At 41.1% G+C, this 230,686-nt stretch carries 192 protein-coding genes, 1 other RNA gene and 6 pseudogenes (1 of these 199 only partly in view); 108 read left to right on the top strand and 91 right to left on the bottom strand.

Features of this window, described 5'->3' with window-relative positions:
- From WKK05_RS18475 to WKK05_RS18465, 3 genes are all read left to right on the top strand, one after another.
- A protein-coding gene (locus WKK05_RS18475) for a Uma2 family endonuclease (RefSeq protein ID WP_341524569.1) crosses the window boundary here: on the top strand, positions 1 to 293 show its 3' portion. The gene continues 286 nt to the left of window position 1, outside the view; only the last 293 of its 579 coding nucleotides appear in the window; its start codon lies off the left edge, out of view; it ends in the stop codon at positions 291 to 293.
- 310 nt (positions 294 to 603) lie between these two features.
- Positions 604 to 870 carry a type II toxin-antitoxin system HicA family toxin gene (locus WKK05_RS18470; protein ID WP_341524568.1) on the top strand — a complete coding sequence of 89 codons (267 nt, stop codon included), beginning with the start codon at positions 604 to 606 and terminating at the stop codon, positions 868 to 870.
- Positions 854 to 1,069, top strand: coding sequence for a type II toxin-antitoxin system HicB family antitoxin (locus WKK05_RS18465; RefSeq protein WP_341524567.1), 216 nt, complete (start codon positions 854 to 856; stop codon positions 1,067 to 1,069). The genes WKK05_RS18470 and WKK05_RS18465 overlap by 17 nt, the downstream gene beginning before the upstream one ends.
- A gap of 332 nt (positions 1,070 to 1,401) precedes the next feature.
- Here WKK05_RS18465 and WKK05_RS18460 read toward each other — a convergent pair whose 3' ends face one another.
- Complete coding sequence (locus WKK05_RS18460; protein ID WP_341524566.1) at positions 1,402 to 1,905, bottom strand: N-acetyltransferase family protein; 504 nt, start codon at positions 1,903 to 1,905, stop codon at positions 1,402 to 1,404.
- A gap of 773 nt (positions 1,906 to 2,678) precedes the next feature.
- Here WKK05_RS18460 and WKK05_RS18455 point away from each other — a divergent pair.
- Positions 2,679 to 3,623 (top strand): hypothetical protein, encoded by a 945-nt coding sequence (locus WKK05_RS18455; RefSeq protein WP_341524565.1) that lies wholly within the window; start codon positions 2,679 to 2,681, stop codon positions 3,621 to 3,623.
- A 113-nt stretch (positions 3,624 to 3,736) separates the two neighbouring features.
- On the opposite strand, the gene WKK05_RS18450 is transcribed toward WKK05_RS18455, so the two are convergent.
- A complete protein-coding gene (locus WKK05_RS18450) occupies positions 3,737 to 5,407 on the bottom strand; it encodes an ABC transporter ATP-binding protein (protein WP_341524564.1) in 1,671 nt (556 codons plus the stop codon).
- A gap of 189 nt (positions 5,408 to 5,596) precedes the next feature.
- Positions 5,597 to 6,085: a DUF2243 domain-containing protein gene (locus tag WKK05_RS18445; RefSeq protein ID WP_341524563.1), complete on the bottom strand. Its 489-nt coding sequence runs from the start codon at positions 6,083 to 6,085 to the stop codon at positions 5,597 to 5,599.
- A gap of 161 nt (positions 6,086 to 6,246) precedes the next feature.
- Here WKK05_RS18445 and WKK05_RS18440 point away from each other — a divergent pair, with 161 nt between their 5' ends.
- The 3 genes from WKK05_RS18440 to WKK05_RS18430 all read left to right on the top strand — a co-directional run bounded on the left by WKK05_RS18440 (position 6,247) and on the right by WKK05_RS18430 (position 11,290).
- Positions 6,247 to 6,717 (top strand): NADAR domain-containing protein, encoded by a 471-nt coding sequence (locus tag WKK05_RS18440; RefSeq protein WP_341524562.1) that lies wholly within the window; start codon positions 6,247 to 6,249, stop codon positions 6,715 to 6,717.
- A 371-nt stretch (positions 6,718 to 7,088) separates the two neighbouring features.
- Positions 7,089 to 9,872 carry a GAF domain-containing protein gene (locus WKK05_RS18435; protein ID WP_341531119.1) on the top strand — a complete coding sequence of 928 codons (2,784 nt, stop codon included), beginning with the start codon at positions 7,089 to 7,091 and terminating at the stop codon, positions 9,870 to 9,872.
- 647 nt (positions 9,873 to 10,519) lie between these two features.
- Positions 10,520 to 11,290 carry a hypothetical protein gene (locus WKK05_RS18430; RefSeq protein ID WP_341524561.1) on the top strand — a complete coding sequence of 257 codons (771 nt, stop codon included), beginning with the start codon at positions 10,520 to 10,522 and terminating at the stop codon, positions 11,288 to 11,290.
- Here the strand turns inward: WKK05_RS18430 and WKK05_RS18425 are convergent.
- Positions 11,264 to 11,473 carry a PAS domain-containing protein gene (locus WKK05_RS18425; RefSeq protein WP_341524560.1) on the bottom strand — a complete coding sequence of 70 codons (210 nt, stop codon included), beginning with the start codon at positions 11,471 to 11,473 and terminating at the stop codon, positions 11,264 to 11,266. The genes WKK05_RS18430 and WKK05_RS18425 overlap by 27 nt on opposite strands.
- Before the next feature lie 664 nt (positions 11,474 to 12,137).
- Here WKK05_RS18425 and WKK05_RS18420 point away from each other — a divergent pair.
- From WKK05_RS18420 to WKK05_RS18410, 3 genes are all read left to right on the top strand, one after another.
- On the top strand, positions 12,138 to 14,699 hold the full coding sequence (locus tag WKK05_RS18420; protein WP_341524559.1) for a proteasome protein: 2,562 nt from the start codon (positions 12,138 to 12,140) through the stop codon (positions 14,697 to 14,699).
- 78 nt (positions 14,700 to 14,777) lie between these two features.
- Positions 14,778 to 17,771, top strand: a complete 2,994-nt coding sequence (locus WKK05_RS18415) for a molecular chaperone (protein ID WP_341524558.1) — start codon at positions 14,778 to 14,780, stop codon at positions 17,769 to 17,771.
- A gap of 197 nt (positions 17,772 to 17,968) precedes the next feature.
- Positions 17,969 to 19,087: a hypothetical protein gene (locus WKK05_RS18410; RefSeq protein WP_341524557.1), complete on the top strand. Its 1,119-nt coding sequence runs from the start codon at positions 17,969 to 17,971 to the stop codon at positions 19,085 to 19,087.
- A gap of 78 nt (positions 19,088 to 19,165) precedes the next feature.
- On the opposite strand, the gene nifJ is transcribed toward WKK05_RS18410, so the two are convergent.
- The 3 genes from nifJ to WKK05_RS18395 all read right to left on the bottom strand — a co-directional run bounded on the left by nifJ (position 19,166) and on the right by WKK05_RS18395 (position 25,596).
- Positions 19,166 to 22,783, bottom strand: coding sequence for a pyruvate:ferredoxin (flavodoxin) oxidoreductase (gene nifJ / locus WKK05_RS18405; protein ID WP_341524556.1), 3,618 nt, complete (start codon positions 22,781 to 22,783; stop codon positions 19,166 to 19,168).
- A 618-nt stretch (positions 22,784 to 23,401) separates the two neighbouring features.
- The gene (locus WKK05_RS18400; protein ID WP_341524555.1) at positions 23,402 to 24,487 is read right to left on the bottom strand and encodes a hypothetical protein; all 1,086 of its coding nucleotides are present in this window, start codon (positions 24,485 to 24,487) and stop codon (positions 23,402 to 23,404) included.
- 44 nt (positions 24,488 to 24,531) lie between these two features.
- Positions 24,532 to 25,596, bottom strand: a complete 1,065-nt coding sequence (locus WKK05_RS18395) for a methyltransferase (RefSeq protein ID WP_341524554.1) — start codon at positions 25,594 to 25,596, stop codon at positions 24,532 to 24,534.
- 256 nt (positions 25,597 to 25,852) lie between these two features.
- Here WKK05_RS18395 and WKK05_RS18390 point away from each other — a divergent pair, with 256 nt between their 5' ends.
- The 3 genes and pseudogenes from WKK05_RS18390 to WKK05_RS18380 form a co-directional block, all read left to right on the top strand.
- Positions 25,853 to 26,593: a cytochrome c biogenesis protein CcdA gene (locus WKK05_RS18390; RefSeq protein ID WP_341524553.1), complete on the top strand. Its 741-nt coding sequence runs from the start codon at positions 25,853 to 25,855 to the stop codon at positions 26,591 to 26,593.
- A gap of 3 nt (positions 26,594 to 26,596) precedes the next feature.
- Positions 26,597 to 28,000, top strand: a complete 1,404-nt coding sequence (locus tag WKK05_RS18385) for a cytochrome c biogenesis protein (RefSeq protein WP_341524552.1) — start codon at positions 26,597 to 26,599, stop codon at positions 27,998 to 28,000.
- Between the two features lie 115 nt (positions 28,001 to 28,115).
- Positions 28,116 to 28,187 (top strand): annotated as a pseudogene (locus WKK05_RS18380) (Uma2 family endonuclease); the annotation flags it as partial.
- 87 nt (positions 28,188 to 28,274) lie between these two features.
- Here WKK05_RS18380 and queF read toward each other — a convergent pair.
- The 5 genes from queF to WKK05_RS18355 form a co-directional block, all read right to left on the bottom strand.
- Positions 28,275 to 28,688 (bottom strand): preQ(1) synthase, encoded by a 414-nt coding sequence (queF, locus tag WKK05_RS18375; protein WP_341524551.1) that lies wholly within the window; start codon positions 28,686 to 28,688, stop codon positions 28,275 to 28,277.
- An 87-nt stretch (positions 28,689 to 28,775) separates the two neighbouring features.
- The gene (locus tag WKK05_RS18370) at positions 28,776 to 29,177 is read right to left on the bottom strand and encodes a hypothetical protein (RefSeq protein WP_341524550.1); all 402 of its coding nucleotides are present in this window, start codon (positions 29,175 to 29,177) and stop codon (positions 28,776 to 28,778) included.
- A gap of 157 nt (positions 29,178 to 29,334) precedes the next feature.
- Positions 29,335 to 29,721: a phasin family protein gene (locus WKK05_RS18365; RefSeq protein WP_341524549.1), complete on the bottom strand. Its 387-nt coding sequence runs from the start codon at positions 29,719 to 29,721 to the stop codon at positions 29,335 to 29,337.
- 25 nt (positions 29,722 to 29,746) lie between these two features.
- Positions 29,747 to 29,843, bottom strand: an RNA gene (ffs, locus tag WKK05_RS18360) — signal recognition particle sRNA small type.
- Positions 29,844 to 29,880: 37 nt separating this feature from the next.
- Positions 29,881 to 30,147 (bottom strand): YciI family protein, encoded by a 267-nt coding sequence (locus WKK05_RS18355; RefSeq protein ID WP_341524548.1) that lies wholly within the window; start codon positions 30,145 to 30,147, stop codon positions 29,881 to 29,883.
- A gap of 390 nt (positions 30,148 to 30,537) precedes the next feature.
- On the opposite strand from WKK05_RS18355, the gene WKK05_RS18350 reads away from it, so the two are divergent.
- The 5 genes from WKK05_RS18350 to WKK05_RS18330 all read left to right on the top strand — a co-directional run bounded on the left by WKK05_RS18350 (position 30,538) and on the right by WKK05_RS18330 (position 33,483).
- A complete protein-coding gene (locus tag WKK05_RS18350; protein WP_341524547.1) occupies positions 30,538 to 31,158 on the top strand; it encodes a GDSL-type esterase/lipase family protein in 621 nt (206 codons plus the stop codon).
- A gap of 97 nt (positions 31,159 to 31,255) precedes the next feature.
- The gene (locus tag WKK05_RS18345; RefSeq protein ID WP_341524546.1) at positions 31,256 to 31,453 is read left to right on the top strand and encodes a hypothetical protein; all 198 of its coding nucleotides are present in this window, start codon (positions 31,256 to 31,258) and stop codon (positions 31,451 to 31,453) included.
- Between the two features lie 56 nt (positions 31,454 to 31,509).
- A complete protein-coding gene (locus WKK05_RS18340; RefSeq protein WP_341524545.1) occupies positions 31,510 to 31,734 on the top strand; it encodes a DUF2281 domain-containing protein in 225 nt (74 codons plus the stop codon).
- A complete protein-coding gene (locus WKK05_RS18335; protein WP_341524544.1) occupies positions 31,734 to 32,120 on the top strand; it encodes a type II toxin-antitoxin system VapC family toxin in 387 nt (128 codons plus the stop codon). Before WKK05_RS18340 ends, WKK05_RS18335 begins: the two co-directional genes overlap by 1 nt.
- Positions 32,121 to 32,211: 91 nt before the next feature.
- A complete protein-coding gene (locus WKK05_RS18330; RefSeq protein WP_341524543.1) occupies positions 32,212 to 33,483 on the top strand; it encodes a ribulose bisphosphate carboxylase small subunit in 1,272 nt (423 codons plus the stop codon).
- 41 nt (positions 33,484 to 33,524) lie between these two features.
- On the opposite strand, the gene WKK05_RS18325 is transcribed toward WKK05_RS18330, so the two are convergent.
- Positions 33,525 to 34,316 carry a hypothetical protein gene (locus WKK05_RS18325; protein WP_341524542.1) on the bottom strand — a complete coding sequence of 264 codons (792 nt, stop codon included), beginning with the start codon at positions 34,314 to 34,316 and terminating at the stop codon, positions 33,525 to 33,527.
- Between the two features lie 104 nt (positions 34,317 to 34,420).
- Positions 34,421 to 34,756, bottom strand: coding sequence for a hypothetical protein (locus WKK05_RS18320; protein WP_341524541.1), 336 nt, complete (start codon positions 34,754 to 34,756; stop codon positions 34,421 to 34,423).
- A gap of 508 nt (positions 34,757 to 35,264) precedes the next feature.
- Here WKK05_RS18320 and WKK05_RS18315 point away from each other — a divergent pair.
- Positions 35,265 to 36,167 (top strand): methyltransferase domain-containing protein, encoded by a 903-nt coding sequence (locus WKK05_RS18315; protein WP_341524540.1) that lies wholly within the window; start codon positions 35,265 to 35,267, stop codon positions 36,165 to 36,167.
- Between the two features lie 142 nt (positions 36,168 to 36,309).
- The gene (locus WKK05_RS18310; RefSeq protein WP_341524539.1) at positions 36,310 to 37,977 is read left to right on the top strand and encodes a glycosyltransferase family 39 protein; all 1,668 of its coding nucleotides are present in this window, start codon (positions 36,310 to 36,312) and stop codon (positions 37,975 to 37,977) included.
- On the opposite strand, the gene WKK05_RS18305 is transcribed toward WKK05_RS18310, so the two are convergent.
- The 3 genes from WKK05_RS18305 to WKK05_RS18295 form a co-directional block, all read right to left on the bottom strand.
- Positions 37,946 to 38,191 carry a hypothetical protein gene (locus tag WKK05_RS18305; RefSeq protein WP_341524538.1) on the bottom strand — a complete coding sequence of 82 codons (246 nt, stop codon included), beginning with the start codon at positions 38,189 to 38,191 and terminating at the stop codon, positions 37,946 to 37,948. The genes WKK05_RS18310 and WKK05_RS18305 overlap by 32 nt on opposite strands.
- 360 nt (positions 38,192 to 38,551) lie before the next feature.
- Positions 38,552 to 40,549 (bottom strand): response regulator, encoded by a 1,998-nt coding sequence (locus WKK05_RS18300; RefSeq protein WP_341524537.1) that lies wholly within the window; start codon positions 40,547 to 40,549, stop codon positions 38,552 to 38,554.
- A gap of 8 nt (positions 40,550 to 40,557) precedes the next feature.
- A complete protein-coding gene (locus WKK05_RS18295) occupies positions 40,558 to 46,593 on the bottom strand; it encodes an AAA family ATPase (RefSeq protein ID WP_341524536.1) in 6,036 nt (2,011 codons plus the stop codon).
- Positions 46,594 to 47,380: 787 nt separating this feature from the next.
- On the opposite strand from WKK05_RS18295, the gene WKK05_RS18290 reads away from it, so the two are divergent.
- The 3 genes from WKK05_RS18290 (at position 47,381) to WKK05_RS18280 (ending at position 48,718) form a co-directional block, all read left to right on the top strand.
- On the top strand, positions 47,381 to 47,830 hold the full coding sequence (locus tag WKK05_RS18290; RefSeq protein ID WP_341524535.1) for an orange carotenoid protein N-terminal domain-containing protein: 450 nt from the start codon (positions 47,381 to 47,383) through the stop codon (positions 47,828 to 47,830).
- A 403-nt stretch (positions 47,831 to 48,233) separates the two neighbouring features.
- Positions 48,234 to 48,395: a hypothetical protein gene (locus WKK05_RS18285; protein ID WP_341524534.1), complete on the top strand. Its 162-nt coding sequence runs from the start codon at positions 48,234 to 48,236 to the stop codon at positions 48,393 to 48,395.
- On the top strand, positions 48,368 to 48,718 hold the full coding sequence (locus tag WKK05_RS18280) for a hypothetical protein (protein WP_341524533.1): 351 nt from the start codon (positions 48,368 to 48,370) through the stop codon (positions 48,716 to 48,718). Before WKK05_RS18285 ends, WKK05_RS18280 begins: the two co-directional genes overlap by 28 nt.
- Positions 48,719 to 48,765: 47 nt before the next feature.
- On the opposite strand, the gene WKK05_RS18275 is transcribed toward WKK05_RS18280, so the two are convergent.
- Complete coding sequence (locus tag WKK05_RS18275) at positions 48,766 to 48,930, bottom strand: hypothetical protein (RefSeq protein ID WP_341524532.1); 165 nt, start codon at positions 48,928 to 48,930, stop codon at positions 48,766 to 48,768.
- Between the two features lie 77 nt (positions 48,931 to 49,007).
- Between WKK05_RS18275 and WKK05_RS18270 the strand changes: the two genes are divergently transcribed.
- The gene (locus WKK05_RS18270; RefSeq protein WP_341524531.1) at positions 49,008 to 50,525 is read left to right on the top strand and encodes a hypothetical protein; all 1,518 of its coding nucleotides are present in this window, start codon (positions 49,008 to 49,010) and stop codon (positions 50,523 to 50,525) included.
- 190 nt (positions 50,526 to 50,715) lie between these two features.
- Here WKK05_RS18270 and WKK05_RS18265 read toward each other — a convergent pair whose 3' ends face one another.
- The 5 genes from WKK05_RS18265 to WKK05_RS18245 form a co-directional block, all read right to left on the bottom strand.
- Positions 50,716 to 51,324, bottom strand: coding sequence for a hypothetical protein (locus WKK05_RS18265; RefSeq protein ID WP_341524530.1), 609 nt, complete (start codon positions 51,322 to 51,324; stop codon positions 50,716 to 50,718).
- Positions 51,325 to 51,399: 75 nt separating this feature from the next.
- Complete coding sequence (locus WKK05_RS18260) at positions 51,400 to 52,749, bottom strand: cytochrome P450 (protein WP_341524529.1); 1,350 nt, start codon at positions 52,747 to 52,749, stop codon at positions 51,400 to 51,402.
- A gap of 179 nt (positions 52,750 to 52,928) precedes the next feature.
- A complete protein-coding gene (locus WKK05_RS18255) occupies positions 52,929 to 54,830 on the bottom strand; it encodes a lipoxygenase family protein (RefSeq protein ID WP_341524528.1) in 1,902 nt (633 codons plus the stop codon).
- A 434-nt stretch (positions 54,831 to 55,264) separates the two neighbouring features.
- Entirely contained in the window at positions 55,265 to 56,683 is a 1,419-nt protein-coding gene (locus tag WKK05_RS18250; RefSeq protein ID WP_341524527.1) for an AAA-like domain-containing protein, read from the bottom strand.
- 476 nt (positions 56,684 to 57,159) lie between these two features.
- Positions 57,160 to 57,867, bottom strand: a complete 708-nt coding sequence (locus WKK05_RS18245) for an SDR family oxidoreductase (protein WP_341524526.1) — start codon at positions 57,865 to 57,867, stop codon at positions 57,160 to 57,162.
- Between the two features lie 288 nt (positions 57,868 to 58,155).
- Here WKK05_RS18245 and WKK05_RS18240 point away from each other — a divergent pair, with 288 nt between their 5' ends.
- Positions 58,156 to 58,332, top strand: a complete 177-nt coding sequence (locus tag WKK05_RS18240; RefSeq protein ID WP_341524525.1) for a hypothetical protein — start codon at positions 58,156 to 58,158, stop codon at positions 58,330 to 58,332.
- A 458-nt stretch (positions 58,333 to 58,790) separates the two neighbouring features.
- Here the strand turns inward: WKK05_RS18240 and WKK05_RS18235 are convergent, their stop codons facing one another.
- Together WKK05_RS18235 and WKK05_RS18230 are read right to left on the bottom strand one after the other, a co-directional pair.
- On the bottom strand, positions 58,791 to 60,173 hold the full coding sequence (locus WKK05_RS18235) for a carotenoid oxygenase family protein (RefSeq protein ID WP_341524524.1): 1,383 nt from the start codon (positions 60,171 to 60,173) through the stop codon (positions 58,791 to 58,793).
- Positions 60,174 to 60,808: 635 nt separating this feature from the next.
- On the bottom strand, positions 60,809 to 61,063 hold the full coding sequence (locus WKK05_RS18230; protein ID WP_341524523.1) for a hypothetical protein: 255 nt from the start codon (positions 61,061 to 61,063) through the stop codon (positions 60,809 to 60,811).
- Between the two features lie 334 nt (positions 61,064 to 61,397).
- Here WKK05_RS18230 and WKK05_RS18225 point away from each other — a divergent pair, with 334 nt between their 5' ends.
- Positions 61,398 to 62,099, top strand: a complete 702-nt coding sequence (locus WKK05_RS18225) for a hypothetical protein (protein WP_341524522.1) — start codon at positions 61,398 to 61,400, stop codon at positions 62,097 to 62,099.
- A gap of 230 nt (positions 62,100 to 62,329) precedes the next feature.
- Here WKK05_RS18225 and WKK05_RS18220 read toward each other — a convergent pair whose 3' ends face one another.
- The 3 genes from WKK05_RS18220 to WKK05_RS18210 all read right to left on the bottom strand — a co-directional run bounded on the left by WKK05_RS18220 (position 62,330) and on the right by WKK05_RS18210 (position 64,340).
- Positions 62,330 to 62,860 carry a hypothetical protein gene (locus WKK05_RS18220; RefSeq protein WP_341524521.1) on the bottom strand — a complete coding sequence of 177 codons (531 nt, stop codon included), beginning with the start codon at positions 62,858 to 62,860 and terminating at the stop codon, positions 62,330 to 62,332.
- A gap of 973 nt (positions 62,861 to 63,833) precedes the next feature.
- A complete protein-coding gene (locus WKK05_RS18215) occupies positions 63,834 to 64,013 on the bottom strand; it encodes a CopG family transcriptional regulator (protein ID WP_341524520.1) in 180 nt (59 codons plus the stop codon).
- Between the two features lie 201 nt (positions 64,014 to 64,214).
- Positions 64,215 to 64,340, bottom strand: a complete 126-nt coding sequence (locus WKK05_RS18210; protein WP_341524519.1) for a hypothetical protein — start codon at positions 64,338 to 64,340, stop codon at positions 64,215 to 64,217.
- Positions 64,341 to 64,414: 74 nt separating this feature from the next.
- On the opposite strand from WKK05_RS18210, the gene WKK05_RS18205 reads away from it, so the two are divergent.
- From WKK05_RS18205 to WKK05_RS18190, 4 genes are all read left to right on the top strand, one after another.
- Positions 64,415 to 65,083 (top strand): HEAT repeat domain-containing protein, encoded by a 669-nt coding sequence (locus WKK05_RS18205; RefSeq protein WP_341524518.1) that lies wholly within the window; start codon positions 64,415 to 64,417, stop codon positions 65,081 to 65,083.
- A gap of 140 nt (positions 65,084 to 65,223) precedes the next feature.
- On the top strand, positions 65,224 to 65,976 hold the full coding sequence (locus WKK05_RS18200) for an SGNH/GDSL hydrolase family protein (RefSeq protein ID WP_341524517.1): 753 nt from the start codon (positions 65,224 to 65,226) through the stop codon (positions 65,974 to 65,976).
- 115 nt (positions 65,977 to 66,091) lie between these two features.
- Positions 66,092 to 66,682: a flavodoxin family protein gene (locus tag WKK05_RS18195; RefSeq protein ID WP_341524516.1), complete on the top strand. Its 591-nt coding sequence runs from the start codon at positions 66,092 to 66,094 to the stop codon at positions 66,680 to 66,682.
- Between the two features lie 730 nt (positions 66,683 to 67,412).
- Positions 67,413 to 67,580 carry a hypothetical protein gene (locus tag WKK05_RS18190; RefSeq protein WP_341524515.1) on the top strand — a complete coding sequence of 56 codons (168 nt, stop codon included), beginning with the start codon at positions 67,413 to 67,415 and terminating at the stop codon, positions 67,578 to 67,580.
- 1,485 nt (positions 67,581 to 69,065) lie between these two features.
- Here the strand turns inward: WKK05_RS18190 and WKK05_RS18185 are convergent.
- The 3 genes from WKK05_RS18185 to WKK05_RS18175 form a co-directional block, all read right to left on the bottom strand.
- Positions 69,066 to 70,088 carry a spore photoproduct lyase family protein gene (locus WKK05_RS18185; protein WP_341531118.1) on the bottom strand — a complete coding sequence of 341 codons (1,023 nt, stop codon included), beginning with the start codon at positions 70,086 to 70,088 and terminating at the stop codon, positions 69,066 to 69,068.
- A 149-nt stretch (positions 70,089 to 70,237) separates the two neighbouring features.
- Positions 70,238 to 70,594 (bottom strand): hypothetical protein, encoded by a 357-nt coding sequence (locus WKK05_RS18180; RefSeq protein ID WP_341531117.1) that lies wholly within the window; start codon positions 70,592 to 70,594, stop codon positions 70,238 to 70,240.
- Between the two features lie 293 nt (positions 70,595 to 70,887).
- Entirely contained in the window at positions 70,888 to 71,070 is a 183-nt protein-coding gene (locus tag WKK05_RS18175) for a hypothetical protein (protein ID WP_341524514.1), read from the bottom strand.
- A gap of 463 nt (positions 71,071 to 71,533) precedes the next feature.
- Here WKK05_RS18175 and WKK05_RS18170 point away from each other — a divergent pair, with 463 nt between their 5' ends.
- The 6 genes from WKK05_RS18170 to WKK05_RS18145 all read left to right on the top strand — a co-directional run bounded on the left by WKK05_RS18170 (position 71,534) and on the right by WKK05_RS18145 (position 77,158).
- Positions 71,534 to 71,980, top strand: a complete 447-nt coding sequence (locus tag WKK05_RS18170) for a hypothetical protein (RefSeq protein ID WP_341531116.1) — start codon at positions 71,534 to 71,536, stop codon at positions 71,978 to 71,980.
- A gap of 65 nt (positions 71,981 to 72,045) precedes the next feature.
- The gene (locus WKK05_RS18165) at positions 72,046 to 73,017 is read left to right on the top strand and encodes an SDR family NAD(P)-dependent oxidoreductase (protein ID WP_341531115.1); all 972 of its coding nucleotides are present in this window, start codon (positions 72,046 to 72,048) and stop codon (positions 73,015 to 73,017) included.
- A gap of 33 nt (positions 73,018 to 73,050) precedes the next feature.
- Entirely contained in the window at positions 73,051 to 73,341 is a 291-nt protein-coding gene (locus tag WKK05_RS18160; RefSeq protein ID WP_341524513.1) for a glutaredoxin family protein, read from the top strand.
- 53 nt (positions 73,342 to 73,394) lie between these two features.
- Positions 73,395 to 74,882 carry a UDP-N-acetylmuramoyl-L-alanyl-D-glutamate--2,6-diaminopimelate ligase gene (locus WKK05_RS18155; RefSeq protein ID WP_341524512.1) on the top strand — a complete coding sequence of 496 codons (1,488 nt, stop codon included), beginning with the start codon at positions 73,395 to 73,397 and terminating at the stop codon, positions 74,880 to 74,882.
- A 156-nt stretch (positions 74,883 to 75,038) separates the two neighbouring features.
- Entirely contained in the window at positions 75,039 to 75,416 is a 378-nt protein-coding gene (locus tag WKK05_RS18150) for a hypothetical protein (RefSeq protein WP_341524511.1), read from the top strand.
- 221 nt (positions 75,417 to 75,637) lie between these two features.
- Positions 75,638 to 77,158 carry a DICT sensory domain-containing protein gene (locus WKK05_RS18145; RefSeq protein ID WP_341524510.1) on the top strand — a complete coding sequence of 507 codons (1,521 nt, stop codon included), beginning with the start codon at positions 75,638 to 75,640 and terminating at the stop codon, positions 77,156 to 77,158.
- 249 nt (positions 77,159 to 77,407) lie between these two features.
- On the opposite strand, the gene WKK05_RS18140 is transcribed toward WKK05_RS18145, so the two are convergent.
- Positions 77,408 to 78,949, bottom strand: coding sequence for a HAMP domain-containing sensor histidine kinase (locus WKK05_RS18140; protein WP_341530976.1), 1,542 nt, complete (start codon positions 78,947 to 78,949; stop codon positions 77,408 to 77,410).
- Positions 78,950 to 79,115: 166 nt separating this feature from the next.
- Positions 79,116 to 79,337, bottom strand: coding sequence for a hypothetical protein (locus tag WKK05_RS18135; RefSeq protein WP_341530975.1), 222 nt, complete (start codon positions 79,335 to 79,337; stop codon positions 79,116 to 79,118).
- A gap of 675 nt (positions 79,338 to 80,012) precedes the next feature.
- Here WKK05_RS18135 and cobJ point away from each other — a divergent pair.
- Together cobJ and WKK05_RS18125 are read left to right on the top strand one after the other, a co-directional pair.
- On the top strand, positions 80,013 to 81,752 hold the full coding sequence (gene cobJ / locus WKK05_RS18130; protein ID WP_341530974.1) for a precorrin-3B C(17)-methyltransferase: 1,740 nt from the start codon (positions 80,013 to 80,015) through the stop codon (positions 81,750 to 81,752).
- 1,439 nt (positions 81,753 to 83,191) lie between these two features.
- On the top strand, positions 83,192 to 83,542 hold the full coding sequence (locus WKK05_RS18125; RefSeq protein ID WP_341530973.1) for a hypothetical protein: 351 nt from the start codon (positions 83,192 to 83,194) through the stop codon (positions 83,540 to 83,542).
- A 183-nt stretch (positions 83,543 to 83,725) separates the two neighbouring features.
- On the opposite strand, the gene WKK05_RS18120 is transcribed toward WKK05_RS18125, so the two are convergent.
- The 5 genes from WKK05_RS18120 to WKK05_RS18100 all read right to left on the bottom strand — a co-directional run bounded on the left by WKK05_RS18120 (position 83,726) and on the right by WKK05_RS18100 (position 87,888).
- Positions 83,726 to 84,274: a pentapeptide repeat-containing protein gene (locus WKK05_RS18120; protein ID WP_341530972.1), complete on the bottom strand. Its 549-nt coding sequence runs from the start codon at positions 84,272 to 84,274 to the stop codon at positions 83,726 to 83,728.
- A gap of 292 nt (positions 84,275 to 84,566) precedes the next feature.
- A complete protein-coding gene (locus WKK05_RS18115) occupies positions 84,567 to 86,783 on the bottom strand; it encodes an AAA family ATPase (protein WP_341530971.1) in 2,217 nt (738 codons plus the stop codon).
- Between the two features lie 104 nt (positions 86,784 to 86,887).
- Positions 86,888 to 87,139 carry a hypothetical protein gene (locus WKK05_RS18110; RefSeq protein ID WP_341530970.1) on the bottom strand — a complete coding sequence of 84 codons (252 nt, stop codon included), beginning with the start codon at positions 87,137 to 87,139 and terminating at the stop codon, positions 86,888 to 86,890.
- A gap of 403 nt (positions 87,140 to 87,542) precedes the next feature.
- The gene (locus WKK05_RS18105; RefSeq protein ID WP_341530969.1) at positions 87,543 to 87,689 is read right to left on the bottom strand and encodes a hypothetical protein; all 147 of its coding nucleotides are present in this window, start codon (positions 87,687 to 87,689) and stop codon (positions 87,543 to 87,545) included.
- Entirely contained in the window at positions 87,673 to 87,888 is a 216-nt protein-coding gene (locus WKK05_RS18100; RefSeq protein ID WP_341530968.1) for a hypothetical protein, read from the bottom strand. Before WKK05_RS18100 ends, WKK05_RS18105 begins: the two co-directional genes overlap by 17 nt.
- A gap of 844 nt (positions 87,889 to 88,732) precedes the next feature.
- Here WKK05_RS18100 and WKK05_RS18095 point away from each other — a divergent pair.
- Together WKK05_RS18095 and WKK05_RS18090 are read left to right on the top strand one after the other, a co-directional pair.
- Positions 88,733 to 90,946, top strand: a complete 2,214-nt coding sequence (locus tag WKK05_RS18095) for a hypothetical protein (protein ID WP_341530967.1) — start codon at positions 88,733 to 88,735, stop codon at positions 90,944 to 90,946.
- Positions 90,918 to 92,015 carry a tryptophan 7-halogenase gene (locus WKK05_RS18090; protein WP_341530966.1) on the top strand — a complete coding sequence of 366 codons (1,098 nt, stop codon included), beginning with the start codon at positions 90,918 to 90,920 and terminating at the stop codon, positions 92,013 to 92,015. The genes WKK05_RS18095 and WKK05_RS18090 overlap by 29 nt, the downstream gene beginning before the upstream one ends.
- Here WKK05_RS18090 and WKK05_RS18085 read toward each other — a convergent pair.
- Positions 92,007 to 92,990: an AraC family transcriptional regulator gene (locus WKK05_RS18085; RefSeq protein ID WP_341530965.1), complete on the bottom strand. Its 984-nt coding sequence runs from the start codon at positions 92,988 to 92,990 to the stop codon at positions 92,007 to 92,009. The two genes, WKK05_RS18090 and WKK05_RS18085, sit on opposite strands and share 9 nt — an antisense overlap.
- 209 nt (positions 92,991 to 93,199) lie before the next feature.
- On the opposite strand from WKK05_RS18085, the gene WKK05_RS18080 reads away from it, so the two are divergent.
- The 5 genes from WKK05_RS18080 to WKK05_RS18060 all read left to right on the top strand — a co-directional run bounded on the left by WKK05_RS18080 (position 93,200) and on the right by WKK05_RS18060 (position 96,678).
- A complete protein-coding gene (locus WKK05_RS18080) occupies positions 93,200 to 93,595 on the top strand; it encodes a cupin domain-containing protein (RefSeq protein WP_341530964.1) in 396 nt (131 codons plus the stop codon).
- 57 nt (positions 93,596 to 93,652) lie between these two features.
- Positions 93,653 to 94,426 carry an SDR family oxidoreductase gene (locus WKK05_RS18075; RefSeq protein WP_341530963.1) on the top strand — a complete coding sequence of 258 codons (774 nt, stop codon included), beginning with the start codon at positions 93,653 to 93,655 and terminating at the stop codon, positions 94,424 to 94,426.
- A gap of 230 nt (positions 94,427 to 94,656) precedes the next feature.
- Positions 94,657 to 95,400 carry an SDR family oxidoreductase gene (locus WKK05_RS18070; protein ID WP_341530962.1) on the top strand — a complete coding sequence of 248 codons (744 nt, stop codon included), beginning with the start codon at positions 94,657 to 94,659 and terminating at the stop codon, positions 95,398 to 95,400.
- Positions 95,401 to 95,471: 71 nt separating this feature from the next.
- On the top strand, positions 95,472 to 95,648 hold the full coding sequence (locus tag WKK05_RS18065; protein WP_341530961.1) for a zinc-binding dehydrogenase: 177 nt from the start codon (positions 95,472 to 95,474) through the stop codon (positions 95,646 to 95,648).
- 22 nt (positions 95,649 to 95,670) lie between these two features.
- A complete protein-coding gene (locus tag WKK05_RS18060; RefSeq protein ID WP_341530960.1) occupies positions 95,671 to 96,678 on the top strand; it encodes an aldo/keto reductase in 1,008 nt (335 codons plus the stop codon).
- Positions 96,679 to 96,811: 133 nt separating this feature from the next.
- Here WKK05_RS18060 and WKK05_RS18055 read toward each other — a convergent pair whose 3' ends face one another.
- The gene (locus WKK05_RS18055; RefSeq protein ID WP_341530959.1) at positions 96,812 to 97,510 is read right to left on the bottom strand and encodes a DNA-3-methyladenine glycosylase; all 699 of its coding nucleotides are present in this window, start codon (positions 97,508 to 97,510) and stop codon (positions 96,812 to 96,814) included.
- Between the two features lie 96 nt (positions 97,511 to 97,606).
- Positions 97,607 to 98,017: a 2TM domain-containing protein gene (locus WKK05_RS18050; RefSeq protein ID WP_341530958.1), complete on the bottom strand. Its 411-nt coding sequence runs from the start codon at positions 98,015 to 98,017 to the stop codon at positions 97,607 to 97,609.
- A gap of 548 nt (positions 98,018 to 98,565) precedes the next feature.
- Here WKK05_RS18050 and WKK05_RS18045 point away from each other — a divergent pair.
- Positions 98,566 to 98,781, top strand: coding sequence for a helix-turn-helix domain-containing protein (locus tag WKK05_RS18045; RefSeq protein ID WP_341530957.1), 216 nt, complete (start codon positions 98,566 to 98,568; stop codon positions 98,779 to 98,781).
- Between the two features lie 549 nt (positions 98,782 to 99,330).
- Positions 99,331 to 100,134: an SDR family NAD(P)-dependent oxidoreductase gene (locus tag WKK05_RS18040; protein WP_341530956.1), complete on the top strand. Its 804-nt coding sequence runs from the start codon at positions 99,331 to 99,333 to the stop codon at positions 100,132 to 100,134.
- Positions 100,135 to 100,403: 269 nt separating this feature from the next.
- On the opposite strand, the gene WKK05_RS18035 is transcribed toward WKK05_RS18040, so the two are convergent.
- From WKK05_RS18035 to WKK05_RS18000, 8 genes are all read right to left on the bottom strand, one after another.
- Positions 100,404 to 100,688, bottom strand: coding sequence for a hypothetical protein (locus WKK05_RS18035; RefSeq protein WP_341530955.1), 285 nt, complete (start codon positions 100,686 to 100,688; stop codon positions 100,404 to 100,406).
- Positions 100,689 to 100,729: 41 nt separating this feature from the next.
- Positions 100,730 to 100,864 carry a hypothetical protein gene (locus WKK05_RS18030; RefSeq protein WP_341530954.1) on the bottom strand — a complete coding sequence of 45 codons (135 nt, stop codon included), beginning with the start codon at positions 100,862 to 100,864 and terminating at the stop codon, positions 100,730 to 100,732.
- A 170-nt stretch (positions 100,865 to 101,034) separates the two neighbouring features.
- Positions 101,035 to 101,943, bottom strand: a complete 909-nt coding sequence (locus tag WKK05_RS18025; protein WP_341530953.1) for an aldo/keto reductase — start codon at positions 101,941 to 101,943, stop codon at positions 101,035 to 101,037.
- Between the two features lie 1,428 nt (positions 101,944 to 103,371).
- Positions 103,372 to 103,773 carry an aldo/keto reductase gene (locus WKK05_RS18020; protein ID WP_341530952.1) on the bottom strand — a complete coding sequence of 134 codons (402 nt, stop codon included), beginning with the start codon at positions 103,771 to 103,773 and terminating at the stop codon, positions 103,372 to 103,374.
- 590 nt (positions 103,774 to 104,363) lie between these two features.
- The gene (locus tag WKK05_RS18015; protein WP_341530951.1) at positions 104,364 to 105,902 is read right to left on the bottom strand and encodes an amidohydrolase family protein; all 1,539 of its coding nucleotides are present in this window, start codon (positions 105,900 to 105,902) and stop codon (positions 104,364 to 104,366) included.
- A gap of 227 nt (positions 105,903 to 106,129) precedes the next feature.
- Positions 106,130 to 107,497, bottom strand: coding sequence for an LLM class flavin-dependent oxidoreductase (locus WKK05_RS18010; RefSeq protein WP_341530950.1), 1,368 nt, complete (start codon positions 107,495 to 107,497; stop codon positions 106,130 to 106,132).
- A 114-nt stretch (positions 107,498 to 107,611) separates the two neighbouring features.
- Positions 107,612 to 108,976 carry an LLM class flavin-dependent oxidoreductase gene (locus WKK05_RS18005; protein ID WP_341530949.1) on the bottom strand — a complete coding sequence of 455 codons (1,365 nt, stop codon included), beginning with the start codon at positions 108,974 to 108,976 and terminating at the stop codon, positions 107,612 to 107,614.
- Between the two features lie 983 nt (positions 108,977 to 109,959).
- Positions 109,960 to 110,259, bottom strand: a complete 300-nt coding sequence (locus WKK05_RS18000) for an RNA-binding protein (RefSeq protein WP_341530948.1) — start codon at positions 110,257 to 110,259, stop codon at positions 109,960 to 109,962.
- A gap of 545 nt (positions 110,260 to 110,804) precedes the next feature.
- On the opposite strand from WKK05_RS18000, the gene infC reads away from it, so the two are divergent.
- Together infC and WKK05_RS17990 are read left to right on the top strand one after the other, a co-directional pair.
- Positions 110,805 to 111,293: a translation initiation factor IF-3 gene (gene infC / locus WKK05_RS17995; protein ID WP_341531114.1), complete on the top strand. Its 489-nt coding sequence runs from the start codon at positions 110,805 to 110,807 to the stop codon at positions 111,291 to 111,293.
- A gap of 134 nt (positions 111,294 to 111,427) precedes the next feature.
- On the top strand, positions 111,428 to 112,051 hold the full coding sequence (locus tag WKK05_RS17990; protein WP_341530947.1) for a hypothetical protein: 624 nt from the start codon (positions 111,428 to 111,430) through the stop codon (positions 112,049 to 112,051).
- Here the strand turns inward: WKK05_RS17990 and WKK05_RS17985 are convergent, their stop codons facing one another.
- Positions 112,052 to 113,002: an SGNH/GDSL hydrolase family protein gene (locus WKK05_RS17985; RefSeq protein WP_341530946.1), complete on the bottom strand. Its 951-nt coding sequence runs from the start codon at positions 113,000 to 113,002 to the stop codon at positions 112,052 to 112,054.
- A 325-nt stretch (positions 113,003 to 113,327) separates the two neighbouring features.
- Here WKK05_RS17985 and WKK05_RS17980 point away from each other — a divergent pair, with 325 nt between their 5' ends.
- From WKK05_RS17980 to WKK05_RS17965, 4 genes are all read left to right on the top strand, one after another.
- Positions 113,328 to 113,468 (top strand): hypothetical protein, encoded by a 141-nt coding sequence (locus tag WKK05_RS17980; RefSeq protein WP_341530945.1) that lies wholly within the window; start codon positions 113,328 to 113,330, stop codon positions 113,466 to 113,468.
- A gap of 238 nt (positions 113,469 to 113,706) precedes the next feature.
- Positions 113,707 to 116,601: a glycerol-3-phosphate acyltransferase gene (locus WKK05_RS17975; protein WP_341530944.1), complete on the top strand. Its 2,895-nt coding sequence runs from the start codon at positions 113,707 to 113,709 to the stop codon at positions 116,599 to 116,601.
- A gap of 181 nt (positions 116,602 to 116,782) precedes the next feature.
- The gene (locus WKK05_RS17970; RefSeq protein ID WP_341530943.1) at positions 116,783 to 117,829 is read left to right on the top strand and encodes a low specificity L-threonine aldolase; all 1,047 of its coding nucleotides are present in this window, start codon (positions 116,783 to 116,785) and stop codon (positions 117,827 to 117,829) included.
- Between the two features lie 178 nt (positions 117,830 to 118,007).
- Entirely contained in the window at positions 118,008 to 118,667 is a 660-nt protein-coding gene (locus tag WKK05_RS17965; protein ID WP_341530942.1) for a DUF2996 domain-containing protein, read from the top strand.
- A gap of 89 nt (positions 118,668 to 118,756) precedes the next feature.
- Here WKK05_RS17965 and WKK05_RS17960 read toward each other — a convergent pair whose 3' ends face one another.
- Entirely contained in the window at positions 118,757 to 119,251 is a 495-nt protein-coding gene (locus WKK05_RS17960; RefSeq protein WP_341530941.1) for an NINE protein, read from the bottom strand.
- 666 nt (positions 119,252 to 119,917) lie between these two features.
- Here WKK05_RS17960 and acsF point away from each other — a divergent pair.
- Positions 119,918 to 120,994: a magnesium-protoporphyrin IX monomethyl ester (oxidative) cyclase gene (gene acsF, locus WKK05_RS17955; protein ID WP_341530940.1), complete on the top strand. Its 1,077-nt coding sequence runs from the start codon at positions 119,918 to 119,920 to the stop codon at positions 120,992 to 120,994.
- Positions 120,995 to 121,280: 286 nt separating this feature from the next.
- Complete coding sequence (locus WKK05_RS17950; protein WP_341530939.1) at positions 121,281 to 121,601, top strand: RNA-binding protein; 321 nt, start codon at positions 121,281 to 121,283, stop codon at positions 121,599 to 121,601.
- Positions 121,602 to 121,777: 176 nt separating this feature from the next.
- Here WKK05_RS17950 and WKK05_RS17945 read toward each other — a convergent pair whose 3' ends face one another.
- Together WKK05_RS17945 and WKK05_RS17940 are read right to left on the bottom strand one after the other, a co-directional pair.
- Complete coding sequence (locus WKK05_RS17945; protein ID WP_341530938.1) at positions 121,778 to 121,957, bottom strand: high light inducible protein; 180 nt, start codon at positions 121,955 to 121,957, stop codon at positions 121,778 to 121,780.
- Positions 121,958 to 122,303: 346 nt separating this feature from the next.
- A complete protein-coding gene (locus tag WKK05_RS17940; RefSeq protein WP_341530937.1) occupies positions 122,304 to 123,515 on the bottom strand; it encodes a type I restriction endonuclease in 1,212 nt (403 codons plus the stop codon).
- Between the two features lie 429 nt (positions 123,516 to 123,944).
- Between WKK05_RS17940 and WKK05_RS17935 the strand changes: the two genes are divergently transcribed.
- Positions 123,945 to 124,073: a hypothetical protein gene (locus WKK05_RS17935; protein ID WP_341530936.1), complete on the top strand. Its 129-nt coding sequence runs from the start codon at positions 123,945 to 123,947 to the stop codon at positions 124,071 to 124,073.
- 3 nt (positions 124,074 to 124,076) lie between these two features.
- On the opposite strand, the gene WKK05_RS17930 is transcribed toward WKK05_RS17935, so the two are convergent.
- The gene (locus WKK05_RS17930) at positions 124,077 to 124,649 is read right to left on the bottom strand and encodes a nitrate transporter (RefSeq protein WP_341530935.1); all 573 of its coding nucleotides are present in this window, start codon (positions 124,647 to 124,649) and stop codon (positions 124,077 to 124,079) included.
- A 343-nt stretch (positions 124,650 to 124,992) separates the two neighbouring features.
- Entirely contained in the window at positions 124,993 to 125,568 is a 576-nt protein-coding gene (locus WKK05_RS17925) for a TIGR04376 family protein (RefSeq protein ID WP_341530934.1), read from the bottom strand.
- 158 nt (positions 125,569 to 125,726) lie between these two features.
- Between WKK05_RS17925 and WKK05_RS17920 the strand changes: the two genes are divergently transcribed.
- Positions 125,727 to 126,293, top strand: a complete 567-nt coding sequence (locus tag WKK05_RS17920; RefSeq protein ID WP_341530933.1) for a hypothetical protein — start codon at positions 125,727 to 125,729, stop codon at positions 126,291 to 126,293.
- Between the two features lie 331 nt (positions 126,294 to 126,624).
- Here the strand turns inward: WKK05_RS17920 and WKK05_RS17915 are convergent, their stop codons facing one another.
- Positions 126,625 to 127,455 (bottom strand): M15 family metallopeptidase, encoded by an 831-nt coding sequence (locus tag WKK05_RS17915; RefSeq protein WP_341531113.1) that lies wholly within the window; start codon positions 127,453 to 127,455, stop codon positions 126,625 to 126,627.
- A 429-nt stretch (positions 127,456 to 127,884) separates the two neighbouring features.
- Between WKK05_RS17915 and mnmG the strand changes: the two genes are divergently transcribed.
- From mnmG to WKK05_RS17900, 3 genes are all read left to right on the top strand, one after another.
- Complete coding sequence (gene mnmG, locus WKK05_RS17910; protein WP_341530932.1) at positions 127,885 to 129,807, top strand: tRNA uridine-5-carboxymethylaminomethyl(34) synthesis enzyme MnmG; 1,923 nt, start codon at positions 127,885 to 127,887, stop codon at positions 129,805 to 129,807.
- Positions 129,808 to 130,159: 352 nt separating this feature from the next.
- On the top strand, positions 130,160 to 131,629 hold the full coding sequence (locus tag WKK05_RS17905) for a hypothetical protein (RefSeq protein WP_341530931.1): 1,470 nt from the start codon (positions 130,160 to 130,162) through the stop codon (positions 131,627 to 131,629).
- Positions 131,630 to 131,952: 323 nt separating this feature from the next.
- Entirely contained in the window at positions 131,953 to 132,267 is a 315-nt protein-coding gene (locus WKK05_RS17900) for a hypothetical protein (RefSeq protein ID WP_341530930.1), read from the top strand.
- 243 nt (positions 132,268 to 132,510) lie between these two features.
- Here WKK05_RS17900 and cbiE read toward each other — a convergent pair whose 3' ends face one another.
- Positions 132,511 to 133,743 (bottom strand): precorrin-6y C5,15-methyltransferase (decarboxylating) subunit CbiE, encoded by a 1,233-nt coding sequence (cbiE, locus tag WKK05_RS17895; RefSeq protein WP_341530929.1) that lies wholly within the window; start codon positions 133,741 to 133,743, stop codon positions 132,511 to 132,513.
- A gap of 738 nt (positions 133,744 to 134,481) precedes the next feature.
- A complete protein-coding gene (locus WKK05_RS17890) occupies positions 134,482 to 136,317 on the bottom strand; it encodes an iron uptake porin (RefSeq protein WP_341530928.1) in 1,836 nt (611 codons plus the stop codon).
- 578 nt (positions 136,318 to 136,895) lie between these two features.
- On the opposite strand from WKK05_RS17890, the pseudogene WKK05_RS17885 reads away from it, so the two are divergent.
- The 3 genes and pseudogenes from WKK05_RS17885 to WKK05_RS17875 all read left to right on the top strand — a co-directional run.
- Positions 136,896 to 137,453: pseudogene (locus WKK05_RS17885) on the top strand (IS4 family transposase); the annotation flags it as partial.
- 254 nt (positions 137,454 to 137,707) lie between these two features.
- Positions 137,708 to 138,697 (top strand): homogentisate phytyltransferase, encoded by a 990-nt coding sequence (locus tag WKK05_RS17880; protein WP_341530927.1) that lies wholly within the window; start codon positions 137,708 to 137,710, stop codon positions 138,695 to 138,697.
- A gap of 3 nt (positions 138,698 to 138,700) precedes the next feature.
- Positions 138,701 to 139,165: a tetratricopeptide repeat protein gene (locus tag WKK05_RS17875; RefSeq protein WP_341530926.1), complete on the top strand. Its 465-nt coding sequence runs from the start codon at positions 138,701 to 138,703 to the stop codon at positions 139,163 to 139,165.
- Between the two features lie 30 nt (positions 139,166 to 139,195).
- Here WKK05_RS17875 and WKK05_RS17870 read toward each other — a convergent pair whose 3' ends face one another.
- On the bottom strand, positions 139,196 to 139,936 hold the full coding sequence (locus WKK05_RS17870) for an SDR family oxidoreductase (protein WP_341530925.1): 741 nt from the start codon (positions 139,934 to 139,936) through the stop codon (positions 139,196 to 139,198).
- Between the two features lie 452 nt (positions 139,937 to 140,388).
- On the opposite strand from WKK05_RS17870, the gene WKK05_RS17865 reads away from it, so the two are divergent.
- A complete protein-coding gene (locus WKK05_RS17865) occupies positions 140,389 to 141,117 on the top strand; it encodes a response regulator transcription factor (RefSeq protein ID WP_341530924.1) in 729 nt (242 codons plus the stop codon).
- A 142-nt stretch (positions 141,118 to 141,259) separates the two neighbouring features.
- On the opposite strand, the gene WKK05_RS17860 is transcribed toward WKK05_RS17865, so the two are convergent.
- Entirely contained in the window at positions 141,260 to 141,526 is a 267-nt protein-coding gene (locus tag WKK05_RS17860) for a helix-turn-helix domain-containing protein (RefSeq protein ID WP_341530923.1), read from the bottom strand.
- Positions 141,527 to 142,405: 879 nt separating this feature from the next.
- Between WKK05_RS17860 and WKK05_RS17855 the strand changes: the two genes are divergently transcribed.
- On the top strand, positions 142,406 to 142,657 hold the full coding sequence (locus WKK05_RS17855; protein ID WP_341530922.1) for a hypothetical protein: 252 nt from the start codon (positions 142,406 to 142,408) through the stop codon (positions 142,655 to 142,657).
- Between the two features lie 152 nt (positions 142,658 to 142,809).
- Here WKK05_RS17855 and WKK05_RS17850 read toward each other — a convergent pair whose 3' ends face one another.
- Positions 142,810 to 143,400 carry an HD domain-containing protein gene (locus WKK05_RS17850; RefSeq protein WP_341530921.1) on the bottom strand — a complete coding sequence of 197 codons (591 nt, stop codon included), beginning with the start codon at positions 143,398 to 143,400 and terminating at the stop codon, positions 142,810 to 142,812.
- Positions 143,401 to 143,898: 498 nt separating this feature from the next.
- Here WKK05_RS17850 and WKK05_RS17845 point away from each other — a divergent pair, with 498 nt between their 5' ends.
- The 4 genes from WKK05_RS17845 to WKK05_RS17830 all read left to right on the top strand — a co-directional run bounded on the left by WKK05_RS17845 (position 143,899) and on the right by WKK05_RS17830 (position 145,437).
- Positions 143,899 to 144,159: a hypothetical protein gene (locus WKK05_RS17845; RefSeq protein ID WP_341530920.1), complete on the top strand. Its 261-nt coding sequence runs from the start codon at positions 143,899 to 143,901 to the stop codon at positions 144,157 to 144,159.
- Between the two features lie 41 nt (positions 144,160 to 144,200).
- A complete protein-coding gene (locus tag WKK05_RS17840) occupies positions 144,201 to 144,503 on the top strand; it encodes a hypothetical protein (protein WP_341530919.1) in 303 nt (100 codons plus the stop codon).
- A gap of 79 nt (positions 144,504 to 144,582) precedes the next feature.
- On the top strand, positions 144,583 to 144,765 hold the full coding sequence (locus WKK05_RS17835; RefSeq protein WP_341530918.1) for a hypothetical protein: 183 nt from the start codon (positions 144,583 to 144,585) through the stop codon (positions 144,763 to 144,765).
- Positions 144,766 to 145,008: 243 nt separating this feature from the next.
- The gene (locus WKK05_RS17830; protein WP_341530917.1) at positions 145,009 to 145,437 is read left to right on the top strand and encodes a hypothetical protein; all 429 of its coding nucleotides are present in this window, start codon (positions 145,009 to 145,011) and stop codon (positions 145,435 to 145,437) included.
- A 438-nt stretch (positions 145,438 to 145,875) separates the two neighbouring features.
- Here the strand turns inward: WKK05_RS17830 and WKK05_RS17825 are convergent, their stop codons facing one another.
- The 3 genes from WKK05_RS17825 to WKK05_RS17815 form a co-directional block, all read right to left on the bottom strand.
- Positions 145,876 to 147,951, bottom strand: a complete 2,076-nt coding sequence (locus WKK05_RS17825; protein ID WP_341530916.1) for a hypothetical protein — start codon at positions 147,949 to 147,951, stop codon at positions 145,876 to 145,878.
- 117 nt (positions 147,952 to 148,068) lie between these two features.
- On the bottom strand, positions 148,069 to 148,518 hold the full coding sequence (locus WKK05_RS17820) for an orange carotenoid protein N-terminal domain-containing protein (protein ID WP_341530915.1): 450 nt from the start codon (positions 148,516 to 148,518) through the stop codon (positions 148,069 to 148,071).
- Between the two features lie 462 nt (positions 148,519 to 148,980).
- Positions 148,981 to 149,472 carry an orange carotenoid protein N-terminal domain-containing protein gene (locus WKK05_RS17815; RefSeq protein ID WP_341530914.1) on the bottom strand — a complete coding sequence of 164 codons (492 nt, stop codon included), beginning with the start codon at positions 149,470 to 149,472 and terminating at the stop codon, positions 148,981 to 148,983.
- A 405-nt stretch (positions 149,473 to 149,877) separates the two neighbouring features.
- On the opposite strand from WKK05_RS17815, the gene WKK05_RS17810 reads away from it, so the two are divergent.
- Complete coding sequence (locus WKK05_RS17810) at positions 149,878 to 150,219, top strand: hypothetical protein (RefSeq protein WP_341530913.1); 342 nt, start codon at positions 149,878 to 149,880, stop codon at positions 150,217 to 150,219.
- A 463-nt stretch (positions 150,220 to 150,682) separates the two neighbouring features.
- Here WKK05_RS17810 and WKK05_RS17805 read toward each other — a convergent pair whose 3' ends face one another.
- Positions 150,683 to 151,081, bottom strand: a complete 399-nt coding sequence (locus WKK05_RS17805) for a DUF6335 family protein (RefSeq protein ID WP_341530912.1) — start codon at positions 151,079 to 151,081, stop codon at positions 150,683 to 150,685.
- A 356-nt stretch (positions 151,082 to 151,437) separates the two neighbouring features.
- Between WKK05_RS17805 and WKK05_RS17800 the strand changes: the two genes are divergently transcribed.
- From WKK05_RS17800 to ureG, 12 genes are all read left to right on the top strand, one after another.
- Positions 151,438 to 151,815 carry a DUF2267 domain-containing protein gene (locus WKK05_RS17800; RefSeq protein WP_341530911.1) on the top strand — a complete coding sequence of 126 codons (378 nt, stop codon included), beginning with the start codon at positions 151,438 to 151,440 and terminating at the stop codon, positions 151,813 to 151,815.
- 213 nt (positions 151,816 to 152,028) lie between these two features.
- The gene (locus WKK05_RS17795; protein ID WP_341530910.1) at positions 152,029 to 153,126 is read left to right on the top strand and encodes a DJ-1/PfpI/YhbO family deglycase/protease; all 1,098 of its coding nucleotides are present in this window, start codon (positions 152,029 to 152,031) and stop codon (positions 153,124 to 153,126) included.
- 184 nt (positions 153,127 to 153,310) lie between these two features.
- A complete protein-coding gene (locus WKK05_RS17790) occupies positions 153,311 to 154,009 on the top strand; it encodes an SRPBCC family protein (RefSeq protein ID WP_341530909.1) in 699 nt (232 codons plus the stop codon).
- Between the two features lie 58 nt (positions 154,010 to 154,067).
- Complete coding sequence (locus WKK05_RS17785; RefSeq protein ID WP_341530908.1) at positions 154,068 to 155,237, top strand: zinc-dependent alcohol dehydrogenase; 1,170 nt, start codon at positions 154,068 to 154,070, stop codon at positions 155,235 to 155,237.
- A 64-nt stretch (positions 155,238 to 155,301) separates the two neighbouring features.
- Positions 155,302 to 155,838, top strand: coding sequence for a hypothetical protein (locus WKK05_RS17780; RefSeq protein ID WP_341530907.1), 537 nt, complete (start codon positions 155,302 to 155,304; stop codon positions 155,836 to 155,838).
- A gap of 368 nt (positions 155,839 to 156,206) precedes the next feature.
- Positions 156,207 to 157,376 (top strand): zinc-dependent alcohol dehydrogenase, encoded by a 1,170-nt coding sequence (locus WKK05_RS17775; RefSeq protein WP_341530906.1) that lies wholly within the window; start codon positions 156,207 to 156,209, stop codon positions 157,374 to 157,376.
- An 80-nt stretch (positions 157,377 to 157,456) separates the two neighbouring features.
- Complete coding sequence (locus tag WKK05_RS17770; protein ID WP_341530905.1) at positions 157,457 to 158,641, top strand: Gfo/Idh/MocA family oxidoreductase; 1,185 nt, start codon at positions 157,457 to 157,459, stop codon at positions 158,639 to 158,641.
- 124 nt (positions 158,642 to 158,765) lie between these two features.
- Positions 158,766 to 159,107, top strand: coding sequence for a cupin domain-containing protein (locus tag WKK05_RS17765; RefSeq protein ID WP_341530904.1), 342 nt, complete (start codon positions 158,766 to 158,768; stop codon positions 159,105 to 159,107).
- Positions 159,108 to 159,546: 439 nt separating this feature from the next.
- Positions 159,547 to 160,470, top strand: a complete 924-nt coding sequence (locus WKK05_RS17760; protein ID WP_341530903.1) for a manganese catalase family protein — start codon at positions 159,547 to 159,549, stop codon at positions 160,468 to 160,470.
- Between the two features lie 227 nt (positions 160,471 to 160,697).
- On the top strand, positions 160,698 to 161,144 hold the full coding sequence (gene ureE / locus WKK05_RS17755) for an urease accessory protein UreE (RefSeq protein ID WP_341531112.1): 447 nt from the start codon (positions 160,698 to 160,700) through the stop codon (positions 161,142 to 161,144).
- Positions 161,119 to 161,811 (top strand): urease accessory protein UreF, encoded by a 693-nt coding sequence (locus WKK05_RS17750; RefSeq protein ID WP_341530902.1) that lies wholly within the window; start codon positions 161,119 to 161,121, stop codon positions 161,809 to 161,811. Before ureE ends, WKK05_RS17750 begins: the two co-directional genes overlap by 26 nt.
- A gap of 57 nt (positions 161,812 to 161,868) precedes the next feature.
- Positions 161,869 to 162,465, top strand: coding sequence for an urease accessory protein UreG (gene ureG / locus WKK05_RS17745; protein ID WP_341530901.1), 597 nt, complete (start codon positions 161,869 to 161,871; stop codon positions 162,463 to 162,465).
- A 93-nt stretch (positions 162,466 to 162,558) separates the two neighbouring features.
- Here ureG and WKK05_RS17740 read toward each other — a convergent pair whose 3' ends face one another.
- From WKK05_RS17740 to WKK05_RS17730, 3 genes are all read right to left on the bottom strand, one after another.
- Positions 162,559 to 162,987: a hypothetical protein gene (locus WKK05_RS17740; RefSeq protein ID WP_341530900.1), complete on the bottom strand. Its 429-nt coding sequence runs from the start codon at positions 162,985 to 162,987 to the stop codon at positions 162,559 to 162,561.
- A 50-nt stretch (positions 162,988 to 163,037) separates the two neighbouring features.
- A complete protein-coding gene (locus WKK05_RS17735) occupies positions 163,038 to 163,403 on the bottom strand; it encodes a serine hydrolase domain-containing protein (protein WP_341530899.1) in 366 nt (121 codons plus the stop codon).
- 125 nt (positions 163,404 to 163,528) lie between these two features.
- On the bottom strand, positions 163,529 to 165,673 hold the full coding sequence (locus tag WKK05_RS17730) for a choice-of-anchor Q domain-containing protein (protein ID WP_341530898.1): 2,145 nt from the start codon (positions 165,671 to 165,673) through the stop codon (positions 163,529 to 163,531).
- Between the two features lie 635 nt (positions 165,674 to 166,308).
- On the opposite strand from WKK05_RS17730, the gene WKK05_RS17725 reads away from it, so the two are divergent.
- On the top strand, positions 166,309 to 166,560 hold the full coding sequence (locus tag WKK05_RS17725) for a hypothetical protein (RefSeq protein WP_341530897.1): 252 nt from the start codon (positions 166,309 to 166,311) through the stop codon (positions 166,558 to 166,560).
- 51 nt (positions 166,561 to 166,611) lie between these two features.
- Positions 166,612 to 166,986 (top strand): hypothetical protein, encoded by a 375-nt coding sequence (locus tag WKK05_RS17720; RefSeq protein WP_341530896.1) that lies wholly within the window; start codon positions 166,612 to 166,614, stop codon positions 166,984 to 166,986.
- Positions 166,987 to 167,094: 108 nt separating this feature from the next.
- On the opposite strand, the gene WKK05_RS17715 is transcribed toward WKK05_RS17720, so the two are convergent.
- Positions 167,095 to 167,847, bottom strand: coding sequence for a ZIP family zinc transporter (locus WKK05_RS17715; RefSeq protein WP_341530895.1), 753 nt, complete (start codon positions 167,845 to 167,847; stop codon positions 167,095 to 167,097).
- Positions 167,848 to 168,273: 426 nt separating this feature from the next.
- Here WKK05_RS17715 and WKK05_RS17710 point away from each other — a divergent pair, with 426 nt between their 5' ends.
- Both WKK05_RS17710 and WKK05_RS17705 read left to right on the top strand, forming a co-directional pair.
- The gene (locus WKK05_RS17710; RefSeq protein ID WP_341530894.1) at positions 168,274 to 174,903 is read left to right on the top strand and encodes a HAMP domain-containing protein; all 6,630 of its coding nucleotides are present in this window, start codon (positions 168,274 to 168,276) and stop codon (positions 174,901 to 174,903) included.
- Between the two features lie 256 nt (positions 174,904 to 175,159).
- A complete protein-coding gene (locus tag WKK05_RS17705) occupies positions 175,160 to 175,861 on the top strand; it encodes a DUF547 domain-containing protein (RefSeq protein WP_341530893.1) in 702 nt (233 codons plus the stop codon).
- Here WKK05_RS17705 and WKK05_RS17700 read toward each other — a convergent pair.
- Positions 175,846 to 176,601, bottom strand: a complete 756-nt coding sequence (locus tag WKK05_RS17700; RefSeq protein ID WP_341530892.1) for a TIGR04283 family arsenosugar biosynthesis glycosyltransferase — start codon at positions 176,599 to 176,601, stop codon at positions 175,846 to 175,848. The two genes, WKK05_RS17705 and WKK05_RS17700, sit on opposite strands and share 16 nt — an antisense overlap.
- 27 nt (positions 176,602 to 176,628) lie before the next feature.
- Positions 176,629 to 177,816, bottom strand: coding sequence for an acyltransferase family protein (locus WKK05_RS17695; RefSeq protein WP_341530891.1), 1,188 nt, complete (start codon positions 177,814 to 177,816; stop codon positions 176,629 to 176,631).
- 234 nt (positions 177,817 to 178,050) lie between these two features.
- Between WKK05_RS17695 and WKK05_RS17690 the strand changes: the two genes are divergently transcribed.
- Positions 178,051 to 179,118: an NAD(P)H-dependent oxidoreductase gene (locus WKK05_RS17690; RefSeq protein WP_341530890.1), complete on the top strand. Its 1,068-nt coding sequence runs from the start codon at positions 178,051 to 178,053 to the stop codon at positions 179,116 to 179,118.
- A gap of 124 nt (positions 179,119 to 179,242) precedes the next feature.
- Here WKK05_RS17690 and WKK05_RS17685 read toward each other — a convergent pair whose 3' ends face one another.
- Positions 179,243 to 179,629: a rhodanese-like domain-containing protein gene (locus WKK05_RS17685; protein WP_341530889.1), complete on the bottom strand. Its 387-nt coding sequence runs from the start codon at positions 179,627 to 179,629 to the stop codon at positions 179,243 to 179,245.
- 297 nt (positions 179,630 to 179,926) lie between these two features.
- Positions 179,927 to 181,159, bottom strand: coding sequence for a cysteine desulfurase-like protein (locus WKK05_RS17680; protein ID WP_341530888.1), 1,233 nt, complete (start codon positions 181,157 to 181,159; stop codon positions 179,927 to 179,929).
- Positions 181,160 to 181,519: 360 nt separating this feature from the next.
- Here WKK05_RS17680 and WKK05_RS17675 point away from each other — a divergent pair, with 360 nt between their 5' ends.
- Positions 181,520 to 181,741 carry a DUF4327 family protein gene (locus WKK05_RS17675; protein ID WP_341530887.1) on the top strand — a complete coding sequence of 74 codons (222 nt, stop codon included), beginning with the start codon at positions 181,520 to 181,522 and terminating at the stop codon, positions 181,739 to 181,741.
- 519 nt (positions 181,742 to 182,260) lie between these two features.
- Here the strand turns inward: WKK05_RS17675 and WKK05_RS17670 are convergent.
- Entirely contained in the window at positions 182,261 to 182,512 is a 252-nt protein-coding gene (locus WKK05_RS17670; RefSeq protein WP_341530886.1) for a hypothetical protein, read from the bottom strand.
- 412 nt (positions 182,513 to 182,924) lie between these two features.
- On the opposite strand from WKK05_RS17670, the gene WKK05_RS17665 reads away from it, so the two are divergent.
- The gene (locus WKK05_RS17665) at positions 182,925 to 183,467 is read left to right on the top strand and encodes a universal stress protein (RefSeq protein WP_341530885.1); all 543 of its coding nucleotides are present in this window, start codon (positions 182,925 to 182,927) and stop codon (positions 183,465 to 183,467) included.
- 469 nt (positions 183,468 to 183,936) lie between these two features.
- Here the strand turns inward: WKK05_RS17665 and WKK05_RS17660 are convergent, their stop codons facing one another.
- On the bottom strand, positions 183,937 to 184,422 hold the full coding sequence (locus WKK05_RS17660; RefSeq protein ID WP_341530884.1) for a molybdenum cofactor biosynthesis protein MoaE: 486 nt from the start codon (positions 184,420 to 184,422) through the stop codon (positions 183,937 to 183,939).
- Positions 184,423 to 185,522: 1,100 nt separating this feature from the next.
- Between WKK05_RS17660 and WKK05_RS17655 the strand changes: the two genes are divergently transcribed.
- A complete protein-coding gene (locus tag WKK05_RS17655) occupies positions 185,523 to 187,535 on the top strand; it encodes an ATP-binding protein (protein ID WP_341530883.1) in 2,013 nt (670 codons plus the stop codon).
- Here the strand turns inward: WKK05_RS17655 and WKK05_RS17650 are convergent.
- On the bottom strand, positions 187,523 to 187,702 hold the full coding sequence (locus WKK05_RS17650; RefSeq protein WP_341530882.1) for a hypothetical protein: 180 nt from the start codon (positions 187,700 to 187,702) through the stop codon (positions 187,523 to 187,525). The two genes, WKK05_RS17655 and WKK05_RS17650, sit on opposite strands and share 13 nt — an antisense overlap.
- A gap of 397 nt (positions 187,703 to 188,099) precedes the next feature.
- On the opposite strand from WKK05_RS17650, the gene WKK05_RS17645 reads away from it, so the two are divergent.
- The 3 genes and pseudogenes from WKK05_RS17645 to WKK05_RS17635 form a co-directional block, all read left to right on the top strand.
- Positions 188,100 to 191,399, top strand: coding sequence for a PAS domain-containing protein (locus WKK05_RS17645; RefSeq protein ID WP_341530881.1), 3,300 nt, complete (start codon positions 188,100 to 188,102; stop codon positions 191,397 to 191,399).
- 128 nt (positions 191,400 to 191,527) lie between these two features.
- A complete protein-coding gene (locus tag WKK05_RS17640; RefSeq protein WP_341530880.1) occupies positions 191,528 to 191,974 on the top strand; it encodes a response regulator in 447 nt (148 codons plus the stop codon).
- A gap of 17 nt (positions 191,975 to 191,991) precedes the next feature.
- Positions 191,992 to 193,407: pseudogene (locus WKK05_RS17635) on the top strand (PAS domain S-box protein); the annotation flags it as partial.
- Between the two features lie 14 nt (positions 193,408 to 193,421).
- Here the strand turns inward: WKK05_RS17635 and WKK05_RS17630 are convergent.
- Positions 193,422 to 194,894 carry an IS66 family transposase gene (locus WKK05_RS17630; RefSeq protein ID WP_341530879.1) on the bottom strand — a complete coding sequence of 491 codons (1,473 nt, stop codon included), beginning with the start codon at positions 194,892 to 194,894 and terminating at the stop codon, positions 193,422 to 193,424.
- Positions 194,895 to 194,956: 62 nt separating this feature from the next.
- Here WKK05_RS17630 and WKK05_RS17625 point away from each other — a divergent pair.
- Together WKK05_RS17625 and WKK05_RS17620 are read left to right on the top strand one after the other, a co-directional pair.
- Positions 194,957 to 195,436, top strand: a pseudogene (locus WKK05_RS17625) (response regulator); the annotation flags it as partial.
- 83 nt (positions 195,437 to 195,519) lie between these two features.
- Positions 195,520 to 195,900: a nuclear transport factor 2 family protein gene (locus WKK05_RS17620; protein WP_341530878.1), complete on the top strand. Its 381-nt coding sequence runs from the start codon at positions 195,520 to 195,522 to the stop codon at positions 195,898 to 195,900.
- Between the two features lie 93 nt (positions 195,901 to 195,993).
- Here WKK05_RS17620 and WKK05_RS17615 read toward each other — a convergent pair whose 3' ends face one another.
- The 4 genes from WKK05_RS17615 to WKK05_RS17600 form a co-directional block, all read right to left on the bottom strand.
- Positions 195,994 to 198,708: a tetratricopeptide repeat protein gene (locus WKK05_RS17615; RefSeq protein ID WP_341530877.1), complete on the bottom strand. Its 2,715-nt coding sequence runs from the start codon at positions 198,706 to 198,708 to the stop codon at positions 195,994 to 195,996.
- Between the two features lie 158 nt (positions 198,709 to 198,866).
- On the bottom strand, positions 198,867 to 199,409 hold the full coding sequence (pyrR, locus tag WKK05_RS17610) for a bifunctional pyr operon transcriptional regulator/uracil phosphoribosyltransferase PyrR (protein WP_341530876.1): 543 nt from the start codon (positions 199,407 to 199,409) through the stop codon (positions 198,867 to 198,869).
- A 138-nt stretch (positions 199,410 to 199,547) separates the two neighbouring features.
- Positions 199,548 to 200,516: an adenosylcobinamide-phosphate synthase CbiB gene (gene cbiB / locus WKK05_RS17605; RefSeq protein WP_341530875.1), complete on the bottom strand. Its 969-nt coding sequence runs from the start codon at positions 200,514 to 200,516 to the stop codon at positions 199,548 to 199,550.
- Positions 200,517 to 200,664: 148 nt separating this feature from the next.
- The gene (locus WKK05_RS17600) at positions 200,665 to 201,108 is read right to left on the bottom strand and encodes an Rrf2 family transcriptional regulator (protein ID WP_341530874.1); all 444 of its coding nucleotides are present in this window, start codon (positions 201,106 to 201,108) and stop codon (positions 200,665 to 200,667) included.
- Between the two features lie 416 nt (positions 201,109 to 201,524).
- Here WKK05_RS17600 and WKK05_RS17595 point away from each other — a divergent pair, with 416 nt between their 5' ends.
- Positions 201,525 to 201,938 carry an AbrB family transcriptional regulator gene (locus WKK05_RS17595; RefSeq protein WP_341530873.1) on the top strand — a complete coding sequence of 138 codons (414 nt, stop codon included), beginning with the start codon at positions 201,525 to 201,527 and terminating at the stop codon, positions 201,936 to 201,938.
- A 210-nt stretch (positions 201,939 to 202,148) separates the two neighbouring features.
- Here the strand turns inward: WKK05_RS17595 and WKK05_RS17590 are convergent, their stop codons facing one another.
- Positions 202,149 to 204,053, bottom strand: coding sequence for a chloride channel protein (locus WKK05_RS17590; RefSeq protein WP_341530872.1), 1,905 nt, complete (start codon positions 204,051 to 204,053; stop codon positions 202,149 to 202,151).
- Positions 204,054 to 204,736: 683 nt separating this feature from the next.
- Here WKK05_RS17590 and WKK05_RS17585 point away from each other — a divergent pair.
- Positions 204,737 to 205,123: a hypothetical protein gene (locus WKK05_RS17585; protein ID WP_341530871.1), complete on the top strand. Its 387-nt coding sequence runs from the start codon at positions 204,737 to 204,739 to the stop codon at positions 205,121 to 205,123.
- A gap of 125 nt (positions 205,124 to 205,248) precedes the next feature.
- Here the strand turns inward: WKK05_RS17585 and WKK05_RS17580 are convergent, their stop codons facing one another.
- The 3 genes from WKK05_RS17580 to WKK05_RS17570 all read right to left on the bottom strand — a co-directional run bounded on the left by WKK05_RS17580 (position 205,249) and on the right by WKK05_RS17570 (position 209,213).
- Positions 205,249 to 206,868: a glycosyltransferase family 39 protein gene (locus tag WKK05_RS17580; RefSeq protein ID WP_341530870.1), complete on the bottom strand. Its 1,620-nt coding sequence runs from the start codon at positions 206,866 to 206,868 to the stop codon at positions 205,249 to 205,251.
- A gap of 584 nt (positions 206,869 to 207,452) precedes the next feature.
- Positions 207,453 to 208,745 (bottom strand): recombinase family protein, encoded by a 1,293-nt coding sequence (locus WKK05_RS17575; protein ID WP_341530869.1) that lies wholly within the window; start codon positions 208,743 to 208,745, stop codon positions 207,453 to 207,455.
- Positions 208,746 to 208,853: 108 nt separating this feature from the next.
- A complete protein-coding gene (locus WKK05_RS17570) occupies positions 208,854 to 209,213 on the bottom strand; it encodes a VOC family protein (RefSeq protein WP_341530868.1) in 360 nt (119 codons plus the stop codon).
- Positions 209,214 to 209,609: 396 nt separating this feature from the next.
- On the opposite strand from WKK05_RS17570, the gene WKK05_RS17565 reads away from it, so the two are divergent.
- The 3 genes from WKK05_RS17565 (at position 209,610) to WKK05_RS17555 (ending at position 213,718) form a co-directional block, all read left to right on the top strand.
- Entirely contained in the window at positions 209,610 to 211,928 is a 2,319-nt protein-coding gene (locus tag WKK05_RS17565) for an adenylate/guanylate cyclase domain-containing protein (RefSeq protein ID WP_341530867.1), read from the top strand.
- 129 nt (positions 211,929 to 212,057) lie between these two features.
- Complete coding sequence (gene thrC / locus WKK05_RS17560) at positions 212,058 to 213,356, top strand: threonine synthase (RefSeq protein ID WP_341530866.1); 1,299 nt, start codon at positions 212,058 to 212,060, stop codon at positions 213,354 to 213,356.
- A gap of 86 nt (positions 213,357 to 213,442) precedes the next feature.
- Positions 213,443 to 213,718 (top strand): ubiquitin-like small modifier protein 1, encoded by a 276-nt coding sequence (locus WKK05_RS17555; RefSeq protein WP_341530865.1) that lies wholly within the window; start codon positions 213,443 to 213,445, stop codon positions 213,716 to 213,718.
- Positions 213,719 to 214,126: 408 nt separating this feature from the next.
- On the opposite strand, the gene WKK05_RS17550 is transcribed toward WKK05_RS17555, so the two are convergent.
- Positions 214,127 to 214,969, bottom strand: a complete 843-nt coding sequence (locus WKK05_RS17550; protein WP_341530864.1) for a methyltransferase domain-containing protein — start codon at positions 214,967 to 214,969, stop codon at positions 214,127 to 214,129.
- A 204-nt stretch (positions 214,970 to 215,173) separates the two neighbouring features.
- Between WKK05_RS17550 and WKK05_RS17545 the strand changes: the two genes are divergently transcribed.
- Positions 215,174 to 216,508 carry a TrkH family potassium uptake protein gene (locus WKK05_RS17545; protein ID WP_341530863.1) on the top strand — a complete coding sequence of 445 codons (1,335 nt, stop codon included), beginning with the start codon at positions 215,174 to 215,176 and terminating at the stop codon, positions 216,506 to 216,508.
- A 173-nt stretch (positions 216,509 to 216,681) separates the two neighbouring features.
- Positions 216,682 to 217,377: a TrkA family potassium uptake protein gene (locus WKK05_RS17540; protein WP_341530862.1), complete on the top strand. Its 696-nt coding sequence runs from the start codon at positions 216,682 to 216,684 to the stop codon at positions 217,375 to 217,377.
- Positions 217,378 to 217,680: 303 nt separating this feature from the next.
- Here WKK05_RS17540 and WKK05_RS17535 read toward each other — a convergent pair whose 3' ends face one another.
- Positions 217,681 to 218,835, bottom strand: coding sequence for a tetratricopeptide repeat protein (locus WKK05_RS17535; RefSeq protein WP_341530861.1), 1,155 nt, complete (start codon positions 218,833 to 218,835; stop codon positions 217,681 to 217,683).
- A gap of 104 nt (positions 218,836 to 218,939) precedes the next feature.
- Positions 218,940 to 220,184: a tRNA preQ1(34) S-adenosylmethionine ribosyltransferase-isomerase QueA gene (queA, locus tag WKK05_RS17530; protein ID WP_341530860.1), complete on the bottom strand. Its 1,245-nt coding sequence runs from the start codon at positions 220,182 to 220,184 to the stop codon at positions 218,940 to 218,942.
- 253 nt (positions 220,185 to 220,437) lie between these two features.
- Between queA and WKK05_RS17525 the strand changes: the two genes are divergently transcribed.
- Positions 220,438 to 220,827, top strand: coding sequence for a hypothetical protein (locus tag WKK05_RS17525; protein WP_341530859.1), 390 nt, complete (start codon positions 220,438 to 220,440; stop codon positions 220,825 to 220,827).
- A gap of 77 nt (positions 220,828 to 220,904) precedes the next feature.
- Here the strand turns inward: WKK05_RS17525 and WKK05_RS17520 are convergent, their stop codons facing one another.
- Entirely contained in the window at positions 220,905 to 221,414 is a 510-nt protein-coding gene (locus tag WKK05_RS17520; protein WP_341530858.1) for a YraN family protein, read from the bottom strand.
- Between the two features lie 14 nt (positions 221,415 to 221,428).
- Between WKK05_RS17520 and WKK05_RS17515 the strand changes: the two genes are divergently transcribed.
- The 3 genes and pseudogenes from WKK05_RS17515 to WKK05_RS17505 all read left to right on the top strand — a co-directional run.
- Entirely contained in the window at positions 221,429 to 221,938 is a 510-nt protein-coding gene (locus WKK05_RS17515) for a pentapeptide repeat-containing protein (protein ID WP_341530857.1), read from the top strand.
- Positions 221,939 to 222,088: 150 nt separating this feature from the next.
- Positions 222,089 to 222,894 (top strand): annotated as a pseudogene (locus tag WKK05_RS17510) (Rpn family recombination-promoting nuclease/putative transposase).
- Between the two features lie 56 nt (positions 222,895 to 222,950).
- Positions 222,951 to 223,208 (top strand): annotated as a pseudogene (locus tag WKK05_RS17505) (flagellar assembly protein H); the annotation flags it as partial.
- A 124-nt stretch (positions 223,209 to 223,332) separates the two neighbouring features.
- On the opposite strand, the gene dnaG reads toward WKK05_RS17505, so the two are convergent.
- Positions 223,333 to 225,255, bottom strand: a complete 1,923-nt coding sequence (gene dnaG / locus WKK05_RS17500; RefSeq protein WP_341530856.1) for a DNA primase — start codon at positions 225,253 to 225,255, stop codon at positions 223,333 to 223,335.
- A 310-nt stretch (positions 225,256 to 225,565) separates the two neighbouring features.
- Between dnaG and WKK05_RS17495 the strand changes: the two genes are divergently transcribed.
- Together WKK05_RS17495 and WKK05_RS17490 are read left to right on the top strand one after the other, a co-directional pair.
- On the top strand, positions 225,566 to 226,918 hold the full coding sequence (locus tag WKK05_RS17495) for an N-acetylmuramoyl-L-alanine amidase (RefSeq protein ID WP_341530855.1): 1,353 nt from the start codon (positions 225,566 to 225,568) through the stop codon (positions 226,916 to 226,918).
- 107 nt (positions 226,919 to 227,025) lie between these two features.
- Positions 227,026 to 229,605, top strand: coding sequence for a BsuBI/PstI family type II restriction endonuclease (locus WKK05_RS17490; RefSeq protein ID WP_341530854.1), 2,580 nt, complete (start codon positions 227,026 to 227,028; stop codon positions 229,603 to 229,605).
- Between the two features lie 77 nt (positions 229,606 to 229,682).
- Here the strand turns inward: WKK05_RS17490 and WKK05_RS17485 are convergent, their stop codons facing one another.
- Complete coding sequence (locus tag WKK05_RS17485; protein WP_341530853.1) at positions 229,683 to 230,099, bottom strand: hypothetical protein; 417 nt, start codon at positions 230,097 to 230,099, stop codon at positions 229,683 to 229,685.
- Positions 230,100 to 230,686: the final 587 nt, after the last annotated feature.

The following is a 230,686-nucleotide window of genomic DNA, read 5'->3' as shown; positions in this document are numbered from 1 at the left end:
GTGACAGATGGGATTCTCTCACACAGGAGCAAAAAGAGAGATTTCCGCCTGTATGTCCTGATTTTGTAGCGGAGTTGCGTTCTCATACTGATTGTTTAAGAAGGCTACAAAATAAAATGCAAGAGTACCGAGACAACGGTGCTAAATTGGGTTGGTTAATTGATTTGGAGACTCGGCAAGTAGAAATTTATCGCTCTGCTAGAGATATTGAAATACTACAATCTCCTGCTAGTTTATCAGGAGAAGATGTTATGAATGGGTTTATTTTGAAGTTAGAAAAAATTTGGCAATAAATACAAAAATACTGTCAAATATTCGTATTCAGAAAATTGAGAATTTAATATTTGCATAAGGCGATCGCCTAAACTTTCTGTCTATTAATACCTTACTAAGCAACAATCCTGTATTCAAATTATTGAAAAATGCTTTAACTGTTAACTTTACTCTTGTATTTACTGATTTTGTACTTAAATTTATTTGTCTGATTTTTTTGCAACAGGCAAAGTCTGATCAGAAGCTGCTACGTGTCTATGTATTTCTCTTCACAACACAAATTTTGGAATAAATATGAGACTATAGAAATATTAAGACACTCCAAAAAACGTGAGTCAGCAAGACAAACTATTAGCTAAAATCCTTTCAGGGACTTCTGACACAGATATTCCCTTTGCTCAACTTTGGCAACTCTTGTATAAACTAGGGTTTGATGAGCAGATTCGTGGTTCTCACCGAATCTTTACTAAAAAAGGTGTAGAAGAAATATTGAGCCTACAACACAAGTTAGGTAAAGCTAAAGGCTATCAAATTAAACTAGTTCGTGCAGTGATTATCAAGTATCAGCTAGGGAGTAAAATTGATGTTTCGTTATGAAATTATTCTCTACTGGAGTGCAGAAGACCAAGCTTTTATTGCGGAAGTTCCAGAATTACCAGGTTGTGCTGCTGATGGTGACACTTATCAAGAAGCGCTAAATAATATAGAAGTCGTTATGCAGGAATGGATAGAAATTGCTAAGGATTTAGGGCGTTCAATCCCTGAACCTAAACAGCGTCTAATTCGTAATTCGTGAGGCAGTAGGGTCTTCTCCCAAAGGGAGAGACTAGCGCCTGCCGTAGGATGCCCGAACGCAAGTGCGTCTCCTTTAGGAGAAGGGCTGTAGGGAGAAACAACTGGCGTTGTGTTAAGGGCATATTTCAATCTGATTTGTCACAAAAAATATGGTAAAAGCGCTTAACGCACTGCCAGTAAGAGTTAGGTGCGTTAGGCTAAAGGCACGTAGTTGGGCTTTAGCTCCAAAAAACATAAATCCTAATGCACAAATTTAGCCGTGCCACGCCACTACTTAAAATTTACTTCAGGTATGGGGTGTTCTGAATTCTGTCTTTTGACCCCTTCTCATAATTAGACAGTAGGTTTACTAATTCGCAGCCCGACAATAACTAAGTCTCGTTCAACACCATCAAGTTCAGCGATTTTTGGCAAATGTCCCCAACGCTGAAAACCAAATGTTTCAAATAACTTGAGACTCGGTTGATTGTGGGCAAAAATGAAGCCTACTAAGGTTTTAAAACCCAAGCTAGGACTTTCGTCGATTGCTTGTGCTAGAAGTTGCCTTCCCAAACCACATCGATGAAATGCAGGGGCTATGTAAATACTAATTTCGCCAGTTTTATTGTAAGCTGGTCGTCCATAAAAGGATTGAAAACTCAGCCATCCAGCAATTACTCCTTCTACTTCAATTACCCAGAGTGGGCGTTGTGAAGGCGATCGCCCATTAAACCAAGCAAGGCGACTTTCTACAGAGACTGGCTCTAAATCAGCAGTTGCCATACGGGTGGGAATCGCAGTATTGTAAATTGCCACAATTGTAGGCAAGTCAGTTTCTATGGCATGGCGGATAGTCATTGCTGCCGTCTTGGAGAAAATCTTCAGAAAATATTTAAAAATAATACAGCTTTAACAGTAAGAATTCTACGGCTTTTACTGTAACTATTACAGGTTGTTCTCAGGAGAATCTAGAAAATATTTAAACCCGTTGATGAAAGTAGATGTACAAAGTTCCTGACTACATCATTCTTTTTGACGAACAAGAGAGTAACATTCTGAGGAGCTAAACGCAAAGCGTAGGCTTGGTGTCAGCGACTCTATCAGGACAAGCTACTCCGCAGGAACCACGGTAACGAAGGAAGCCTCTACTCAGACTTCTCTGTGCTACGCAACTGGTTAATCTTAAGTCGTGGGTTTATTCTTAACTCCTCATTCAGTATTAATCCATGAGAAACAGATGATTGGATGAGTTTAATAAGAATAAACTTTTTCCTCTAATCATAGATATATCTCTTTTATCAAATTTTAACAACTTAATTTTTGTACTCTCTAATAGCAAGATTTTCCAGTTTTTATTTTTAACATAGGCATCAGAGTATAAATTACTAAACTCCTTAGCAGTAAGCTTTACAAAGCATACTTTATTGAAGTTGTATGTATAAAGATATATAAAATATATAGTTTTTTCACCTAAAGTTAGAAGAAATTGTTTTTATTCAATTGCATATGAATGTAGTTTCTATCTACAGCTCAAGATAGAGGTAAATATATTTATCTTTTACTTAAGATTAATTTAGTTATATAAGCTAGGCTTTAGTGTCAAGCAAGCGAAATTCTTAATTAGAGTTACTATGCCTATTAATTGCATTAAAAATAATCTTAAAGATTCGAGTGCAAATAAAAATAGTAATCTCTCAACAGCAGTAGAGATTGCTCTTCTTATAGATCAACTAAAGAATGGTATTTGGCTTGTTGGCATTCCTTCTTGGCTTTTTGGAATAACTGATAGAAGTCTTTCATCATTTTCTGATGGTTATTTATCCCCTATAGAAATTTTTCAGCTATTTACAACTTTTTTCTTTTTTATTAGTTGGCTATATCTAAAACCAAGCGAAAGCTTCAGCAGTAACGATTTAGAACCTAGCCAATATCAAGAATATCTAAATCGGACTCAAGCTAATAAGCTGAAGTTGAAAAATAGACACATGATTAGCCAAGAGTATATTTTACCTTTTCCGTATCTCTGCCAAATCTATCATTTATTAAGTTTAAAACATTTAGAGACAGTACATAGTTTTAGTCTCAATAACTTGAGAATTGTGAGTATTAGCCATTTTCAAGCTACAGATTTTGGTGGAACCATCAAGTTTCAAACGCTTTTAGATTCGCCAGTTAATCCTTTAAGAATTTGGCGACAACCAATTGTGGAAGTGGATTTAATTTTGCATAGTCCTTATACTATTGAATTGAATATTCCTGTCTATGACAACAAAAGAATAGTTGTGATATTTCATGCCTTCCCTTTAAATGACATGGAGCATCAATTCTTTATAGACATTTATAGTGACTTAGAGTGGCCAAAACCTATATTGCAAATAATTTTGCATTTTGCTTCTTGTCTAACACTTTTTGAAGACTTACCGTATTTACGGGCTTTAGCTGAGAAAAATATAGGCCGTTTATTTAAATTAGGTAAGACTTCCAATCACGAAACTGCATTACTGTTTAATAGATTCGTTGAATTGTACGGTTCCTCGACTGGTGAAACAACTAAATTAATTGAAGGAAGTAATTAGGAGTAGAGACACGATTATACTCTTACGAGAAGCCGCTCTTCGAGGTCTACGCGTCTCTACAGGAGTTAGAAATTCTTAACTTATCACTACTCAATGTTAACTCCTAACTTTATTTAAGCTCGTGCTAGTAAAGGAGCAGCTGCTAGTAAGGTTTTGGTATATGGGTGTTGAGGATTGGTAAAAATCTGTTCTGTAGAACCAAGTTCTACAATTTGACCACTGTTCATTACAGCAATGCGATCGCACAAAAATCTTGCTAACCAGAGGTCATGAGTAATAAACAAATACGTTAACTCAAACTCTTCCTTTAATTGCAACATCAAATCCAGCACTTGTGACTGCACGCTGGCGTCTAACATACTCACTGGTTCATCGCAAATCAAAAGTTTGGGATGAGTAATTAAAGCACGCGCGATCGCTACTCGCTGCTGCTGTCCACCAGATAAATCTGACGGATAACGTTGATAATAAATTTCTGGCGGTGTTAACCCTACTTTCTCAAGCATCCACAGCACTTGTTCTTTTGCTTTAACAGGGTCAGCAAGTTTGTGGATAAATAAAGGGTCAGCTATACTTTGTCCTACTGTCATCGCTGGATTAAGACAAGCATGAGGGTCTTGAAAGATCATTTGCATTTGTCGCCGTGATGAGCGAATTTCTTGGCGTGATAGGCTAGTTAAATCTCTTCCTAAAAACTCAACTTTGCCACCTGTCGGACGAATGAGTTGCAATATCGTTCGTGACAGGGTACTCTTACCACAGCCTGACTCCCCAACCAATCCCAGAATTTCCCCTGGATAAAGTTCTAGGTTAATATCATCCACTGCTTTAATTGTTTGACCTTGGGCTTTAAACAGCCGTTCAATAAAATTAGGTTCTATCGTGTAATATTGCTGTAGTTTACTGACACGCAGTATTGGGGATTGTTGATGGATAATGGTAAATTGTTTGTCTTCTGCATTTGCAATTACCAATTCGCCATTATCTTTTACTGCTTGAATGTGCAAAGCTGCTTTTAAAAGCGATCGCGTGTATTCATGCTGAGGTTGTCTAAATACAGTTGCTGTTGCACCCATTTCCACCATCTTGCCTTGATACATTACACCAATGCGATCACAATGCTCTGCCACCATTGCCAAATCATGAGAAATTAGCAGCAGTCCCATGTTTTCTTCAGTACACAGTCGCGTTAATTCTTGCAATATCTGCGCGGAGACTGTAACATCTAAGCTGGTAGTAGGTTCATCAGCAACAATTAACTTGGGGTTGAGAAGTAAAGCTAAAGCGATCGCTACTCTTTGTCGCATTCCGCCGCTAAACTCATGGGGATACTGATTCCAACGACTAGCAGGAATCTTCACCTTTTCTAAAGTCGCAAGTGCTTTTGCTTTAATTTCCCGTGCTGATAACTCTGGTGAGTGCGCCTGAAGAGTTTCAATACAATGCTTACCAATCGTCATTAACGGATCGAGGCGCGTCATCGGATCTTGAAAAATCAGCGCCACCGCCTCTCCCCGAAATTTACGCAACTGGTTAGGCGTCAAATCAAATACCGACTGTCCCTGAAATCTTACCTGTCCCTCAACCCGACTGGAGGCTGGGAGCAAGCGCATCACTGCCCGTCCGATAGTTGACTTACCACAACCTGATTCTCCTACCAATCCCATTCTTTCACCTCGTTGCAGGGTGAAAGACACATCATCAACCGCCCAACTTGGTGCTTCTTGACTACGCTGAGGATATGCAACTTTCAGATTTTCGATACAAAATAAGGCTTCACTCATATATTTTAGTTATCAGCCCGGAGCTCCCAGCTTTTATAATTTCAAATTTAAGATAGTCTATCAAATTCGCAAGGGTAGCTGTTCTTTTGTATCATCATCAACATTAAGGGAGTAGCGAATAGGCGAGTGGGGGAGTGGAAAGCAAGGATAATTAATTACTCCTGCTTCCTGACTCTTGTACAGACGCGATTAATCGCGTATTTCCTCCTGCTTTTTGACCATTATCCAGCCAACTACAACAAGCAGCGCACCCAATACAAGAAATCCCAAATCCCAAGCTAGCTGATTCGGCCCTGGTTTCACATGGTGTATACCGAGGATTTGGTGGTCAATTATACCTTCAATTACGTCAAATAACCCACTACCAATTAGCAATGACCCGACAAAAGTCTGTGATGACCAAGCAACATCATCACGACCTCCAGCCCGCCACAGCAAAACTATTCCTACTACAGTCAGCACCCAGTCAAAGGCATGAAATAACCCGTCCCATACCATGTTGATATCTATATTCGTGCTGGTTGTTAGAGGCCGAATGTTGCTTAACATATGATGCCACTGGAGGAGCTGATGCAGTAGAATGCCATCAATAAATCCTCCCAGACCCAGACCGAGGACAATTCCAGCTGTAATTAGTGGGGTTTGTCTGTTGGGGGTCTTTTCACTCTTCGCCTCCATCGTCAACCTCATATACGGGCTCTTTTACCACGATAGAACTTTTTTAAGAGCAATATCTTCTATCTAGAGGCAAGTAAGCTAATTCAATCTAAAGTAAACAACTTCCTGTCAGCATCTACAGGCATTATAGAAATTGATATATATTAAAGAGCAATTTTCAAATGACCATTTACTTTTATAAAGTTTGGCAGCCTTATGGCTGTTTTTCTAACTTTTCTCCCCACGGTATCCACATCCAAGGAACTTATTGGGCAACGGTTGAGCATTATTATCAAGCACAAAAATTTGTGGGCAGTGTAGATGCAGTAATTATACCTGTGATTCATGCCGCTCCGACCCCAGAAGAAGCTGCTGCTTTGGGACGTTGTGGCACCCGTCAATTGCGTCGAGACTGGAATTTTGTTAAAACTCAAGTTATGCGAGAAGCTGTACTCAAAAAGTTTCTCACTCATGCTGAGATTAGAGAAGTTCTCTTGACTACAGGCGATGAAATTCTAGTTGAAAACTCACCAACAGATTATTTTTGGGGCTGTGGTGCTGATGAAACAGGTCAAAACCATCTCGGTAAAGTTCTCATGAGTGTGCGTGAAGAAATCCGCAAGTTACTATCTTTGCCGAGAATCTACGGTTAAGATTGTCTTAATAATCATATTAATTAGCCAATTATCCATGAGAGGGGAATCGTAAAATTCCCCCAAATAGGAAGCTTAATAAATTTACAATAATTGTCTATTCTCTTGCATTGAGTTTAATTTTTTGATGAAATAATTGATGCAAGAAAGTAAAAAAGCACAAAATAATTAATATAAAAACAATCGATTTGGAAGTATTTTGAGTGATTTTACGTACATAAATTAAGATTAAAAAATATAAGATCAATGAAAGTCACTGAAGACAATTTTCTGAAGTTGAAGCCCAAAAATTAATGGATTCTCAAAGAAAAATTCTCCTCAGTGACAACTATAAACAAAATTTTATAATTCGCTTTTGGTATATACAAGCAATGACATTTACTGAGAAACCAAGGGGGTCGCAGCAAAGCTTAGACCAAGAAAGTTTGCTGCATAGGATGACAAGACAGATTAGGCGATCGCTCGACCTTCAAGAGATATTAACAACTACTGTTGCTGAAGTTCGGACATTTTTGGATACAGACCGGGTGAAGATATATCGGTTCGATAGGAATGGTAGTGGTGAAGTCATCGCAGAATCTATCCATGAGCAACGTCTACCATCTCTATTAGGGTTGCACTTTCCAGCAGACGATATTCCGCAAAAGGCCAGAGAACTGTTTCTGCTAGCACGGCAACGTTCGATTGTGGATGTAGCGGGCGGCAAGATAGGGGTATCACCACTACATTCACAAGAAACTGGCAAACCCCTTAAAACCGAGAATATTTACTTTCGGCAAGTAGACCCATGCCATATCCAATACTTAAAGGCAATGGGTGTGCAATCTTCATTTATAGTGCCACTACTACATTATGACCTCAAAGGGCAATCAGCAAAGCCGGAATTGTGGGGATTATTAGTATCCCATCACAGTCAACCGCGAACAATTTTGAAGCGGGAACTAAAAGTATTGCAGCAAGTTGCCGATCAAGTAGCGATCGCGATCGCTCAAAGTAACTTACTCACCGAAGCTTTAGCCCAAAAACAGCGAGAAGCTATCATCAACCAAGTAACGACTTTGTTGCATCAAATGCCGACAATCCAATTGTCAGCAGCATTAGAAACTACAATTGCAGCTTTTGGTGGAGTTGGTGGCAGGCTTTACATTGAAAAGAGTGGGGAACTATACACCTGGGGAAACCAACCATCACTGCCTTATGAATTAGAAAATATGGTGATTGAACAGCATCCAGTATGGCAAAACTGGATGGCGGAGGGCAAACCAGGGAAAGTTTGGGCGATCGCTGATCTCTACAAAGAACAACATTTGCGAGTTTTGGCTTTAGCGTTTCAGCCGACTCCTATTCGAGGAATCATGGTGATTCCCCTACATTATCGTGAACATTTTATCGGTGTATTAAGCATTTTCCGTCCAGAAATTGACACCGAAATTTTGTGGGCAGGACGCTGTGATGAGAATCGACGCCAACAGCTACCCCGGCTGTCCTTTGAAGTTTGGCGAGAGGAAAGAAAGGGGCAAGCACTTGATTGGCAACCGGAAGACATTTCACTAGCGCAAGCCTTATGTCATCACTTCTCAATGGCAATTGAGCAGCAGCAAACCTACCAACAGCTACAGGCGCTGAACATCAACTTAGAATTCCGGGTGCAAGAGCAAACTGCTGAACTAGAAAAATCATTACTACTGACTAAGGTACTCAAGCAAGTTACAGAACATATCCGTAGAACATTAGATTTGCAGACAACCTTGCAAACTCTTGTACGGGAAGTCCGTTCCCTCCTTAATTCAGACCGTGTACTGATTTACCAACTAGAAAGTGCATCGGTGATTGTTGAAGAGATTAATGGCAACTGGCCGTCAGTTTTAGGAGTGAAAGTACCATCTGACTGTTTTCCTGACGAGTATAGTCGTCTATACTTTCAGGGCAGAGTTAGGGCAATTAACAATGTAGCAACCGCCTCTTTAAGTGCTTGCCATCAAGAATTTTTGCAAAATTTACAAGTGCAAGCCAACCTGATTGTCCCCATTAATATAGGTATGCAATTGTGGGGATTACTGATTGCCCATCAGTGTGACATACCCCGAAATTGGCAGGATGCAGAAATTGATTTGCTGCAACAGCTAGGCGATCAGGCGGCGATCGCGATTCAGCAAGCACAACTCTATGAACAAACTTGCGCGGCAGAAGCTGAAGCCAGAACTCAAGCTGCACAGTTAGAGCATACTCTGCATGAACTTCAAGAAACACAGACAAAATTGATTCACACTGAAAAAATGTCCAGCTTGGGACAGTTAGTGGCGGGTATAGCACACGAAATCAACAATCCCGTTAACTTTATCTACGGTAACTTGACTCACGCCAGTGACTACACCGAACAACTGCTAGAAATTTTACGCCTCTACCAGTTGCATTATCCCGATCCCAATAGTGAAATTCATGCAGCGATTCAAGCGATCGATTTTGAATTTTTGGTACAAGACCTACCAAAAATTATGACCTCAATGGAAGTAGGAGCCGAGCGCATTCGCTCAATAATCTTATCATTACGCAATTTTTCTCGCCTAGATGAAGCTGAACACAAACGAGTTGATTTGCATGAAGGCATAGATAACACTTTATTAATATTGCAGCATCGCCTGAAATCAAATTCTGAGTTTCCTGACATAGAAGTGATCAAAGAGTATGGCGACTTACCACTGGTAGAATGCTATGCCGGACAGATAAATCAGGTATTTATGAATATTATCACCAATGCTATTGATGCCCTGGAAATGGGAGCTGGGGGCAGTGGGCAGGGGGAAACTTTCTGTAAGTCTTTCACCTCTGCCTGTTTAACCCAATGCCCAATCCCTACTATCCGAATTTCTACTCAAATTTCAACAGACAAATCTCATCTGTTGATTTGCGTTGCTGATAATGGCCCTGGAATGACTCCAGAAGTCAAAAGGCTAATTTTTGACCCGTTTTTCACTACTAAGCCTGTAGGCAGAGGTACAGGGCTAGGATTAGCTATTAGCTACCAGATTATCGTAGAAAAACATCGTGGAATAATGGAGTGTATTTCAGAACCTGGAAAAGGTACAGAGTTCTGGATTGAGATTCCCCTGCAAGCTTTTGCCAAAGACAATATTCTTGAACAGACAAAGAATTAATTGCGTCTCTATCTTAGGTATGATTAAATTCATAGTTTTTAAAACTTAAACAAACATTGAGCAATTACTTAATTTTTCTATAAGGTTACTCAAAGAATTTTTAAGAGACTAAATAAAAAATGAAGAGGCTATTTAGAGCGTATAGTCTATTGATCTATAAGCAAAAAGAGGAGCTTATGGGAAATACAACTGAACTAGATTTCTTGATGAAAATTACTTAATAATTCATCAGAAAAAAGTAAAGTTTAGTTGCAAGAAATAATAACTCCTATCAACAGGTGCTAACTTAATGATTGAAGCAACTAAAGCTTCCCTGGCAGATACAACAGCTGCATTGGAAACGTACAAAAGAGGTAAAAGACGCTGTTTGACATCCATCTGTCTCGACAAAACACAGCAACACCCAACGCGAACACTATTATTTCCTCAAAGTAGAAGAATAGGGGGCGCTGCAACTTGTTTTCATTGCTTATTAAAAAAGTAATGGAAGTTAGTTCATCCCTGGCTAGGATCAACAAAGAGAGGAAATAATTCAGCTAGTAGAAGTTTGGGTGTTGTTGTCTTTAGAAAGAAATTGGCTAAGATGCTGCCTCTAAGTGTAAGCTTATACAAAGTTGAATAGCAAGAGACAGTAGAAATAGCGCCTTATGTCAATTATTGCGCTCAGAGCATGGTATCTCCAGGATTATGAACCGATTCCAGAAGTGGAAAAGCGTCCGCCGGACATTCGCCTAAGTAAAAAAAGCCTGCTGAAGTCAGGATTACGAGCAGACTTTTTAGAAGAAAGTGACGAAGTTAAGAAATCAACTTGGTTTGGGCGCTATCTGGAAGGGGAAAATATTGAATTTTATATTGAGGGTAGTGGTGGCTATTGTGTAGCTAACATTGACTTAATCAGTCATGAGATTTATTTCACCAAGCAAGCGTTGTTAGCTCAGTTAGAACCAACAATTTTTTTGTGTTATCAAACTGAGTATGCCGCAGCCAGAGATGTCCTCAAAGAGGAATTGCAAAAAAGTTTAGCAGATTTAAACTCGCGATCGCGCCTTCCTTTAACAATAGTAGAATCTTCCCGTCCTAGTGATGCTCCTTTACGGCTTAATCGCACCATCATGCGAAAAATCCGAAAGAGCTTGCTGTTTGTTGCAGATACTACAGCCATTGCTAGCGTCGATGGCAAAGAAACCCTGCAACTAATTCCCAGTCCGAATGTCTGTGTTGAAATTGGCTATGCTATCCAAAGTAAGCGGTCTGAACAAATTTTACTAGCACAGATGCAACGTCCAAATTTAGAAGGACAATTTCCTTTTGACTTACCTACGCAGCAAATTTTGCAATTCCAAGACAGTAGCGAACTGAATAAAATACTCACTACGGCAATTGAAAACCAGCTAGCAAGATTTAAATTGTTTTTTTAACAGATATTCAATTGCATCTTGCTTTTTGTTTGTTGTCAAAACTATTTGAAAATAATCTGCACACATTGTTAAATCATCGGGATGCACAAAAGAAGCAAACGAATTTCCTGCAATCTCTGCAATTTCATGTCCTAAAATCTCAGTCCATACAGGCTTAGAAGACATAATATGCTGGCGAACCATGACTCAAACCTACAAATTAGAAAAATCTTCAAAAAATCAAAATAATATCCAAATTCTCTGTAAGCTAAGTTAATTAACTCTCTTCCTTAAATTGCCCGTAAATTGATAATTAGACTTTTGGCTTGCTCAATCGGATTCCTAACAGTACCGAAATATCGCAATCCTAAATCATTTGTGAAAACTATAGCGTTTCTCAGGTTAGTCCAATATAGACCTAACCCCCAGCCCCTTCCCTACAAGGGAAGGGGAGTAAGATTTAAAACCTCTCTCCTTTTAGGAAAGAGGTTTGGAAAGAAGTCAGAGTGTATTGCATAGAAACAAGAAGCGCTATATATTTATTCTCTCTGCGTTCTCTGCGCCTCTGTGGTAGCCTGCGGCGAGAATTATTTTAACAAATCAGATAGGATTGCTATAGAATATATTTTTTCTCAAACAGTTGTTTCTTCATCAAAAGTTTACATTAATAATATTAACTTTTTCCTGTTGACACCAAAACCAGATTTTTCAAAATAATATTAGCTGATAAAAATCGCTCACATTAAAATAGCAAATAAACTCAGAGAAATACTTAATGTGATGTTAACTCATTGCATAATGGCTGTTTCTCACGTTTTTTTTATGTTATAAAGCTCACAGAAATTGATGTAAGGCGGAAAACTACTCTATGGAACCAGAAAAACTCAAGTGTTTTAAAGAGTACGGTGAATTTATCCTCAGAAAAGTAGATTCGGTTCCGCAGCACCCCTCTAAACAAGAAGATTGGGTTCCAGCTAGCCTTGATGATTGTCTGGCTCGTCTGCGGGAAGCTGCTGAAAAAACTGTAGAACTTGCTACTTCGCCAGTCAAAATCGGTGTGATGGGGGAATTCAGTAGTGGTAAAACCTTACTTTTAGGCAGCTTGATTGGATATGCAGACGCTTTGCCAGTAAGTGAAAACCCTACGACAGGTAATGTTACTGCCATCCATATCATCCCTCAAGACGGTTTTATGACAACGCAGATAAGTAATTTAACTGTAGAGTATCTTTCTCATGAGGGGATGAATGAATGCCTGCATTTCATGTTGGGGGAAGCAAATAGACGGACAACAGCCGTAGGACTCCCTCCTGTATTGCTCTCGAAGCTTGGTTCTTGGAAAGATATTCTTAGCTGGTGCGAGGAAACATGGAATGCCAGTAACAATCTAGAACTTAGGTATCTGCTGCGCGAGTTAGTGTTGTTTGTTCGTGCTTATCACTCTTATGGGGAAGCGATGTGTGGTGGGCGCTACCAGATTGATGCCATCACCGCTCGTGAGGGGCTACAGCTCATTGAGCAGCCAATGGCAATTCAAACTTTGAACTTTGAAGATTTACCGCCAGCACATATTCGATTACCGAGTCCACCCCAAAGGCTACCTACAAAGTTATTGCAGAATAGCTTTCCGCTGATTCGTCGTGTCGATATCGAGGTCAAAATATCACGAGAAATTTGGGATGTTACGGGTGCTGATAGATTTATACTCTTAGACTTTCCAGGATTAGGGGCTGCGAATTCCGGGGTTAGGGATACCTTTTTGTCGCTGCGAGAATTGGCAGAAGTACAGACAATTTTAGTTTTGCTAAATGGCAAATCTCCAGGAAGCGATCGCGCTAATAAAATCTTTACCATGATGCAGCAGCAGCGACCAGGACAAGACCTGAAAGATTTAATTCTTGTAGGTGTAGGTCGCTTCGACCAACTACCCTTAGACAATGAAGGAGGTGAAAGAGAACTTGACAAACTGATTGAGGATAACCCCGCCGACAATGATTTACAGGAAGAAACTGTTTTGCAAAAACTGAAGGTTTTGCAAACTACCATTGATGGTGCAAGTGCATTTACAACCCAAAAAGACCGTATTGTTTTACTTTCGCCACTTTTGGGGCTTGCTGAGTTGGCAAAACGTTCTACTACAGTCAAAGCAGGCTCACCAGAGTTTTTGGCTAACTTAGACTATCCTAATTACCTAGACCAGTCTAAACGTTTGCAAGAGAAATGGGGACGCTTAAGCCAACGGCTGCTGCAATCTGGTATCCGCAGCAATTTGGGCAAACAACTAGGTTACTTTGCTCAAGATGGGGGTATTAGCAAGCTGCGAGAATTGATTCAAAGCCACTTAGCTACTCACGGTCTGAAGCAACTGTATGAAGATACTCGGAGAGCTGCTGATGTAGTGAGTCAGCAACAAGATAATTTAAAAAACATCATAGAAGAAATTCACGAGCAAGGCATACCAACAGCAGACAGCCCAGCATTTAGCGAGTTGTGTTTTACTGTCGAAAGTTTAGATAAAACCTACAGGAACTTTCAAAAAAATTTAGGGAAAGAACCACTTAAAGACCGCCGCGGAGTTGTTGTCAGTGATGTGGTAAAAGATGAACTCACTTTTAGGATACTCAATTGGAATCAGTGGACTTTACTCTTTAATAAAGCTAATAATGGCACGATCGCTCTAGCAGAATCTAAAGGTGCAGCAGGGAAATTGTTTGATAGAGGAAACCGAGTAAATAGTTCTCTGCCGACTAAGAGTGATGATTTTTATCCGGCATTTGCTAAAACAATTAAAGAACTAGAAGAATTTGCCCGCGATCGCATTCATCAAGCAGTTGTAGATTTGTTGAATAAATTATCAAATCAGGTAGCCCAAGAACGCGACTATTTGAAGACAATTCTCCAACCAGAAAGAGAACAATTTATCGAAGAGAAATTTGGTATTGAGGAAGCCGAGTTATTTTACAAACTGTTTTTAGGATGCGATCCTAACCAATGGAACGAAGCAATCATTGCCGAAATTGCTCATAAAGAAAAAGCTATCATCCCTGAAATTATGTTTCCTTTAGCCCGTCAAGATGAGAAACATGATATCGGTCAAATCTTTGACTGGGCCCCTCAGAGAAACCAAGGCATTCCCAAATCTGGTAATCACCAACTTTTAGTATTGCGATTGCGAGATGAAATTACTGCTAGCGCGAGTCTCCACCTTGTGCAGTATGTCAGTGAAGTTAATCGACAAGTTAATTCAGAATTAGAAGGCATTTTAGATCAAATTATTCCCAGTCTGCAAAACCTCACAAAAAAAGAAGCATTACTAAGATATTTGGCATCTGGAGACTCGCCAAATGAGCTAGCAATTCCTACTTGGTTGCAGACTCTCTCAGAAATTAGTGCCATTTCTTACTTAGATATTTTGAAACAGGGAAAATGACAGAGTGAGGGACTGCGAGCGACGAGCCTTTGAACTTTAAAAAGTCATATATCTAATGCCCAACACACGAATACCGTAATGAATCCTTTTCAACTGAACAAAAATAGCGCTCAACAAGTAAGCGAGAAACAACAAAAAAGATTTCCGGGATGGTTCGCCCTAGATTTTGGCACGTCCAATTCTACAGTTACACTTTTCGATCCGATTGAAGTACCGATCGCAGAAATTTTACCAAAAGAACAGGAAATACGTTTGCGCGATCGCTTGGTACAATGGCTGAGTTCTCCAGCATGGGAAGCTTTACCAGATGCTAGCGCTGGTGAATGGGAAAAGTTTATTGCTGATATTAGCAAAAATCTGGAGATAGAACCCAGCCAATTAAGCGAAGTTTTTGAAACTGATAACAAAGAGCGATTTTTAGAAGCGGTTCGCCAAATCGAACTGTGTTTGGGTAATAGCGAAAAGTTTCGCCGTGCTGTTAGCAAAAAACTTTATCAGATATATCATGAGGTGTTCCGTGTCCCTACCCTAGAGTCGCAGAATTTGATTCCGGTAGTGCTAGATATCGACCGTCGCGATACAGAAATTCCTAGTGAGTTGGAAATTTCTCAGTTAACTTCTTTAAATCTGCGGATGGGTAGAGAAGCTAGAGACAATAGAAAAAAAGCGATCGCTCAAGGCACAAGCAGCTCTATAAAAGAAATTATCAGCAGGTTTCACCACTCGCCCAAACGTTATTTTGGTCAGGAGCGGTCTTTTGGAGTTATTTTAAATGGTGAAGAAGAAACAATTACTGTTAATGATTTAATCCAAGCAGCTTGGGGACATCTCATAAATTTAACCGAAGATTACCGCCAACGCGCCCGCCGCAGGTTTTCTGAGGGAGATTTTTTAACAGCAGTTGTCACTTATCCCACTGTTGCGCCGCCAGTGGTACGCAAGGAAATCAAAGAACTAATTGAGCATCTGGGCATTGATGACGTGCAAACTGCTTATGATGAAGCCGTTTCTGTCGCAATATTCTTCTTGTGGCGTGAATTTGGCGGTAATCTCAACATTGGTATTGAGTCATTTAAAACACGTTGTCGTCAAGAAAAGAACAAATGGTCACAAAACGTTCTGGTTTTGGATATCGGCGGAGGAACAACAGACTTAGCTTTAATTGAACTAACTTTAGAAGACAAAACTCCAGCCTTTGCCGAGTATGAAGACCGAGGTTTAGGCGGAAGATATTATAAACTCACGCCCAAACTGTTAGGTTCATCTGGTCATTTACAATTAGGTGGTGAGTTAATTACACTGCGAATTTTTAGATTATTAAAAGTAGCGATCGCTGACTTTTTATTAGCAGCAGTGACAACAGGCCATATTGAAAGCGAAAAGCTAGAAGATTTAATTAATTCAGAGTTAAGCGATCGCTTTCTGGAACAAGGCAGATTTAAACGCGGTAGTCTATTAAAATCGCTGGATAGAGAGAATCCAGAAGGCGATGTCGCTTACAAAGACGCCTTGGATACTGCCGAAAAAGTATTACCTACCCGTTGGCAACAAGCACCGCAACGCCTGCAAACCTTTTATACTCTTTGGGATCATGCAGAAGCAGCCAAACTTAAACTTGGGCAAAAGCCAACCGGAGATAATTCTCTATTAACCTTCACGTTATCTGAGCAACAAATTTCCGAACTGCTGACTCAAAGCGCTGTGAAATATCAGGTAAAAGATCCAGATAGCATCTGCGTCATCTTAGACAGCCAGCAATTTGAACGAGCCGCCGCTTCTGCAATTAAAGAAGCGATCGGTATTGCTAAAGGGCTGATGGAGAGCCGTTTACGCCCCGATGATACCAACAAAAACTCTGGGATCACACAGAAAGTTGATTGGTTAATTTTGTCTGGCAAAACTTGCAATCTTGACTTAGTGCAGCGCCATATTTATCAGGAATTTAGCAACTCTCCCTATTTTGTTTGGAATCCAGAGCGGATTACCTTTGTACTGGAATTTACCAAACTAGCTACATCTGCTGGTGCTTGCTACGCAGAGAAACTGCGAAGACTGAGATTCGACCCAGAAGAATCCAAAGGATTGCTACGTAAGGGAGCCAACCAACTAGAAATTGATGTCAAAAACCTATTTTATTATTTACCCTGCAACTTCAAACGCAAAACCCAAAGCAACGACTTATTGACTATATTCAAGGCTGGGCAAGAACTTCATCAACTTGTACCCTGGGAACCAGTGGCAAAGGTGCGGACAAAATGGCAAGGGATACAACTGACCAATATTATTTATCGACAAGACTACGAAGATGGAGATTTAAGGCTTTGGGGTAGCTTTGACGGTAAAAACCTGATGGAGAAACTGGGGATGGAAGAATCAGAGTTTCTCAGAAAAGTCAAAGTTCAATTTGAGATTGATCAAACGCTCCAATTTAGCGTAATCCTTTGTCAAGGAAATCCCCATTATTTGATTGACATTCCTGGCATTGATGTAGGAGCAGCAATATCAGCAGCTTCTGAGATAGAAGAAACATCAAGTTTGTTTGTTGATGATAAGTTGAAATGGAATATCGCGATTGAACGCTTTAACAAAAACCTGAATGATGGTGATATTGCCGTCAATGTAATTGAGTCTGCAACTGTTGATCAACCAGATGCTTATCATCTAGTATTTGAAGCAGACCATGTTGATAGTACATACCTGCAACAATTTCACTATTTGCGCGATGGTGTAACCGAACCGGGAACAGGATTAATTAGTAATCCCTTGCCTCCCTTTCCGCAAACTGGTCAACATACTTTTTATGTATGTCAAACAGATACAGAAACCAAGAGCAAAAAATGGTTACGAATTGGCGCACTTAGCAAACCAGATGTGACTACAGATTACCCTTGCCAATATCGTGTTTCTATAGACAATCAAGGGATTCTGCGGATGCACGCTGGTGCAGTACCTTACTGGACATCGACAAATCAAGAATGTCTGAAGTTGGAGGGATGCGTTTTTTACGCCGAATTGGAGTTACAACCCAATGAAGTTGATAAAGAACGTGATCCTTTTAGCGGTATACATTAAATGGGGCATGGGAAATAGATTTTTGAGTCTATTAATACTTGCCTCACGCAGAGACGCAGAGACGCAGAGGTTTGATTAGCGCCTTGGTTTGAGATAGAAGGCGGTACTAAATTTGAATTACAAATCATTACCAAAATGTGGTCGAAAACTCTTTCTCTCTGCGCCTCTGCGTGAGATAAAAAGAAAAGGTGATATTCATGCAGCGTCTACGTCAGTTATTAGAAATAGAAAACTCAGAATTAGCTCATTTACTGCGGTTTAGCCTGCATGGATTAGAATCTGCTTTAAATCAAGCTAGGACAGAATTACCACAAGATCCAGGAGCCAAAGTATGCGATGAGGTGCTGCAAGAACTTCATAACTTGTTGCAACCTGTACCTCTACAGCAAGATTCTGGTTGGGAAGATGCTACTGCAATCATATCGCCCCCAGATGAGTTAAAACTAATTCACCTCCAAAAAGCTTTCGATTCTGACCCGGAACTCAGATACTATTTAGGAAATTCTCCACTGCAAAGTCAGACAGACTCAGATTTGTGGAACGAAATTCAACGCAAGCTGCTAAGAGTTCCAGAGGATTTAGCAACATCTTGGCAACAGCGTGCTTTGGATGTTGCTCAGGAAGCTGGTGCAATCGAGGATAATTCTAATCTGTATCAACTTCCCTTTTGCCGAGATGAAATTATTTACCCTGGACTTAAAGGTACTGTTATTACTCAGGGATTATGCTTATCTCAAAAAGCACTATTAAATTCTGAAATTACACAAGGTAATGAGTCGGGTAATTTGTATTTACTAGCTGGATTACTGTTAGTTTGTATAAATTTTATTGAGATAGAGCCGGATTTACATCATGCTTTAAAGAGCATTTTTGGCTTTGATATCATCTCTTTACACTCCAAGCCAGAACAGCGTAATCAATATCTTGACGCTTTAAGCGATCGCTTTCACCGCACACAAAAAGCTGAAGAAAATGCCGATCCCTTGTTGAGCCTGCGTACCTGGATTGACATGGATGAAGCAATACACTCTTTAGTATTCGTCCCACCAGTTGAACGCTATTCTTGGTGGGGTAAACTGCAACAAGAATCGCGCCGCATTCTCAAAAAAGTTGCCGACAGAGCCATTAATGCAGGTAATGATGTGCGAATTCGGCAACTATCAGGACTTTATGCTGATATCTGTGCTTTATCTAAAGATGACCTGCAACTAGATTGTGGAGGAATTCCTGGGGAAGTGTTGACTTGTCTTCGAGTTTATGCGCGAATTAATCAGGAAGAATCCCCCGGTCGGGTAGTATTTCGCTCATCACGCTAGTGACAGATATACCATTGTAGAGACGCGATTAGACCATTGTAGAGACGCGATTAATCGCGTCTCTATAGGAATTACGAATTATATTTTCCGCTCTGCTAGATATTGATACATCTGCCAACGCGCATCAACTTCAGATTGCGCCTGTTCTAGCAAATGCTTGGCAAGCTCAGGTTTACTTTTGGTCAGCATTTTGAAGCGATTTTCTTGGTACATTGAGTTTTCTACAGGCTGTGTAGGCGATCGCATATCCAATTGCAAAGGATTCTTACCCTGTTTTTCTAAGTCAGGATGATAACGATATAATAACCATCGACCTGATTCTACCAATGTTTTCTGATGATTCATCGCTGTGGTCATATTAATGCCGTGAGCAATGCAATGGCTGTAAGCAATAATCAGTGATGGCCCATCATAAGCTTCTGCCTCTAGAAAAGCTTTCAAAGTATGTTCATCTCTAGCACCCAAGGCTACACTCGCTACGTAGACATTTCCATAGGTCATAGCAATTAAACCTAAGTCTTTTTTAGGCGCAGGCTTCCCACTAGCGGCATACTTAGCAACCGCTGCCCTTGGTGTAGCTTTGGAAGATTGACCACCAGTATTTGAATACACTTCGGTATCCATCACCAAGATATTGACATTCCGACCACTGGCAATTACATGGTCGATACCGCCAAAGTCAATGTCATAAGCCCAACCATCACCGCCAACAATCCAGACACTTTTCCTTACCAAGTAGTCAGCAATCGATTGAAGATTTTGAATTTTGGATTTTAGTTCATCGCTAGAGGTACTATAAATTGCGTTTTCTAACTTTTGTTTTAACAGTGCTACTCTTTCCCGTTGTTCCCAAATATCAGCTTCAGATTTTTGTTCAGCTTTGAGGATGGAATTGACGAAGTTTTCATCTATTTCACCGCTCAACTGTTGCAATAATTCTGCGGCAAATTCAGCTTGTTTATCTAAAGAGAGGCGGAAGCCAAAACCAAATTCAGCGTTATCTTCAAATAAGTTATTAGACCATGCTGGGCCGCGTCCTTCGGCGTTTTTCGTCCAAGGGGTAGTGGGAAGGTTCCCGCCGTAGATTGACGAACAACCTGTAGCATTGGCAATCACAGAGCGATCGCCAAACAGTTGTGTTAATAATTTTAAATAAGGTGTTTCGCCACAACCCGCACAAGCACCAGAGAATTCAAATAAAGGTTCTTGCAGTTGTTGTTGACGAATCTGATTAAGTTTTAATTGTTGTCTGTCAGGATTTGGCAAACTTAAAAAGAAATCCCAGTTTTTCCGTTCTTGTTCCCGCAAAGGTAGCTGCTGCGCCATGTTAATCGCTTTCAGCGATGGCTCAGACTTATTTTTTGCAGGGCAAATATTTACACAAATAGTACATCCCGTACAGTCTTCTGGGGCAACTTGAATCGTAAATTTTTGATTGGCGAAGTCTTTATCTTTCGCATTAATTGACTTAAAGCTTTCTGGTGCATTAACCAACTCACCCGGTTGATAAGCCTTGGCGCGGATAGCACTGTGAGGGCAAACCATCACGCACTTACCACATTGAACGCAGACATCCGGCTCCCACACAGGTATCTCTTGTGCCACATTGCGTTTTTCCCATTTGGCAGTACCACTGGGAAAAATTCCGTCTGCTGGTAAGCTACTTACAGGTAAATCATCGCCTTCCCAAGACATGATTTTACCCAAGACATCGCGGACAAATTCTGGAGCGCAATTGCTAGAGACGCGATTAATCACGTCTCTACTCCTAACGCGATTAATCGCGTCTGTACAAGAATTAGGATTTTGGATTGTCTGTGGTATATCTACCTTATGCAAGTTGTCTAGTGTGTTGTCTACAGCTTGCAGATTCATGCGGACAACTTCTGCCCCTTTCTTACCATAAGTCTTTTCAATCGCTTGTTTGATTTTGGCGATCGCTTCTGCTTGCGGCAAGACATTCGCTAAAGCAAAGAAACACACTTGCATAATGGTGTTAATCCGTCCACCCATGCCACTTTCACGGGCAACTTGGTTAGCATCAATTATGTATAACTTCAGTTGCTTATCAATAATTTGCTGCTGCACTTTCTGCGGCAGATTTTCCCAGACAGTATCAGCATCATAAGGACTGTTGAGCAGCAAAGTTGCCCCAAGTGCAGCAGCTTTCAATATATCAATGCGTTCTAGAAATCCCCAGTGATGGCAACCAATAAAGTTGGCTTTGTCAATTAAATAAGTGGAGCGAATTGGCTTAGGACCAAAGCGCAAGTGAGAAACAGTCATTGAGCCAGATTTCTTGGAGTCATAAACAAAATAACCTTGGGCGTAGTTGTCTGTTTCTTCACCAATAATCTTAATTGAGTTTTTGTTAGCACCGACTGTACCATCAGAACCTAACCCGTAAAACATCGCTCGTACAACGTTATCCGGTTCAGTGGAGAAGTTAGAGTCAAAGCTCAAGGAAGTATGACTGACGTCATCATTGATACCGATAGTAAAGTGATTTTTCGGTTTAGCTTGGGTGAGGTTGTCGAAGATGCCCTTTACCATCGCAGGGGTAAATTCCTTGGAGGAAAGACCATAACGACCACCAACAACTTGAGGGGTGGGGGAAACTCTCCCACTTCCCCGATCATCCCCCGCCTCATGGATAGCAGCTACCACATCTAAATACAATGGTTCCCCGGCGCTACCTGGTTCTTTGGTGCGGTCGAGAACAGCGATCGCCTGTACACTAGCTGGAAGTACTTTTATAAACCTTTGCACATCAAAGGGACGGTAAAGTCTGACTTTCAGCACACCGACTTTTTCTCCACGGGCGTTGAGATAATCTACCGTTTCATGTACTGTTTCACAGCCGGAACCCATGATCACAATGACGCGATCGGCATCACTCGCGCCGTAATATTCATAGATTTGATAATACCTTCCCGTAACTTCGCCAAATTTATCCATAATCTGCTGGACAATTTCGGGACAATCGTTGTAGTAAGGGTTAGCACCTTCACGGGATTGGAAGTAAACATCAGGGTTTTGGGCTGTACCCCGTAACACTGGACGGTCTGGGGTCAACGCCCTGTTGCGGTGGGCGAATATTAAGTGATCATGAATGAGCGATCGCAAATCGCCGTCTGTTAGCAGTTTTACTTTCTGTACTTCATGAGATGTGCGGAAACCATCAAAGAAGTGCATAAACGAGACTCGCGCCTCTAAAGTAGCAGCATGGGCGATAAGCGCAAAGTCTTGGCTTTCCTGCACCGAAGCGGAACACAGCAGCGCAAAGCCAGTAGCGCGTGCTGCCATAACGTCGCTATGGTCACCGAAAATTGATAAAGCGTGGGTAGCTAGGGAGCGTGCAGCAACGTGAACCACAGCGCTAGTCAATTCCCCAGCGATTTTGTAGAGATTGGGTATCATCAACAATAGTCCCTGAGATGCCGTGAATGTGGTACTCAAGGAACCTGTTTGCAATGCCCCATGCACTGCACCCGCCGCCCCGCCTTCACTCTGCATCTGGACAACGCTAGGAACAGTACCCCAGAGATTGGGACGACCCTCAGCTGACCAAGCATCAGCCCATTCACCCATCGCTGACGAGGGGGTGATGGGATAAATAGCAATCACTTCATTTAATTTGTAAGCAACACGGGCAACAGCTTCATTCCCGTCGATGGTTGCAAAACTTTTGTTCATAACTTTAATTTTGTCCTAGCCTCTAAACTGCATTAACAGAAAGCAGGTATAGATGAATTAGAAATAGCCAGAGCCAGGAAGTCTATGTATTCTATTCTCTGCATCAAAAATTAAAACTAAATATTTATCAGTAGAATTTGCTACTTATTTAGTTAATGATTGATTGACTACTCGCGGCTCTTAAGTTAACTCTAAATAAATACTGCATATATTAATATCTCATCTGCAATACTGCATCTATTAATATCTATTAATAATGTACTCAACATCTACAGTCATTATTCAGCGATGCTTTCGGATAATTTATTATTTTTTGTGGGGTATAGGTTCTAGAGTTTATTGTAAATTCCATTCCCACGAAAAGCGCTAGTAGGGTGTGTTATGGCTTTGCTATCACGCACCTGTTACTGTTAACACACTATACTAGCGCGATCGAATTAAAATAGTGGATTAACAAACCGCAGAGGCACAGAGAACACAGAGAGAGAAAAGAAAATTGTCTTGCTGTTTTATGTACAAAATTAGCAGTGTTGTGCCACTACATTAATTTTGTTTTTACTTTATAAATGACTACCGTACTGCTTGTAATACACTGCCTACCTTACACTAATTTTATTTTTACTTAAACCGCATCTTAAGTAAGTATTCTCCTAACTTAATTAGTAATGGAATAAGGGGCGTGAGAACAGATAGCAAGTACTGACGGAAGGTGATGACATCAAAAGGCCATACAGGAAATTCATTAGTCAATGTGTATAGAGAACGTAATTCTTGCAGTTTGGCAGTTTCTTTCTTCAAAATTTCCACATCGCTATTTAAACTTGTATGAATATGAACATAATTTTCATGAAAATGTTTTGCAATCTCGCTGAGTAATTCTTCTTTTACTCTTTTCATCCCTCTGCGTGCAGCAAGTAAAGGGCCAAAAAAGCACACTATTGATATGGGAATATATAGCAGAAGTGTAATATTAAAGTACCAATATTGCTTTACTATTCCTTCAGTTATAAATTGATAATTACTCAAGGTAATCATCATGCCAAATATAGCAACTAGGTAAGCTGTATTTAGAGAATATTGGCTCAACGGACTTAATCCACCACAGCGATCAGGATGCAGAGGATTAATTTTGAGTTGCTTATTGCCTAGTAGTTCATGCAGTACCTGAACATTAGTTATCAAGGTGAGAACTAATATAGTTCCAGTGTAAAATATTGCAACACCGTTAATTGCACCTGTTAGGGCTGGCAGTTTTCCATCAGATCCTGTCCAGTTGTGAACATTTTGCTGCACAAAGAAATACCATATTCCGTAGCTGACTGCTGCTGCCAAAGCTAAGAATTTGCGCCACGGCTGTTTATAATGCAACAATACAGTTTTAATTTTTGTCTCGGAAATATCAACAATATCTGATTTTTCCAGGTAAACAATTAGGCGGTAAATCGCTTTAAATGACCATAGGTAGTAGCCAAATATTACAGGATTGAGCAAGCAGATCCAGACCCATGCAAACCAATCTTGGAGTAATCCTAAATACTTATCTTTCTCTGGCAAGACTAACGTTTTAGTTACCGCAGCAACGAATAGGTAAATAGCAGATGAAACTAGAATTGACAACAGTGCTAAACTCACAGGTTTCAAATGACATTTATCAATCAACCAGCGAGCTAACGGATCAGCGCGGTAAAATTCTTGTTCTTGCATACTATTGCTGAGAAAGAATGTATAATTTTACCAATTTCTGGTTCTCAAAAAACAGAGATGCGATCGCTCTTGGCAGGTACACCCTCAATTACACTCAATGGTGTTGATGTCGATACAATATTTGTCAAATTGAAACCTGCGGCTTCAAAAAGGTCTTGATACTCAGCTTCAGTGCGTTCGCAACCACCTGGATAATTAAGCATTACTTGCAAGTCTAAGAGTTTACCGAAGAATGGCTCGTTTCCTTTTGGAATCACCATTTCAATTACTAAAAGCTTTGTATTCGGCTGCATCACACGGCGGCAATTCTGGAGAATTTGAAGAGCGCGTTCATCATCCCAGTCGTGAATAATATGCTTGAGCAAGTAAGCATCACCACCACTAGGCACTGACTCAAAGAAATCTCCCGCCACAAGTTCACAGCGTTGGGAAAGTCCCTCCCCTGCAATGAGTTGCTTTGCACCTTCGATAACATGAGGTACATCGCAGAGAACACCTTTCATTGTCAAATTAGCTTTGAGAATAGAGGCAAGAAGGCTACCACGTCCACCTCCTACTTCAACTAAGGTATTAATTGCCGAAAAATCATATTCAGCAGTAATTGCAGCAATCCTTTTAGCGGAAAAACTGGTCATCGACTGGTCATAAATTTTAGCTGCTTCGGGATGCTCACTCAGATACTCAAAGATATCCACACCAAAGAGATTTTCAAAGACAGGTTTGCCAGTTTTTATACATTCAAGCAGATGACCCCAAGGTTGCAAATCCCAGACTTGACCTGACTTGATAGCGTAACCGCGTAGTGAGTCTTTTCTATTAGACTGAAGACATTCCGCTAGAGGTGTCAATTCAAAGCAACCCGGTTGGCTTTCGGCGAATACACCAACACTAGCAAGAGCGCGTAATAATCGGTAGAGCGATCGCTCATCAACACCTGTTACCTTCGCCAATTCTCCACAACTTTGCGAACCATCTTTGAGTAAATCAGCAATACCTAGTTCAGCTGCAACATAAATTGATCGCGAAACCCAAGGACTAACAATCATTTGCAGTAGCGCCTCTGTAGGCTGTATCTCATGCGAGATTTCGGAATGATTTATGTTAGACATATTTGGTTAGTATCAATTTTGCAGTGTGTCGATGAAAAATAGAATACTCTACTTGTCAAAAATCTTCTAATTTCTATATAGTTGTAATTTAGATTTGTTTACAATGATTGCTTCAGTATTTAATCGTCGAAATAGTGCTGAATAACGAGTCAATCCCCAATCTTGTGAAATACCCCTGGGGCGATCGCTCCAACCCAGAAGCTCAAAGTAAGCTAAAATTCAAGCAGATCAAGCATTTCCCGCTCAGAAATACCCCATGCTGGAGACTCTGCAAACCCGACTTTACCAACTAGAATACTTTGCCAACACCCTTGTTGCTAACCAACTCACACACCTGAGTCTGTTGAGTGTTGGCATCATCTTTGCAGCTGGCTTGCTCACGAGCCTCACGCCCTGTATGCTTTCCATGCTGCCAATTACAATTGGCTATATTGGCGGTTATGAAGCAAAAAGCCGCTTGCAAGCAGCTGCCCAATCAACTTGGTTCGCTTTGGGATTGGCAACTACACTCACAGGACTAGGAATCGTAGCAGTTTTGGTAGGAAAAGTCTACGGTCAGGTGGGAATTGGTTTGCCAATTATCGTGAGCATCATTGCTATTTTGATGGGGCTAAACCTACTAGAAGCACTACCCCTACAATTTCCATCTTTGGGCGAAACTAATTGGATTTCTAAAGATTTACCACCCGGAGTCCGTTCCTACCTGATTGGATTGACTTTCGGCTTAGTTGCGTCCCCTTGTAGCACACCTGTTTTAGCCAGCTTGCTAGGTTGGGTTGCGAATACGCAAGACTTCATTTTAGGCGCGGTTTTGCTACTTGCTTACGCAGCAGGATATGTAGCACCGTTGATTTTGGCAGGTAGTTTTACTGCATCAATTAAGAAATTGCTAGAGTTGCGTCGTTGGTCTGGTTGGATTAACCCAGTCAGCGGAGCGCTATTAGTAGGATTTGGCGTATTTTCCTTAATTTCTCGGATTCCCCTTGGCAGTTTTTAAACCATGACTTTAGAAGATTCAGCATCCAAAGAATTAAGGTGGTGGTCAGTACCTGGGCAGTTCTTGCGGCAGGAACTTTTACCTATACTGACAAATTTACGATTAGCGATCGCACTACTGCTGTTAATCGCTATCTTCAGCGCCACTGGTACTGTAATTGAGCAAGGACAGTCACCCGGATTCTACCAAGCAAATTACCCAGAACATCCCGCCTTGTTTGGTTTCTTAACTTGGAAGGTAATTCAGGTAGTTGGCTTAGACCATGTATATCGGACTTGGTGGTTCTTGTCATTACTGATTCTATTTGGCACTAGCTTAACTGCTTGCTCTTTTACCCGTCAGTTACCAGCTTTAAAAGCCGCCCGTCGTTGGAATTATTACAAAGAACCCCGGCAATTTCAAAAATTAGCTTTGAGTGCAGAACTAGATACTGGTTCTGTTGAATCCTTAAACCAAATATTGCGGAATCGTCGCTATAAGATTTTTCAAGAAAAACAAGAAAAAGACGATATCCTTTACGCCCGCAAGGGAATAGTTGGACGCATCGGCCCAATTATTGTTCACATAGGTATCGTCGCGATTCTATTGGGGGGAATTTGGGGAGCAATGACGGGTTTTATTGCCCAAGAAATGGTTCCCAGTGGCAACACATTTCAAGTAAAAAATATTATTGATGCTGGCCCTTGGGCTGCAAACCAAGTTCCCAAAGATTGGTCTGTGCGAGTTAATCGTTTTTGGATTGATTACACTCCATCGGGTGAAATTGACCAATTTTACTCGGATATGTCTGTATTGGATAAGCAGGGGCAAGAAGTTGATCACAAGAAAATTTTTGTTAATCAACCTCTGCGTTATCATGGCGTAACTTTCTATCAGACAGATTGGGGACTCTCAGCTGTTCGCGTCCGCATTAACAACAGCCCGATTTTTCAACTCCCGATGGCTCCATTAAACACCAACGGCAAAGGGCGGATTTGGGGGACTTGGATTCCTACTAAACCGGATTTGAGTGCAGGAGTTTCGCTGTTAGCCAAAGACTTGCAAGGTATGGTGTTAATTTACGATGCCACTGGTAAGCTTGTTAATACTGTGCGGGCTGGAATGTCCATCCAAGTCAACGGTGTGACTTTAAAAATTCTTGATGTTATCGGTAGCACTGGTTTACAAATTAAAGCTGATCCAGGTATACCCATTGTTTACTCAGGCTTTGCTTTGCTGATGTTAGGTGTGGTGATGAGTTACTTTTCTCACTCCCAAATTTGGGCATTGCAAAAAGGCGATCGCTTATATTTTGGTGGTAAAACCAATCGCGCCCAAGTTGCCTTTGAACAAGAAGTTTTAGATATTTTAGATCGTCTAACTTCACAACCTAAGACTGAAGAAAAAGAGATTTCAATTAAAGCTTAAAATATCATATCAACAATTTTTCTTAGTGTTTTGGTGTCTTGGTGTTTAAAAAAATCTTGAACCACAAAGACACTAAGACACTAAGTATAGCTAATTTACTACTCTTTTAGAGTATATGCTTTTAGAACTGCAACAAATTATTGTCAAGCCAGGGCAACAAATGTTGCTTCAGAATATTAGTTGGCAGCACCGTTGGGAGAAGTCAAGCAATTAGAGCTTTCAGAAGTTGGGTAAAGGAAAACTTGCATTAGTAAAGACTCAAGAAATCAATTCTCTACTTTTGATGAGTTACTTCAACCACTGTATGAACATTACCACGGGGAGTAAAATCTGCTTTCACCGTGACTTCTAAAGGGTCACAAGCCGCAACAAAATCATCTAGAATTTGATTGGCAGATTCTTCGTGAGAAATATAGCGATCGCGATAACTATTAATGTAAAGCTTTAGCGCTTTTAGTTCCACTACTCGCTCATCTGGTACATAGCTAATATAAATTGTCGCAAAGTCTGGATAACCAGAAAACGGACATTTACAGGTAAATTCTGGCAAACTAATATCGATATTATAACGTCTACCAACACGCGGATTCGGAAAGGTAATTAATTCTCCTTCCGCAATGTTGCGTTCGCCATATTTCATTTCTTGGTCAGCTTGAGTTACAGTTTCAGGTAATTTATCAGTAGTCATTTGTCATTTGTTATTTGTCATTTGTCATTAGTCCCCTCTGTCAACTGTCAACTGTCAACTGTCAACTGTCAACTCCCCCCTTGTCCCCTACTCCTCCCAGTCAGGACAATTCTGATCATCCCATCCATGAGGGTGCATTCCACAAACTAATAAGTTACCACCATAAACTTGCCCGTGGTAGTTACTACAACCGATGCAAGCAGGATTTTTTTCTCTTGTGGCTTCAACGGAATAAGGAAAACCTGGATCTACATCTCCTACAACATCTTCCAGTTCCCAGTAGACTTCCATAATCGGTTCAGCCAGATCATGTAAATCGTTTAAATACTGGTCAACCTCAGCAACAAAAGTACTTTGTACTTGCTCTGTAAATTCTTCTGTTAGTTCAATAAACGTATCTACGACTTCAGTCATTCCGAGGAAGAATCGCTCTACTTCTTCAGCTACTGTTTCTACAATGTCCATTAAATCTTTTTGCCATTGTTCCATAAACTTGACGCCCCTACTAGCTATAAACAGGACGCCTAGTGCTAACTGGCTTAAAGCACTAGAGTACACCCTAAGCAATGTATGTTATCAACTTTTACTCTTTAACGCTATGCCAAAGTGCCGCTTACTGCCGACACTCTAGGTAAAAAATTGCTTTTTATTTGTCTGTTTGCAGACGTTTTAACTCGTTTTGCAGTTCTAACACTTGATCACGCAAGTCATCAACATTCCCATCATTAGATACCTCTTTGACGGTTGGTTCTTCATCTTCCTCTAAGATTTCGATGCGACGAGGTTCAGAAGAAGGCTTTTTGTCAGGGGTTTCTTCAGATGCTGGGGCTTGTTGGGCTTGCTTCATCATCTCTTCGACGAAGCGGCGGGCTTCTTCTGTGTTCATTTCGCCCTTTGCCACCATTTCATCTGCCAGTTTTTGGACTTGCGATCGCACTTGGGCTAATTTTCCCCCTGCTTTCTCACCTGCGTAAGAAGCTAATCCAACACCGAGGTAAAAAGCTTTTTGAACAATATCTCCAAAACCAGGCATTGCTGCTGAACGCTCCTAGAAATAGGGCGACCCGGAGACTAAGCCTACTACAAGCATCCCGTGTTGCTGCCACCTTCCGGTTCTGACAAGGTTTAGGCGTTGCAGTCGCATAGATCCAGGTCTGTTAATAGTATAGCATTAAAAGTCCGTGACTGTGTGTTATTCCAATACAATTTTCCATTCGTAAAGCTGATAGTTGACGCAACCGTTTTCTACCAATGGATCGCGAGCCACAATTGCTTCTGCTTCATCCTTTGAGGCTGCCTCAAACAGTAGCATTCCACCTCTTTGCTCTGCCCAATAGCCAGTTCGCGCCTTGTGTCCTTTATCAATCAAGTCTTGAACGTAGGCTTTATGAGCAGCTACATATTGGTCAAAGGTGGGTTTATCTACTTTGCCTTCTTCAATTTTTACGAACCACGGCATTTATTTGTAACCTCAAGTGGGGAGTAGGGAGTGGGGAATGGAGAATTTTTATGCTCTGTTGTGAAAGATAAGTTATAAAACACTTTATTGTAAATATATATATGTTTGCAGTTGAGTTCTAGAAAGACCTAACCCCCAGCCCCTTCCCTGCTAGGGGCTACCGTGTACACACAAGTATAGACTGCAAAGGTTTCAACTCTTTTAGTCCCGTAAATACCCAAATTTTGGGCAACTGGAAACTCTATTTATCCCACTAATTTTAGGGCTAGGGCAACGAAATTAAGTTTTAGGTGTGATTATCAAGACTTGTGTGTACACTATAGCCTCCTAGGGGAGGGGTCAACATAGCACTCGCCGAACCCACGTTATTTTTAAGACAAGATAATTTAAATGAATTCAGCACATTTCTCAGAAATCAGAATTTGCTTTGTTGGTGATTCATTTGTCAATGGTACTGGAGATCCAGAATGTCTTGGATGGGCAGGAAGAGTATGTGTTAATGCTAATAAAAAAGGTTATGACATCACCTACTATAATTTAGGAATTAGGCGAGATACGAGTACTGATATAGCGAAGCGTTGGTTACAGGAAGTATCAGTTCGGCTACCTAAAGAATACGAAGGTAGAGTTGTGTTCTCTTTCGGATTGAATGATACAAGAGTGGAAAATGGTAAAACTCGTGTAGATTTCACAGATTCAATCAATAATACGCGTAAAATTCTCAGTGAAGCTCAACAGTTATATTCTGTATTGATGGTAGGGCCTGCACCGTATGCAGAACAGGAAGACCTCCAGAGAAAACAGAGAACTAGTGATTTATCTAAACAGTTTCATTTGGTTTGTAATGAATTAAATATCCCATATTTAGATGTTTTTCCGATATTAGAAAAATCAAGTATCTGGATAGATGAAGCAAGAGCTAATGATGGCGCTCATCCTAGAGCAAGAGGTTATGCAGAATTTGCCAAAATAGTGGAAAATTGGGATGCTTGGTTAAATTGGTTTCCTTAAAGTTAGCGATGGGCAAATAGCGATCGCCTTAAGTTATCCTATAAAAAAGGTAAATAGTTTGATGGCATAGTTAGAAAAGGTAACAAGCCAAATTGCGGTGAATAATATAGCCTACTGTTGGACTGTTTCACGCGATAGCGGTTACATCAAGCTAACTGTCGTAAGTAAACCTCAGACAGAACAACGGCTGACTGCGATATTTCCTTATCAATTGATTATTCCTTCTCTAGTACGTTCAGTTATCTTGCTAGCTTTGGAGCAAGGTTGGCAACCAACTAAGCAAGGGTTGAAATAATTTTACATTTTTGATGCCGATAAACAATTCCCAGTTTTGAAATTATCATAAAATATATGCAGCAAATTTCTCTAGCTGAAGCATCTCTACATTTGCCTGACTTAATTGAAGCAGCACTCAAGGGTGAGGAAATCATCATCATTAAAGATAATCAACCTGTGGTAAAGTTAACTCCTGTGTTGCCAGTTAAACGCCGCCGTCAACCTGGAAGCGCAAAAGGTTTAATCACAATCTCTGATGACTTTGATGCACCACTAGAAGATTTCCAAGACTATATGTGATGAAACTACTGCTAGATACACATACTTTTATTTGGTATGTGACGGATAATTCAAAACTTAGTAATACAGTGTTAGCCTTAATTAATGACGAAAATAATCAAATTTTACTGAGTATAGCCAGTCTTTGGGAAATAGCAATTAAACAGAGTATAGGAAAGCTTGCGTTTAATCTGCCATTTGAAATATTTATTACACAGCAACTTAGTCTCAACGACTTCAGTTTACTCGATATAAAAGTTAGCCATGTTGCTATTGTTGCCACGCTACCTCTGCATCACCGTGACCCATTCGACCGACTTTTAATTGCACAAGCTTTAGTAGAAAATATTCATATACTGAGTGCTGATACGATTTTTGATGCGTATTCAACTCGACGTTTGTGGTAAATCTTGCTCCTTTTCTACCAAAAGATAAATAAACAGTAACAGCCAAAAAAACTTAACATTAATTTAAGCAGTAATAGCCAAACCTAATTTCATGAGTTACTATATCGCTCCCCGCTTTCTAGACAAACTTGCTGTCCACATCACCAAAAACTTCTTAAAACTTCCTGGCGTACGAGTCCCCATAATTTTGGGGATTCATGGACGTAAAGGTGAAGGCAAGTCTTTTCAGTGTGAGTTAGTCTTCGAGAAAATGGGAGTCGAAGTGACTCACATCTCTGGCGGAGAATTAGAAAGTCCCGATGCTGGAGATCCAGCACGCTTAATTCGGCTACGCTATCGGGAAACAGCAGAACTGATCAAAGTGCGCGGCAAAATGTGTGTGCTGATGATTAACGATTTAGATGCAGGTGCGGGGCGTTTTGATGAAGGGACGCAATACACTGTAAATACGCAGTTGGTAAATGCCACACTGATGAATATTGCAGATAATCCCACAGATGTGCAGTTACCTGGAAGCTACGACTCCACACCTTTACATCGTGTGCCGGTTATTGTTACAGGAAATGATTTTTCTACCCTCTATGCACCGTTAATTCGGGATGGACGGATGGATAAATTCTACTGGGAACCCGATCGCGACGACAAGGTAGGGATTGTCAAGGGTATTTTTGAGCCAGACGGACTCTCACAACGGGATATTGAACAACTCGTTGATACTTTCATCAATCAGTCAGTTGACTTTTTTAGCGCGTTGCGATCGCGCATTTATGACGAACAAATCCGCAACTTCATCTATCAAATAGGGTTTGAACGCGTATCTCAGCGTGTGGTTAATAGCTTAGAAGGGCCACCAGAATTTAAAAAGCCAGATTTCAGCCTATCTCACTTAATCGAATCTGGTCACTTGATGGTCGGTGAACAAAAACGGGTGGAAAATTCTCAGTTGGTTGATGAGTACAACCGCTTGAATAGAGGGAGAAATTCCCAATCTGCACCACCTGCTGCAATACCAACTAACCAGCCGTCAAATAATGGAGGAACTAAAGGTGCAACTCCCAATGGTTTCCACAAACAGCAGGGAGCAAATACACATTTAACCCTAGAGACACAAGAACAAGTCCGGCAACTTTTAGCTCAGGGTTATAAAATCACCATTGAACACGTAGATGAGCGCCGTTTCCGCACAGGTTCTTGGCAAACTTGTATTAATACTCATATCGATGCGGAGTCAGATGCCATATCAACCTTAGAATCTTGTTTGGCTGAATATAGCAGTGAGTACGTGCGCTTAGTAGGAATTGATCCGAAGGCTAAGCGGCGAGTAGCTGAAACGATTATTCAGCGACCAAATGGTAAAAATTAAGTAGCAGGAAAAGGGGCTGGGGAGATGAGATTTCTAACTTCCTAATCCCTATTTTCCATATTTCTATGATTTTGTAATTGCTGTTTGGAATTTTGAAAAACTTCGCTCTTATTAAATCTTAGTAGTTCAGAAGCATCTTGTAATTCTAGTTTTAATCTAGCAATTTTTTCTTTATGACTTTGAACCTCTATTTCATGACGCATTTGTAAATTATCTTTATGTTCAAAAAGTTGGTTTGACTTTTCCTGGTATTCAGCCTCAATATTTACTTTTGTGCGCTCTAAAATTTCTTTTCTATCTTCAAACCAGAAATTAAGTGCTTTTTCTCGCTTGGCAAGCTCTAAATCTTTATGATGAAATTTATTTTCTTTAGCTTCAAATTCTTGCATCGCCTCTAAAACAATTTGTTGGCGAAAGATTTCATTTTGCTGCTCAAACTGCTTCCTACTTTCAACTAAATGCGAAAATTCTGATTCATATAAATATTGTAAAGATAAGTGCTTCTTTTCCAGTTCTTGAATACTTTTAGTGTGTTCTAATTCAAACTTACTCTTAACCACCTCTACAGCTTCTATATTTTGATTAAGTTGAGATTCTAATAGTATCAAAGAATCTTCCCACTGAGTTAAACGTGCTATACGTTCATTACATTGTTTTTCAAACTCGCTTTCAGTTGGCTTGACTATAGATAATACTAAACCACAACCAATTGATCCTAAACCTGGTATCAATATTTTCCAAAAATCCTTAACATTTCTATCTAAGCTGACTCCAAATGTCAGCGCACCTAAAAATATAGATATTGTAGTTAATGAAATCTCACGTTTATTCATAAAAACTTTGATTTTGACAATCAAAATGAATTATTAATAAAATAGCTATGCAGTTAGAAAAACGCCAAGGCTGTCGCTATAATATTTATTCTCTTCTGCATCTTTTAAATAACACCTAAAACGAAGCCAGCAACACCACAGCAAGGAATACCATAGTAAAGTAAATTTTTAATTTTCTCGTTGCGAGTTGAAACACCCCGGTAGGCAAAGATTAGCCAAAAGGTCAAAAATAAAAGTGCAGTGCCTACAAGAGTAATTTTAATAATAAATACAAATTGACCAAGCTTTGCTACTGTGTGTGCGAGCCTAGTTATTGTTGCTGTTGACAAAAATACTTGTAACCACCAAAGTGCTAACCATTTGTTAGTGTTATCTTTCATTGTTCGAGTAAAATTTTGATCAGATTTAGTTTTTTCTCTATCAGCATGAGAAAATTTCATAAATATTGTATAAATATTGATTTTTCTAATTTAATGTCTTTGCATAGTATCATTTTTTAATCCTCCAAAATACATTCGATAAATTTCTGGAATTCCAAAAAAAGTAGTAATCAAGAGTGCTAATACAATAAAAATTGCTAGTACAGTGTCTTCAGGTCTGTCCATAATCCAGAATATTTAGCGACCCTGATAAGTAGATAGACATGAATGAATTGAAGTTTTTAGTTTGTGTTTTCTTCGCAAAATAGCAAACTACAAGCCATAAAGTATCTTCAGTTTTGTTATATCCACTTATTTATTAATTTCTTAATAAACAGAATAAGGAATTTATGCTATGGTTTTGCACGTCGTTAATGGTTTACAGTTGAGAGAATAAAAAACTAGGTTACAGACCAGATAATCGCATGAGCTTTAAAATACTTCATTCATCTAAGGTCTTAATAGTGCCTGATAAAATCTAAATTGAAGTAGTGTTTTATACAGTTAATTAAAATTTAAAATAATTACCATGAAATTTCAAGCAAACTTTGCTTTGATAGGGCTTTCTCTCAGCTTGCTTAAGGTATTAACTTGTCTGTTGCTTGTGTTCACGCCTGCCCCTTGGGTTTTAGCTAACGAGACTACGAAAACTCCAGTTGGCAACAGCACAACAATTCAAACTGTGCTAGCTAGTAGCGATCGCTCCCAACAGAATCGCGCCAGAGACAAGTACCGCCATCCAGCCGAAACTCTCGAATTCTTTGGACTGCGCCCAGACATGACTGTGGTTGAACTCTGGCCGGGAAGTGGCTGGTACACCGAGATTTTAGCGCCCTTTCTTGCCCAAAAGGGACAGTTGATTGTTACTAACTTTGACCCCCAAAAAAGCAACCCAGCGAAAGCTTTTCTAGAAAGATTAACAGCTCGTCCTCAAGTCTTTGGCAAAGTCAAAATAGTTCAAATTAATCCACCAAATGAACTCACTCTGGCTCCAGACAACTCTGTAGATATGGTTCTGACCTTCCGCAACATTCATAACTGGGTCAGCGCTGGCTATGACAATAAAGTTTATGCTGCTGTTTACAAAGCCCTGAAACCAGGGGGAATCTTAGGGATAGAAGAGCATCGCGCTAAACCCGGCATCTCTTTGCAAGAAAGTGCTAAGACAGGCTATGTGTCTGAAGATAGGGTAATTGCTGCTTTGGAAAAGATTGGGTTTAAGCTTGTGGGCAAGTCGGAGATTAACGCTAACCCCAAAGATACTAAAGACTATGTAGGTGGTGTTTGGTCACTGCCGCCAAGTTTAAGTCATGGTGAAAAGGATAAAGAGCGTTACCTTGCCATTGGTGAGAGCGATGTCTGCGACGGGCTACGCCTACGCATGACTCTAAAGTTTGTCAAGCCGAGTAACAAATTTTCCACAGGAAGATAGCCCAAAGTTGCTATCAATGGTATATTTGGGAACTAGTTTTGTAAGTTGGCTAGACCTACTGTTTTTAGTGAAAGTCTTCGCTAGTGTAATCAAGCCGAAATTTACTAATTGGTCTAGAAATTAAGGGTAGGAATTCGCTTAAATGCAAATAGCTCAGAAATGGTTAGCGCAAAAAACTAATCAGTTAGTACTTTTTCTGCTGGTTGGGGGACTGCTGTTTCGAGCTTTTATCGCTTTCTGGCTTTACCCTACTTTTGATGAAGCTTACTACTATGTTTACAGCTTGCATTTGGACTGGAGCTATTTTGATCACCCGGTTATGGTGGCGCTGACAACCGGTTTTGGCCCGTGGCTGACTGGAGTTGTATCGCAATTCACGATTCGTTTGGGAGCGCTAATTTTGTACACTGGCAGTTTGCTGCTGTTGTATCTAACTAGCTTAAGAATTTTCTCTGCCCAAGCTGCTAGTTTAACTTTAGCGATCGCTACTATAAGTCCAATTTTTTTAGTTGGCTTTGGCCTCCTCAGTCTACCTGACAGTCCTTTAATGTTTTTTTGGTCAGCTAGTTTGTATTTTGCAGCTGATGAATTTTTGCAGCAGCCTGCAACTCAAAAGCGTAGCTTGTTGAAAGATGAGTCTTGCTCAACTAATTTATACATACCCAGCTATCGTTTAGCAATCCTTGGTACTCTAGTCGGATTAGCCTGCCTCAGCAAATATCACGGTTTTATTTTAGCCTTGGGGCTAGTTGGTTTTTGTTTAACCAGTCCACCTCATCGCTCCGTTCTCCGCTCGCCTTGGGCATGGTTAAGCTTAGGCTTGTTTCTGATTACCATCTTCCCTATTTTATTTTGGAATATACAGCACGATTGGGTATCTTTTCTATTCCAATCAGAGCGAGCAGTACCTCGCGGTGGCTATAGTCTATTAAATGTAGTCCTCGTCTGTTTAGTTGGAGTACTTTATCTATTTCCAACCATTGGATTCCCACTTTGGTGGGTGAGTTTACAACCAGCGCTGGCTCAAATAATTCAAATTTTTTCTCCGAAATCACGAACCTCTCGAAAAAATTTAGAGGCGAATCAGCTATTGATTTTATGGGTTTCCCTGCCCTTAACTATAGGATTTACTCTTATAGGAGGATATCGGCAAATTTTACCAGCTTGGTCAATGCCAGGATTTTGGGGAATTACTTTACTATTAGGACAACAGGCAATAATTTGGCAGAAGCAATCCCGGCGTAGGGTGCGTCGATGGCTTTTGGGTTCGGGAATTGTAGTTAGTAGTATTTTGCTAATTGCTTTGCTGCAAGTGACAGCAGGAATAGTGCAAAAGCCAAGCCAATACGCCTTAATGGGAGGTTTATTATCTCCCAAAGATGACCCTTCCACTGAACTAATTGATATTGAGCAATTGCGGCGTGGTTTTGCTGAATCTCCTATCCTTAGCGCAGCTTTAGAAAAATCTAGCTTTATATTTACTAATCGCTATTATCTAGGCGGGCCGATCGCCATGTCCCTAAAACCAATATCTCACATACCGATTACTTGCTTTGACATTGGTATGGATCTGCGTGGCTTTGCTTTTTGGTCAAAGCCCGAACAATGGCTGGGAAAAGATGCTTTATACATTACTACCGCCTCTTTTATACATAGACAAGACTTGATGGCTAGCTATCGAACTTACTTTAATAGCGTCAATGAAATTGAACAGTTACCAATTCGACGAGGCGGAGTAGTTACTAACGTCATTTATGTTTATCAAGCTAAAACACTCCTCAAGCCCTATCCTCGCTCTTACGGGATATAATCTCGTAAACTAACTTTTGCGACTCATAAACTAGCTTTTGCGACATCAAAACCAGCTTTTGCGACTCGTAAACTAACTTTTGCGACTCGTAAACTAACTTTTGCGACTCGTAAACTAGCTTTTGCGACTCGTAAACCAGCTTTTGCGACTCGTAAACTAGCTTTTGCGACTCGTAAACCAGCTTTTGCGACTCGTAAACTAGCTTTTGCGACATCAAAACCAGCTTTTGCGACTCGTAAACTAACTTTTGCAACTCGTAAACTAACGTGAGTTCGATGAACCTCTCCCTCCCAACCTCCCTTTCCGCTTCGGAGAGGGAGGAGCAAGAAAAAATGATGGTTTTACTCCCCTCTCCTCGTAGGAGAGGGGCTGGGGGAGAGGTCAAGATAGCACTCGTCGAATTCACGTTAAACTAGCTTTTGCGACTCGTAAACCTGATTGATTACAAAAGTTTCGTAGTTTCGTAGGGTGTGTTATCACGTCAGCGTAACGCACCGAAAATCGGATGGTACGTTAGGACTAAAGTCCATAACGCACCCTACCAGATTCTTGCGAAAACTATTCCTCTGCCCCTTCAAAGGCTCGAATTATTTGCACTTTTTGATTTTCTTGATGCTTGGTAAAGAATAGTATGCAAAGTTTGCAATAATTCCTTAGTTGTGTATGGTTTAGCTATAAATGTTTTGATTCCAGCAGTCTTTACTAGTTGGTCGTTGGCTACTAGACCGCTGACAGCAATAATCTTGACAAGCGAATTAATTTTTTGCAAGGCGCGAATAGTAGTTGCACCATCCATTGACGGCATCATCATATCCATCAATACCAGATTGATTTCATTTTGGTGTTTCGCGTATAATGCGATCGCTTCAATTCCATCCCTGGCTGTAAGCACCTGATAATTGTACGTTTCTAACGTAAGTTTCGTAGTCTCAAGAATTTTGGCTTCGTCATCTACAACTAAAACCAATTCTCCATTTCCTTTAAACAGTTCAAAGTCTTCTGCTAACGGTGTTGTTGTTGCCTCAACTGCTGACAAGAATACTTTAAATTCAGTTCCTCTTCCGACCTTACTAGAGACGTTCACAAAACCACCGTGGCTTTTAATAATACCCCTCGCGGTTGAAAGACCTAAACCTGTACCTTTGCCAACATCTTTGGTAGTAAAAAACGGCTCAAATATTCTATCGACTATTTCCGGTTCCATACCAATGCCTGTATCTGCAACAGTAATCACAATATAAGAACCGACAGAAGCCTCAATATTCATTGAAGCATAGTGTTCATCAATCAACATATTCTCAGCAGAGATACTTAAATGACCGCCGTTTGGCATAGCATCACGAGCATTAACTACTAAGTTCATCAGCAACTGATGCAGTTGAGTAGCATCTCCAATCACAGCCCAGAGGTCTGGCTTAATATTTACAGAAAATTCAATCGATTTGGGAAAAGTCTCCTTAACAATTTGCTCAATTTCTGAAAATAGGTGATTAACTTGGACAATCATGCGCTTGCCTTCAACTCCCCGCGCAAAGTGCAACACTTGTTTAACTAAAGCAGCCCCACGTTTAGCATTAATTTCTATGGTCTTAAACATTTGTTGACTCCGCTCATCAGTATTGGGAAGTTTTAATTGCAATAGTTGCGCTGATGTCAAAATTGGAGTAAGTATATTGTTCAAGTCGTGTGCAATACCGCCAGCAAGTGTGCCAATGCTTTCAAGCCGTTGAGCGCGGAGAAATTGCCTTTCAAGTTGTTTTTTCTCTGTAATGTCGGTGTTAACAGTCAGAATTGATTGGGGTTGCTCATTTTTATCGCGCATCAGAGTCCAGCGGCTGGCAACAACAATCTCTTTGCCTTGTTTGGTAAGTTGATGTAATTCACCTTGCCATGAGCCAGACTCAATTAAACTTTCGTGAATTTTTTGGATTTGAGATAGAGTTTGTTTACTATAAAGAAGCTGATTAACACTTTTATTAATCGCTTCTATCGATTTCCATCCATATAGATTTTCAGCACCTTGGTTCCAAAAACGGATTTTTCTATTTAAATCTTCAACAAAAATTGCATCAGTAGTGATATCTAATAAAGCAGCTTGTTCGCGGATTTTTTGCTCTTTAAGTTTGCGCTCACAAATTTCCACTTCCAAACGCGAATTTTGCTCTTGGAGTATCTTGGTTAATTTGCTAAGCCTCAGATGAAGTTCGATACGAGCTAAAACTTCTTCGTGTTGAAGCGGTTTGGTAATGTAATCTACTGCACCAAGATTTAACCCTTTAACTTTTTCGACTGTTTCAGCAAGTGCCGTCATAAAAATGACGGGGATATCTTTTGTGATTTCATTAACTTTTAAACGCTGGCAAGTTTCAAACCCATCCATTCCAGGCATGAGTATATCTAACAAAATCATGTCTGGTGGGGCATATTCAGCTCTAGCGATCGCACTTTCACCATCTTCAGCCACCAACACTGTAAATCCAGCATCTGCTAAAAAATCGAACAGCACTTCTAAATTGCTGGGAGTGTCATCAACAATTAAGATGACACCTTTGTTATTAAAATTAATATTCATAAAACCTCTTAATAATTTTTGAGAAACTCTAATATCTGTTTCCCTTTAAAACTTTTAGCAAGGAGACGTAAATGGGTGGCAAAGGGAACTAATTGTCCATCTAATTCTGCTAATTCTACAGCTCTTTGGGCAATACCTCTTAGGTCGCCTCTCATTGCTAAATCTAATAAAATTTTAAGTTCTTCGGGTGGTGGAGCTACAAGTAAGTTACCGAAATTCACATCGCCAGAAGTCGCTGCTTTTACTTCTCCTTGAGTTTGTAGGAGCGTAATATTTGGCATTTCTACTTGTTCTTGATGACTCTGCTCCTCATAAACCCATTCTATTCCCAAATGAAGCCGTAATTTTTCTAAAAGCTCCGCAACCTGAACAGGCTTGGCAATAAAATCATCACAACCAACTTCTCGACTTTGCTGTTTATCAAAATCAAAAACGCTAGCCGAGATAGCAATCACTACCACTTCCTTAAAATCTGGTAACTTCCTCAAGCGACGGGTAGCTTCAAAGCCGTCCATGACACTCATCACCAAGTCCATCAAAATTACATCTGGCTGAAATTCTTGCGCTTTGTTAAGAGCGTCTAAGCCGTCTGTTGCTTCTAAAACTTCAAAGCCTAAAGTTTTTAATATAATGACTAAAATAGAACGATTTGCCCATTTATCGTCCGCTACTAAAACTTTTCGTTTAGAACCAACAAAACTGATAATATTAAACTCATTGGCATTTGGAACATAATTTGGTTGGGAAATCTCAGGTAAATCTAAATCTAGCCAAAAAATGCTGCCTTTACCTAAAGTACTCTTTACCTTTAATTCCCCACCCATCATTGCAACTAATTGACGGCTAATTGCCAATCCTAATCCTGTACCTTCAGTTTTTTGACTATTCTCACCTACTTGCTTAAAAGGTAAAAAGATTTCTTCTAATTTATCTGTTGCAATTCCAATTCCTGTATCTTCCACTTCAAACCGAAGCTTTTCCTGCTGATAGCCTACTTTGAAAGTTATACTACCTTTTTCTGTAAACTTAACTGCATTACTTATTAAATTAATTAAAACTTGACGTAATCGTTTTTCATCAGCTCGAATTATTGTAGGTAAGGTAGAAACTTGTTGATAAATTAAGTTAACTCCCTTTTGTTCGGCACGGATTTGGCAAATTTCCCCAATACTCTGAAGAAATTCTGTAAAGTTAAATTCTTTTGCTTCAAGCTCCATTTTCCGAGCTTCAATTTTAGAGATATCTAAAATATCATTAATGAGTGTCAGTAAGTGTTCACCACACTGATGAATGATGTTAACACCATTCTTTTGCTGTTCTGTTAAATTTTTGTCTTTTTGAAAGATTTGAGCGTAACCCAAAATTCCATTAAGCGGTGTGCGGAGTTCATGACTCATATTAGCTAAAAATTCGCTTTTTGCACGGTTTGCAGCTGCGGCTACTTCTTGCGCTTGTTGGCGTTCATGGATTTCTTTTTGGAGTTGCAAATTTTTCTCTTGCAACTCCAGGGTTCGCTCCTGTACTTTTGCTTCTAAAGTTCGATTAGACTCTTCTAAATTATTATAAAGCCGGGCATTTTCAATTGCGATCGCAGCTTGAGAGGATAAAAGTTGTAAGACTTCCAATCTCTCTGGTGTAAATGCACCAACGGTTAAATTATTTTCTAAGTAAAGGATGCCAATGAGTTTTCCTTGATTAACAATTGGTGTGCATAAAAGAGATTTTGGCTTGTAATTAATTATATAATTATCTGCTGTAAAAACGCCTTCATTAGTTGCATTGTTTAGTACAACATTATCATGAGTCCTTTGTACATAATTAATCACAGATATTGGTAAAAGTTGACTAAATTCTACAGGCGTCGATTGCTGCACGTTTATCTCATCTTGCCCGTAATCTCTTGAAGCTTCTATGAATAAACGCCCAGCTTTTTCTAAAATTAAAAATCCTGTTTTTGCACCAGCAGTTTCTAACAAAATTTGCATTAATTTTGCTAATAATTTGTCTAAAACGATTTCTCCAGAAAGAGCTTGAGAAGCTTTCACGACTGCTGCTAAGTCAAAAACTCCAGAATCACCTGTTGTAGAGCTAATTGTCCGATTCAACCCTAAATTTTTAGTTGTTAGATTCGGTATCTGAGAAAAAATATGAGGATAGCTTACTTCTAAATCTCTGACTTTTGCCATTGCTCCCCAGAGAATATATCCATAATAAGCATCTGTCAGATAGGTTTGAGCCAGCTTTTCTCTGCCATGCTCAAAATGAAACTTTGCTGCTAGTTCATTTGCTAGCGCTTCTTCTTGGATGTATCCTTGCTCCTTAGCTCCAGCAATAGCTCGGTCATAATATTCCATCGCTTGCCAATATTGACCTAATAATCGCGCTTTCTCTGCTTCTACCAAATCATACTTATGTTGAAAATTCATTGGAGCATGGGCTGCCCAATTTTGCATTTTTTCTTGGTTATTAATTATTTTATTTAAGATATCTTCTTGCTGTGTGGGTGATGATAATGGGTAAATTCCCAGTTGTGCTAAAGAATCATAGAAATAGAAGGTAGGCACAACCAAAAATGCTTTAACACCATCTAAATACTGCTCGGCTTGAACTGCATTTTCCGATGCTTCTTCATATTCTCTAAATAAATAACAAAGGATAAGTTTGTTAAGATAAAAGTATTGAAGTATAGTTCTAGCATTAGCTTTCTGAAGCAGCGGTAATGATTCATCTTCGTTGTATACTTCACCCAATAAATAGCATGGATTAACAGACTGTTTTTGCAAATTAATAACTGACTGGTGAAAAATTTTATTCCAAATTAAAGCGTTTTCCTGCTTTAGTTGAGCAAAGGCATCACCAACTGTTGCCATTTCTTGTTCAAGTTTTGCTAGTTCCTGTCCTAGAAAATATAAATGTTGGCATTTTTGTGCCGCGGCATAGCAACCATATTCAAACTGTCCGTTTTCCAGTCCGCTAGAGTAAGCATCTTCTAAAATTGGCAGCGTTTCTTTAGCATGGACTTTTCCATGCATTGTACACGCCCCCGCAACATAAAACACACTTGTTTTATGTTCTAAAACATTGAACCGTTCCACCAAACTTAAAGATAACTTGCCAAATTTGTAAGCCGAATCAATGTCCTGAATTATTCCATTTAAAAGTACACCGTAACAAACATAACCGTAGGCTGAGAAAGGTGCATTACCATATTTAATAGATAAATTGACTTGTTCACACACAACCAGTGGAAACAGGGTAGGTGCAGCTTGATAGGTAGGAGAACCCATACTCATTAACATCCTCATGGCTGCCAGTTTATCTCCCTCTATCATTAACGGTAGGTTAAGCAAGTCTTCAATACTCTTGCCAGTTAAATTTGCCGCCGTTTGAGATAGTGTTTGCTCAATTTCTGAGGCGCTAGGCGACTCTGGTAACTTAACCCCCAGCAGTTCCAGTGCTTGTAACCCAACCTGAAAAGCTTCGAGTTGTCTGACTTGCGCCATACAAGCTTGAATTTTGACCTCATAAACTTTCATTTTGTCTTTAGGGATTTTTGCCTGTTTTAGGACAACTGTTGCCCATTTTTCCATCTGCTCAAAATCACCTTTAAGGTAAGCTGTTTCTACTGCTGACTCATAGAGTACTAATGTCAATTTGTACTGATTCTGCCAGCTATTTGTTGCTAATAACTCCAAACCAACTTTTAAGTAACGTATAGCAGACTCATACGCTGCTGCTGCTTTTGCTTTTTGACCTGCTATGAGATTGAGTTCAGCCAATTCATATTTTTCTGTTTCTAAGATAAGTAAATTTATACCGTAATTTAGGTGATTAACTAAAGCAAATATGTTTTGTTTTTGTTCTTCCAGTACACTGTTTTTTAGTAGCAATTTGCCTATTCTCAAGTGAGTCTCATTTTTCTGGTAATTAGGAATAAGAGAATAGGCTGCTTGCTGTACTCTATCGTGTAAAAACTTATAAACTACTGTTAAACCTTCTTGGTTAATTGCTACTTCTTCTTCTTGATAACTGCTCAGAACAAGAGGAATTTTATAAGATTTATCTAAAGGTAAGATTAAACCTGTTTGTAAAGCTTCCCACAAATCTTTAGCTGTTTCCGACAAAGACTTTTGGTTAACAATACTTAAAGTATCTAAGGTAAATTTATCCCCAATACAAGCAGCTAATCTTAAAACATTTTGCGTCTTTGGCAACAGCTTCTGAATCTGACCAACCATCAATTCAACAACATTATCAGTAATTTCTATGTCTTTTAGCTGCTCAATATTCCACTGCCAGTAACCCTTACTAAAATTAAAAAACAATAAGTTTTCTTGATACAATGATTTAAGTAGCTGGGTTAAGAAGAAAGGATTTCCTTGAGTTTTATTAAATACTAATTCAGCTAGTGGTTGTGACTTTATATGATCAGCATGGAGGGTCTCACTAACTAATTCATTGACATCAAAAATTTGTAAAGGCTGAAGGACAATATTATTGACAGTTGCACCAGATTTTTTAATTTCTTCCAAAGTTAATATTAATTGATGGGTTGAATTAACTTCGTTATTACGATATGCTCCAATTAATAACAAATATTTGCTATCTATATTAGTCATCAAGATTTGGAGTAACCTTAATGAGGCTGAATCTGCCCATTGTAAGTCATCTAAAAATATTACTAGTGGATGTTTGCGCTGGCAAAATATATGAATAAATTGTTGAAATATTCGATTAAAACGGTTTTGTGATTCAGTTATTCCTAATTGAGGAACATTTGGCTGTTCTCCAATAATTTTTGCAATTTCGGGAATAACATCAATAATAATCTGACCATTTGCTCCTAAAGCTGTTAAGAGTTTTGTTTTCCATATAGCTATCTGTTCAGCATTCTCTGTGAGGAGCTGTCGTGCCAAGTCTTGAAATGCTTGAATCACGGAATTATAAGGAATATTTCGCTTAAATTGGTCAAATTTACCAGAAATAAAATAACCCCGTTTGCTGACAATAGATTTATGAATTTCATTGACTAAGGAAGATTTCCCAACACCTGAGTAACCAGTTACTAAGACTGTCTCAGCCGACCCCTGGCTGATTCGTTTAAAAGCATCTATCAAAGTAGCAACTTCTTTTTCACGACCATAAAGTTTTTGAGGAATGAGAAATTGGCTGTAGGTATCAAGCTGACCAATAATCAATTTTTCAACATGAGAAGAAGTTTGTAATATCTTGTATACAAATTCTAAATCTGCTTTTAACCCTAAAGCGCTTTGATATCGTTCTTCAGCAGTTTTAGCCAATAATTTTATGACAATATCAGAAACTGTTTGAGGAATATCTGTATTGAGTACTTTTGGCGAAACTGGTATTTTAGCTATGTGGCAATGAATTAATTCTAAAGGCTCAGTAGCTTGAAAGGGCAATTGTCCAGTTAGCACTTCATAGAAAGTAACACCTAATGAGTAAAAGTCAGTTCGGTAATCAATTGAACGGTTCATTCTTCCAGTTTGTTCTGGTGATATGTAGGGTAGAGTACCTTCAAGCAAATTAGGATTACTAACAATCTGACTTTCTTTTAACAAGCGCGATGATATGCTAAAGTTTATAATTTTTATTTCAGTTTTCTCTAGGTTAATTAGGATACTCTCAGGCTTAATATCTTTATGAATAATTTTGTTATCATGTAATTGAGCAAGAGTTGAAGTTAATTTAATAGCAATTTGTAAAAAATTACTTAATTTAAAATTGACATTATTAATAAAGTTTTTTAATGGTTCTCCTTCAAAATCTGAAAATATAAGCGCTACCCCATTTTGATAGCTTTCTAAGGCTAAGGGTTTAATAACTCCTTCTATATCCAAATCTCGGAGTATTTCATATTCATGTCTTAATTGAGCAAGTTGTTCTATAGTTGGATACTCAGATTTTATAGTTTTAATAATTACTAAGGTTTGATCTGGCTCCTTTAAAGCTCGATAAAGACAGATAGTACTATCGTCATAGATAATTTTGATGAGCTTATAATTAGTAATATTAATACTCATTTTTGTTTTTACTTGGTATGAGATGATTAATCATTTAGCTGGTAGTTTTAATATTGATGCTAACTTTTATATCTGTTTGGTTTCAGGAATATTATAAATTTTTGTCATATCTCTTAATAGTTAAACGAATACTTTGCCGCTTGACAATAAATCTATTTTAAAGGGAGCGGGCATTAGGTATACAGGCTAGGGAGTTAAGAATGGAAAAAATGAGCCAGAATACCTTGGTTCGTCTAACGAGATAGATTTTGATGAGGGCTAACTTTGCGACTTATGGGAGTTTTAAATTGAGTTAAGTACAGATATAGAGGTAGTACTCTACTATTATGTCAAATTTGATTTGATAGGTTCGTAGTTGGCGCTTTAGCGAAGGTAGCCCCAACTACAGACCGTGTATACTCTTTGATTTTGCAGTTGACAGGCTACTACTACTACCCGTATACCTCATTCAAATGAAGATTTCTACATGAGTCTAAGCTGTCACAACGTTAACTGATATTTTGCACCATTTTCAATAACCGTTTGAGGTTATGGGAAGCATTGCCTACCGTACACCAATCGCAATAAAGCGATTGGTGCAAGATGTGAATTTACATACATTGCAATAAGCTTTTTTGTAAGTAGCAATTTGAGTTATCTCTAATCTGTCTTATGCAGTGAATTGTAATCCTCCTTTAGTAGGTTCATCCATCTCTATTCATTCGTTAAGTTGTGTAAAGGTACTGAAAGTAAATTCTTTCAGTAACTCAGAAAATCAACAATAGTTTTAACTTGTTTGGAGTTTTCTATGACCTACGCACCTGATAAAGCCACACAACCTGCTTTAGAAATTTTTAAACGCTTTGATGTTGACACTCAGCTTGCTTTACTTTGGTTTGGATACTTGGATGTTAAAGAACAGCTTCAGCCAGCGCCTCCTGAAAGCGTAGAAGCTCCTGGTAAAGCGGTATTTGACCTAATCCAAAATTTGTCTCACGAAGAACAATTGCAAGCGCAACGTGACCTGCTTCAGGGCGCTGATAATGAGATCAGCAAGGCATATAATGCTATCAGCCCAAATGGTAGATTATACGTTTGGTTGCTACTGTCAAAAGGAATAGAGGACGGAAGTATTATCCCAGTTCCCTCTGACTATCAACTACCTAGCGAAACCGACGAATTTGTAGCAGAGATTAAAAAGCTAGAATTTGAGCAGCGGGTTAGTTTCTTGCTCAATGTAGTGCAAGAAGTACGTTAACGAAGTCTTGCAACTTTCGATGATTGGGGATAACAGAAAATAGCTTTCTTTAGCTAAGTTTTACCCCTTTTGCACTCATTTAATACTCATTAATTAAGGAATAACCCAGAGAATAAATATTTCTCTGGGTTATTCTTAAATTCAATATTTAAATACAGCGAAAGCAAGTTGAGCAATTATACAAAAACAAAGCCACTACTAAAATTTGGAATCGAAACTCCTCGAGCGAATCAAGTTGTTTTTGAAAGATATCGCTGTTCCAAGGGGCGCAACGTAGCTATAAAATCAGTTTCCACTACAAAGCTGTAATTGCAGATATCAGTTGCTTAGTTCAACTGCATTTATCTTTATAATACATATGTACTAAATTAATTAAATCTATGGCTTACAGCTATACTATACTATGCACGATGCGTCACAAGTAGCCTTGAAAGCAACTTCTGATATCGAGGCGTGGTTGCAGAGAAAATTAGAAACGATTAATGTGGTTAACGTTGAAAATGATCCAGTTTACCAATGCAGAGATATTGACTTAATTTGGACAACGCAGACAGGAGAGTCTTAATTGAGGTCAAAGGCGACAGGTGGGATAAAACTCGTAATTTCTTCTTTGAAACTGACAGTAATTTGGAGAAAGGGACTCCTGGCTGTTTCATGTATACTCAAGCAGAGTGGCTATTTTACTATTTTGTCAACACAGGTCAACTATACAGGCTACCTATGCCAAAAACGCGGGACTGGTTTTTGATTACCATGAAGCGTTTTCGGGAACGCTCAACTACAACATCAGTAGGAGACAGTCACTACACTACTGTAGGACGATTAGTGCCTATTACTACGGTAATGTTAGAAGTTCCGGGCGTTAAGATGGAGTATCTTGTATTGTAAGCAAGGGTTAAAAATAGAATGCAGACAACATAATCAACATTCTGGCTTTATTGGTCTGTATACTGAAAGCGTGCTGATTCCGTAAAAGCGATTAGCTTTACCCTAGCCCTTTGAGCGATCGCCGCTGAAGATTTATCTGTCAGAGGTAAACTGTACTTAATTAACAGTATCTTTACTTGGAAACTTACAGAATTATTAGATTCAATGTTCAATATATTGCATAATACTTTATTGAGCTTTTAGTTAGCTTCAATTTATTGTACGTAATTGAAATTGAGCAAAAGATTCTATGATTAATATGCCTAAGTTAAATAAAATTGACTTTTCAGTTTTGATTATTGTTATCACAATTGGTCTATTAAATTTACCTGTTCCCTTCTGGGGAGACCAAGCATTATTTACAGTCGGTGCTTCAGAAATGCACCGAGGAAAGTTGCTCTATCGGGATTTTTGGGATATTAAGCAACCTGGAATTTACTATTTCTATTTATTGGCAGGAACATTATTTGGTTTTAATGAGATTGGCATCCATCTATTTGAACTTATTTACATGGTGTTTTTCTCTATAATATTACTGCTGACCTTAAAAAGCTATTTTAAACATCAAGTAATCGCCAGCTTAGTACCTCTATTCACAGTTGGAGTTTACTATATTGTTTCAGGCGATCATCAATTTACTCAAGTAGAAGCATTAGTTGGTTTTCCTTTATTTCTATGTTTATGGCTGACTTATCAATCTTTTAAATATGAAGGAAAGCAAAAATTCATCCGGCTTTTATTTTCTGGTTTTATTGGAGGAATTGTTCTTATATTTAAATTACTGTTTTTACCGATATTACTTTCTTTTTGGATAGTTCCCTTACTTTATGCTGTATTAAAAAGTCGCAAAAGTTTTTCAAAGATTTTGCTTGAAATTTGCTGTCCTATTTCTATAGGAACTTTACTTCCCATTGCATTTGTGATCAGCTATTTTGCTTGGTCAAATGTTTTAGCCATTACTTATCAGACATTTTTAGTATATCCCCCTAAAATTGCTACTAACGCTTCATTTGATATACTACAGCTATTTTCAGGAACAAGATGGTTCATCCAAAATTTTTCACCGTTAATTGCACTAGCTGCTGTTGCAATAGATGTATCATTACGCAAATCTAAAAATTTACTGACATTGCTACTTTTTGTTTGGTGTTTGTTTGGATTGAGTGTTATTTATATACAACTTCAATCGCTATGGGAGTACCATTACTTATTATTATTCGTCCCTGTAGGGATTTTAGCCACTAAAGGATTAGATATATTGTGGCAACCTTTAAAAGAGTTAAGTTCTACATTAACTACAATTGTACTAATATTTTTACTTGTCTTCCCTTTATTATTCAACTTACAAGTTAAAAGTTTGGCACTGATTAAAAATAAATTTGCTTTAACTGAAGATAGGCGAATTAACTATCAGAACGTATTTAGAAAAGATTATTTCTCTCTTCATTCAGATGTTAAGTTTCTCTCTGACTCAGGAAGTTTATCTGGTGATATTTTTGTTGCTGGTGACCCCTCTATTTATTACTTATCTGGTCGTAATCAAGCTACTCCACTAAATACGTGGTCGCTTGAATTATTTCTGCCTGAGCAATGGTCACAGCTTCAAAAAGAGTTAGTTTCAATTAAACCTCCTTATATTTTTATTAGTAATGAATATATATCTCTAGTTAAACAAAAATCTCCACAAATTATGGAATTGATTAATCATAAATATAAACTTTTGTCTAAAAGTAATAAAGGTATTTGGTATATTTTAACTATAAAGTAAAATATCCAAAGTTAAAGCTAGACAGGTAATTTATCTTTACCTGTCTAGGGCAATAGTAGAAACTCAAAACGAGTGGTCTATAGTCATAACAATATGGGATGATAACTGTGGTAGATGAACAATAGTTTGGGAGTAGCGATCGCCTTTCCTCAGTCCAAGGGCTAAAAATTGTACTTCTACCTTTATTGGCTCATTTTCCCTTAACAGATGACTGCTCAAATATTGTATTAGCAGTATCATTTTGTGAGCTTTTTGCAATTACTAAACATTCGTTTGGCACTCTTGTAAGCATATCGTTAAAAGCAGGAGTATAGCGACCATATTCATCGACAACTCTACGGAGGGTATACTCGCCAGCTCTGGAAAGTCCACCAAACCAAAGGTTCTTTCTTTGCCAAATATCTCCATTATTAGAGTTTTTGTCTTGGGACATCGTGAAACTTACAATCCAGCTTGGAACAGGCACTCCCAATAAAAAAGGTATCACTTGCGCTTGCTGCAACGTTGCATCTTCAAACTGAATTTTGTAAGTTACCTGAAATAATTCGACTAATTGAAGTAATATCCAGCCAGAAATCGAGTTATGAAATGTCCACTGCAAGGGTGCAAAGACAGGAAGAAACAAGGTTTGATTCTGCGTGTCCCATTCTAAGTTGTACATTGTAATGCAAGTATCTGGAAGCGGATTGCCATCCATAAAAAACACACCCCTTAAAACTGCTGGTAGGTTTGTTGGTGTGATTGGGAGCATCCAAGTTGCAATATTATTGAGTTGCTTTTTTTCGATTGATTCAGCCATACTACTTGGTAATTCGTAATTAAGATACGCTCAAATAGGCAAAATAGTTACCGACTATTGGTTCTTGACTATAGCTCACACTCGTTGAGCAAAACCTTGTAACACTAAATCATTAGGGGTAACAGCAGTCACTTTTTCAAAATCCCACTTTACATCTGTAAATGAGTTCCATTGATATTTTTTGAAGAGATAGAAACAGAATATTTTGATGAAACCAATCGATAAGGATTTGCCAGGACAAGCCCGTTCATGCCCTTCGCCATTCCAAGATAAAATATCTGAAAAATCACGCGTTAAGTCAAAACTATCTGGATTGTTGTATCTAATGGCATCGTGATTAGCCGTAAAGATAGAACCTAGCAAACGCGTACCCTTTTGAAATGGGCATTTTTGCCCTGCGATCGCAACTTCGCCCGACTCTGTGGCCAGCTGGCTCACAAATCGCACAGGTGGATAGAGACGAGCCGTTTCTAGAATCACGTTATTAATCAGTGATGACTGTTCTAGAGCATTTCTGTTTAGAGATTCCTTTCCATTCCAAACAGCATTCAGCTCTGATATTACCTGATCTCTTAAGGCATTATCCAGGCACAGAACCCCAATAACTGAACCCAAAAGCGCACTCGTGCCGGCAGTTCCGGCGATATGAATCATATCAAAAAGGCTGTTAGCAATCTGGTGTTCGTTCAGCTGATACTGACTACCCGTTTGTAGGTAAGATGCCCATTTTGGTGATTGTTTGTATCGCTCAATGAGATGTTTGCGATGGCGAATGTTTGGTGCTGTTTTGATTGCCAGCAGATACTTGCTAACGAAATTTGGTAAGGAAGCCAGAGGCAGACCTTTAATGTAGGTACGCGATGCGATGATGTCTGCTTCAGATAATGAGATATCGAAAACTATCTCGTGCAAAATCTTCAGCAATATTTTTGGCAAATCGTTGCCGATATGTAACTGTCCCTGTTGGGTAGCTTCTGTTAAACTACGCTCAACTAGATGCCCTAAAACGTCTGCCTTTTCAGATGGTTCTGGCAAAGCTTGAAAGAACACAGCACGAGCTCCTGTGTGTTCATTACCATTCATCCCCAAGCTCAGGGGATTGTCGAGTAGATAGCTAGGGGCTAACATTCTGATGATACCTAAATCATTTCCCCGAACTTGCGGCTCGGTATACATAAGTTCCTTCACCTGGGAGTGAGAGGAATGCATAATCGCTTGGTCTACCGCAAAATATTTGTCTCCAAGATTTTCCTTACGAATATAAAGAAAATCTCTCCATGCCCCAAGCATGATGATGGCATCCATGTAATAGACAACCAAGCGGAGAAGCTTGCCAATTGGAGTGTTATAACCTACTTTGGCTAAAATAGGTGAGAGCCAAAGCTGGCGATCATGAGCTTGGAGTACTTTATCTTTGAGTTCCATAATGTTCACTTTAGTTTAGTCATTTGTCGTTGGTCATTAGTCACTTGTACTGAGCGACCCGTGCCGACTTGTGCCGAGCGCAGCCGAGGTATTTGTCAGTAGTTATTGTCCTCCCGTCTGCCCCCTGCTCCCTTGCCCTCTTCTCCCTTGCTCCCTGTCCCCACTCCCTATTCCCCAATTCAAATATTAATGCTCTGAGGAATTTTGGAAGGAAGCAGATATTCATAGGTTGGGCGGTTCAAATTGCGCTGGTTAATGGTTGCTTCCACCTGCTGGAGATTGCTCTGGAACGTCTGCAACAATGGTTTAACCTGCGGATCTTTAAAGTATCCCTGTGGATACTCACCCAGCCTGTTGTAATATACAGAGCCAAGTAAACTGAGCAGGTTATATTGCCGTTGCGCCTGATCCAAGGGTGCGAGCAAATTCAGGTAGTCTTGCTCACTAACTTCTCCTTTGAGGGTTGAGGCTGGCGAATAACCTGCCATTGGTAAGGCTGCGGCATATCCCATTAAATCTTTCTGGGGAAAGTTAACGGCAGCGTGTTGAGCGCTGGCTGTGAAAATAATCAGCGTAGCGGCATCAGCTAGATATTTTCGCGTCTTGATACCTCCATCTTCACCAAAATCTGAGACGCGACCACCATTGTAAGCTTGGGCTTCGGCTGCCCACGCCTGAAGGGCTGCGTCTTTCTGAATATCCTCATCTTTAGCGTAGTAAAGTTTCAGATAGTCCGAAACCCATTGATAAATGGCATCCCAAACTAACAGCGCATCATCGCGGTAAGGATAAACTGGCAGCAAGTTAGGATCGTCTACACCGCGCTGCTTGAATTGCTTGGGTAATATCGCATTATTGAAGCTATAGCTTTGTAAGCCATACACTGCTAAAACCCTAGAATTATCAATCGTCGATGAAAGCAATCTATCGACCCCACCACCAGGAGCAATCAGAATCCTTTGGGCGGCATCGTTAATCGCTAAAGTATTCTCGAAATGGGGACGCAGTAGCAGACCCAGGGGATGATTGAGTGGCAGCTGCCGATAGGTTGACATCACAAAGATACCAACGAATAGGTGCGTTCGAGCTAGGTGGGTGACGGGTTCGTGAATGTTGGCATCTGCGATCTGGACAACTGTTTTGGCAAATAGCCAAGCGTATTTACCAGAGTTAGGGGTAATGATGGGGTAATCTGGGCCTGGGGTTTGGCCACATTGAATAGCTATTGGACGCAGTAGACGGGTGGGGTCTGAGCCTTTAGGTAACGCAAATAGCGCTAGGGGAGCATAGAGATATTTTTGTTCGTGTGGGTATGTGCCGTTGAGCGCACCGTCTAAAATTTTATAGTCTGTAAGGTAGAGTCTGCCTTCCTCTCCCGCTGCTGCTAAAGAATCGTCATTCCCCATTACTGCTTGATAATGCTCGTCTTTAACTGGGAAGCGAACTGACCAGTCACCAGGGCTAGTTACCCGCTCAATGATCACAGGATTGTAGCCAGCAACTCGCATATATGCAAACACTTCATCTTCTTGGAAAGTTTTGCTAATAGCTGGTACGCTAATCACCGGAAACAACTTTTCGTAGTCATTCAAGTTGTTGGCGTGTCCTGTGGGTTGTCCTTCATACAGCAGCTCAATCACTCGATTTAGAGAATCTCTAAGAATCATGAGTCCGTTTTCCCTAAGCAGAGAAAAAAACAGATCGTCGAGTTCTCTTAAATCTTTAGATATTCCTTTAATCAGAAACTGAGGGAAAATTTGCAGAAGTCTAGCAATGATGCTGATTCGAGCTGGTATCGCTCCCTTGAGCAATGCTTCGAGGACAAACATAATCACATCATCACGGATCGATTTAGAACCGCGATTACCTCGGTTGGTAACTAGTGTATTGGCAAAAATAAACCGTAACTGCTGAGCCACTAAAAAATACCAGTTACTGGTGAACCGATCCGCATCTGGAAGCTGATCCACCATAGCTATAGATGGAATATGGGTGTAGTTATATTGATATTCCTGCTTAGCTATGTCTAGGTTATGAGTGATTGGGAGACTTATCGAATTATCTTGTGATGAAGCCGTCATAGACACTTATAGCGTATAGTGGTTCGAGGATAACTTCAAAAGTCAACCGAAAGAAGACCTCCTTTAATTTTTTTATTAATGAGGTTAGTGGGCTGGAAATGTTTATGAGTTTAACAGTCTGTAGCTACAAAGATTTGAGTAAGCTAGAAGTTATCTATAAAATAAATATTAAATTCTGTAGGATGGGAAGCTTAAGCGAGAAGAGTAAAGTAGAGAATATAAGACTTACAGCAGTTTGCAAGTTCATGAGGTATATCTTTTCAACTTACTAACCAGATATAGAGCCAATCTTACTTCTGCACAGCAGTTGCGTCAAGCAGCAGAACCCTTTCTGTGCTAATCTACCGTACTTGATATTACGTAAAAATCGCTCTATCCCAACATCAAATTGCTTGGATTGAATAACTCAAAATACCCTTGATTAGAGAATTTGGTTAAATAATTGTAGAGAGTTGTTTTAAAAAATAAGCATGGTAAAGCTGGCAACGCGGTAGAATGCGATCGCCTTCAAACCGAATTAATCCCAAACTGTCGAGCTTATATACTTCAACAGGATCAATATAAACACTATGGTTTGCCCTGAGAATAAAGGCATAAGTCTGAGCCAAAGTAGGATTTTGTTGCAGCTTTACCCAGTGTCTCCACAAATGATAGCGATAAATACCACCGTTGGCGATCGCTTCCTGTATTAGCTCTTGTAGAGTGATTTCCTGATAGCAGAGATAATACAAGCTAATCTGAATCAGTGCTGGATGACCGCCGACGAGTGAGATTAGTTGTGCAGATTCTTTTTTGGAAATCCAGTCAAGTCCATACTTTTGAGCTAAATTTTCTACCTGCTGCTGAGTAAATTCTGGCAACCGAATAGGTAGTCCGATATTAAATGGGGAGCGGTTAATATCCAACGTTAGATAATTTTCAGTTGAGTAAACCACTACTAGCCTGAGCTTGTGCCAATTGTCATTTTCTCGTGCTTCCTCGCACCACGAACGCAACAAGGCAAAAAACTCCTGAGCAATTTGAGGATGTTCAAAAAAGCGGTCTACTTCGTTCAACACCAGAACCACTGGAGTTGGACTGTGCTTGAGTAGATAGTTCTGGAAGTAGAAACTGCAACTTAACTTACAACCTATCTCTTGATCCCATTTTTCATCAAGCTTGGGGTCAATGCCTAACTCTGTTGCTACTCGCCAGCACAGACAACGCAAAAGTTGATTTAAGTTAGTCAGACAGTTGTCATCTATTTGGTAGCAATTGAGAGTTGCTGTCTGATAGCCTTGCATCTGTGCAAAAGCTAACAGTCTCAGCACCAAAGAACTCTTACCCATCTGTCTGGGGGAACGAATCCGAATCACGCAGCCAGGCTGTGTTATTTCCCGATAAATCAGTTCCTCAATCGGGGGACGTTCGATATAAAAGGGAGAATCAAGAGGTACAACTCCATCTGGGTATGACCAAAGATTTTCCAGTTGGTCACGCTGTTCGTTAAAAAATGAGTCCTCCCATAAGGATACAGAATAATTTTCTGGTTCTCTCTCTAAATTTACCGAGACCTTTTGCAAAGTCTTAGCATTATTTGATTCATTCAATATGGCGTAGTCTTCCCTAGTTAACTCCAGGTTAAAAGCACTAAAGCATAATCTCAATGTTTTTTGGTCTATGCTTGCATTCAGCGACCACAATCTACTCAGCGTTCTAGTAGAAACATTCATGCGAGTGCTTAGTTCGTTCAAAGTAAAGCGCTCACCATTGTTTTCTACAATCTCTACTGCCACAACCGCTTCTTGTAACCGCTTGAGTCCTGCAAGAGTCAGCATAATTCCCCGCTGCCTCTTACTTTTAGATTGCTTCATAGCGCTAATTGTTAACCTCTGTTTTTGTTAATTTGCTTGATATTATCTTGGTTTTTACCTGGTGCTACCAGTTAGTTAACCGTTACTAAACTGTTTGCAGAAGGTTATTCAAATTTGATACAGCTAAATTTTAAATTTTGAAATTAGAAATCACATCTGTTAGTGTACAGCAGATATACGTTAAGCAAGCGTTTTATACAAAATCTCCTACTTTTCCCACTTAACCCACTTTTTTATCTAATAGGAAAACCGGGTAATCACTTGTATCGTGTATTGCTAAATACTTGTGTATCACTTAAAGTGGTAATAAGAAAACTAATTATCAACACTTAAGTATAATTTGCTACGTTGTATTTGCTATGTACCCTCTAAATCAGCTTTTTTAATGTAACGCAGACATCTGCTTATTATAGCTATTGCTATATGTGTGCAATACACTAGCCCTGTAATCAAGCACAGCTATCTAAAATCCATATTCACCAAGGTAAGGGTTTACCATCTCGAAAGAAGCCGCCCGTCGGGCCATCAGCAAGGAGAGTTGCTGCCCACACAATGCCAGCAGCACCGTCTTCAACAGGACGTCCTCCTGAACCACCCATTTCTGTTGCCACCCACCCTGGACACACAGAATTGACAAGGATACCAGTTCCTCTAAGCTCATCAGCAAGCATACGGGTGAGAGCATTAAGCGCTACTTTCGAGACACTGTAAGCTGGCGTCCCACCACTCATGTTAGTTAACGAGCCTGCTCCACTAGAAACATTGACAATTCGCCCATGCTTGCTTCGCTGCATCAGGGGGATGAACGCTTTGCACATCCGCCAAGCCCCAAAGGTATTGGTTTCGAGAGCTTCGTAGACGATATCAAAGTCGGGAGCGATCGCTTGTTGCCAAGTGTCATAGAGGATGCCAGCATTATTGACGAGGATGTTTAGTTGCTTGAATTGCTCTATCTCTACTACCAAACGATCAATGCTGTCTTGCTCCGTAACATCCAGTTGGCGAGCCAAAACCTCAAGTCCCTCCTCTTTGAGGATTTCGGCTGCGGCTTCCCCCTTGGAGATATCACGCGCTCCCAGGATGACTGTTATACCCTTGTTCGCAAGTTGCCGTACAACTTCCAGCCCAATCCCGCGGTTGGCTCCCGTCACGAGTGCTACATCCTGTATTTGCTTCTCGGTCATTGGTTTACTTGGCTGAGAATAGCTCCAGTGTACAGTGAGGCAAAGATAGCTCTTCCATTACAAACTGGAGTGCTTAGTTTATTGTATATCTCAAGGTCTTACCTTGCGCTTTCGTATAACTTTTGCACTAAGTACTGCGATCGAGTACTAAAAATTAAGTTTAGATACTAACTAAGGCCATAGCCTGCAAGTTTTTTTATATACCTTTTTTGATAGCCCTATAGCTAGATGTAGTTTCTGAAAATTAAAGCAAACTAAATAATATAAAGCATACAAAATAAAAAAAGCATGAACACTCAAAGTCCTACAAATTCCAACAATAGTGGGTCTACTTTTCAGCAGCAAGAAAGCAAAGAGGCTCTCGATAAAAAAACCTCTGTACAATTTGGGCTGAGTCTGTCGTTGGGAATTATAACAATTATTCTCGTAGCAGCCACAGCTTACTACGGACTCGTCGGTTACTAAGTTAAAGAAGAGGATGTAGGAGTGAAGAGTTTTCTGGCCATGTTTTTCTTTTTGGTTTAGATGCTCACAGCATTTCTATCTAAGTCTTGCTCAAAAACACTCCTCTACCCTAATTCGCCCCCATATAGCAACTTGAAAGTTAAATAATTAGTCATCCTGCTTAAAAGTTGCATAGTTATCATTTGAGGTTAAACCTGTAAACCCTCTGCCGTCTCAATAGGTAAATTAAAAACACAATAAGTAGGTAGATACAAATAAATTAAAGCTCGTAGTTGCGCTTTAGCGCTAAAGCGCAACTACAAACTACAAAGCATCTTCAGTTTAATTATGTCTACTTACTTAGCTTCTAGCAGTCCTATCTAATTTGTAAAAAAGATTTGTAGTGAATAAACCGCAGAGACACAGAGAACACAGAGGAGGAGAAAACAAATTTTTATAACTAATTTATAATTGCTATATTACACCCCTACACTTCTATTTATCTGTTCTTCAGAAACCCAAGTACCGTGAAAACCATAGGGTACGCGTTGAGGAATTAGTACCCGTGCCACAGGTTCATGAGTCAATTTTTGGGCATCAACTACCACTAATTCAGAAGCTTTTGAACCCTCATCATAAACAAAAGTAATTAGCCAGCCATCGTCTTCATTAATCGCATTTGGGCGTGGTACAAACACAGCCTCACCACCATAACGTCCTTGCCCAAAATCATGAATTTGGGAGTTGCCAGTGCTAAAGTCATGCTTAACTAAACCTTCGAACAGAGGTAGGGAACTGTTGGCCATTTTGCCCACGTAGCCATATCGGGTTTCCCGCCCCAAAAGGTTTTCATTGATTCGGGGAAATTCCACAGGCATATCGTCTAACATCTCCTCGCGGACTAATCCCGTCTTGAGGTTAAATCGCCATTGATACAGGTATGGGATATCTGCGTTTGAATTTGATTGCAAAACACTAGTGGAACTCATGCGACAAGCAATCAGCACCACTTCGTCCCCTTGTTCATAAGCGTTTAGGGTATGAAAAACGTAGCAAGGCGGACTATCAAACCAGCGAATATTGCTGTTATCGCCATAACGTGGGATGATACCAAAACGACTGGAGCGATCGCTCTCAAACATCAGCATAGGTTCTCCACGTTGTATACGTTCTGGGCGGAAAGACAGCGGCAAGTCCATAAAAATCGTGTAGTTTTCTGTGATAGCAAAATCGTGCATCATCACAGCTGTGGGTAGCTCAATTGGTACTGTCCGCAACAACTCACCCGCTGCTGAAACTATACTGTATTGCAAGTATGGTGGCATGAACGAATAGCCAAAGAACATCATCTCGCCTGTAACTGGATCTATTTTAGGATGGGCAGTAAAAGCCGAAACTAGCTTACCATCATAGGTGTACTTGCTAATTGTTTCCAGCTCGGGAACCTTAATAGCATGGGGCGCACCACCTTCCCAAAGTGCCAACATCTGTCCACCATGCCAGACTAAGGCAGTATTAGCGGTATTTTTGGATATCCCCTGATTATCCATTTGTGGTTCTAACAACCCACTCCCGATAGCTTTACCTGCTTCATATTCAGTTTTCCATCTTCTTGTCTGCACGTAGTTATTACGATAGATGGCTTTACCGTTGTTAATCCTGGCACCATGCAACATCCCGTCTCCATCAAACCAGTGGTACTGGTCTATAGGCGGCCATTGAGGATTAGGCCCATTTCTAACAAACATTCCCGATAGGTCTTGCGGCAATTCCCCAATTACTTGTAGTGTATCAGCGATAATTTCTTCCCGAATCGGGGCAAAGTTACCATCAAGATATGGATTAGCTACTGTTTCTACCATGATTATTTTGTCTTATTTATCAAGAAATAGAGGAGGCAGTGGGTTATACCAATTAGAAAAAAGAATGCAACAAATAGTCCATTTGTAGAGACGCGATGAATCGCGTCTTCACCCAAGGATGTGTTGCAACCATTAGTTGAATTGATATTAGTTCGCCACGCTGCCTCACTAAACGTGACATTTCGTGCAATTGGTCAGGAATTCAGAATAACCACTAATCAATTCTAAATTCTGTTTTAAGAATCGTACTTTCATCAACAAAGATGATAGCGTTGCTTAATCAAGATATCAAATTACCCAATCACAGTTATTTAACGTGAGTTCGATGAACCTCTCCCTTCCAACCTCCCTCTCCGAAGCGGAAAGGGAGGAGCAACGAAAAAATCATCGTTTTACTCCCCTCTCCTCCTAGGAGAGGGGCTGGGGGAGAGGTCAACATAGCACTCGTCGAACTCACGTTTATTTAACTCTTATTCTTTGCTCCTACTCTGTGAGTTCCGCCTTAGCGGTATGCGTGAAGCAAAATCATACTCTCAATCAGCAACGCCAAGATTACAAATTCTTTGTTACACAAAATGTGGTTGATTCAGGCTGTATCCTCACTGCTTGCCGGGGTGTCTTATTACTATCGAGCCTTAAAAATCATCCAATCTGACATCCTTCCAAATATCAGAAACTTTCCATCCTGAATTACCGACAGATTCAATCACAGAATGATTACTAAGTGGGATATAGTTATGCTCTCTGACAAACACTTTTTCTTGGTTTGTATTTGTCACTGTTAACTCTTGAGTATTAACAGTATCGGCTCGAAAGCTTTGCTCTTTTGGTTGCCCTGTTTTTTTGATATTCCTGAGAACGGGCTTCTCAACTTTTTTTACTAGTTGCATAACACTGATTTGAACTTTTAAAATCTGCACAATGAAAGAAGGCAGATCAGTTTACTTTTGTTATTCGAAGGGCAGATTACTGACATAGACATAGAATTAAATCGATGCCCTTATTCACTTATCATGCTTTACTAAGGAGAGTTTATACAAGTAGTTAAAACAAGCACTAGAAAGTTCGGTTATCTGGACTTTCAAATACTCACCGAAACAGTGCTGAGTAAACGAAGGATATGAGTACTAATTGCAATGGCTTTTTGGTTCTATGCTGCAACTTTAGTCTTTTTTACCTTCTGCATTATGAATTCTTTTTTAACCATCTTCCAGAGACAAGCTGATGAAAATAATTAAAATTGGTATTATTGGAGACTATAATCCAAGCTCTGTAACTCAAGTGGCAACTGACAAAGCACTCCAAGATGCAGCATTAACCTTGGGTATTCAAGTTAAATCTCAGTGGATACCAACAGAATCGCTGTTGGAACCTGATAATGTCAAATTCTTGGAACAATTCGATGGCGTCTGGGGCGCACCTGGTGACGTTCGTGTTCTGGAGGGTACAATTCGAGGTATTCAATTTGCACGGGAGCATAACATTCCCTACATTGGAACTTGTGCAGGATTCCAATATGCAATTTTGGAGTTTGCTCGTAACGTGCTTAATATCAAAGATGCAACTAGTGCTGAATTCGAGCCAAATGCTCAGAGTTTGGTTCTTACTTCACTTACTTGTGAAATAGCTGGAAAGCACATGATAGTGAACATTCAGCCAAATACAATAGCTCATCTCCTTTATAGCAATAGCACAACTATAGAAGAACATTTCTGTCACTTTGGTATTAACCCAGCTTACCGAAGTGTAATCGAAAAAGCTGGATTGAAAATTACCGGATTTGACCAGAACAATGAACCCCGCATTTTCGAGTTATCTAACCATAAGTTTTTCTTAGCGAGCTTGTTTGTGCCACAGACTTCCTCAACACCAAAACAGCCACATTCGCTCATCAAAGGTTTTTTACTTGCTAGCCTAGAAGCTTAAGCAGCTTTTTCTGAAAGATATTTACAAATAAAATATTGTAGGTGTATCATGCCATAATACTCTTTTTTAAAGACATTTGATGATTCTCAAACATCACGCACGACCAAAAATTTGAAGAGTTAAGATAATCGTTTGAAAGTCTATTTTATACTTTATAATTTAACACTTCGGTTACGCTCAGTGTTGAAGCTGAGCTTACTTATGCTGAGCGCAGCCGAAGCTTCAAGATTTTATTGCAGTTGAGCATTTTGACTATCTTGGTCAGCAAGTTTAATAGACTGAGCAATAATCGCAGGCTTGTTTATATACTTCGTGTAGTATTTTTCTTCTAAATTTAAACTAAATTCTCGCTCAATTTCTGGAAGTTTTAATTGCCGAACTTCACCAGTAACTTGAACTTCTATATTTTTGCCAATAGGCAGATCGAAAGGTACACCTGAAGCGTTCACAACTACTATAGAGTTATTACTAAATAATTGTTTATCATCTACCGTGAAAGAACTTAGACCAACTTTCTGAATAGGTTTGCTTTTAATTGTTACAGTTTTACTCATGAATTCATCAGGATTAGTGACTAGTTCTGATGTGCTAGTAAGCTGAGGAGAATTTTTTGGATCTTCGACGTTAATGATGCCAGTTTTAACCATTGCAGCCATCATAACTAAAGTAGCCATTATTACTAAGTCCCAGCGTCCTTTATTTCCACTACTATTTCGGCTAGTGGTATTTTGTTCAGACTGGTTTTTATCAAGTGTATTCATGCCTGTAAAACTCTAAAAATTAGAGTGATTAGTAATCTGATTAAAAGGAAGCAAAATTTTCCAAAACTATATAAATAAATTATTTACATAAATTATTTACATATATTTGGCTACATTTTATATTAAAGGTGATAGATAATAGCTTCTTCTAGCTTAAGTAATGAAATTTAAATAAAATAGAAATTATTGACCATACTATAGGTAGAGCTGAATACCTTCGATAGTAAAGTTTTAAGTTTCAACAAAATCTTACTTTTGAGAAGTCTACTCTTTGTTTTGCCTAAATTTCTGGTTACGGAAACTGTCTTGTAGGCGTATACAACAATCCTGTCTAATTTGTGAGAATAAGATTTTAGAATTGAACCGTACAGAGAGAGGAAAAGTCTGAACGCCGATTTTAAGCCTTAGCGCTAGAACCTCTCAAAGTCCCGTACAGTCTTTTTTGAGGTATATACTAAAAAGCGGCTCAATCACTCTGGCTGATCATTTCGGAAGGCGAGATTGAAACTAGCGTAGATATTCTAATTGCTACAATAGCGATCGCTTATATTTTCTACCAAGTACTAAATCTTTTAAAGTGGGTTATTAAAAATTGGTAAAGAAAGATACTTAAGTTTTTTCTAAACTTAAGTATCCGTTAATAAAGTCACCATATTACCAATAGACTGGTAATAACAGCTTATTTGCTTTCAACAATATTGGAAATACATATTAAGGTATATTAATAGTATCTCCTGAGTTGGATGCAAAATATATATATCTATGCATTACAAATTTTAGTTTGCTATTTTCATTTATTTTTGTTCTCACTACAATTCCAAAACGTACTACTCTCAGTCTTACCGATTGAGTTAAGTTATCAACTTTTAACTAGTACAGCACGGCGTAAATAAACCATCCATTGAGAATGCCTGAAACCTTTGTGAAAACGTAATTATGAATTACGCGTAGCGGTACTAGTAGTAAACCCTAGTTATTGAGAAGAGTGCGAAATCTCAGATACTTCCTTTAAGTCAACATCAAGACTCCGCAGCAATTCTCGAATTACGTCAGTTGCTGGTCTTCCTGTGTTTGCACAGTAGCCTTCGAGTTTTTTGATCTCTTCTACTGTGAGGTTGACCGTAAGTCGTTTAACTGCCCATTTTTTATTCATAATTACCTTTGACAATCCCGTTTGGGGGTAGTATGTACTTGAATCATCTACTAGTTATATGTACTGCACATATATTAAGTTAATGCTAAGTAGATAATATGAGAATGTGAATTATCCTGTAAATGCTTATAATCACCTTCTGTTAGTAATACTAATCACAACTAACTGAACGCTTGAATACTCGCGAGGTGGCAATAGTTGTTACATATCTAAATGAATGGCAAAATTACCGAGATGAACGCTAGTTCCAGGTTCATAGCTTGCACATACTACCCTTGTAATAACGGAGACGCTTGGCTTGGCGATCGCTAGAACGTCACTGGACACAGATATTGATATGTAATTCACTTTTAGAAAATTGGTATCATACTCTAGAATTTAATATCAACTTGGCTAGCTAAATGAATCAAAAGCGAATCGAGCAGATTGAGTTGAACCTACGCGCCAAAGCCTTGAATCAGCGCAAAGCCGCCTTAGATGAACTGGCAAACTTTCCTTCAGAGATAGCTATTCCCATACTTCAAAAGCTAGCCAATGAAAAAGATGTTGCACTTTGTCGTCTTGCGGTGATGGGTTTAGGTAACCACCGAACTGAAACTTCATTTCAGGCTTTGGAACAAATTTTGGAACATGAACAAGATGGGAATGTGCTAGCGGAAGCGGCAAACTCTCTTTTTGATTTTGGAGATGTGGCAGTTCCCTTGCTGCAAAAACTGTTTGAGCGTTCTGAAAACTGGTTAGTTAGGCAGACAGTAATTTCTCTCTTGATAGAGACTAAACATTATGACGTTTTATTTGCTATTGCAGTAGAGTCTCTTAAGGATGAGACACAAACAGTTATAGAAGCAGGGATCTTCGCCCTTGGTCAATTGTTGAAATCTTCTTTTAAGAATGAAGCTCTGCTACTATTAACAGAACTTGCACAAGATTCATACTGGCGAAACCGATGGCAAACAGCGATCGCTCTACATGGCTGTCAAGATACGCAAGCCAAAGAGTTAATCGCCAAACTCCAGCAAGATGAACATTATCAGGTAGTAGCAGCAGCTTTAGAAAGTGCATCAATTTAAACAGTGCTGAGTTCCAAGTCTTGACCTTTTCTCCCCTACTTCCCCACTCCTGACTTCTACTCATCAGTTATGCTGCAAAAATCTCAGGAGCAATGACAAACAAAAGCATAGTATATTGGCTGATATTAATCCTCTTTTTAATGAGTGCCTACATAGGAATGACAACTGGTAGACAGGTTGCAGCAGATTTCCACAAAGGATCTGAGCAATCAATCAGAGTTTTATTTATTGGTAATAGCTATACCTATGTGAATAATCTTCCTTGGTTGATCCAACAGTTGGCTGCTTCAGTAAGAGAAAATAGAAAGTTGGAAACTGAAATGGTCGCTGTAGGTGGAGCGACACTCAAAAACCATTGGGAACGCGGTGAAGCACTCAGGTTGCTGAAAGCCAAACGATGGGACTATGTAGTACTACAAGAGCAGAGTACGTTACCAATTAGCAACCCAAAGGAGATGTACAAATATGCTCGTCTTTTTGATGCTCAAATCAAGCGAGTTAATTCACAAACAGTTTTCTATTTGACTTGGGCTAAACAAAATCGACCGGAAACACAACAAATATTGACCGATTCATACACGGGAATTGCTAGAGAATTGAAAGCCAAAGTTGCACCTGTCGGAATTGCTTGGCAAAAAATTCAAGAAGCAAATCCGAAGTTACAACTTTATTATTCAGATCAAAGCCACCCTAGCCCGATTGGTTCATATGTAGGAGGATGCGTATTTTACACAATATTTTATGGTAAGAGTCCGGTTGGATTGAGCCGTCGTGTATACAGCAATCAATTTAACACTCCAGAAGAGAGTGAGACAATTGAGTTGGAAAGTTTAAGTGAAAAAGACGCTGAAACGATTCAAAGTTTGGTTTGGTACGTTGTTACCAACCAGTAGAGTCAGAACTGCGGCAGTTTCAGCCCAAAATAAAATTTATACTTTACTTTAAGACCAAGTAGTCCCTATGATATTGTTCGATCGCTTAAAGTCAAAAAATTGACCAAAGTTTTCTATGTCCACCATTGCAATTATCTACTTTTCTGGTGCTGGTCATACTCATCTGTTAGCTGAGGCTATTGCCGAAGGTGCAAACCAAGCTGAAAACACCACTGTTGAATTGCTGCGGATTACTGGCGAGCAGATCACAAATGGTCGCTGGAAAAATGACGCAATTATAGAAAAGCTCAATCAGGCAGATGCGATTGTATTTGGCTCACCAACCTATATGGGTGGTATATCAGCCCAATTCAAGGCATTTATTGACGCAACAAGCGAAATTTGGTTCAAGCACGGATGGAAAGATAAAATCGCTGCGGCTTTTACGCACTCTAGCTCCCCTAGTGGCGACAAGCAAGGGACACTGCTATATTTAGCGACGAACGCAGCTCAGCACGGAATGATTTGGGTGAATGTAGGAGACTTGCAAAGCTTTTTGTTTGGAAAGGATGATGGGATAAATCGATTAGGTGGATTTCTGGGTGTAATGGGGCAAAGCCCTCTCGATCTCAGCGGTGAGGAAGCATTGCTTCACCCAGGCGATCGCCTAACAGCAGAACGCTTTGGATACCGCATTGCTGAGGCGACAAACCGTTGGATTAAATAGATTTTGACATTTATTATTGGTGCATAAACTATCGCCAGTAACTGCTGTGATTGCTCCAAAAACAGAGGCGATCGCTTCTGGAAAATTTCCAAACTCTAATTTATAAATCAGCAAAAGCTCCTATTAACTAGACATAATTCCTGGTATTTTCTCTTAATAAAGTTAAGCTAACACCAATTCAAAACTCTTTGCAATAAATGAATTAGCTGTAGTATTCTGTCAAGTTTTATTTGATAGGTTCGGAGTATACGCTGTTTTCGCTAAAACACCAACTATAGACAGCGTATACTCCTCAATTTTTCAGTGGCAGAGTATTAGAGGCGTAGAGACTTCCGCTTTTAGTGGATATCTGTATCAGGTATTTCAGAAAAAATATAAAGATTATTCGTATAAAGTTTCCAATTAAATAGATAATAAATCTACTAATTTTGACAATTGATATTTAGACTCAAAACTCATAATTATGTCTTTTATGTTTTAGGAATTAGGGCATTTTTAAATATAAAATGTGAACTTGGTCAGGTAAAACAGCCCTAAGATTGTAAATTCATTCTTAGGGTTTCATTTAGGCAAAAGCTTAGTTGTTTCTACAGAGTGCTACTACTAATTTTTTATGACGACTGCTGAGTGTAGCGATATGGCAGATAGATACAGATGCTGTCTGGCTGTGCTTAATTATTTATTTCTCGTTGAATCAATAACTATTTTCGTATAAAAATTGTGAGGATGAATGATGATTAATTTTTATTCTCCTGCTTTCTTTGTATTGCTCTTAACATTGCTATTATTGGCAATTACTCAAATAAGTGCTGCTTTGGATGAAGTAAATGTTGAGCGCTTTTATATTTGGACAAGTATTGCTTTTATTATTGCTGGTTTACCAATGATATTACGGTAGTAATGACTAAATTAGTACTATTTCCTCACTTTCTAATGGCTTAACTCATTTGACGAAGAATTCATAAGCCAGAATCAATTAGTGGCAGATTAAAATCTGCCACTGTCTCACAAAGTTCTGAGCCGAGGCTTTCTCGTCTCAGACGCTAGTCGCCTGGCTCGACTTTGCGCTGATTGTTCGCCCTTGGGGTTTCTCTTTAAGAGAAGACGACTAATACCATTTCACTTTAAGAATGATACAAATACTTTGGTAGGGACACGGCATTGCCGTGTCCCTACGAGAAATATAGATGTATTAAGATTTTCGTAAATTGGTATAAAGCCTTTGCCTTGGTCTCCCAAGGAGAAGATTTAACAGGGGATTAAAACCTATTTTTTCATGTATTAGTCGTATAGAATTCATACTGAATATTATTACAATGTGACTTTTTTCCGCCTGAGCATCTTGAATGACTTAGTATGCTTTGATAAAAAACTAGTAACTGTCCTCTTGCAACTCATGGAGTCTTTATTATTATTAGTTGTTATAGAGCAATTAAATTTTCCCACTGCAACACCAAGATTTGCTCTAAATGTAAATTCTTTTTCCGATGCTTCGACTGGATAAACTCCTATATTTACATTGTTACTATTAACAGAGACACTCAATTTATCTTTTTTTCTCGTAATTATCCATTTTACTTTGCCACTTTCAGAAGCCCACGTACCAACTAATGAATTTGTCTCAGTGCAAGCAGTAAGGGTGACTAGCAGAAAAATAAACAGTATGAGCCTATTCGTATATGAATAAAATTTTTTGGTAAATTTATAATTAAGTAAATACATTTTTCCCTAAAATTGCTATTTAAAAGTTTTAAATCCTCTAAAGTAAAATAGTTAGAAGTTAGTAATTGATTGATATAAAAAATAGATTTTTATATATTATAACTAAATTTTATATAAAAATAACAATTCTTAATTACATATAAAAATACAAAAAGCTAAAAAGTTGATAGGTGTATAATTATTTATTTATCATTACTCAATTTGTATTACTATACAACTCTGGTGGGAAATTTTATCTTAACGATTCATTCCCAAGGTAGTTAACATACTAAAAATCTACAAATATTGCTTACCCATTTCCTAAAGTCTTGGAACTACTTTTGATAAATATTTTTAATAATAGTTATTTTATAAAATACAGTTAATTGATGAATTAGACTAGGCTTTTACAGCAAAATTACACTTTTTTTACAAAGTTAACAGATACATATCACATTAATATCCAAAAATATATAATTTGTTTGTTTAAAGCTTCTCTGTAAAACCCTTCTCAGGATAAGGGCTTTACAGAGCCGATTAGATCGCCGAAGCCTATTGTTGTGCTGTTTCTACCAGCGTTCCAAGGTCTCTGCAATTCAAAATACAAAAAAATGGATTCTTAATTTTGAATTGCCTGAAGAGTTGGATAGGTTTTATTTAACTAGAAATTGCTGTAGCGCGTTTAAGTCCAGTACAAAATCTTGGCAGAGGGAAAGCGACGTTGAATTTCCACTTCAAAAAAGTGCTTTGCTATCTTCATCATGTCAGCATGATAAACATACTTTGTTCCACCAAACTTATTTCGCTTGACACTGCGTTTTGCCTCATCCATATCTAATTTCGATTGGGGATACCAAGTCTGCAATACCTCTTTTGACCCTGGTGTGAAGCGGTGCGAGATCAGTTCAAAAGTGAGGTCACAATTCATATCCAGCACTTCGCTAATCTGGTCTAGTAATTGAGTGTAATGCATTTGCCAATCATCCATAAGCATAATTGGCGCGATGACTAGACCTACTGGATACCCGCCACCTCCACTTTCGCGTGGTAATGCCAAGCGCCGCAAAGCCATGAGTCGAGACGTTACCGATGCTGTACCTCCCTCAAAGCGACCAGAAACAGGCGCAGCGTTAACACTCATTCTCATGCGTGTATGACCATTATGGGGTAAGTCAAGTAGCTTATCTACAGCATCAAATTTGGAAACTACACGCAGATATGCATCGTTACGAGTGCCAAAGTAGCGGATGCACTCTGCGAGGCTACCTGTAAGATGCTCAATTCCTAGAGGGTCAGTATAACAGCTAATTTCAAACGTCTTTGGCACTCCTGGTTGTTCGTAAGCTGCCAAGTTAGCCAAGATTTGCGGTAAGTTAGCAAAAGTACGGATGACTGGCGGCCCCGACAAACTACCTGCTAAATAGCAGTATTGACAATGAGCGGGACAGCCTTCTGCAATGTGAAATTGCCAGTCAGCCGAGGGAGGAATGGGACTAAGTTTAAAAGAACTGGGTGGTGCAGTGACAACAGCCAGAGTACGCTTAGCAATATTATAAGTGTCGCGATCGCTCTCGCCGCGTAAACCAGTTACGCGGTTTCCAGATAACTCTTCGACAGGTAGGTTAAAAGACTGTACTCGCTCAAGTATCTGCTGAGCATAAGGCTCTTGCAAAGCAGCTTTTGTGAATACAACACGTTCTGGCATCCACAAACGAGGTTGACGAACAACTTGATTTGATAAAACTTCGTTGTCTGCAATTGACTGCATCAAAAATTGTTCTCCGTGTTAATCTTACTGATGGTTCACGGTCAAATAGGGCAACTTTGGGATTTAAGAAAAGCGAATTATCTCGATTAATTCTCTAAAACTTCACGGATACGCCGCTCCAATCTTTCAAGATCAAGACCACCTTCGTCACGGCTAATACGACGCACAGTCAAATTAACATTGTTTAAGTCTGTCAATAAATCTTGAAGAATTTCTTGCTGTTGACGTGCTTGGGTAACTTCACGTGGTTCTTGCACCAAGTCACGCACAATGGTATCTTCCGCCCGTGAAGCAACTATAGGGTCGTCTTGCCCTTGTACGTGAACAAAAGTTCGTCGTCCTGGGCCGCGTTCTTCATCAATTGGTATTACTGCTGTTACCTGATCTGAGCGCACGTATTTTCCGAATCCCAGATGAACTAAAACTGATGACTGAATTTTCATTATGAAGGGATGTTCATTTAGTGACATACTTCTATTTTAAACGTCAGCTAAATGACTTAGAGTCTATAAAGAGAACGGGTTCTACCCATCTCAATAGTAGTATTTCCCCGTTGACAATCGAGTTTAAAAACAGGTTTAACTGTATCAATAAACCATATTTAATGAGAATTAGCCTGGATATGTGCAAAATATAGTCAAGAGTCAAGAGTCAAAAGTCAGACTTTTAACTCTTGACTCTTGACTATTACTTCTCTACGGAGAGCTGAAATGCCAACAGAGGCAAGAATTCAATTTTAAGCAGTTGTGTCTTCGCGTTCTATCTGCTGCCGAATTGTATCAACAGCAGCATTAATGCCAGCTAGCTTTGACTCTAAATCATCTCGCATCCAAGTCAAGAATTTTAATTTACGTTCTAAATGAGCTTTGTGCGAAATAGGTTCGGCACCATAACAGGAATTACCCCAAAAAGGAAACATAGTTTACCTCTGGATTTAAATAGATAAAAGTGGAGCATATTGCACTACTAAATTATATTCTGGCTAAAAAAATTAAGACGTGTAGTGTAATTACCGACCTAAATCTTGCGTGTTTTGCCAACTCTAACAAGAATTATTTCCGTTCTTAAAATCGTCAATGAAATCAGGGTTTACGCAAAATATCTCTCTAACTCGGAAATTTGTGATTGCGACTGGATTGTTAATGCATCACTTGATTATGCCAAAACATGACTTGGTTATGCCAAAACATGACTCGGTTATGCCAAAACATAACTTGGTTATGCCAAAACATGACTCGGTTATGCCAAAACATGACTCGGTTATGCTAAAACATGACTTGGTTATGCTATTAAACTTCTTGCTGGCTTGGTTTATTAACAAACAGTCATTGTATGCTACACGTTGGTGTTTAAAATAAGTCCAAGTTATGAGGATAAACCCCATACTTTTATTACTCAGCGGAATAGTTGTTAACTTTGGGCTGTCGTCAATGTTAGCTCAAGCACAACAGCAAGTTTCTGATGCCCAAGTTGCGGGGATGGTAGAAGCATTGCGACGGGCTGCACCACAAACAGGCTCAGCCAATGATGGACTTTATAGTGATTGGCAAGTTAAACCAGAAACGCTCAAAGGCTGGTCTAAATATTGTCTCAAGCAAGAACTAACGCCAACGCAATTTGAAAATAGCTCCAAGACGGCACGCCAAGTTATATCTTGCATCATGCGCCGTGAGTTAAACAAACAATTTGCTGCCACAAACAATAATGAAACTGCGGCTGTGCGTGGTGTAGCTTGTTGGTGGATGACTGGCAACTATACAGGCTGCAACAGCGGCTTTACTGCTGCCTATGTTCAAAAAGTTGTCAGCTTTTACCGACAGCAGCGTTAGTGAAGAGGGCAGGAGAGAGTGGGAGAGTAGGGGATAAGAAGAATAACTAATGACAAATGACCAATATGAAATACCTTGAAGGTAAAGTGACATTGGTCACAGGCGCTACACGGGGCATTGGTAAAGGAATTGCTGTTGGCCTTGGTGAAGCAGGCGCGATTGTGTACATTACTGGTCGCAGGCTGGAAAAGTCTGACTCTAGTGATGATATCTCAGGCAGCCTTAGTGAAACCAAGTCAGCTGTTGAGGAAGCTGGTGGTATATGCATTCCTGTTCAAGTAGACCACAGCGATGACGAACAGGTGCGTTTGCTGTTTGAACGCATCCAAGATGAGCAAGATGGACGCCTTGACTTACTAGTAAATAATGTTTTCTCAGGTGTTCAGGCAATAAAAAACAGTTATGGGCAACCCTTTTGGGATTGTGAACCAAGTCTTTGGGATGCTAGCAATAATGTTGGGCTGCGTAGCCACTATGTTGCAAGTATTTTTGCTGCCCGGATGATGGTTAAGCGTCACCAGGGATTAATTTGCACTATTTCCTCATGGGGCGGGATGTCATATATTTTTAATACAGCATACGGTGCTGGAAAAGCAGCGTGCGATCGCTTGGCTGCTGATATGGCTGTTGAGTTAAACCCACATAATATTGCTTCTGTCTCAATTTGGCCGGGTATTGTTGGCACTGAGCATATTTCCCGTATGGCATCTGAAATGCAAGAAAATGCGACTGACCCGCTAAACTCAATAATGAGTGAGCGTTACAACTGGGAAACTCCTTTGTTAACAGGACGGGTAATTGCTAAGCTTGCCTCAGATCCAAATGTGATGAATCGTACAGGGCGCGTGCAAGTTGTTGCGGAAGTAGCTAAGGAATATGGAGTTGTAGATCAAGATGGGAATCTTCCGGCATCGCTACGCTCTTTGCGTTTTGTGTTACCTATTGGATTGCCAATACTGAGACAATACTCGTGGCTTGTGCCTGATATTAAAGTGCCGTGGATATTTCTGAAGGCATTCAGCTCACCTAAAATTTGAAAGGTGATGAGTATTTTACTAAGTTGACAGCAAATGCAATTAATTTTATACAGTAAACCTGGATGCCATCTGTGTGAGGGTTTGCAAGAAAAGTTAGAACAAATCAAAAATCTCAGCTTTGAGTTAGAAATTCGAGATATTACGACTCGTGATGATTGGTTTCTAGCGTATCAGTATGAAGTACCGGTTTTGTATTTATCAAACCGCAGAGGCGCAGAGGACGCAGAGGAAAAAGAAATGAGTGAGAAACCTTTACCGCGTCCTTCTCCGCGTGCTAGTGTGCAGCAATTAGAGCAAATGTTGCGGAAGTATTTATCCATTTAGAAAAAAAATAATGCAGAATAAGCGCAAGGAAAATGTGTGACGAGGTTCACAAGATGAAATTGCGGGAATTACTTGCAGCAGTCGATAGTGTTGAACAATTGCCTAACGATTCTACGTTGGAGAATACAGAAATTAAGGGTTTGAAGACGAATTCTCATGCTTGTAGTGCAGGAGATTTGTTTATTGGAATGCCAGGAACACGGGTAGATGGTGGAGAATTTTGGCCAAGTGCGATCGCATCTGGTGCTGTAGCGGCGATCGTTTCTGCGGAAGCGGCGCAAAAAAATCCTCCCTCGGCTGAAGCTGTTGTGATCAGCGCCAGCAATATGACGAAAGCTTGCGCCCAAATAGCCAGTGTTTTTTATGGTTATCCAGGGCAAAAACTCAAATTGGTGGGTGTGACTGGTACTAATGGTAAAACTACAACTACTCACCTGATTGAATTTCTGCTTGACAAAGCCAAGTTATCAACGGCTTTGATGGGAACTCTCTACACTCGTTGGCCTGGTTTTGAACAAACTGCTGTTCACACTACGCCGTTTGCTGTGGAACTGCAACAGCAGCTAGCCGAAGCGGTGAATGCTGGTTGTGAGTACGGGGTGATGGAAGTTAGTTCTCATGCTTTAGCGCAAGGTAGAGTTTTGGGTTGTCAGTTTGAAGTGGGGGTATTTAGCAATCTCACCCAAGATCATCTCGACTATCACAGCGATATGGAAGATTATTTCGCTGCCAAAGCTTTATTGTTTAGTCCTGATTATCTCAAGGGACGAGCAATAATTAACGTTGATGACCAGTATGGGAAACGATTAATTGCGTCGTTGAATTCTGAACAAGTTTGGAGTTACAGTGTCAACGACAACAGTGCTGATTTGTGGATGAGTGATTTAAGTTATCAGCCTAATGGTGTCAGCGGGACGTTGCATACACCAAAGGGTGATGTAGCTTTTCGTTCACCTTTGGTTGGTCAATATAATCTAGAAAATCTCTTAGCAGCAGTAGGTGCAGTTTTACATTTAGGACTAGATTTACAATCGGTGGCATCTGTAATACCTGAGTTTCCTGGTGTTCCTGGACGCATGGAAAGAGTGCAAATTAGCCCTGAGCAAGATATTAGCGTAATTGTGGATTATGCCCACACACCTGATAGCTTAGAGAATTTATTGAAAGCAGCGCGTCCGTTTATACCAGGAAAAATGATTTGTGTATTTGGCTGTGGAGGCGATCGCGATCGGACTAAGCGCCCAAAAATGGGTAAAATCGCCGCCGATTTAGCTGACATAGCGGTGGTAACATCTGATAATCCCCGTACAGAAGACCCAGAAAGGATTTTGCAAGATATTTTGGCAGGAATTCCCGAAACAGTAAAACCAATAGTCAATAGCGATCGGGCTACCGCCATTCGTACTGCCATTTTACAAGCTCAATCCGGTGATGGCGTCTTGCTTGCAGGCAAAGGTCACGAAGACTACCAAATTCTCGGTACAGAAAAAATCCATTTTGACGACAGAGAACACGCACGCGACGCTTTGCAAGAAAGATAGGGAATAGGGGAGTGGGAGAGTGGGAGAGTAGGGGAGTGGGAGAACAATATAACTTCTGCCTCCTGCCTTCTGCCTCCTCCTAATTTCAGTGCTTCTACCGTGCCGAAACAGTTTAATTGTGGCTACAAAGATGAAAATCTTATACTTTCAAAACGTATGTATTTTAAAATCAGTGGCATAGTAGGAGCGATCGCTATTTTGTTAAGTGGTACTGCGGCGATCGCCCAAGATGCCCAAAGATACGTCACTGTAGGACATGATAAGGGAGGAAACAGCGTCGCTCTGGATACGCAAACTATTAAAGGTACAACATACAAGCTTTACGGGGTGTATGCAGATGGCATATTCGAGACTACGTTCTCTGCATCATGCGGACAATCACGGCTGTTTCTAAATCGCATTGCCTTTTACAACTCTGGCGGACAATTGCTTGAAGAGGAAAAGAATAATGGAGAAATACCTTTTGTAGCCAGTTCTTCACCCGGAAAAGCCATGCGAATTGTTTGTCAAAAGATTGGTGCGCGTGGGTGGTAAATACTAGCAGGTTTGCTAGTATCATCCGTTGCAGATGCTCCTACTCTTGTTAGTTAACCAAGAAAAGCCTCCCATAGCTTAAACATATCTAAGCGAGGCAATTCATAATTTATATTTTTTCAGTAGTTTTTTTGTAAAAAATGTACAACAAAGGGTGAAAATCGAAGACAGTATTATTTCTTCTTTAATCCTTTTTCGTTATTCCTTGTTGTGCTTAACTCATGAACGTTTCTCTAGCTAAGGATCTGTCTATTTACCAACTGGTTTTAGGGGTACAATCGCCTCCGCAACCATTGTCCCTCAGTCCTGCTACGCTGCTATCACTGGTGAGAGCGCAAATTGATTTACTGATTGAGCAACAGATTGTAGCTACTTTATGGGTGAAGCTACCACCTGAAAAAATTTGGCAATCAGAATTAACGCGTTATCAATCCTTAATAGGTAAATCTAGTCTCATTTACATCTGTCAGATTGAGGAGAGTGATACACAAAAGTCCGAGGGAGGGCTTCTTTCTTCTGGAACTTCAGAGGGCAAAGATAAGGGAGATAAGAGAGATGGGGAAGAAAATACTCCCCCATCTCCCTCATCTTCCTCATCCCATTCATCGCCTCATCATGTGCGTGTTCACATAGCCTCAGATAGTCTTCTACGCCGGGAAAACTTTCTTTTGGTATTATCGCCCCAGTTTTCTAGTTTAATTTTGGCGCATCGACCACTTAAAAAACGTGAAAACCAAAACTCAGGTAAGGCAAAAAATAATAAAACCCAACCATTGCTGATTACGACTACTGTTGAGGGGAGAGTAATTCAACAAGTATTAGATGGTATTCAACAGGCAACCACAGCAGAATCTTACCCAATCGTAACAGCTAACATAGCAGCTAATTTTATTTGTGCGAGTGTGCCTGAACCCATACTCATGAATCAACTGTTGGCAAAACAACTCCAGCGTCAAGATGAAATTAATCGTCAAATTCTCACAGAACGTACTGCTAAATTGCAACAGGAACATCAAAAACTGCTCAACAAAGAGCAGTTGAAGGATGAATACCTGAACAATGTGTGCCAGGAACTACGTACGCCCCTGACACACATGAAGACGGCACTTTCTTTACTGAATTCTCCTAATCTCAAACCACCGCAACGACAACGTTATTTACAAATGCTAAATACGCAGTGCGATCACCAAAATTCCCTGATTAATGGTTTGTTGGATCTGCTGCAACTAGAACGTAGTTTAGAAGAGACAACCCTAGAGCCAGTACGTCTCTCAGATATTGTGCCTGGGGTAGTAAGTACTTACCAACCAGTCGCCCAAGAAAAAGGGATTATGCTAGCCTACACCGTGCCTACGGAACTGCCAGATGTTCAGTGTGTAAATGGTGGGCTAAGGCTAATTGTAATTAATCTGTTACACAACAGTATTAAATTTACCCCTAATGGTGGTAAAGTTTGGGTACTTGCCCGTGTTCATGGTAATTATGTCCAATTAGAATTTCGTGACACAGGTATTGGTATTGCCGAAAGCGAAATCCCCAAAATTTTTGAACGCTTTTATCGTGTGCGTACGGGAGTAACGGAAGATCATGCTGGCGCTGGCTTGGGGTTAACAATTGTGCAGCTGTTACTACGGCGTTGTGCTGGTTCTATTTCCGTAAAAAGTAAGCTGTATGAAGGCTCCAGTTTTATAGTGCAATTACCAAGTGTACCCAACACCCCAGAAGCGATAAGCGAAGCTTAAGCCTTCTCCTTCTCCCAAAGGGAGAGGCTACGCCAATGGAGACGCTAGTGCGTAGCTTGCTTCTCCGTTCGCGATAGCGTCCCGTAGGGAAGGAGTACGGCTATCGCGCCAACACCAGATTTATAAATCTAAGAATTATGAGTTATGAACTCCCAAATCCTGTACAGACGCGTAGACGCTCGAAGAGCGTCTTCTCGTAAGAGTATAATCGCATTTCTTATACAGACACGATTAATCGCGTCTCTACTCCTAACTATTAACCCCGAATTTCTGCTTATTAGTAACCTCTAAGGGCAGGAAAATAGTTAATACTTCGCCATAGTGGGGGCGTTGGCGTACGATTAGTTTGCCACCAATAGCCTGAAACAAATGCTTGGTTGCAGCAATATTCAGACTAATCGTACCCGTTTCTGGTTGAAACATCAGCAGTTGACCAAGAGCCTTGCGAATCGGCGGGGTTGCAGGTGTGGGAATTTTACTTGTGTCTTTGCACTGGAATTGTGGTGATAATTGTAGCTTCAATTGATCGCCAGCCGGGATAACCTGGACTTGAATATGGCTACCAGAAGGTAAGCTACGGGTGAAATTCTCTATTAAACTTGTGAGTACCCGATCCAGCATGGTGGGATTGCTCACAACTGTTGGTAGTTGCTGAGGTAAAACAACATTCAAAGTCAAGTTCCGCCGATTTGCTGCTTGTTCCCAACGCGGAATGCTCTGCTGCAATACTTGATCCAAAGACATCGGCGTGAGTTGAGTTTTTGAAGATTTAACGGAGGCAGTAGTTTCTAGCTCGGCTGCTTTAAACAGCAACTCCATCCGGTCAATTTGTTCTGTACACTCATGATCAATAACTTCTAAACGACTGATGACGTTTGCTGGTAAGTCATGCCGCTTCAATAGTAAGCGCGTCATGGTGCGAATTGTTGTCAAAGGAGTGCGGACTTCGTGAGCAAAGGCTTGGAGCAGTTCCACATCGGGGACTGGAGATTGAGTACTAGGGATTGGGTACTGGGGATTGGGTACTGGGGATTGGGTATTAGGTACTGGGTATTGGGTACTAGGTATTGGGTATTGGGTACTACTGATTCCTCTTGTCTCCTTGTCTCCTTGTCCCCAGTCTCCAGTCCCTTGTCCCCAGTCCCTTGTCCATTCTGGTTCGGTTGATTTCTGAAGTAGCAGCTGGCTAAACTGAATTACAGTATGGTAATCCGGTGCTACTGGATAGTACTTTTGTGCGATCGCATCCAATTCGGCAAAAAATTCTGGATTACTCAGCATGACTCGCGCTCCTAGCGATCGCCACGCCTGCTGCACTACTTCTGGCTCAAAGGAAAATGAAAAGGTTTTTTTACCGTTCCTGCTTTCTGCTAAAACTAGTACTAATCTAAATTTTTCTGTAAAAACTAGGCAAAACTGCTCTGATGCTAGAGGATCGGCAGGTAGTAAAGGCAGCACTGATTCCTGGGGAGCGACTTCATCTGCGATCGCACTCCCAGGTGGCATCTGAAATGGCATCAGTGCTAAAGGATTAAATGGCTTTGCTGTAAAAGTTACCGTTTGCAAACTTTGAGTCAGTTTTGGCTCACTGAATAAAGGTGCTGGTGCAGCTAAAACTAATCCTTGGCTTGCGTCTGTTAAAGTTGTTTCTAAAGTATTTAATAGCAGATGTTCTGTCGCTGCTAGGCTTACACGCCACTGTCGCTCAGCTTGAGCAGGTGAACATTCAGCCACACTTGATTGAGTTTCGGCTAAAATTTCACTTAGACTTGGCAATATCCATTCGTACACAGGTCTTCACCCCTTAATTCAAGAGCGACTAACAGCGTTAAGGTTAGGTATTTCACTACTACTTACGAGGTTATAGGTATTTGAGTACTGCGAACAGTCGTAGAACCGAACAATTCAGGCGCAATTTCCCCTGCTAGGGGTTATTAGTCCAAAGTTCGGACTCTAATTAACTATTAACTAGTTTCTCAGATAACTTATCTGTTGATAGATATATAGCTAACACCTGCGGTAGATGAAACCTGGATAAATACTGGATAAGAATATTAAATTGGCTTGTCGCGTGTACTAATAAATTGGAAATTACCAGAGTTGACAGCGATGGCGCGGAGCGCCCGCCGGAAGCGATCGCCTGAATATATTTTCTTGCATCAGGAGCGATGTCTGACAACTAACTGCTGCACGTCTACGCCATATTTCATTTGCGCAACTCCCTTTTTGCTAATCACTCAGGATTACAAAATGTAAAAACCCCACTCATAATTGAGCAGGGATTTGTAAACTTTCTTTGCTAAAATTTACAGTTTTTATCTTAAAATAAGTTCATGATTGTGATAACGCTAACACTGGTTAACATGATCAAAGCGCCCATAATTATAGACTGGCCTAATGGATTGGAAACTTTTGAATTTTTCATTTAAGTAAAATCCTTTTTATTAAGGTTCTCTTAACCATATCAGCTGTGAGTATAAATATCTATAAAAGCATATCAAAAATTAAAATTGCGTAACTTATCTTAATAAAATCTAGGGTATTTACTCAGTAAACTTCTTACATAAAAATTTTTCTGTATAGCGAAAAAGCGATGACACTTATGTGCGAAGAGAACTCTACACCCTGCGGGTTCCCGCAGGGTGTAGAGTCTTCCTACTTTAGCGTTCGCTTTGCACTTAGCTCCTCGGCTGCGCCCACTGTATATTTGAGCCTAGAATCCCACCACTGTAACGAAGTGAAGCCGTGGGAGTATCTGAATAATTGGTATTACTCTGTATGCATCTGTGGTTTCATGTGAAAGATATCAACTTTTGCAAGATATCTATTAAATATTTAAAGTTCAAAAATTCTTATGATGACGAAAGTTGCACCCGCCGTTGTGGTACTAGGTCAAAATAGTGTGGCATTAGCACGCAAGATGATTAGTGTCTTACCAGGGGCAATACTATACGGTTTGGCGGGTCGCACGTCTGGCGTTGATGTCAGCTTCACGAATTTTGGTGAGACGCTGCGGGAGTTGTTTGCTGAAGGAACGCCGCTAATTGGCATTTGTGCTGCCGGAATTCTGATTAGGACGCTAGCCCCGATGCTCTCTGATAAACGCCAGGAACCGCCAGTAATCGCTGTGGCTGAGGATGGTAGTGCTGTTGTTCCTCTGTTAGGTGGACTCAATGGGGTAAACGATTTGGCACGCCGCATTGCCGAAGCTTTAGATGTCAAACCAGCAATTACGACCACTGGTGATATTCGTTTTCGCACAGCGTTGTTATCGCCTCCTTCTGGCTACCATCTAGCCAACCCAGACGATGCTAAGAAATTTATCTCGGATTTGCTAGCTGGGGAGCAAGTGAAGCTAGAAGGGAAAGCAGCTTGGTTAAGCAATAGTCAATTACCTATTGACCCCAAAGGAAATTTAACTATCCAAGTTACTGAACGATTGGTAAATCCGACAGCCAACTGCCTGATTTATCATCCAGCAACTGTTGCGATCGCCATAACTGACTATACTAGCTGTGCAGATGAAGCGGTGGCTTTAGTGCGTCAGCTACTAGCAGATGCTGAACTTGCCCTTGCATCAGTCGCAGGAATATTTGCTCCCATCACTGCCGCTGCCAATCCGGCAATCCATGCCGTAGCCAGCGCCTTGGGCGTACCTGCTCGCTTTTTCACCCCAAATCAGCTAGAAAGTTTGCTATCGGATGGTTACAGCCCCGTGCAAGCAGCAGCCCTCACCGCTACAGGTACATCTGGTCAACTAATTTTCTTTGCCTCTCCTCAGATAGCGATCGCCATTGCCCCCGAACCAATTGACCCCAGCACCATAGGTCAACCACGTGGACGGTTAGCAGTTATTGGCACGGGGCCGGGTGGGGCGCAGTGGATGTCGCCGGAAGTGAAAGAGATACTCAAAGCAGCAACTGATTTGGTAGGTTACAAAACTTACTTAGATTTAGTTGGATCTCTCGGTGACGGCAAGCAACGGCATGAGTCTGATAATCGGGAAGAAGAAGCACGAGCAAAAATGGCGCTTGATTTAGCAGTAACAGGGCGATATGTAGCGGTAGTTTCCTCTGGCGATCCTGGTATCTATGCAATGGCAACAGCCATTTTTGAGGTATGCGATCGCGATGCCAAACCCGAATGGAACAGCATCGATATTCACATTGCACCTGGGATTTCTGCCATGCAAGCTGCTGCTGCTGCGATCGGCGCTCCCCTTGGACATGATTTTTGTGCGATTTCCCTGTCTGATATCTTGAAGCCTTGGTCAATAATTGAACAAAGAATTGCGGCTGCTGCCCAAGCTGATTTCGTAATTGCCTTTTACAATCCTGTTTCAAAACAGCGCACTTGGCAACTGGTAGAAGCGAGAGATATTTTACTGCAACATAGAACACCAGATACACCAGTAGTCATAGCGAAAAATCTCGGCAGACCAGGACAGACAGTCAAGGTGATCACCCTTGACCAGTTAGTTCCAGCAGTAGCCGATATGCGAACAATTATTCTCGTTGGTTCAACAAAAACTCGGATAATCGATCGCAGCCAAGGGGATGTCTGGGTTTATACGCCACGTCGATATACAGACTAATAGGGATGATAAGCAATTGAGGCTGCTTGTAGTGGAATCCAGAAATCACTAATCCAAAATAAGTAAGTGGTATAAGCCATAGCCTAAATAAAACCCCAGGATTAGAAATTCATTCCTGGGGCTGTTATACCTGACCACACTTATATTTTTAGTTTAAAAATCTTACAAATTCTACTCTTGTAAAGACAAAAATATCTGAGCTTTGTCCTAAAGCATAATTACAAATACTCTTATTTATGTGTTAGTTGGAAACAAGTTAGCTTGTTATCTTAAAAGATATAATTCAAGTATTTATGTCTAGTAAATTAGCTGCAAAGTATTGCTTTTTCATGATTAATAGTAAAAAATAAAAACATCATGTATTAAACATGATTTTGTAGCCGATAAAAGTGACAGAAGCCCTTACGTAAGTCCGCGAAAGCGGACTTTATTTATATAGTGTTTCTTTTATAAACAAAGCACATACTTATCTGTAGTTGCTTTAATTTCGTTATGTAGCTTATACCAATTATGTATAAAGATGCATATAAAAAGGCCCTTCTGTAGTTTTTCTTCCCTTGACAAGTCGAATTATCCCCCTTATAAAGGGGGGAGACAATAAATCTAATTCCCTCCCCTTTCCAAGGGGAGGGTTAGGGCGGGGTAAAAATATATGCAGCTTCACAAAGTAACGGTATTATACCCAATAGTAAGTTGGATAACCGAGAATTTTTGTAGAAACTTTACACTGTAACTTCTCTACGCGGATTAAATTTTCATAAACATTAAATTAACTGTATTAGCTAATACAAATTTCCGAAAATTACGAGAGATTTGTAAAAATTTATATTGTAATATCTAATAGCAAACTGGTATATCTAATTTTAGATTAACTACAAAACTATAAATCCTCAGCCAAAAATAAGATTATCAAATTCTAAAAAATTTGATAATCTTATTATTTAAAGTTTTACGAACAAATAAAATTGCTATAAGAAGTATTATAAAGGACTGAAATGTCTGAGTTTTGTCTCAAAAAATACTATATAATAACTATACGTTGATTTACAATAAATTAGAGTTTAAAAACCTTCTAAAACCGAAAGGAAATGTCTACAAATCTTCAGACGATAATAACGGTAATAAAAGGAAGTTATTAAGTCGTCTATGTTAAATAAGATAATTTCATATATTAGATAAATGTAGAATTTAAAAATTATAAAAAAAGATATAAACAAAGGAATTTTATCTAAATACTTAATTTAATTGAAGAAGAGTGCAAACTTCGAGAGGCGATCGCACCCAGATTCCTGAAAGATTGATTGAAACCTGGAGGTATGAAGGGTTGCTAAAATTAGCCTACGATACCACAGATAGTTGATATTCCTGATGGACTTGACTTTAACTGTAAAATTTAATCGGATAATCTGAGTAATCGATTTTATTTTATAAGGAAACCAATGAATAAATTGATACTGAGTTTGCTTTCTTCTCCTGTACTAATTAGCTCTATTCTTTCTATGGGAGTAATGCTCAATCAAGCTCAAGCGATTGAGCCAGAACCCGATACGACAGACCGTTTATCTTGCATACGCAATAAACATAAAGTGGGATTAGTCTGTGCTAGGGCTTCCGTATTGGCTAAAATTCCTAACTATCAGCCTGAAGTAGAGTTTTCTCAAGAAGATGCCCCCATTTTAGAATTCAATGTTGAAGAAAGCGATATGGCAATTAACTTATTTGGCTGTGACTGCGCTGCTTGTATCAATTCCCTACGTCAAATGCGCGGCGCGACACCTTTAGTGTATTAGGACTTTATAATGATTGTTTTGCAGTCTTTTTCAATCAGTTGAACTACATTACTCCCTGCACACAAGTAGTCTATAAAGTTGAAAATTGCTGTAAAGCAAAATCGACAAACTATTATAGGGGTACAACGGGTGTTGTACCCCTAATACATATAGTATTCAAACAAGAACCACCATCTAAGAAAATTAGCAACTGCCAGCCCAAGTTATCCATTTGTGCGATAAACCTATATGCAAAGTTCTGCTAGTTATCTCCTGTTCAGTGATAATTGCTCCTGTTAAATCTGCACCATCTAGTTCTGCTTCGTCGATGTTGCTACCAATCAAATTTGCATTGTTGAGGTTCGCATCTCTTAAATCTGCGCCACTCATGTCTGCCTCACTGAGATTTGCACCTAACAGGTTTGCTAGAACTAAATTTGCACTACGTAAATCTGCACGGCTCAGGTTGGTTGCTTCCAAGTTAACCTCAATCAGGTCTGCGCCAATTAAATTGACCTCACTTAAGTTTGCACCACTTAAATTAGCTCCATTAAGTTCTGCATCAGTGAGATTTGCTCGACTCAGATTACATCCACTTAAGTTAGCTTGACTGAGGTCTGCACCACTTAAGTCGGCTTCAGTCAAATTTGCACCCCTCAAGTCGCTATGGGTTAAGTTTACCTGATGCAGATTTGTTCCATTAAAATTCCGTTCTCCTGCTGCATATAGATTCCGGAGTTTATTGGCATCCATATTGTCACCTCGCAATGTCAGTAGTTAAGCAAGTTTAGTTGTGAGTTACACACCACTCAAACCACACCAAAGACAATTAGTGAGAAATATTAGCGAGTACTTGTAATTTGATTGTGCAAGATATTTTTGAGTTTAGGAGATTTACTTAATGAAAAGCAAAACCTCATGTGAATTTCTATCTTTTCCTTAAGTTCACAGTCGGCAAATCAATTTATATCCTGAGAAATTGTGCAATTTCTATCTACAATTGCTAAACGTTACCTTGAATATCTTTTAAAAGCAAACCAAGACTTCATCTACTTATCTTTAAAAATGCCACAGTGCTTTCCCAGCTAACGGATTGATTGAGGAAGTAGCGAGTAAATAAATCTTGGAGTGTGTGTATTTCTTCTTGTGTCAGATTTTGAGCAAGACGATCTGCATAACTTGGTCGATTAGTATTAGCAGTAAACAAACGGCTGAGAAAGGAAGAAGATATATGCATTGGCGTCAAATTCCGTTCAATAACCACTTCTACTGTCAGTTCTGCGGAGGCAAGAGCGTTACGCAAATCGTTAACATCCCAGTTAATCATTGGGTCTGATTGATCTGCATAAATAGCTTCTTCCGCTACGACTAATCGCTCATATAATTGAGCATCTAGCTTTTGCTCTTCCAGCAAGCGATAAAATCTTTGGGTATGACGTGGCACTGTCTCTGCTAATACAAGCTTTCCTAAACGTGGCATCAATTTAGCTAAAATTTGAGCAGCGATCGCTTTATCAGGTTCAGATAGTAGGACATTGCGTCCAATAATCAAGTCAAATTGTACATCTGCTGCTTGAGAAGCTAACAGCACAGGTAGTTCAGTAATTGATGCAGTTAAAATTATTGGACGCGTTGGCTCTGGAAGTGCTGCTGCTTGTTCGCGTAAAGCATTGGCGTCAGTGCTAGTGCGGACACAGGCATAAACACCACCTTCCGGAACTTGTCGGACTGCTTCCCAGGTAAGTAAACCAGTTCCGGCATTCAGATCCAGTACTAAGTTATGACGTTGTGGCTGGGCTAAACTGAAAATGCGATCGCGTACTGTTGCTAACTGTGTACTTACCTGAGAAAGTGTGCGTTGCAACCAGCGTTCAGCAGCTCGGTCAGTGGTTCCATAAGTGAGTATTTCCAAGGGAGCAACGCCCATACCTTCTACTAAAGCAGCAAGTTGAGCTTCGCGGCGACGTGACACCTGTGTACTAATTTCTTGTTCTCTACCCTGCGTTGATGGTTGATAAAACACTTGTCCTTGCAGGCTGGCTGGTAAATATTGCTGCGCTACCCAGTGGTCACGATAAGCATGAGGATAAAGGTATCCAGCGCCATGTCCAAAACCTTTTTTGTCACGATTGGCATCTTTCAAGTGCGTGGGAACTTCTGCTTCCTTCTCCTGCTCAACCGCAGCTAAAGCATCGAAAAAACCCATAATGCTATTGGATTTAGGTGCAGTTGCCAAATAAAGTGTAGCTTGGGCTAGGTGATAACGTCCTTCTGGCATCCCTACACGGTCAAAGGCTTCATTACAAGCATTAACAACTACAACAGCATTATTGTCAGCTAGTCCCACATCCTCGCTAGCCAGAATTAACATTCGCCGCAAAATAAAGCGTGGGTCTTCACCGGCATAAACCATTTTTGCTAGCCAGTACAAGGCTGCATCTGGGTCAGAACCTCGTAAGCTTTTGATGAATGCACTGATAGTATCAAAGTGGGCATCACCTTCTTTATCGTATAAAACCGCACGTTGTTGAATAGATTCTTCGGCCACTGCTAGAGTGATTTGAATGACTCCTTGAGCATCGGCTGGCGTTGTTTCCACTGCTAATTCTAGGGCGTTCAGTAATGAACGAGCATCACCATTAGCAATATTAACCAGATGATTTAAAGCTTCATCATCAATTTTGACTTTCAGCTGACCGTAACCTCGTTCCGAGTCAGTTAGTGTTTGCTGAACAATTTTGTATAAATCTTGCTCATTTAATTGCTTAAGTTGAAAAATCCGCGAACGACTGACAAGTGCTTTATTAACTTCAAAATAGGGATTTTCTGTGGTTGCACCAATCAAAATAACTGTACCATTCTCTACCCAAGGCAAGAGCGCATCTTGTTGGGACTTATTAAAACGATGAACTTCATCAATAAACAGCATAGTTCGTTGATTATGAAACTTACGCTGTTGTTGAGCAGTTTCAATTGCCGCTCGAATTTCTTTAACACCTGAGAGTACAGCATTAATGGCAATGAAATGAGCGCGAGTGTGGAGTGCAATCACCCGCGCTAGAGTCGTCTTACCTGTGCCTGGCGGGCCATAGAAAATTAGGGAAGACAGTTGATCCAAACTAATAGCACGACGCAAAAGCCGCCCTGGAGCGATGATATGGTCTTGACCTACAAATTCATCTAATGTTCGAGGGCGCATCCGAGCAGCAAGGGGCGCTTCTTTTTCAATTATTTTCGTCAAATGCTGGTCAAATAAGTCCATTACTTAATACTAGCCGATTATTCTTAGTAACTTGTAATGACAACAAACAACTTCAGCAATAGATTATTAAATACTAAATACTCTAAAGTAGGTTTACTTATTAACTAAACCTCTCTATTAAGTTCTTCTAACCATTTTTTAATTCGCTGTCTTTGCAATTGGCAGACTTTCACGCTTGCTACTTTCAATGCTTGACGAGGAAAGATTTCTCGGAGATCAGTAAGCATATCCGCACAGTTACAAGCTTCTAAACACTCTGCAATATAGGCAATCGAATCTAAACACAACCATTCCGTAGTTGCCTCTAAGTCACAGATGGGAGACTTATTAGATTTGATTGCATCTGGTTGAGACATCTTCTACAAAATCCTCTGACGCTACCATAATCGAATATCTCAGGGCAGTTAGCTGGAGATGAATTAAGAACTTTTAATCATCTAGATGTCTTTTGCTCTATATTTTCTATAGCATAATCGATAGTACGTATGAAATCAGCAATACTGTATTTTATTTGACCATTTTCTCACAAATATAGGTGATGGTAAAAGCAGCGTGTTAAGATTGGCGATCGCTCGTTAAATTGTCGCTATAGCTTGCTTAAATTTGGATGTTTAGTAAGGTTCTGGCCATGACCAAACGACAGATTAAGTAGGTGGACATAAATAAATTATGGCTTGTAGTTTGCCTTTTAGGGAAGACAGCGCAAACTACAAGCCAAAACAATTACGGTAATCCAAAACTGCTGGGAGTCTTAATTTCTTAATTGGAGGGTCGGAACTCAGCTTTGATTTTCTCTGCAATCGAGGTAGCTTCACCGCGAATCCTATCAGGATCAACTGTGAGCATCTCGCGTTTATACATTAAAACTTGCCCATTCACAATTACAGTGTCAACATCTTGAGTCATCTGCAAGACTGCGAAACAGAACCATTGCCGAGTGAGAGTGACCGTTGACAAGACCCGGCATTAGTACCATACCCTCACCTGGTAGTATCTTGTCAGCTTTGTAAGATGCTCTAATCTTTTCTTTCGTGTCTACTGCAACAATTTTGCCGTTCCTAATCGCGACTGCACCATTTTTGATGACAGGTTGTGCCTCGTTCATAGTAACGACGAAATCGCTATGTACAATCAGTTCTACTTTTTGCTTATCTTGAGTGCGTAAATTATAGTTACTCTGAGCAATAACTATCTGACCGGAAAAGACAAGTAACGTAGTACAGACAAAAAAACTAACAGCTTATAGTACTTTCTTAGCTAGCATTTCATACTAATATCCTTGTTTTATTTTTACTTATGGCTTGATCATTCGTTTATTTGTCGGCGGAAACTTCCTCTTTACTCAAGCATTACCCTCTACGCTCTTGACTATAGATATACGGATTTAACTACTTTTAAATTCACCAGATTAGATTATCCGATTTTCTATTTTCTTGGTAAATATTTATAAATAAATCTAATAGTTTTCGATTAAAATGCAAGGACAGTTAAGCAAAAATTAGGTTAAGAATTTGTAATCTATTAAATTCTGCACGTAAATGAGCAACAGCGTATTACAAAATTGCACAATATACTTAAGTATTAATAAGAATTGTATATTGAAAATTTTGTAGATAAAACTTTGAGAAAAGTATAAGTGTACTAAATATAGTTAAAACAAAAACTGAGTTTTTCTGTAATAAACTACCCTAGAGGGTACTATCAGGTTTTGGCTGACTTAACTATAATTAAAAAAATGCTAGATTTCAGACAAATAATAGTTTTTTTAGTTACTATTACTTCAAGGCAAACGCAGAACTATTAGAGACTTAGCCTCGAAAAAATTCCCTAGCAGAACTACTGTTAATCCAGTTGGAGTAATATATTGTACTCTGATTTTTGAGGCTGATAATGTCATAAGTGAAAAATACTATTAATCTTGCTTACCTGTAAAATTGAGGATATAAGTTATGGCTCTCATTGATGAGGTTAAACAGGTTTGCGATCGCCTAGCCTCTGTTGGCTGGCGAGACTTGCTACTCCAGCAAGGGGTAGACATCACAGCAACAAACCTCCAGCAGGAATTAACTAAGGAATTACCTGCTATCAATCGTCAGATTGCCGGGTTTGAAGATTTTGCTTTTGAAGGAAAACGAGCAATCGAAGCAAGAAATCCATCTCGGAGTTTGCTGTTTCATGCCTTGGCTTCACCTAATGTTATCAGCGGCAATTTGAGTGCATATCCGACACTAGCAGAACTCGAAATCATTGAAAATTATGTTTATGGAGTGCAGCCTCCTTCTTTGCAAGATTTGCAAGTTCTGGCTCAAAGACAACCGTTAGCGATCGCTGTATTCGCCTCAGAATATCGCCCTGCTTCGGAAACTGTCCACCGCCAGCACGCTGACATCTGTTTTTCTCGTACAGGTGTGGCGCGAGTCGGAACTGCTCAACCGCTATATAGTGACAAACTTCGCGGATTTCTACCTGCTGTTGAAGGTGACTTAAAAGAAACTTTTCGCGTCTTACCAGCACGTTATTCTGCATATATCGCAGTTCAACGCAGCGGTAATCGAGATGGCTTTGGCCCGTTACGTTTTCAGGATGGAGATAATAACAGACTATTCTGGGTTCCTCTGCATAAGCTATTCAACGGTACAGAATGCATTCGTGGGTTTGACTTACAAGTAACTTTGAATGCTCATCATGTCAATCAAAAACTGCGGCGGATTCATTTAGTATTGCAAAACACAGGGTGGGGTGAGCCAGACATTAGCAACCCGCCATTTATTTTTACAGAAGGCATTGCTGAATTCGCAACAGCGTCTGATTTTGGCACAGGGCTTTTAGTTCCAGTTGTTCACCCAAGTCTCATTGAAGCAGCTACTTATCAAGGAAAACTGCTCACCTTTAAAGTTCCACCGAATAGTCCAACCCTATCTTCTAGCCTAGCCATTCCTGTGGATGAAACCACAGGAGCAAGACACGCTCCAGAGTATGTTCATGCCCGCCATAAAATATCATCGGATGGTCAACAAGAAAATCTCAACGACCAAAAAGATGTGGAAGCGGTTGTGAAAGCAGGTGGCTACGATGCTCAACACTACCTGGACTTTACAGGCGATGGCTCGATTGAAGCAATATGTCCAGAGTTAGCAGTAGCAATTCCTCGCAACATACCAGCCTATTCTCTGGTAACCGCACCAGATTTTTTCCCCAACTGCGACCAACGAGAGCTATTAGAATGGACAGAGCAGTCAGTACCTAGCAGACTTAGACAGAATCTCTGGCGAGTTCCCCCAGAAACTTTATCTGACAATCGCTTTGCTCCCAATCTGCAATTAGAAGATGTTGATTTTCGACCAGAAGATAAAACTGTAACTGCAATTGTCTCATTACCCCGTCAGGGTTCGGTGCGACAAATGCCATTGAATGGTTCCCCAACAATCCGACAAGTATATCTTCCAGATGCGGCGGCGGGCGTGTTTGCTCCTGGTTGGGATGTGAGTTTTGATCGCACCAACGAAGTGGAACATCTAGCAAGCTACGGTTTAGGTAGTCCTTTTCCAGAAGACTCCAAACTTTGTGCTGCACTTAGTACATTTTGGCCAGCAGTAGCTCCTGATGCAGCCCGAACGTTTCAGCCAAATCCTGTTTGGCCTACTGTTAGCCCGTTGACAGATGCAGAAATTGGTCAGGTTGGCGACCTACCCTGGGATGGTATCCCTGGGCCTCGACGCATCACGAAGAATGGCAAAGAGTTGATAGAGTATGCAGATTTTGCCCATGCAGATTATGTAGAGAACTCTTTGCAGAAGAAATTCTCACTCTCATTGACAGCTAAGGTTGATGTGCGTGAATACGAAGCCAGAGTGTTGGCAATGGCGAATGTTTACCAAGCCTTAAGGATCAGACCTGAAGCTAGGGGAGAATGGAGCGTGTTTTCGTTCCAACTAGTGCAACCGAGTAATTCAGAATTACAACAGGCACAAACTCAAACGCAAACTAGGCTGGCTGGAAATATCTATCGGTTTGAGATTTATCGTCATGGAAATTCATTTTTAGACCCAGCAGATTCTCGAAAACGCTTGGTTGAAATCGAAGAAACAGTGACGCTGTTTGTTACACCAGTCAATATTCTGTTGAAACGCGGTAATGGAAACTGGTCTAGAAGACGTGTCTAATTTTGATGTGCTTGTAGTTGGAGGTGGCCCGGCTGGTTGTGCTGCTGCTATTGGGTGCGCCCAATTAGGCTTACAAGTCGTCCTAATTGAGTCCAAGCCATTTCCTCGTACACATCCTGGTGAAACATTACACCCTGGTGTGGAACCACTACTTAAGCAGTTAGGGGTACTTGAGCCAGTGTTAGCAGCTAGCTTTCTGCGTCACCAAGGAAACTGGGTGCAGTGGTCAGCTGGAAACGAGTTTGTCCCCTTTGGCGAAGATGATTCGGGAGCATGGCTTGGATTTCAAGCTTGGAGAGCCGATTTTGATGCAATTTTGCTTAATCGGGCAAGAGATATTGGTGTTAAGGTTATACAACCTTGCCACGCTTCCCGCTTAGTTATGGATGGGTGCAGAGTAATTGGCGTTGAGACATCCCAGGGAACTTTTCTAGCAGCTAAAATCATTGATGCTGCTGGAGATCATCATTGGCTAGCTCAAAAATTAGGGTTACAAATCCAATATCACTCGCCGCGTCTGATTGCCTATTATGGTTATGTTACAGGAGAATGCCCAGCGCGAGATCATGCTCCAGCGATCGCCGCTGATTCCTCTGGTTGGACGTGGACTGCTAAAGTTCGCGCAGCGTCTCGTAGAGAAGTGCGGGCTAAGCCTACGCAACTTTATCAATGGACGCGCTTATCGTTTGTAGAAGAGAAAATCCCAAAAGATTGGCTGCCTAATGAATTCCAAGGATTAAAGATTTACCAACAAATGCGGGCAGCTAATGTTAGCTGGCGTATCGTTTCTCAACCGGCTGGATGTGGTTACTTTATCATTGGGGATGCAGCAATGATACTTGACCCGACATCAAGTCATGGTGTTCTCAAAGCAATCATGTCTGGAATTTGGGTTAGCCATGCGATCGCATCGGAACTCTTAGGTAATCTAACCGAGCAACAAGCGATTGACCAGTACTGTCTATGGATTCATAACTGGTTTCAACACGATGTGAAAAACCTAAGTAAGCTTTATGCTCAGCTGCCTAGTCCTCCCTTTTGGATCTACCCGAATGGGAGATCATATTGAACTAGCAGTCTCCCTAGCAGCTTCTCGCAGCCGCTCCACATCGCGCATCGGTGGCGCACCAAAAAGCCGCTTGTACTCCCGGTTAAAATGCGAGGCATCGTCATAACCCACGCGGTAGGCAGCACTGGTAGCATCAAGCTTTTCCCCCAGCATCAGACGGCGAGCCTCCTGGAGCCGCAGTTGCTTTTGGTACTGCAAGGGACTCATGGCAGTGACAGACTTGAAGTGATGGTGAAAGCCCGAAACACTCATTCCCAGCTCTTGTGCGATGCTTTCAATCTTGATCGGCTCGTTAAAGTCTTTACGAAGTCGCTCGACGGCTCTGGCGATGTGGTAGGTGTAGCCACCCAGAACTGCAATATGACGGAGCCGATTACCTTGCTCTCCCATCAGGAGTCGGTAAATGATTTCCCGCTTAATCAGTGGTGCAAGAACATGAGCTTCAGCAGGGGAATCTAAAAGCCTGACGAGCCGCACCACAGCGTCCAACAGATTTGCATTCAACGGACTTACATCAATCGCTTTCACATCAGCACGGCTGCGCGATGAGGGATGCCCTGCCTCGACCATCACTGAACCAACGAGCGTGGGGTCTAGATCGAGACGAAGGCTAAGGTACGGTTGCGCCTTGGACGCTTCCAGAATTTGGCTGACAATTGGCAGTTCGACCGTAGCAAGCAGATAATGCATCGGGTCGTACTGATAGCGATCGCTACCTAAAAGAACTTCTTTGCTGCCCTGAGCGATCGCACAAAACGCAGGGATAGAGACACTATGAATGCATTCCGAAGGCGAGGAGGAGCGGTTGAAGTGCAAACCTTTGAGCGGCTCAATCGTCCCATCATGATGAATAGCCTGGGCAATACGCTCTTTCAGTTCGTCTCTGTTTGCTTGCGCTCTTTCTGCCTCGCGCTTTGCCTGCGGGTCGTTCATTAAATCGCGATCGGACTTTTCACTCGTTTTGGCAGAGTTCATTTCTAATTTTGCAGAATTATACAACTATCTTAGACGATTGTTCTATTACTTGTTCTTCAGGATTCTTAGAATGAAGCTAAAGCAATGAAAAATGATTTTGGCTTCTTATAAGCATTCTGGATTTTTATTCAAGAGAAAACTCAGTTTTGATTGGGCAAGAGACTTGCCTGCTAGCCACCAAAATTGCATCAAGTGAAGGAATTAAGAAAATGGACATCAAAAGAAGTGGCTCACAGCCTTCCGCCAAAGGGTCGGCTGAGTATTTTACCGGCACTGTCCGCATTGACCCTCTTTTCGAGGCGCACGATCCAGCACGCACATCTGGAGCCAGTGTCACGTTTGAGCCTGGCGCTCGGACAGCATGGCATACCCACCCGTTGGGACAAACCTTGATCGTGACGGCTGGCTGTGGTTTCGTACAGCGCTGGGGCGGCTTGATCGAGGAAATTCGACCGGGGGACGCGATTTGGATCTCGCCGGGTGAGAAGCATTGGCACGGTGCTACAACAACCACGGCGATGACGCACATCGCTATTCAGGAATGGCTCGATGGTAAGCCTGTGGACTGGCTGGAGCATGTCAGCGACGAGCAGTATCCCAACTGATCTTCGCATCTGGTGGTTTTAAGACCTTGTTAGGTAAAGAATTAAAGGAAAAAAATCATGACAACGAACGAGAATGGAAACTACACAGGAAAAGTTGCGTTTGTAACTGGAGCAGCGAACGGCATCGGTCGAGCTACGGCGCTAGCATTTGCCCGTGAGGGTGCTAATGTAGTGGTCGCTGACGTTTCAGAACAGGGCAATCAAGAAACGGTACACATGATCGAAGAACTCGGCGGACGAGCGATCGCCCTCAAGTGTGATGTGACACGAAGCGAGGACGTGAAGGCGGCTCTTTCCAAGACCATCGAGACCTTCGGGCGGCTGGACTTTGCCTTCAACAACGCCGGTGTGGAGCAGAAAAATAAAGCAACAGCGGAAATCGAAGAGGAAGAGTGGGATCGGATCGTAGACATCGATCTGCGCGGTGTTTTTCTGTGCATGAAGTATGAAATTCCACTGCTACTCAAGCAAGGCGGCGGCGCGATCGTGAACACATCATCGGGTGCCGGGGTCATAGGCATCAAGGGCGGAGCCGCATACACCGCCGCAAAACACGGTGTGATCGGACTCACCAAGTCGGCGGCTCTCGACTATGCCTCGCAGAACATCCGCGTCAACGCCGTTGCCCCTGGTTACATTGACACACCGATGATGGATCGCTTCACTGGCGGTACTGCTGAAGGACGCAAGCAGGTAATTGCAGAGGAGCCGATCGGACGGATGGGTCAACCCGAAGAGATTGCCAATGCCGTTGTCTGGCTGTGTTCAGACGCGGCTGCCTTCATCGTCGGACACGCCTTGGTCGTCGATGGCGGTCAAACGGTGCAGTGATTGTTCGTCGCCAACCGTGACACCGTTGCAGTGAGTGGAGATCCCGCCAGGCAACATTTGGAGAACTCAATGAAACACCTCGTTATACTACCCTTCTTGATTAGTGCAATCGGCACGACGGCGGCAGTTGCGCTCGACAAAACGCGCGCCTCGCATAAGAACTCCCAAGCACCCGCTCAGAAGTCCGCTCTTGCAGAACTCAATAGTTACTCAACAAAAAGAGGAATAAGATGATTAAAGACAAAGTTGTGATTATTACCGGCGCATCATCAGGCATTGGTGAAGCAACTGCGAAATTGCTTGCAAGCAAAGGCGCTAAAGTCGTATTGGGCGCGCGACGCGAGCACCAATTGAGACAACTGGTTGATGAAATTCAAAGAGATGGCGGACAAGCAGTCTATCAAGCGATGGATGTAGTTAACCCATCTGATAACGCTGAAATCGTCAAGCTTGCCAAGGAAAGATTTGGAGGCGTCGATGTTATTTTCTTGAACGCTGGCATAATGCCAAATTCTCCACTTTCTGCATTTAAAACTGATGAATGGAATCAAACAGTTGATATCAATATCAAGGGTGTACTAAATGGTATCGCTGCTGTGTTGCCAACTTTTATTAGCCAAAAGTCTGGGCATGTTATCACAACTTCATCGGTTGCTGGATTAAAAGCTTATCCAGGTGGTGCAGTGTATGGTGGGACGAAATGGTTCGTGCGCGATTTCATGGAAGTTCTACGCATGGAGTCTGCTCAAGAGGGAACTAACATTCGTACTGCGACAATTTATCCTGCTGCAATTAACACTGAGTTGTTAAATCAGATTACTGACCAAGATGTGGCTGAAAAAATGACAGAGTTGTATGAGCAATATGGCATCTCACCAGATCGAGTAGCCAATGTTGTGGCGTTTGCGATTGACCAGCCAGAAGACACAAACGTGAACGAATTTACAATTGGCCCAACCGCGCAGCTTTGGTAAGGATAGTGCTGGTGGTTAGGCTGAGTGCGATCGCCTACGGCGGGGCGTAGCCCATCGCGGCTGTGAGAGAGATGACTCAAGGTGGCGCAGAGTCGGTACTTGAGTGTGTGGGCAGTGAGTCTGCAATGGCAACAGCGATCGGCATTGCACGTCCCGGTGGAGCGATCAGGTATGTTGGCGTGCCGCACGGTAGCGGCCACAATTTCAATCTGGGTCGTTTATTTATGAATGACAATTCTGACCTTTAACTCAAAGACAGGAGTTCAAAAAATGCAAAAGCGCAAACTTGGAAACAGTAATTTGGAAGTCTCGGTGATCGGGCTGGGCTGCATGGGAATGAGCTTTTCTTATGGCCCACCCAAAAACACACAAGAGATGACCGCTCTTCTTCGGGCTGCCTTTGATCGCGGCATTACATTCTTTGACACCGCCGAGGTCTACGGCCCGTTCCTAAACGAAGAGCTTGTGGGTGAAGCCCTCGCTCCCTTCCGCGACCAAGTGGTCATCGCCACCAAATTCGGGTTCGACATCAGTCCGAATTCCGATCCCCGTGGCATGAAGGGTTCACCCGGACTGAATAGCCGACCGGAGCATATTAAGGAAGCTGTGGAGGGTTCGCTCAAGCGACTCAAGGTGGAGGCGATCGACCTGCTCTATCAGCACCGGGTTGACCCGAACGTGCCGATCGAAGACGTGGCTGGAGCAGTGAAGGAACTAATTCAGTCAGGTAAGGTGAAGCACTTTGGACTCTCTGAAGCAGGAGTACAAACGATTCGTTGCGCACACGCGGTTCAGCCGATCACGGCTCTCCAGAGCGAATATTCCCTCTGGACGAGGACTCCTGAAAAGGAAGTGATACCAACCCTTGAGGAACTTGGAATCGGCTTTGTTCCGTACAGCCCACTGGGCAAGGGCTTTCTCACTGGCAAGATTGACGAAAGCACAACCTTCGACAGTTCCGACTTCCGCAGTACCCTACCTCGCTTCACCCCGGAGGCTCTCAAGGCGAATCAGTCCCTGATTAATCTGCTTGGCAGCATCGCCGAACAGAAGCAGGCTACACCTGCTCAGATTGCGATCGCCTGGCTGCTAGCCCAGAAGCCGTGGATTGTTCCGATCCCAGGCACTACGAAGCTGCATCGCTTAGACGAAAACATCGGGGCAGTCTCAGTCGAACTCACACCCGATGATCTGCGTGACATTGATGACGCCGCCTCCAAGATCACGGTGCAAGGAGCTCGATACCCCGAAAAGCTGGAGCAAATGACCGGTCGCTGAGCGGCAAAAAATGTGTTCTCTGGTTGTACACCGTAGTCCTTTGGGATAAGGGGAGACGCTAACGCGTAGCTTGCTTCTCCGTAGGAGTATGCGGTTCGTTTCTCAACCCTCTCAAAACTAATGAGACAGACTACTAGGTAAGCTTTAAAGTCCTGTTGCTGCTTACTGTTTTAGATACAGCAGGACAGTTAGACAAGTACCAGCGCCAAGGTAAATCTACGCCTTTAGTCAAGCCGATACGAATAGTTTGTATTAGGGTTAAATCCTCTTGTTCTAGCTGTTGCTGGAACTGAGAATCACGATGTTCTAACCATAATGCTTGTCCTGGTTGAAGTTGTGTAGTGTTCAAGGTGACATCAATCATCAGTGCGCGGCAGAGCTTCCCAGGGCCAGCAGCAATTCGATGGAGTTTTAGTTTGTCTGAAGAAGAAATCCAGGGAGGAATGCTCTCTAGCATCAGCGCACGGATGAGAACAGCACTCGCGACTTCATCTTGGTCAGTTACGATGTTTAGACAGTAGTAGCTTCCGTATATCTGATACACATATGCCCTACCTGCGGGGCCGAACATCACTTGGTTTCGTTTGGTGCGTCCACGATAGGCGTGCATCGCAGGGTCATTGGATGTATAGGCTTCAGTTTCAACAATCAGACCCCGAATAACTAGTCCATCTGGCATTTGGCGGACGAGGGTACAACCAATTAGTGCGGGCGCAACCTCTGTGGAAGGGCGACTGAGCCAGAAAGCATCTATAGGTGAGGTCACGCTATCTCCTCTCAAAAAAAAGCGATCGCCTTCACTTCTAGCAATCAAGTGAAACGAACGCTGCAAAAAATTATCATAATACAGATCAGAGCTTAGAGAAACTCATTGCTTTTAAAACTTAAAACATCTTCTGAGCATCTCCGTTTTTTAAAGTCAAAAAAGTTAAGTTTGTGAGCGCCATTTCTGAAAAGCTATTTCGTAATCCTCTGTTTTACTGTGATAAACACTCCACCAATGTAAAAACAGTCCTAAGCCCCATCCTAATATTGGAAATATAGCCCAAAAATAACTAGGACTAGTTATTAAATTCAAGACAACTAAGAATAAATTCACTGCGAAGAAGGTAACAAAATGTGATTGGAAGCCTCGGCGTCTAAAAGTATTAAACTTGTGCCGCAAGCCTTCTTCTTCTTGTTCAGCTAACCACTTTTGTTCAGTTTTTTCCAAAATGTTAGGAGAAATACCCAACTCGGATGCCATTTCTATAAGCTGTTCTCGTGAAAATTCACCTTCCTGTTTACGAGTGAGTGCTATTTGAAGGATTTTTTGCACATCATCGGAATCGTAAGTCATCTTAATTACCTTATAATTTTGTGCGTAAGTGCGCGTTTGATTTGACAAAATCATCGATTGTTTGCGATAAATTCAGTTAACAAACGCATCCATATTTTGCACCCAATACTTAGTTGCATTCACAACTTTATTATTTTCTCAAAATTGATTTAGGGCTGCTGTATTTGTCAATACCTCTATATTACTTTTCACTCCAATTTCACTGTAAAAATCAAGACAGGATTAATTATCGGTTAGAGACGCGTTATTATATTTCATAATATTTTAAAATAAAAAAATCTAAAAAAGCATTATCAGAAGGAATAAAAATTGAGTCTAGAAAAAGTTCAATCTATCAGCTTTAGTAATAAAGAATACCTTTGTTTTTAGCGAAGTATTATTTTAAATTTATCCTTTTAGTAGGTATATTTAATACTTTCTTAACTTTTTGGCTAGAAAAATTACTCAATAAGGTTAAAATTTTTTCTAAGATATAGGCATCATGCTGGAATGTAAATAAGACTATCTCAGGCTCCAAAAATACAATCCAAAATTAGGAAAATTAAAGTATGTTAAATCGTGGAATCTCGTCTAGTGAAGCAGCCAAACGTTTAGGGGTAGATCAGAATAGATTCCACCAAATCCTGCACTCAGGTCAGCTTTCCACTCGCAAGCAAAATGGACGAAGAGTTGTTACTGAAGGTGCTTTACAAGAATATCTTGCTAGAAAACGACCTAGCTGTACCATCAGTATGGGAATTGGAACGAATTTCAATAACTTCTAAGAAGACGTCTGAAAAGTTTAAAAATATACTTTTAACCTCTCTCCGCTTCGGAGAGAGGTTTTGAATTGTCCCCTTCCCTTAGAGCATTGGGGATTTGGGGGTTAGGCTTTAATAATTTTTATGTTTTTAAGATACTTTTCAGACATCCTCTAATACCAATTCAATTAATGATTGCAACACATCCTTGGGTGAAGACGCGATGAATCGCGTCTCTACAGCATGGTTTATTTGTCACATTCTTTTTTCAAATTGGTATAACTTTGCTAGAGAAAATTGAACCCATCTTAAGTGTTATTTTTATTGATAACTAATGGTTGATCTACACTGCCACCAACTAATTACATACTCTTTGGCAACAGCAGAAATATATACGTAACTATAAGAAAGTAACCTTAAAGACACACTAGCAATACTTCCCGGGAAAGACGCAATCACACCCCTAGCTCCCTAAGATAATAAGGGTTGAAAGCCCACATCCACAACGGTAGCGAGACACAAGTAAGCTATAGCAAGTGAATGTGGAGCAATTACATAGGAGTTTGGACGGTTATGAATAGTTTGGTAACTCGACCCCTGGCTGTCGTGACAGGTGCATCCAACGGCATCGGCTACGAACTTGCTAAACAGTTTGCTCAAAACGGTTTTGATCTTCTAGTTACAGCCACCGGATCGAGCATTAACGAAACTGCTCAAGCCTTTGAGGATCTGGATACCAAGGTCGAGACGGTACAAGCTGATCTCACTACCTATGATGGTGTTGAGACACTCTACAACCAGATTAAGGCAACTGGGCGACCAGTGGAGGCGATCGCTATCAATGCAGGTGTCGGTGTTGGCGGTGATTTCGCTCGTGAGACCGACCTGAAGGACGAACTTAATCTTATCAACCTGAATGTTGTGTCATCTGTACATCTGGCCAAACGGGTGGTCAAGGATATGGTCGAGCGCGGCAAGGGTCGAATCCTCTTCACATCGTCGATTGCCGCCCTGATGCCTGGCCCGTTTGAGGCAGTCTATGCAGCTTCTAAAGCTTTTGTACACTCTTTTTCAGAAGGGCTACGCAACGAGTTGAAGGACACCGGCGTTACCGTCACCGCGCTTATGCCTGGGCCGACTGATACCAACTTCTTCCACCGCGCAGGTATGGACGACACCAAAGTAGGTGAGAGTCAAAAGGACGATCCGGCTATTGTCGCCAAGCAAGGTTTCGAGGCCTTGATGGCAGGTAAAGACGATGTGATTGCCGGCTCACTCAAAACAAAGCTTCAGGGGGCTGTGAGCAAAGTCTTACCTGATACAGTTAATTCTGAACTGCACCGCCAGCTGACTGAGCCTGGAGCTGGCAATAAGTAATCTGCTATTTTTAGATCAAAATCTACTAGATGCTCTGTAGGGTGGGCAATGCTTGCCATACGCTCAAACGCTTATTTTTACGTTGTAGGAACTGCCCACCCTACAGGTATTGAGAATGGAGCAAGATACCCAGTTTAGATAAAATATGTCAATTTGAGCGATCGCCTATCAAAATTTATCAGTCTTTTGGAGGCAGCATTAAAAAAAGTAGCAGCCAAGCACTTTGATTAAGTGATCAAAGTGCTTGGCTGCGAACTTTACGTAAAATGTTAATCTTGAGGGTCTTCAGAGATTGAGTCTGATTCAGTTTCAGGCTCTGTTTTGACATTGATTTTAGGTTTAACAGGTCTCGGGCCACGCGCCAGTGCAGGATTAACCTGTTGCTTTTTTTCATCTCCAAAGGATGCTTTTTTTCCTTTACCAAATGAGCGATTAGCGTTTGGTTTTGAGTTTTTGGGATTGGATTCAAGAGGCACAGAATCCAAATTTTCGGAATTGTTGTCAGTGTTTGCTTGAGCCTGACGTTCCGATTTTTTGATTGGGCGTTCTACCATTGTTAATTTTTATAAACCTATCTAATTGTATATCGGTGTTGTCAGAGAAACACAGCCAAAGCTCCTGTTTCAATTGTGCTACCCGATGTCAATTTAGCAACACGAGATTTTGTTGCTAAATCTGCTACTAACTTTTTAACATACTCATGAAGTTCAGCTTGTCTACAAAAAGGCATCTGCCAAGTAGAACAAAGCCAATGGTTTACTTGGCGGCTGAATCCAATTTTTTGCTCAGGAAAACAAAGCTGTTTACAGCATTACCATTCACTGTCGAGCATCTTCATCTGGTGTTCATCATAACGGGTTCCAGCGATCGCTGATGCGGGAATCGCTGCTTCAATACGGCTCAAACTTCTGGTGATAAGTTCACATGAACAGCTGCCAACGATTCGTCAAGTTGGCTTCGCTTCCGGGCGCCAATTACCGGAACAATGTTTTTACTTTTCGCAAGTACCCAGGCAATAGCTAACTGCGAAGGAAGAACCCCCTTATTGGCAGCAAATTGCTTTAGCTCTTCGACGAGGCGCTGGTTTTGGGCTAGGTTTTCTGAGCTGAAACGTGGTAAGTAGGCACGGAAGTCACCCTGTGTAGCTGGATTTGAGCCACTCAGCAATCCTCGTGAAAGCACACCATAGGCAGTCACACCAATGCCAAGTTCTTCCAGTACAGAAAATATCTCGGTTTCAGGGCTACGGCTAATCAGGGAGTACTCAATTTGAAGGTCACTAATGGGGTGAACAGCGTGTGCGCGACGGATAGTGTCAACTCCCACCTCCGAAAGTCCGATATATCTGACATAGCCAGCCGTCACAAGTTCAGCGATCGCGCCGATGGTGTCCTCAATCGGAACCTGCGGATCTAGCCGGGCTGGGCGGTAGATATCAATATGATCAACTCCCAACCGGGTAAGGCTATAAGTTGCAAAGTTTTTTACCGAACTTGGACGCGTATCGATCCCAATCCATCCTCCATCAGGAGAACGCAAAGCACCAAATTTCACAGACAACAGAGCTTTGTCTCGGCGATCTTTGAGCGCACGACCAATTAGCATTTCATTATGCCCAGTGCCATAGAAATCGCCAGTATCCAGTAATGTGATGCCTTGGTCGAGACCTGCATGGATAGTGGCGATACTTTCGTTGTCGTCTGCCAAACCGTACATACCGGACATACCCATACATCCGAGAGCTAGCGGGAAAACAGCTAGACCTGTAGAGCCGACTTGCCGAGGTTCGATTCTATTTTCTGTGGCCATGTTTATCTTTTCAGTTGTTTTGCATCTACTGTAGAAGATTTAATTTCTAAGCTACAGGCTTTTATTCCTCTTATAAAGCTTTAATTAAGATTGTATTTGGGAAAATCTCTGTTTACTATTTGCATGACCACAGCAGGTACTCTATTGTTCTGAAACAATGCATTTTCTACCTATATATACAGCTTTTAAGCCCGTTTTGAATTTTTTCAAAGCAAAAATGGACAACTGTACAAATTCTTGATGCTTGTATAAATTAAGCTTTTTGGCAATTCAAATAGAAAACCCCGGCGAAACAAACCGAGGTAAGAGATGGAAGTACGAATGACAATCGAAAAGGATAAAACGTTGTAGCCTACAAGTTTATTCAACAGTAGAAATAAATAACGCAGATATTGCAGTATAGCTAGCAAAAAAAATCACAGCCGTTAGCATATAAAACTCCTTTTTTTGTAGGATATTATGTAATATTTAGATACTCTTAACATATAACTAGTCTCAAGTGTAAACATCTACTAAAAAGTCTATTCTATAAAATATCTATAGAGTGACTTTATGTTAAAAATGATGCTTTTTAGCAAGCATAAACTATGTCTAGAGAATTATTTAACATCGCGTTCTGGAAAGCAGACTAAACTCTGACAAAGCGGTTCTGTGTTCAAGGAATCATTAGAACCGTAGGCTGCGCTTACCGCGAGGGTTATCTTTGAACAAGCCAAGCAGCCAGAGAAACTGTTTTTAGAATACATTCAGGCTCAGGTGCAAAAGCTAATCAGTCAGCAGCCGTCAATCAAAATCCCACTGCTGCGTTCTCAAGCTCCCAGCGCTTAAGCATAAGATGAATTACAGATTTCGGCAATTTGGCAACTTATCTTTTTCACTTGCAGTTTTAATAGACCTATCAACAGAGCGAGACAGTGAAGAAGTTGTGAGATAAACACAGCCAAAACCCCTGCATAAATTGTCCCGCCCTCTGCCAGTTGTTGATTGAGTGCTGTAGAACTACTCTACATAATTTCTACAGTACTCAAAAGCGTTGAGTCACCGCTCTACAACTGGCTAGAAATCCAACAGAACATAAATAAAAATGCGAAAAGTTTGGGCGGAGGCTTGCTCCGCCCAAACTTTTAAAGGCATAGGACACATACTCCTACGGAGAAGCAAGCTAAGCCTTGGTCTCCGACAGGAAAAGAATTGAAGAAGAATTCAGAAGCGATGCCTTGAGTTTCGACTACGCTCAGCACAAGTGCGCGGAAATCGAGCGAAGTCGAGATTCAACTACCGCCAGTCGAAATGTCACACAGAATTCAATTCTGTTAGCGTAGCGGGGCGCAGCCCATTCTGGCGACTGACGCCTTTATTCTGTTTTGATAAAAGTTTCAGAGAGTTATTACCTAAATCCTACTTGAGCAGGTTAGGAAATATTTATTCCTAACGAAGAGAATCTCCCCTTCGGTATTCAGCAGTTAGTTCGTCTAGCTTTTGTTTCAAATTGTCGTCGAGTTTTAGTTCCACTGCTTTCAGGTTGTCTGTAAGTTGTTCTGGGCGGCTAGCGCCAATAATGGGGGCAGTAATAATGGGATTAGACAGAACCCAAGCTACCGCTATAGTGGTGAGCGACAATCCAGCTAGATCCGCCACTGTGCGTAAAGCCTCAACAGTATTAAATTCGCGATCGTGCCAATAGCGTTCTTGATAACGCTCTGCGGCGGCGGTGTCAAGAATATGCCTAGAAGTTTCTTCGTCGGTCTGCAATCCGAAGGTCATCGTGCCAAGACAGAGGCGCGAAACGGTCAATCCGGTTTTGCCGAGATTAGTAGTTGGTAACGTCATGTTGGGGATTGGGGATTGGGGATTGGGAACTGGTGATTGGGTATTTCCTTTGCCTCTTTGTCCCCCTTGCCTCCCCAGTACCTAATTCCGTGCGTACTATGCAGACTTAGACGACCACCTTGGCTGGCTGTGTCCTCACTAATGGGGATAAGAACTGAGGGAAAGAAGCAAGTAGAAGGAATTAAAGGGAATAGCACTAAGAAAAGCGCCCCTAATATGGCTGGCTGCTTTTTGGGCGTAGGGGAAAGAATTAGCGAGATAAATTAAGATACAAAGTATTTGCTTTTATCCTATACTCGAATGTCACTAAGAAAACGTGAAATCTCGCGCTTGGCAGGGTGTTGGGGGTAGGGTGTAGGGTGTGGTGTTTAAGACAATTAAACTTTAGTTGCGTCAAGGAGTTCAACATTTTCTTGATTTCCCACACCCTACACCCCACACCCCACACCCCACACCCAAAAGCCAGTTATATAAGGGGTTTACGCTTAACTTAGTGCCATTCTCCTACACTCTTACACCCCTACACCTAGCCCTAGCGAGGGTTTCATCTTTTCTTAGTGCCATTTGAATTAAATGTTTTCCTTTCCCTTTTACCTCACCACCAAACTCTTATCTGCTTGTTGGGATTCGATGTTACTTACTTTGGATTCAATCGCCGTACCCTTAAAGAAATCAGGGTTGGCTTCGGTGTAGAACTTGTAAGGATTAGCGAATACATAAGACTTGAAGTCAGCTTCGGAAATAACGCCTTCTTTCACGAGATCCCAGCTTTCAGCTAGCGGAGCGGTAAGATCAGGCACATCCCAGTGGCCAACATCTGAAGAATAGATCGCGTTGATCTTGACACCCAACGGATTAGCTTTGTTGTTGAATGCTGCTGCTATTGTACGGTCGTCAGACTCGGAACCAAAGAAGAAACTGTTCACCCAGCGATCGCGGATGTCCTCAATTTTTTCAATGCCTGCTGCTGCAAAATCCTCCAACTCGCTACCAACTGGCTGACGGCTATGACGGCTGAATGAAGATCCCAATACACTCTTGGTCAATTCATCCTTGTCGAGGGAATACCCTTGAGTAATTTCGCCACCGAAGCGCTCAAACAACTCGAATAGCTCATCAGAATTCGTGAGTGCTGGGTTATAGTTTTGCAGCCCCTTGAGATTGCGCTTGGAGAAGCGATCCACTAAATGAATGTATACGTGCGCCCCCCAATCTGCACCACCTTCGAGCATACCTACTCGTAATTGGGGAAAACGCTTAGTCACACCGCCAAAGAACAGCGCCTTGGCAAATGCTTGCGAACCATCGGCGAAGTGACCGATATGGTTGTTCATGTAGTTACTGATCGAGGAGCGTCCAGTCCAACCCTGACTGCCGTAATGGGTAGTGACGGGTACACCTAGTTCGACGACCTTAGCCCAGAAAGGATCGTAGTCGTATTCACTATCCAATCCGTAAAAGTCGATATAAGAAGCATACTTGGCGATTTCGGGGAATTGATCAGCTGGATACTTATCGGCGATCGCTTTAATCGGCCGTTTCACACCACCAGGAATATTAGCTACTTTTAACCCTAGTGTTTTTACTGCAAACTCTAGCTCCTCAATGGCTTCTTGAGGATTACTCATGGGAATGCCAGCAACTGGGGTTAGGCGATCGCTATATTTACGGTAGATATCAGCATGATAGTGGTTGACCGCACGTTGCAGTGCTTGACGGTTCTCTGGACTTGCTCCAGCTGGTGCGAGGACATTGTTGGGAAACAGCACAGAATAGTCTGATCCTTGCTCCGCCTGACGTTCATAGAGCAGTTCGGGAAGGGTGTAAGTGGCGAGATCCAACGTGTTGCGAGTGACTCTGGCCCACCAAGGCGATCGAATTGTGCGATTGTATTGGCGTTCTTCAGGAGTTTGTTGATACCAGTCTTTACCACCACTCTTGGAGTTTAGACGAGAAGATTCCGCCTTGCGTAATTCGTCCACGAGTTTTGCACCGCCGTAATTAGCGATGTAATCCTCAAAAGCCGGAGTGAAATCATTAGTGTGAACATCGGTGTCGATTACCGGATAATCAAGAGTTGCTCTGATTGCGGCGGAGGGCGAAGTCTTCAATCGGCTATATTCAGTCATGTTTTTTTCCTTTCAAAAATTACAGCTTTTTCCTAACATCCAATGCTGCTAGTAGTGCATCAAGGACTGATTGACGAATAGATTTTCTGTAGAGACTGCGATTTATCGCGTCTTTCTAACGGCGATTTATCGTGTTTTTCTAACTACGATTTACAAGTTCTGTAGGGCGGCGATCTACAGAAGTTAAGCTTTAAAAGGTATGGCTTATCCATCTGCGAAAAATTCCTTTACACCAACGCCAATTTCTCATTCACTTGTTTGGCAGCAAAACGATTACCCGGACGATGCAGACCAAGGTTTTCACGCAAAGTACTACCCTCATATTCAGTACGGAACAGTCCGCGTTTCTGGAGGATGGGGATAACCAGGTTAACGAAGTCATCTAATCCTGTGGGCAGGATTGGCGGCATGATATTAAAGCCGTCTGCTGCACCGTTGTTGAACCATTCTTCTAGCTGGTCAGCAATGCTTTCGGGACTACCAACTATGGTGCGATGGCCTCGTGCGGTAGCCACAGAGAGATACAACTGGCGCAGCGTTAGGTTGCCGCGATTTACGAGATCCGTCAACAACTTGAGGCGGCTCTTACCACCGTTGGTATCGTTGGGCAACGGCGGTGCTAGATCATCAAGTGAATAGCCAGATAAATCTATGCCCTTATAACGCGTTTTGAGTAAGCCCCATGCTACTGATGGGTGAATGAGCGATTGCAAGAATTCGTAGTTTTCCTGGGCTTCTTCTTCAGTGCGTCCAATCACTGGGAATACACCCGGCATGATTTTCAGATCATCAGGCTGGCGGCCATATTTAGCCAACCGACCTTTAACATCGGCATAAAATTCCTGCCCGTCTTCCAGCGTCTGATTGGCTGTAAAAATAACTTCAGCAGTCTGTGCTGCTAGCTCCCGACCGACTTCCGAAGCACCAGCCTGCACAATCACTGGGTAACCTTGAGGCGGACGACCGACGTTCAAAGGCCCTTTTACAGAAAAATGTTTGCCTTTGTGGTTCAGCGTATGTAGTTTGTCCGGGTCAAAATAAATACCTGATTCTTTGTCACGGATGAAGGCATCATCTTCCCAGCTATCCCACAATCCTTTTACTACTTCCACAAACTCTTCAGCACGCTCATAACGCTGGCTGTGTTCTGGGTGATGCTCAAGTCCGAAATTAGCTGCGGCGTTCTCATTACCTGTGGTGACTACATTCCATCCAGCCCGACCGTTACTCAGGTAGTCAAGAGAGGCAAACTTACGTGCCAGGGTATAGGGTTCTTCATAAGTGGTCGAAGCAGTCGCAATAAAGCCAATATGTTTAGTTAATGGGGCGAGTGCAGAAAATAGCGTCACTGGCTCGAATTTAGCTAATTTGCCGTTACGCTGCTGCACCTCCGGTTCACCATTGTCTTGTAGGCTGGGGCTATCGGCAAGAAAAACTGCATCGAATAAGCCGCGTTCGGCAGTCTGGGTAATTTCCTTGTAATGCTCAAAATTTAATCCAGCATCTGCTTGTGAATCTGGGTGTCGCCAAGCGGCAATGTGGTGGCCGGTGGCTTGAATAAATGCACCTAATCGAAGCTTGCGTGTTGTACTCATTTACTTTTTTCTATAGTGCGTTAGCGGTAGCTCTACGGAAGGTACCGCTGATTTGTGTATAGCTAATGATTTTTTTATGTCTGCTTCAGGCATATGCAGACATGAAAAATTTATTTAGGCCAATACCAATCTCTCATCCACTTGTTTAACGGCAAAACGATTGCCTGGACGACGCAGACCAAGGTTTTCACGTAAAGTACTTCCCTCGTATTCGGTACGGAACAGTCCGCGTTTTTGTAGGACGGGAACCACTAGGTTAACGAAGTCATCTAATCCCGTGGGAAGGATTGGCGGCATAATATTAAAGCCATCTGCCGCACCGTTATTGAACCATTCTTCTAATTGATCAGCAATGGTTTCGGGAGTACCAAGTATGGTGCGATGACCTCGTGCGGTAGCAAGAGAGAGATACAACTGGCGCAGTGTGAGAGTACCACGAGTAGCTAGATCCCTGACTAGTTTAAGACGACTTTTGTTAGTATTGGTGTCGCTGGGAAGTTCGGGAGCCAGATCATCTAGAGAATATTTCGATAGATCAATACCTTTGTAATAGTTTTTCAAAATACCCCAAGCCACATCGGGGTGGATTAACGATTGCAGGAATTCGTACTTCTCTTGAGCTTCTGATTCGGTACGACCAATGATTGGGAAAGCGCCAGGCATGATTTTTAGATCGTCTGGCTCGCGGCCATATTGCGCTAGTCTACCTTTGACGTCTGCATAAAATTCCTGGGCATCGGCTAGGGTTTGATTGGCGGTAAAAATCACCTCGGCAGTACGCGCGGCCAAGTCACGTCCAGATTCGGAGGCTCCAGCTTGCACAATCACCGGGTAACCTTGGGGCGGACGACCGACGTTCAAAGGGCCTTGTACAGAAAAATGTTTGCCCTTGTGGTTCAGCGTATGCAGTTTGTTCGGATCGAAATAAACACCAGATTCTTTGTCACGGATGAAAGCGTCATCTTCCCAGCTATCCCACAGTCCTTTTACTACTTCCACAAATTCTTGGGCGCGTTCATAACGCTGGTTGTGTTCGGGATGATGGTCAAGCCCGAAATTACGTGCGGCATTCTCATTACCTGTGGTAACTACATTCCAGCCCGCCCGACCGTTACTCAGGTGGTCTAACGAGGCAAACTTACGTGCAAGGGTGTAGGGTTCTTCATAGGTGGTCGAGGCGGTAGAAATGAAGCCGATGTTTTGGGTTACCGAGGACAAAGCTGAGAAGAGGGTAACCGGCTCGAAATGCACGATTTTACCGTTACGATACTGGGTTTCTGGAGCGCCACCCCAGACTCCTGGGCTGTCTGCCAGAAAAACTGCATCGAATAAGCCGCGTTGAGCAGTCTGGGTAATTTCCTTATAATGCTCGAAATTCAGTCCAGCATCTGCTTGTGAATCGGGATGACGCCAAGCAGAGATATGGTGTCCAGTGGCTTGAATGAATGCACCTAAACGAAACTTGCGTGTTGTGTTCATCTGCTTTTTTCTTTTCTAGAGTGGATTGCTAATTTGCCTATAGCTAATGGCTTGTTATGGCAGGGGACAGGAAATAGGTTTGAAAGTTTTTTGGTGTCTGGGTTTTATGTTCAGTTCATGTCCTAAACTACCTAGCGACAGCTATATGTAACGTCAGCTATTATTTGACTGCTGCTATGACAGGTTGGCTAATTCTTAACTACTCAAAACTCATACATCCACTCTGGCTATCTGACACATCTTGGTTAAACGCGCATGGCTACGTGGCAAGTAACTATGAGAAGATGACAGCAGTCTTGCTTGCAATCGCTGACATCTGTCCAAAAAATATTTAGATGGCAGTTTGATAAAATTATTTCCCCATAAATCTTTGAGGTACTCGTGTCAGGCTCTCAGGCATTTACCGCTGGCTAGACACTAATCACCGAACTGTAAGCAAGGTTAATACCACAGTAGAACTAGGGATACTACTGCTTGGCGCTCGAATTTTCATAAAATTATCTAGCAATATTACGCAGCAGATATAGCTTACACAATACATACAAAAAAATATGTATTGCTAATCACAACTGCATGATACACTAATAGTTAGCTTCTCAAACATTAAGTATTGCAAATTAATTGCCTGCTGATTATGTGGTACATATACGGCCCTTAAAAGCATCTATCTCAGAATCATTCTGAGTAATTGCGCTGCATATATGTAGGTGTTCAATCTGCGATGTGATCGCCTACGGCGGGGCATAAGCCCATCACTCAGTGCAAAAGACGGTTTGCTAAACCTCCAGCCAGGAATAACGTAATAACGTAATAACGTCAGCAAGTAGACTGCCATCGGCACAAGCGCTATTTAAGCATCAGGACTTTTTCTAAGAATCCAACTTTGGTATTAAAAAGGCTCAAGCAAAAATGCTTGAGCCGCTACTACATAAAATTAATTTTCTTGACTAGCTAATTAACTCAAAGAGCTAAATTTAGAAAGCTTAATAACGGTTACGTCCGCCATAACTACCGCGGTTACCATCAAATGAGCCTCTATCTTCTCTAGGTTTAGCTTTATTCACTTTCAAATCACGTCCCATCCACTCTGCCCCATTAAGAGCTTCGATGGCGGCTGTTTCTTCATCATCTGTACCCATTTCCACAAAACCAAAGCCACGCATCCGACCTGTTTCACGATCTGTAGGTAGCTGAACACGCTTGACAGAACCATATTCTGCAAATACGGCGTTTAGACTATCTTCTGTTACTTCGTAAGAAAGATTGCCTACATAAACTGACATAGATTGTCTCCGAAATCATAAATGTGTAGAGATTTAAGTTGCGGAGAAAAGTCTGTAAATACCAAAAACAAAAACTCTGTAAATACTAAAAACAAACGAGGTCACCGAAATTAATTCTCACTTTTTACCATGACATAGTAGCCAACTTTTAGAGAGAAAGTTGGAAAAAATGTAATATAAAGTAATATAAGCAAATGACTGCTAAGTGTTATGGCGCAATTAGGAGCCATAGACTTCGAGTTTTAGTCCAATGTAGACACTGACTAAACAAGTACAGCATCCAAATTCAAAAGTTACTGTTTAAAATAATTAAAGATGCTTCTATAGCACTTTTCCTTTATTATACTTTTTGTAGTATAGGATACTTGGTATGCTAATTGCACACTTTGATCTTAGAGCCAGAAAACTCTACACTTAATGATATACATGTTTGTCTAATTAAGTAAAAGAGTATTTCCTTAACACATCATCAGTTCATAATTAGGGTTGTGCTACATTGGCATTACTTGCAAAGCTAGGTTTTGAAAAATTGAGAGGAAACCGTTATCGTAGTCCAAAAGCAACTGATTAACTCGCAAATTAAATCACGTCAAGTCTTCTTGATTGACCATGAGAATAACAACCGAGGTTTAACCGATACCTATGAAGCTTTACAGCTAGCTGAAAGCCTAGAGCTTGATTTAGTTGTAGTCTCAGAAGGACAAGACGCTCCCATAGCAAAAATTATCAACTATGGTAAGCTTCAGTATCAAAAGAAAAAGCGCCAGGGACAGAGTGCTAGACCGACGGTAAAGGAAGTGCGGCTGCGTCCAAATGTCGGTGTGGCTGATTACAACTTACGCATTCAGCAAGCTACTACGTGGTTGAGTAAAGGCGATTCAGTGAAGTTTTCTATTCGGTTACGAGGTCGAGAACATCAATATCGGGAACAGGCTGGAGAACTGTTAGACCGGATTGTAGCTGCTCTGAGCGAAGTAGGTAAAGTCCAATCGCTAGATAAGCGCTCACTGATTGCTCAAATCATTCCTGCCTAAATTAATTTTTCAGTAAGTTTTTAATAAATCCAAGTAGCCAGAGGAACTGCTAAAGTCACGTACTGGCTACTTGAATGCTGTTGAGTGCTGTAATTGTTTGCATAGATAGCTAGTTGATTTGCAGAGGTGATTAAATGCAGCAAACTGATTTAACATCTACGGCTACACCTGATTTTGTCAATATACTATCCCAAGCTGCGGCTGCGTATCGAGGACAAGGCGGCGTACGTCCTACAGCTGAGGTAGTTGTGAATGCATTGCTACAAGCGGAAAAAGCTACTAAGCAACAACGGCTAAATTATAGCTTTGAGTCTCTTTTGGGCGAATGGCGGCTTTGCTTTGCCACTGGTACTAAGAAAGTCAGACAGCGTGGGGGAATTATATTAGGCAAGGGTTTGTATGTGCCTAAATTGGTAGCAATTTATATTTCCTTTAGTGCGGCTTTAGAAGAAGGTTCAGGTAAAGGTGAGATTGGTAATCAGGTTAAATTAGGTTCTGTGTTTTTGAAGCTTACAGGGCCAGTGCAATATTTAGGTAAAAAAAATTTATTGGCGTTTGACTTTACCCATATGCTCTTGAGTTTATTTGGTCGTGTTGTGTACAACCGGCAGATTCGCTCTGGTAAAGTTCAAAGTGAAGATTTTTACAACCAACCGATCGCTAAACTACCGTTTTTTGCGTTTTTTATAGTAACAGAAGATTTCATTGCAGCTCGTGGTCGTGGTGGAGGGTTAGCACTCTGGATTAGAGAAACTTAGTTATTTGGTATCTTCCAATGATTCCAAAAGCGATCGCTCGATAACTTTACTCACCACCTGATTGCCTTCTAAGTTCAGGTGAATATGATCGTGGTACAAGCTTTGCGGGTTAGCATTTAAATTGAATATTGGTAAAAAATCTATATAACTAATTTGCTGCGCTTGCGTAAAGTCGCTCAGGCGTTGACGTGCTTGAATTTCGTAATCACGAGAACCAGGTTCACCAATTTCTCGAAGTAAGGGAGTCATAACTAGCAGAAATTGGCTGTTGGTTTGGCGAGTCAGTGTTTTAATTTTGCCGATCGCATCTAGATTAAACCCAACGCGATCGCCTGCTTCTTCTTGTACTGCTTTGATTTCTGGAATTGGTTTTGAAAAGCGAAGGTAACGCTGCCAGATTTCGATGATTGCCAGCCAAGGTTTAGTCTCTGGATAGTTGCGATCGTGTCCTACTGGTAAAGAAGTAGGAGCAGTGGCAAACAAATCATCTGTATTAATTAATAACACTACTGCCTGAGCGGCGAAATTACCGAACTTCTGTAAATAAGCTAATTCGTTCCTTGGGCCCCAAGAGTTGGCTGAAGCATTCAGCACTTCTACTTCCTGAAAATTACCAGCAGTTGCTGATGCTAGAGAACGCATCATCAAACTGGATATTGTATTCTCCTGAGCTGTCCACCAGCCACCATTAGCTATAGAGTCGCCTAACAGTAGTACTCGCAGTGTGGAGGCTGGAGGTATCTTTGCTATCGATGCACTCCGCATAGAATACTCATTAATCTCGATGCAATTGCCAAAACGACGCGTACGTTGGTTCGGAGCTAATAAATAACCAATTGCCTCATCACCAATATAAATTAAGGGATTACCAAAACCAAAGAGCGATCGCAGTAACAACTCTATGGCCAAAAATAATCCTAGAACCACAACCAAAATTACGCTCAACACCACTTTTAACTCCCAAATTTATCTAAAAACAAAGTAATTAATTATACTGATTTTTTAGCTATTTTCAGAAATTTTTTTAAGTAAAATTACGCTAAAAGCAATTTCAAAAAGTGTTTATGATTACTTGCAAACTGAATAGAACTTAGTATCAACCACACCCTTGTATAAATAGAGATGATACCTCTAGAGAAGTAAGTAATTATGGTGATGAAAAAATAGTAAAGTTTAAACAAAATAGCATTATGAATTTAACTTTATTTACAAATATAAGGACTACAATCGTAACGGACAAAGGCTTCATGCTGTGACAAAGGAGGATTACTAAGCTATGTCCGACTTAAATCGAGGAATTATGAAATTCGAGGGTGCAGATTCGCCAAAAGTAGTTACCATTTCTACTGTGTTGCTTTTGGGATCGATTGCTGCCTTGATCATTTGGGCGCTACAAGCTGCCTATGCGATAAACTAGATTCATTAGTAGCTTAGAAGGACACTGGTGAAAACGGTTTCCGTAACAGCCTAGTGTCCTTCGCCAACTAACGAATAAACGCCCCCTGACAACCATCAAAATTTCAGAAAACTTTTAGAAATAAATTTTAAATATGAGATACGAGATTTGAGATTTTAGATGGAAGATTTAAATCTAAAATCACCCCACTTGCTACAACGGAGGGAGCCTCCGCAACGCAACGGCTCCAAAATCCACAATGTTTGACCTTTGGGGTGTCTTAGTTATTTTAATTGTCTGCCCCCTTTTGGGCGGATTGCCGCTGATTGCCTGGATTACCTACGCCCTGAAGCAAAGGCAATTAGCAAAGATTGGTACAGGAAACATTAGTGTCTCAGCTGCGTTTTATCACGGCGGTAAATTGGTAGGAATTCTGGCAGTTTTGTCAGAAGCTTTAAAAGGAATTGCCGCAGTCTTCCTCAGCCGTGTTTTCTTCCCAGAAGGTTCAGCCTGGGAATTAGTCGCCCTGATAGCCCTGGTAATAGGTAGATACTGGGTAGGCAGAGGCGCAGGCACGACAAACGTTGTTTGGGGATTTGTCGTACACGATCCACTCGTGTCAGGATTTACATTTTTTCTGGCACTGATTAGCTTTATAATTTTGCGATCAAGACAGGCAGTCAAATACGGGGTTTTGATTCTATTACCTGTGTTTGTGACAGTTCTGCATATTGGTGATATTCCCAGAATGCTTGCTGTGACTGTGCTGGCTGGTTTACTGGGTTGGATTTACACAAAAATTCCTGATGACATGAACCTCTCCACCCAAGAGGCACAAACAGAGTCGCAACCGATGTTAGAATTTTTGCGTGGCGATCGCACCGTTCTCTCTCTAGATGATGAGTTAGATGCTGCGATTGTCGGAGAAAAGGCAGCTACACTATCTCAAATTAAGCGCTGGGGCTACTCAGTCCCGAAAGGGTGGGTAGTTGCTCCAACCGACGATCCCCAACAGTTGATTAATATTATCCAGCCATCGGAGTTATCTCCTTTAGTGGTACGTTCCTCCGCCATTGGGGAAGACTCGGAACAAGCTTCCGCTGCTGGGCAGTATGAAACAGTGTTGAATGTTACCAACCAGCAGGGATTGCGAGAAGCGATCGCCCAAGTTCAAGCTTCCTATAATCATCCCACTGCTGTACAATATCGGCGCGATCGCGGCTCAAATGATGCCGCAATGGCAGTGTTGATTCAACAACAAGTCCAGAGTGTATTTTCTGGCGTCGCTTTCAGCCGCGATCCCATCACTCAGCAAGGCGATGCTGTTGTGATTGAAGCCCTTCCAGGAAGCCCAACACAAATTGTTTCCGGCAGAGTTACACCAGAAGAGTATCGCGCTTTCGTTGTGGAAACAGACAATTTCTCTGCTATCCAATTAGAGGGCGAAGGACGAGTACCACAAGCATTAATTAAACAAGTCGCATATTTAGCCCGCCGACTCGAAAAACGCTTTCACGGCGTTCCCCAAGATATCGAGTGGAGTTACGACGGGCAAACACTCTGGGTATTGCAAGCTCGACCCATTACCACCTTACTACCCATCTGGACACGCAAAATTGCAGCCGAAGTCATTCCCGGTGTGATTCGCCCTTTAACTTGGTCGATTAATCGTCCATTAACTTGTGGAGTTTGGGGAGAAATTTTTAGTATAGTTTTGGGCGATCGCGCCTCTGGCTTAGATTTCACTGCAACAGCGACACTGCATTATTCTAGAGCTTACTTTAATGCATCGCTCTTAGGAGAGATTTTTCTTCGTATGGGATTGCCGCCAGAAAGTCTAGAGTTTTTAACCAGAGGGGCAAAAATGAGTAAGCCTTCCTGGGAATCAACTTGGGAGAATCTGCCGGGATTGGTGAGATTGTTGAAGCGGGAGTTAAGTTTAGAAAAAGATTTTAAGCAGGATTATCAGAAGCGGTTTATTCCTGGATTGTCGCAGTTAGCACAGGAAAATCTAGATAATCTTCAAGCATCCCAGTTATTGGGAAGAATTGACTTGATTTTAGAGTTGCTCCGCCAAGGAACGTACTACAGCATTTTAGCTCCTTTGAGTGCGGCACTAAGACAGGCGATTTTTCGGGTGAAGGATGGGAAAATTGACAACAGCGTCACCCCAGAAGTGGGAGCATTGCGATCGCTAAGTGCTTTAGCCGCAGATGCCAAGCAGGTATTAGTTGAGTTTGAGCCGGAAAAGGTATTTGAGCAGTTGGCGCAAACCCCAGAGGGAGAGAAGATTTTGCGCGAGTTTGACGAACTGCTTCAGGATTATGGTTATTTAAGTGAAGTCGGTACTGATATTTCTGTTGCGACTTGGCGGGAGAACCCACAGCCAGTCAAGCAGATGTTTGTGCAGTTGATGCAAGGAAATGAACCGCAAACAGGCGCTGTAGATCAGATTAATCTTGTTTTGCCAGGTAAGCAAAAACGCTCTTTTGTACAACGGCGCGTGGATCTTAAAGGGCGAGTCACCGAAATTTATTCACGGCTGTTAGCTGAATTACGTTGGAGTTTTGTCGCCTTAGAAAAGATTTGGTTAAAATCCGGGTTGCTTAGAGAAACTGGGGATATCTTTTTTCTGGAATTTGAGGAAGTACAGCGTTTAGTTGATGGTTCAGATTCAGAGTTAAGGAATCGATTGGTGAAGTTAGTGGAATTTAGGCGATCGCAATTCGCGCAAGATAGTGAATTCGCTCAAATACCCCTTTTAGTCTACGGCAATACACCTCCACATCCTCTTGCTCCCTCTGCCGTCTACTCTGACCAAATTTTACAAGGCATTGGAGCCAGTCACGGACAAGCCGAAGGACGGGTGAAGGTGTTGCGAAATTTACAAGAGATACCAGAAATTGACCGAGACACAATTCTAGTAGTACCTTACACAGATTCCGGCTGGGCCCCCTTCTTAGTCAGGGCTGGAGGATTGATTGCCGAAGCCGGAGGAAGATTATCTCACGGTGCGATCGTGGCTCGTGAGTATGGTATTCCCGCTGTTATGGATGTTCGTGGTGCTACATGGCTATTGCAAGACGGTCAGCGAGTAAGGATTGATGGTTCTAGGGGAATTGTGGAACTATCTAACGATTTGAGACCAGAATGACCGAAGAATCCGTAATTGAAGATGTAGACCAAATACGATAGTTGATGAGTGTGTCAATTAGAATAATTCTGAAAAGTAATATCATTGTCCTTTAATCATTGGCATTAGTTTGAGGTTGGCAAGTGCCAAAATTATTCATTAAAATTAAATAAATTATATATAAAAAATTAAAGTAGAAATTATGAATAACTACTTAGAACAGTTTGCAAGTGATAATAACTCTGGCATTTGTCCTGAAGCATTAGAATACATGATTAGGGCAAATAAAGGCAGTGCGCCAGCTTATGGAAATGATGAATGGACTCAAAAAGCAACAGATTATTTTCGAGAACTATTTGAAATTGATTGTGAAGTATTTTTTGCCTTTAATGGAACAGCAGCAAATTCTTTGTCTTTAGCTGCACTATGTCAGTCTTATCATAGTGTCATTTGTCATGAAACAGCGCATATAGAAACAGATGAATGCGGCGCACCCGAATTTGCCTCTAATGGTTCTAAACTGCTACTTGCTCAAGGCGAAAATGGGAAATTAACAGCGCAGGCAGTAGAAGCAATTGTCAATAAGCGAACTGATATTCATTATCCTAAACCTAAAGTTATTAGTATTACCCAACCAACAGAATTAGGAACTTTATATTCTATTGAAGAACTTGTAAGGATAAAAGAAGTTGCGAAAAAGTATAACTTAAAGATTCACATGGACGGCGCTCGGTTTGCGAATGCAGTTGCCGCCATGAATAAAAGTCCAGCGGAAATTACTTGGAAAGCTGGAGTAGATGTGTTGTGTTTCTGCGGCACTAAAAATGGAATGGCTTTAGGTGAAGCTATTATTTTTTTTAATAAATCCTTAGCAGAAGACTTTGACTATCGGTGTAAGCAAGCAGGTCAGCTAGCCTCAAAAATGCGGTTTATTTCTGCTCCTTGGTTGGGTTTATTAGAAACTGGCGCTTGGCTAAAAAATGCCAGATATGCTAATCAATGCGCCCAATATTTAGAAAATAAACTATTAGATATAGAAGGCGTCGAGATGATGTTTCCTAGAGAAGCCAATGCCGTGTTCGTCAAACTACCTGAGCAGGTGATTCATAGCTTAAAAGCAAAGCACTGGCTGTTTTATACTTTTATTGGGGTGGGAGGAGTGCGCTTTATGTGTTCCTGGAACACAACTCAGTCAAGAATGGATGAATTGCTTGATGATATTAAAGCAGCGATCGCCCAAGGTACTTAACTAGTAAAAGAGAATGGGGGAGTGGAACAGAAGAATTAATAATCAATCCCCAATGCCCAATGCCCAAACCCTTAGTATGTCAAAATGAAAGTGACTGATACCTCAAGGTGAGCGATCGCCTTTGGCACTCCGCTCCATACAATCGTGCTTAAAGTCTAGACAAGGATTAACCTGAGCAATGGCAGAAGAAAAAAATCATAATGAAGCTGGCGAAGTGGCTCCCAGTACTGTTGACAAACAGGCTCCCAGTGTCGCCGAAGAACACGCTCCTAGTACAGACTCTCCCGAAGCGACAGACCTTCCTACTGCCAACGCGCCAGACCCCAAAGCCGTCAACCCAGAAGATAACCCCAATGCTGCTAAACCAGCTGCTGCATCTCCCAAGCGAGAAAAACCCGCAGCCAAAGCAGCAGATGGCGAAAAACCCGCAGCCGCAGCTAAAGCAGCAAAAAAAGAAAAGGCCCCATCTGTAGAAGATAAGCCATTCGTGGAGTTTATACAGCAAGATTACTTGCCAGCTTTACAAAAGGCGATCGCTCAACAAGGGGTGCAAGACTTACAGGTATCTTTTGCTAAACAAAAGGTTCCGGTTAGGGGATTTGAATCAGCCGAAGAATGTTGGCAAATTGTCGGCAGTTTGCAAAGTGGTCAATTAAACTTTAATCTGTATTTCCCCGAAGAAGATATTCAAGGAAAAAAAGGTTTTTCTTGTTATGAAGGCAAAAAACCTAGCACTCTTGAGTCATTTTTAATCGATGAGCGCAAAATCACACTCGACCTATTAGTTTATGGCTTAGTACAGCGCTTGAACGGTCAAAAATGGCTAGGTATAAACTAGTCATTAATAGAGACGCGATTAATCGCGTCTGTACAATAGTCATTCGTTATTTTCAAAGGACGAATGACAAATGACAAATGACACTTAGTTTAAAGTTCGTGGAAATGGTAAGTAACGGCTCCAGTGATGGGGTCGTTATCTATTTTCACATAGCCTGATTTAAACATCTCTTTGAGACTAGCTTCTACTTCAGCAAAGCTAGCTCCTGTTGCCTTTACACCTTGAGTAACAGTTAAGCTACCACCTTTATTTTCTGCCGCTTTAATTAGTTCAACCATAAGTTCGTTACCTGCTGGGTGACGAACTTGAGTTGCAACTACTCCTTGATTTAGCGGTACACCCAAAGGAGATAAACCCGCTTTTAGTCTAAGATTGTGTTCATATTCGTCAACCATATTAGATACAAGGAACAAATCCACAAACTGTCCTATATAAAAAAAACCAAAAGTACACATCCACAGCAAACCTGTCCCGATCTTGCCATTGTATAAGCGGTGCAACCCTCCTACACCGAAAAAACCGAATGCACACAAGATGTAAGACACAAGAATTCTGTCTTGATGCTGATTGTTTTTGAGATTCATCTTGTTTTCAATCCTTTGGATTCTGGATTCACTCTTGTTATCTAAGATGGTTTTTCTATACTGTTTTGTTTCATATCAGCATGGATAGCTAGAGTAATTAGAATTTTTAAGAAATCATGCCAATTATCAAACAGTAATTAATTGTAAAATCATCAACTTATAAGAAAAGCGCCTATCTTATTGTAGTAACAACCACATAAAATTACTGACCTAGTAAAATTTTTTAATGTGATTAAAGTTACTAGTTATGGAATGAGGTGGAATAGTGAGCGATCATTACCCTTGCCGTTTTCCATCTCATTACTCCACTTCACCTTCACCTATCTTAGGTTGACTACCAATTCCCAATTGCCGATTCCGCAAAGCAACATTGAAGTATTGTTGCAACTCTTAACGTTTCATCTACAAGTTTATAGGCTGCGCCTTGGTAGACTGATTTTTATACAAATTAAATTATTGTCGGCTACTACGCCTTGTCAGAGCATTACTTTGGCTTTCTGGTAAGGCAGTCTTCTCCCAAAGGGAGAGGCTAGCGCCACTCCCCTAACTTCGGGAACCAAAGCAAGGGGGTGGCTCCCCATGAAGAACTGCCAAACTCGTTCGCGTAGTGTCTCCGATAGGAGAACAGCGTACCCAAGATAAAAAAGACAAAAGAGCAATCAAGACATGGTAGATTCCCTCAAAAAACCAGGCTTTGAAGAAATAAGACCAGGAATTAAAGTCCCTGCAAAAGAAACCCTGTTAACACCTCGGTTTTATACTACCGATTTTGATGAAATGGCGCGGATGGACATCTCCGTCAATGAAGACGAGTTAAGAGCTATCCTCGAAGAGTTTCGCGCTGACTACAACCGCCATCACTTTGTTCGGGATGCCGAGTTTGAACAATCCTGGGATCATATTGACGGGGAAACTCGCCAATTGTTCGTTGAGTTTCTAGAACGTTCCTGTACGGCAGAGTTTTCTGGCTTTTTACTATACAAAGAACTCGGTCGCCGTTTAAAGGATAAAAGCCCTGTCTTGGCAGAGTGTTTTAACCTAATGTCACGGGATGAAGCGCGTCATGCTGGCTTTTTGAACAAAGCCATGTCAGACTTCAACCTGTCCCTAGATTTAGGGTTCTTGACTAAGAGCCGTAGCTACACGTTCTTTAAGCCGAAATTTATCTTCTACGCAACTTATCTTTCTGAAAAGATTGGTTATTGGCGATATATCACCATTTATCGCCATCTAGAAGCACATCCTGAAGACAGAATTTATCCAATCTTCCGGTTCTTTGAGAACTGGTGTCAGGATGAAAACCGTCATGGAGATTTCTTCGATGCGATCATGAAATCTCAGCCGCAAATGTTGAATGATTGGAAAGCACGACTTTGGAGTCGCTTCTTTCTGTTGTCGGTGTTTGTGACAATGTATCTTAATGACATCCAACGCAAGGACTTTTATGCCTCAATTGGATTAGATGCGCGAGAATACGACATCTATGTAATTAAGAAGACCAACGAAACCGCAGGCAGAGTATTTCCAGTAATGCTGGATGTAGAGAATCCGGAGTTTTATCAGCGGTTAGATGCTTGTATAAAAACTAACGAAAAGCTGAGTGCGATCGCTAACTCTAATACTCCTAAATTCCTGCAATTCTTCCAGAAGCTACCGCTTTATATCTCTAACGGCTGGCACTTCTTACGGCTTTACCTAATGAAACCGATTGATGCCGCTTCTGCTCAAGGGGCAGCCCGCTAAGTAGTAACAGATTTGTAAAAGTTGAGAGTGGTTCTGTACTAAACAGAACCACTTTTTTTTTCTAAAATTAAGGTACTTAGTGATAAATTGTTAATATAACTTTTTATAACAATCTTTATAGTTCTTCATCCTAATATTGATTGTTTGTGTCATCATAGAAGACGACAATGAGAATTAATTCGGCGACAGTGTTTGTTTTTAGTATTGACAGGCTTTTCCCTTTTGGTATCTACAGACTCTCTCCGAAATCTAAATCTCTACACTCTTATGATTTTGGAGACATTCTATGTCAATTTATGTAGGCAACCTCTCTTATGAAGTTACCCAAGATGCTCTGAATGCAGTTTTTGCAGAATACGGTTCTGTAAAGCGTGTTCAGATACCTACTGACCGCGAAACAGGTCGTGTACGCGGCTTTGCGTTTGTGGAAATGGGTTCCGATGCTGAAGAAACAGCTGCTATTGAGGCTCTCGATGGCGCTGAATGGATGGGTCGTGACCTCAAAGTAAACAAGGCTAAGCCAAAAGAAGACAACAGAGGTGGTTCTTTTGGTGGCGGAAATCGTGGCGGCGGATACGGTGGAGGTGGAGGTGGACGTCGCTACTAAGCAGCGATAAAAGCTATTTACTCCACTAGTTTCTAGCTTTCAGCATTTTTAATCTCAACAATTTTGAGAAGCTGACAAAAATGCCTATGAGATACGTACGATGTATCTTATAGGCATTTTTTAGTGTCTAGCGTTTCAACCAGTTAAGTGTTTTGGCATGAAAACCAATCATCAATTTAGAGGATGCCCCAAAAATGAAGGAAACCTTGCCCAGAAAACACTTCAAGTAAAATAGCGGATAAAAAACCAATCATCGCAAAACGACCATTCCAATTTTCGCTTTGAGGAGTGAATCCCCAACGCAAAGCATTAGGATCTTCAGAAACTGACGACGTAGTTTTCTTAATGTCTGGCATAAGTAACACTCTAAGCGTTTGTTTTGTAACAGTTGCTGCTGTATGTAAACTAATGTAACAGATATTGTAGATATTGCAATATTAACTTAGCGATTACGTAAAGAGACTGAGTTCGTAGCTTATGTATTGCTTCCCTAGCAATTCCAGCTAAGACTCAGCTAGTTGCGATCGCCAATCTGGCGGCGGGCAAAAATCAGATTTAAGGAAGAAGTTTTAGTTTAATCAGGTTGTTTTTCGGCTATGCCGTTACTCCCAATCTGCCTGGGTCTATAAAAATTCAAAATTCAGAATGGGAGATAGCATCAAAATAGTCTGGTCGATGTAGTTTTTAAGTAAGTGCTTGTAGTTAAGCTGATTTCTCCATTCTGATTGCATCTGGTACAAATCCTTGGTGCTTAGTAGCTTCTGCTTCATAACATCTGAGAATGAGTAATGCAAGCTGATCAAAATCACTCACAGAGGCAATGATTACTTTTGATCCTGTATCTCCTAGTGAAGCTGTTACTTCTTGCACTTCAAAATTTGGTGCTAGAGACTTTACTTCATTTACACTTAGCCGAGTAATTAAACTTTTTTTCTGCGAAGACAAATATAGCCGCAGAAACCACCAAGTAGTTTTGCCAAGATTTATGCCAAAGTAGGAAGCAGTGTCTTTATACTGGACTTCAAAATTGTAGTTTTTTGAGGTTTGCGTAATTTCTTTAATTTTTTCAAAAGCTGCGATTTCTTCAGCCGTTGTTACTATTCTTGATTCTTGAGATTCCTGCTGTTTATCTTCTTCTTCTATCTCTTGTTCTACTTGTACTTCAATAGGTTGAGCTATTTCTTGACTGAGTGAGCGAGTCATTAACTCCACTAAACTTCCCTGAATCGACTTTTTAACAATAGGCTGGAATTTTTCAATAATCTTACCAGTAATTCGACCTTGAATTTCATAACTAGGTGCAATTGTACCGAGTTCAGCTACCAAGAAACGAACAAATTCTTCAGAAGGAGAACGTAAAAGATTACCTACAAGCTGAGTCATGCCTTTTACATAAACCATTTCTTCAGCATGGTTGGTAATAGCAGCTGCATCGAAATTGTCACGATGAAAGAATTTGAGGTTATCAATATCTTTGGAATCGTATTCAAGGATGTTGAAAGTGAAAAATGGCTCCTTGTCCATAACATTTTTGTGACGCAAGTCAGTAAAAAAACGGTACTCAACACCGTTAGTGACCACAGCTACTTTAGTTGTCAGAAGTCCATTAAAATAGCGGCTAAGTTGCCCATCATGTGCCTCAGCTTTTTGACCACGGGCTTTTGCCTCTACGAGCATAACTTTAATACCGTTAATAGCTAAGGCGTAATCTACTTTTTCAAACTGTCCCGCTCTTCTAGTAGCAAAATCTGCTACATATTCTGGCATGACTTCGCTAGGGTCATAGACATCGTAACCAAGAGCGCTCAGAAAAGGAACAATGAGTGCCATCTTGGCAGCTTCTTCGCCAACAACTTGGTCAGCCCGCTTTCGCACTTGTTCAGATAACTTAGTAATATCTTCAGTGAATCCCATCCTGCTACCTTCCAAAATATAAATAACTATTGATGCTGTGCATTCTGCAAAATGAGAGTGATTTTAAGGTGATGAATATATGAACAAATTCTCATGATCACTGTTGGTGAATTGAAAGCATTACTTCCATCTCCCCGGTTGTCACTCCTATAAGAGTATTCCCAAATAACTACCAGCCCATAACATTGATGAATAGTCATAGCAAGTTTTGTGGCAAAAGGCTGTGCGATCGCTTGGGCTAAGCAAATAACTTTCTTTGCACTTTAATTTTCGACTGGAAAAAGCTTTTCAGCTTTTTTAGCAGCAGAGAGAAGCGATGCCACTTTTGGTAATCAAGCCATAACACTGAATTTAAACGACAGCAAGCAAGTATAAATTACTTTTCCAAAATATTTATGGATTGAAAATAGTGCAAATAGTGACGGTAACTTGACAAAGTTTACCGTTAATCATGTGATTCTCAAAAAAGATATTACACCGTTAGCAGTGGCAGAATTCGCTGATGCGGGGCAGAATCTTAATTTAAAATGGCAGGGTACAATCCGGAAATCTCAATAATCTTTAAGAGGATTTTTTCCCATCGGAGACAATCTGCGATAGAAGGTTTCCGATGAAATCTAAGAACTGATCCAGGATAAAACCAATGATACCGATGTAGAGTATCACCTGAATTATGTAATCAGTATTATTTGCTTTATAAGCATTCCAAAGTAAAAAGCCAAGTCCTTTTGGGCCTATCAACATTTCTGTAGCAATAACTGTAAACCATGCTATCCAAATGCCCACTTTTAGAGCATGAAAAATGTGGAAAATAGCTACTCTAAAGTTATTGTCTTGCCTACGAAAATGCCGCATCCCTATTGCTGTATTAATAATCATTGCCCAGAGAGTGCCAATGAAAATTACGATAATGGCAGCAGGCTCGCTATCTCTAAAAGCTATAAGTACAATGGGTAACAAAGCTATAGGAGGAATACTATGTGGTATCTCAAATACTCGTCTGAAAACCTGATATAGTGTGCCATTTACGCCTATTAAATACCCAATGAAGCTACCTAAAACAGCGGCTGGAATATAACCTACAAATAATCTTTGTAGGCTGGCTAAAACATCTAAAAATATACTCTGTTCCATGCCTCAGTTCTCATTTGTAACGGCTAGGGAATACTGCGGCAATAATAAAAAATACAAACTAGACGAATCAAAAAAAGATATGAAAGTTTGCTTAAGTCAAATCTATCAGGAAATGTAAGTTTGATTAAAAAATTAAATAAAATCTCAATAATTCATCTTTGAGATTTTGTAGCGTAAAAAATATAGAAATAAAATTAAAAATAGTTGAGATATAAGTTAGTACTATTTTGTAAGTAGTATTAAGAAAGCTTGTATTTTAAAGGGTGCGTTAGCCAACGGCATAACACACCCTATGTTTTATATTGAACTACTTAGCACTGATAGGTGTTAATTAAGAACTGAATTATTTACCTAAATTTCGCTTCATTTGTTCTAACTCATCTTGGGTTTCCCAGCGACGGAACTTCTCTTCTAAGTCGTCAAAACTACTAGAAGAATTGCTAGTTTGATTCCACCAGGCATCGGTTTCCAAGCGCTGCTGAGTTTGAGCTTTAGCACGTGTTGTCTGTGCTTCAGCGGCTTTGGACTGGACTTCTTGTCGCCGCTGCTGAATTTTCCCCAGTAGTTCTTGAGATTGGGTAATACGTTCTTTGAGTCCTTGCATCTGTCCCCATCGCTGGTTTCCTTCACGCAATAAGGCGGCTTCTCGCTCTTGCGCCGCAGCTGCCAAATCTTGTCTACCAGCGTCTTTAGCTTTTTGAACACGGATGTGCCAACGCTGGATTTCTTGAGCGGTGGACAGAATATCCTCTTGCGATCGCTTCTCTTGTAACTTTAAATCTGCTATTAGCTTTAATGTATCTTCCTCTTGCTCACGCAGCTGTTCTAACAGCGCTTCTAACTCCAAATGTGGATTATTACGCAAGAATTCTTCTAAACGGTTTTCGAGAAACCGACTCAAATCATCAAATAAGCCCACTGCCAGAACTCCAGAGGTCAGGTGTGTGACTTCATTGTAATAATTATTGTCGGGGGCGGAAACTAAATTTTAATAGTTTAGTATATTTTTCTGAGAAATCTTGAAGCTTTAGTGTGTAATTTATATCAACAACTAAATTTTTTAGTGGTATACCTAAAATGTTACAACGCAGATTAAATCTTGTGGCTTTGACTACTGTCATCACTTTAAGTGTAGTTAGCCCCAGTGTATCAATATTGGCAGCCCCGCAGCAGCCACACACTGCCTCTGTTCATTATCCACAATTCAATGATTATCCTGTCAATTCTGTATTTAGAGGTAAGCCAGCGACCCTATTAGCTAACAATCAAGAAGTCCAAAATTACGAACCTCAACTTCAAAAAATTGTTAAAAAAGGTACAAATTTTGCAGGACACTACGCTATTGTTGATCATCTAAATCGTGCTATGGGTGGTGTAGATACTGCGGCGATCGCTGATCTTAAAACTGGTAAAGTTTATCTGCCTACACAACTTTATGGCTATCGTGATCAGCGTGGTGCTGGATATACTCCCCCAAGACCTGATGGTGGGTTGCATTATCGTGCTAATAGTAAATTACTTATAATTGTTGGTAAAGCAGCAGGTAATGATGGAGAAAAGGGAATTGGGCGTTTTTACTATAAGTGGGAAAATAATCACCTCAAATTCCTGACTTTTGTTTCATCTCCATATCAATCACAGTAAATTTAATGTTTTGTCTCTACTAATAGTGTGAGAAAGCACTAAAATCCTAAACTTTTTCAGAATTGAAATAACCTGTGTATCAACGTACTTACTTAGCCTAGCTGCGGTAAGCTTACTAAATTTTACCAGCTATGACAACTTCTTTCGAGCTACTTTTAGATTTAGTTATGGCTTTCTAACTTTTATTCGATGATTTATTCGAGTTTGTAGTTAGTGTTACTCGCAAAAATAACTTATTATTCTCAATAGATAAACCAATATCTGTTTGAGCAATAACTTTGTTCAAAAAGCTTGTTAATTTGCTACCATCTTTTCAAACATTCTCTAACACTTAAAGTGGTGTTTTCCAGTAGGTAATCCCTCGAACAACTTGATTTTTCAAACCATACAGATGTAAATTTTCTTCAGTTAAACCTACATAAGTCCAATGTGGAATATCGTTTTCTACAGTCTGAAACCAGCCATGTTGATTCAGAACTTGTCTTTGCTGTTGATTTGTTACGCGTAAATCAATTGCTAATCCCCACAGATGTTGTGATGTTCCGGGAGGTGCAACTAAACCGAGAATTTTTGTCTCTTTACCCTGTTGCACTCTGGCTAAAATTTGATTGTTAGCGTACTTCTGCCAAAATCTTAAATTCGTGGCAAAAGTGCGAGTACAATCACCAGTACCATAACCAGATTTTAGCGGAATCTTTTGCAAAGACCGAGCTTTATTTAAAGCCTCAGCTGCCGCTTTTTGTAAATAACAGTCGTTAGTTCCATCAACGTGGCTCATTGTTAAGGTTGCTTGAAACTCTTGGGTTTCTTGTTCGTTGGCAAAGATATCTTTTGCTGGTAGTTTAATTTCTGTATCTGGATTTACAAAAACTGCACCATATGTCCGTAGCAAAATATATTCAAAAGTATCAGGCTTAGGAACTATACCTAACTTCCTGACAATTGTAGACAAGAAACGCTGCTGTTCATTTAATTGTTGGTTGGGGATAAATGGTGTAACTACAGAATTGGTGCAAGGTAGTAAAGTAGTACTTAAGCACTCGTTCAATGGTTGCACTTTTGCATTAAATTTAATGTGGTTAATATCATTACTCGCAACTAATGTAAAAATTATCAAAAAAATCGTAGTAATAAATTTTATCTTCTTGACAATTCGTTGCATTTTAGAATATTTTTTCTTTTTCATTGTCCAGTAGTTTTTCTAGATTAATTCACCAATAAAACTAACTCATCTCTATCTTGAATAACAGAAGATAAGAAAAACGTACAAGTAGATAAACAGATAATTAGTTTAAAGGTGAAGAAAATAGTCTCTTACCATAATTAATAAACTTCTGGTAAAAATGGGTATTTTTGCGTTCTTCTTTGCGCCTACCCTTCTCCTATAGGAGACGCTAACGGGAACGTTTTCAACGAATGCGCCTACCCTGCGAGAAGCCTAACGGTGAAGACGTGAGATAAAAAGATATTTATGCAAATTGCTCAGCGTTACTAATAATCTTGATAACTTTACTTACCCGAAAGCTAAATCCATGAAACCACTGGAACAGTTAAAATTGAGAAGAACTCTCAGCTTGCCGCTTGTCTAAGTATGACCATGCACAATTCCATTGAATTCCAAGACGCTTTTGATGTTATTGTCGTCGGTGCAGGTCACTCCGGTTGTGAAGCAGCCCTCGCTACTGCACGCCTCGGTTGTCGAACCCTGCTATTGACACTCAACTTGGATAAAATTGCTTGGCAACCCTGTAACCCAGCCGTGGGTGGGCCTGCCAAATCTCAGTTGACCCATGAGGTAGATGCACTCGGCGGCGAAATGGGTAAAGTAGCAGACCGCACCTACCTGCAAAAGCGCATCCTCAACTCTTCACGAGGGCCTGCGGTGTGGGCATTACGCGCCCAAAGTGACAAGCGCGAATATGCCGCGGTAATGAAGAATATTGTCGAAAACCAAGAAAATTTGACCATCCGGGAAGGGATGGCAACAGATTTAGTGCTAGGCGCTAACGATGAAATTATCGGTGTTGAGACTTACTTTGGCATGGCGTTCCAATGTAAAGCGGTGATCTTGACAACCGGTACTTTCTTGGGAGGAAAAATTTGGGTTGGTAACAAATCAATGCCAGCAGGGCGTGCTGGTGAATTTGCGGCTGAGGGATTGACACAAACCCTAAATCGCCTGGGATTTGAAACTGGAAGGCTGAAAACCGGAACCCCAGCACGGGTAGACAAGCGGTCAGTAGACTACAGTAAAATGCTCATCCAGCCAGGGGATGAAGATGTGCGCTGGTTTAGCTTTGACCCAGATGTCTGGATAGAACGGGAACAAATGCCTTGCTACATCACCCGCACAACACCTGAAACCCATCGTCTAATTCAAGAAAATTTACACCTATCGCCAGTTTATGGTGGTTGGGTGGAAGCTAAAGGGCCGCGTTATTGTCCGAGTATTGAAGATAAGATTGTCCGCTTTGCCGATAAGGAAAGCCACCAAATCTTTATTGAACCGGAAGGCAGAGATATACCCGAACTGTATATCCAAGGATTTTCTACAGGTTTGCCCGAAAACTTGCAACTACAAATGTTGCGGAGTCTCCCCGGTTTGGAAAAATGTGTGATGTTGCGCCCAGCGTATGCTGTGGAATATGACTACTTACCAGCAACTCAATGTTACCCAACACTGATGACTAAGAAGATTGCCGGGCTGTTTTGTGCTGGGCAAATTAACGGCACAACAGGTTATGAAGAAGCCGCAGCTCAAGGCTTAGTGGCAGGAATTAACGCCGCCCGCTTTGTTCGCGATCGCGAGATGATTGTATTTTCTCGTGAGCAAAGTTACATTGGTACACTAATAGACGACCTGTGTACAAGAGACTTACGTGAGCCTTACCGGATGCTCACCAGCAGGTCAGAATATCGATTAATACTGCGTTCTGATAATGCCGACCAACGCCTGACTCCCTTGGGACGGGAAATTGGTTTAATTGACGATCGCCGTTGGCATTTGTTCATTGAGAAGCTGACAAATATTACCGCAGAAAAAGAACGACTGCACGCCACACGGGTAAAAGAACATGAGCAAATTGGGGTAGCGATCGCATCTGATACCCAACAAGCAATCAAAGGTTCAATTACCCTAGCTGACTTACTGCGGCGTCCGGGACTCCATTACGTTGATCTTGATAGGTATGGACTGGGTAACCCCAACTTAAATCGTGCTGAGAAAGAAGGCGCAGAAATTGACATCAAGTATTCTGGTTATCTCGCTAGACAACAACAGCAGATTGAGCAAATTACCCGTCAGGCTCACCGCCATCTATCTACGGACTTAGATTATACAAAAATTGATACCCTTTCTAAAGAAGCACGGGAAAAGCTTACTCAGGTGAAACCACTCACTATTGGTCAAGCGGCACGTATAGGTGGCGTAAACCCAGCGGATATCAACGCCTTGCTATTATATTTAGAATTGCGTAAAACCAAGAGCCAGTCAGAGTTTCCAGCGTTAACTTAACTCCAACTTCATAAAGACTGAGTATAGTAGTAATGAAGGGGATTGGTATGATAGATGACATACATTTTAGTAATGCCATCATCAACAATCCTCAAATTTAAGTTGAGTTTAATACCACCGCTCAATCTACTCGTCTAATTAAATCAGTGAACAGTTACCAATAAATCTGATAACTGTTAAACCCGCTAGAAGAAGCTTGACACCAATTGGTGTGGTGTTTCGTCAACGATGAAACTGATAACTGACGACTGATAACTGTTAAAGCGGGGGATTGGATATTTCATAAATAATCCTGATTAAGAGGCAGTAGGGGCGGCGTTCCCCGTCCTAGTAGCCACAACCTAAAACGCCTATGTTAAAAGAAGCCAGCACCCATCTCACAATTCCAGAACCATCAGAAGATTTAATCGTCAACGAGCCTTGGTCAATAGATATCTATGCTGATGGCTTGATGGATGAACTCTTTGCCGATATTGACTACATTCTGGATGGTAATGGAAATCTGCCTTCCCAAACCGTTAGGCATGGCAGTCAGACGCCACTACGACCCCACTCCAGTCAAGTCGGAGAATCCTTTCGCCAGTCGCCTGGAGCGGGAAACCCTGCCACAGCAATGGGTCACCATGTAGGTGGCTCCTCAACACAGGATATCTCCCTATCCGAGTGGCTCAATTTGGGAAACTCTTCCACAGCAGAGTCATCAGAATACGAGCCTCTGCAAACAGTGACAGTGCCACAGGTTGTTTTACCAAACACACTCAGACGACCCCAGCAGCCAGTTGCTCAAATTAAGCGGAATAATTTGAGTAGATTCATGGTAGGTAATCCTACTGGTAAACTATTAGATAAAAAGCATCAGAAAACTAAGCGTGCTATAGGCAAACTGGTGATTGTGGGAACAACTTTAGGTGTGGCGATCGCTGGGACGATCTACCTACTACAGCCAGGAGTAATACATCTTTTAAACACCAATTTATCCCAGCAAGCTCTGCAAGTACCGCAGTCACAGTCAGAGTTGCCGACAAAGGCAGAAGCTGAGGCAGAATTAGTTGACTATATGCTAGAAGCCCTAGCAGTTATAGATAAACAAGATTCAAGAAACAATCAAAATTCTGCCAGACCTGGATTAACTAATGAAGCAACTGCTAACCAAACAGCCCTAGCACTTCCTAGCATTCAACCAGCAGGTAATCTACCCCCACTTCTAGCAGCTAACAATACACCACCAGCCGCGAACCGTTCTGGAAGCGTTGTTGAACGCATCTACATTCCTGTTTATCAAGCGCCGTCGCCGATGCGCTACGCGCTACCATCAATTCCCGGTAGTCTTACACCATTACCACCAATTGCGACTGCATCGAAGGGATATCAACCGAATCCTGTAAAAGCTGCTCTGAATACAGTACGGCAAGCAGCCAAACCCGTAGCAGTCAACATGGTAGCTGCTGCTGTGCGAGGAGAACTCAAACCTGTAGCTATACGAACTGCACCAATCACCGTGCGGCAAGCACCTAATCTTTTGCCTGGGTTACCAGTTCTGCCGTTACGACCAGCAACCCCAGATTCAGAACCAACTATTACCCAAGAGCAAGTATATTTACCAACTGCCGTAGCAGTTGCACCTGCTAATACCTTAGAGGGGTTGTTAGAGTTAGGTAACAAATCTGCTGCTTTGTTTAAAATTGATGGCGTGAGTCGCCGTGTTGATGTGGGTGAAAGTATTGGCTCAAGTGGTTGGACACTCGTAGAGGTGAGTAATGGCGAAGCTGTGATTCGGCGTAACGGTGAAGTGCGTTCAATTTATGTTGGACAGCAATTATAAAAAGCGATCGCCATTGAGTTGGTAAAATTTAGAAAATTGAAAGCTTTGCTATGCTTTGGTGATCGCAGGCAATCAATGTAAGAGTTTTCAAGATGGATTTTCTTAATTGGGCTTTCTTCAAACAAGAGCAATAATAAATTTGGAATAAAATAAAGAAATGACCTCGCCTTATAAGGCGAGGTATATTATTTGGATACGAGATAAACTAAAACATCTTAAAACAAACATAACAACCAGATCACTTTTGATTGTTTTATGTGTGTAAAGGATTCATTTTGTTCAATTTACTTAATACATCTGTTCCTATAAGGCAATTTAAACCGATGTCTTTTGTTACAAAGCTCTGGTTATCTTCAAAATCTGCCATAGCTTCAAGTTCTTCCAATGCTCAAGAGAAGATGAGGGCGATCGCTTATAGTATGGATTTATTGATTCCTGGATTGTATATATGGTTGCCTAGAGGTTTTACTCTTCGTATTGGCGGTAGTTTACCAGATGATGAACCGTATAAATATCCAGGGATGATTCATAGCTCAGCTGGTTTTGGTTTAGTATTACCGGGATATAAAATACTAACCACTTACCAAGGTAGCTATGACCCTAAACAAACACCAGATATAGGGTTTACCAAACTTTAGTAGTACAACACTGGATGCTAGTTCATTTGAATCCATAATGCTTGGTGCAGGATACTCTATGTCTGGCAGCGCTCCGGCCAAAGGTAATAGAGTAAAAGTCTGGTGGATTCATAATCAATTTCCTAGAGTAGAGTCAATATACTCTCCAGACAAGCAAATAGTGATAACAGCGTATCACGTTTATTAATAGCTTTGGTCAAGCCTTTCTAAAATCGTTAATATACACAAAAACAGATAAACTCTCTACTTAAATTCTGTATTCTTTTGATCAGACTTTACTGCTATCCATTGTGTAACAGGAGCCATTGCTCGCCAGCTCAAAAATTTACCAAGAGGTTCCGCCCTCTGGATAGCAATACGAGTCAAATTACCGCCGACTTGTTCATGCCATTGAAATAAAGTTTGCTCACCCTCTACTGTGACAACATTCGCCACCAACCGTCCACCTGGCCGCAGTGCTTGCCAACAAACATCAAAAAGTCCGGTTGCTGTTACTCCACCACCAATAAATATTACATCGGGTACAGGTAAATTTTTGAGGGCATGAGGCGCTTTACCTTCAATGATTTGCAAGTTTGGTGTCCCTAAAGCGGCAGCGTTGTCAGCAATGTAGCACAGTCGAGACGAGTTTTGTTCAATTGCGATCGCCCGACACCGAGGATGACTCCGCATCCATTCGATAGAAATCGAGCCGCAACCAGCACCAACATCCCACAGTAATTGTCCAGGTGTTGGGGCTAAAGTCGCTAAGGTAATAGCTCTAACTTCACTCTTTGTTAGTTGTCCATCGTGGTGGTAGGCATTATCTGGTAATCCTGGTAACCTTGGCAAAGGAAGAACACCAGCATCGGCAATACAATCAACTGCGATCGCATTCAAAGCAGCAAATTCTTCACTCCATGATGCAGCCGTACCTTTTACAATCCGTTCATGAGTGCCGCCCATCCGCTCCAGTACCGTAATGTTGCTACTACCATAGCCGCGACTTGTCAATATTTCGGCAACAATTTTGGGTGTATCCTTCCCTTCACTCAAAATCAATAACCTAGCTCCAGGATAGATGTAGGACTGGAGCAAGGAAACTGGACGGCTGCATAAACTCAAGGTTTCTACTTCGGTTAAAGACCATCCCAATCTGGCACAAGCGAGGCTGAAGGCTGATGGTGCTGGGATAATCGTCATTTCAGAGATAGCAATTTGCTGCGTGAGGGTAACACCAATGCCGTAGCACATAGGATCACCACTTGCTAATACACAAACTGACTGCCCCCGGCGTTGGATAATTTGCTCTACTGAGGTGCTAATTGGAGAAGTCCAGGCTATTTTATGACGTTGGTCATCTTTAGGCAACATTGCTAAATGGCGATCGCCTCCTACAATTACTTCAGCTTGAGCGAGTAAGGAATGAGCGATCGCGCTTAACCCCTGTAACCCATCCTCGCCAATACCTACAATAGAAAGCCATTTCCGTGTCATATTAATTTGCCATCTTCATCAAAAATATAAATAAAGTCGAATTTAATAAGCAAAAAGGCATATTACTTTCTCAATACCTGTAAATGCTTTCTCATTTTGCCTAAATCCTTTCTCATTTCAGTAGATTCAGCAAGCAAAAAGCCTAAATGCTTTATCAATAGTTTAAATACTTTCTTATTCCGGTAGATTCAGCAAGCATTTATAGATATTGCTTTCTGATTTGAGTAGATTCAGCAAGCATTTATAGATATTGCTTATTCATTTGGGTATATTCAGCAAGTAATTAGACATATTGCTTTCTCAATCTGCTTAAATGAGAAAGAATTTAGGTAAATTGCCTAATCATTTTGGTATATTCTACAAGCAAACAGGCAAATTACTTTTTTAATCTGCCTAGCACACCAATTCAGTAATCCAAGAAGAACCTCTCCCCCTATCACTCTTCTACGAGGCTAGGGTGTACACACAAGTCGGAAAACCTAACTCATACCAATTCAATTAATGATTGCAACACATCCTTGGGTGAAGACGCGATGAATCGCGTCTCTACAAATGGACTATTTGTTGCATCGTTTTTTCTAATTGGTATCACATTGGCTTTTATCCGGTAGGGTGCGTTATGGACGAAAGTCCTAACGCACCGAACGTCTGGGATGGTGCGTTGCGCTGCACGACAACACACCCTACTGGCGTACGATTTGAAGCTAAGGGAACACAAACAAACTACTAGCCGTTGATTTAGAAAGTGAAGGTAGTACGAACTACACCCACAGTTGTTGTATCGTTATTGCTATCGCTTTCAGGATTAAAAAGGACAAATGCACCTGGAGTAATGCTGATATTGTCGTTGATCCGAAAGCGGTAATAAGCTTCTAAATGGTATGGAACAGCTCTGTTTGCACCCGCAGGTGATAGGCTAGCTGCACCACTAGCATCGGTGCGATACAGTGGCTGACCAAAAATAATACCTGCGTTGTTCCCCTTGTGGAATAAATCGTTGAAATGAAGGCCTGCCATCCAACTGGTGAAGGTAGTAGAAGCATCAACAGCACCAGAGGAATCGTCAACAAAAAACGCCGCGCCATAACCAGACAAAGCGATGTTTGGAGTAAATCGCCAAGTCAAAGTTCCACCAACGGAGTTAAGTCTTACAGGTGTCCCTAAATCAACCCCTGCTAAAGCACCGATATCACTACTAGTTAATCCTGTGCCAAGAATGTTTATCTCGTGATAGCTGTTGGCATAGTTCAGACCAATATCTATAGAACTACTTGGTCTAAAAGTCAATTGAGCTGCTACGACACTACTACCCCCAAATACGCCAGACCCTAAAGGTGTTCCAGAAACTCCTGGTAGTATTTCGCCAGCTTCTTGAGCAACGTTAGCACTTACACTGCCGTACAAAGCTCTGAAATCCAGTTGCTCTGAGATATTAAAAATAAAGCCAGCAGCAGATGCTAAACCAGAACCAGAAGTGCCTCCAGAAATACGCACTACAGGGTTCAAACCAGCGAAGCGAGAAATCGCCTCTTGTCCTTCACCATAAAAAGGAGTAATCGTAGGAAAAGCATCCGACACTTCAGCAGCAGTCCCAGCAAACAATGTCAGTTTATCAGCAACGGGAAAGATGTAAAGCAGTTTGTAAAGCTGAACAGAGTTGGCACCGATTTCTGTTAGTGTTTTGGGTTCAACCCCAGGAAATTGAGGTTCAAAACTAGTACGAGCGCTGCTAGAACTGAGGATTGGTGATGCTAATCCTAAACCCTCTTGAAGGCTACCACTTCCATCTACACCACCTAAGAAATTATATGCTTGCAACCCAGTAAGCAGTAAATCTTTACCAGTGAAACTGGTGGTAAGATTTAACCGGACTCGGTTTGTCAGAATAATATTAGGGTCATCCCGATCTGGAGCGCCTCCTGTTGCACCGATAGCTGCAATAATTACTTCACCATTCAGTTTGGTAGTTGTGGAAAACTGATTGGCCTCTAATTCAGTGGTGCGAGCTTCCAAAGCATCTACTCGACCTCGTAGTGTAGCTAATTCAGGAGAAAATTCTTCTTGCAGTTTTTGCAAGGTGGCTAAATCTTGCTTTGTTACCAAGTCACCAGTTGCGGTGGCAATTAGCTCGTTGACTCGATCTAAACAGGCATTCAAACCAGCGGCAAATTCATAACGAGTCAGCGCACGGTTACCTCGATATGTGCTGTTTGGATAGCCAGCAATACACCCATAGCGCTCGACTAGAGATTGTAGTGCAGCGAAAGCCCAATCTGTAGGTTGAACATCTGACAATTGCGATACAGATGTTACCTGTGCTAGCAAATTTTTTCCAAGAGAGGGGCGTGGAGATTCCGAAGTAGTTTGAGAAGAATCACTAAAGGGAGGGAGTGCTAATTCAGCACTTTTATAATTCTCATTGGTTGTTCTATTACTAGCTTTTTCAGAAAATTTTATAGTCTGAGTATTATCTACACCTGTTTCAATTGCAGGTGTTGCCAGTACAGGTATACATCCAGCGAGTAGGCATAGAAAACTTGCTCCACTAACAGAAGCTAATAAACTTACTTTCACAGTTTTTCCTCACAACCAACAATGAATATATGTATTTCAAACAATGCTTTGAAATACGAGAAACTCTTTATTTATTATTAAAATATATTTGTGTATAAAAGAAACAATTTTATTTATTTAACTGTACTAATAAATTTATAAGTTGTATAGCCATCGCTAATTATCAGTAGATACTTTATAGCTCATTATCTTATTGGAATAAGCATAATCTATTAGACCTATAGTGAAATTTCTATGCATGATTGTTATTTATTCAAACATATATTATGCCTGAGTATTGACATTTTTCAATACTCAAACAAAGGAATATTTTTTTATTTTTTTAAGAACAGATGATTATAAGAATACATCTTAGTGCTTGATCAAGCAAGTACCTAAGAATAATTTTGCTGCCTTCTTAGCAATATTATCTTTTTAGCTAGTTTCAAATATTACGTGCAATTACAGTATAAATAAGTAGACAAAAGTGATTGCGCTCTCGCACTGTTCTCAAGCTGATCGCTTATATCATTTAACTTTTAAAATGATACAAATACGTTGCTAGGGTCACAGCAATATTCCCTACGACAAATCTATCACTAGTATTAGATGCAGAAAATAGATTTCCCTTGGGGATAAGTACAGTACAACTGTAGACTGGAGATATCAACCATCAAGATAAGCATGAACGAAACTACAGCCAATTGCCAATAGAAGAGAAAGAATCATACAAATGGCTGCGTTGAGCTGATGAAACTCAACAGTGCATGAGTGTTGGTGAAGCCAAAATGATTACCCGTACTGGTGACCGAGAAAAGGCATTGTTAGTTGTTCGCCGTGTAACGGTGAGAATTCAACGTCCAGATAAATTAAATGGGCAAGACTATCCTGCTAGTGTGACACTTTATGCAGTTGAAGCGGTTGAAGTCAACCCACCACCAGGTCAAGCAGCGATTAATTGGCGACTGCTCACCACCCAGCAAGTTGTTTGTTTAGAACAGGCACTGCAAGTGATTCGATGGTACACATGGCGAATCGAACAACTGTTTGCCACTCTGAAAACTGCGGGATTAAATCTCGAAGCTACCCAATTAGAGCCGATTGCTGCCATTCAACGATTGACTGTGTTGGCTTTGTCTGTAGCTGTGCGAATTTTACATAGGTTTCAAGCTAAATGAGTAAAACTTGGTTATTTACTGTGGTAAATCTGTTTTTTATGATTCCCACTGGTAAATGCGATCGCACAAGTCTGGGAATTAGGGACTGGTGATTAGTAATGCATAAATTTTAGATAGTCGATGCGTTAGCCTACGGGGTAACATACCCGACGATTTCAGGTTTAGATTTAGTTAATGGCAAAATTCTGTGACAATGGTTAACAACAAGTCAGAATACTGTATCTAAGCTACTCATGAGCCAGAGTTCTCAAAACAGCCCTTTGCCACTCAAACCTGTTCCATCATCTTTCAATTGGCTTTATGCTTTTTGGAAATTCTCTCGCCCGCACACGATTATTGGTACAAGTTTAAGTGTCTGGAGTTTATGTTTAATTGCTATTGCCATTAGTAATCGGACTGTTTCCCTATTCCCTACAGACGTGATTAATCGCGTCTCTACAAGTTCCCTACTACCTCTGTTGGGGGCATGGATTTCTTGTTTATGTGGCAATGTCTACATTGTGGGGTTAAATCAATTAGAAGATGTTGAAATTGACAAGATTAATAAACCTCATTTACCGCTGGCATCAGGAGAATTTTCTCGACAAACGGGGCAGTTAATTGTTGCTTCTACCGGAATTTTGGCATTAGTCGTAGCTTGGCTAACTGGGCCATTTTTATTCGGAATGGTGGCGATTAGTTTGGCAATTGGTACTGCTTATTCTTTACCACCAATTCGCTTGAAACAGTTTCCTTTCTGGGCAGCACTTTGTATTTTTTCTGTGCGCGGCACGATTGTAAATTTAGGATTGTATTTGCACTATAGTTGGGCATTACAACAAAGCCAATCAATTCCGGCTGTGGTGTGGGTGCTGACGTTATTTATTTTGGTGTTTACATTTGCGATCGCTATCTTTAAAGATATCCCAGATATGGAAGGCGATCGCCTCTATAATATCTCGACTTTTACGATTGAACTCGGTGCGCCATCTGTATTTAATCTCGCGCTTTGGGTGATAACTGTCTGTTATTTAGGAATCATTTTAGTTGCTGTACTGCATCTTGCTTCAGTCAATACCATATTTGTGGTAATTAGTCATCTAATTTTGCTAGCTTGGATGTGGTTGCAGAGTTTCGGTGTAGACTTGCAAGATAAAAGTGCGATCGCTCAGTTCTACCAATTTATCTGGAAACTCTTTTTTATCGAATACTTAATTTTCCCTATCGCCTGTCTTTTGGCTTAGACAATGTTAGAAAACTTTTCAATTAGTTCTATAATTGCTGGCAGCGTAGTTGTTTTTAGTTTGGCAATTCTTGCATACTTTGGCTGGAAAACTTTGATTACCTCAGACTTGTTTCAAAAAGGAATTAATCTTGCTCAAGCCAAAGACTACGAAGGTGCAGAAGCCGCGTTTCGTCAGGTGATTTCTCTCAACTCTACTAATGATGTGGTGCGCTTATTTTTGGGAGATGTTTTAAACAAGCAAGGCGAAGTAGAAGAAGCAATAGCATTATACCGGGAAGTTATTAGCCGCAGTCCTAAAAATCCTGATGCTTACTTGCGTTTGGCAAATGTTCTCATTCAGCAACAGCAGCCAGAAGAAGCTAAAACTAATCTATTACAAGCGAAAGATTTATTGCAAAAACAGCGTCAACCAGAAAAAGCTCAAAAGATTGCTAATCTTTTAGAGCAAATCAACGCTAAGTCATAAGTAGAAAAAACTGAATTCGGAAGTTACTTTCTACCAAGGAAGTACGCCATTCTCATCAAAATACCCTCCGGTAGAACCATCAGCAGGTAGAGTTGCAAGTCTAACTGCTGCTGTCGCTCCCTGCTCAACAGTACGATAACCTTGGTATTGATTAATGTCAGTTGCTGTGAAACCAGGGTCAGCAGCATTGACTTTAATTGGGGTATCTTTTAACTCAGCTGCCAAAATAACTGTTATTGCATTCAGTGCTGTTTTTGATGAGTTATAAGCAAGAAGCTTAAAACTAGCAAACTCATCATTTGGGTCAGAGTTTTTAGTAATAGAACCTAAGCCACTTGATAAATTTACTATTCGACCAGCAGAAGACTTCTTCAAGAGTGGCAACATCGCTTTTGTAACTGCAAATACACCGAACACATTGGTCTCATAAGTAGTTCGCAGTGTTTCAATCTTAACTTGACTGGGCGGAACGCGATCGCCATCAATTAGTATCCCAGCATTATTGACAAGAATATCAAGTTTTTCAAATTCGCGTTCGATTTTTTGACCTGTAGAGTCGATTGTTTTTTGGTCGGTGACATCAAGTTGAACTGCTCTGGCGTCTATATTATCTACACGAAGTTTGTTCGCCGCGTCTTCACCGCGTCCTATATCTCTGGAACCAATTAGAACAGTCGCCCCTCTAGAACCAAGCTGACGGGCGATTTCATACCCGATACCCTTGTTTGCACCTGTTATCAGCGCAACCCTGCCTTTTAAATCTTCTGACATATTACTCTCTATAATTTAATAGACACTGACTATTGATATTTGGGAATAAGTCTACTACATAAGTATTAAGACTTATGGTCTATACAAATAGTGAACTATGTGCTTAACGAGATTCAGTAGTTTAAGTGGTTAATTGCTGATCAAACTTCAAAAATCAAACTTTAACATCTAAAGTTGCAATACATAGCTAATTATTTTTGTCAACATATATTAATTTCTGATAAGTGAAAGCGACAGAATCCGGGCTTTTTTGAGATGTCTAGGTTTTTGTTTCTCACAACAGGATTGCTATAGTAAATATACAGATTTTAATAGCTAAATAATCCCTAAAAATAGGGATATAATAGGGCTTACTGAGTAAAACTAAATTTGGGCAAAAAGTTCAGATTTGACTCAGGCGATCGCAGTAATAGAGGACTAAGAGTTCTCGCGGTGAAGGAGCCTTGAGAAGCTTGGAAACTCATAAAGGAAAAATTTTAGTGGTAGACGACGAAGCCAGCATTCGTCGGATTTTGTCGACGCGCCTTTCTATGATTGGCTACGATATAGTCACGGCGAGCGACGGAGAAGAGGCTTTGGAAATTTTTCGTCAAGAGGCTCCTGATTTAGTAGTTTTAGATGTGATGATGCCAAAGCTAGATGGCTATGGTGTGTGTCAAGAATTACGTAAGGAATCAGATGTGCCAATCATCATGCTAACAGCCTTGGGGGATGTTGCAGATCGGATTACTGGCTTGGAATTGGGTGCGGATGACTATATGGTGAAACCATTCTCCCCCAAGGAGTTAGAAGCGAGAATTCGTTCTGTGTTGCGGCGGCGCTTAGCCAAAAATACTGCTGGTATTCCCAGTTCAGGGATGATTAATGTCGGCAATATCAAAATTGATACAAATAAGCGGCAAGTGTACAAAGGAGATGAGCGCATTCGGTTAACGGGTGTAGAGTTTAGCTTACTAGAGTTGCTAGTAACCCGTTCTGGAGAAGCCTTTTCCCGATTGAAAATTTTGCAAGAAGTTTGGGGTTATGTACCAGACCGTCATGTAGATAGCCGTGTCGTGGATGTACATATCTCCCGGTTGCGAGCCAAGTTGGAAGATGACCCCAACAATCCAGAATTTATTCTGACTGCAAGAGGTACTGGTTATCTTTTCCAACAGATTGTTCAATCAGAGCAAGCATAACTTTTTCTGGCGTCATCAAAAGTTGGGTAAGTGTAACATTTATTGCATGGCTAACGGCAGTCGCTTAGCCAATCGTTGATACCAATTTTCTTGTCTAGAGCGTTAATTGTAATTATACAGAAATGTCTCTTTTGCTAAGCCACTATTCATCACGTGCCTTTCTCCCTCTTCCTGGTGCATCCCATAATCCTACTAAACCCTGGCTTTGCCAGCGATGAATTGTGTGATGTACAGTTTTTACTACCCAGTTCAAATCCTGTGCTATCTGTTCGTTTTTTTTACCTTGAGAATTCAACAGTAAAGCAGTTGCACGGTCTTTAGTACGCTTTGGAACTTTTGACGATGTTTGCAGTTCTAACAGCGTCCGATGTTCTTCTCGATTTAGAAAAATTCTCAGTCTGCATCCCATTTCTAATTACCTCTATCCCAATTTATGCGTTAATTTAATTTAGTAGTTATGAAACTTGCAGTATATTCATGTACTTGAACAACATACTTACATCAGAAGCTTGGAGAGCTAGAAGTAAAACTGGCTCTTGCGTTTAAATGCATTTCTACAGCAGAATTCAGAAGTCAGAAGTAAAATTGGCTCTTTATCTGACTTTTACATTGAAAATGTGTACCTCATTAACTTGCAACCTGTTGTATATACAGCTTGCATTGAGATTATCGTATTGTCAGGGTAAGTATTATTTGAGCAACCCAATCAATATTATTTAGGGGAATCAAGCTGTTCTTAAGCAAAGGAAGCAGTGAAAGAATAAGAATTTTACTTGCTACCATAAACTCTGCAAAATTAGTGTGATGTAATACTAGTTAGTAAGTTCTATTAAGGGCATTAAAAATATATTGCTTGTAGTTCTCAACACAGCAATTTTAACCTCTATCAATGACATTTACTGTCTAATTTATGTGTTTCAAATAGGATTTTGTTTGTGGATTTTCTGTTTACTTAACACATACATAATATACAACATCTCAACATCTTAATTGATGTATTATATAAAATATCCTACTTTTCCTACTTTTCCCACTTTTGTAAAATTGAAAGACTAAATTAATAGACTAGCTAAATTAAAATTTTCTCGAGTGTGTTTGATTTATTAGAGATATAGCGATTCTCATCTGAATGAGGTAAACGGATAAGCACACGACATCTGATGTTGTAGTCTTAGCAAGGCTAGCGGTTGTTTAAAGACGCTTGGCTAATCCGGTGGTTGAACAGCATATGAGAAACATGGCTCATTTCACTTATGCATATCCGAGCAACTAATAAGGATTTTTATTGATGATAGATTCAAATGACTGTCAGGATAAGTTGAATCAGGAATACTGGCAATCAGCGTTATGTCAGACTATCTGTAACGACTGTGCTTTTCATGCCAAAGTAGAAAGAGCCATAGAGTGCATTCACCCTGACGAACTTGAAGTTAATTGTTCTACTGTCATTTTTTGCAATTCTTTCCAAGCAACACAAGAAGTTGAAAGTCCTTGTGTCTCTTTCGGCAATGATGATAGTGAATACAGCAGAATTCAGTAACCAAGAATCAGGAGACAAAAGTAAATCCGGCTTTATATCTAGTTTTTCAACTTAGACACTGTACTTTATTGCTTGCAAACTGCTGTAATAGACTGCTGCAAATCAGTCAACCAGATTAAACATAAAATCTGCGTCTCAATTACGAATTAGGATTATTCTTGTTTTGTATGCTCACCCCAAGGTTCGCGAGCGAAGATCCGGTGTACCATAGGCTCAAAGAAAGTTAGCGGCAAAGTATCATAGTTTGGATCAAAGGATTCTTGATCCCAGTTGTGGCAAAACTCAGCAGTGCGCTCAAAATAAGGATGACCACGAAACTTTTCACGTGCATTGCGATCGCGTCCGATGTGATGCCAAAAGTAGTATCCTTGAAAAATCCCGTGATGTTCTACTATCCAATAGGTAGATGCGCTGACATAGGGTTGAAGGATATCGGCCGCCAGAGCAGCATGATTTGTGGGTGCTAATAAATCTCCAATATCATGGAGTAGCGCCGCAACTACAATCTCTTCTTCAGCTCCATCTCGAAAAGCTCGCGTTGCTGTTTGTAAAGAATGCTGATAGCGATCAATTAGATTTCCTGGGTAACTCTCTTGTAAGCCGAGTAAAAGTGTCAATGCATGATCAGCCACTTTATTTAATAACGGCTTAGAGTGTTCTCGCAACACAAGATAGTCTTCTTGTGTCCCATCTGCCATTCGAGTATAGGTTGCGATCTGTCTTTTTGTAGGTGAGTCTGACATGAAATAACTCCTACCGTCAATCTTCTAAATTCTTCTATTTATACTGACATATAGCAATCAAGTCCGCAGAGCCAACGCCATTCTCTACAAGTTGCGGAACCAGCCGACTAGAAAGAATTGCCAAAATGGTTATGAAGCTTGAAAAAACTAGGGTTTGAGCAGGGTAAAACCCAATATAATTACAAAATTTATAGACGTTGGGTTATGAGACAAAACGGAATCGCTACAGATTTAGAAATGATTTCTTAAATTTATATGACTTAATCAATCATTTTTTTTGATTAAGTTAACAAAAAATTAAAATGGCTGTTATCAATCAGCTATATTACAGTGGAATTAGCTATCACAACTAAGCATATTAGATTTAACTTCAAAAACTTATAAATCTCAATATGCTGTCAAAAACGAGCAAAATCAAGCTTAACCAATCTAGATATTACAAGAGTGTACCTTACAACTTACTAGCAAAATATGAACTGTGACTAATCAGCATTTTATATGGATGATCACAATCAGGTAGACAAACATAACTTTCTCTACTATCGCTATCAATATCTAGGTCAATTCACACCAGAAAATTTGCTATTCAATGCCAATCTTCAGGAATTTTCTCAACGAGTCAGTTACATTTGCAATCTCTATACTGGGGGGAAACTCTCTTTTGAGGAGTCTTATGAGGAAATTGAAGCCCTTTGGCAACAGTTAACACAGAGCTTTAAGGCACTAAAAATTGAAAAAGATACTACTAATGATTGTTAACAGTGAATGAGCTTTTACTTAAACAAGGATGGACAAAATCTATGATAAATACAAGTAATTTACCCGAACCTGTTGGTGAAACCACCGATGTAGAAACTTGGCTTAGTAGGGCTGGGTTAAAATTTGAAGACTTAAGTAACGATCCTATTAGTGTAGCAATCCGTAGGCAATGGCGAGAGTACCAAACTGCGGTACATAGATGCTGTGTAGCTCTACACGAAACACCAGAACGTGTTCAACTGGGCGGCGTTTATGCCAAGCTGAGAATGCCTAATGGCGCATTATTAACAGAGTTCAAAAAGACGTTATCCAAAAATAATGAGGAAAATGGAGCGCTCCAGTAATTAAATGCACCTCAGATGCAACGATAAGTTTTAACTGGATTGCTATCAAGCTAGGTTCAAGTTCCACTCGGAGAGAATAATGCAATTAGAACCGGGACAGCAGGTTATCTGGAATTACAAGCCTCGTCAAGGCTATAGCGATCACAAAATCCCTGCCCAGATTATCAAACTGGGAGCAAAGCGAGTGCAAATCAAAGTCCAAAAGACTACGGGCGAATTTCTCCATCGTTGGGTCTATCAAAACAGGCTAGAGATTCAGTAACGAGCATCTAAATCTCTTCCTTAGTAGGTTTGTCTGAATTTGTAAAGTAAGACTAAAGCGATCGCTTAACCCATCTCTGTTGATTTTCTAACTAATTCCAGCAATGCAGATGTCACTATTTCTAAATTAACGTGAGTTCGACAAGTGCTATGTTGACCTCTCCCCCAGCCCTTCTCCTACGAGGCTACGGTGTACACACAAGTTGAGCAGCATAGGTTTCAACTCTTTTAGTAGTTTCGTAGCGTGCGTTATGGACACGCCGAAATAACAAATGCGAACGCCGAAATAACAAATGCGAACGCCGAAGTAACAAATGCGAACGCCGAAGTAACAAATGCGAACGCCAAAGTAACAAATGCGAACGCCGAAATAACAAATGCGAACGCCGAAATAACAAATGCGAACGCCGAAATAACAAATGCGAACGCCGAAATAACAAATGCGAACGCCGAAATAACAAATGCGAACGCCAAAGTAACAAATGCGAACGCCGAAATAACAAATGCGAACGCCGAAGTAGCAAATGCGAACGCCGAAATAACAAATGCGAACGCCGAAGTAGCAAATGCGAACGCCGAAGTAACAAATGCGAACGTCGAAGTAACGAATGATATTAATAAGACTTACGCACTGAAGCCTGAAACCTTGATCCCCTCTAGCCCCCCTTTTTAAGGCTACGGTGTACACAGAAGTCTGAAACAGCTACTCATCTGGGTTTAAGTATTGGTTTTACCCCACCCTAACCCTCCCCTTGTAAAGGGGAGGGAACTAGATTTCTTGTTTCCCCCTTGTAAAAGGGGAGATTAAGGGGGGTAATTCGACTTGTGTGTACACCGTAGCTTTTTAAGGGGAGCAAAAACTAGATCCTCCCAACCCTTTTTTAAGGGGGGCAAAAACCTCTCCAAGTCTCCCTTTTTAAGGATTTAGGGGGATCAAAAGCCTGTGACACAACTTTAGAAGACTTGTGTGTACACCGTAGCTCCTACGAGGAGAGGGGAGTAAAACCATGATTTTTTCGTTGCTCCTCCCTCTCCGCTTCGGAGAGGGAGGTCGGGAGGGAGAGGTTCATCGAACTCACGTTAAATTAAACCAAATTCAGAAGCGACATATTTAAGGAGATTGTACTGGAACAATTTCTGGATTATCGTCCAAAGAGAGGAGAAACTCTATTAACTCAGTTTGGTCTTGAGTAGTAAAACCAGCTTGTTTATCTACCCAGTAATTATGTCCACTACCGTCGACATTCGACTTTTGCAAATTGGGTTGAGCATGACTCGCTACAACCACTTGCCTACGTAAGTTGCGGTCTACAAGTACTCGCAGACTGGCACTTGGGTCTGGTGCAATGCCCTTTAATGAAGTCCCTGCTATTCCTAATTGGTCAGGTTGAACTACTTTATAGCCGTTTGTATCCTCTTGCAATGCTTCTTTACTAGCGGCAACACCACCATCATGCAAATAAGGTGCAGTCAGGTAAAGTCCGATTAAGCTAGGCACTTTATAACCGCCTGAGTTGCCAATAGCAAAAGCAAGTTTGTAGTCTTCTTGTGCTGTAATATCTGTTGGCACATCTAGTACTGGAGAATTTTTTGGCAGAGGAACTGACACGTTACTAGGATAAGTCTGCGGGGTGATGAAGTTTTGAGCGAAAGCTGCTTGAGCTGTTGCACGTGAAGACTGAGATTTGATTTCTCCTGCTGCGATGACGTGATTGTTGGTGAAATACCTGCCGCTATGGCATTCAACACATCCGGCTTTCGTGAAAATCGCTGCACCACGCTGTAAAGACGTTGTATGCAATGTCTTTACAGGTGGTGGTGCTAAACTATTTTGAAAAGCAGACATTCCATTGAGTTGTGCAGCAACTGGCTGTCCTGGGGAATTTGCCATCAATCCATCTAAAATAAATGGTGAACCTTTGGGATATCCTGGCATTTGAATCACTTCATTGATGCCTGGAGTACCGGGAGTCGGGTCAATTTTCTGGAAAAATTCCGAAGGTTTAGCACCTTTTGGCAATCTAAAGGCTGAATTGGCAGAATTTTGCAGAATTATACCGAGATAAGTCTCTTTATCAATGCCTAGTAGCTGCTTACTAGCATCAGCACCCGTTGTCTGGTCTGAGTTTGTTCCATGAACGTTGCTATTCAGTGTCGTCAGTCCGTGGAACCAGCCAATTGCGGCGTTGCCACTCCAGCCATAGGGATATGCTGCAAAAGTGTAGGAAGATGGATTTTGAGATGGATTGTTTTTGTTGTCGCCTGTAGAGTCAAAGTTACCAGGAGGCCAAGCTAGTAGTTCTTCATCAACAGCAGCTTCTAAAGCTTCGGCTTTTGGTAAACGTGCTTTTTGGTTGTCCGTATTGATGTAAGTAGTTCCGCCACGCCGAACCATCAGGGGATTAGCACCTGTTTGCCGAAACCATGCCGCAGAGTTACTTGCTAATGCCAGAATTGTGCCAGTATCAAGGTCGTTATTAGGTGCGCCTTCTAAAATGCGTCCGGTAGTTTTATCTACAGCAGCATGGCAGGCTGCACAGGTGATACCAACGCGAATTTTGCCGTGGTTGATGCGGGTGACAATTCCCAAAGGAAACAAAGAACCTGCGGGAACATCCATACCAGTGTTGAGAATATCGCCTTTTTTAAAGGTATGCTCGCCTACCTTCATATCTCTATCTATGGATACTTGCAGATTTGTTGTATGCTTACCACCAAGGGAGGCGATCGCTTTGGTTAAGTTGCCAATATTTAATGGCCCATCAAGAATCCCAGTAACATCAGTTAAAAAGAACTCATTACCAAAGGTTTCTGTATAAAAAGCTTTGCGTCCCAGTTCAATTAAATCCTCAGTAATAGCAACAGCACCATTATTTTCTGATAGCAGCTGTTTACCAGCGTCTGTTTTGAGCAGATTTGCTGCAACATCTTTATTAACTACTTTACCTAGTACATCGTATGAACCAATTTCCTGGGCTGTAGGTTGGGTTAAGGGTGTATATGTATTATTAATGCTTGGCGCTTTTGGCAAGGTAATATCAATTTGGTATGCCCAGAAGCCAACAAATATAATCACAGCCAGCAGTATAAGAAATCTGCGTAGCCGGAAAAAGGTTTGCAGTAAACTTTGCTTCTGGGATTTAAAACCATAATTTGCGTCTTTTGTCTGTTCGGGAGAAGATACCATAAGACTTGATTTGAAAATGAAGAGTAAGAAGTAGATAAAAGTAACTTTTTTGGTGATAATTTTTACAAAAAATATGGGTGAGATATTGCCCCACCCATATTTTTGAACTCATAACTTTTACAGTACCCGCTTCAAGAAAGTTACTAAATCTTCAAGATTCGGGGTGTGAAGTAAATCCAGTACTTCCGTTACCTCTTCAGAAGGTAAATAGTCATCTGGTATGTCGATAATTGAAGCTCCCAAGTTTTGGGCTAACTGATACCAAAAAGCCAATTTATCGTCAATACTCAGTGAAGTATATTCTTCAGTAGAAATTCCTGTTTCCCTTCCTTCACTTTGACCTAGCAACTGACGTAAGGCAGGTAATTGTTCTGTCTTAGAAAGTTTTTGAATTTTTGCTACTAAACTTGTACTAGTTTCATTTGGTGTCTCCTTGAGAGTAAGCGCCGGAACTTCATCAGCAATTTCGGAATAAAGTAACGCTAGTACTGATAAGCGCTTATCTGTATCCAAATTCTGAAACTTTGATACAGCCTCTTCTAAAAAATTGATATTCGTAGAAGTCATAATAACCTCCGATAAATTAGTTACACTTTTATAAATGCATTTGTAATTTATTTTTAAATAGTAAAAATGTAATTAAATCTACAGTATTAAAGTTTTTACTGAGTTTATTTTTCACCTGATTAACTTTATAATTTTAAGTCTTAATTGAGAAACTATAAAAAGTTAGAGGATTAATGCATAACCTATATATTTAAACCAGCCGTAAGACAGAGTAAATAAAGTGTTATTAAATTTAAATTATTGGATACGAAACAAAGGGCGTAAAGATTTTAGGGTGCAACTAACCCAACGATAGACATAGATGATCACAGAGTAAAAGTTTTAGTTTTTACTCTGTGTTTATTTATCAAACAACAAATGAAGAGGAAGTATTGCTATGGGAGTGTTTGACTCCGTAGACAACTAGCGTCTTGCTTTGCCAACTTCTAGCAACTGCTGTTCATCATTAATTCAGCAAAATTCCTAAATTTCAGCACCAGCTTTTGGTTCAGCGCCGAAAGGTGCAACATAATCACGGAAAAGAGTAATTTGTTGCTCAAATGATAATCCGATAATTCTGTTAAACACTGCTTGAGCTTCTGAAGGAAGCTGATAGTCAGAAGGTACAGGAATAATAGTGCCATTATCCATACCTTGAGATAGCCGATACCAAAATAAAAGCTTTGTGGTATCACCTAATGACCCATATTCACGAGAAATTTGGGTATCTGCTTTATTAATTAAATCCCGCTGAACTTGTAATTGTTCTTCGTAGGATAATTCCTTAACTTGATTAAACAAACCTTCAGCAATTTCTGGAGAAACAGTACTAGCACCAGGTGCTGCTGGGGTAATCGATTTACCCATTTCTTTGTAAATAAACCAGAATAAAGCGAGCTGTTGATCTACATCCAAATTTTGCCAAGCTTGAACGTGTTCGCGAATAGTTGGATCACCAGTTTGGGTGTATGTCATTATCAACTCCGATTGCAATGATTAATTAACTATTATTAGCAAGGTTATCAAATGTACATTTGAGGTTTTACCCTACTGAAGACAGATGTACCGAAATCGCAGAGCAGAATAATTATAAATAGAACATCAATCGGGCGGAGTGTAGCCCTGCATTAAAAACATTTTTAGTTGGATTAAAAACCAACGATAAAAATAAATTTAATGCAGGGGATAGTGAAGGAGTTTGGAATTTGAATGTTATTAAAGTATTGACATTTTTCAAGAAATAATACCAATTCTCTGTAGGCTGCACATTATTTTGACCCCTCCCAACCTCCCCTTACTAAGGGGAGGAGCCGTAGGCGGTGGGGTTGTTCCTATGCATCTTTATACAGAATTGGTATAAGTAGGGAGACAAAAATAATATTGTGTGATTGCGAGCAAAGCGCACCACTGCGTGGAAGCAAGCTACGCCTTGGTCTCGTAGAGAAGCAATCTCAAATCCTTGCGACTGCTACTCTGCGGGAAGGCTTCTCTACGAGACGCTATGCGAATACCTACGTCTTACTTCGTTCCACTCGCAGTGACAGGATTATATTTTATTGTGTCCACTTACTTATTCCAGTGGATAGACCTTTAGAAGGTAAAGTTGTGATTATTATTGGTGCTGGTTTGTTGGCAAAGACCTTGGTGTCGCAGAAACAGCATTTAGGATACGCTTTGCACCCAAAGGCAAATTACGCCTCGGTCACTTACGGTAAGAATTAGAAAATAAAGCAACCCAGCAACTAAAGTAGGTGTGTAACCCTGTCTAGTTTATTTGTGTCTTATCCCTGTTTTGTCACTCTGGGAAAAGAAAAATCAAAGCCAAATTTTGAACTGTAGATAGAACAGGCATTTGAGTGTTTATTTTCTAACACAATGGCTGAAATCATGGTTTTTTGGTAAAAGTCTTATGCTGTAAGCATTCCAGATTATTCTCTCCCGAAAGTGATAAAAGAGGGCTTATACCAATTCACGAAAATCTTGATACATATAAATTTCTCGTAGGGACACAGCATTGCCGTGTCCCTACCAAAGTATTTGTATCATTCTTAAAGTGAAATGGTATTAGTGGTTAACAAAATTGATTATTCAACCACAAAGACACCAAGACTAAAGTAAAATCACCCAGATGTTCAAGGAATCAAGCAAGTTTTTCCATCATACAGGGCTACACCTTTACGCTAAATTACTCCCGTCTGTCTTGATAATCTTCAGAAGACTTTGGATCTAACTCCCAGCGAGAGTCATCACGTTCCTCTAAAATATCGTTGGTGCGAAGAAAAGTTCTATCATCCATTTCTAGCCCTACTGCTGCTTCTAATTCCTCAGTTACATTTTGGTCGGGAGTGGGAGCAGTGCCACCAACAGCTTCATCGCCTACTGCATCTGCATCTTCCCAATAAGCATCAACATCCCCACCAGTAAGTTCGGGACTAGTTTCTGTATACTCGCGCCTTTCGTCACGGATTGAGCGTCCACCAATATTGTATCCTGGCAAGTCTTTCACACCAGTGCCATAAGATTCGGTAATTTCCTGCGGCAAATCATTGGTAGTGATTTCGTCATTATGATTTTTTTCTGCCATGATTACTAGCCATTTTCTGCATCCTCACAATAACCTTTTCTTGCCGCTAGATTGTCCTACTAGCGATATATTGCTTTAGTAATAAACTAATCTATCCCCCTAGTACGAAGATAAGCTAATGTTTAAAGCCTACCATTGAGAATATAAATTCATAGTCAAGCAATTTGTAGTTGAAGTTATTTAGTTACGAGTTAGGAGTTATGAACCTACGATACTACACTAAAAACTGTTAGCTCGTAACTTTTTTATTCACCTACTATTTTTACTAGCTATTTTACTTTTGTGTTTATGCTTGCGACTACCTAAATGCTAAATCCAAGCATTAATTTAATTAATTTTGTCAGCGGAGGTAGATAGTGGAATACGACGAGTTTATTACACACGTTCAAAGTCTTACTCAATCCAATTCTCGCGAAGAGGCAGAACGTGCTACGCGTGCCACACTGGAAACCATTAAAGAACGTATCCCTGCGGATGAGGCAGAAGAATTGGCTGCCAATTTGCCCCAGCAGACAGCTGAATATTTACGGGGGCGAGAGGGCGAACCTGCACAAAACTTTAACTTGCAAGAATTTATTACCCGCACCAGTCAAAAAGAAAATGTAGAACCAATTACTACTGCAATTCATGTGCGGGCTGTTTTCGCTGTCTTACAAAATGCCGTTCCTCCAGAGAAATTCGCTAAACTTCATGCCTATTTATCTCATGACTATGAAGAACTTTTTGTCACTTAACCATTTAGCGAATCACCTGCGGCACAACAGCGATTAGGAAATTAAAAATTCCTACCATCAATCCATCAATAGCGATCAGACAACCCATCATCAAAGCTTATGGTAAATAGCATGAACATTATTAATTTACTAATTTAATAATGAAAACAAGCTAGTTACCAGATAGTTAAATACTTTATTTAGTTAAAAAACAGAGATAAGCAGGTAATACTAATGGTACAGAGTAACAATCATTCCGGTAAGAAAAAAGTTGCCATCCTCATTGAAAACGGAGTAGAGGATGTAGAATTTACAGTTCCTTATAATGGGATAAAACAAGCGGGAATAGAAGTAGTAGTTCTTGGTTCCCGCATGAATGAAAAATATAAGGGGAAGCGTGGCAAGCTCAGCGTACAAGCTGATGGTACTACGACAGAAGCGATCGCAGCCGAATTTGATGCAGTAGTAATTCCTGGTGGAATGGCTCCTGACAAAATGCGACGCAACCCCAATACAGTACGCTTTGTCCAAGAGGCGGTGCAACAAGGCAAACTAATCGCAGCAGTTTGTCACGGGCCACAACTAATAATAGAAGGCGACTTGCTCAAAGGGAAACAAGTCACAGGTTTTATTGCCATCCGCAAAGACATTATTAATGCAGGTGGAAACTATATAGATGAGCCACTTGTAGTTGATGGGAATTTTATTACTTCTCGTGAACCTGGAGACTTACCAATTTTCACCACAGCTATCTTAAGTCGTTTGGGTTATGGTGGCAAAGACGCTGCATTACCAGACGAGAAAGATACAACTGCGGAATGGTGGAAACTAGCTGATGCTTGGGGTGGCTCAACTAAAAGTGAGATTGGTAGAGGCTTAAATACTGCCCTTGCTGGTGAGCGTTATTCGCTAGAAGCATTAGAAAAGTATGCCGAAAAAGAATCGGACACAGAAGTAAAATCTGTCTTTGGGGAGATGATTGGCAATAAGCAACGCCACATCGAAAAACTGGAAACCTATCTCCACAGACTTGGTGAAAAACCTTCTTTAACCGCAAATGTAGCTAATCAGTATGCCAAGGTGAAAACTGCCTTGACAGGAAGTGACGACATTTTCCAGTTACGTTCCGCTTTGGGCGATGTGCAAACGGGAATAGGCGATATTGGCAATTTATCTGCAATGTTTACTGACCCAGTAGCAACTGCCATTTTTAAACAAATTTACCACGATGGATTGAAATACGAGCAACGGTTACTGGAATTGTACCGAGCGCGGTTAGGCACTCAAATTCAGCCTCCTAAACCGACTACAGGGGCCGCTGTGTCGATGTAAACCATTGTAGAGACGTTGCAATGCAACGTCTCTAGCAAAAGATTTGTTGCAATCAATCATTAATTGAATCGGTATCAGGTTTTTTAAATAAACGGACGAAGTACAGACAGCGGAGTTTGCTAGAGAGGCAAACAAGAGTGTTTGTATCTGAAGTAGAGATTTATTGATAGGGAGAGATAAAAAAGTGACTTCTACACCAGGAGACAAACTAAGTACAAGTCAAGGGGAAGCCAGTGAAGTTGAGCGCTGGGCATCTCTCATAGGTGGCGGTGCTATGGTGCTGATGGGTTTAAAGCAAGGCTCTTTACGGGGAGCGCTAACAGCTTTAGCTGGTGGCGGTTTGATTTATCAAGGTGCGACCAAACAAAGCACGATTCAACAAGCACAGGAAGCTATAGGTGTGAATAAACCCATCAAAGTTGAAAAGACAGTCACTATCAATAAATCGGCGGATGAACTGTACCGCTTTTGGCACAACTTTGAGAATCTGCCAACATTCATGAAGCATCTCAAATCTGTGAAAGTTTACAACGAGAAACGTTCCCACTGGATTACGAATGCACCCTTGGGTAACAGTGTAGAATGGGATGCAGACATTCTCGAAGACCGAGAAAACGAGTTTATTTCTTGGGCTTCCGTTGAAGGTGCAGACGTTGATAATTCTGGTTTTGTCCGCTTTAAAAAAGCACCAGGCGATCGCGGTACGGAAGTCAAGGTTGTTCTAGAATATAACCCCCCTGGTGGAGCGCTAACAGCTGCGGTAGCTAAACTTTTTGGTGAAGAACCAGAACAGCAAATAGGCGACGAATTACGCCGCTTCAAAATGCTAATGGAAACAGGCGAAATCGCCACCACCGAAGGTCAACCTTCTGGACGCAAGTAGGCAGAAGGGAGAAGAAGAATACCACTGACAAATGACCAATGACAAATGACAAAATAACATGAAAGCAGTTTGCTGGTACGGCGCTAATGATGTCCGTGTGGAGACAGTGCCAGATCCAAAAATTCTCAATCCGCGTGACGCTATTATCAAAATTACTTCAACGGCGATTTGCGGCTCGGATCTCCATATTTATGGCGGTTACATTCCCACAGTTAAACAAGGTGACATTATTGGTCACGAATTTATGGGGGAAGTCGTAGAAGTTGGTAGAGGAATCAGCAACTTAAAAATAGGCGATCGCGTTGTTGTTCCTTCTACAATTGGCTGTGGTAATTGTAATTACTGCCAGCGTGATATGTGGTCATTGTGCGATAACTCCAACCCCAATGGTTGGATTGAAGAAAAGTTATTCGGCAATATCACCTCAGCAATTTACGGCTACTCTCATGCCTTCGGGGGTTATGCAGGCGCACAAGCAGAATATGTGCGAGTACCTTATGCTGATGTCGGTGTTGTTAAAGTTCCGCCAGATTTGCCGGACGAGATGCTATTATTCATCTCCGACGCCATCCCCACCGGCTACATGGGTGCAGAATTATGCGATATTCAGCCAGGTGATACTGTAGCCGTTTGGGGTTGCGGCGCTGTCGGACAGTTTGCCATGATCAGCGCCTACTTGATGGGTGCAGAAAAAGTTATCGCCATAGACCGCTTTCCCGAACGTCTGGAATTAGCCAAAAGATACGCCAAAGCCGAAGTAATCAATTATGAAGAAGTTGATGCTGGCGAAGCGTTAAAAGAGATGACCGGCGGGAGAGGCCCCGATGCGTGTATTGATGCTGTTGGTTTAGAAGCGCACGGCGTGGGTTTAGAAGACTTTTACGACCAGACTAAGCAAAAACTACGCTTAGAAACCGACCGTCCTCACGTACTGCGTCAAATGATGGTCGCTTGTCGTAAAGGAGGCACCCTTTCCGTAATGGGTGTTTATGGTGGCTTTGTGGATAAAATGCCCTTTGGTGCAGCCTTCAACAAAGCCTTAACTTTCAGGATGGGACAAATGCATGGACAAAAATATATGCATTTACTGTTACAGCTAGTCTTAGATGGAAAACTCGATCCATCTTTAGTTGTTACCCATCAACTACCCTTGGAACAAGCACCCTACGGCTATGACATATTTCAACAAAAAAAGGACAACTGTATCAAAGTTGTTCTGAAACCTTGAGATAGCTAATAGCTATTAGCTATTAGCTAAATACAGCATTAAATAATTAAATCGGAGGACTTTTATGACTCATGTAATTTCTTGGCTACGGAATCTACGTTTGCGTCAGGTTATAACAGTTGTTCTGGCAGGATTGACAGTTTTTGTTATGCAAGCTTTTGGCTATACACTGCCAGCACAAGCTGATAACACAGTGAGAACACCAGAGGGTACTTATTACAAAGGAACACTCGATGTCAGAGAGAGCGTTAGGAATGATAATCCGTTAGGTGAAAGAGCTAGTAGAATCTTGAAAGATACTACCGATGGTGACAGAGCAAGGACAAACCTTAGAGACACTGCTGATAACGCCAAAAGAAATCTGAGAGACACTGTTGATAATGCCAGAAGAAACATCGGTGACACTGTGAGAACCCCAGAGGGAACTTATTACAAAGGAACCCCTAATGACGACGAAAACATAATTGAAAGAGCCAAAGGAACTGCTGAAAATATCAAGAACAAACTTAATCTTGATGAACCATTACCTCGCAGTACAAAAGAGTTTTTGAATGCCAAACCTAAAGAAGGTGAAGGATATTATAAAACTCCTGCAAGATAATTTGTTCTTAGTTATTTCTCCTTTGTAAACTAGTGTAATAAGTCAGTCCTAAAGGCGGGTTTCCGAGCTAGTGCTTTACCGATGAGAAGTTTAAGCGAAAGCTTCCTCTGATTGCGCCAAACTCACTACCAAAGTCATCAGAACTTCTCTTAAAGGAGACCAAGGCGAACAAGAATTTCCGCTATAGGAAACTGGCTTAAAGCTCTTCTCTTTAGAGAGAAGGAGATACCCAGATGGTCATTTGTGCAAAGACAAATGACGAAAAATTAGGTCAAATGGCCATTGATACGTTGCAATTCAAAATTCAAAATGAAGAATCTTTTTTGAATTTTGAATTTTCCCGAAGGGTTGACTAAGGAATATTTACTATGAAAGCAGTTTGCTGGCACAGTGCCAATGATGTGCGAGTTGAGACAGTGCCAGATCCTAAAATTCTCAACCCACGTGATGCCATTGTTAAGATTACCTCAACAGCGATTTGTGGTTCAGATTTGCATCTTTACAATGGCTACATTCCCACAATGGAAAAGGGGGATATCCTTGGCCATGAATTTATGGGAGAAGTCGTGGAATTGGGAAGTTCTGTAAAGAATGTGCAAATAGGCGATCGCGTCGTTGTTCCCTTCACTATCTCCTGTGGTAATTGCTTTTTCTGCAATCGCGATTTGTGGTCATTGTGCGATAATTCAAACCCCAATGGGCCATTGATAGAAAAGTTAATGGGTCATTCACCATCTGGCTTATTTGGCTACTCTCACCTATTTGGTGGTTATGCAGGCGGTCAAGCTGAGTATGCGAGAGTTCCCTTTGCAGATGTCGGCTTGTTCAAAATCCCTGATGGATTAAAAGATGAACAAGTATTATTCTTAACAGATATTTTTCCCACAGGTTACATGGCGGCGGAAAACTGCCACATTAAACCCGGCGACATTGTTGCGATTTGGGGTTGTGGCCCAGTTGGGCAATTTGCTATCAGAAGCGCACATCTGTTCGGTGCAGAACGCGTGATTGCGATCGACCGGGTTCCCGAACGTTTGCAAATGGCTAAAGAACAGGGCAAAGCCGAAATCCTTAACTACGAAGAAGTGGATGTCGGTGAAGCCCTCAAAGAAATGACTGGCGGTCGTGGCCCCGATGCTGTGATTGATGCAGTCGGGCTAGAGGCACACGGCACTGATTTTATGGGTTTATACGACCAAGTAAAACAAGCAGTGCGTCTAGAAACCGACCGTCCCACAGCTTTACGGAATGCAATAGTAGCTTGTGGTAAAGGTGGTCACGTATCCATTGCAGGGGCTTACGGCGGCTTTTTAGATAAAATCCCGATGGGTGCAGCCATGAACAAGGGTTTAACTTTCAAAATGGGACAAACCCACGTCCAGAGATACTTGCGCCCGTTACTAGAACACATCCAAAACGGTGACATCGATCCATCCTTCGTCATCACCCACACCCTACCACTAGAACAAGCCCCACACGGTTACGAAATCTTCAAGCACAAAAAAGACAACTGCATCAAGGTTGTACTTAAACCATGAGCTGTTTCGCAGAGTCAAGAGTCCAAAGTCAAAGTATTGATCTTGACCCTTGACCCCTGACCCTTGACTTTTGACTAACAATGTTCGACATCCTCAAATCAGAACTTACACGCCGTACCCTTTTATATAAAGCAGGTTTTGGGTTCATGGCGCTTGGTGTGGCTGGGGCAGTGGGAACAATTCTTAGACCAATGCGGACTCTAGCGCAAGCGGGGCCAGCATCAACCAAGGAACCGCCTCTACCTCCAGACAAAAAGTTAGGATGGGCGATTGTTGGTTTAGGCAAGTTTGCCACACAACAGATTATTCCATCCTTTGGTGAATGTAAGCGTTCAAAGTTGGTAGCTTTAGTGAGTGGCGATCGCGCCAAAGCTGAGCAATATGCACAGCAATACGGTGTTAATCCCAAGAATATCTATAACTACCAGAACTTCGACAGTATCCGCAATAATCCAGAGGTAGATGTTATTTATATCATCTTGCCTAACGGGTTACACGCCGAATACAGCATTCGCGCCGCCCAAGCTGGTAAACACATCATGTGTGAGAAGCCGATGGCGATTAATGTCGAGGAATGCCAAGCAATGATTAACGCGGCCAAAAAAAGCGATCGCAAGTTAATGATTGCTTACCGAGCCCAGTATGAACCTTACAACCTCGCAGCTATCGAACTTGCTCAAAGCGGGAAACTTGGTAAATTAAAAGCGATCGTTTCTGACCACGGACGCAACCTCGACCCCAAAGACCCCGCAGACCGCTGGCGGGCAAATAAAAAACTCGCTGGCGGCGGTTCTCTTTACGACATTGGTATCTACGCTTTAAATGCCACTCGGTACATCACAGGCGAGGAACCGCAAGAAATCAGCGCCATGATGTATAGCACCCCTGGCGACCCCCGCTTTGGGGAAGTCGAAGAAAATGTCAACTTTATGCTACGTTTCCCTAGTGGAGTACTTGCCAACTGTACCTCCAGCTACGGCTACGCCGATACAAAACGTATCCAAGTCTTCGGGGCTGATGCCACCTTAGAATTAGATCCAGCAACTGACTACTATCAACACCGTCTCACAATTAAGCGCAAAGACGGCAACGAGGAGCGAAATATTGAAGAAAAGAACCAATTCGCCCTAGAGATAGATCATTTGTCCGAGTCTATTATCCAGAATAAACAACCTAAAACTCCAGGTGAAGAAGGTTTACAAGACGTGAGGCTGATGCAATTGATTTACGAAGCAGCACGCACAGGCAAAACAATCAAAGTTTAATCCGTAGCACACAAAATCTACCATTTTGAAAAAAGAATCTAACAGATAGACCATTGTTATGGAGAGATGCGCCATAGCACATCTCTACCATAATCCCCAATTCCCAAAAAATGAGGAAACAAATATGACTGATACAAGCGTGACAAAAATAGACTCTACCCATTCACCCAAAGGTCAGCTAGGCCAGAAATATCTCGCATCTGGTAAGTCTGTGTCGATGCGTCTTTGGGAAAATGAACAACCGGGAGAAGCCAAAGAATCAAAAGCACGGGAATATGAAACAGTTGGTTATGTAATTAATGGTCGCGCAGAGTTACACATTGAAGGTCAAAAGATTTTACTTGAACCAGGAAACTCCTGGGTAGTGGCAAAAGGAGTCTCCCACACCTACAAAATTTTGGAATCATTCACCGCTGTTGAAGCAACCAGTCCGCCCGCTCAAGTTCATGGGCGTGATGAAGATTGAAATGTAATTATTTACTCTTTTCCCTTCTCAGATTAGTCAAATCAAACCAGAGGCAGAGTCTCTGGTTTTTCTGTTATTTTTTCACCTATTAGACTGAAAGATCAGATTTATTGACCCTGCTAGTGAACGAACTTCCCTCCGTCAATATACTTAAAAATAAAGTATTTTTTCTGTAACTACAGAATGATGAACATAAAAGATTTAAGAGGTTTCCTAGAAGTATAAACAACGATAGGCAGTCTAACGCTACTTGCTACGCTGCCTTGAGCCGCACACAATACAGTTCGGTTAAAGATTGTTACTACAGATTTCATGCGTGTAGAGACATTGTAATGCAACGTCTCTCAATCGAAGTTGAGCAACCTGCTAGGCTGCCTTCACAAACATCAGAAAAGTCTGAATTTGTGTCAATTCAATATTCAATCAATGAGGAAGGCTAATGTTTTACCATACGAAACGGTTACAGTACTTCACACCACCTACAAATCCTGATGCAGTTTATGCCAAGAAGGTTCAGGAACTCATTGGTGGTGTATTTGGGGAAATGACCGTCATGATGCAGTATCTGTTTCAGGGTTGGAACTGTCGTGGCCCTGCGAAGTACCGAGATATGCTGCTAGACATCGGTACTGAGGAAATCGGTCATGTCGAGATGCTAGCCACGATGATCGCCCATCTGTTGGACAAAGCCCCAATTAAATACCAAGAGGATGGTGCAAAAGATCCAGTTGTCGGTGCGGTTATGGGCGGTATAAACCCACGAGATGTGATTACAGCAGCCATGAACCCACAGCACGCCATTGTTTCAGGCGGAGGTGCTACACCAAGTGACAGCGTTGGTTTCCCTTGGAATGGTCGCTTCATTGTCGCTAGTGGTAACCTCTTAGCAGACTTTCGCTCTAATCTCCATGCTGAATCTCAGGGTCTCGTACAGGCTGTACGGTTGTTTGAAATGACAGACGACCCAGGAGTGAAAGATACCCTCAGTTTTATGATCGCCCGCGATACCATGCATCAAAACCAGTGGCTAGCAGCGATTGAGGATCTGCAAAGAGAAGGATTTGAAGGTACAGTTGTTCCCAAAGTCGCACACGAATATGGGAAGAACGAATTTGCCTATCAATTCTGGAACAACTCAGAAGGTACTCAAAGTGCCGAAGGTCGCTGGGCAAAAGGGCCTTCCATAGATGGCAAAGGAGAATTCCAGTATGTTGAGAATCCTGAACCACTGGGGACAGAACCACATCCACCGCAGCCTGATCCTCGACTTCACGGCACGCCCAAAGATCCAGCATTGCAGCAGCAAGGTAACGGTGCTAGCGCACCCCCTTTAGTTGAACGCACGACGGTTATCGGCGAATAATATTGATACTCCTAAAGCCGTAATTGCTTTCGTGTAATTAACTCCAACGTTTCCAGTAAAAATCACAACAGACTGGCATATACGATGAGTATGTGTCAGTTTTCTTATTTATATAACTAGGTAGACATAATTAAATGTAAAATGCCAACCAGACAAACCCTTTGACTGAATAGCTTTTCCCTGCTGTATTCTACTTACAAGTTGTCATTGTGCATTTTTAATTGATGATGCTAACGTTGACTGAACGTAAACCGCCAAACTCTAATACAACAGTCGCCTTAACTCTCGCCCTTACAGCAGAAGAACGCACCCGCAGTCGTCATCGTTTTGAGATTGAAGATAACAAAGTTGTGTTTTTGCGTTTACCCAGAGGAACAGTGCTACGGGATGGCGATATTCTGCAAGACGAAGTGAATGGGACTTTAGTAAGAATTACAGCTAAACCAGAATTAGTTTTGACTGTTTTTGCTCAAACACCGCTTTTATTACTACGCGCAGCATACCATTTAGGGAATCGCCATGTACCTGTAGAAATTACCCCAAGCTATTTTCGTTTATCACCAGATGCTGTTTTACGCGCCATGTTAGAACAACTGGGGCTAGAAATTAGAGAAGAAATTGTACCATTTCACCCAGAATTAGGAGCTTATGGACAACACCATCATGCTCACTGATAGCCATTTGTTAACTATTTTACAACTGGCTAGCCCGGCGTTGCCTGTAGGAGCATATAGTTATTCTGAAGGTTTAGAAACGTTAACGGAAAATGGGGCGATCGCTAACCAAGCAAACCTCAAACACTGGTTAGAAGCAGAACTGCGTTATGGGGCAATTCGGTTAGAGGCAGCGGTAATGATTAGAGCCGAGCAAACTGCAAAAATCGGTGATTTAAAAGCGCTATGCCGCTGGAATCTATGGTTATCCGCAGCCAGAGAAACAGAAGAGTTACGCGCCTCTAGTTGGCAGATGGGGCGATCGCTTATCCAGTTACTTGGTAAATTAGAACCACAAGTAATGCCAATTGTCAATGCTGTGGGTAATCGTTGTAATTATGCGATCGCTTTTGGCATTGCCGTTGCCCATTGGCAAATTAATATTCAAGCTGCCTTACTAGCATATCTGCATAGTTGGGCAAGTAATCTAATTACTGCTGGCGTAAAGCTTATTCCTTTAGGACAAACCGCAGGACAGCAACTCCTGCTAGATTTACAGCCATTGATTAGTCTTGCAGCGAAAGAAATTCTAACTTTAGAGGATGATCAACTCAGTTGTTGCAGTTGGGGTTTATCATTGGCGAGTATGCAACATGAAACGCAGTATACAAGATTGTTTAGGAGTTAAGCAAAGTGGGGGATGAGGGGCAATAACAAATGACAAATAACAAATGACAAATGACAAATGAACACATTTAGAGTAGGAGTTGCTGGCCCGGTAGGTTCTGGGAAAACTGCTTTGGTCGATGCTTTGTGTAAGGCGTTGCGTGAGCAGTATAAAATTGCGGTAGTAACGAATGATATATATACTCAGGAAGATGCTCAGTTTTTGGTGCGTTCTCAAGCGTTGACAAGCGATCGCATCTTGGGTGTGGAAACTGGCGGTTGTCCTCACACTGCTATCCGTGAAGATGCTTCGATGAATTTGGCTGCAATTGAACAGTTAGAAGAGCGATTTTCTGATTTAGATTTAGTATTTTTAGAAAGTGGTGGCGATAATTTAGCAGCTACCTTCAGTCCAGAATTGGTGGATTTAACCATTTACGTCATTGATGTAGCAGCTGGTGATAAAATTCCTCGCAAAGGTGGCCCTGGTATTACCAAGTCAGATTTGTTGGTAATAAATAAAACTGACCTTGCACCCTATGTCGGCGCAGATTTAACTGTCATGGAACGAGATTCTAAAAAAATGCGTGGCGATAAACCTTTTATCTTTACTAATTTGAAAACTCAATCAGGTCTTGCAGATGTGATAAACTTTGTCTGCAAAAACATCTGTTAAAAATTAAAAAAATTGATTGATGGGTGACGCAAGAGCTAACGTAGTCTAAAAAATTGGCTATCGCCTTTAACACAGCACGCAGTCCCATCCTTTTCAATTCTGTCTTTTTGCTCTTATTTTTTGATCCGCTTGCGGTCTTAAACTCATAACACCTACTTGGCTTAACGTCATCGCAACAATATTACCTGTGTCATCTTTTTCAAAAAAAATACTGGTACTCACTGTTTTGGCAAAGAACTCTAGTTCTGATGTACGAAAGAATTGTAACGGTGGTTGCTGCCCACATTGTAGAAATAAATTTCCATCTTCGCTCATGACTTTGAACTGCAATCCAGATTTTGTTAAATATAACCCTGAGTAATTGTCAACTTTTGGCAAGGTGATGATTGTTTTTTCTTTAGCAAACACGTCAGGCCAGTCATACTCAAGCGCGATCGCTCGCATTACTTCTGGCATCAGCTCGACTTCATTTGAGTTGAGCATCACAACAGCACCTTTTCCAATATGCGCGTAAACCCGCATCGAAGAATCCTAATCCTACAAATAATCCATTCCCTAATCCCACAAATGATTCATTCGCTTCTTGTATTTGCTCTGCCTGTTGAGGACGCAACATTTCTTCGATAGTCATCAAGATTGAGCTGGCCTTCTTGTGCAAGACGCATCACCGCTAAGGCGAAAACAGGTTTGCTGATTGAGGCTGCTTGAAATAATGTGTATGGTGTGACTTCACGAGTTGTTCCAGCTTCGCACACCCCAAATCCACGCGTCCATTCGATTTCAAAATCATTGATAACGGCAATACTAATGCCTGGGGTGTGGTAATGCACCAATCGCTCATACAGATTTTTTGGGGAACCGAATTTTCCTTCCACCACTGTCGCTGGCAGAAGATTATTGATTACGCGTTCAATGCGTTGCTCAACAGATTCCAGCATCGATGTACCCCATTTTGCTGTTCTGGTATAAACCCGGATTTACTTATGACTCCTGAATTCGGCTGTAAATAAATTAAAGTTTGTAGTTATTGCTGTCTTCGCTAAAGCACTAACTACAAATGAGATTAGATGACAAAATTAACAGAGTTGTTGAGTGAAGAAGCAGCTATATTTTGAAGAGTGAGAAAAGTGATAGCTCTACTTTTACCAGCTGTGCCATCTGGGTCAATCAAAACTACAGTATTGCTGCCTTGGCTATCAAATTGTAAGTAGCCACCAGCGACCGCAGAAGCAAAATTCAAATTACTGAGATTTAAACGTTGGAACAGTCCTTGTAGCACAATTTTGTCTGTGCCAACTGCAAAATCAGTGATGGTATCGGCTAACTCTCTAATATTTGTGTAGACAAATGTATCAGCACCTAAACCACCAGAGAGAATATCTCTGCCTTGTAAGCCTGTGATAATATCATTGCCAACTGTGCCATTAATAGTGTCTGGGGCAGAAGTGCCATTAATCACGTTTACAACTGCTTCATAAGCACCAATGTCCACTCTGCCACCAGATATGCGTAAATAGCCAGAACCGCGCTGGTCAAATGGGATTGGTTCGCTGGTATTGCTGTCACGATCTTGGTCTTGGGTATCAGCCGGGATATCTGCGTTTTCTCCAGCATTAATAGCTGGGCTACCAATCACCAGAGCATGAGTTTGAACTAGTCCGCCATTGTCTCGTAAGGTAGTATCCAATACGTCTGTAAGCGGAACTGTTAACTCTTCGTCGGCATTGAAGCCAGTGCTGCCACTCAGGTTACCGATGAGATTATGACCGTTGCTAATAAAGATACCTCCTACATCAAGGTTGGTATTTTTAGTTGGATCATCTGCATTAATGAAAAAGTTGCCTGCAATGATGCTATTTTTTACTGTTGCAGAGCCATCACCAGTGATACTGCTGTTAAAAAGTTGATCGATATTGAAAATACCGCCAGATCCTTGAGCGAAAGATGTTGAATTGTTAATGATAGTGCTATTGTTTACCGTTAGAGTGCTGCCATAAAATTCTGGTATTTCACCCTCACTCAACACTTCAGGGTAGGCAGAACCGTTAGAGATGCCGCCTCCGTATGCACTTGCATAATTGTTGCTAAAGGTGCTGTTATTTATTGTTGCTCTGCCATCATTAAAAATTCCACCGCCAGCATATGCTCTGTTACTGCTGAAGGTGCTATTGTTTACCGTCAGGATGCCATCATTAAAAATCCCACCGCCTGTAATTCCTTCGTTACTACCAATAGTGCTGTTGTTAACTATTGCTCTGCCACCAGAGACATTAGAAATACCACCGCTGCCTGTCGCAAATCGGCTACGTGCATCTAATAAATTGTTACTAATAGTACTATTGTTGACTATTAAAGTTCCAGAGTTTTCAATACCACCACCGATTAGTATTCCCGTTCCTCCCGTATTGCCACTGATCAAACTATCGTCTATTACTAAAATACTTGAATCTAAATTATTATCAATGCCGCCAGTTGCAAATAATGCACTATTGTTTGTGATGTTGCTGTGTAAGACTGTGACAGTGCCATTGTTAGATATGCCACCTGCTTCATAAAACCCTATGTTATTAGTGATAGTGCTGTAGAAGACTGTCAAAGTGCCATCATTATAGATGCCACCACCGCCGCCTGTTTCGAGTCCTGCTACGTTACCACTAATGGTGCTGTAGCTCAGTGTAACAGAGCCAGTATTGTAAATACCGCCACCATAGCCATTCTTAATATCAGAATTTTCGTAGTCAAAAAACCCTGCGGTGTTGTTACTGATAGTGCTGTTATTTACAATCAAAGTACCAGAGTTATAGATGCCACTGCCTTTTTCCCATGCAGTGCTACCACTGATAATACTGTCACTCAAAATAAGAGTGCCTAAGTTTTGGATACCGCCACCTAGCGAAAATTGTTCTTCAGAGTTACCTTTAGTAATACTTAAAAAACTAATTTCTGCTGTAACACCGCTTTCTATGTTGAACACTCGGTTAGTGGCATTACTAACAGTTGGTAAGTTAGTGTTTGTACCTTGAATATTTAGGTTATCTGTAATCAAAAGACTGCTACTAGTCAAGGCTATAGTATCAGCAATGTTATCGGCGAAAATTCCATCAAAGTTGATGATATCTTTCCCTGTTAGAGCGTTGGCATCTAAAATTGCCTGCCTAAGAGAACCACTGCCACTATCATTAGTGTTGGTGACGGTAAATGTAGTCATTAGATAAGCTAACTCCAAGTTTTCTGAGTGAACAATTCAGAAGGCTATTTCTGGTTGATATTTACTGTATTTTGTGCGCTAAGTTTATGGAAATTTATTAATTACTGGAATGTTCTATCTGGCTTTACTTGCCAATTAGATACCACTAAGACAATACAGTTCAGTTAAGGAAATTTATCTGTTAAGGCAGGCAGGGGGAGCAGGGGAAGCAGAAGCAGAAAAAAAGGCTTAACTGAACCGTATTGACCACTAAGATCATGTCCGACTGATTAGTTGTCATTGCAAGTGTTCGCCTATGTTGCATTCACAATGACATATCCTAAGTGATTAAGCGGACATGATATTAAAATACGAAATGCATTAAATTTTTACTTTTAATGGTATATTTTATTACACAAATTTCTATTTAACAATCTATATTTAGGTGCTTGACACGCAACAAAAATTAGCTTAGCGACATTTAATTAACTGTAGAAGCGTTGCATAAGTAGACAAAAATATTTACCATCATTGCAAACGTTCGTGGAGCGTCTCGTTTGCGTTAGCGTCTCCAAAAGAAAAAAATCGCATTTATCGCTTTAATCCCGATCACCTTGCGTATCTCTTTCCCAGATTGGCTTACAACAATAATTAGCGTGAATCAATGCCGCAATTTGATTGCATCGGCTTACATTGCCAATGCATCGGCTGACATTGTTAATGTATTAAGTGACATTGCCAATGCATCGGCTGACATTGTTAATGTATTAAGTGACATTGCCAATGCATCGGCTGACATTGTTAATGTATTGGGTGACATTGCCAATGCATCGACTCACATTGTTAATGTATTGAGTGACATTGCCAACGTATCAGCTTTCTTACTAAAAACCTTACCCTACTGTTAGTTTTTATGTTGCAATGGGTACATTAAAATTATAGTTCACTACGTATAAATTATGCCTACCCAAAACACTACACGTCGTTTGCCTCCTCAAGTCATTAGTCAAGATGTAACCTCATGGCATGGCTTGCAAACTGTCAACACCTATGAAACAACCCGTGCTGATGCTTCTGCTGCAAATTTACAGCAAGCTTATCAGGCTATGTTAACGCAGCAACAAATCGAAAATGAGAAGCTAGCTTTATTTCGTGCTGCTGCTGATGCTGCCCGCTTAGCAGAATGGGAATTTCACAATGCTATATTAGCTATGAAAGAAGTGGTACGTGGGCAATATGGCTCAGACAGCAATCAAGCTCAAGCGGTCGGACTTAAGAAAAAATCAGACCGTAAGCGTCGCACCCGTAAAAAGCAACTTGCTGTTGCAAGTTAATCAAATTACCCAATCAAATTGTATGAGGCGATCGCTAACTTTTTTGGCAGTGCATCGCCTTTTGTTTATTATCTAATTTATTTAAGATTGTTAGCAAAGATGCAAGTGTCACAGTTTGCTGAGAACAAAAGCAGCAAGGAACCCAAGCACAGTAATTAATCCAGCAAAATCATGTGCTTGCGCGAAGGCTTCAGGAATCATTGTATCTGTGAGCATTGCCAAAATCGCTCCTGCTGCCACAGCAGTAGTTGCAGCAATCACTTCTACTGAGAAGTGAGAAAATAAAGCATAGCCCAAAAGTGCAGCGATGCCAGATATCAAAGCAATACTTCCCCAAATACCGAAAATATAAGTAGTTGAACGTCCAGCTTGTTTCATCCCAGCAGCGCTAGATAATCCTTCAGGAATATTGGAAAGAAAAACCGCCGCTACAGTTACCCAACTAACAACACCGCCTTCGAGCATACTGATGCCAATGACAATAGACTCTGGGATTCCATCAAGTAAAGCACCAAGAGCGATCGCTAGTCCACTACCGTCCTGTTCTGCCTCAGATGGCTGATGTTGACCTGAGCGCTTACGATGTTTAGCACCCTTGGATGCTAAAAATAAGTTAGCTACTGTGTAAACGACAGCACCGCTCACAAATCCAATAGCTGTTGAGTCAAAACCACCACGTCGATAAGCTTCATCCATTAACTCGAATGATAAAGCTGAGATAAGTACCCCAGCACCAAAAGCCATAATTGCAGCAATCACTCGTTGAGAAATTTTGACGTAGTAGCCGATTGCACAACCCAATAGTAATGCAGAACCACCAACTAAACCCCAAAAAGCTGCTTGTAACCATAGTGGAAACATCACATACTCTTATCGCGTTAAAATTACTACTTGAAAAAGTAGCCGAGAGTAAAATAAAGTCGGCTAGGAATTCTTATAACTTCTAAGTTAGAAACGCTTCTTCCATCGGAAGTAAGATTCCACTCTCCACCCAAGTTTTGTATTGTTAGCAAACCAAAGAATCTTCTTGCGTAAGTCTTGTTAATATGGAAATTCTGAGAGTTACCCGTTAACTTTATCTATATTTAAAAATATTTGCTAGACATCTACGAGAGAGAATGGCTAGCTATGATTATCTAGGGGACTCCAGAAATAGCTAACAAAAGTACTTCACGTAAATTAACCCAACTATTGCCTCAAAGTGAGCAAACGCTAAGTATTACTTGAAAGTACCTGAAAACAGATACAAAGTGCAAAAAGCACAAAAATTTTTATAAGGATAAGGCTATGGCGACTGAACAGTTAACTAAAGACAGCGACGAACTCGATTTAAAACAACTATTAAAAACGCTGACTGCTGTCAAACGAGGTGACTTTTCTGCTCGGATGCCCATAGACCAAACTGGTATAGCCGGAAAAGTAGCCGATACGCTCAACGATATTATTGAGCAAAATGAGCGGATGGCGGCAGAGTTACAGCGAATCGGTAATGTCGTAGGTAAAGAAGGCAAAATTTCCGAACGCGCTTCTTTAGGAAATGTTCGCGGTTCCTGGTCAGATTGTGTAACTTCTGTCAATACTCTAATTACAGATTTAGTTCAACCAACAGCGGAAACAGCGCGTGTTATCCGGGCTGTAGCTAATGGCGACTTATCCCAAACCATTGCACCAGAAATTGAAGGCAGACCCCTCAAAGGTGAATTCCTGCAAACTGCCGTAATGGTTAACACGATGGTGGATCAGCTCAATTCCTTTGCTAGTGAAGTGACGCGGGTTGCCCGTGAAGTGGGAACTGAAGGAAAGCTGGGCGTGCAAGCACAGGTTAGAGGCGTCGCCGGAACTTGGAAGGACTTGACTGATAACGTTAACTTTATGGCAGGTAACTTGACGGCACAACTCCGCAACATTGCCGAAGTCACCACTGCTGTAGCTAATGGCGACCTTTCTAAAAAGATTACTGTTAATGTCAAAGGCGAAATTTTAGAGTTGAAAAACACCGTTAACATCATGGTGGATCAACTCAACTCTTTTGCTAGTGAAGTAACACGAGTAGCGCGTGAGGTAGGAACTGAAGGTAAGCTGGGCGTACAAGCTGAAGTTCAAGGTGTTGCAGGAACTTGGAAAGACTTAACTGATAATGTGAATTTGATGGCGGGTAACTTAACGGCACAACTCCGCAACATTGCCGAAGTCACCACCGCTGTAGCTAATGGCGACCTTTCTAAAAAGATTACTGTTGATGTCAAAGGCGAAATTTTAGATTTGAAAAACACCGTCAACATCATGGTGGATCAACTAAATTCTTTTGCCAGTGAAGTGACGCGGGTAGCGCGTGAGGTGGGTGCAGAAGGAAAGTTGGGCGGTCAAGCTGAAGTCCGAGGTGTGGCAGGTACTTGGAAAGATTTGACTGACAGCGTGAACTTTATGGCGGGCAGTTTGACGGCACAAGTGCGGAATATTGCCGAAGTGACCACGGCTGTAGCAACTGGCGACCTTTCTAAAAAGATTACTGTCGATGTCAAAGGGGAAATTTTGGAGTTGAAGAATACCATTAATACGATGGTGGATCAACTCAATTCATTTGCTAGTGAAGTGACGCGGGTAGCGCGAGAGGTAGGAACCGAAGGGAAGTTGGGCGTGCAAGCTGAAGTCCCAGGGGTAGCTGGGACATGGAAAGACTTGACCGACAACGTAAACTTAATGGCGGGAAGCTTGACGTCGCAGGTGCGGAATATTGCCGAAGTCACGACAGCGATCGCAACAGGCGACCTTTCTAAGAAAATTACTGTAGATGTCAAAGGGGAAATTCTCGAACTGAAAAACACCATCAATATAATGGTGGATCAATTAAGTTCCTTTGCCAGTGAAGTGACGCGGGTGGCGCGTGAGGTGGGTAGTGAAGGGAAGCTTGGCGTACAAGCAGATGTCAAAGGTGTTGCAGGTACGTGGAAAGATTTGACCGACAGTGTAAACTTCATGGCGGGAAGTTTGACGGCACAGGTGCGGAACATTGCCGAAGTGACGACAGCTGTGGCAACTGGTGACCTTTCTAAGAAAATTACTGTAGATGTTAAAGGCGAAATTTTAGAGTTGAAAAATACTATCAATATAATGGTAGATCAACTCAACTCTTTTGCCGGGGAAGTGACGCGGGTTGCCCGTGAAGTGGGTGCAGAAGGAAAGTTGGGCGTACAAGCAGAAGTGCGCGGCGTTGCTGGTACGTGGAAAGACTTGACTGATAGTGTAAACTTCATGGCTGGCAGTTTGACGGCACAAGTACGGAACATTGCCGAAGTGACGACAGCTGTAGCAAACGGCGACCTTTCTAAGAAAATCACGGTAGATGTGAAAGGCGAAATCTTGGAGTTGAAGAACACTATTAACACAATGGTGGATCAACTCAGTTCCTTTGCCAGTGAAGTAACGCGGGTGGCGCGAGAGGTGGGAACTGAAGGAAAGTTGGGTGTACAAGCGGATGTGCGCGGTGTGGCTGGTACGTGGAAAGACTTGACCGACAGCGTGAACTTCATGGCAGGAAGTTTAACGGCACAAGTGCGGAACATCGCCGACGTGACAACTGCGATCGCTAACGGTGATTTATCGAAGAAAATTACTGTACAAGTAAAAGGCGAAATCTTAGAGTTGAAAAACACCATCAATATAATGGTGGATCAACTCAACTCTTTTGCGAGTGAAGTGACGCGGGTGGCGCGAGAAGTAGGTAGTGAAGGAAAGTTGGGCGTGCAAGCAGATGTGCGCGGCGTAGCTGGAACTTGGAAAGATTTGACTGATTCGGTTAACTTCATGGCAGGAAGTTTAACTGCACAAGTGCGGAATATTGCCACAGTAACAACGGCGGTAGCAACAGGCGACTTATCCAAGAAAATCACGGTTGATGTTAAAGGTGAAATCTTAGAGTTGAAAAACACTATTAATACAATGGTGGATCAACTCAATTCCTTTGCCAGTGAAGTGACGCGGGTGGCGCGAGAGGTGGGAACTGAAGGGAAGTTGGGCGTGCAAGCCGAAGTCCGAGGCGTTGCCGGCACTTGGAAAGACTTAACCGACAGCGTGAATTCGATGGCGGGAAGCTTAACTGCACAGGTGCGGAACATTGCCGAAGTAACGACGGCGGTGGCAAATGGTGACCTCTCGAAGAAAATCACCGTGGATGTTAAAGGTGAAATCTTAGAGTTAAAGAACACTATTAATACAATGGTGGATCAACTCAATTCCTTTGCTAGTGAAGTGACGCGGGTGGCGCGGGAAGTAGGAACCGAAGGTAAGTTGGGTGTACAAGCTTACGTCAGGGGTGTTGCCGGTACTTGGAAAGATTTGACCGACAATTTCAACTTGATGGCGGGAAACTTAACGGCGCAACTGCGGAATATTGCCGAAGTCACAAAAGCGGTGGCAAATGGTGACTTATCGAAGAAAATCACCGTTGATGTTAAAGGCGAAATTCTCGAACTCAAAAACACTATTAACGTGATGGTGGATCAATTGAGTTCCTTTGCTAGTGAAGTGACGCGGGTGGCGCGGGAAGTGGGAACCGAAGGTAAACTCGGTGGACAAGCGGAAGTCCAAGGCGTCGCGGGTACTTGGAAAGACTTGACTGATAATGTGAACTCAATGGCGAGTAACTTAACCGCGCAAGTGCGAGGCATTGCCAAAGTGGTGACAGCAGTCGCGAATGGCGACTTGAAACGGAAACTGATGCTAGATGCCAAGGGAGAAATTGAAACTTTGGCAGAAACAATCAATGAGATGATTGATACCCTAGCGACATTTGCCAACCAAGTCACCACCGTAGCCCGGGAAGTGGGTATTGAAGGTAAGTTAGGCGGACAAGCGAGAGTCCCAGGGGCGGCAGGAACTTGGCGAGATTTGACAGATAATGTAAATGAACTTGCTGCGACTTTGACTACACAGTTAAGAGCGATCGCAGAAGTTGCAACAGCTGTAACAAAAGGTGACTTAACGCGTTCAATTGCTGTCGATGCCGAAGGTGAAGTTGCCATCCTCAAAGACAACATTAACCAGATGATTGGCAATCTGCGGGAGACAACGCAGAAGAATACAGAACAAGACTGGTTGAAAACTAACCTCGCCAAGTTTACCCGGATGCTGCAAGGTCAGCGAGACTTAGAAACAGTATCCAAACTGATTCTCTCAGAACTAGCACCATTAGTAGGAGCGCAACATGGCGTATTCTACCTGATGGACGGCATGGATAGTACCGCCTATTTGAAACTAATTAGTAGCTACGCTTACCGTGAACGCAGACATCTGGGTAACCGCTTCCACTTGGGTGAAGGTTTGGTGGGGCAATGCGCTTTAGAAAAAGAGCGGATTCTATTAACGGAAGTTCCAGGCGATTATGTCAAAATTAGCTCTGGTTTAGGCGAAGCAACTCCGCTGAATGCCGTGGTGTTACCCGTACTGTTTGAAGGACAGGTGACGGCGGTAATTGAATTAGCTTCTTTCCGCCGCTTTAGTGAGATTCATTTAACATTCTTCGACCAGCTTACCGAAAGTATTGCGATCGTCCTCAACACAATCGCCGCTTCTATGCGGACTGAAGAATTGCTCAAGCAGTCGCAATCTCTAGCTGAAGAACTGCAAACTCAGCAAAATGAACTCAGAGAAACCAACAAACGCCTAGAACAACAAGCTCAATCACTCAAAACTTCTGAAGATTTACTCAAAGGACAGCAAGAAGAATTACAACAAACTAACGCCGAGTTAGAAGAAAAAGCCGAGATGTTAGCGCTGCAAAAGAAAGAAGTCGAGCGAAAAAATCGCGAAATTGAACAAGCAAGACGATCTTTAGAAGAGAAAGCAGAACAACTAGCACTTTCGTCAAAATATAAGTCTGAGTTTCTCGCCAATATGTCCCATGAACTGCGGACACCGTTGAACAGCTTGCTGATTTTAGCTAAGTTGTTGACAGATAATGTTGATCACAACCTCACCAGCAAGCAAGTCGAATACAGCCAGACAATTTACTCAGCAGGTAACGACCTTTTGGCATTGATCAATGACATTTTGGATCTCGCCAAAATTGAATCTGGAACCATGTCAATTGACATGAATCATATGGTGTTAACTGAGTTGAGCGAACAGGTTGAACGCACCTTTGGACAAATAGCTCAAAACAAAGGACTTGCTTTCACAGTTGAATTAGCTCCTGAATTGCCAAGAACGATATATACTGACGCCAAACGCTTACAACAAGTGTTGAAAAATCTCCTCTCTAACGCTTTTAAGTTTACAGAGCGTGGAGAAGTCAGCTTGCATATTCACGTAGCGAAGCAAGGTTGGAGCCGCAATCAAGAAACATTAAATCGCGCCCAGACAGTGATTGCCTTTGCAGTCATCGATACTGGTATTGGTATTCTCCCCGAAAAGCAGAAAGTTATTTTTGAAGCCTTCCAGCAAGCCGACGGCACTACCAGTCGTAAATATGGCGGTACAGGCTTAGGCTTATCAATCAGCCGCGAAATCGCTCGTCTCTTCGGTGGAGAAATTACACTTGTTAGTACCCCAGAGCAGGGCAGCACCTTCACATTCTACTTGCCACAATTGAGTCCTGAGTCAAGAATTCTCAACTCTGAGTCCTCAACATCAAAATCACTCCCCAGTACGCGTTACCCCTTATCCCCAGTTCCTAGTACTCAGTCACCAGCCCCTTATCCCCAGTCCCCAGATATAAATGACGATCGCGCCAATATCCAAAATGGCGATCGCGTGTTGTTAATTGTCGAAGATGACATTAACTTTGCACGTATCTTAATAGAGATGGCGCACCAGCAGTCATTCAAAGTCATAGCTGCTCAAAACGGCGTTGCAGGTTTAGCGCTAGCACAGCAATACCAGCCTTCAGCAGTTTTACTCGATATCAGAATGCCGGAAATGGATGGTTGGTCAGTGTTGGATCGTCTCAAGCATGACCCAAATACGCGTCATATTCCTGTACATATCATGACAGTTGAGGAAGGACGACAACGCGGTTTACAACTAGGAGCGATCGCATATCTGCAAAAACCATTAACCAGTGAAACAATATCCGAAGCATTAACCAAAATAAAAGGTTTTGTTGAGCGTCGGGTGAAGAATTTGCTGATAGTTGAAGATGATGATACGCAACGGCTGAGTCTTGTAGAATTGATTGGCAACAGCGATGTTGCTACTACTGCCGTCGGCACTGGTGCAGCAGCCCTAGAAGCGATTCGCAACAAGCATTTTGATTGCCTCGTCCTAGATTTAGGGCTACCAGATATGACTGGAATTGAACTCATCGAGCAGATTAAGCTGGAACCGAATGGCGAAACATTGCCGATCATTGTTTACACTGGCAGGGAAATTAGCAAAGCCCAAGAAACTGAACTCAGACGCATAGCTGAGACAATCATTGTCAAAGACGTGCGATCGCCCGAACGTCTACTGGATGAAACAGCATTATTTTTACACCGAGTCCAAGCAAATCTACCTGCACCAAAACGCCAAATACTCGAACAACTGCATTCACAAGGTCACTTTCTTGCAGGCAAGAAAGTACTAATTGTAGACGACGATATGCGTAACATATTTGCGCTCACAAGTATGTTAGAGCGGTATCAAATGGTGGTGTTATATGCTGAAAACGGCAGAGATGGAATTGCTTCCCTAGAAAGTACACCAGACATCGATGTCGTTTTAATGGACGTAATGATGCCAGAAATGGACGGTTACGAAACAACGCGCCTAATTCGCCAGAACGAGCAATTTAAAACTTTGCCGATCATTGCATTGACAGCTAAAGCCATGCAAGGCGATCGTGAGAAATGCATTGAAGCAGGCGCATCAGACTACATCACCAAACCCGTAGATACTGAACAGCTGCTTTCACTCTTGCGTGTTTGGCTATATCGGTAAGCAAAGTAAACTCTTTTGTAGGGTGGGCTAGGCTACGCCGTAACCCACCACTATCGAACACTAAAGCGTTAAAATCATTGGTGCATTAGCCTTGCCACGCCACTACTGATACCAATTCAATTAATGATTGCAACATATCCTTGGGTTAAGACGCGATAAATCGCGTCTCTACAAATGGTCTATTTGCCACATTCTTTTTTTAAATTGGTATGAATCCTATAGTCAAAAATTGCTGAATTCTCTATTCTTCTTCAAAATGATTGATTTTGAAATTTGGGATACGCTACTTCGTCAGTATGTTGATGAACTGGGTCATGTAGACTATGTTGCGTGGAAAAGAGAGCAGCCCCAAGCGCTTGCTGATTGGTTATCGAGCAAAAAGCAAGTGCATCTAGAATCTAATCTCAACCCTTTAGAGGAATTAGCATTGTGGATTAATCTCTACAATGCATTTACCATTTCTACAATTTTAGAGAGATACCCGCTTGAGTCGATTCGTCCACAAGTTCTAGGAATTCCCAACTGGCTGGCTTTTCTGTGGTTCTTTCAACGCCGAGCATATTACATCTTTGGCAAGCGTTACAGCTTAGCTCAAATCGAGAATCAGATTTTGCGAGATAAACTGCAAGAGCCACGAATTCATTTTGCAATTGTCTGTGCTTCTGTTGGTTGTCCCTTATTGCGTCGAGGAGCTTACTTTCCTGAGCAAGTTATCAATCAGTTAGATGAAGATGCTCATCGCTTTATTAACAATCCTGAAAAAGTTCGTTACGATACTCAGAGTCAAACGCTCTACTGTAGCAAAATCTTTAAGTGGTATCGTCAAGACTTTTTGAAGGTTGCGCCCTCCATTCCAGAATATATCCGCTCTTACTTGAAAGCAGATTTACCCTTGACTGCTTCAAAACCGATTTCTTATCTCTACTATGATTGGAGCTTAAATCAGCGGATATCTTGATAAAACTGCTTCAGGTAATTTGCATCAACACCAATTCCCCACAAAATCCCGATATAGAGATAAATTGCTGTTGCTTTCCAGCTACCCCATTTGGCCACACGACGATCTGAGCTTTGAACAATGCGGTTTACTTGACAAATGTGTCCTTTTTTCACAAGTTTCAAGCATAAATCGCCATCCTCCATAATCGGCAATGTCTCATCAAATCCACCACAATCCCAAAAGTCAATCCGACGGCAGAACATTACTTGATCACCAAACAACAGACGCAATCCTTTAAAAAACAGGTGAGGTTTAAATAATAGTGGTGCGTAATAGGTTTTTAAATAATTATGTAGAGAGATGCCCCAGCGAGTTGTTTGAGAACCTGCCATCAAAGAAATGAATCCGCCACAAGCAACGGTTGGCTTTGTTAGGGTTTGCTCGATGACAGCAATTAAGTCATCTGGAACGCAAGTATCTGCATGAAGAAAGCAAAGAATATCTCCAGTTGCAACGGATGCTCCGTAGTTCATCTGAATAGAACGCCCACGCCGTTCAGATGATAGAACTTTTACACATAGCGTCTGATTGAATGACTCAAAGCCTTGCTTGGCAATTTCTACCGTCTGATCTTCGCTGCCACCATCTACTACTATCACCTCCTTGGCAGGCGGATTAAGTAAAGTCAGCTGGCGCAATGTGCGCTCTAAGCTAGTTGCTTCGTTTAAAGTAGGAATGACAATCGAAACTTGAGACATCCAACTTAAGTAGTTTTATCCTTGCTTTTATTCTACTTGCTTCACGTCAACGGGTTTTAGTCCAAATAAAAATCGGACAATGTTGAAGCGCTTAATCAACAAATCATACAAAGCAATCGTGACTACAATGCTGGCTGTACTAATAATTAAAAACTTTTTTGGTATACTCAAATTCCATTGCACTACATAAAAAGCGATCGCTACTAAAACTGTTTGATGCAGCAAATAAACTGGATAAGCAGCTTGGGCAGCATATTGCAAAGTCCTATTATTAAATGCTAAGTATCGCTGAGATAGCCCAAGTATGGCAATTACCCAAAACCAAGAATTACAGCCCCGCAACATCTGATAGAGAATATATCCCCAAGAGTAGCCACGGACAGGGAGGATATTAGTTACCTGTATTCCTAAGATTACAGACATAGTAATCACTGCTAGAAACAGCATCAGTTTGAGAGATTGAGCAATCGCTTGCCTAAATCTCATGTCAGAACACAAGAGAAAGCCATAAACAAAGTAATGAAGATAAAGCAACAAATTTGCCCAGTCATCATAGAGATTTTGAAAACCAAACCATCTAGGCCGCAATGCACCTTCAATTACAGCTAGTGGTAGAGCAGGTAAAAAAATAGCTGCTGGCTGATTGATAAAAGTTGCAATATGAGAATACCAAGGCTGAACTGAATCTTTTTTAAAGAATAACAACAGCGGTAAAGTAACTAGCGATAACACAAATAGGTAAATTACGAACCACAGGTGCGCCCATTCAAAATTACCTTGGGGACGGATTCCATTAAAAAACTGTGGGTAAAAATCTAAATAAGAACCAATATTTTTATATTCTCTGAGAAGTTTGTAATAGACTTGCACAGGAACCAGCACCAACGTGCCAAAGATGAAGGGTATGAGTAGCCGCTTCAAGCGATCGCTAACATATTGCATTGGCGATCGCAACTGAAGAGAGAACCAAGTCGCAGAACCCGAAATTAAGAAAAATAATGGCATATGCCACTGATGGACAAAGAAAACAAACCATCCAAGAGAAGGACTAAGCAAGCTATTTTTAATATAAAACTCGCCCAATTCCCCTTGGTAAAAAACTGCGGCAGCGTGAAAATAAATTAGTAACAGCACCGCCAGCACTCTTAACCAATCAAGGTCATAGCGTCTGTGAAAGTGACTATTCGTTTTATCTAATTCGTCTTTTAAGTTCATTGATTTGTTGTAAGCCTCAACAAGATATTACTGCTTTAAAAGTTGATACTGAGGCTTATTACCGAAGATGGATTCTATATATCTAGAAAGTCCGGTTGAATGTAAATAATTACAGTAGCGATCGCATGAGTAAGCAAAGCTGCCAGCGGAAAAATCTTCGATTTTTTCCCACTGCTGTATGCTTTGCAATTCTAAAAATTAACTTAATCATTGAAAGACTCTAAGGGCAAAATCATGAAACCAAACGATGAAAATGGCAAACTTCCACCTGAGCAACGCCCTTTCCGCGTGCTAATCATTTCCGGCTCAAATCGCCGTCAATACAACTGTCCTGGCGTTGACTCCAAATCACGCACCCTCATGCTACGTATGGCAGAACGCCTACCCCAAGATTGGGAAATTGACTATGAAGACTTGGGCAATGTATTCGCCCGCGCCAGAATTCAAAGCTGTAACGCCTGTGCATCTACTTCGATGGCGCTTTGTGTTTGGCCATGCAACTGTTACGAACCTAATAATAAAGCTGAACCAGATTTGATGTGGGATCTGGATATGTACTCGCGCTTAGACTTAGCCGATGCTTGGGCAATTATTGGCCCGATCAACTGGTATGCTCCTAGTAGCAACCTAAAATTAATGTTTGACCGATTAGTGTGCATGAACGGTGGAAATCCCCAGGAAGACCTAATTGGACATAAAGATCCAGAAAAAGCAATGGCGTTGGAACATTCACCTGAGTGGGAAGAGTTGAGCTTGAACCACTTAGAAGGGCGCACAGCTGGTTTTTTCTGTTATGGCGATGGCGGAGGGGATGAAATGGGTGAAGATGAACGTCCTCGCTTGTTGAAGCACAAACAATACTTCAATCCAGAGCAAGAGCCATTTGAAAATGAGCGGAATGCCTACGCGCCTCTAGTTTGGCAAAGTCGTTACAGCGGTATTGAAGTTCCCGATCGCCTTTGGCGTTATGCTCAAATTGGTCATGGTAAAAAGTACAGCGATAACCAAGCTGAAGATATACCATCTGAACCAAATTTTTATCAAGAGTTTGACGCTTGGACGGATGCGTTTACAGCGTTTGTACAGCAAAAAGGAAAAGTACAGCCTAATAAATACCGTGCTTATGGGTATACAGCACCAGGACATAAGTTGGCAGACCTGAAGCTGCTATGGCGTAATACTCGTATGCAATTGGGTATTCCTCCCAAAGATTCATCTGTCGCAGAGCAACAAAAAGCAGGTTTGAATCAGGATGTCAGGCTGGATATGAATAAAGGAGAGGGAGAGAGATTGCGCGATTAATTAGCAGTGTGGAACTGTAGGTGAAAGCATAGCTGGGTGATTTTATATAGTGAAAAAACCCCGGAAGCATTAAATTTAGCTTCGCTTTTTATAGTTTCAGTATTCAGGTAGAGCTTTATCTTTTTTAAGCATGGTAATCAGCTTTCAATAGTTTTCCCCATATTGCATCATAAGGATGTACAAGCTTTACTGGGTGTTCATCTTTAAAAATGGGTCTTCCTTCATTAGCCCACTGAAAAATCCCCCCGCTCAAGTTAAAAACGCACTCAAAACCTGCTGCATCAAGCTGCTGGGTTAATATAGCGCTGCGGTAGCCAACGGAACAGTACACAACAATTGGTGTGTCTTTTGAAACTGTCAAAAGTGGTGTTAAATCAGGTGCGATCGCATCAATACGCACTGCTGTTTTGAGATGACTGACTGCATACTCTGCTTGACTTCGCGCATCTACCAGTAATGGCTGTGACTTTGCAGGGTTTGATAACCAGTTAGCCAATTCCTTTGTTGTCATCTCCTGAATAGTCGGAAATTTAAACCTAATCAGGAGTTTAAGAAAGTTGAGCAGGAGTAACAGCATTTTTTAAAACCTTTCTCGTTACTTGTGTAGGACTTACACCCCAGCCATACAAAATTCATGGCTTTATTCTGAACCCAAGTTGCTCCATTTGGGGAGACCCCTACAGCCCTTCTCCTAAAGGAGACGCACTCGCGTTCGGACATCCTACGGCAGGCGCTAGCCTCTCCCCTTGGGAGAAGACTGCACTGGTTCCTCCTGAATTCTGACTCCTGACTCCTGAATTCTTTCTTATTAAAATACTTGCTCAAAAGCTTCAATCAAGCGGTCAACTTCCTCAAGCGTATTGTAATGCACCATACTCACGCGCACTATTCCACCTTGCGATGCTAACCCCAAGTATTCAATTAGCCGTTTAGCATAAAAATCTCCATAGCGAATCGCAATGTGATGTTGATCAATTTTCGCTGGGATAGTTGAGCTGTGAATTCCATCTACTATAAAAGATATAGTCGGAACGCGAGATTTGCGGTTAGCTTTTGATTGACCAATTACACGCACTTTCGGTTTAGAGTTGAGGTAATTTAGTAAGCGATCGCCAATTTTTTCCTCATATATACTAATTAAATCAAAAGCCTGCACCATTTGATTTCTCAAATCAGTTGTAGTTTGATTACCATAATGTATTTGTGCTAATTCACTCAAATAATCACATAAACCTAACATTCCATAACTTAACTCAAAATTAACATTTCCTAACTGGAATTTATAAGGAATATCTGTCTGAGTAATAAAATAATGATTTAATCCAGGCAATTTTAACAAATGTTCTTCTTTACCATAGAGTAAAGCATGATGTGGCCCATATACTTTATAAAAACTCAAAGCATAAAAATCTACATCTAAATCTTGAACATCAATTAATCTATGTGGGGCATAAGCTACACCATCTACACAAATCATTGCTCCTCGCTGATGCACAAATGCCGCGATTTCTTTAATTGGGTTAATAGTTCCCAAAACATTTGAGGCGTGAGTTAAAGCTACTAGTTTTGTGCGCTGACTCATCAATGATTCTAAATCTGTTAAATCCAGTTCTAAAGTATCTGGGCGAATTTGCCAAACTTTAATCTTCACTCCTTGTTTTTCTAAAGCAACCCAAGCCCCGATATTAGCTTCATGGTCGCAGTTAGTAACAATAATCTCATCACCAGATGTTAAAGTCTGACCTAAACAAATTGACAGAACTTTCAACATCATTGTAGTAGATGGCCCCATAACCACTTCTTGAGGAGACTTGGCGTTAATTAAAGTAGCTATTCCCTTAGTTGCTAACGCTAAACGTTCGCCTGCTAGTTGGGAAATCTCATAAGAAGCACCTAATTGCACATCAGATGTCAAGAGAAATTCGCTAATTCTATCTACTACTTTTTTCAGGGTTTGTGACCCGCCAGCATTATCAAAAAAAGTCCATTCACCAGCTAAAGCAGGAAAATATTCACGCACTTTATCAATGTTTAGGCTCATCGTAGATGTCCTCTAATGGATGAAATATGGTAGATAAACTCACAAGCTATAAACAATTAAAAATCAAATAATTCCTGAGCTAAATAAGCCTTAGCTCCAAGTTTTGGCTAATTGCATTCTAAATTGTGATTTATTGAATCCTAGATTGTTAAAGCCATTTTATTACTTTACAACAATACCTCTAAAGGAGGTATCTTAGAGAGTGAAAAAGTGTCTGGCTTACACACATAGCTTACATCAAGAATTAATGTTTCGTTTCTTCATGATTTCCTTTTAAATTATTTGATAATTTAAAGGTATAGCTAAATAAGTTATTGTCTTACACTCTTAATTCCTTGATAAAAAGCGAAGGAATAAGCTATGGATACTACCGTTAGATATCATATCGACGTAATCAAGGAAGAAACAAGTCAACTTGTTAAAAAAGGGCTTGTTAACCGTCAGCAGCCAATTTATACTCTCTGTCAATACATTCCTGCTCGTGACTGGGCTTATTTTGAGCTTGAGTTAGAAAAAAACGAATTTTTGCTTAGAGACAGGATTATCGACCTCCTAGATCGTGAATACTGGGAAGATGATTGAAATTGCCCCTAAAAGCTAAAATATCTCTAGCAATCTACATCATTTGCGAGAAACAAGCTCTCCGAATTCTTAAAGAATTTGGAGAGCTGTGGTTTTTAGCTGAATGGCAAATAAAATAAAAAACCCTCGAATTAGTTCGAGGGTTTTAAACGAGATGATTAAAGCCAGTAGTACATACTAATGTTATATCAAGTTATACCAAATTTCAATAATTTTACTTAATATTAATCAGCTCTAGAAAAAACCCCACCTTTTGGAGCTATGTTTCAGACAATCTCCTATTTTCTCTTTCTTCCCATCTGTGACACCTTCAATTAAAGCCGCAGCTACTCAACGTATAATCATAAGGTACAAAACCTAGCAAAGTTCAAACCTTTGATTGTCTCCGTGCAAAATATGATTTTTATTACTGTGGAGGCTGACACCTTCTAAGTAGGTGACAGCCACGCATTATCTATTAGGTTTTTGTTAAAACACAAATTACTAAATTATACTCAGTTAATTTCTGAGAATTTGATATCAGGCAGATAAATCTTGTACTCCAATCCACCCAGAGATAGATTGACGTTTACTCAGATAAGCTGGAGTACTTTTTAATTTCTCTGTCTGCGAATTTCTAGGTAATTTTCCTATGACGGTCTCTGCTAAAGAACTGGAATTTTTCCAATTATATACTGGCATTTCTTGCCAGCATTCGCGGCAGAACCAGTAAGTTTCGCCACTGCGTATATGTTGTAAAAGTAAGCCGGAACAGCAAGGGCAGTAATTCATATTCTTCTTAAATCTTGTTATAAAAATGTTATTGCAAATCAGGGCAACCACTTGATAAGCCCGTAGGTACTTAAAACAAGCTGTTTATATTTTTACTATAGTTCTGAAATATGAGGAAGTTGTGAGGAACGTAAAAATTCTTACTCTTCTTGTAATATTTATACATAGTTTTTGATTTATTACTACAACTGTTATTTGGCTATATCTTCCTCACAAGTTCCTCAAATTATTTTTATATAAAGGGAATTATAGAAGTTATAAGCAAATAGTTAATACGTTAAATTCAGTAACTATGCTGAAAATAATAAAATTAACTATGCTAGTACGGCTCAATCAAACCACCCAAGAATAAGCTCTAACGTTGCCTTTGGGCTAAGTGAGATTAATAATTCATAATTAAGGATTTTTAGCTATGTTTAGTAAAATCTTGGTGGCAATCAACAATACCGAAAATTACCGTTATGTTTTTGAACAAGCTCTATCTCTAGCATTAGCAACTAATGCTCAATTGCTCTTGTTCCATGTGATATCACCTTTTGATGATGACTACTCAAATGATGTTTCCACTAAGCAAAAAGATAATATGTATGTAACTTTTCACACTCGTGGTGTGAAATACTATGTAGATCAGTGGGAAGCTTTAAAGCAATCGGGAATGAAATTTTTGACATCACTAAGCCATGAGGCGATCGCACAAGGTGTTAAAGTTGACTTTGCACAGAAACTCGGTGATCCTGGTCGGTTAATTTGCGAGATAGCTCATACTTGGAATGCTGACTTAATTATTGTCGGTCGTCGTGGTGTGAGTAGAGTTAGTGAGTTCTTTATGGGTAGCGTCAGTAATTATGTATTGCATCATGCTCCCTGTTCAGTTCTGACAATTCAAGGAACCTCTAGTACCAGAGATAAGCTTAAAGTAGAAACACTTCGAGCAGTTTCAGCAGATTTAAATTGAAAAGGACATTTGCCAACAGAGGCGATCGCATTCTGCTTTGGTCATTGAGCTTACAACAGATTTCAATAAAACTGAAGTACGCAAACTAAGTACTAGAGAATGTTTGAAAAGTATTTTTTGAACATCAAAGCCTCCCAAACCTAACCCCCCTAGCCCCCCTTCCCTACGAGGGAATAGGGTTTTAAAGCCTCTCTCCGTTTCGGGGAGAGGTTTGGAGAGGGGTTTGTAGTATACTTTGCGACTTTTCAAACAACCTCTTAAAGGTATAGCTGAGTTATATAGGTTAGGACAGTGTTTATTGCTCAAAGCCTTGAAGTAACTAGGTTTTTACTCAGCACTTTGCTATAGGTAGACATACAGCGCATTTAGTTTGCATAAACTACAAAGGGCTGTAGGGACACAGCATTGCTTGTGTCCCTACAGCCCTTTAGGAGAAGATTACTAAATCTGCGTCTTTATCTGTGGAATTTTAACAACTTTCTTCTAACTGCTCACAAGCACCAATACTCACCCAGCTGCTAGAACCATCCTCCCAATGTTCTTTTTTCCAAATGGGTGCATTATGTTTGAGAGTGTCGATAGCATAGCGGCAAGCTGCAAAAGCCTCACTGCGATGAGGACAACCTACTGCTACTAAAACGCTGATTTCTCCAACTTGCAAACGCCCAACGCGATGATGAATCACCACTCGCGTTACATCAGTCCAAGAGGAGCGAATATCAGCAGCAATTTGATAAAATACCCGCAATGCCATCGGTTCGTAAGCTTGATATTCCAGCGCTACCACAGGTTTACCATCGGTTTGATTGCGAACCATTCCACTCATTACAACTACCGCGCCATTGGCAGAATCGTCCGCCCTGGCATAGATTTCGTCAACAGATAATGGCGCAAAGCTTATAGCAAAGCTATCTTCGGTTCTTGGTTTAATCGGAGAGGCTAGCATAGTTGTCATACACTGAATTGATACTGGTTGGGATTTGTTTTGAACGGGACTAAATATATTGTCCTTTTACTATCAAAAAAAATAACTTAAATTTTGAAGCTGGCTGATAGATAAAACACCAATTTCAGTACCGCAGTATCTTGGTTGTATTTCTTATGCAAAGTAGAGCAGTAAATTAGGTTAATAAATTCTCTTTTGTTACTGTTTGTAAAATTAAAGTAAATTGGATATTGGGTTTCTCGTCAAAAATTTCAGCTATGGGACGCGCTGCCTCGTGAATTTTGCAAGGCTTCCTAAAACCTAGAATACCAATCTCAGTAATCCTGTAAGAATATCTTCCTTAACTCCTCCCCTCGGAGGCTACTGTGTACACAAGTTATCCCATTAGTCAAAAGTATTTCAAAACCTGTTCCTTTCCTTGGCAAAGGACAGGTTTTGCGTAGCAGAATCAGGGTAAGGTTTTCTTCGGCTATTGGATAAACCATGAATTGCGTCGAGAGTAACTGGTGTGTACACCGTAGGGATTTGCACAAGACGTGTAGAGAAAGAATTAATTCTTTACTGCTCCATACCCTTACACCCCTAGTTTGACACCCAGTCTCAACACACAACTTCTGTACGTAATTCCTGGCAGGGGAATCTTGTGCGGAAGATTTTGATACAAACTCTCTTAAACCAGAAATTGAATTTTAAGGCTTTGTCTTATGGTAGCAATCATTTAATCTACTGAGTAAAAAGTCTAATAAAAACGTAAATCTGATAATATTCCAGTAAAATTACTTAATTAACTAAATTGCACTGTCACTGTCAATTAAAGCGTATTACTATACTAGTAAAGTGATCAAGTTATCTGCTTGTTTACTCTTTGAGATAATCTTATTAATAACTTTATAGAATTATCAAGTCCAGTGACAGCTGAATTGACCAAAAAGCAAATTTCCCATGTGGGCTAACAATAAGCAGATGTATAAGGTACTTGAAAGCAGACTCTTAACAATCAGGCAGCGTTTTATCGTTGCTATCCTTAAACATTGGGTGCTAAATGAATTAAGAGAACTGCTAATAACACGTTGGGCAATTTATAATTCAGCAATATTAGGAAAAATTTAATGAAATCTTTAGTGTCTGACGAAGTAGCAAGGCTGGAGGCTCTTTTTCAGTATCAAATTCTTGACACTCCACCAGAACAAGCATTTGACGATTTAGTATTTTTAGCCGCGCAGATTTGTGACACGCCCATCGCTTTGATTAATCTGATTGATGCTGATCGTCAGTGGTTTAAAGCCAAAATCGGCATAGATGCACAAGAATTACCTAAAAACCTAGGCATTTGTCCATTTTGTATCCAGCAAAACGATATTTTGATTATTCCTGACACACTTGCAGATGAACGGTTTGCCAATAATGTAACCGTCATCGGTGAACCCTATGTGAGATTTTACGCTGGAGTAACCTTGTTTGCACAAAAAGGAGAAGCGATCGGAACTCTGTGTGTAGTCGATCGCGTACCCCGCCAAATCACTGCCAAACAGGTGGAAGCATTGCATACATTAAGCCGATTAGTAATTAAACAACTAGAGATTCGTCGTAACTTACTTGAACTGACAAAACAAGTAGAATCCCAAAGCAACAAAGAAACCACATTGCTCGACGCTACCACAGATGCAATTGTCGTGCGAGATTTATCCAACAAAATTTTATTTTGGAACAAAAGTGCTGAAAACCTTTATGGCTGGAAGACAAAAGAAGTTATAGGTAAAAAAGCAAATGAACTTTTATACAGCGAATCTTTGCTAGAACATCGGGAAATTTACAAGACTCTCTTAAAAGATGGCTCTTGGCAAGGTGAGTTACAGAGAACTAGCAAATCTGGGAAAGACATCATAGTTGAAAGTCGCTGGACACTGGTACAAGATGGAAATTCTCAAGCTAAATCAATTCTAGTTGTTGATACCGATATTACTCAGAAAAGACAGTTAGAAAAGCAATTTTTACGCGCTCAGCGCATGGAGAGTTTAGGCACATTAGCCAGCGGCATTGCTCACGATTTAAACAATGTGCTATCACCAATTTTGATGTCAGTTCAGTTGCTCAAAACTAAAAATCGTGACCATAGTATTTCCCAACTGCTATCAATAGTAGAAAGTAATGCCAAACGTGGTGCTAACTTAGTGAAACAAGTGCTGTCATTTGCTAGAGGAATTGAAGGCGATCGCACTGTGGTTCAGGTAAAGCATTTAATTTTAGAAATGAAGCAAATTATTGCTCAAACATTTCCTAAATCAATTGCAGTCAACACAGAAATTCAGCCCGACTTATTACCTGTTTGTGCTGATAGTACTCAACTGCATCAGGTACTGATTAACTTGTGTCTCAATGCTCGTGATGCCATGCTTGCGGGTGGTATTTTAACAATAACTGCTGAAAATATTTTTATTGATGAAAAATATGCCAGCACGTACTTAGATGCTCATGTTGGTTATTACATTCTCTTGACAGTCGCTGATACAGGAATTGGCATTAACAGTGCAATATTAGATAGAATTTTTGAACCATTTTTTACTACAAAAGAGGTTGGTAAAGGTACTGGATTGGGGCTATCAACAGTAATGGGAATTGTTAAAAGTCATGGTGGTTTTATTAATGTATCAAGTATTGTAGAAAAAGGTACAAAATTTCAGGTTTACTTACCAGCAGTTAATACAGCTGTTTCCCAACCAGTAGAAGATATAGAAATGCCAAGTGGCTGTGGAGAATTGATCTTGGTTGTGGATGATGAAATTGCCATTCAAGAGATAACTAAAGCCTCATTAGAAACCCATAATTATAAAGTCATTACTGCTAGTGAAGGAATGGAAGCAGTTACACTATATGTTCAGTATAAAGATAAAATTAGTGCGGCAATTATCGATATGATGATGCCCAATATGGATGGAACAGCTACTATTCGCACATTGCAAAACATCAATCCAAAACTAGGAATTATAGCTGTCAGTGGGTTAGCAACAAGCGAACAAGTACCAATTAATAAAATAGCCCAGCGCACAACATTTTTGTCTAAACCCTATACAACACAGGAATTATTAAAAAGCCTGCGTTTAGTCATTAATCAATATTCTTGATTAAAAATTCCACCAGCGAATTTTAACTTGGTAAAGTAGACTTGTTGGGAAATAACGTTAGAAATTGCTGAAACACCTGCACCATTTAGGTTGTAAGTATTTTTGAGTAAAATGGCTGGGATAGCTGCTATTACTGAGTTATAGACATTGTTCGGCTTATTTACCAACAACTCTAGTAGACAGCTTAGTTCTTAAACCTACCTATAAAACCTGTTTTACTTCTAAATTGTGCTGTTTAATAATTTTAAAGTTGATCACCGTATATTTACTGTTAAAATACTTTGCCATCAAGTAATAAATGCTATTAGGTTATTTGGTAAACTCAAATTTTGGGTAATTTTTTATAGTATTTAAATTTGGCTAAATTGGACATTAAAGTAAGCATCAATTATTGTCACATAAATGATGTGATCAAAAACACTTACTAAGAAATCGCCTTAACCATATTATCCCGATCATACGTTAGTAAGTGCAGGAAAAATCCATGTAGTAACCTGACAGAAAATTGAAAAGCTTTGCATCAGACAAGCTAAGCTAAATCTTAAGGACTCATGACTCAAGCTCATGACTAAAAAAGATTCTCCCTTAATTTTGGTTGTAGACGACGACGATTTAACGCGAATACATCTGTGTGCGCTAATAAAAGAAGCAGGGTATCAGGTAGCAGAGGCGAGTGACGGTTCAGAGGCGCTAGCTAGTTATACTCAACTACACCCAGATATAGTACTGCTGGATGCTTTAATGCCGATAATGAATGGGTTTCAATGCTGCACCCAATTGCAAGCACTCCCCGATGGCAAAGATACACCCGTATTGATGATTACCGCTCTTGACGATCAAAAATCTGTCGAGCAAGCTTTTGCCGCCGGTGCAACTGATTTTGTTACCAAACCGTTTCAATGGCCAGTCTTGCATCAAAGATTACGCCGGCTACTCGAAGCTAATCGTGCCATTAAGGAATTACGACTACAAACAGAACAGGCACAACTGCAAGAAGCACAATTGAGAATGGCATTAGATGCTGCTCGGATGAGCATCTGGAACTGGGATTTGCTAACTAACAAAATTGCTTGGTCAGATAACTTAGATGTGCTTTTAGGCTGGGAAAAAGGCACTTTCAACGACACATACCCAGCTTTTCTTAACTTAGTTCATCTTGGAGATCGCGATCGCGTCAGTCGAGCGCATCAGCAAGCTATTCGCGACGGGGTAGAATACGACATCGAATTTCGAGTTGTTTTACCAAGCGGTAATATTCGCTGGTTAGCCAGCAAAGGAGTAGTGTTTCGCGACGCAGAGGGAGTAGCTGTGCGGATGTCTGGGGTAGACATGGATATCACCAAACGCAAGCAAGCAGATGAAGCACTAGAAGTTCATGCGAACCAGCAAGCGATTGTGGCAGAACTCAGCCAAATGGCTCTAGCTGGCACAGACTTGACCAAGCTGATGAACTCATGCGTAAGCATCGTATCGCAATGCCTGAAAGTTCAGTCGTGCAAAGTTTTGGAACTACTGCCAGATGGTGAGGGATTACTGCTACGTGCTGGAGTAGGTTGGCAACAAGAATCGGCTCAACAGGAAACCCTTAGCACTGGGATGCAAATGCATCCAGACTACAGTCTGCTTTTTCCAGACGTGGATACTGTTCAAGACTTTGAGCAAGTAGTTAGTGGTATGAGTGTAGTAATTCATGGCAAAGAGCGTCCTTTTGGGATTTTAGGCGCACATTCAACCAAACAGCGCACTTTTAGCAGAGATGACATTTATTTTCTACAAGCTGTTGCCAATGTTCTAGCTACAGCGATTGAACGTCAACGTGTGGAAGACGCCCTCAAAAAAAGTGAAGAACGCTGGCAGTTGGCTGTACGAGGCAGCAATGATGGGATTTGGGACTGGGACGTTAAAACTAATGAGGTGTTTTTCTCAACTCGCTGGAAAGAAATGCTTGGTTACGAAGACCATGAGATTTCTAATTATTTAGATGAATGGGCAACCAGGGTACATCCAGATGATATCGACTTGGTGACACAAGCGATCGCTGACCATTTTGACAAAAAAACTCCGTTTTATACTAATGAACATCGAGTCCGGTGTAAGAACAACACCTACAAATGGATTTTACATCGCGGTCAGGCAGTGTGGGATGAAAACGATAATGCAGTGCGGATGACAAGTTCCCATACAGATATTACTGAACGTAAACTGGCAGAGGAACAGCTGCGTCAGAGTGAAGAGCGTTTTCAGATAGTCGCTCGTGCGACTAATGATGCTATCTGGGATTGGGATTTGCAGACAAATAAAATTTGGTGGAATCAAACTGTAGAGACACTTTTTGGTTACTCAACAGAACAAGTAAATTCCGATGCTGATTGGTGGTGGCAACTCATCCACCCAGATGATCGCCAGAAAACTGGTGCTACAGTACGTGCTGTTACCGTTAGCGGGGAACAATTTTGGACGACTGAATATCGCTTTCGCTGTAGCAACGGTTCTTATGCATACATCTTAGATCGTGGTTATATCCTCTATGATAATACAGGACAACCAGCGCGGATGATTGGTGTAATGATGGATATAACCGATCGCAAACGAGTACAAGCAGAATTACAACGGCAAAACTTGCGATCGCAATTGTTTGCTGATGTCACTCTCAAAATTCGTCAATCTTTACAAATCGATGAAATACTCCGCACCAGTGTCACAGAAGTACAAAAGCTACTACACGCAGACCGTGTATTAATTTTGCGCCTCCAGTCAAATAGCTCTTTCATCGCGGTGCAAGAAGCAGTAGTTCCTGGTTTACCCGTTGTGCTTGGGCAGCAGATTATCGACCCTTGCTTTGCAGAAAGTTACGTCCAGAAGTACCACCAAGGGCGAATTAGTGTTGTTCCCAACATAGAGCAAGCTGATATACAAGCTTGCCACGTTGAATTCCTGCAACAATTTGCCATCAAAGCCAACCTTGTTGTTCCGATTTTCATCAAAAATCAACTTTGGGGACTGTTAATTGCCCATCAGTGCGCCCATCCCCGCCAGTGGATTAGCTGGGAAATTGAACTTTTGCGACAACTTGCAGATCAAATCGGCATTGCTTTAGCTCAGAGCCAAATTCTAGAACAAGAAACTTATCAGCGCCAAGAACTCGCTCGTTCTAATGAAGAATTGCAACAATTTGCATTTGTCGCCTCTCACGATTTGCAAGAGCCAGTGCGTAAGATTAAAACCTTTGGTGAGCGGCTCAAAGCTGCCTGTGGGGATAAGTTAACTGAACAAGAGCGCGACTACCTAGAACGAATGCAGAATGCTGCTTTGAGGATGCAGACATTGATTGAAGACTTGTTGACACTTTCGCGAGTTACTACTAGAGCGCAGCCTTTTGTTTGGGTTAATTTGACAGTGATTGTACAAGAAGTTTTGTCTGATTTAGAAGTACGTATTCAGCAAACTGGGGGACGTGTGCAGATAGGAGAGTTACCTACCATTCAAGCTGATCCCCTACAGATGCGGCAATTGCTACAGAACCTAATTGTTAACGCCCTCAAGTTTCACCGTCCACAAGTACCGCCTATTGTCAAAATTTATAGTGAATTCTTAAGTAACCAATCAGATAAAATTTCTGTTGTTTCTGAACTTTGTCAAATCATCGTAGAAGATAATGGTATTGGTTTTGAAGAAAAGTATCTTGATCGGATTTTTAATGTTTTTCAACGTCTGCATAGTCGCCATGAATACGAAGGCACTGGCATAGGCTTAGCTATCTGCCGAAAAATTACTGAACGTCATCATGGTAATATCACAGCACAAAGCAAACCAGAACAAGGAGCAAGATTTATTGTTACATTGCCAATAAATACGCATTCATAATTTTTATTCCTAGAGAGGGATTACTAACAGACCCTAAAACAAGGTTAATTGTACAATTGTGTCCAATAATTTTTAGGATTTTAAGACTTAATTTCTATTTATAATTAGTGCCAAGGAGACAAGATAAAGTGAATTCTCGGCAGAAAACCGTCACCATCTTAATGGCTGATGATGACGAAGAAGACAGTCTGCTGGTTCGTGAGGCGTTGATAGAAAGTCAATTGCCAATCGAACTGTATATCGTCAGCAATGGCGAAGAATTGATGGATTATTTGTACAATCGCGGGCGATATACTGATAATAGTCGCGCACCGCGTCCTGGCTTGATTTTGCTAGATTTAAATATGCCGAAAAAAAACGGTCTGGAAACGCTCCAAGACATTAAAACTGACCCACAACTGCGGCAAATTCCTGTAGTAATACTGACAACGTCAAGTACAGAAGAAGATATATATACAACTTATAATTTAGGTGCAAACTCATTCATTATTAAGCCAGAGACTTATGCTTCATTAATTGAGGTGATAAATACTTTAGGAAAATATTGGTTTGAAATTGTGGAACTGCCGCTATAAACAAGGGGGAGGCAATAATGAACAACAGCCTACTCAAAGTTCTCTTAATAGATGATGATGAGGATGATTATGTTTTAACTCGATATTGGTTTAGTGAGTTTCAGGTAGCTGGTTGTACCCTGGAATGGATAGATAGTTTTAAAGCGGCAAGAAATGCGATCGCTCAACACGAGCATGATATTTATCTTGTAGACTACCGTTTGGGGCCGCACAATGGACTGGAACTATTGCGCGAAGCAATAGCCAATGGCTGTTCTGCTCCCATGATATTATTAACTGGGCAGGGCGATCGCGAAATAGACCTAGAAGCGATGAAAGCCGGAGCAGCAGATTATCTAGAAAAAAGCCAATTAACTGCGCCTTTATTAGAGCGTTCTATCCGCTACGCCATTGAACGCAAACAAACAGAACAGAAAATCCGCGAACAAGCTGCTTTACTAGATGTCGCCACCGATGCAATTTTTGTACAAGATTTAGAAGACAAAATTTTATTCTGGAACAAAGCGGCTGAGCGAGTTTACGGTTGGAAAAAAGAAGAAGCTATTACGAAAAAGATACCAGACCTTTGGCAAGAAAAACACTTGTCTCAATTACAAGAGGCGCTCAAGCTTCTAATGAAAAAAGGCTCTTGGGAAGGCGAATTACAACAAACAACAAAATCAGGGCAAGAAATTATTGTTGAAAGCCGTTGGACATTAGTGCGTGAGTTTGGTAATAAAGCACAATCAATCCTTGTCGTTAACACTGATATCACACAAAAAAAACAATTAGAAGCTCAATTTCTCCGCGCCCAACGATTAGAAAGTATTGGCACTCTCGCTAGTGGTATTGCCCACGACTTGAATAATGTTCTTGCCCCCATTTTAATGACAGCACAACTTCTAGAGGCACAAGTTCAAGATGAGCGTTCTCGACGAATATTACCGATATTAATCACCAACGCTAAACGTGGGGCAAATTTAGTCAAGCAAGTATTGTCTTTTACAAGAGGACTTGAGGGCGAACGTACCCTTTTGCAACTAAAGCATTTAATTGTCGAAATCCAGCAAATTATTAAAGAGACTTTCCCCAAATCAATTGAAGTTTTCAGCCAAATTTCCCCAAACCTCTGGACTGTATCTGCTGATGCCACGCAACTACATCAGGTGCTAATGAATCTATGTGTCAATGCTCGTGATGCTATGCCCAATGGTGGAAGTTTAATAATTTCTGCTGAAAATCTCTTAGTCGATGAAAATTACGCCAAAATGCATATTGATGCTAAAGAAGGCGCTTATGTTGTCGTTACCGTTACAGATGCCGGAACTGGGATGAAACCAAAAGTCTTAGAGCGGATATTTGAGCCATTTTTTACTACGAAAGACCCTGGCAAAGGTACAGGGCTTGGTCTTTCTACTGTACTTGGTATTATTAAAAGTCACGATGGTTTTATTGTAAGGATTCAGGTCTAATATCCAGGAAGTAGAGACGGACGAGACTGATAGTCAAGAGAACCAACCAGTAGAGCTTGTGCAAAAAAATCAATTACAGACCTACCTTGACGGCGGCAGGTTTGTACCACAGTCAACAAATTAGCAGTGTGTTGAAACCGCTCCATTGAACGGGAACCACCGCTAACCTTACGCTTTGTCACAGCCAAACGAAGCGATCGTTCAGCCTGATTGTTATCTGGAGGAACTTCAGGATAATCAAGAAAATACCACCATTGATTTGCTTTATCACGCAAAGAACGTAAAAGGTTGCCAGCTGTAGCTCCTGCCTTGTCAATCCACTGATTAAGTGAGGAGTGCAACTTAGATTTAAATTGATTGACCCAATCGTTGTAACCCAAGGAGTCAAGGCTCTCAAACCATTGAGCGTAATTCCTAAAGGCTTCATCAATTAAATTAACAAACGTTTCACCGATAGCTTGGTTGTGAAGACCTGGAAGAATAATTAGTTTTTTGAAGTGTCGGCGTAGATGAGCCAAACATTTCTGCTGGGCAAAAGCTGGATAACCATTGTAAACGCTAAAATCATCGCTGCTGAGTACCCCTGTATATTCAGTCCCTAAAATGGCTGATAATTCGGCTCGTGAACGAGTGTCAGCAGCAGTAAACAGGCAGAAATCAGAATTGGCAACTACCCACAACCATTCTTTGATCCCTTTGACTGACCAAGGTGTTTCATCCACATGAACATTAGGTTGTGTCTGTTTTACCCAATTGCTCAATTCATTAATGCTTGGTTCAATCGCTTGTTGGATTCGTTCATTAGTTGCAACTAACGTTCCTAACCCAATTTCAATTTGCCCCAGTTCCCACAACATTTCTTGCTGTTTTTCATAAGGCATGTGTGCATAATTGTTTACCCATCCTAAAAACGCCTGTAATCTAACTCCTAAATCTTGTCCTGGAACGATATCTGGCGACCATGAGGCTGTTTGTACATTTCCACAACACTCACACACGCAGGTATGGCGTTGATATTCTACTATTTCAATGGGACGTTCTACTAATTGCGCTACAGCCTGTTTTTCTACTTTTACTGCTAGGGGTGCAAATGCTTTGTTACCACAACAGATACAATCACTTGGACGTAAGATTTCATAACGGTCTACTCTGCCAAACCCCTTACGAGTTTTACCTTGATGTCCTGGCTGTCCACCTGGTTTCTTTTTCGGTTGATTTGATTCTTCTTGCAGGGGTACCTTTTTGTTTTCGCTCTTTTTGTGGATGTCTCCAGATGGTGGTTTCGACGAATTAGAACTGTCTAAATCCCTACTGATTTTTAAACGCTCTATTTCTTGCTGTAGTTCTAAAATGATTTTTTGTAAATCACGTATTACCTTGCTCTGCTCAATGATGATATCCACCAGTTCTTCTTTTGATAACTGGTTCAAGCTTTCTCGATCTAATTCTTGAGGCAGGTTTTGGTTCATATTTGCGATATTCTCCCTCAAGTGTCCCCTTTGTCAATACCCTGCCACCTGAATCCTTACGTTTTATTAATGTATACAGCGATGAGGGAAGAGGCAGTCAATTTAAGGTGTATTTGCCAGCACAAGACGCGGCAGAAACTATAGAAGAAAAAGAACAAGAATTGCCTAAGGGAAACGGAGAATTGATTTTAGTTGTAGATGACGAAGCTGCCATTCGAGATATTACAAAAACCTCTTTAGAAAGCCATAACTACAAAGCAATCACAGCCTGTGATGGGATTGAAGCAATAGCTTTATACGCAGAATATCAAGATAAAATATCTCTTGTATTAACTGATATGGTCATGCCCGCTATGGATGGGATAACTACCATCCGTACCCTGCGAAAAATTAACCCCCAAGTCAAAATTATTGCTGTCAGCGGGCTGGCTTCAAGTGATAAAGTTAATGCAGCTTATGACATGGGCATCAAGACTTTTTTATCCAAACCCTACACAGCCTACCAATTATTGCAAGCTATTAGTATAGTTAAAAGAAGTTAGTAATTTGTCATTTGTCATTTGTCATTGGTAATTTATTATTGTTATTCTTCTTTGTCCCCTTGTCCCCCCAGTCCCCAATCCTCATGACATCTGAAGTTTTAGCGGCTAACGAAGCATTTTATCGAGCTTTTGAAAAAAAAGACGTTGAGGCAATGAGTGCAGTATGGTCGCAGGGAACAGGTAGTTTTTGTATTCATCCTGGAAGCAATGTGCTGCGAGGTTGGAAGGAAATTCGCAATTCTTGGGCGCAGATATTTAAAAACACTGCATACATAGAAATTAATATAGAAATAATTGCTACGGAAATACGTGACAATATTGCTTACGTTGTATTAATAGAAAATGTATTTCAAGTTGTTAGTGGCAGAAGACTTGAAGCACAATCAACGGCTACTAATGTATTTCAACTTCTCGGAGGCAAGTGGTATTTAGTACACCATCATGGTAGTCCAATTGTGCGGTAAGCAATGGAAGAGTGGGGATGAGGAAGATGAGCGAGAATAACTACTAACAAATGACCAATGACCAATGACAAATGACCAATGACCAATGACAAATTAACCAATCAAATCTTGGAAACGTCTATCTTGCCTAATCCTACGAAAATCAGAGTCAGATTTTGCCATTTCTCGACATTCATCAGGATTCAGCTTGATAGCTTGTTGCAAGTTTTTGATTGCCAAATCTATATTTTCTAATAACCCATAGCAGCAAGCTTTGTTGTACCAGATGCAATCATCATTGGGTTTAATTAAAAGTGCTTGCTCATAAGATGCGATCGCATCCTCATATCTTACTAAATATGCCAGCGCTAATCCCCGGTTGTTCCAAGCTTCGTGTTTATCAGGTTTAATTAAAAGTGCTTGCTCATAAGATGCTACTGCATCATCATATTTTCCTAATTTAAACAGTGCATTACCTCGGTTATACCAAGCTTCGTGTTTATCGGGTTTAAGAGAAAGTGCTTTGTCATAAGATGCAATTGCATCTTCATGTCTTCCTAGATTAAACAAGGCATTGCCGCGATTCTTCCAGGCTGTGTGTTTCTCCGGCTGAAGCTTGAGGGCTTGGTCATAAGATGCTACTGCATCTTCATATTTTCCCAAATTAAACAGCGTATTGCCGCGATTATTCCAAGCTTCATGTTTCTCTGGCTGAAGTTTGAGGGCTTGGTCATAAGATGCTACTGCATCTTCATATTTTCCCAAGTTAAACAAAATATTGCCCCGATTGTACCAAGCTTCATGTTTCTGAGGATTAAATTTAAGTGCTTGGTCGTAAGATGCTACAGCATCCTGATATTTGCCTAAATCACCTAAGACATCACCCCGGTAATACCAAGCTTCATGGTCTTCGAGTTTGATAGCGATTGCTTGATCATAAGATGTTACCGCCTCTGCAAATCGCCCCAAGTTCTTTAGCACATTAGCCCGACTATACCAGGTATAATAATCTTCAGGTTTGATTAAAATTGCTTTGTCATAAGCAGCAACCGCCTCTGCAAATCGCCCCAAATTCTTCAGTGCATTGCCGCGATTGACCCAAGCTTGATGTAAGTCAGGCTTAAATTTTACCGCTTGCTCGTATGATGCAAATGCCTCTTCATGCCGTCCTAAATTCCGTAACGCAATGCCGCGATTGTTCCAAGCTTGGTGTAAATCGGGTTTGATTAAAATTGCTTTGTCGTAAGAAGCAACTGCTTCTTCATGTTGCCCAGTTTCATCTAAAGCATTACCGCGATAATACCAAGCTAAATAATCATCAGTCTTGAATTCTAGCACTTTGTCATAGGATGCGATCGCCTCTACCAAACGTCCTAAGTTACTCAGTGCAATGCCTCGATTACCCCAAGCTTGGTAGTAATCAGGTTGAATTTCTATAGCTTTATCCCAACAAGCTATTGCCTGTTGATGATAACTTGCTTGCGCTACCTGTACACCAAAATTTAACAGTATACAGTGTATTTCTTTAACGTGTTGATCTGCTAGTTGTAACATCAATTGCGTCAAAGGCAAGATGTATTCTCCAATTTCTACGTGACTACCCTTAGCCTCAATTTGCCCATCGCGGGGCTGGAGAATACGTTCAGCGTGAATTAAAAAGTTGGTAGCAATCCCAATCTGCCAATGATACCATAGCCTCTGCCAGCAATTTCCACCAGCCAACATTCGCGCTGTTGCCTCCACCGTGAAGCGATAAAGTGGAATGTCAAATTGCCGCAACAAGTCCACTGCATCATAAATGTAGCGGCTAACTGGGTATCTTTCAACTAATTCTTGGTAGCGCTTTTCCCAAGTTTTACCGAGACTTTCCCGGTAAGTTTTGGGGTTCAAAGGCAAACCGTCATTTCGCAGATGTTGGAGATTCTCTACTACATTTCTAAAGGTGGCGTCGTTGCGCTTCGCTAGTTCAGGATACTGTTCTGGCTGTGCAGGAATATTAGTTTTGGGAATAGTTGCTGCCAAAACTTCAATAATTGCCCTGTCTTCTGGTTCTGGTAATTCATAAATATGAAATTGCTGCCACAGCTTGGGATATTTATCCCATTGCAATTTTTCCCAAGCGCTGGCCTCCCCAGGAAAATCAGGTTGTCGTTCATTCCGCGCCGTAGCAATCACACGAATTTCTGCTTTACCGCAAAATGATTCATATCTAGTTAAAGCATCTAGCAAGCGATGTTGCAACGGTACTGTAAACCGTTCTACCTGACTTTTTTCAGCTTCTGGAGATATTTCCTGATGGCTGCGATGCATTTTCTGGTTAAGGTCATCCAAGAAAAACAATAACTTGCGATCGCCACCTATTTCTGTTGGCATCCGTGCTGGAATATCTAACCATTCATTTGGCTTGAGGTAAAGCACCGTCCAGCCTGCTTGGTTGAGATGCTGGGCTAATTCCGCTGCTTCTCTAGTTTTCCCGACTCCCGTACGCCCCACAATTAACAGCCAGCGGTGTTCTTCTAACTGCTGTTGCAGTTCCCTGCGGATACTGCGATGTGCCACCCGATTTTGGTAAGCTATATTCCGGTCTGCCAAAGGGTCTTTGCTATCTCCACCAAGAATCCGTTGCATCAGACTTGGGCTTTGAGGTTTAATCACCTCAAAAGCAAAACTTGGATGGGGAATACGTCGTTGGCGATCGCGCCATGCCAGCCACCAGAAAAAGCTGACAATAGCAGGTAAAATAGCAGGCAACCCGCCTGAGAGCAGGTTGTCAATAAATTCCTTGTTCTCTGTATAAAATTTTGGAATTAGCTCAAGAATGTTGAACACAGGGGGTAGGGAGTAGGGAGTAGGGGAATGAGGGGGATGAGGAAGAAAGGGGAGCAAGGGAGTAGGGAAAACAGGAGGAGAATAAATACTAAGTTCTTGACCTTAACTCCTAACTCCTAACTCTTAACTCCCAACTCCCCACTCTCCACTCCCCATTCTTAATCCCCAATCAACTCGACAGCATCTCGTCCATCAGAATCCTGTAAGAAGACTTTGACAATTTCTTCTTTAGCTGTAGGCAACTGTTTGCCAATAAAATCTGGATGAATGGGTAATTCTCGATGTCCTCTGTCTACCAACACAGCTAAACGAATCACCTCTGGTCTACCGTATTCGTTTACTGCATTCAAAGCAGCGCGAATCGTCCGTCCTTTAAAAATCACATCATCTACGAGAACAACCGTTTTCCCTGTAAGGTCAAAAGGAATTTCACTTTTCGCCGGAGTCCGTAAACCAATTTGGTCAAGGTCATCTCGATAAAATGTAATATCCAAAGCGCCGACCGACACGGCTACACCTTCCAACGTCTCAATTTGACGTGCTAATAGTTCGGCTAATAGCGCACCCCTAGTATAAATACCGAGGAGTACTAGTTGCGATAAATCACGCGTTCTTTCTACAATTTGAGAAGCAAGGCGATTCAAGGTACGGCGGATTTCTTCTGATGAGAGAATTTCAACTACTTTGGCAGACGTAGCCATAGACTAATACCCCTGAACAATCATATTAGGGACTGGGGACTAGGGACTAGAGATTGCGGATTCGGAAGAATACAACCCGGATTAATTAATTTCTTCCCCAGTACCCAGTCCCCAGTCCCTAATACCCTATATTTATCATTACCTGTTTATGAGTATTAAAAATATAGCGATCGCTACCCCTAACCATAGTAAAAAGCAATATCGAGTCAGTTGCAAAGCATTTTGAATAGAAGTAGGAGTGATGGGATAAATAGCATCTCCTAGCAGTGGTTTATGTTTAGCAACTCCGCGATACCAATTTATACCTCCCATCTGCACACCCAAAATAGCAGCATAGGCGCACTCGCTCCAGCCAGAATTGGGACTAGGATCGCTAACTGCATCCCGATGACAAATCCGCCAAACATATAACGGTTTCTGAGATAAAAGCGCCAGAGTTATAACTGTTAAACGACAAGGTAGCCAAGTCAAATAATCTTCCAGACGCGCACTGAACCATCCCAAATAAGTATAAGGTGCTTCTCGATAGCCCACCATTGAATCTAAGGTACTGCTAGCTTTGTATGCTAAAGCTAAGGGAGCTGCTCCGATAACTGGTATAAAGACACCAACAATCGCATAAAAAAGTGGAGCCATAACTCCATCAGTGGCATTTTCTGTAACTGTTTCTAAAATAGCTCGTAAAATTTCTGGTTCTAAAAGATTTTGTGTATCTCGACCGACGTAATTACTTAAAGTTTTACGAGCCTCTTCCAGATTTCCTGCCGTTAAAGGTTGTAAAACAGCAACTGCTGCTGCTCGTAAACTTCTGCCTGCAAAACAACTAGCTAACAGAATGCTTTCTAAAGCAATTCCTAACAGTGGATGCAGCCATCTGGCACTTTGAATTATTAACCAGCCTATACCACCGCTACCAATTATTAGAATAATGCCTAGTGAAATTCCTGCTAGGCGCTGTGTTACAGAATTATGACACAATTGCAGAGAACATTTTGTGAAACGAGAAATTACCCATCCCATCACTTGTACTGGATGAGGCCAACCCCAAGGATCTCCAATTAGGTAATCCAAAAGTGCCGCAATGATTAAAGCAACACCTGATGCCATTTGTCTTTATATCCTTCGTTATTTGTAAATGACTATTGTACAGAGGCGATTAATTGTACAGACGCGTAGACGCTCTGCTTCGGCTTCTCGTAAGAGTATAATCGCGTCTCTACTAAATAACGAATGACTAATGACTAATGACCAATGACTAAACTACAAAACTAGCTTCTTCTCCAAGAGAAGCTTGCCAACTACGCGCATCATAATAAAGGTCTGCCAACGTAATACTGTACAAAGCTTCTTTAAGTTTTTGGTTGAGCCTCTGCCAAAGGGTAAATGTTACCCAATCTTCAGTTTGTGCTGGTAGTGGTGTGTGCTGAGGTAAATGAGTAATCGTTTCACCGACTGCTTCTAAAATTTGTCCTATAGAGATTTGTGCTGGTTCTCTTGCTAATTGATAGCCGCCGATGCTGCCACGAATTGATTTCACTAACCCAGCACGACGCATTTCTATTAGTAATTTTTCTAGATAGGGAGCTGGGATATCTTGACGATTAGCGATCGCTCTTACAGATACAGGCCCATATTTTGGCTGTAAAGTTAAATCCAGCAACGCCTTCACACTGTAATGTCCTCTGGTAGTTAGTTTCATTCCAGTAAACTTTGTTGTTCAGTCAACAGTCAAAAGTCTACAGTCCAAATATTGACTCTTGACCTTTAACTTTTGACCCTTGACTCTTGACTAAGGATCAGTTTTGCTTATGATTCTGTCTCTTAATTATCTTGCTTAGTAAGTAGATAGCCTATGCAAGCTTTACTTTAAAAAACTTAAACAATTATAGTCTAGCAGTAATTCACAAACAAACTATATATAGTTATGATGATTGCCAGGATTCTATAAATAGATTGTCTTAGCAAAATTGAAAATTGCACAACAATTCCGTCTACCTATGTAATATACTTGGCTAGGTTGAGATAAAAACTAAAGGATTCTGTTCCTATTAGTTCAACCTCAGCTAAAATAAAATCGATTCAAATACTTCAAACATTCGTTTTCGACCTAAGTTGATGCCTAAACAGAAAAAAATTGAACCCCTAGTTGGTGAAGAACTGCTCAAAAAAGTCAAAGAGCTGGAGAACCTGAGCAAAGAAGAAAAAGCCAAGCAGTGCGGCTACTATACCGTTACCAAAAATGGTATAGAGCGAGTGAATATGATGAAATTCTTAAATGCCCTAATTGATGCCGAAGGTATTCAGTTGGACAGTACACCAAGTGCCAATGGGCGTGGTGGACGCAGCGCAAGCTATAGAATTAGTGTGCAATCGAATGGTAACTTACTGATCGGTTCAGCTTATACTAAACAGATGAATCTCAAACCTGGAGATGAGTTTCTCATCACTTTAGGGAAAAAGCATATTCGTCTCAGACAGGTAGATCCAGAAGGCCAGGAAGATGCCGAAGCAATAGAAGCTACAGCTTAATAAATAGTCATTTGTCATTTGTGAACGACTATTGTACGGGCGCGATTAATCGTGTTTATAGAATGACTATTGTACAGACGCGATTAATCGTGTCTCTAATGACTATTGTACGGGCGCGATTAATTGCGTCTCTAGAATGACTATTGTACAGACGCGATTAATTGCGTCTCTAGAATGACTATTGTAGAGACGCGATTAATCGCGTCTCTACTAATGACTAATGACTATATCTGTTGAAGGTAGAAGTGGTAAATGGTGGCGAAGTGCCTTACGCGTTACTGCTAAATTGCAGGTTAATGCAATTTGCTCTTTTTCTAATAAACCTAAAATGCGATCGGGTTTGTCTCTAGCGACCACTGGTAATTGATGCAAACCACGAAGCGCCATCCGGTCTAAAGCTTCAGATAAAGGTTCATCTTCCCAAGCATAAAGGATTTCAGTAGTACAAATGTCTACAAGAGTTTGACTAGATAGATTAGGCTGAATTTCAGTAGACGAATTTGAGTAACTTTCCCACAGAGAAAGTACGCGGTTAATATCTTCTAGAGAAACAATACCAACTAATTGTTCGTTTTCATCTATTACTAAAGCACTGCGAATGCGATCGCGTGTCATTTCTACAGCTGCTTCCAATACCCCAAGGGTTGCAAGTAACTTTTTAGGACAGGATTGCATTGCATCCTCAACTAAAATTTGCTGGACAATTTCAACTTGTTCATCTTTCAACTCAGCAAGACCAATTTGCTGAAGATTGGAGTTAGAGTTAAAAGTTGGCTTCAGCCTCTCCACTAGCCAAACACTCAAACCCACAGCTGCCATTAATGGTAAAACAATGCGGTAGTCACGAGTTAATTCAAATAGCATCAAAATAGCTGTTAACGGCGCTCTCACACTCCCTGCCAAAACTGCTGCCATTCCCACCATTGCATAAGCCGGAGGAGCAGCCATATATTCGCTAATTCCTGGAAATAGCACAGCCAAAATATGGGCGTAAGCTGAACCAAAAGAAGCGCCTAAAAACATCGCTGGTGCAAACAAACCACCGATGAAACCGCTACCAGTACTAATTGCTGTCATTAACAGCTTTAATACTAATAGTTCAACCAACAACAAAAGCGAAAACTGCACATCTTGAAGCATTGCTTCTACAGTTTCATAACCTACACCTAAAATTTGCGGGAAGCACAAAGCAACTACGCCGACGATGACACCGCCAATAATTGGATGAATCGGCTGAGGAATTCGTCCCAAAAACTCAAAACCTGGAACTTTTCCAGCAAAGCAAGCTTTAGCCAAACGAATTAATTCAGTATAAGTTAGAGAAACTAGACTAGCCCCTATACCCAACCCCAGATAAAGAGGTAATTCCAAAGGACTGCGGACTTGGTAAACAGGTAAGGCAAAAGCAGGTTGCGCTCCCAAACCAATTTGAGCAATTAATGCCGCCACCACGGCTGCGAGTAGCACCACACTTACAGCAGAAGTTGCAAAAGATGTAGTTCCCATAACTACCTCTAGAGCAAAAAATACTCCGGCAATTGGGGCATTAAATCCCGCTGCTAATCCAGCAGCAGCACCAGCACCCAAAAGCAAACGCAGTCGTTCTTGAGATACGTTGAGAATTACAGACAACAACATCCCAAAGTTTGCGCCTATTTCTACACTCGGCCCCTCTGGCCCCAAAGAAGCACCGCTTCCCAAAGAGACAGATGCAGCCAGCATTTTTGTCACTGGTCGTAGTGGTCGGCTGACCTCTTTTCCCTGAGAGACAGCGATGAGAGATGACAGTCCAGGCCCAAAGTCTTGAGTGCGCCAGCGCATCAAGCCGACGATGAGTCCGCCAAGAGTAGGAACACAGGCTAAAGTCCAAGCACCCCAAACACCTATTTGTCCCATCAAATTTTCCAGCATCAATTGGTGAATTAGCTGGATCAAATAGTGAAACGTAACTATACCCATACCAGTGCCACCGCCAATTAGCATAGCTAAAAAAAGCACAACGGTTTCTGGTGATGGTTGAAAACGATTAATGAGTTCGGCTAAACGCGCGGAAGGTGTAGGAAAGGCAGGTTGTTCCGTTACCTTCCTCAGTTGAGTGGGAGGCAGGAGAGTCATTGAGGTCGGGAAAATGTAAGAAAAAACTTAAATTTTTATCTGCTACTTCTCATTGTGAGCCATTGTTTAACAACCAGACAAGTAGAGTTTATTTACTTGGTTGAGAAAGCTTTAGTAAAAATATCATTCTGCAAAATTTTTGTGGTGAGAATGGTTAAATAGTAGAGAATTAATAGTCAGGGGTTAGCGATCGCTCAAAACATGGGACTGAGGATCGACTTTATTCTCTGTAAATAAAATATAGTATCTGTAGGCTGAGTGGATGCAATATAGACAAGTACTAAAGAGGAGCCATCCTCACCTAAATCTAGCTATACTCGTGTTGCGACCATTAAACCATCCTTAGTAGGAACATAAGTTAATGTATGATTCCTGGCTGATGTCAATGCCTTATGGGCAAGGTGTAATGGTATAGAAATATAGGAATATAGGGATTTATGATTGACAAATTTGCTTGCGTACAGCAAGCATTAAGTGTTTTTACTTCTGAAGGAATCGTGAGTATAACAGCAGGCTTTTCCCTCTCAAAAAAAGCACTCTCTTTCCCTTACATCCCTATTTCCTTAAACCCTCATACCCCTACTTCAGTTAGGTCATACTTAGGAGCCTACTAAGTATTGCTCAAAATTCAATATAGCTATTGTTATAAAGCGCGTAAATGGACTACTAGGCGGACGAGGTAGATGAATACACACACCTTTGATAATCATTATGTTACTTGCCCAATTTGCCAAAGAAATGCCACGCCTAAACCAATCAAGAGGTGCATTGGCTTGTTTTCCTGTCCGTACTGCCAGGAACGGCTAGTAGTTTGTCAGAGCGGTCATTATGTCCGTGATCCATTTACCTGGAGACAGATAATTGTCGCTTCGGCACTACGTCGTCAAAGCCGACCTTTAGCAAGGATTATAAGAGATTTTGTTCTGCTTAAGCGTCCTATGGTAGCTCTGGCTGTTGGCAGTGCCATTTTCTTTAGTACGCTTGCCATAACGCAAGAAAGCACTAACTACGATCAGCAAGTGTTTCCAAAAACAGAGAAAATTCAAGAAGTAGATAAAATATTTACCTAAGTTTATACTCTTACAGAAATCATATCTTACTTTAACGTAAGTATTATTATAACAAAAAATACTCCGAAATCAGGCTGGAGGAGGGGGACAAGGGGGCAGTTGACAGTGGACAACTGCCCCATTCCCTATAAACGACTAGTATCTTTTGTAACTAATTTCCAGCCTTCAGCCTCGTCAACTAGCTTCAGTGACTCTAGTTGGAGATTGTTGATAGCAGATGCATTAATCAGGAAGTAGGGTTGGCCGCTATAATGCCAATAATATTTCAGTTCACCTGGAGAAGCAGGAATGATAGTGCGATCGCTGTAAAAATCCAATGAGGGACGATGAGAAGGAAAAGATGTGTAAATCTTCCTCACGACTGGATTTGCCCGCGTTATCATAGCGGCGACTGGTTTAACTGGATAGGCTTCAGATAATTCCCAAACCCAGTAGTTTGATTTCATCAACAGCAACAGCGAAAGATAACTTCCCCAAAACAAAATCTTCAGAAATTGCCCGTCGCCTCGCTCTGCCAAAATAGCTGCTAAAGTCATAGTCACAGCGACTGCTGCAAAAATCAGCTGTAAGTCGGTTTTTGGTGCTGTACCCCAGCTAAAATAAATGCTGCCAGCAGAAGCGACTACAGCCAGGATGGCAAAACCAGTTACCCAAAGACGGGGATAAGATGTCAGTAAAGGCGAATTTTCTGTTTCTGCTAACTGGATACCAAAAGCTAAGGCTAGGCTTGGGTAAATCGGGAATATGTACCAAGGAAGTTTGGTACTCATGAAAGAAATTATTAACAGATAGACACCACTCCATACCAGTACGAGTTTTGCCCAGCTTAGATTGCGATTTTCCCACGTTAAGGTTATGGATTGCGGTAAAAACACTAGCCAAGGCCACGTCCACTTGAGAATTTCTAGGATGTAGTACCAAGGTGGTTCAAAATTACCCTCAGCGGCTGTGCCAATTCCGTTGAGAGATTGACTCACAAGACCAATTTGGGCAAAAGCGTAACCATAACGTATCAGTTGAATGCCATACCAGCAGGCTACAGGCAACATTCCAATCAGAATTGCTGTCCATAGGTAGTAACAGGTGAGTAGTCGTGGTGTATCCCAAAATAAGAAGACGATCGCAATTATGCCAAGGGTGATGCCTAACAAACCTTGCGTTAAACAAATTAACCCAAGACTGATGCCAATACCAAGGCAATAACGTAAATCCCGACGCGATCGCAATACACACAACATCATCAGCATCAAAAAAGTTTCCACCGCCCCATCCAACATCGCCAAACGCCCATGACGTACCACAGGTAGCATGGTCAGGAAAATCAAGGCGCTATAAATAGCTGCCCAACGTTGGCGAAATATCTCTCGACCAATGCAATACAGCAAAGGTACGGAAGTTGCTGTTAAAATTGCTCCTGGTAAGCGTGTGGTTAACTCATTCACGCCTCCCAGAGAATAAGCCCAAGCAATTAGTAAATGCATCAGGGGGGGCTTGTTATGATATGGTTCACCTCCCAGGGTTGGGTAAAGCCAACGCATTGAACCTGCTGGCGCACGCCAAATCTCACGGGCGACTTGTGCCACAGTACCTTCATCCCAATCTCGCAGCGGCAATCCTCCAAGATTGATGCTAAATAATAACACTGCTGCCAACAGTAATACTATTAGCCATACCCAATCAATCCATCTCTGGGCCGTGCGATGCTGTTTTTCTAGATGACCCCAAACAAAGCTTCCTTCTTGCATATTCTATGATAATCATTTTGCTTGCTGGTTTGATTACATAGAGACATCTAGCGAATCTCCAATGTTGCCACCCAGTAACAACAAGTGTTCTTAACAATTACTAGTTTCCAAGATTAACTCAGTTTTCCCGGATTGATACTAATTTTTTGAGAAATTTATCTTAGCTATTTTTTAGATGATTAACTAGTATTTATCTTTATACAAAAAATGATACAAATCATACAATCTGAGTTTTTAATTAGTATTTAAGACACATTCAAACATAATTTATAACAAGTAGTTGTTATTAAGTTATACCGCTTTTAGGAATATCTGTAATACGTGAATAACTGTAGACACTGACTGCTGTGCGCTCCTGCGATATATTTAGCACAGGCATTTCCTGAAACGGTAGGATTATATTAATTATTTATTATTTTGGTTTTTGGGTTGCAGTAATAGTTTTTTTGTTACATTTATGTTGAAACTTTTGCTACTCTTGTCGGACAAGATGATAAATACCGACGGTAGTCCAAAAGTTAATTAAATAACACTGAGGAAAATTTTTAGCAGTAACAATTAATGGGGTAGTAAAGAATTACCTATCAAAAAATAAAAATTACTTGTAATTTCCAATTTTTATCCTGACGAATAATTTCAATTTGCTTAATAAATTCTCGGAAGTAGAATCGGCGCTCTGTTTCCGATAAATCTAACCAAAATTGGGGAAGAGAAACAGCTTGAGCAACAGAACGCAAATTCACTGGTGGGAGTGTTGCCAACTTGGCTTGTAGTGCAGAAATTTCCGTACGGAGTTTATAAGCCCTTAACTTTGCTGTTTGGGCATCCAAAATTCCGGTTTCAATTAAAGCTGGTATCTGAGCCAGGATTTCTTGCTGACGGGCGATCGCTTCCCCTAAACTATTCTTGACTGCATCCAATTGGGGAGAATTCGTTCCTGCTACCGCTAGGGGTAAGTCACGGCAAACAGTTTCAATGGTATTTTCTAAGACTTCTTGGTAAGGAATCGCTCGACACTTGGGCTTTTTCGGACAGCTAATAGAACGTAAATAAAGATACTCTTTGTCTTGGTTGCGTTGGGTGACACTAGTAACTGTCAAATGTGATTGACACTTGCTACAGAGAACCAACCCAGCCAGAGAACGCGGCGCACTAGCAGTCCGAGAAGGTAAACGGCTGTTACGGCGTAAAAGTCGGTCAACTTGAGCAGCTTCTTGCTGAGAAATTATCGGAATATGAGTATTCGAGATAATTTCACCATTGTGATAAGCTGTATTGCCACGATAGACTGGATTCGTCAGCCAGCGCCGTCCAGTGGTGACAGAGATTTTCTTACCGTATTTTTTCGCTAGGTAACGCACCGAACCGCGCAGCGAACCATAAAGTATAAAATGTTCAAAAAAATCTTTGACCACAGGTGAAGTACTGCGATCAATAGTATATTTTCCTTGACCTCTGCGATAGCCGTAGGGTACTTTGCCGGGAGGGGGTGCGGCATCAAGACGATTGCGGGCGTGTCCTTGACGGATGCGATGACTGCGTTGCTGACGTTGAATTTCGTGGAGTAAATTCAGCAATTCAACGCGGAGATGAGAATTTTCTGAAGTGTAGGGTTGTTGAGTAGCAATCACCATCACTTCCATAGCTTCGAGTGCATTGAGGCGATCGCTCACTTCCTCTACACTATCCCCCAATTCTTCCAAGCGACGGATTAGGAGATAATTTGCTGGTTCAGTTTCGCAGTCAGTCAACAGTTGTTGTAATTGTGTACGCTTACCCAAATCTTGATAAACAGCATCCACCTCCCATCCCCAATTAGCTTGATCAGGAGATGGTTCTAATAGAGGATCGGTGTAAGTGTAGGCAATGATTTTCATTGGGCTTTGAGAGTCAAAAGTCAAGAGATAGTAATTATTTTCTTAATTGTCCCCCTTGTCCCCCCTGTCCGTTGTCAACTGTCCACTGCCCCCTGTCCCCTACTCCCTTTACTGCTGACTCAGCTCGATAATGTTGCCATCAGGGTCTTGGGTGAACAGGGCAGGACGACCCGAAGCACTGGCTTGAATGCGATAATTCTGATTGAGCAATTCTTGTTTGGCGATATTTAAATCAGTAACTGATAAAGCAATATGGGGGTTGCGTCCCCATTTTTCGTTTGGGTTTTCGGTGGGGACTGTTGGTGCAACTATCAAGTGAATTTGATAGTTACCCACTTGATACCATGCACCAGAGTAGTTCAGGGAACGCTCAACTTTGGATAATCCCAATACTTTGCTATAAAAATGTTCAGAGCGTTCTAAGTCAGTGACGAGTATGGCTGTATGGAGACTCTGGGTAATCTGCATTGTTGGTAAGGTGCGATCGCGTTTACTTAAATTTTGACTTATTTAATCCACGAAAGATGCAGAAAAGGGGGGAGAGGGGAAATGCTAGGACGTGCAGAGGGCTAATCGCACTTATCTCTCACACCTTTAAGCTAATCTATCAGTAGAGATTTTCTACCAATATCATCACAGGCTTGTATATTTGTTAAATATTTGAATAAATAATTGAGATAATTATCACTAGTATTAAATACTGAATGCTAGTTAGTATTAACTTTTAAGCCCTTAGTGGATAGCAGAGCGCTAGGGTCATCGGTCAATAGGTTGAAGTTTTCTCCTTCTCTCCTCTAAAGTATCTTATTTTATTTGAATCCTCATTATTCTCAGAAAAGTCTCAAGCTGATTCCTAAATTCCTAATGAAACACCATGCACTAAATCAGATTTTTAATAAAGCTTCTTTTCCACGTAAGTTTGAATGCTTGGAACTAGATAATAATTTCCGTATTATAGATACATCCGAGCAAGTGCAACGATTTACTGCACATCCAGAGGAGATGATGCTGGGTAACGATATTCGGCTAAGTTTTCCTGAGTTTATAGGGCTTGAAGACGTAATGAAATCTATCTTGCAAGGACAGCAGGAACTGTTTGAATTACAAAATATTAGGCGATTTTATGAAAATCAAGCCGATGTATATATGAATTTATATATCATCGGTGAACAGCATGAAAAGGAACCGGAAAATAAATTAATTATCCTGATTGAAGATATAACTGAGAGGATGGTTTTACAACAAAGGTTAGCACAGCGAGCAAATGAAGCTAATTTGTTGTCAAGTGCTTTAATAGCATATAAAAATTACATGGATAAAGTTCTTGCTTCAATTGCAGATGCTTTATTAGTAATAAGTAGTTCAGGAAAAATTAAAAAAATAAATTATGCGACTCAAAAATTATTCGGTTTTAGTGAAAAAGAATTAATTAATCAGTCTGTCTCTCTAATAATTGATGACAACCAATTATTTTCAAATGCGATTCAGCATAACTCCTTATTTGAACAACACTTTCAAAATTTAGAGGTAGTTTGTAGAACTAAAACAAAAGAAAAACTCTTAGTAGCTTTTTCTTGCTCAGTTATTCATAAAAAAATAGAGGGATTAGAAGATATTGTCTATATTGGTCGAGATATAACCTTGCAGCGCCGTAGGGAAGAACGTACTATTGCTCAGTACGCTATAACTCGTATATTATCAGAATCTCAAAGTGTCAAACAGGCAATTCCACAAATTTTACAATCAATTTGTCAAAGCATAGGATGGGATTTAGGAGAGCTATGGACGCCTAGCCAATATATTAGTCAATCAGTACAAGGATACAGTACCAACGTAATACTAAGGTGTGTGGAAATTTGGTCAAGTCGATTAATTTCTGTGCGAGAGTTTAAAGCAATTACTTGGCAGACCACCTATACCCCTGGTGTTGGATTACCTGGGCGAATTTGGACAAGACTTTCTCCGCTGTGGATTAGAGATATTACAGAAGATAGTGATTTACGGCGATCGCAACCCGCGAGTGAAGCTGGATTACATGGTGCATTTGGCTTTCCCATTTTAGATGAGGACAACATCTTAGGCGTAATGGTTTTCTTTAGCCGAGAGGTGCAACCAAAAGATCCAGACCTCCTGCAAATGATGGCTTCTATTGGTAGTCAAATTGCCCAATTTATCAAACGCAGACAAGCAGAAGATGCTCTTGTAGAAAGTGAAGAACGATATCGAGATTTATTTGAGAATGCTAACGACCTGATTCAATCTGTTAATGCCTACGGTCGTTTTTTGTATGTCAATCGTGCGTGGCAAGAAACTTTGGGATATAACGAAGCAGAAATTGCTGATATGAATGTATTTGACATTATACATCCAAATTATAAACAATACTGTTGGCAAAAGTTTTATAGTGTAATGTCAGGAGAAAAGTTAGAGCAAATAAAAGCTGCATTCATTACTAAAGATGGTCAAACAATCTTCTTAGAAGGAAATATTAACTGTAAATTTTTAGAAGGTCATCCAGTTGCGACTCGTGGCATTTTTCGCAACATCACCCAGCGACTAGCAGCAGAAGAAGCACTACATTATCAACAACAAAATGAACGTCTGTTATTAAATATTTTGCCAGCCGCAACTTCTGATCGCTACAAAGAACCAGCAAGTAACACTGCCGAAAACTTTACAGATATCACAGTTTTATATGCAGATATCATTGGCCATACCGAAATCGCCGCTTCTGTAAGTGCTATTCAACTGGTAAACTTGCTCAACCATATTTTCTCAGCCTTTGATCGCCTCACGGAACAATATGATTTAGAGAAAATTAAGACGATTGAAGATGCTTATGTGGTGATAGCTGGCTTAGCTAGACAACGCCCAGATCACGCACAAGCGATCGCTCAAATCGCACTAGATATGCAAGAAGCGATCGCTCTATTTAATGCTGAGTACCACCAAAACTTCAGTATTAGCATTGGCATTCATAGCAGTTCTGTTAATCTCTGGGAAAAAACCGTGAATGTTGCCAGCGACATGGAATCTCAAGGTATTCCTGGCAAAATCCAAGTCACAGAAGAAACTTACAATCGCTTGCGTGATGACTTTTTGTTTGAAAAGCGAGGCGAAATTGAAGTCCCAGGTAAAGGAACAATCGCAACTTATCTATATAATTGGGCAGAAGTAGAGTAGTACTTTTACACTATTTACTAAAACATTTGCGTCAAACATACCCGACTAATTTAGTCGGGTATGTTTGACTAGTATTTTTGCTCGTGTTAGTATCAGTCGAAGTTGACGACAAACAGGGAAAGCTCGTTTATGACTCAGGCAACAACAACTCAAACAACCGCTGCCGCCTTTCATGCCTTGAAGTGTAAAGAATGTGGGGCAGAATATGAACTCAAAGCCAGCAATGTTTGTGAGTTATGCTTTGGGCCATTAGAAGTGAAGTACGACTACGACCTTCTACGTCGCACCGTCACTCGTGAAAAAATTCAAGCTGGGCCAAACTCCATTTGGCGTTACCGTCCTTTTTTACCTGTCGCAACTGATAACGTTATAGATGTGGGAACTGGTATGACTCCCTTGGTTCGTTCCCATCGTCTTGCGCGTCGCCTGGGTCTAAACAAGCTTTATATCAAAAATGATGCCGTCAATATGCCCACCCTCAGCTTCAAGGATCGGGTGGTATCAGTCGCTCTGAGTCGGGCGCGAGAATTGGGCTTTTCGACTGTTTCCTGTGCTAGCACGGGTAACTTGGCAAATTCGACAGCGGCGATCGCCGCTCACGCTGGTTTAGACTGCTGTGTGTTTATCCCCGCAGATTTAGAAGCTGGGAAAATCCTGGGTAGCCTAATTTATAGCCCCACCCTCATGGCTGTGAAAGGCAACTACGATCAGGTAAACCGCCTCTGTTGTGAGGTTGCTAATACACATGGCTGGGGTTTTGTCAATATCAATTTACGTCCTTACTATTCTGAAGGTTCTAAGACACTGGGATTTGAAGTTATAGAACAGCTGGGTTGGCAGCTACCAGATCATATAGTTGCACCTCTAGCTTCTGGTTCACTGTTCACCAAAATCTACAAAGGCTTCCAAGAATTCGTAGAAGTTGGTTTAGTAGAAGGTAAGAGCGTGCGTTTCAGCGGCGCTCAAGCTGAAGGCTGTTCCCCCATTGCCCAAGCATATAAAGAAGGGCGCGACTTTATCAAGCCAGTCAAACCTAATACAATTGCTAAGTCATTAGCGATCGGCAACCCAGCAGATGGTATTTATGCTATAGAGATTGCTCAGAAAACTAACGGTAATATTGAATCAGTTAATGATGCAGAAATTATTGAAGGCATCAAGCTACTAGCAGAAACTGAAGGCATCTTCACAGAAACCGCCGGAGGTACAACCGTTGCAGTGCTGAAAAAATTGGTAGAAGCTGGCAAAATTGATCCAGATGAGACTACCGTTGTTTATATCACTGGCAATGGCTTGAAAACCCAAGAAGCAGTTCAAGGCTACGTTGGCGAACCTTTGACGATTGACGCCAAACTCGATAGTTTTGAACGCGCCCTAGAGCGATCGCGTACACTAGACCGCTTGGAATGGCAACAAGTCCTCGTTTAATTAGGAGTTATGAGTTAGTTATGAGTTTTTTATTCTTAACTCCTCACTCCTCACTCCTCACTATTAACTCTTAACTTTCTTCTGCTATGACCGTAAAAGTTTTAGTTCCTACTGTTCTTCAAAGTTTGACTCATAACCAAGCTACTATCGAATCCAATGGCAGTACCATTACTGAACTTTTGGATTCTTTAGAACAAAGCTTTCCTGGCTTCAAATCGCGATTGTGTGATGAAAAAGGACAGCTACGGCGGTTTGTGAATTTTTACCTGAATGACGAAGATATCCGCCATTTAGATGGAGCAGATACACACTTGAAAGATGGTGATGAAGTAAGTATTGTACCTGCTGTTGCAGGTGGCTGATACAGAAAACATCTGTATTTAGTATGTAAATTTTATAGGCTTACGTTAGTAGGGACACAACAATATTGTGTCCCTAAATTGTAGCTATGCAACAATTACCTGAGAGGTAATTTATAAAGTAAAAATAAAATTAATCTAGGGGAGCCAGTGCGTTGCGTGGGCGGGTTTCCCGAGTTGAGGCGACTGACACCAATTTGAAAAAAGAATGTAACAAATAGACCATATTGTAGAGACGCGATTCATCGCGTCTTAAACCAGGGATGTGTTGTAATCATTAATTGAATTGGTATGACATTGTGTTAAGCGCATATTTCAATCTAATTGATCACAAATAATATTATTAAAGCGCTTAACGCACCGCCAGCAACAGGTGCGTTAAGCTAAAGCCTTGCCACGCCACTACATTAATTACTTAACACCAGATAATAAGCCAAACCGGACTAACCCGCGTTCATAACCGCGACGCATTAATCCAAGCGACAACGCCCCTTGGATGGTAGTCCAACCGGCATTTAGTAAGCCCCAAAGCGCTTGGGGAGTAAACGCGGAATCAATCACCACATTCCAAAATGGGGCAACAGCTTGCGACCAATCAGCAGTCCGGATATTGTTTAACGGAAGTTGACGCGCAATTCTTTCATACTCTGGCAAAGAAATCACATAAGGCAAACAATAGACTCGATAAATATCCTGCAAGTGCTTTTGTTCATCCGCCGTTAATGGTAAATTATCCGTCGGTCGATGACACCAAGTCACCATAATTAACTTGCCACTTGGTTTCAGTACCCGATAGCACTCTTGGAGAAACTTGGTTTTATCTGGCATATGTTCACCACTTTCCAGTGACCAAACCAAGTCAAAAGAATTATCAGCAAAGGGCATTGCTTGAGCATTTGCCACCTGGAATTGTGTTCTTAGACTCAAATTAGCTTCCAAAGCTCGTTCTGTTGCTCTAGAGGCTTGTACAGGACTCAGTGTAATACCTGTCGCTTTAGCATTAAACTTTTCTGCTAGGTATAAAGAACTGCCACCAATACCACAACCAACATCCAGGATATTTTCTGCCGTCTGTACCCCTGCCCAATTCAGGATTTCTTCAATTAAATCAATTTGAGCCTGACGGCGGTCTTTTTGTTGTGTACCATCAGCGCCGTAATAGCCGTGGTGCATATGTTCGCCCCAAATCTGTTCCCACAGACCGGAAGAAGCATCATAGAATTGCTGTATTTGCTGGTAAAGTGTAGCACTCATGAATAAAACAGTATGTATGTAAGACGAAGCGGAATTAAAAAAACATACTGCTTAGGTTACCATGTATGTTTTTAATTAAATTAGGGTATTTTTGCTTCCAGCTAGGCTAAACCGCATTTATTCTCACTGAATAAAACTTGTGTATTTTACCTTAATAAGCTGCTTTTGCTGGGATGCCCAACAAGATTGAATTTTGAATTACTTATGACTGTTTCTCGCACAGTTTGCTTAGGATTTCTAGCTGTCATCGCAATGGGAACAATCCTGCTAATGATGCCTTTCTCAACTAGCAATGGTAGTTGGAATGACCCAATTGTCGCATTGTTCACCTCAACATCCGCAGTTTGTGTTACTGGTTTATCAGTAGTTGATCCTGGTACTTATTTTTCTTTTTGGGGGCAGTTGTTTATTACACTGTTAGTTCAAATTGGCGGGTTGGGCTACATGACAAGCACCACTTTTTTAATTTTGCTAATTGGGCGTAGGTTTGACCTACGGCAAAAAATAGCAATTCAACAAGCTTTAGACCGACCAGGAATCAGCGGTAGCGCTCAAGTAATTCGTTCAATTATTGCCACAACTCTCATTTTTGAAATTACTGGAACATTTTTGCTTTTACCAGCTTTTGTCCCTAATTATGGATGGGATAAAGGATTGTGGTTAGCTATTTTTCATAGTATTAATTCTTGGAATAATGCAGGTTTTAGTTTATTTAAAGATAACTTGATTGGTTATCAGTCATCTTTTTTAGTAGTATTTACTGTAACCATACTAATTATCTTTGGGGGAATAGGTTATCAAGTAATTTTAGAAATGTACATTTGGTTACGCGATCGCTTCCAGAAAAAACCAGCTAAATTAGTACTTTCACTAGATTTTAAAGTGGCAACCAGCACAACAATATTGCTATTATTTATAGGAACAATTGCCTTTTTATGTATAGAGGCAAGAAATCCTGAAACCTTTGGATCTTTAAATCTTCGTGACCAGTTGTTATTAGCTTGGTTTCAATCAGTTACTCCTAGAACTGCTGGTTTTAACACCATTGATATCGGCAAAATGACCACTGCGGGTCTATTTATTACCATTGCGCTGATGTTTCTTGGTGCTAGCCCTGGCGGTACAGGAGGCGGTATTAAAACTACAACTTTGAGAGTATTGACCAGTTGCACTCAAGCAATTCTTCAAGGAAAAGAAGAAGTTTTATTATATGAACGCAAAATAGCAATACCTTTAATTTTAAAAGCTGTTGGTGTATTGGTTGGTTCAATAGCGATCGTTATTTTATCTACAATTTTTATTGCCGTCACAGATCCAGAACTAGATTTTATCCAAATTCTGTTTGAAGTAGTATCAGCTTTCGCCACCGTGGGCCTTTCTACAGGCATCACCGCTAGTGTTTCCACAGCAGCAAAACTTATATTAGTTATTACTATGTATATTGGCAGAGTCGGTGTATTACTACTCATGTCAGCAGCACTAGGAGACCCGCGACCAAGCAGAATTCGCTATCCTGAAGAGAATTTACTAGTGGGATAGCTTTAAAAAAGTAGATGGATAGGAAGAGCATAATTCTTTCAAATGACAAATACAAATGACAAATGACAAAACTGATAAAATATACATCATCCGGCAAAAAATAAAATTTTTAATTCATGCGGTATAACCGCTTTTTGTCCTAGATCCAGGGAGCCATAATAAGGATAATAAATGTGAATTTGTCATCATTAAGTTTTTTTCGCAGTTTACGTAAAGATAACCACCAGTTTGCTGTAATTGGGTTAGGTCGTTTTGGTCGGTCTGTCTGTTCAACACTGCACAAATTCGGCTATCAAGTACTAGCTACAGATATTGATGAAAAACGGGTTTCAGAAGCATTAACAGAAGAAATAGTTGCTCATGCCTTGCAGCTAGACTCTACCGAACCAGCCGCACTAAGAGAAGCTGGAGTTTTTGAATTTGATACAGTAATTGTGGCGATTGGCAACTATATTCAGGAAAGTATTATCACTACACTGAATGTGAAAGAAGCTGGTGTACCCCACGTAGTTGCTAAAGCTTCAAGTGAAGTTCATTGTAAGCTATTGCGGCGAGTGGGAGCAGATCATGTTGTTTTTCCTGAGTACGAAGCGGGTTGTGCCTTAGCGCGTACACTTACTAAACCAGCAATTTTAGAGCGATTTGATCTCGACCCAGATAATAGTATTGTAGAGTTGATTGTTCCTGATGAATTTCATGGTAAAACTATCAGCGAACTTCAACTTCGTAACCGCTATGGTTTGAATTTGCTGGCAGTGAGCCAAGATGGTAAATTTCAAATTAATCCTGAGCCGACTAAGCGATTAGAACGCGGTTCAGCAATGGTAGTTATTGGCTGCAACAAAGATATTAATCGCTTGCCAATTTAATAAAGTTAGGAGTCGAGACGCGATTATATTCTTACGAGAAGCCGCTCTTCGAGCGTCTACGCGTTTGTACAGAAGTTTGGAGTAGAGACGCGATTAATCGCGTCTCTACAGGAGTTGGAAGCTAGGAGTTGTTATACCAATTCTCTAAATGCAAGCAGCACATCGTTCGTACTAGCGCTTAAGCGCAATTCCTTGCCTGATTGAAGCTTCGGCTACGCTCAGTGTTGAATCTGTCATCACATTTTAGAAAAACGGTATTAGTTATCTACTAACTCCTAACTTCTCAGTTTAATAACTCCGAAATTATTTACTAGGGCTTAATAAAGTAGGCTGTTGTTCAACTTCAGGCACATCGCTAGGAATTGCGTGTTTCTCTTGAGGGATTTCTGGTTGCTTTAGTGTTTGTGACTCAGGTGTTGGCGCTACATTACTAGTAGGGGTCGAAGTTTGGGAAGGAGTGGCTGTTTGACTAGCTTGAGGTTGTTCTCTTTTCTGAGCAATTTGCTGTATTAGCTGCTCAATTTTATCAACTTGCTCAACATTGCCTTGTTGACGGTACTCGTTACGGGCGCGTTTCAAGGCTGCACTAGCTTTCTTGAGATCACCTTGATTGTATAAAGTCACACCCAAGTTGTAGAAAGCTGAGGCATTCTTGGGATTTTGGCGAATAGCTTGTAGATAAACAGCAATAGCCTCAGATGGTTGACCTTGCAGTGCTATCAAACTTCCCAAGTTGCTATAAGCTGTGGTATTTTTAGGGTCTAGTTGCAAGACTTGCCGATAAGCTGCGATCGCTTCCTCTGCTTTTCCTTGTTCTTGCAAGGCAAGTGCTAAGTTAAAGTAAGCATTTGCATTGTTCCTATCTAAATTAATTGCTTGTTGGTATGCAGCGATCGCAGGCTCTAACTGTCCTTGTTGGTACAATGCTAATCCCAAATTATACTGAGCTGCTGCCCTTGTAGGATCTATCAAAAGGGCCTGTTTATACATAGTAATCGCTGCTTCTTTTTCTCCTTGTCGGTGCAACGCTAACCCTAAGTTGTAATAAGCTTCACTAAAATTGGGATTAATTTTAACCGCTTGGGCGTATTCTTCTACCGCTGCGTCTAAGCGATTTTGCTGCATCAAGATATTGCCCAAAAAATTCCGTGCTGCCCCAAGATTGGGGTCATGCTGCAACGCTTGGCGAAAAGCATTCTCTGCACCCTCTAAATCATTGCGGTTATATCGCGTGACTCCCTGCTGGTAAAAGCTAGCTGCTTGGAGATCCTGAGAAATCACACTTTCTGCCAGCAGCTTGCTTCCTGGGAAATTAGTAATTATTGGTGCAGCCAAAACTAAAATCGCAGATGCAGCACAGAGAAGATTGAGGTGCGGCTTTTGCCAATTAGAAACTTGGTGACATACCACCGTGGGAAAGCAGCAAAACCACTGTTGAAGTTGATGCTGTTTATACATAAAATGGCAGCTCTGTACTTGTTGTTAAATCCTCATAAGTCAGAGTACCCAGAATAAAATTCAAAATTCAAAATTCCTCACTCCCAATCTTGTACAGACGCGATTCATCGCGTCTGTACTTCTACGGCTTCTGGCAAAATCAGCATGGCATCACCAAAGGAATAAAAGCGATAACGAGAAGCGATCGCTTCTTTGTATATATTTAACAACCGTTGTCTACCAATTAGCGCACTCACCAGCATCAGCAAACTGGAACGTGGCAAGTGAAAATTTGTAATTAAACCATCTACCACCCGCCATTCATAGCCAGGATAGATAAACAGGTCAGTCTTGCCGCAAAATGGCTGTAAATCGCCAGATTGTGACGCTCCTTCTAAGGCACGTACTGCCGTTGTTCCCACAGCAATAATTCGACCGCCAGCTGCTTTAGTGGCACGAATTTGCTCCACCGTTGCCGCCGGGACTTCAATCCATTCTTCATGCATTTGGTGGGTAGTCACATCCTCCACTTCCACAGGGCGAAAAGTCCCAACACCTACGTGCAGCGTCACAAAAGCTTGATTAATTCCACGATTTTGCAACTTTTCTAGTAATTCTGGTGTAAAGTGTAGCCCTGCTGTCGGAGCTGCGATCGCTCCTGGTTGTTTAGCATAAACTGTCTGGTACTGGTCATCACCAGCTTCCGAAGCAGTGATGTAGGGTGGAAGAGGTACTTCACCGAATATTTCCAAAAGCTGTACCAAAGTTTTTCCCTCTGGTACATCAAATTGCAACAAACGTCCCCCAGTCGCTGCGTCTGTTTCTATAACCGTAGCCGTCAAGGAAGAAGAGGGGGAGACAGGGAGAGGGGGAGAGGGGGGGAAAGAAGAATTATTTTCTCCCCCACTCCCCCATTCCCCCACTCTCCCACTCCCTGAAAAAGAAAATCTCTTTGCCTCAAAAATAATCTTCGCTCCCCGTTTAAAGCGTTTTCCTGGTTTAACTAGGGCTAACCAGCAGTTATGTTGCCGTTCTTCCAACAGCAATACTTCGATTTCTGCACCAGTAGATTTACGGCCATACAACCGCGCGGGAATGACTTTCGTATTATTCATTATCAGTAAATCCCCAGGCTGTAATAGCTCAGGTAAATCACGGAAAATGTGATTCAAAGCAGCTGTTTCATTGCCTGTAGTGCGAGAATTCACTACCAATAACCGCGAACTATCTCTAGGAACTGCTGGATTTTGGGCAATCAGTTCAGGAGGTAGTTCATAATCATACCCAGCTATCGAACAATCTAATTCGACATCTTTTGCTTGTGGGCTAGAAGTATTATTCAAATCGGCTTGTGCTAATTGTTGCTCCATTTAGATTTATCTGTCTTCAAAAAACTGGTTTGAGCTTTCGCTTTTTTGGCTCATAAAAGAACTCTAAGACATGATCGCTCAATTTCATTCCTAGACTATAAGATTGATACTATTAGGTAACACGGAAACCTCAACATGAAAATTGGGTAAACCTCCCCATCAAAAAACGGGGGCTTTTACCCTACCGGAAGCAGGCATCTATTGACGAATATAGATATGTAGGATTGGCTTTGATCCCAAGCACCAACTAAACATGGAATACTTGTATTATCTGGCAAATGCCAGTCTAACTCTGAGGGTCGTTCAACACCTGCACGCTAGACCCCAGACACCAGTTGCGTTCGTCACCGTCATTCATCAAATTGATGGCTGGGTGGTTAGGATCAAACTCAGAGGTCAAGTCTCAGCTCAAGAAGATGGCGACTTTCGCGCTTTTCTGAATGAATTAGGAATTAGCTATGAGCCGCCAATGAGGGTGCAAATGGCACTTTGGAGTCTGGAAGCGGGGCAATGCCCTGTGGAGGTAATGCGTCGCTATCAGGTAGCGATCGTCTCTCATGGAAGTCCAGAGAGAGAAGAAATCGAAGCCTTTAGGCAACAGTTTGTCCGAGGATTGGGCTACTGTCCAGAAACCTTGGCATGATGCCGTTTGGCAATAAAGCGACTAGAAAATTAGTGGTGATTGGTTATTGGTAATTAAAATATTTTATTTATTACCGATTACCCATTATCAATTAAAGAGTCGAAAGCTGCTGGAATGTATTCTTGCAGCTTAAACTTGTATCCAGCTATTGATGCAGTAGCTAAAAATTCCTGGGTAACAGTAACCCCAATCAGGTTTTTTGAAATCCGTTGACAGTAGACAATAGCAACATCAAATCGACACGGGTAATCTGCTTTATCAGGGTACTGAGCCAAAAACATCTCAGCCGTACGCCAGAGTTTTGCTTGCTTTTGTGCCGTAACTGCACTTCTTCCCCCTGCATCCCAATTACCTGAACTGCGAGTTTTCACTTCAACAAATGCCAGTGTAGAGTGCTGAGTGTTGAGCGGAGGAAGTCTCTGCTCCTCTGCTCCTTTGTTATATTGGGCAATAATATCAATTTCTCCCCAGCGGCTAGAAAAGCGTCGGTGCAAAATTACCCAACCAGTAGATTGCAACCATTGGGCTACTAAGTCTTCTCCAAGGTGACCAATATCAGGATAATGAGATGGAGGACGGTTAGTCATTGACTAAAAATAGTATGAATATTAGGTTAAACACCCGAATTTGGGCAAGCATACTCAGTTTATTGCTTTGGGGAATATTTGGCATTACAGCATTTATCGGTTTTGCTCCAACTGCTTTAGCACTCGAATACAATAAGGAAATTTTAATTGAGGCTGATTTTTCAGGACGTGATTTAACAGACTCCAGCTTTACTAAAGCTAATCTCCGCCAGAGCAACTTCAGCCATGCTAACTTAAGTGGCATTAGCTTTTTTGCTGCAAATTTAGAGTCGGCAAATTTGGAGGGAGCTGATCTCAGAAATGCGACTTTAGATTCGGCTCGCCTGATTAGAGCAAATTTGACAAATGCGCTGTTAGAGGGTGCATTTGCTGCTAATGCTAAATTTGATGGTGCAATTATTGACGGAGCAGATTTTACTGATGTGCTACTGCGTCAGGATGAGCAAAATAAATTGTGCAAAGTTGCTAAAGGTACTAACCCAACTACAGGAAGAGACACGCGTGATACATTGTTTTGTCCTTAATAGTTTGTTGGGTAAACAATAGATTTGAATTGTACATGAGTAGTTTGCGATCGCCCTAACAACCCTGCATGCACTAGGCGCGATCGCAAACTGCTAATGAGTAAATTTTCTGGGATTAAAACAAAATTATATTCAGTAGCATCAAACTACGTGAAAACAGACACCATCTTTTACAGTTTGTTCCAAAGCTTCCCCAGCATTTTCTTTGAACTGATCAGCCAACCCCCAGAAACCGCAGACGCTTATCAATTCTCTTCGGTTGAAGTCAAACAACTCGCTTTCCGAATTGACGGTGTATTTATTCCTACAATGAATACGCCATCGCCACCTATCTATTTTGTGGAAGTTCAATTTCAACCTGACAAAAGGTTCTACTCTCGATCACAGAAATCTTTCTTTACCTGGATAAAACGGAATTGATTAATAATTGGTGCGGAGTCGTTGTTTATCCAACCCGGAGTGTTGATACAGGAGATACAGAAAGATATATAGAATTATTAACAAGTCAGCGGGTAAAACGTATTTATCTCGATGAATTAGACTCAGCAGAACAGTCTATTGGCATTGAGACAGTCAAGCTAGGAATTGAACCAGAGTCAACTGCTGGGATAAAAGCCAGAGAGTTGATTGACATTGCTAGAGAACAAATAGCTGATGAAATCACCCAGAGGGAAATTCTACAATTAATAGAGACGATTATTATCTACAAATTTCCGCAAAAGAGCCGCGAGGAGATTGAGCAAATGCTGGGTTTAAGTGAGTTAAAACAAACTAAAGTTTATCAGGAAGCTAAGCTAGAGGGTAAGTTAGAGGGCAAGCTTGAAGGTAAGTTAGAAGCAGTACCTTTTATGTTGAGCTTAGGCGCAACTTTAGAACAGATAGCAGAGGCTTTAGATTTAGATATTGAGCAAGTCAAACAAGTAGCTCAAAGTAGTCAGCCAAAGCAGGATACTTGATTAGGCTTAGGGCTAAGTTTCCAAAATGGTGTGACTTTGCTAGAGCAAGCCAGCCTCTTTTCTATAAATTTCCGCAAAAGAGCCGCGAGGAGATTGAGCAAATGCTGGGTTTAAGTGAGTTAAAACAAACTAAAGTTTATCAGGAAGCTAAGCTTGAAGGGAAGCTAGAGGGCAAGCTTGAAGGTAAGTTAGAAGCAGTACCTTTTATGTTGAGCTTAGGTGCAACTGTAGAACAGATAGCAGAGGCTTTAGATTTAGATATCGAGCAAGTCATAGAAGTAGCCCAAAGTAATCAGCCAAAGCAGGATACTTGATTAGGCTTAGAGGCTAAGTTTCCAAAATAGTGTGACTTTGCTAGAACAAGCCAGCCTGTTTTCTATAAATTTCTGCAAAAAGGCTAGGGAGAGATTGAGCTAAGGAAAATGCTGCCTCTCTAGCCTAGAGTAAGTCTGTAATGGAAAATTGCCGCAAGCGGTCTAGTTCCTGAAGGCGCAGTTTTTCAGCATATAAAGCTTGATAATAAGATTGATATCGCTCTGGTTCAGCTTCTGAATCGGTTTGCTGCCAAAGTTCCAAGAAGTGGCGATAGCGTTTTTCTCGTAATACTCTTTCCATACAAGCGATCGCAGCTTGAATTACTTGGGGAGTACGAAGCACTTCTTTCTTACTTTTCTCATTCAGATGAAACAAATGGGACACTAATCCCAATTCCTCAGACAACTCTAAATATCTGTCTTGAATAGTTGAGACTAAATTTACCTGCTCTCCAGTAGATTCTAAAATCTGTCGCCACAAAAATCGGTGGTGCGAAAGACTAAATTGTAAGTCTCGTTCCTCAAGTTCATTCACAATTGCTTGGCGTTGTTCTGGACAATGCAGATAAATTAGCAGCAACAAAGCCTCTGCTTGTTCTAAAAGAGTGCGATCGCCAGTTACAAGAGATTGCTTGGCTGCTAAAGCTTGCTGCTTGCGTAGCCGTGTTGTTGTCACAGGCGCAAGGTTTCGCGACCCCGGCGGAGCAATTTGAGTGAACAGATTTTCTACTCGTAAAGGTATAAGTCTGGTATCCCCTAAGCTAAGTATTTCTGCACAACGAGAAATATAGTAGTTAAGGGTATCGCTGTTGTCTATATTTTTTAGTAATTTTACTAATTGCTGAGTTACTTGCTGAAAATCAGTAGCCTGTTTTAAGTCACGGTCTTTCGTAATTTGCTGAATTTGCCAGTCAAGCCAAAGTGAGGCATTCTCTAACAGTTGGCGATAGTTGTCTGCTGTGTGGCTATGCAAATATTCATCAGCATCTTTGCCATCTGGGAGGTTGAGAATCTTTAGCTGGACTTCGCCTTTATATGCCAGTTCCGCTATTTCACCGATCGCTCTTTCTGCGGCATTTGTCCCAGCTTTATCAGCGTCAAAGTTGAGTACCAATTGTTTAGATTCAGTATACCGTAATACTAACCTTACTTGCTCCAAGCTTAATGCCGTGCCGAGTGAGGCGACGGTGTTGTTAATCCCAGCTGCATGGAGAGCGATCGCATCAAAATATCCCTCCACTACCACTGCTTGATCAACTTGAGAAATCCCAGATTTGGCTTGATCTAGGGCAAATAATGTTTTCCCTTTACTAAAAAGTTCCGTTTCTGGGGAATTTAAGTACTTGGGTTGTTCGTCGGTAAGAGTTCTCCCCCCGAAAGCGATGACGCGCCCTTGCACATCGCGGATGGGAATCATGAGGCGATCGCGAAACACATCATAATAACCGCCCCCTTCCTTACGCGCTTTAATCAACCCTGCTTTTTCTACTAGTTGCACTGGGTAGTGTTTATCTTCTACCAAATAGCGATGCAGTGTTTCCCAACTGGCGGGCGCATAACCTAAGCCAAACTGTTGAATAGTTTCTTCCTTGAGTCGGCGGTTAGATTGCAAATACTCAATCGCCTTCTGTCCTTGAGATTGTCTCAGGGCGTGTTGATAAAACTGTGCTGTTGAAGCGAGAACTTCATATAACTGCTCACGCAAAGACAATTGACGTTGTAATTCTTGCCTTTGTTCTGGTTCCAGGGTTTGCACAGGCACTTGGTAACGCCGTGCTAAATCTAGCACTACTTCCGCAAAAGAGCGCTTTCCCAATTCCATGACAAACTTAATGGCATTGCCTCCAGCTTGACAGCCGAAGCAATAGTACATTTGCTTGGTTTGGCTGACAGTAAAGCTGGGAGATTTTTCATCATGGAAGGGACATAAACCAACGAAATCTTTCCCGCGCTTGCGTAAAACTACGTACTCAGAGACGACATCTACAATGTCAGCCCGGAGTTTAACTTCTTCAATTGTGTCTGGGTGCAAGCGGGGGATTTGCATATTTTGTCATTTGTACTGAGCGAAGTCGAAGTATTGGTCACTTGTACTGAGGTTCGCGTAGCGTCTCGCAGAGAAGCCGTAAAGCCTGCGGCATAGCTACGCTTAGGGCGCAGCCTCTCGTAAAGAAGTATTGGTCATTTGTCATGAGTTATCCTCACCCTTGTCTCCCTTGACCATTTCGCATGAACTTTGGAGAAATAACAAAGTACAAATGACAAATGACTTCTGATAGCTATTATATTCTTGTTGCTAAGCCACCAATTATGTCTAGAATTGCTTACGCTTAATTTTATCAGAGGAAATACTGAAGATGGGACGTATTTTTATTTCAGCTGCTCACGGAGGCAAAGAAGCTGGAGGAATCGATCCAGGAGCGATCGCAGGTGGTACAACTGAAGCTCAAGAGATGATTCTGCTGCGGGATTTGATTGTCACGGAACTGAGAGCGCGAAATTCTGAAGTTTTGGCAGTTCCCGATGACTTGAGCGCTACTCAAACGATCGCCTGGATAAATTCTCGTGGACGTAGGGGTGATGTCGCCTTAGAAATTCAGGCTGATGCGGCTAATACTCCTTCTGTGCGCGGAGCTAGTGTTTTTTACATTGCTAACAATAGTGAGCGCAAAAGCAATGCTGGATTACTGCTAGTCGGGTTGTTGCGCCGTGTACCCCAGTTGCCAAATCGGGGAGTCAAACCAGATACAGAGAGTGGATTAGGTCGTTTAGCATTTTGTCGGCAAACAACATTACCGGCTTTATTGATGCAAGTAGCGTTTCTTAGCAGTCCAGAGGATCGCTCTTTGCTACAAACTCGTCGCCGCGATTTTGCTCTGGGCATTGCTGATGGGCTGGCATCTTGGAGCCGTGTAATTGACCCCAATGTTGAAAATCCTCAAGAACAGACTTATACAGCAATCAATATTAATATTAACGGGCAGAAATATTCAGAACAAGGAGTTTTAGTTAATGGTAATGCTTACATCCCTATTGATTTAGTAGATCGTCTGCGAATTGACCTGTCAAAAACTACTAATGTTAACAGAATTACCTATCGCAAAATTGTGTATGTTAAAGCCATTGAATTACGAGATTTTAATGTTTCAGTGAACTGGGATGCTTCAACTCGCACTGTCAGCTTGCGCTCAAATTTGACAGTTTGCCCTGGTCAATTTGACCGAGTGATGTCGAATGGTAATGCTTCAGAAGTACAGTTACAACTATTTCTGAGGAATAGCAATGAAAATGCTTTGGTCAAATTTCCTGATATACCAAAACTTTATCGAGAAGAAGCGGGTATGGAGGGAGTGAACTATGACATTGCCTTTTGCCAAATGTGTGTAGAAACTGGATTTTTACGGTTTGGCGGTGGTATCAGGCCTGAGCAAAATAACTTTGCCGGCTTAGGTGCAATTGGTGGTGGTGCAGAAGCTGCATCTTTTGAAAGCGCCAGGATTGGTGTGAGAGCGCACATCCAACACCTAAAAGCTTACGCTAGTTTAGAACCTCTTGTGAACGAAGTTGTAGATCCACGGTTTCGTTTTGTGACGCGCGGTATTGCTCCGTTGATTGAACAGCTTTCTGGTCGCTGGGCAGCAGATTTAGACTATGGTGCAAAGATTACAGCGATGCTCAAACGATTGTATGAATCAGCAGGATTGCTTTAAGTAGAGACGCGATTATACTCTTACGAGAAGCCGCTCTTCGAGCGTCTACGCGTCTGTACAGGAGTTATTTCTCCCTCATCTCGAAGAAGGAGTTAACAAAACAAACAGTGATTGTCCCATCAAGTAGTAGAGTGTTTGTAGCGAATCATAATAGTAATTTAAACTTCAGCAGTTTAGCAGAAGTATCAAGTAAAAACTTGCTTACAGAAGTGGATCTTCGTCGGGCTGTAGCAAGTTTGAAGCTATTGCGAGACAATAAAGGGTCAATGGGTCAGTTTTTGACTCCCGCCTCAGTAGCAGAATTAATGGCTGGTATGTTTAATAGGCTGGATTTGCCGGAAATATCTTTGCTTGATGCTGGAGCAGGAATTGGTTCATTACTAGCTGCTTTTGTGGCAAAAGTATGCGCCCATCAACAAACTTCAAGTTTGCGCGTTGTCGCCTATGAAATTGACCCTTTTCTAATTGGATATTTACGCCAGACTCTAGAGTTATGTGAGAAACAATGTCAGCATCTGGGTATTTCCTTCTATTACGAAATTCGTGAGACTGATTTTATCGAAGATACAGTTAGACTACTTCAAATTAGTTTTTTGAATAGTGCAAACACACCAGAATTTACTCATGCTATCCTCAATCCACCTTATTTAAAAATCAACGCTAATAGTAAAGTACGCGAATTGCTGCGTTCAATCGGTTTGGAGACTAGCAATCTTTATACTGGTTTTATGGCTGCTACAGCACAACTTCTAAAACCAAAAGGGGAGTTTGTTGCTATTACCCCGCGTAGTTTTTGCAATGGGCCTTATTTTCGTGACTTCCGTAAGATGTTTTTGGAGATGATGGCTCTACAGCAATTACATCTTTTTGAGTCACGACAAGAAGCATTTAATGACGATAATGTTTTACAGGAAACTCTCATCATCCAAGCTACGAAACAAGAACAAAAGTTTAGCAACGTAATAATCAATACTAGCTTTGGTGCTAAGGATGACTTTATTCTGTTAAACTCTGTACCATATGCAGATTTAGTCCACTTTGATGATCCAGAACAGTTCATTCATATCCTTCCAGATAGGATTAGTCAGCAAATTGTGCAACGAATGTCGCTTTTCACTTGCACATTAAAAGACTTGGAACTGACAGTTTCAACTGGACGGGTTGTTGATTTTCGAGCAAAAGATTATTTAAGAACAAATTCAGAAAAAAACACTGTTCCTTTGATTTACCCGGTTAATTTCTCGGTTGGATATGTAGAACATCCAAAAATAACTAAAAAGCCTCAAGCTATAGCGCATACAGCAGAAACAGAGAAGCTGTTAATACCAAATGAGCATTACGTCTTATGCAAAAGATTCTCCTCCAAAGAAGAGAAAAGACGGATTGTTGCGGTGGTTTATGATGCCGACCAATTTGATTATGCTTATGTCGGTTTTGAAAATCATTTGAATTACTTTCATAAAGATGGGCGTGGACTTAGCCTTACCTTAGCTCGTGGGCTTGCTGTTTATCTCAATTCAACCCTGGTTGATTCTTTCTTTCGATTGTTTAATGGGCATACTCAGGTCAATGCCACAGATTTACGACAATTAAAGTACCCTACTTTAGAACAGTTATTATCTTTAGGTACTGAGATTAAACAGCAGTTTCCCTCTGTGCGAGAAATTGATGAACTTATAGAAGATAAGCTACTGAGTATGACAAATCAGTCAAGCAATAACCCGATCGCAATTAAGTCTCGAATTGATGAAGCACTGCAAATCCTAGCTTATTTAGGCTTTCCCAAAGGACAACTTAATGATCGCTCAGCCTTAACTCTTCTAGCATTGCTTGACTTAAAACCGTTAGACTCTTGGCAATCAGCAGCTTCCCCTTTAATGGGAATTACGCCGATGATGGACTTCATGGCTCAGTACTATGGCAAAACTTATAAGCCTAATACAAGAGAAACAGTTCGCCGCCAGACAGTACATCAATTTCTTGATGCAGCTTTGATAGTTGTTAATCCAGATGATCCGAGCCGTCCTATCAACAGCCCCAAAACTGTTTATCAGATTGAAGAGAGTGCGCTTGAACTATTACGAACTTACGGTACTGGTGAATGGGAAAAGAGCATCCGCACTTACCTTGCTTCGATTGAAACCTTGAAAAAGCAGTATGCTCAAGAGCGTGAAATGTCTCGCATTCCAATAGTAATTGACGGTAAAATTAAAACTTTATCGCCTGGTGGCCAGAATATTTTAATTGAGAAAATTATTACTGATTTTGCTCCTCGTTTTACTCCTGGTGGAAAGCTTATCTATATTGGTGATACAGATGAAAAGTTTGCTCACTTTGATGAAGTAGCGTTAACAGATTTAGGTGTTACTGTCGATTCTCACGGTAAAATGCCAGATGTCATCATTCATTTAATCACAAGTAACTGGTTAGTGTTGATTGAAGCTGTAACGTCACATGGCCCAATTAATCCTAAGCGAAAGAAGGAACTTGAAACTTTATTCCAAGGAATCAAAGTACCTCTGGTTATGGTGACAACATTTCTTAGCTGTAAGGCAATGGTAGAATACTTGGCAGATATTGCTTGGGAAACAGATGTCTGGGTTGCTGAAGATGCAACCCACTTAATTCACTTCAATGGTGAATATTTATTACAGGCTTACCAAAGAGGAAAGAAGAAAACTTCTTAAATATACTAATTGATACCAATTCTTTGGAAGAATAACTTTTGTAGTAGAAGTCACTACAAATTCTACTGACGCACATCCTAAGTTGTAGCTGCTTTGCTGCCGTTGCCGTTGACAGTAGCAACAAATGACGGTTGTTGTGTGGGAGCTGGCGACTCGCCTCGCAGTCCCCTGCGGCGCTGGCTTTTAGGAACACCTCCCGCCATACCATACTCCACACTGCTTTTGCCATATCGAGTCCCAACTGCCATTAGCATATGCTCTGCCATATCTGCTAATTCGTCTTCTGTTTCTAGCATTTCGCGATACAACTTATCTAGGTTAGAAAGAGCAGTGTTGTACGCATTCTCTTGAGTTCGCATCGTCTCAATTAGAGTTGAGAAGGCAGGCTGGGTGAGTCCATTGCCTAAATCTAAATTCACACCAATTGAATTAATGCCAGCTGCGCGACGTACTGCCTTTTCTAACACTTGAGAGCTTCTTTTTTTCCGAGCCATTATGTACACCTTTTATGAGGTAAAGTTAATATTCTTTACTTTAAAAAATTTACGTATTGATCAGCCTGAGAGAATTCCGGCAAATCTCTAATGGCTTTTGCTACACGGCAAGAGTTGTAATGAATGCGCGATTTACTGAAATGAGTAAGCAAACTCCAGTTTGAGAAAGCAATATCTGTAAATGCTTGCTGAATCTACTGAAATGAGTAAGCAAACCCCAGTTTGAGAAAGCAATATCTGTAAATGCTTGCTGAATCTACTGAAATGAGTAAGCAAACTCCAGTTTGAGAAAGCAATATCTGTAAATGCTTGCTGAATTTACTGAAATGAGTAAGCAATTAAACATTTTGAGTAAGCAAACTGGGGTTTGAGTAAGCAATATCTGTTTTTGCTTATTGAATTCAACTTAATCAGCAAAGGCAAAGCGTATAAGAGATTTATCTGTTCTTTAGTGCGATGTCTACGACGGGCTACGCCTACGCATTTTGTGTAATACCAAAAGCGATCGCGTTAAGTGGTGCGGTGACGGATTCCAGTAATGTTAGGACTTAGGCATTCGCAACAAAAAACAAGGCTTTGCGTTCGCG

This window comes from Nostoc sp. UHCC 0302 (genome assembly GCF_038096175.1).
GTDB lineage: Bacteria > Cyanobacteriota > Cyanobacteriia > Cyanobacteriales > Nostocaceae > UHCC-0302.
This window is presented reverse-complemented; position numbering and strand designations above follow the sequence as displayed.

What these genes read in the sequence shown, in the direction of transcription:
- WKK05_RS18460 (WP_341524566.1), bottom strand. Translation starts at nt 1,905, where the DNA reads ATGACTATCCGCCATGCCATAGAAACTGACTTGCCTACAATTGTGGCA.
- WKK05_RS18455 (WP_341524565.1), top strand. Translation starts at nt 2,679, where the DNA reads ATGCCTATTAATTGCATTAAAAATAATCTTAAAGATTCGAGTGCAAAT.
- WKK05_RS18450 (WP_341524564.1), bottom strand. Translation starts at nt 5,407, where the DNA reads ATGAGTGAAGCCTTATTTTGTATCGAAAATCTGAAAGTTGCATATCCT.
- WKK05_RS18445 (WP_341524563.1), bottom strand. Translation starts at nt 6,085, where the DNA reads ATGGAGGCGAAGAGTGAAAAGACCCCCAACAGACAAACCCCACTAATT.
- WKK05_RS18440 (WP_341524562.1), top strand. Translation starts at nt 6,247, where the DNA reads ATGACCATTTACTTTTATAAAGTTTGGCAGCCTTATGGCTGTTTTTCT.
- WKK05_RS18435 (WP_341531119.1), top strand. Translation starts at nt 7,089, where the DNA reads ATGACATTTACTGAGAAACCAAGGGGGTCGCAGCAAAGCTTAGACCAA.
- WKK05_RS18430 (WP_341524561.1), top strand. Translation starts at nt 10,520, where the DNA reads ATGTCAATTATTGCGCTCAGAGCATGGTATCTCCAGGATTATGAACCG.
- WKK05_RS18425 (WP_341524560.1), bottom strand. Translation starts at nt 11,473, where the DNA reads ATGGTTCGCCAGCATATTATGTCTTCTAAGCCTGTATGGACTGAGATT.
- WKK05_RS18420 (WP_341524559.1), top strand. Translation starts at nt 12,138, where the DNA reads ATGGAACCAGAAAAACTCAAGTGTTTTAAAGAGTACGGTGAATTTATC.
- WKK05_RS18415 (WP_341524558.1), top strand. Translation starts at nt 14,778, where the DNA reads ATGAATCCTTTTCAACTGAACAAAAATAGCGCTCAACAAGTAAGCGAG.
- WKK05_RS18410 (WP_341524557.1), top strand. Translation starts at nt 17,969, where the DNA reads ATGCAGCGTCTACGTCAGTTATTAGAAATAGAAAACTCAGAATTAGCT.
- nifJ (WP_341524556.1), bottom strand. Translation starts at nt 22,783, where the DNA reads ATGAACAAAAGTTTTGCAACCATCGACGGGAATGAAGCTGTTGCCCGT.
- WKK05_RS18400 (WP_341524555.1), bottom strand. Translation starts at nt 24,487, where the DNA reads ATGCAAGAACAAGAATTTTACCGCGCTGATCCGTTAGCTCGCTGGTTG.
- WKK05_RS18395 (WP_341524554.1), bottom strand. Translation starts at nt 25,596, where the DNA reads ATGTCTAACATAAATCATTCCGAAATCTCGCATGAGATACAGCCTACA.
- WKK05_RS18390 (WP_341524553.1), top strand. Translation starts at nt 25,853, where the DNA reads ATGCTGGAGACTCTGCAAACCCGACTTTACCAACTAGAATACTTTGCC.
- WKK05_RS18385 (WP_341524552.1), top strand. Translation starts at nt 26,597, where the DNA reads ATGACTTTAGAAGATTCAGCATCCAAAGAATTAAGGTGGTGGTCAGTA.
- queF (WP_341524551.1), bottom strand. Translation starts at nt 28,688, where the DNA reads ATGACTACTGATAAATTACCTGAAACTGTAACTCAAGCTGACCAAGAA.
- WKK05_RS18370 (WP_341524550.1), bottom strand. Translation starts at nt 29,177, where the DNA reads ATGGAACAATGGCAAAAAGATTTAATGGACATTGTAGAAACAGTAGCT.
- WKK05_RS18365 (WP_341524549.1), bottom strand. Translation starts at nt 29,721, where the DNA reads ATGCCTGGTTTTGGAGATATTGTTCAAAAAGCTTTTTACCTCGGTGTT.
- WKK05_RS18355 (WP_341524548.1), bottom strand. Translation starts at nt 30,147, where the DNA reads ATGCCGTGGTTCGTAAAAATTGAAGAAGGCAAAGTAGATAAACCCACC.
- WKK05_RS18350 (WP_341524547.1), top strand. Translation starts at nt 30,538, where the DNA reads ATGAATTCAGCACATTTCTCAGAAATCAGAATTTGCTTTGTTGGTGAT.
- WKK05_RS18340 (WP_341524545.1), top strand. Translation starts at nt 31,510, where the DNA reads ATGCAGCAAATTTCTCTAGCTGAAGCATCTCTACATTTGCCTGACTTA.
- WKK05_RS18335 (WP_341524544.1), top strand. Translation starts at nt 31,734, where the DNA reads ATGAAACTACTGCTAGATACACATACTTTTATTTGGTATGTGACGGAT.
- WKK05_RS18330 (WP_341524543.1), top strand. Translation starts at nt 32,212, where the DNA reads ATGAGTTACTATATCGCTCCCCGCTTTCTAGACAAACTTGCTGTCCAC.
- WKK05_RS18325 (WP_341524542.1), bottom strand. Translation starts at nt 34,316, where the DNA reads ATGAATAAACGTGAGATTTCATTAACTACAATATCTATATTTTTAGGT.
- WKK05_RS18320 (WP_341524541.1), bottom strand. Translation starts at nt 34,756, where the DNA reads ATGAAATTTTCTCATGCTGATAGAGAAAAAACTAAATCTGATCAAAAT.
- WKK05_RS18315 (WP_341524540.1), top strand. Translation starts at nt 35,265, where the DNA reads ATGAAATTTCAAGCAAACTTTGCTTTGATAGGGCTTTCTCTCAGCTTG.
- WKK05_RS18310 (WP_341524539.1), top strand. Translation starts at nt 36,310, where the DNA reads ATGCAAATAGCTCAGAAATGGTTAGCGCAAAAAACTAATCAGTTAGTA.
- WKK05_RS18305 (WP_341524538.1), bottom strand. Translation starts at nt 38,191, where the DNA reads ATGTCGCAAAAGCTAGTTTACGAGTCGCAAAAGCTGGTTTACGAGTCG.
- WKK05_RS18300 (WP_341524537.1), bottom strand. Translation starts at nt 40,549, where the DNA reads ATGAATATTAATTTTAATAACAAAGGTGTCATCTTAATTGTTGATGAC.
- WKK05_RS18295 (WP_341524536.1), bottom strand. Translation starts at nt 46,593, where the DNA reads ATGAGTATTAATATTACTAATTATAAGCTCATCAAAATTATCTATGAC.
- WKK05_RS18290 (WP_341524535.1), top strand. Translation starts at nt 47,381, where the DNA reads ATGACCTACGCACCTGATAAAGCCACACAACCTGCTTTAGAAATTTTT.
- WKK05_RS18285 (WP_341524534.1), top strand. Translation starts at nt 48,234, where the DNA reads ATGCACGATGCGTCACAAGTAGCCTTGAAAGCAACTTCTGATATCGAG.
- WKK05_RS18270 (WP_341524531.1), top strand. Translation starts at nt 49,008, where the DNA reads ATGATTAATATGCCTAAGTTAAATAAAATTGACTTTTCAGTTTTGATT.
- WKK05_RS18265 (WP_341524530.1), bottom strand. Translation starts at nt 51,324, where the DNA reads ATGGCTGAATCAATCGAAAAAAAGCAACTCAATAATATTGCAACTTGG.
- WKK05_RS18260 (WP_341524529.1), bottom strand. Translation starts at nt 52,749, where the DNA reads ATGGAACTCAAAGATAAAGTACTCCAAGCTCATGATCGCCAGCTTTGG.
- WKK05_RS18255 (WP_341524528.1), bottom strand. Translation starts at nt 54,830, where the DNA reads ATGACGGCTTCATCACAAGATAATTCGATAAGTCTCCCAATCACTCAT.
- WKK05_RS18250 (WP_341524527.1), bottom strand. Translation starts at nt 56,683, where the DNA reads ATGAAGCAATCTAAAAGTAAGAGGCAGCGGGGAATTATGCTGACTCTT.
- WKK05_RS18245 (WP_341524526.1), bottom strand. Translation starts at nt 57,867, where the DNA reads ATGACCGAGAAGCAAATACAGGATGTAGCACTCGTGACGGGAGCCAAC.
- WKK05_RS18240 (WP_341524525.1), top strand. Translation starts at nt 58,156, where the DNA reads ATGAACACTCAAAGTCCTACAAATTCCAACAATAGTGGGTCTACTTTT.
- WKK05_RS18235 (WP_341524524.1), bottom strand. Translation starts at nt 60,173, where the DNA reads ATGGTAGAAACAGTAGCTAATCCATATCTTGATGGTAACTTTGCCCCG.
- WKK05_RS18230 (WP_341524523.1), bottom strand. Translation starts at nt 61,063, where the DNA reads ATGCAACTAGTAAAAAAAGTTGAGAAGCCCGTTCTCAGGAATATCAAA.
- WKK05_RS18225 (WP_341524522.1), top strand. Translation starts at nt 61,398, where the DNA reads ATGAAAATAATTAAAATTGGTATTATTGGAGACTATAATCCAAGCTCT.
- WKK05_RS18220 (WP_341524521.1), bottom strand. Translation starts at nt 62,860, where the DNA reads ATGAATACACTTGATAAAAACCAGTCTGAACAAAATACCACTAGCCGA.
- WKK05_RS18215 (WP_341524520.1), bottom strand. Translation starts at nt 64,013, where the DNA reads ATGAATAAAAAATGGGCAGTTAAACGACTTACGGTCAACCTCACAGTA.
- WKK05_RS18205 (WP_341524518.1), top strand. Translation starts at nt 64,415, where the DNA reads ATGAATCAAAAGCGAATCGAGCAGATTGAGTTGAACCTACGCGCCAAA.
- WKK05_RS18200 (WP_341524517.1), top strand. Translation starts at nt 65,224, where the DNA reads ATGAGTGCCTACATAGGAATGACAACTGGTAGACAGGTTGCAGCAGAT.
- WKK05_RS18195 (WP_341524516.1), top strand. Translation starts at nt 66,092, where the DNA reads ATGTCCACCATTGCAATTATCTACTTTTCTGGTGCTGGTCATACTCAT.
- WKK05_RS18190 (WP_341524515.1), top strand. Translation starts at nt 67,413, where the DNA reads ATGATGATTAATTTTTATTCTCCTGCTTTCTTTGTATTGCTCTTAACA.
- WKK05_RS18185 (WP_341531118.1), bottom strand. Translation starts at nt 70,088, where the DNA reads ATGCCAGAACGTGTTGTATTCACAAAAGCTGCTTTGCAAGAGCCTTAT.
- WKK05_RS18180 (WP_341531117.1), bottom strand. Translation starts at nt 70,594, where the DNA reads ATGAAAATTCAGTCATCAGTTTTAGTTCATCTGGGATTCGGAAAATAC.
- WKK05_RS18175 (WP_341524514.1), bottom strand. Translation starts at nt 71,070, where the DNA reads ATGTTTCCTTTTTGGGGTAATTCCTGTTATGGTGCCGAACCTATTTCG.
- WKK05_RS18165 (WP_341531115.1), top strand. Translation starts at nt 72,046, where the DNA reads ATGAAATACCTTGAAGGTAAAGTGACATTGGTCACAGGCGCTACACGG.
- WKK05_RS18160 (WP_341524513.1), top strand. Translation starts at nt 73,051, where the DNA reads ATGCAATTAATTTTATACAGTAAACCTGGATGCCATCTGTGTGAGGGT.
- WKK05_RS18155 (WP_341524512.1), top strand. Translation starts at nt 73,395, where the DNA reads ATGAAATTGCGGGAATTACTTGCAGCAGTCGATAGTGTTGAACAATTG.
- WKK05_RS18150 (WP_341524511.1), top strand. Translation starts at nt 75,039, where the DNA reads ATGTATTTTAAAATCAGTGGCATAGTAGGAGCGATCGCTATTTTGTTA.
- WKK05_RS18145 (WP_341524510.1), top strand. Translation starts at nt 75,638, where the DNA reads ATGAACGTTTCTCTAGCTAAGGATCTGTCTATTTACCAACTGGTTTTA.
- cobJ (WP_341530974.1), top strand. Translation starts at nt 80,013, where the DNA reads ATGATGACGAAAGTTGCACCCGCCGTTGTGGTACTAGGTCAAAATAGT.
- WKK05_RS18125 (WP_341530973.1), top strand. Translation starts at nt 83,192, where the DNA reads ATGAATAAATTGATACTGAGTTTGCTTTCTTCTCCTGTACTAATTAGC.
- WKK05_RS18120 (WP_341530972.1), bottom strand. Translation starts at nt 84,274, where the DNA reads ATGGATGCCAATAAACTCCGGAATCTATATGCAGCAGGAGAACGGAAT.
- WKK05_RS18115 (WP_341530971.1), bottom strand. Translation starts at nt 86,783, where the DNA reads ATGGACTTATTTGACCAGCATTTGACGAAAATAATTGAAAAAGAAGCG.
- WKK05_RS18110 (WP_341530970.1), bottom strand. Translation starts at nt 87,139, where the DNA reads ATGTCTCAACCAGATGCAATCAAATCTAATAAGTCTCCCATCTGTGAC.
- WKK05_RS18105 (WP_341530969.1), bottom strand. Translation starts at nt 87,689, where the DNA reads ATGACTCAAGATGTTGACACTGTAATTGTGAATGGGCAAGTTTTAATG.
- WKK05_RS18100 (WP_341530968.1), bottom strand. Translation starts at nt 87,888, where the DNA reads ATGAACGAGGCACAACCTGTCATCAAAAATGGTGCAGTCGCGATTAGG.
- WKK05_RS18095 (WP_341530967.1), top strand. Translation starts at nt 88,733, where the DNA reads ATGGCTCTCATTGATGAGGTTAAACAGGTTTGCGATCGCCTAGCCTCT.
- WKK05_RS18090 (WP_341530966.1), top strand. Translation starts at nt 90,918, where the DNA reads ATGGAAACTGGTCTAGAAGACGTGTCTAATTTTGATGTGCTTGTAGTT.
- WKK05_RS18085 (WP_341530965.1), bottom strand. Translation starts at nt 92,990, where the DNA reads ATGAACTCTGCCAAAACGAGTGAAAAGTCCGATCGCGATTTAATGAAC.
- WKK05_RS18080 (WP_341530964.1), top strand. Translation starts at nt 93,200, where the DNA reads ATGGACATCAAAAGAAGTGGCTCACAGCCTTCCGCCAAAGGGTCGGCT.
- WKK05_RS18075 (WP_341530963.1), top strand. Translation starts at nt 93,653, where the DNA reads ATGACAACGAACGAGAATGGAAACTACACAGGAAAAGTTGCGTTTGTA.
- WKK05_RS18070 (WP_341530962.1), top strand. Translation starts at nt 94,657, where the DNA reads ATGATTAAAGACAAAGTTGTGATTATTACCGGCGCATCATCAGGCATT.
- WKK05_RS18065 (WP_341530961.1), top strand. Translation starts at nt 95,472, where the DNA reads ATGACTCAAGGTGGCGCAGAGTCGGTACTTGAGTGTGTGGGCAGTGAG.
- WKK05_RS18060 (WP_341530960.1), top strand. Translation starts at nt 95,671, where the DNA reads ATGCAAAAGCGCAAACTTGGAAACAGTAATTTGGAAGTCTCGGTGATC.
- WKK05_RS18050 (WP_341530958.1), bottom strand. Translation starts at nt 98,017, where the DNA reads ATGACTTACGATTCCGATGATGTGCAAAAAATCCTTCAAATAGCACTC.
- WKK05_RS18045 (WP_341530957.1), top strand. Translation starts at nt 98,566, where the DNA reads ATGTTAAATCGTGGAATCTCGTCTAGTGAAGCAGCCAAACGTTTAGGG.
- WKK05_RS18040 (WP_341530956.1), top strand. Translation starts at nt 99,331, where the DNA reads ATGAATAGTTTGGTAACTCGACCCCTGGCTGTCGTGACAGGTGCATCC.
- WKK05_RS18035 (WP_341530955.1), bottom strand. Translation starts at nt 100,688, where the DNA reads ATGGTAGAACGCCCAATCAAAAAATCGGAACGTCAGGCTCAAGCAAAC.
- WKK05_RS18030 (WP_341530954.1), bottom strand. Translation starts at nt 100,864, where the DNA reads ATGCCTTTTTGTAGACAAGCTGAACTTCATGAGTATGTTAAAAAGTTA.
- WKK05_RS18025 (WP_341530953.1), bottom strand. Translation starts at nt 101,943, where the DNA reads ATGGCCACAGAAAATAGAATCGAACCTCGGCAAGTCGGCTCTACAGGT.
- WKK05_RS18020 (WP_341530952.1), bottom strand. Translation starts at nt 103,773, where the DNA reads ATGACGTTACCAACTACTAATCTCGGCAAAACCGGATTGACCGTTTCG.
- WKK05_RS18015 (WP_341530951.1), bottom strand. Translation starts at nt 105,902, where the DNA reads ATGACTGAATATAGCCGATTGAAGACTTCGCCCTCCGCCGCAATCAGA.
- WKK05_RS18010 (WP_341530950.1), bottom strand. Translation starts at nt 107,497, where the DNA reads ATGAGTACAACACGCAAGCTTCGATTAGGTGCATTTATTCAAGCCACC.
- WKK05_RS18005 (WP_341530949.1), bottom strand. Translation starts at nt 108,976, where the DNA reads ATGAACACAACACGCAAGTTTCGTTTAGGTGCATTCATTCAAGCCACT.
- WKK05_RS18000 (WP_341530948.1), bottom strand. Translation starts at nt 110,259, where the DNA reads ATGTCAGTTTATGTAGGCAATCTTTCTTACGAAGTAACAGAAGATAGT.
- WKK05_RS17990 (WP_341530947.1), top strand. Translation starts at nt 111,428, where the DNA reads ATGCAGCAAACTGATTTAACATCTACGGCTACACCTGATTTTGTCAAT.
- WKK05_RS17980 (WP_341530945.1), top strand. Translation starts at nt 113,328, where the DNA reads ATGTCCGACTTAAATCGAGGAATTATGAAATTCGAGGGTGCAGATTCG.
- WKK05_RS17975 (WP_341530944.1), top strand. Translation starts at nt 113,707, where the DNA reads ATGTTTGACCTTTGGGGTGTCTTAGTTATTTTAATTGTCTGCCCCCTT.
- WKK05_RS17970 (WP_341530943.1), top strand. Translation starts at nt 116,783, where the DNA reads ATGAATAACTACTTAGAACAGTTTGCAAGTGATAATAACTCTGGCATT.
- WKK05_RS17965 (WP_341530942.1), top strand. Translation starts at nt 118,008, where the DNA reads ATGGCAGAAGAAAAAAATCATAATGAAGCTGGCGAAGTGGCTCCCAGT.
- WKK05_RS17960 (WP_341530941.1), bottom strand. Translation starts at nt 119,251, where the DNA reads ATGAATCTCAAAAACAATCAGCATCAAGACAGAATTCTTGTGTCTTAC.
- acsF (WP_341530940.1), top strand. Translation starts at nt 119,918, where the DNA reads ATGGTAGATTCCCTCAAAAAACCAGGCTTTGAAGAAATAAGACCAGGA.
- WKK05_RS17950 (WP_341530939.1), top strand. Translation starts at nt 121,281, where the DNA reads ATGTCAATTTATGTAGGCAACCTCTCTTATGAAGTTACCCAAGATGCT.
- WKK05_RS17945 (WP_341530938.1), bottom strand. Translation starts at nt 121,957, where the DNA reads ATGCCAGACATTAAGAAAACTACGTCGTCAGTTTCTGAAGATCCTAAT.
- WKK05_RS17940 (WP_341530937.1), bottom strand. Translation starts at nt 123,515, where the DNA reads ATGGGATTCACTGAAGATATTACTAAGTTATCTGAACAAGTGCGAAAG.
- WKK05_RS17930 (WP_341530935.1), bottom strand. Translation starts at nt 124,649, where the DNA reads ATGGAACAGAGTATATTTTTAGATGTTTTAGCCAGCCTACAAAGATTA.
- WKK05_RS17920 (WP_341530933.1), top strand. Translation starts at nt 125,727, where the DNA reads ATGTTACAACGCAGATTAAATCTTGTGGCTTTGACTACTGTCATCACT.
- WKK05_RS17915 (WP_341531113.1), bottom strand. Translation starts at nt 127,455, where the DNA reads ATGCAACGAATTGTCAAGAAGATAAAATTTATTACTACGATTTTTTTG.
- mnmG (WP_341530932.1), top strand. Translation starts at nt 127,885, where the DNA reads ATGACCATGCACAATTCCATTGAATTCCAAGACGCTTTTGATGTTATT.
- WKK05_RS17905 (WP_341530931.1), top strand. Translation starts at nt 130,160, where the DNA reads ATGTTAAAAGAAGCCAGCACCCATCTCACAATTCCAGAACCATCAGAA.
- WKK05_RS17900 (WP_341530930.1), top strand. Translation starts at nt 131,953, where the DNA reads ATGTCTTTTGTTACAAAGCTCTGGTTATCTTCAAAATCTGCCATAGCT.
- cbiE (WP_341530929.1), bottom strand. Translation starts at nt 133,743, where the DNA reads ATGACACGGAAATGGCTTTCTATTGTAGGTATTGGCGAGGATGGGTTA.
- WKK05_RS17880 (WP_341530927.1), top strand. Translation starts at nt 137,708, where the DNA reads ATGAGCCAGAGTTCTCAAAACAGCCCTTTGCCACTCAAACCTGTTCCA.
- WKK05_RS17875 (WP_341530926.1), top strand. Translation starts at nt 138,701, where the DNA reads ATGTTAGAAAACTTTTCAATTAGTTCTATAATTGCTGGCAGCGTAGTT.
- WKK05_RS17870 (WP_341530925.1), bottom strand. Translation starts at nt 139,936, where the DNA reads ATGTCAGAAGATTTAAAAGGCAGGGTTGCGCTGATAACAGGTGCAAAC.
- WKK05_RS17860 (WP_341530923.1), bottom strand. Translation starts at nt 141,526, where the DNA reads ATGGGATGCAGACTGAGAATTTTTCTAAATCGAGAAGAACATCGGACG.
- WKK05_RS17855 (WP_341530922.1), top strand. Translation starts at nt 142,406, where the DNA reads ATGATAGATTCAAATGACTGTCAGGATAAGTTGAATCAGGAATACTGG.
- WKK05_RS17850 (WP_341530921.1), bottom strand. Translation starts at nt 143,400, where the DNA reads ATGTCAGACTCACCTACAAAAAGACAGATCGCAACCTATACTCGAATG.
- WKK05_RS17845 (WP_341530920.1), top strand. Translation starts at nt 143,899, where the DNA reads ATGGATGATCACAATCAGGTAGACAAACATAACTTTCTCTACTATCGC.
- WKK05_RS17840 (WP_341530919.1), top strand. Translation starts at nt 144,201, where the DNA reads ATGATAAATACAAGTAATTTACCCGAACCTGTTGGTGAAACCACCGAT.
- WKK05_RS17835 (WP_341530918.1), top strand. Translation starts at nt 144,583, where the DNA reads ATGCAATTAGAACCGGGACAGCAGGTTATCTGGAATTACAAGCCTCGT.
- WKK05_RS17825 (WP_341530916.1), bottom strand. Translation starts at nt 147,951, where the DNA reads ATGGTATCTTCTCCCGAACAGACAAAAGACGCAAATTATGGTTTTAAA.
- WKK05_RS17820 (WP_341530915.1), bottom strand. Translation starts at nt 148,518, where the DNA reads ATGACTTCTACGAATATCAATTTTTTAGAAGAGGCTGTATCAAAGTTT.
- WKK05_RS17815 (WP_341530914.1), bottom strand. Translation starts at nt 149,472, where the DNA reads ATGACATACACCCAAACTGGTGATCCAACTATTCGCGAACACGTTCAA.
- WKK05_RS17805 (WP_341530912.1), bottom strand. Translation starts at nt 151,081, where the DNA reads ATGGCAGAAAAAAATCATAATGACGAAATCACTACCAATGATTTGCCG.
- WKK05_RS17795 (WP_341530910.1), top strand. Translation starts at nt 152,029, where the DNA reads ATGGTACAGAGTAACAATCATTCCGGTAAGAAAAAAGTTGCCATCCTC.
- WKK05_RS17785 (WP_341530908.1), top strand. Translation starts at nt 154,068, where the DNA reads ATGAAAGCAGTTTGCTGGTACGGCGCTAATGATGTCCGTGTGGAGACA.
- WKK05_RS17780 (WP_341530907.1), top strand. Translation starts at nt 155,302, where the DNA reads ATGACTCATGTAATTTCTTGGCTACGGAATCTACGTTTGCGTCAGGTT.
- WKK05_RS17775 (WP_341530906.1), top strand. Translation starts at nt 156,207, where the DNA reads ATGAAAGCAGTTTGCTGGCACAGTGCCAATGATGTGCGAGTTGAGACA.
- WKK05_RS17770 (WP_341530905.1), top strand. Translation starts at nt 157,457, where the DNA reads ATGTTCGACATCCTCAAATCAGAACTTACACGCCGTACCCTTTTATAT.
- WKK05_RS17765 (WP_341530904.1), top strand. Translation starts at nt 158,766, where the DNA reads ATGACTGATACAAGCGTGACAAAAATAGACTCTACCCATTCACCCAAA.
- WKK05_RS17760 (WP_341530903.1), top strand. Translation starts at nt 159,547, where the DNA reads ATGTTTTACCATACGAAACGGTTACAGTACTTCACACCACCTACAAAT.
- ureE (WP_341531112.1), top strand. Translation starts at nt 160,698, where the DNA reads ATGCTAACGTTGACTGAACGTAAACCGCCAAACTCTAATACAACAGTC.
- WKK05_RS17750 (WP_341530902.1), top strand. Translation starts at nt 161,119, where the DNA reads ATGGACAACACCATCATGCTCACTGATAGCCATTTGTTAACTATTTTA.
- ureG (WP_341530901.1), top strand. Translation starts at nt 161,869, where the DNA reads ATGAACACATTTAGAGTAGGAGTTGCTGGCCCGGTAGGTTCTGGGAAA.
- WKK05_RS17740 (WP_341530900.1), bottom strand. Translation starts at nt 162,987, where the DNA reads ATGCGGGTTTACGCGCATATTGGAAAAGGTGCTGTTGTGATGCTCAAC.
- WKK05_RS17735 (WP_341530899.1), bottom strand. Translation starts at nt 163,403, where the DNA reads ATGCTGGAATCTGTTGAGCAACGCATTGAACGCGTAATCAATAATCTT.
- WKK05_RS17730 (WP_341530898.1), bottom strand. Translation starts at nt 165,673, where the DNA reads ATGACTACATTTACCGTCACCAACACTAATGATAGTGGCAGTGGTTCT.
- WKK05_RS17720 (WP_341530896.1), top strand. Translation starts at nt 166,612, where the DNA reads ATGCCTACCCAAAACACTACACGTCGTTTGCCTCCTCAAGTCATTAGT.
- WKK05_RS17715 (WP_341530895.1), bottom strand. Translation starts at nt 167,847, where the DNA reads ATGTTTCCACTATGGTTACAAGCAGCTTTTTGGGGTTTAGTTGGTGGT.
- WKK05_RS17710 (WP_341530894.1), top strand. Translation starts at nt 168,274, where the DNA reads ATGGCGACTGAACAGTTAACTAAAGACAGCGACGAACTCGATTTAAAA.
- WKK05_RS17705 (WP_341530893.1), top strand. Translation starts at nt 175,160, where the DNA reads ATGATTGATTTTGAAATTTGGGATACGCTACTTCGTCAGTATGTTGAT.
- WKK05_RS17700 (WP_341530892.1), bottom strand. Translation starts at nt 176,601, where the DNA reads ATGTCTCAAGTTTCGATTGTCATTCCTACTTTAAACGAAGCAACTAGC.
- WKK05_RS17695 (WP_341530891.1), bottom strand. Translation starts at nt 177,816, where the DNA reads ATGAACTTAAAAGACGAATTAGATAAAACGAATAGTCACTTTCACAGA.
- WKK05_RS17690 (WP_341530890.1), top strand. Translation starts at nt 178,051, where the DNA reads ATGAAACCAAACGATGAAAATGGCAAACTTCCACCTGAGCAACGCCCT.
- WKK05_RS17685 (WP_341530889.1), bottom strand. Translation starts at nt 179,629, where the DNA reads ATGACAACAAAGGAATTGGCTAACTGGTTATCAAACCCTGCAAAGTCA.
- WKK05_RS17680 (WP_341530888.1), bottom strand. Translation starts at nt 181,159, where the DNA reads ATGAGCCTAAACATTGATAAAGTGCGTGAATATTTTCCTGCTTTAGCT.
- WKK05_RS17675 (WP_341530887.1), top strand. Translation starts at nt 181,520, where the DNA reads ATGGATACTACCGTTAGATATCATATCGACGTAATCAAGGAAGAAACA.
- WKK05_RS17670 (WP_341530886.1), bottom strand. Translation starts at nt 182,512, where the DNA reads ATGAATTACTGCCCTTGCTGTTCCGGCTTACTTTTACAACATATACGC.
- WKK05_RS17665 (WP_341530885.1), top strand. Translation starts at nt 182,925, where the DNA reads ATGTTTAGTAAAATCTTGGTGGCAATCAACAATACCGAAAATTACCGT.
- WKK05_RS17660 (WP_341530884.1), bottom strand. Translation starts at nt 184,422, where the DNA reads ATGACAACTATGCTAGCCTCTCCGATTAAACCAAGAACCGAAGATAGC.
- WKK05_RS17655 (WP_341530883.1), top strand. Translation starts at nt 185,523, where the DNA reads ATGAAATCTTTAGTGTCTGACGAAGTAGCAAGGCTGGAGGCTCTTTTT.
- WKK05_RS17645 (WP_341530881.1), top strand. Translation starts at nt 188,100, where the DNA reads ATGACTAAAAAAGATTCTCCCTTAATTTTGGTTGTAGACGACGACGAT.
- WKK05_RS17630 (WP_341530879.1), bottom strand. Translation starts at nt 194,894, where the DNA reads ATGAACCAAAACCTGCCTCAAGAATTAGATCGAGAAAGCTTGAACCAG.
- WKK05_RS17620 (WP_341530878.1), top strand. Translation starts at nt 195,520, where the DNA reads ATGACATCTGAAGTTTTAGCGGCTAACGAAGCATTTTATCGAGCTTTT.
- pyrR (WP_341530876.1), bottom strand. Translation starts at nt 199,409, where the DNA reads ATGGCTACGTCTGCCAAAGTAGTTGAAATTCTCTCATCAGAAGAAATC.
- cbiB (WP_341530875.1), bottom strand. Translation starts at nt 200,516, where the DNA reads ATGGCATCAGGTGTTGCTTTAATCATTGCGGCACTTTTGGATTACCTA.
- WKK05_RS17600 (WP_341530874.1), bottom strand. Translation starts at nt 201,108, where the DNA reads ATGAAACTAACTACCAGAGGACATTACAGTGTGAAGGCGTTGCTGGAT.
- WKK05_RS17595 (WP_341530873.1), top strand. Translation starts at nt 201,525, where the DNA reads ATGCCTAAACAGAAAAAAATTGAACCCCTAGTTGGTGAAGAACTGCTC.
- WKK05_RS17590 (WP_341530872.1), bottom strand. Translation starts at nt 204,053, where the DNA reads ATGACTCTCCTGCCTCCCACTCAACTGAGGAAGGTAACGGAACAACCT.
- WKK05_RS17585 (WP_341530871.1), top strand. Translation starts at nt 204,737, where the DNA reads ATGAATACACACACCTTTGATAATCATTATGTTACTTGCCCAATTTGC.
- WKK05_RS17580 (WP_341530870.1), bottom strand. Translation starts at nt 206,868, where the DNA reads ATGCAAGAAGGAAGCTTTGTTTGGGGTCATCTAGAAAAACAGCATCGC.
- WKK05_RS17575 (WP_341530869.1), bottom strand. Translation starts at nt 208,745, where the DNA reads ATGAAAATCATTGCCTACACTTACACCGATCCTCTATTAGAACCATCT.
- WKK05_RS17570 (WP_341530868.1), bottom strand. Translation starts at nt 209,213, where the DNA reads ATGCAGATTACCCAGAGTCTCCATACAGCCATACTCGTCACTGACTTA.
- WKK05_RS17565 (WP_341530867.1), top strand. Translation starts at nt 209,610, where the DNA reads ATGAAACACCATGCACTAAATCAGATTTTTAATAAAGCTTCTTTTCCA.
- thrC (WP_341530866.1), top strand. Translation starts at nt 212,058, where the DNA reads ATGACTCAGGCAACAACAACTCAAACAACCGCTGCCGCCTTTCATGCC.
- WKK05_RS17555 (WP_341530865.1), top strand. Translation starts at nt 213,443, where the DNA reads ATGACCGTAAAAGTTTTAGTTCCTACTGTTCTTCAAAGTTTGACTCAT.
- WKK05_RS17550 (WP_341530864.1), bottom strand. Translation starts at nt 214,969, where the DNA reads ATGAGTGCTACACTTTACCAGCAAATACAGCAATTCTATGATGCTTCT.
- WKK05_RS17545 (WP_341530863.1), top strand. Translation starts at nt 215,174, where the DNA reads ATGACTGTTTCTCGCACAGTTTGCTTAGGATTTCTAGCTGTCATCGCA.
- WKK05_RS17535 (WP_341530861.1), bottom strand. Translation starts at nt 218,835, where the DNA reads ATGTATAAACAGCATCAACTTCAACAGTGGTTTTGCTGCTTTCCCACG.
- queA (WP_341530860.1), bottom strand. Translation starts at nt 220,184, where the DNA reads ATGGAGCAACAATTAGCACAAGCCGATTTGAATAATACTTCTAGCCCA.
- WKK05_RS17525 (WP_341530859.1), top strand. Translation starts at nt 220,438, where the DNA reads ATGGAATACTTGTATTATCTGGCAAATGCCAGTCTAACTCTGAGGGTC.
- WKK05_RS17520 (WP_341530858.1), bottom strand. Translation starts at nt 221,414, where the DNA reads ATGACTAACCGTCCTCCATCTCATTATCCTGATATTGGTCACCTTGGA.
- WKK05_RS17515 (WP_341530857.1), top strand. Translation starts at nt 221,429, where the DNA reads ATGAATATTAGGTTAAACACCCGAATTTGGGCAAGCATACTCAGTTTA.
- dnaG (WP_341530856.1), bottom strand. Translation starts at nt 225,255, where the DNA reads ATGCAAATCCCCCGCTTGCACCCAGACACAATTGAAGAAGTTAAACTC.
- WKK05_RS17495 (WP_341530855.1), top strand. Translation starts at nt 225,566, where the DNA reads ATGGGACGTATTTTTATTTCAGCTGCTCACGGAGGCAAAGAAGCTGGA.
- WKK05_RS17485 (WP_341530853.1), bottom strand. Translation starts at nt 230,099, where the DNA reads ATGGCTCGGAAAAAAAGAAGCTCTCAAGTGTTAGAAAAGGCAGTACGT.